The 221935-nt window shown below is 63.4% G+C and carries 241 protein-coding genes and 4 pseudogenes (1 of these 245 cut by a window edge); 102 read left to right on the top strand and 143 right to left on the bottom strand.

The features are described 5' to 3' along the window. From GA829_RS16105 to GA829_RS16090, 4 genes are all read right to left on the bottom strand, one after another. Window positions 1-188, bottom strand: the start of a protein-coding gene (locus GA829_RS16105; protein WP_195179426.1) for a peroxidase family protein. Its footprint begins 1483 nt before the window's first position; the window shows 188 of its 1671 coding nt (coding positions 1-188); its start codon is at window positions 186-188; its stop codon lies beyond the left edge, outside the window. A gap of 212 nt (window positions 189-400) precedes the next feature. Then, window positions 401-1276 carry a DMT family transporter gene (locus tag GA829_RS16100; protein ID WP_258052315.1) on the bottom strand — a complete coding sequence of 292 codons (876 nt, stop codon included), beginning with the start codon at window positions 1274-1276 and terminating at the stop codon, window positions 401-403. Between the two features lie 136 nt (window positions 1277-1412). Beyond that, the gene (locus tag GA829_RS16095) at window positions 1413-2111 is read right to left on the bottom strand and encodes an LOG family protein (RefSeq protein ID WP_195179425.1); all 699 of its coding nucleotides are present in this window, start codon (window positions 2109-2111) and stop codon (window positions 1413-1415) included. Between the two features lie 48 nt (window positions 2112-2159). Then, a complete protein-coding gene (locus GA829_RS16090; protein ID WP_258052314.1) occupies window positions 2160-2930 on the bottom strand; it encodes a hypothetical protein in 771 nt (256 codons plus the stop codon). A gap of 318 nt (window positions 2931-3248) precedes the next feature. Between GA829_RS16090 and GA829_RS16085 the strand changes: the two genes are divergently transcribed. After that, window positions 3249-3644: a hypothetical protein gene (locus tag GA829_RS16085; RefSeq protein ID WP_195179424.1), complete on the top strand. Its 396-nt coding sequence runs from the start codon at window positions 3249-3251 to the stop codon at window positions 3642-3644. Between the two features lie 267 nt (window positions 3645-3911). Here GA829_RS16085 and greA read toward each other — a convergent pair whose 3' ends face one another. Next, complete coding sequence (gene greA / locus GA829_RS16080; protein WP_195179423.1) at window positions 3912-4394, bottom strand: transcription elongation factor GreA; 483 nt, start codon at window positions 4392-4394, stop codon at window positions 3912-3914. A gap of 184 nt (window positions 4395-4578) precedes the next feature. Between greA and GA829_RS16075 the strand changes: the two genes are divergently transcribed. Beyond that, on the top strand, window positions 4579-5739 hold the full coding sequence (locus GA829_RS16075; protein WP_195179422.1) for a GDSL-type esterase/lipase family protein: 1161 nt from the start codon (window positions 4579-4581) through the stop codon (window positions 5737-5739). A gap of 197 nt (window positions 5740-5936) precedes the next feature. Here the strand turns inward: GA829_RS16075 and GA829_RS16070 are convergent, their stop codons facing one another. From GA829_RS16070 to GA829_RS37785, 5 genes and pseudogenes are all read right to left on the bottom strand, one after another. Further along, a complete protein-coding gene (locus GA829_RS16070; RefSeq protein WP_195179421.1) occupies window positions 5937-6755 on the bottom strand; it encodes a hypothetical protein in 819 nt (272 codons plus the stop codon). 320 nt (window positions 6756-7075) lie between these two features. After that, window positions 7076-7756: a glutathione S-transferase family protein gene (locus GA829_RS16065; RefSeq protein ID WP_195179420.1), complete on the bottom strand. Its 681-nt coding sequence runs from the start codon at window positions 7754-7756 to the stop codon at window positions 7076-7078. Between the two features lie 132 nt (window positions 7757-7888). Next, a complete protein-coding gene (locus tag GA829_RS37790; protein WP_463671735.1) occupies window positions 7889-8074 on the bottom strand; it encodes a DUF768 domain-containing protein in 186 nt (61 codons plus the stop codon). A gap of 75 nt (window positions 8075-8149) precedes the next feature. Beyond that, a complete protein-coding gene (locus GA829_RS16055; protein WP_195179418.1) occupies window positions 8150-8359 on the bottom strand; it encodes a hypothetical protein in 210 nt (69 codons plus the stop codon). Window positions 8360-8627: 268 nt separating this feature from the next. Next, window positions 8628-8804, bottom strand: a pseudogene (locus GA829_RS37785) (IS1 family transposase); the annotation flags it as partial. Window positions 8805-9031: 227 nt separating this feature from the next. On the opposite strand from GA829_RS37785, the gene GA829_RS16050 reads away from it, so the two are divergent. From GA829_RS16050 to GA829_RS16040, 3 genes are all read left to right on the top strand, one after another. Further along, window positions 9032-9514, top strand: a complete 483-nt coding sequence (locus GA829_RS16050) for a hypothetical protein (RefSeq protein WP_195179417.1) — start codon at window positions 9032-9034, stop codon at window positions 9512-9514. Window positions 9515-9798: 284 nt separating this feature from the next. Beyond that, window positions 9799-10104: a hypothetical protein gene (locus GA829_RS16045; RefSeq protein WP_195179416.1), complete on the top strand. Its 306-nt coding sequence runs from the start codon at window positions 9799-9801 to the stop codon at window positions 10102-10104. 181 nt (window positions 10105-10285) lie between these two features. Then, on the top strand, window positions 10286-10612 hold the full coding sequence (locus GA829_RS16040) for an endonuclease domain-containing protein (protein ID WP_258052313.1): 327 nt from the start codon (window positions 10286-10288) through the stop codon (window positions 10610-10612). 139 nt (window positions 10613-10751) lie between these two features. On the opposite strand, the gene GA829_RS16035 is transcribed toward GA829_RS16040, so the two are convergent. Both GA829_RS16035 and GA829_RS16030 read right to left on the bottom strand, forming a co-directional pair. Next, window positions 10752-11384, bottom strand: a complete 633-nt coding sequence (locus tag GA829_RS16035) for a Vgb family protein (RefSeq protein WP_195179414.1) — start codon at window positions 11382-11384, stop codon at window positions 10752-10754. Between the two features lie 36 nt (window positions 11385-11420). After that, window positions 11421-12641: an ATP-binding protein gene (locus tag GA829_RS16030; RefSeq protein ID WP_195179413.1), complete on the bottom strand. Its 1221-nt coding sequence runs from the start codon at window positions 12639-12641 to the stop codon at window positions 11421-11423. A gap of 126 nt (window positions 12642-12767) precedes the next feature. On the opposite strand from GA829_RS16030, the gene GA829_RS16025 reads away from it, so the two are divergent. The 3 genes from GA829_RS16025 to GA829_RS16015 all read left to right on the top strand — a co-directional run bounded on the left by GA829_RS16025 (window position 12768) and on the right by GA829_RS16015 (window position 14147). Continuing rightward, on the top strand, window positions 12768-13541 hold the full coding sequence (locus GA829_RS16025) for a DUF899 domain-containing protein (RefSeq protein WP_258052312.1): 774 nt from the start codon (window positions 12768-12770) through the stop codon (window positions 13539-13541). 114 nt (window positions 13542-13655) lie between these two features. After that, the gene (locus tag GA829_RS16020; protein WP_195179412.1) at window positions 13656-13940 is read left to right on the top strand and encodes a hypothetical protein; all 285 of its coding nucleotides are present in this window, start codon (window positions 13656-13658) and stop codon (window positions 13938-13940) included. A gap of 30 nt (window positions 13941-13970) precedes the next feature. Beyond that, window positions 13971-14147: a hypothetical protein gene (locus GA829_RS16015; RefSeq protein WP_195179411.1), complete on the top strand. Its 177-nt coding sequence runs from the start codon at window positions 13971-13973 to the stop codon at window positions 14145-14147. Here GA829_RS16015 and GA829_RS16010 read toward each other — a convergent pair. After that, window positions 14144-15070: a DMT family transporter gene (locus GA829_RS16010; protein WP_195179677.1), complete on the bottom strand. Its 927-nt coding sequence runs from the start codon at window positions 15068-15070 to the stop codon at window positions 14144-14146. The genes GA829_RS16015 and GA829_RS16010 overlap by 4 nt on opposite strands. A gap of 302 nt (window positions 15071-15372) precedes the next feature. Here GA829_RS16010 and GA829_RS16005 point away from each other — a divergent pair, with 302 nt between their 5' ends. After that, a complete protein-coding gene (locus tag GA829_RS16005) occupies window positions 15373-15645 on the top strand; it encodes a hypothetical protein (RefSeq protein ID WP_195179676.1) in 273 nt (90 codons plus the stop codon). A gap of 93 nt (window positions 15646-15738) precedes the next feature. Here GA829_RS16005 and GA829_RS16000 read toward each other — a convergent pair whose 3' ends face one another. Beyond that, window positions 15739-16452, bottom strand: coding sequence for a FadR/GntR family transcriptional regulator (locus GA829_RS16000; RefSeq protein WP_195179410.1), 714 nt, complete (start codon window positions 16450-16452; stop codon window positions 15739-15741). A 223-nt stretch (window positions 16453-16675) separates the two neighbouring features. Here GA829_RS16000 and GA829_RS15995 point away from each other — a divergent pair, with 223 nt between their 5' ends. From GA829_RS15995 to GA829_RS15985, 3 genes are all read left to right on the top strand, one after another. Further along, window positions 16676-17476: a transporter substrate-binding domain-containing protein gene (locus tag GA829_RS15995; protein ID WP_195179409.1), complete on the top strand. Its 801-nt coding sequence runs from the start codon at window positions 16676-16678 to the stop codon at window positions 17474-17476. 69 nt (window positions 17477-17545) lie between these two features. After that, window positions 17546-18217 carry an amino acid ABC transporter permease gene (locus tag GA829_RS15990; protein WP_195179408.1) on the top strand — a complete coding sequence of 224 codons (672 nt, stop codon included), beginning with the start codon at window positions 17546-17548 and terminating at the stop codon, window positions 18215-18217. 23 nt (window positions 18218-18240) lie between these two features. Beyond that, on the top strand, window positions 18241-19449 hold the full coding sequence (locus tag GA829_RS15985) for a cysteine desulfurase-like protein (RefSeq protein ID WP_195179407.1): 1209 nt from the start codon (window positions 18241-18243) through the stop codon (window positions 19447-19449). A 22-nt stretch (window positions 19450-19471) separates the two neighbouring features. Here GA829_RS15985 and GA829_RS15980 read toward each other — a convergent pair whose 3' ends face one another. Beyond that, entirely contained in the window at window positions 19472-20086 is a 615-nt protein-coding gene (locus tag GA829_RS15980; RefSeq protein WP_195179406.1) for a TetR/AcrR family transcriptional regulator, read from the bottom strand. Between the two features lie 357 nt (window positions 20087-20443). Between GA829_RS15980 and GA829_RS15975 the strand changes: the two genes are divergently transcribed. The 3 genes from GA829_RS15975 to GA829_RS15965 are packed head-to-tail and all read left to right on the top strand — an operon-like array spanning window position 20444 to window position 24182. Beyond that, on the top strand, window positions 20444-20911 hold the full coding sequence (locus tag GA829_RS15975) for a (2Fe-2S)-binding protein (protein WP_195179405.1): 468 nt from the start codon (window positions 20444-20446) through the stop codon (window positions 20909-20911). After that, on the top strand, window positions 20908-21891 hold the full coding sequence (locus tag GA829_RS15970; RefSeq protein WP_195179404.1) for an FAD binding domain-containing protein: 984 nt from the start codon (window positions 20908-20910) through the stop codon (window positions 21889-21891). The genes GA829_RS15975 and GA829_RS15970 overlap by 4 nt, the downstream gene beginning before the upstream one ends. Beyond that, the gene (locus GA829_RS15965; protein WP_195179403.1) at window positions 21888-24182 is read left to right on the top strand and encodes a xanthine dehydrogenase family protein molybdopterin-binding subunit; all 2295 of its coding nucleotides are present in this window, start codon (window positions 21888-21890) and stop codon (window positions 24180-24182) included. Before GA829_RS15970 ends, GA829_RS15965 begins: the two co-directional genes overlap by 4 nt. Before the next feature lie 39 nt (window positions 24183-24221). Here the strand turns inward: GA829_RS15965 and GA829_RS15960 are convergent, their stop codons facing one another. The 15 genes from GA829_RS15960 to GA829_RS15890 all read right to left on the bottom strand — a co-directional run bounded on the left by GA829_RS15960 (window position 24222) and on the right by GA829_RS15890 (window position 36209). Next, on the bottom strand, window positions 24222-24407 hold the full coding sequence (locus GA829_RS15960; RefSeq protein ID WP_195179402.1) for a YodC family protein: 186 nt from the start codon (window positions 24405-24407) through the stop codon (window positions 24222-24224). 138 nt (window positions 24408-24545) lie between these two features. Next, the gene (locus GA829_RS15955; protein WP_195179401.1) at window positions 24546-26042 is read right to left on the bottom strand and encodes a sulfatase; all 1497 of its coding nucleotides are present in this window, start codon (window positions 26040-26042) and stop codon (window positions 24546-24548) included. A 77-nt stretch (window positions 26043-26119) separates the two neighbouring features. Next, window positions 26120-27088 carry an aliphatic sulfonate ABC transporter substrate-binding protein gene (locus GA829_RS15950; RefSeq protein WP_195179675.1) on the bottom strand — a complete coding sequence of 323 codons (969 nt, stop codon included), beginning with the start codon at window positions 27086-27088 and terminating at the stop codon, window positions 26120-26122. A gap of 28 nt (window positions 27089-27116) precedes the next feature. Next, on the bottom strand, window positions 27117-27875 hold the full coding sequence (locus GA829_RS15945; RefSeq protein WP_195179400.1) for an ABC transporter ATP-binding protein: 759 nt from the start codon (window positions 27873-27875) through the stop codon (window positions 27117-27119). Then, window positions 27875-28678, bottom strand: coding sequence for an ABC transporter permease (locus GA829_RS15940; protein WP_258052311.1), 804 nt, complete (start codon window positions 28676-28678; stop codon window positions 27875-27877). Before GA829_RS15940 ends, GA829_RS15945 begins: the two co-directional genes overlap by 1 nt. Then, window positions 28675-29805 carry an ROK family transcriptional regulator gene (locus tag GA829_RS15935; protein WP_195179399.1) on the bottom strand — a complete coding sequence of 377 codons (1131 nt, stop codon included), beginning with the start codon at window positions 29803-29805 and terminating at the stop codon, window positions 28675-28677. Before GA829_RS15935 ends, GA829_RS15940 begins: the two co-directional genes overlap by 4 nt. Before the next feature lie 142 nt (window positions 29806-29947). Then, complete coding sequence (locus GA829_RS15930; protein ID WP_210337771.1) at window positions 29948-30829, bottom strand: EamA family transporter; 882 nt, start codon at window positions 30827-30829, stop codon at window positions 29948-29950. A 266-nt stretch (window positions 30830-31095) separates the two neighbouring features. Then, window positions 31096-31368, bottom strand: a complete 273-nt coding sequence (gene minE / locus GA829_RS15925) for a cell division topological specificity factor MinE (RefSeq protein WP_195179398.1) — start codon at window positions 31366-31368, stop codon at window positions 31096-31098. Beyond that, window positions 31365-32180: a septum site-determining protein MinD gene (gene minD, locus GA829_RS15920; protein WP_195179397.1), complete on the bottom strand. Its 816-nt coding sequence runs from the start codon at window positions 32178-32180 to the stop codon at window positions 31365-31367. The genes minE and minD overlap by 4 nt, the downstream gene beginning before the upstream one ends. A 48-nt stretch (window positions 32181-32228) precedes the next feature. Beyond that, window positions 32229-32984 carry a septum site-determining protein MinC gene (gene minC / locus GA829_RS15915; RefSeq protein WP_195179396.1) on the bottom strand — a complete coding sequence of 252 codons (756 nt, stop codon included), beginning with the start codon at window positions 32982-32984 and terminating at the stop codon, window positions 32229-32231. A gap of 122 nt (window positions 32985-33106) precedes the next feature. Beyond that, on the bottom strand, window positions 33107-34333 hold the full coding sequence (gene arsK / locus GA829_RS15910) for an arsenite efflux MFS transporter ArsK (RefSeq protein ID WP_195179395.1): 1227 nt from the start codon (window positions 34331-34333) through the stop codon (window positions 33107-33109). After that, entirely contained in the window at window positions 34314-34727 is a 414-nt protein-coding gene (gene arsC, locus GA829_RS15905; protein WP_195179394.1) for an arsenate reductase (glutaredoxin), read from the bottom strand. The genes arsK and arsC overlap by 20 nt, the downstream gene beginning before the upstream one ends. Then, complete coding sequence (locus GA829_RS15900; RefSeq protein ID WP_195179393.1) at window positions 34724-35422, bottom strand: aquaporin; 699 nt, start codon at window positions 35420-35422, stop codon at window positions 34724-34726. Before GA829_RS15900 ends, arsC begins: the two co-directional genes overlap by 4 nt. Next, the gene (arsN2, locus tag GA829_RS15895; RefSeq protein WP_195179392.1) at window positions 35422-35859 is read right to left on the bottom strand and encodes an arsenic resistance N-acetyltransferase ArsN2; all 438 of its coding nucleotides are present in this window, start codon (window positions 35857-35859) and stop codon (window positions 35422-35424) included. The genes GA829_RS15900 and arsN2 overlap by 1 nt, the downstream gene beginning before the upstream one ends. Beyond that, on the bottom strand, window positions 35856-36209 hold the full coding sequence (locus tag GA829_RS15890) for an ArsR/SmtB family transcription factor (RefSeq protein ID WP_195179391.1): 354 nt from the start codon (window positions 36207-36209) through the stop codon (window positions 35856-35858). Before GA829_RS15890 ends, arsN2 begins: the two co-directional genes overlap by 4 nt. A gap of 42 nt (window positions 36210-36251) precedes the next feature. Here GA829_RS15890 and GA829_RS15885 point away from each other — a divergent pair, with 42 nt between their 5' ends. From GA829_RS15885 to GA829_RS15870, 4 genes are all read left to right on the top strand, one after another. Continuing rightward, a complete protein-coding gene (locus tag GA829_RS15885) occupies window positions 36252-36788 on the top strand; it encodes a DUF6428 family protein (RefSeq protein WP_195179390.1) in 537 nt (178 codons plus the stop codon). Window positions 36789-36956: 168 nt separating this feature from the next. Further along, window positions 36957-37265, top strand: coding sequence for a DUF1398 family protein (locus GA829_RS15880; protein WP_195179389.1), 309 nt, complete (start codon window positions 36957-36959; stop codon window positions 37263-37265). A 241-nt stretch (window positions 37266-37506) separates the two neighbouring features. Next, complete coding sequence (locus tag GA829_RS15875) at window positions 37507-39168, top strand: acyl-CoA synthetase (RefSeq protein ID WP_195179388.1); 1662 nt, start codon at window positions 37507-37509, stop codon at window positions 39166-39168. 154 nt (window positions 39169-39322) lie between these two features. Beyond that, window positions 39323-39763 (top strand): lipid-binding SYLF domain-containing protein, encoded by a 441-nt coding sequence (locus GA829_RS15870; protein WP_195179387.1) that lies wholly within the window; start codon window positions 39323-39325, stop codon window positions 39761-39763. A gap of 234 nt (window positions 39764-39997) precedes the next feature. Here the strand turns inward: GA829_RS15870 and GA829_RS15865 are convergent, their stop codons facing one another. Next, entirely contained in the window at window positions 39998-40639 is a 642-nt protein-coding gene (locus GA829_RS15865; protein WP_195179386.1) for a class I SAM-dependent methyltransferase, read from the bottom strand. Between the two features lie 215 nt (window positions 40640-40854). Between GA829_RS15865 and GA829_RS15860 the strand changes: the two genes are divergently transcribed. Then, window positions 40855-42399: a bifunctional AfsR/SARP family transcriptional regulator/alpha/beta hydrolase gene (locus tag GA829_RS15860; RefSeq protein WP_195179385.1), complete on the top strand. Its 1545-nt coding sequence runs from the start codon at window positions 40855-40857 to the stop codon at window positions 42397-42399. Between the two features lie 17 nt (window positions 42400-42416). Here GA829_RS15860 and GA829_RS15855 read toward each other — a convergent pair whose 3' ends face one another. Both GA829_RS15855 and GA829_RS15850 read right to left on the bottom strand, forming a co-directional pair. Beyond that, entirely contained in the window at window positions 42417-42698 is a 282-nt protein-coding gene (locus GA829_RS15855) for a hypothetical protein (RefSeq protein WP_258052310.1), read from the bottom strand. Between the two features lie 362 nt (window positions 42699-43060). Further along, complete coding sequence (locus tag GA829_RS15850; RefSeq protein ID WP_195179384.1) at window positions 43061-44164, bottom strand: hypothetical protein; 1104 nt, start codon at window positions 44162-44164, stop codon at window positions 43061-43063. A 728-nt stretch (window positions 44165-44892) separates the two neighbouring features. Here GA829_RS15850 and GA829_RS15845 point away from each other — a divergent pair. Next, the gene (locus GA829_RS15845) at window positions 44893-45255 is read left to right on the top strand and encodes a hypothetical protein (RefSeq protein WP_195179383.1); all 363 of its coding nucleotides are present in this window, start codon (window positions 44893-44895) and stop codon (window positions 45253-45255) included. A 20-nt stretch (window positions 45256-45275) separates the two neighbouring features. On the opposite strand, the gene GA829_RS15840 is transcribed toward GA829_RS15845, so the two are convergent. Continuing rightward, a complete protein-coding gene (locus GA829_RS15840) occupies window positions 45276-46139 on the bottom strand; it encodes a dienelactone hydrolase family protein (RefSeq protein WP_195179382.1) in 864 nt (287 codons plus the stop codon). Window positions 46140-46337: 198 nt separating this feature from the next. Here GA829_RS15840 and GA829_RS15835 point away from each other — a divergent pair, with 198 nt between their 5' ends. Both GA829_RS15835 and GA829_RS15830 read left to right on the top strand, forming a co-directional pair. Next, on the top strand, window positions 46338-47000 hold the full coding sequence (locus tag GA829_RS15835) for a glutathione S-transferase family protein (protein ID WP_195179381.1): 663 nt from the start codon (window positions 46338-46340) through the stop codon (window positions 46998-47000). Between the two features lie 44 nt (window positions 47001-47044). Continuing rightward, the gene (locus GA829_RS15830; RefSeq protein WP_195179380.1) at window positions 47045-47929 is read left to right on the top strand and encodes a hypothetical protein; all 885 of its coding nucleotides are present in this window, start codon (window positions 47045-47047) and stop codon (window positions 47927-47929) included. 44 nt (window positions 47930-47973) lie between these two features. Here GA829_RS15830 and GA829_RS15825 read toward each other — a convergent pair whose 3' ends face one another. The 7 genes from GA829_RS15825 to GA829_RS15795 form a co-directional block, all read right to left on the bottom strand. Beyond that, complete coding sequence (locus GA829_RS15825; protein ID WP_127204769.1) at window positions 47974-48123, bottom strand: hypothetical protein; 150 nt, start codon at window positions 48121-48123, stop codon at window positions 47974-47976. Between the two features lie 56 nt (window positions 48124-48179). After that, window positions 48180-48464 (bottom strand): PRC-barrel domain-containing protein, encoded by a 285-nt coding sequence (locus tag GA829_RS15820; RefSeq protein ID WP_195179379.1) that lies wholly within the window; start codon window positions 48462-48464, stop codon window positions 48180-48182. Window positions 48465-48564: 100 nt separating this feature from the next. Further along, a complete protein-coding gene (locus GA829_RS15815; protein ID WP_195179378.1) occupies window positions 48565-49089 on the bottom strand; it encodes a DoxX family protein in 525 nt (174 codons plus the stop codon). Between the two features lie 254 nt (window positions 49090-49343). Further along, on the bottom strand, window positions 49344-49823 hold the full coding sequence (locus tag GA829_RS15810) for a tetratricopeptide repeat protein (protein WP_195179377.1): 480 nt from the start codon (window positions 49821-49823) through the stop codon (window positions 49344-49346). Between the two features lie 33 nt (window positions 49824-49856). Further along, window positions 49857-50828, bottom strand: a complete 972-nt coding sequence (locus GA829_RS15805; RefSeq protein WP_195179376.1) for an MBL fold metallo-hydrolase — start codon at window positions 50826-50828, stop codon at window positions 49857-49859. Between the two features lie 114 nt (window positions 50829-50942). Then, a complete protein-coding gene (locus tag GA829_RS15800) occupies window positions 50943-51164 on the bottom strand; it encodes a DUF680 domain-containing protein (RefSeq protein WP_195179375.1) in 222 nt (73 codons plus the stop codon). A 55-nt stretch (window positions 51165-51219) separates the two neighbouring features. Further along, the gene (locus GA829_RS15795; protein ID WP_195179374.1) at window positions 51220-51480 is read right to left on the bottom strand and encodes a DUF680 domain-containing protein; all 261 of its coding nucleotides are present in this window, start codon (window positions 51478-51480) and stop codon (window positions 51220-51222) included. 364 nt (window positions 51481-51844) lie between these two features. Between GA829_RS15795 and GA829_RS15790 the strand changes: the two genes are divergently transcribed. Genes GA829_RS15790 through GA829_RS15780 form a run of 3 tightly spaced genes read left to right on the top strand, consistent with a single transcriptional unit; the run spans window position 51845 to window position 57057 of the window. After that, window positions 51845-55942, top strand: coding sequence for a Pls/PosA family non-ribosomal peptide synthetase (locus tag GA829_RS15790; protein WP_195179373.1), 4098 nt, complete (start codon window positions 51845-51847; stop codon window positions 55940-55942). Beyond that, window positions 55939-56400, top strand: a complete 462-nt coding sequence (locus GA829_RS15785) for a GNAT family N-acetyltransferase (protein WP_195179372.1) — start codon at window positions 55939-55941, stop codon at window positions 56398-56400. Before GA829_RS15790 ends, GA829_RS15785 begins: the two co-directional genes overlap by 4 nt. Before the next feature lie 51 nt (window positions 56401-56451). Beyond that, complete coding sequence (locus tag GA829_RS15780) at window positions 56452-57057, top strand: 4'-phosphopantetheinyl transferase family protein (RefSeq protein ID WP_258052309.1); 606 nt, start codon at window positions 56452-56454, stop codon at window positions 57055-57057. A gap of 1 nt (window position 57058) precedes the next feature. Here the strand turns inward: GA829_RS15780 and GA829_RS15775 are convergent, their stop codons facing one another. From GA829_RS15775 to GA829_RS15765, 3 genes are all read right to left on the bottom strand, one after another. Next, window positions 57059-58159: a KamA family radical SAM protein gene (locus tag GA829_RS15775; protein ID WP_195179370.1), complete on the bottom strand. Its 1101-nt coding sequence runs from the start codon at window positions 58157-58159 to the stop codon at window positions 57059-57061. 299 nt (window positions 58160-58458) lie between these two features. Beyond that, entirely contained in the window at window positions 58459-60081 is a 1623-nt protein-coding gene (locus tag GA829_RS15770; protein WP_195179369.1) for an ABC-F family ATP-binding cassette domain-containing protein, read from the bottom strand. A gap of 127 nt (window positions 60082-60208) precedes the next feature. After that, the gene (locus GA829_RS15765; protein ID WP_195179368.1) at window positions 60209-60937 is read right to left on the bottom strand and encodes an outer membrane protein; all 729 of its coding nucleotides are present in this window, start codon (window positions 60935-60937) and stop codon (window positions 60209-60211) included. 250 nt (window positions 60938-61187) lie between these two features. Here GA829_RS15765 and GA829_RS15760 point away from each other — a divergent pair, with 250 nt between their 5' ends. Continuing rightward, a complete protein-coding gene (locus GA829_RS15760; RefSeq protein WP_195179367.1) occupies window positions 61188-61502 on the top strand; it encodes an EthD family reductase in 315 nt (104 codons plus the stop codon). Window positions 61503-61536: 34 nt separating this feature from the next. On the opposite strand, the gene GA829_RS15755 is transcribed toward GA829_RS15760, so the two are convergent. Further along, window positions 61537-61881 (bottom strand): antibiotic biosynthesis monooxygenase family protein, encoded by a 345-nt coding sequence (locus GA829_RS15755; protein WP_195179366.1) that lies wholly within the window; start codon window positions 61879-61881, stop codon window positions 61537-61539. Between the two features lie 120 nt (window positions 61882-62001). Between GA829_RS15755 and GA829_RS15750 the strand changes: the two genes are divergently transcribed. From GA829_RS15750 to GA829_RS15740, 3 genes are all read left to right on the top strand, one after another. Continuing rightward, window positions 62002-62472, top strand: coding sequence for a MarR family winged helix-turn-helix transcriptional regulator (locus GA829_RS15750; RefSeq protein WP_195179365.1), 471 nt, complete (start codon window positions 62002-62004; stop codon window positions 62470-62472). A gap of 285 nt (window positions 62473-62757) precedes the next feature. Further along, on the top strand, window positions 62758-63033 hold the full coding sequence (locus GA829_RS15745) for a hypothetical protein (RefSeq protein ID WP_258052308.1): 276 nt from the start codon (window positions 62758-62760) through the stop codon (window positions 63031-63033). 37 nt (window positions 63034-63070) lie between these two features. Further along, window positions 63071-63340, top strand: a complete 270-nt coding sequence (locus GA829_RS15740) for a hypothetical protein (protein ID WP_195179363.1) — start codon at window positions 63071-63073, stop codon at window positions 63338-63340. Window positions 63341-63490: 150 nt separating this feature from the next. Here GA829_RS15740 and gcvA read toward each other — a convergent pair whose 3' ends face one another. After that, window positions 63491-64387: a transcriptional regulator GcvA gene (gcvA, locus tag GA829_RS15735; protein WP_195179362.1), complete on the bottom strand. Its 897-nt coding sequence runs from the start codon at window positions 64385-64387 to the stop codon at window positions 63491-63493. Between the two features lie 162 nt (window positions 64388-64549). Between gcvA and GA829_RS15730 the strand changes: the two genes are divergently transcribed. Together GA829_RS15730 and GA829_RS15725 are read left to right on the top strand one after the other, a co-directional pair. Then, window positions 64550-65992: an amidase gene (locus GA829_RS15730; RefSeq protein WP_195179361.1), complete on the top strand. Its 1443-nt coding sequence runs from the start codon at window positions 64550-64552 to the stop codon at window positions 65990-65992. Continuing rightward, complete coding sequence (locus GA829_RS15725; RefSeq protein ID WP_195179360.1) at window positions 65989-67212, top strand: MFS transporter; 1224 nt, start codon at window positions 65989-65991, stop codon at window positions 67210-67212. The genes GA829_RS15730 and GA829_RS15725 overlap by 4 nt, the downstream gene beginning before the upstream one ends. 58 nt (window positions 67213-67270) lie before the next feature. Here GA829_RS15725 and GA829_RS15720 read toward each other — a convergent pair whose 3' ends face one another. The 3 genes from GA829_RS15720 to GA829_RS15710 all read right to left on the bottom strand — a co-directional run bounded on the left by GA829_RS15720 (window position 67271) and on the right by GA829_RS15710 (window position 69001). After that, window positions 67271-67879, bottom strand: coding sequence for a YdeI/OmpD-associated family protein (locus GA829_RS15720; RefSeq protein WP_195179359.1), 609 nt, complete (start codon window positions 67877-67879; stop codon window positions 67271-67273). Between the two features lie 134 nt (window positions 67880-68013). Continuing rightward, on the bottom strand, window positions 68014-68223 hold the full coding sequence (locus tag GA829_RS15715) for a tautomerase family protein (protein ID WP_195179358.1): 210 nt from the start codon (window positions 68221-68223) through the stop codon (window positions 68014-68016). Window positions 68224-68260: 37 nt separating this feature from the next. After that, on the bottom strand, window positions 68261-69001 hold the full coding sequence (locus tag GA829_RS15710) for an SDR family oxidoreductase (protein ID WP_195179357.1): 741 nt from the start codon (window positions 68999-69001) through the stop codon (window positions 68261-68263). 101 nt (window positions 69002-69102) lie between these two features. Between GA829_RS15710 and GA829_RS15705 the strand changes: the two genes are divergently transcribed. The 4 genes from GA829_RS15705 (at window position 69103) to GA829_RS15690 (ending at window position 72852) form a co-directional block, all read left to right on the top strand. After that, entirely contained in the window at window positions 69103-69996 is an 894-nt protein-coding gene (locus GA829_RS15705; RefSeq protein WP_195179671.1) for a LysR family transcriptional regulator, read from the top strand. 481 nt (window positions 69997-70477) lie between these two features. Continuing rightward, a complete protein-coding gene (locus tag GA829_RS15700; protein ID WP_195179356.1) occupies window positions 70478-70996 on the top strand; it encodes a DUF6932 family protein in 519 nt (172 codons plus the stop codon). Then, window positions 70968-71921 (top strand): hypothetical protein, encoded by a 954-nt coding sequence (locus tag GA829_RS15695; RefSeq protein WP_195179355.1) that lies wholly within the window; start codon window positions 70968-70970, stop codon window positions 71919-71921. The genes GA829_RS15700 and GA829_RS15695 overlap by 29 nt, the downstream gene beginning before the upstream one ends. A 202-nt stretch (window positions 71922-72123) precedes the next feature. Next, a complete protein-coding gene (locus GA829_RS15690) occupies window positions 72124-72852 on the top strand; it encodes an SDR family oxidoreductase (protein WP_195179354.1) in 729 nt (242 codons plus the stop codon). On the opposite strand, the gene GA829_RS15685 is transcribed toward GA829_RS15690, so the two are convergent. Beyond that, entirely contained in the window at window positions 72803-73747 is a 945-nt protein-coding gene (locus tag GA829_RS15685) for a LysR family transcriptional regulator (RefSeq protein WP_195179353.1), read from the bottom strand. The genes GA829_RS15690 and GA829_RS15685 overlap by 50 nt on opposite strands. 17 nt (window positions 73748-73764) lie before the next feature. Then, a complete protein-coding gene (locus GA829_RS15680) occupies window positions 73765-74670 on the bottom strand; it encodes a S1C family serine protease (protein WP_195179352.1) in 906 nt (301 codons plus the stop codon). Between the two features lie 214 nt (window positions 74671-74884). Between GA829_RS15680 and yghU the strand changes: the two genes are divergently transcribed. The 4 genes from yghU to GA829_RS15660 all read left to right on the top strand — a co-directional run bounded on the left by yghU (window position 74885) and on the right by GA829_RS15660 (window position 77772). Further along, window positions 74885-75757 (top strand): glutathione-dependent disulfide-bond oxidoreductase, encoded by an 873-nt coding sequence (gene yghU, locus GA829_RS15675; protein ID WP_195179351.1) that lies wholly within the window; start codon window positions 74885-74887, stop codon window positions 75755-75757. Between the two features lie 289 nt (window positions 75758-76046). After that, a complete protein-coding gene (locus tag GA829_RS15670; RefSeq protein WP_195179350.1) occupies window positions 76047-76322 on the top strand; it encodes a hypothetical protein in 276 nt (91 codons plus the stop codon). 185 nt (window positions 76323-76507) lie between these two features. Then, entirely contained in the window at window positions 76508-77248 is a 741-nt protein-coding gene (locus tag GA829_RS15665; RefSeq protein WP_195179349.1) for a sulfotransferase family protein, read from the top strand. After that, window positions 77236-77772 (top strand): hypothetical protein, encoded by a 537-nt coding sequence (locus GA829_RS15660; protein WP_195179348.1) that lies wholly within the window; start codon window positions 77236-77238, stop codon window positions 77770-77772. The genes GA829_RS15665 and GA829_RS15660 overlap by 13 nt, the downstream gene beginning before the upstream one ends. 595 nt (window positions 77773-78367) lie before the next feature. On the opposite strand, the gene GA829_RS15655 is transcribed toward GA829_RS15660, so the two are convergent. Further along, window positions 78368-78670, bottom strand: a complete 303-nt coding sequence (locus tag GA829_RS15655; protein WP_195179347.1) for a DUF1236 domain-containing protein — start codon at window positions 78668-78670, stop codon at window positions 78368-78370. An 815-nt stretch (window positions 78671-79485) separates the two neighbouring features. Between GA829_RS15655 and GA829_RS15650 the strand changes: the two genes are divergently transcribed. The 5 genes from GA829_RS15650 (at window position 79486) to GA829_RS15630 (ending at window position 85482) form a co-directional block, all read left to right on the top strand. Next, window positions 79486-80502 carry a Rieske 2Fe-2S domain-containing protein gene (locus tag GA829_RS15650; protein ID WP_195179346.1) on the top strand — a complete coding sequence of 339 codons (1017 nt, stop codon included), beginning with the start codon at window positions 79486-79488 and terminating at the stop codon, window positions 80500-80502. Beyond that, window positions 80495-83266 (top strand): aminotransferase class III-fold pyridoxal phosphate-dependent enzyme, encoded by a 2772-nt coding sequence (locus GA829_RS15645; protein ID WP_195179345.1) that lies wholly within the window; start codon window positions 80495-80497, stop codon window positions 83264-83266. Before GA829_RS15650 ends, GA829_RS15645 begins: the two co-directional genes overlap by 8 nt. Window positions 83267-83317: 51 nt before the next feature. Continuing rightward, complete coding sequence (locus tag GA829_RS15640; protein WP_195179344.1) at window positions 83318-84364, top strand: 3-oxoacyl-ACP synthase III family protein; 1047 nt, start codon at window positions 83318-83320, stop codon at window positions 84362-84364. Window positions 84365-84933: 569 nt separating this feature from the next. Beyond that, complete coding sequence (locus tag GA829_RS15635) at window positions 84934-85140, top strand: hypothetical protein (RefSeq protein WP_195179343.1); 207 nt, start codon at window positions 84934-84936, stop codon at window positions 85138-85140. A gap of 78 nt (window positions 85141-85218) precedes the next feature. Continuing rightward, entirely contained in the window at window positions 85219-85482 is a 264-nt protein-coding gene (locus tag GA829_RS15630) for a hypothetical protein (RefSeq protein WP_195179342.1), read from the top strand. Window positions 85483-85795: 313 nt separating this feature from the next. On the opposite strand, the gene GA829_RS15625 is transcribed toward GA829_RS15630, so the two are convergent. Then, on the bottom strand, window positions 85796-86875 hold the full coding sequence (locus tag GA829_RS15625) for an AraC family transcriptional regulator (protein WP_195179341.1): 1080 nt from the start codon (window positions 86873-86875) through the stop codon (window positions 85796-85798). A 219-nt stretch (window positions 86876-87094) separates the two neighbouring features. Between GA829_RS15625 and GA829_RS15620 the strand changes: the two genes are divergently transcribed. Both GA829_RS15620 and GA829_RS15615 read left to right on the top strand, forming a co-directional pair. Further along, window positions 87095-87547, top strand: coding sequence for a cupin domain-containing protein (locus GA829_RS15620; protein ID WP_195179340.1), 453 nt, complete (start codon window positions 87095-87097; stop codon window positions 87545-87547). A gap of 180 nt (window positions 87548-87727) precedes the next feature. Further along, window positions 87728-88408, top strand: coding sequence for an outer membrane protein (locus GA829_RS15615; protein WP_195179339.1), 681 nt, complete (start codon window positions 87728-87730; stop codon window positions 88406-88408). Here GA829_RS15615 and GA829_RS15610 read toward each other — a convergent pair. Together GA829_RS15610 and GA829_RS15605 are read right to left on the bottom strand one after the other, a co-directional pair. After that, complete coding sequence (locus GA829_RS15610) at window positions 88392-89585, bottom strand: amidohydrolase family protein (RefSeq protein WP_258052307.1); 1194 nt, start codon at window positions 89583-89585, stop codon at window positions 88392-88394. The two genes, GA829_RS15615 and GA829_RS15610, sit on opposite strands and share 17 nt — an antisense overlap. Before the next feature lie 331 nt (window positions 89586-89916). Then, window positions 89917-91443 carry a WD40 repeat domain-containing protein gene (locus GA829_RS15605; RefSeq protein ID WP_195179338.1) on the bottom strand — a complete coding sequence of 509 codons (1527 nt, stop codon included), beginning with the start codon at window positions 91441-91443 and terminating at the stop codon, window positions 89917-89919. Between the two features lie 518 nt (window positions 91444-91961). On the opposite strand from GA829_RS15605, the gene GA829_RS15600 reads away from it, so the two are divergent. The 4 genes from GA829_RS15600 (at window position 91962) to GA829_RS15585 (ending at window position 92945) form a co-directional block, all read left to right on the top strand. Then, window positions 91962-92051, top strand: a complete 90-nt coding sequence (locus GA829_RS15600) for a lasso RiPP family leader peptide-containing protein (RefSeq protein ID WP_308462338.1) — start codon at window positions 91962-91964, stop codon at window positions 92049-92051. A 48-nt stretch (window positions 92052-92099) separates the two neighbouring features. Next, the gene (locus GA829_RS15595; protein WP_308462337.1) at window positions 92100-92192 is read left to right on the top strand and encodes a keywimysin-related RiPP; all 93 of its coding nucleotides are present in this window, start codon (window positions 92100-92102) and stop codon (window positions 92190-92192) included. Window positions 92193-92290: 98 nt separating this feature from the next. Further along, window positions 92291-92392 carry a lasso RiPP family leader peptide-containing protein gene (locus tag GA829_RS15590; protein ID WP_258052306.1) on the top strand — a complete coding sequence of 34 codons (102 nt, stop codon included), beginning with the start codon at window positions 92291-92293 and terminating at the stop codon, window positions 92390-92392. 139 nt (window positions 92393-92531) lie between these two features. After that, the gene (locus tag GA829_RS15585) at window positions 92532-92945 is read left to right on the top strand and encodes a hypothetical protein (protein WP_195179337.1); all 414 of its coding nucleotides are present in this window, start codon (window positions 92532-92534) and stop codon (window positions 92943-92945) included. Between the two features lie 13 nt (window positions 92946-92958). On the opposite strand, the gene GA829_RS15580 is transcribed toward GA829_RS15585, so the two are convergent. The 6 genes from GA829_RS15580 to GA829_RS15555 all read right to left on the bottom strand — a co-directional run bounded on the left by GA829_RS15580 (window position 92959) and on the right by GA829_RS15555 (window position 99921). Next, on the bottom strand, window positions 92959-93729 hold the full coding sequence (locus GA829_RS15580; protein WP_195179336.1) for an exodeoxyribonuclease III: 771 nt from the start codon (window positions 93727-93729) through the stop codon (window positions 92959-92961). Between the two features lie 6 nt (window positions 93730-93735). Then, window positions 93736-94383, bottom strand: coding sequence for an alpha/beta hydrolase family protein (locus GA829_RS15575; protein WP_195179335.1), 648 nt, complete (start codon window positions 94381-94383; stop codon window positions 93736-93738). Between the two features lie 200 nt (window positions 94384-94583). Then, window positions 94584-95681 carry a tetratricopeptide repeat protein gene (locus GA829_RS15570; protein ID WP_195179334.1) on the bottom strand — a complete coding sequence of 366 codons (1098 nt, stop codon included), beginning with the start codon at window positions 95679-95681 and terminating at the stop codon, window positions 94584-94586. Then, on the bottom strand, window positions 95678-96583 hold the full coding sequence (gene ku, locus GA829_RS15565; protein ID WP_195179333.1) for a non-homologous end joining protein Ku: 906 nt from the start codon (window positions 96581-96583) through the stop codon (window positions 95678-95680). The genes GA829_RS15570 and ku overlap by 4 nt, the downstream gene beginning before the upstream one ends. A gap of 364 nt (window positions 96584-96947) precedes the next feature. Further along, window positions 96948-99440 carry a DNA ligase D gene (gene ligD, locus GA829_RS15560; protein ID WP_195179332.1) on the bottom strand — a complete coding sequence of 831 codons (2493 nt, stop codon included), beginning with the start codon at window positions 99438-99440 and terminating at the stop codon, window positions 96948-96950. A gap of 256 nt (window positions 99441-99696) precedes the next feature. After that, on the bottom strand, window positions 99697-99921 hold the full coding sequence (locus GA829_RS15555; protein WP_195179331.1) for a hypothetical protein: 225 nt from the start codon (window positions 99919-99921) through the stop codon (window positions 99697-99699). A gap of 381 nt (window positions 99922-100302) precedes the next feature. Here GA829_RS15555 and GA829_RS15550 point away from each other — a divergent pair, with 381 nt between their 5' ends. Next, on the top strand, window positions 100303-100692 hold the full coding sequence (locus GA829_RS15550; RefSeq protein WP_195179330.1) for a hypothetical protein: 390 nt from the start codon (window positions 100303-100305) through the stop codon (window positions 100690-100692). Between the two features lie 271 nt (window positions 100693-100963). On the opposite strand, the gene GA829_RS15545 is transcribed toward GA829_RS15550, so the two are convergent. Further along, complete coding sequence (locus GA829_RS15545) at window positions 100964-102031, bottom strand: LacI family DNA-binding transcriptional regulator (RefSeq protein WP_195179329.1); 1068 nt, start codon at window positions 102029-102031, stop codon at window positions 100964-100966. A 141-nt stretch (window positions 102032-102172) separates the two neighbouring features. Between GA829_RS15545 and GA829_RS15540 the strand changes: the two genes are divergently transcribed. From GA829_RS15540 to GA829_RS15520, 5 genes are all read left to right on the top strand, one after another. Further along, window positions 102173-103204, top strand: a complete 1032-nt coding sequence (locus GA829_RS15540; RefSeq protein ID WP_195179328.1) for a hydroxyacid dehydrogenase — start codon at window positions 102173-102175, stop codon at window positions 103202-103204. A gap of 149 nt (window positions 103205-103353) precedes the next feature. Beyond that, window positions 103354-103665 (top strand): hypothetical protein, encoded by a 312-nt coding sequence (locus tag GA829_RS15535; protein ID WP_195179327.1) that lies wholly within the window; start codon window positions 103354-103356, stop codon window positions 103663-103665. Between the two features lie 3 nt (window positions 103666-103668). Then, a complete protein-coding gene (locus GA829_RS15530) occupies window positions 103669-104154 on the top strand; it encodes an RNA polymerase sigma factor (protein ID WP_195179326.1) in 486 nt (161 codons plus the stop codon). After that, window positions 104151-104537, top strand: coding sequence for an anti-sigma factor family protein (locus tag GA829_RS15525; protein ID WP_195179325.1), 387 nt, complete (start codon window positions 104151-104153; stop codon window positions 104535-104537). Before GA829_RS15530 ends, GA829_RS15525 begins: the two co-directional genes overlap by 4 nt. A 2188-nt stretch (window positions 104538-106725) precedes the next feature. Beyond that, complete coding sequence (locus tag GA829_RS15520; protein WP_195179324.1) at window positions 106726-106950, top strand: hypothetical protein; 225 nt, start codon at window positions 106726-106728, stop codon at window positions 106948-106950. An 18-nt stretch (window positions 106951-106968) separates the two neighbouring features. Here the strand turns inward: GA829_RS15520 and GA829_RS15515 are convergent, their stop codons facing one another. The 3 genes from GA829_RS15515 to GA829_RS15505 all read right to left on the bottom strand — a co-directional run bounded on the left by GA829_RS15515 (window position 106969) and on the right by GA829_RS15505 (window position 109457). Then, complete coding sequence (locus tag GA829_RS15515; protein WP_258052342.1) at window positions 106969-108411, bottom strand: HWE histidine kinase domain-containing protein; 1443 nt, start codon at window positions 108409-108411, stop codon at window positions 106969-106971. A 336-nt stretch (window positions 108412-108747) separates the two neighbouring features. Then, window positions 108748-109197: a hypothetical protein gene (locus GA829_RS15510; protein ID WP_195179322.1), complete on the bottom strand. Its 450-nt coding sequence runs from the start codon at window positions 109195-109197 to the stop codon at window positions 108748-108750. Beyond that, a complete protein-coding gene (locus tag GA829_RS15505) occupies window positions 109194-109457 on the bottom strand; it encodes a hypothetical protein (RefSeq protein ID WP_195179321.1) in 264 nt (87 codons plus the stop codon). Before GA829_RS15505 ends, GA829_RS15510 begins: the two co-directional genes overlap by 4 nt. Before the next feature lie 269 nt (window positions 109458-109726). On the opposite strand from GA829_RS15505, the gene GA829_RS15500 reads away from it, so the two are divergent. Beyond that, entirely contained in the window at window positions 109727-110470 is a 744-nt protein-coding gene (locus GA829_RS15500; protein ID WP_195179666.1) for a helix-turn-helix domain-containing protein, read from the top strand. Between the two features lie 107 nt (window positions 110471-110577). Then, window positions 110578-110799 carry a hypothetical protein gene (locus GA829_RS15495; RefSeq protein WP_258052305.1) on the top strand — a complete coding sequence of 74 codons (222 nt, stop codon included), beginning with the start codon at window positions 110578-110580 and terminating at the stop codon, window positions 110797-110799. 30 nt (window positions 110800-110829) lie between these two features. On the opposite strand, the gene GA829_RS15490 is transcribed toward GA829_RS15495, so the two are convergent. Next, a complete protein-coding gene (locus tag GA829_RS15490; RefSeq protein ID WP_195179319.1) occupies window positions 110830-112074 on the bottom strand; it encodes an NAD(P)/FAD-dependent oxidoreductase in 1245 nt (414 codons plus the stop codon). Between the two features lie 395 nt (window positions 112075-112469). Here GA829_RS15490 and GA829_RS15485 point away from each other — a divergent pair, with 395 nt between their 5' ends. The 5 genes from GA829_RS15485 to GA829_RS15465 all read left to right on the top strand — a co-directional run bounded on the left by GA829_RS15485 (window position 112470) and on the right by GA829_RS15465 (window position 122449). Further along, window positions 112470-112775 carry a hypothetical protein gene (locus GA829_RS15485; protein WP_195179318.1) on the top strand — a complete coding sequence of 102 codons (306 nt, stop codon included), beginning with the start codon at window positions 112470-112472 and terminating at the stop codon, window positions 112773-112775. Between the two features lie 158 nt (window positions 112776-112933). Further along, the gene (locus GA829_RS15480; protein WP_195179317.1) at window positions 112934-113539 is read left to right on the top strand and encodes a class I SAM-dependent methyltransferase; all 606 of its coding nucleotides are present in this window, start codon (window positions 112934-112936) and stop codon (window positions 113537-113539) included. 439 nt (window positions 113540-113978) lie between these two features. Then, a complete protein-coding gene (locus GA829_RS15475; protein WP_195179316.1) occupies window positions 113979-118895 on the top strand; it encodes an HYR domain-containing protein in 4917 nt (1638 codons plus the stop codon). Window positions 118896-119151: 256 nt separating this feature from the next. Continuing rightward, window positions 119152-119430, top strand: coding sequence for a hypothetical protein (locus tag GA829_RS15470; RefSeq protein ID WP_195179315.1), 279 nt, complete (start codon window positions 119152-119154; stop codon window positions 119428-119430). Between the two features lie 1021 nt (window positions 119431-120451). Next, a complete protein-coding gene (locus tag GA829_RS15465; RefSeq protein ID WP_258052304.1) occupies window positions 120452-122449 on the top strand; it encodes an acyltransferase family protein in 1998 nt (665 codons plus the stop codon). An 86-nt stretch (window positions 122450-122535) separates the two neighbouring features. On the opposite strand, the gene GA829_RS15460 is transcribed toward GA829_RS15465, so the two are convergent. Next, a complete protein-coding gene (locus GA829_RS15460) occupies window positions 122536-123471 on the bottom strand; it encodes an HNH endonuclease (protein ID WP_195179314.1) in 936 nt (311 codons plus the stop codon). 152 nt (window positions 123472-123623) lie between these two features. On the opposite strand from GA829_RS15460, the gene GA829_RS15455 reads away from it, so the two are divergent. From GA829_RS15455 to GA829_RS15440, 4 genes are read left to right on the top strand one after another with little or no spacing between them, the layout of a single operon-like run. After that, complete coding sequence (locus GA829_RS15455; protein ID WP_195179313.1) at window positions 123624-124037, top strand: very short patch repair endonuclease; 414 nt, start codon at window positions 123624-123626, stop codon at window positions 124035-124037. Between the two features lies 1 nt (window position 124038). Then, window positions 124039-125220, top strand: a complete 1182-nt coding sequence (locus tag GA829_RS15450; RefSeq protein WP_195179312.1) for a DNA cytosine methyltransferase — start codon at window positions 124039-124041, stop codon at window positions 125218-125220. Next, the gene (locus GA829_RS15445; RefSeq protein WP_195179311.1) at window positions 125217-125981 is read left to right on the top strand and encodes a GIY-YIG nuclease family protein; all 765 of its coding nucleotides are present in this window, start codon (window positions 125217-125219) and stop codon (window positions 125979-125981) included. Before GA829_RS15450 ends, GA829_RS15445 begins: the two co-directional genes overlap by 4 nt. Window positions 125982-126012: 31 nt before the next feature. Further along, on the top strand, window positions 126013-126438 hold the full coding sequence (locus tag GA829_RS15440; RefSeq protein WP_195179310.1) for a hypothetical protein: 426 nt from the start codon (window positions 126013-126015) through the stop codon (window positions 126436-126438). An 89-nt stretch (window positions 126439-126527) separates the two neighbouring features. Here GA829_RS15440 and GA829_RS15435 read toward each other — a convergent pair whose 3' ends face one another. After that, a complete protein-coding gene (locus tag GA829_RS15435; RefSeq protein ID WP_195179309.1) occupies window positions 126528-127127 on the bottom strand; it encodes a DUF6456 domain-containing protein in 600 nt (199 codons plus the stop codon). 67 nt (window positions 127128-127194) lie between these two features. Beyond that, window positions 127195-128148, bottom strand: a complete 954-nt coding sequence (locus GA829_RS15430) for a YdaU family protein (protein ID WP_258052341.1) — start codon at window positions 128146-128148, stop codon at window positions 127195-127197. Window positions 128149-128264: 116 nt separating this feature from the next. Here GA829_RS15430 and GA829_RS15425 point away from each other — a divergent pair, with 116 nt between their 5' ends. Both GA829_RS15425 and GA829_RS15420 read left to right on the top strand, forming a co-directional pair. Beyond that, window positions 128265-128546, top strand: a complete 282-nt coding sequence (locus tag GA829_RS15425) for a DUF982 domain-containing protein (RefSeq protein ID WP_195179307.1) — start codon at window positions 128265-128267, stop codon at window positions 128544-128546. Between the two features lie 105 nt (window positions 128547-128651). Beyond that, a complete protein-coding gene (locus GA829_RS15420; RefSeq protein ID WP_195179306.1) occupies window positions 128652-128969 on the top strand; it encodes a DUF982 domain-containing protein in 318 nt (105 codons plus the stop codon). Window positions 128970-128989: 20 nt separating this feature from the next. On the opposite strand, the gene GA829_RS15415 is transcribed toward GA829_RS15420, so the two are convergent. Further along, window positions 128990-129664: a GcrA cell cycle regulator gene (locus GA829_RS15415; RefSeq protein ID WP_195179305.1), complete on the bottom strand. Its 675-nt coding sequence runs from the start codon at window positions 129662-129664 to the stop codon at window positions 128990-128992. Window positions 129665-130254: 590 nt separating this feature from the next. On the opposite strand from GA829_RS15415, the gene GA829_RS15410 reads away from it, so the two are divergent. Then, a complete protein-coding gene (locus GA829_RS15410; RefSeq protein ID WP_195179664.1) occupies window positions 130255-130950 on the top strand; it encodes an XRE family transcriptional regulator in 696 nt (231 codons plus the stop codon). Window positions 130951-131080: 130 nt separating this feature from the next. Beyond that, the gene (locus tag GA829_RS15405; RefSeq protein ID WP_195179304.1) at window positions 131081-132169 is read left to right on the top strand and encodes a nucleotidyltransferase family protein; all 1089 of its coding nucleotides are present in this window, start codon (window positions 131081-131083) and stop codon (window positions 132167-132169) included. A 59-nt stretch (window positions 132170-132228) separates the two neighbouring features. Here GA829_RS15405 and GA829_RS15400 read toward each other — a convergent pair whose 3' ends face one another. Then, complete coding sequence (locus tag GA829_RS15400; protein WP_195179303.1) at window positions 132229-132531, bottom strand: hypothetical protein; 303 nt, start codon at window positions 132529-132531, stop codon at window positions 132229-132231. Between the two features lie 185 nt (window positions 132532-132716). On the opposite strand from GA829_RS15400, the gene GA829_RS15395 reads away from it, so the two are divergent. Both GA829_RS15395 and GA829_RS15390 read left to right on the top strand, forming a co-directional pair. Then, the gene (locus tag GA829_RS15395) at window positions 132717-133085 is read left to right on the top strand and encodes a hypothetical protein (RefSeq protein WP_195179302.1); all 369 of its coding nucleotides are present in this window, start codon (window positions 132717-132719) and stop codon (window positions 133083-133085) included. Between the two features lie 128 nt (window positions 133086-133213). Beyond that, window positions 133214-133789: a flagellar basal body-associated protein FliL gene (locus tag GA829_RS15390; protein ID WP_258052303.1), complete on the top strand. Its 576-nt coding sequence runs from the start codon at window positions 133214-133216 to the stop codon at window positions 133787-133789. Between the two features lie 163 nt (window positions 133790-133952). On the opposite strand, the gene GA829_RS15385 is transcribed toward GA829_RS15390, so the two are convergent. From GA829_RS15385 to GA829_RS15335, 12 genes and pseudogenes are all read right to left on the bottom strand, one after another. Beyond that, the gene (locus GA829_RS15385) at window positions 133953-134969 is read right to left on the bottom strand and encodes an ABC transporter permease (RefSeq protein WP_195179301.1); all 1017 of its coding nucleotides are present in this window, start codon (window positions 134967-134969) and stop codon (window positions 133953-133955) included. Further along, window positions 134966-136027: a sugar ABC transporter ATP-binding protein gene (locus GA829_RS15380; RefSeq protein ID WP_463671734.1), complete on the bottom strand. Its 1062-nt coding sequence runs from the start codon at window positions 136025-136027 to the stop codon at window positions 134966-134968. Before GA829_RS15380 ends, GA829_RS15385 begins: the two co-directional genes overlap by 4 nt. Window positions 136028-136069: 42 nt before the next feature. Then, window positions 136070-136450: pseudogene (locus GA829_RS37780) on the bottom strand (ATP-binding cassette domain-containing protein); the annotation flags it as partial. Window positions 136451-136775: 325 nt separating this feature from the next. Continuing rightward, entirely contained in the window at window positions 136776-137723 is a 948-nt protein-coding gene (locus tag GA829_RS15375) for a substrate-binding domain-containing protein (RefSeq protein WP_195179299.1), read from the bottom strand. A gap of 263 nt (window positions 137724-137986) precedes the next feature. Further along, complete coding sequence (locus GA829_RS15370) at window positions 137987-139903, bottom strand: diguanylate cyclase (protein WP_195179298.1); 1917 nt, start codon at window positions 139901-139903, stop codon at window positions 137987-137989. Between the two features lie 166 nt (window positions 139904-140069). Next, complete coding sequence (locus GA829_RS15365; protein WP_195179297.1) at window positions 140070-140534, bottom strand: SRPBCC family protein; 465 nt, start codon at window positions 140532-140534, stop codon at window positions 140070-140072. 8 nt (window positions 140535-140542) lie between these two features. Next, a complete protein-coding gene (locus GA829_RS15360) occupies window positions 140543-141310 on the bottom strand; it encodes an IclR family transcriptional regulator (RefSeq protein ID WP_195179296.1) in 768 nt (255 codons plus the stop codon). A gap of 35 nt (window positions 141311-141345) precedes the next feature. Next, window positions 141346-142542, bottom strand: coding sequence for an adenosylhomocysteinase (locus GA829_RS15355; RefSeq protein WP_195179295.1), 1197 nt, complete (start codon window positions 142540-142542; stop codon window positions 141346-141348). 239 nt (window positions 142543-142781) lie between these two features. Beyond that, window positions 142782-143960, bottom strand: a complete 1179-nt coding sequence (locus GA829_RS15350) for an MFS transporter (RefSeq protein ID WP_195179294.1) — start codon at window positions 143958-143960, stop codon at window positions 142782-142784. Window positions 143961-143983: 23 nt separating this feature from the next. Next, complete coding sequence (locus GA829_RS15345; protein ID WP_195179293.1) at window positions 143984-144820, bottom strand: DMT family transporter; 837 nt, start codon at window positions 144818-144820, stop codon at window positions 143984-143986. After that, window positions 144817-145401: a TetR/AcrR family transcriptional regulator gene (locus GA829_RS15340; protein WP_195179292.1), complete on the bottom strand. Its 585-nt coding sequence runs from the start codon at window positions 145399-145401 to the stop codon at window positions 144817-144819. The genes GA829_RS15345 and GA829_RS15340 overlap by 4 nt, the downstream gene beginning before the upstream one ends. A 152-nt stretch (window positions 145402-145553) precedes the next feature. Continuing rightward, window positions 145554-146480 (bottom strand): LysR family transcriptional regulator, encoded by a 927-nt coding sequence (locus GA829_RS15335; protein WP_195179291.1) that lies wholly within the window; start codon window positions 146478-146480, stop codon window positions 145554-145556. 117 nt (window positions 146481-146597) lie between these two features. Here GA829_RS15335 and GA829_RS15330 point away from each other — a divergent pair, with 117 nt between their 5' ends. Together GA829_RS15330 and GA829_RS15325 are read left to right on the top strand one after the other, a co-directional pair. Continuing rightward, window positions 146598-147464 carry a class I SAM-dependent methyltransferase gene (locus GA829_RS15330; protein WP_195179290.1) on the top strand — a complete coding sequence of 289 codons (867 nt, stop codon included), beginning with the start codon at window positions 146598-146600 and terminating at the stop codon, window positions 147462-147464. Window positions 147465-147595: 131 nt separating this feature from the next. Continuing rightward, window positions 147596-148342 carry a pseudouridine synthase gene (locus GA829_RS15325; protein ID WP_195179662.1) on the top strand — a complete coding sequence of 249 codons (747 nt, stop codon included), beginning with the start codon at window positions 147596-147598 and terminating at the stop codon, window positions 148340-148342. Here GA829_RS15325 and GA829_RS15320 read toward each other — a convergent pair. The 6 genes and pseudogenes from GA829_RS15320 to GA829_RS15295 form a co-directional block, all read right to left on the bottom strand. After that, window positions 148339-148995 (bottom strand): dihydrofolate reductase family protein, encoded by a 657-nt coding sequence (locus GA829_RS15320; RefSeq protein WP_258052302.1) that lies wholly within the window; start codon window positions 148993-148995, stop codon window positions 148339-148341. The two genes, GA829_RS15325 and GA829_RS15320, sit on opposite strands and share 4 nt — an antisense overlap. Before the next feature lie 199 nt (window positions 148996-149194). Then, the gene (locus GA829_RS15315; protein ID WP_258052301.1) at window positions 149195-149479 is read right to left on the bottom strand and encodes a VOC family protein; all 285 of its coding nucleotides are present in this window, start codon (window positions 149477-149479) and stop codon (window positions 149195-149197) included. A 245-nt stretch (window positions 149480-149724) separates the two neighbouring features. Next, window positions 149725-150138 (bottom strand): hypothetical protein, encoded by a 414-nt coding sequence (locus GA829_RS15310; protein WP_195179289.1) that lies wholly within the window; start codon window positions 150136-150138, stop codon window positions 149725-149727. Window positions 150139-150386: 248 nt separating this feature from the next. Next, window positions 150387-150494: pseudogene (locus tag GA829_RS15305) on the bottom strand (histidine phosphatase family protein); the annotation flags it as partial. A gap of 21 nt (window positions 150495-150515) precedes the next feature. Next, window positions 150516-150839 (bottom strand): hypothetical protein, encoded by a 324-nt coding sequence (locus GA829_RS15300; RefSeq protein ID WP_195179288.1) that lies wholly within the window; start codon window positions 150837-150839, stop codon window positions 150516-150518. A gap of 14 nt (window positions 150840-150853) precedes the next feature. Beyond that, window positions 150854-151435 (bottom strand): histidine phosphatase family protein, encoded by a 582-nt coding sequence (locus tag GA829_RS15295; protein ID WP_195179287.1) that lies wholly within the window; start codon window positions 151433-151435, stop codon window positions 150854-150856. 554 nt (window positions 151436-151989) lie between these two features. Between GA829_RS15295 and GA829_RS15290 the strand changes: the two genes are divergently transcribed. Then, window positions 151990-152439 carry a universal stress protein gene (locus GA829_RS15290; protein ID WP_195179286.1) on the top strand — a complete coding sequence of 150 codons (450 nt, stop codon included), beginning with the start codon at window positions 151990-151992 and terminating at the stop codon, window positions 152437-152439. 19 nt (window positions 152440-152458) lie between these two features. On the opposite strand, the gene GA829_RS15285 is transcribed toward GA829_RS15290, so the two are convergent. Beyond that, entirely contained in the window at window positions 152459-153208 is a 750-nt protein-coding gene (locus tag GA829_RS15285; protein WP_195179285.1) for a sulfite exporter TauE/SafE family protein, read from the bottom strand. Between the two features lie 27 nt (window positions 153209-153235). Further along, on the bottom strand, window positions 153236-153445 hold the full coding sequence (locus tag GA829_RS15280; protein WP_195179284.1) for a hypothetical protein: 210 nt from the start codon (window positions 153443-153445) through the stop codon (window positions 153236-153238). Between the two features lie 114 nt (window positions 153446-153559). Between GA829_RS15280 and GA829_RS15275 the strand changes: the two genes are divergently transcribed. Next, window positions 153560-154432, top strand: a complete 873-nt coding sequence (locus GA829_RS15275) for a LysR substrate-binding domain-containing protein (RefSeq protein ID WP_195179283.1) — start codon at window positions 153560-153562, stop codon at window positions 154430-154432. 37 nt (window positions 154433-154469) lie between these two features. Here GA829_RS15275 and GA829_RS15270 read toward each other — a convergent pair whose 3' ends face one another. After that, entirely contained in the window at window positions 154470-154688 is a 219-nt protein-coding gene (locus GA829_RS15270) for a hypothetical protein (protein WP_195179282.1), read from the bottom strand. Beyond that, complete coding sequence (locus GA829_RS15265; protein ID WP_195179281.1) at window positions 154685-155434, bottom strand: COG4280 domain-containing protein; 750 nt, start codon at window positions 155432-155434, stop codon at window positions 154685-154687. The genes GA829_RS15270 and GA829_RS15265 overlap by 4 nt, the downstream gene beginning before the upstream one ends. 422 nt (window positions 155435-155856) lie before the next feature. Between GA829_RS15265 and GA829_RS15260 the strand changes: the two genes are divergently transcribed. From GA829_RS15260 to GA829_RS15235, 6 genes are all read left to right on the top strand, one after another. After that, on the top strand, window positions 155857-156357 hold the full coding sequence (locus tag GA829_RS15260) for an Lrp/AsnC family transcriptional regulator (RefSeq protein WP_195179280.1): 501 nt from the start codon (window positions 155857-155859) through the stop codon (window positions 156355-156357). Beyond that, window positions 156354-157517 carry a saccharopine dehydrogenase family protein gene (locus tag GA829_RS15255; RefSeq protein ID WP_195179279.1) on the top strand — a complete coding sequence of 388 codons (1164 nt, stop codon included), beginning with the start codon at window positions 156354-156356 and terminating at the stop codon, window positions 157515-157517. Before GA829_RS15260 ends, GA829_RS15255 begins: the two co-directional genes overlap by 4 nt. A 162-nt stretch (window positions 157518-157679) precedes the next feature. Then, entirely contained in the window at window positions 157680-158468 is a 789-nt protein-coding gene (locus tag GA829_RS15250; RefSeq protein WP_195179661.1) for an ABC transporter substrate-binding protein, read from the top strand. Between the two features lie 103 nt (window positions 158469-158571). Then, window positions 158572-159243 (top strand): amino acid ABC transporter permease, encoded by a 672-nt coding sequence (locus GA829_RS15245; protein ID WP_195179278.1) that lies wholly within the window; start codon window positions 158572-158574, stop codon window positions 159241-159243. Beyond that, window positions 159240-159914 (top strand): amino acid ABC transporter permease, encoded by a 675-nt coding sequence (locus tag GA829_RS15240; RefSeq protein ID WP_195179277.1) that lies wholly within the window; start codon window positions 159240-159242, stop codon window positions 159912-159914. The genes GA829_RS15245 and GA829_RS15240 overlap by 4 nt, the downstream gene beginning before the upstream one ends. A gap of 77 nt (window positions 159915-159991) precedes the next feature. Beyond that, complete coding sequence (locus GA829_RS15235; protein ID WP_308462342.1) at window positions 159992-160735, top strand: amino acid ABC transporter ATP-binding protein; 744 nt, start codon at window positions 159992-159994, stop codon at window positions 160733-160735. 139 nt (window positions 160736-160874) lie between these two features. On the opposite strand, the gene GA829_RS15230 is transcribed toward GA829_RS15235, so the two are convergent. The 12 genes from GA829_RS15230 to GA829_RS15175 all read right to left on the bottom strand — a co-directional run bounded on the left by GA829_RS15230 (window position 160875) and on the right by GA829_RS15175 (window position 175231). Beyond that, on the bottom strand, window positions 160875-161675 hold the full coding sequence (locus GA829_RS15230; protein ID WP_195179276.1) for an ABC transporter ATP-binding protein: 801 nt from the start codon (window positions 161673-161675) through the stop codon (window positions 160875-160877). Window positions 161676-161678: 3 nt separating this feature from the next. After that, a complete protein-coding gene (locus tag GA829_RS15225) occupies window positions 161679-162701 on the bottom strand; it encodes a FecCD family ABC transporter permease (protein WP_195179275.1) in 1023 nt (340 codons plus the stop codon). Window positions 162702-162986: 285 nt separating this feature from the next. Continuing rightward, window positions 162987-164036 carry an ABC transporter substrate-binding protein gene (locus tag GA829_RS15220; protein ID WP_195179274.1) on the bottom strand — a complete coding sequence of 350 codons (1050 nt, stop codon included), beginning with the start codon at window positions 164034-164036 and terminating at the stop codon, window positions 162987-162989. A gap of 232 nt (window positions 164037-164268) precedes the next feature. Continuing rightward, window positions 164269-165030 (bottom strand): substrate-binding domain-containing protein, encoded by a 762-nt coding sequence (locus GA829_RS15215; protein WP_195179273.1) that lies wholly within the window; start codon window positions 165028-165030, stop codon window positions 164269-164271. 157 nt (window positions 165031-165187) lie between these two features. Further along, window positions 165188-167872, bottom strand: coding sequence for a nitrate reductase (locus GA829_RS15210; protein ID WP_195179272.1), 2685 nt, complete (start codon window positions 167870-167872; stop codon window positions 165188-165190). 1 nt (window position 167873) lies between these two features. After that, entirely contained in the window at window positions 167874-168203 is a 330-nt protein-coding gene (gene nirD, locus GA829_RS15205; RefSeq protein ID WP_195179271.1) for a nitrite reductase small subunit NirD, read from the bottom strand. A 14-nt stretch (window positions 168204-168217) separates the two neighbouring features. Beyond that, window positions 168218-170668 (bottom strand): nitrite reductase large subunit NirB, encoded by a 2451-nt coding sequence (nirB, locus tag GA829_RS15200; protein WP_195179270.1) that lies wholly within the window; start codon window positions 170666-170668, stop codon window positions 168218-168220. A 19-nt stretch (window positions 170669-170687) separates the two neighbouring features. Further along, the gene (locus tag GA829_RS15195; RefSeq protein ID WP_195179269.1) at window positions 170688-171986 is read right to left on the bottom strand and encodes an MFS transporter; all 1299 of its coding nucleotides are present in this window, start codon (window positions 171984-171986) and stop codon (window positions 170688-170690) included. Window positions 171987-172040: 54 nt separating this feature from the next. Beyond that, window positions 172041-172238 (bottom strand): twin-arginine translocation signal domain-containing protein, encoded by a 198-nt coding sequence (locus tag GA829_RS15190; RefSeq protein ID WP_195179268.1) that lies wholly within the window; start codon window positions 172236-172238, stop codon window positions 172041-172043. Window positions 172239-172640: 402 nt separating this feature from the next. Then, a complete protein-coding gene (locus GA829_RS15185; RefSeq protein WP_258052340.1) occupies window positions 172641-173378 on the bottom strand; it encodes a class I SAM-dependent DNA methyltransferase in 738 nt (245 codons plus the stop codon). A 6-nt stretch (window positions 173379-173384) separates the two neighbouring features. Further along, on the bottom strand, window positions 173385-174632 hold the full coding sequence (locus GA829_RS15180; protein ID WP_195179266.1) for a CmpA/NrtA family ABC transporter substrate-binding protein: 1248 nt from the start codon (window positions 174630-174632) through the stop codon (window positions 173385-173387). Next, on the bottom strand, window positions 174629-175231 hold the full coding sequence (locus tag GA829_RS15175; protein ID WP_195179265.1) for an ANTAR domain-containing response regulator: 603 nt from the start codon (window positions 175229-175231) through the stop codon (window positions 174629-174631). The genes GA829_RS15180 and GA829_RS15175 overlap by 4 nt, the downstream gene beginning before the upstream one ends. Window positions 175232-175424: 193 nt before the next feature. Here GA829_RS15175 and GA829_RS15170 point away from each other — a divergent pair, with 193 nt between their 5' ends. The 4 genes from GA829_RS15170 to GA829_RS15155 all read left to right on the top strand — a co-directional run bounded on the left by GA829_RS15170 (window position 175425) and on the right by GA829_RS15155 (window position 177965). Then, window positions 175425-175712 (top strand): BufA1 family periplasmic bufferin-type metallophore, encoded by a 288-nt coding sequence (locus GA829_RS15170; RefSeq protein ID WP_195179264.1) that lies wholly within the window; start codon window positions 175425-175427, stop codon window positions 175710-175712. A gap of 71 nt (window positions 175713-175783) precedes the next feature. Further along, window positions 175784-176671 (top strand): MNIO family bufferin maturase, encoded by an 888-nt coding sequence (gene bufB / locus GA829_RS15165; RefSeq protein ID WP_258052299.1) that lies wholly within the window; start codon window positions 175784-175786, stop codon window positions 176669-176671. Continuing rightward, window positions 176668-177429, top strand: a complete 762-nt coding sequence (locus GA829_RS15160; protein WP_195179262.1) for an HvfC/BufC N-terminal domain-containing protein — start codon at window positions 176668-176670, stop codon at window positions 177427-177429. Before bufB ends, GA829_RS15160 begins: the two co-directional genes overlap by 4 nt. A gap of 20 nt (window positions 177430-177449) precedes the next feature. After that, complete coding sequence (locus GA829_RS15155) at window positions 177450-177965, top strand: DoxX family protein (RefSeq protein ID WP_195179261.1); 516 nt, start codon at window positions 177450-177452, stop codon at window positions 177963-177965. A gap of 7 nt (window positions 177966-177972) precedes the next feature. Here the strand turns inward: GA829_RS15155 and GA829_RS15150 are convergent, their stop codons facing one another. Next, entirely contained in the window at window positions 177973-178410 is a 438-nt protein-coding gene (locus tag GA829_RS15150) for a DUF6314 family protein (RefSeq protein ID WP_195179260.1), read from the bottom strand. 121 nt (window positions 178411-178531) lie between these two features. Here GA829_RS15150 and msrB point away from each other — a divergent pair, with 121 nt between their 5' ends. Next, window positions 178532-179020, top strand: a complete 489-nt coding sequence (gene msrB / locus GA829_RS15145) for a peptide-methionine (R)-S-oxide reductase MsrB (RefSeq protein WP_195179259.1) — start codon at window positions 178532-178534, stop codon at window positions 179018-179020. Between the two features lie 23 nt (window positions 179021-179043). Further along, window positions 179044-179361: pseudogene (locus GA829_RS15140) on the top strand (cytochrome c biogenesis protein DipZ); the annotation flags it as partial. A gap of 140 nt (window positions 179362-179501) precedes the next feature. Here the strand turns inward: GA829_RS15140 and GA829_RS15135 are convergent. Further along, window positions 179502-180200, bottom strand: a complete 699-nt coding sequence (locus tag GA829_RS15135; RefSeq protein ID WP_195179258.1) for an RES family NAD+ phosphorylase — start codon at window positions 180198-180200, stop codon at window positions 179502-179504. Further along, window positions 180194-180604 (bottom strand): MbcA/ParS/Xre antitoxin family protein, encoded by a 411-nt coding sequence (locus GA829_RS15130; protein WP_195179257.1) that lies wholly within the window; start codon window positions 180602-180604, stop codon window positions 180194-180196. The genes GA829_RS15135 and GA829_RS15130 overlap by 7 nt, the downstream gene beginning before the upstream one ends. 225 nt (window positions 180605-180829) lie before the next feature. On the opposite strand from GA829_RS15130, the gene GA829_RS15125 reads away from it, so the two are divergent. Next, the gene (locus GA829_RS15125; RefSeq protein WP_195179256.1) at window positions 180830-181339 is read left to right on the top strand and encodes a hypothetical protein; all 510 of its coding nucleotides are present in this window, start codon (window positions 180830-180832) and stop codon (window positions 181337-181339) included. Between the two features lie 175 nt (window positions 181340-181514). On the opposite strand, the gene GA829_RS15120 is transcribed toward GA829_RS15125, so the two are convergent. The 8 genes from GA829_RS15120 to GA829_RS15085 all read right to left on the bottom strand — a co-directional run bounded on the left by GA829_RS15120 (window position 181515) and on the right by GA829_RS15085 (window position 188082). Continuing rightward, on the bottom strand, window positions 181515-182948 hold the full coding sequence (locus GA829_RS15120; protein WP_195179255.1) for an aldehyde dehydrogenase family protein: 1434 nt from the start codon (window positions 182946-182948) through the stop codon (window positions 181515-181517). Window positions 182949-183393: 445 nt separating this feature from the next. Next, window positions 183394-183861, bottom strand: a complete 468-nt coding sequence (locus GA829_RS15115; RefSeq protein ID WP_195179254.1) for a GNAT family N-acetyltransferase — start codon at window positions 183859-183861, stop codon at window positions 183394-183396. A gap of 218 nt (window positions 183862-184079) precedes the next feature. Next, window positions 184080-184310 carry a tautomerase family protein gene (locus GA829_RS15110; protein ID WP_195179253.1) on the bottom strand — a complete coding sequence of 77 codons (231 nt, stop codon included), beginning with the start codon at window positions 184308-184310 and terminating at the stop codon, window positions 184080-184082. 14 nt (window positions 184311-184324) lie between these two features. Continuing rightward, entirely contained in the window at window positions 184325-185065 is a 741-nt protein-coding gene (locus GA829_RS15105) for an SDR family oxidoreductase (protein ID WP_195179252.1), read from the bottom strand. Continuing rightward, window positions 185058-186269, bottom strand: a complete 1212-nt coding sequence (locus tag GA829_RS15100) for an arabinose transporter (RefSeq protein WP_195179251.1) — start codon at window positions 186267-186269, stop codon at window positions 185058-185060. The genes GA829_RS15105 and GA829_RS15100 overlap by 8 nt, the downstream gene beginning before the upstream one ends. A gap of 31 nt (window positions 186270-186300) precedes the next feature. Next, entirely contained in the window at window positions 186301-187296 is a 996-nt protein-coding gene (locus tag GA829_RS15095; protein WP_195179250.1) for an aldo/keto reductase, read from the bottom strand. Window positions 187297-187301: 5 nt separating this feature from the next. Beyond that, window positions 187302-187640: a carboxymuconolactone decarboxylase family protein gene (locus GA829_RS15090; protein WP_195179249.1), complete on the bottom strand. Its 339-nt coding sequence runs from the start codon at window positions 187638-187640 to the stop codon at window positions 187302-187304. Between the two features lie 46 nt (window positions 187641-187686). Then, the gene (locus GA829_RS15085; protein ID WP_195179248.1) at window positions 187687-188082 is read right to left on the bottom strand and encodes a (R)-mandelonitrile lyase; all 396 of its coding nucleotides are present in this window, start codon (window positions 188080-188082) and stop codon (window positions 187687-187689) included. Window positions 188083-188205: 123 nt separating this feature from the next. Between GA829_RS15085 and GA829_RS15080 the strand changes: the two genes are divergently transcribed. The 3 genes from GA829_RS15080 (at window position 188206) to GA829_RS15070 (ending at window position 190109) form a co-directional block, all read left to right on the top strand. Continuing rightward, entirely contained in the window at window positions 188206-189096 is an 891-nt protein-coding gene (locus GA829_RS15080; RefSeq protein ID WP_195179247.1) for a LysR family transcriptional regulator, read from the top strand. Window positions 189097-189165: 69 nt separating this feature from the next. Further along, complete coding sequence (locus GA829_RS15075) at window positions 189166-189543, top strand: ester cyclase (RefSeq protein WP_195179246.1); 378 nt, start codon at window positions 189166-189168, stop codon at window positions 189541-189543. Window positions 189544-189932: 389 nt separating this feature from the next. Beyond that, window positions 189933-190109: a hypothetical protein gene (locus GA829_RS15070; protein WP_195179245.1), complete on the top strand. Its 177-nt coding sequence runs from the start codon at window positions 189933-189935 to the stop codon at window positions 190107-190109. A 56-nt stretch (window positions 190110-190165) separates the two neighbouring features. Here GA829_RS15070 and GA829_RS15065 read toward each other — a convergent pair whose 3' ends face one another. From GA829_RS15065 to GA829_RS15040, 6 genes are all read right to left on the bottom strand, one after another. Next, a complete protein-coding gene (locus GA829_RS15065) occupies window positions 190166-190924 on the bottom strand; it encodes an ABC transporter ATP-binding protein (protein ID WP_195179244.1) in 759 nt (252 codons plus the stop codon). Continuing rightward, on the bottom strand, window positions 190924-191913 hold the full coding sequence (locus tag GA829_RS15060; RefSeq protein ID WP_195179243.1) for an ABC transporter ATP-binding protein: 990 nt from the start codon (window positions 191911-191913) through the stop codon (window positions 190924-190926). Before GA829_RS15060 ends, GA829_RS15065 begins: the two co-directional genes overlap by 1 nt. Then, window positions 191913-192755 carry an ABC transporter permease gene (locus GA829_RS15055; RefSeq protein WP_195179242.1) on the bottom strand — a complete coding sequence of 281 codons (843 nt, stop codon included), beginning with the start codon at window positions 192753-192755 and terminating at the stop codon, window positions 191913-191915. The genes GA829_RS15060 and GA829_RS15055 overlap by 1 nt, the downstream gene beginning before the upstream one ends. Further along, on the bottom strand, window positions 192752-193717 hold the full coding sequence (locus tag GA829_RS15050; protein ID WP_195179241.1) for an ABC transporter permease: 966 nt from the start codon (window positions 193715-193717) through the stop codon (window positions 192752-192754). Before GA829_RS15050 ends, GA829_RS15055 begins: the two co-directional genes overlap by 4 nt. Window positions 193718-193999: 282 nt before the next feature. Then, window positions 194000-195541, bottom strand: coding sequence for an ABC transporter substrate-binding protein (locus GA829_RS15045; RefSeq protein ID WP_195179240.1), 1542 nt, complete (start codon window positions 195539-195541; stop codon window positions 194000-194002). 22 nt (window positions 195542-195563) lie between these two features. Then, the gene (locus GA829_RS15040) at window positions 195564-197588 is read right to left on the bottom strand and encodes a CocE/NonD family hydrolase (RefSeq protein WP_195179239.1); all 2025 of its coding nucleotides are present in this window, start codon (window positions 197586-197588) and stop codon (window positions 195564-195566) included. Window positions 197589-197664: 76 nt separating this feature from the next. Between GA829_RS15040 and betI the strand changes: the two genes are divergently transcribed. Continuing rightward, entirely contained in the window at window positions 197665-198267 is a 603-nt protein-coding gene (gene betI, locus GA829_RS15035) for a transcriptional regulator BetI (RefSeq protein ID WP_195179238.1), read from the top strand. A 167-nt stretch (window positions 198268-198434) separates the two neighbouring features. After that, window positions 198435-199067: a TetR/AcrR family transcriptional regulator gene (locus tag GA829_RS15030; RefSeq protein ID WP_195179237.1), complete on the top strand. Its 633-nt coding sequence runs from the start codon at window positions 198435-198437 to the stop codon at window positions 199065-199067. On the opposite strand, the gene GA829_RS15025 is transcribed toward GA829_RS15030, so the two are convergent. Further along, on the bottom strand, window positions 199061-199912 hold the full coding sequence (locus tag GA829_RS15025) for an NAD(P)H-binding protein (RefSeq protein ID WP_195179236.1): 852 nt from the start codon (window positions 199910-199912) through the stop codon (window positions 199061-199063). The two genes, GA829_RS15030 and GA829_RS15025, sit on opposite strands and share 7 nt — an antisense overlap. Next, window positions 199909-200529, bottom strand: a complete 621-nt coding sequence (locus tag GA829_RS15020; protein WP_258052298.1) for an SGNH/GDSL hydrolase family protein — start codon at window positions 200527-200529, stop codon at window positions 199909-199911. Before GA829_RS15020 ends, GA829_RS15025 begins: the two co-directional genes overlap by 4 nt. A gap of 559 nt (window positions 200530-201088) precedes the next feature. Between GA829_RS15020 and GA829_RS15015 the strand changes: the two genes are divergently transcribed. Next, a complete protein-coding gene (locus GA829_RS15015; RefSeq protein ID WP_195179234.1) occupies window positions 201089-202165 on the top strand; it encodes a YeiH family protein in 1077 nt (358 codons plus the stop codon). Between the two features lie 2 nt (window positions 202166-202167). Here the strand turns inward: GA829_RS15015 and GA829_RS15010 are convergent, their stop codons facing one another. From GA829_RS15010 to groES, 5 genes are all read right to left on the bottom strand, one after another. Beyond that, window positions 202168-202665, bottom strand: a complete 498-nt coding sequence (locus GA829_RS15010) for a GAF domain-containing protein (RefSeq protein ID WP_195179233.1) — start codon at window positions 202663-202665, stop codon at window positions 202168-202170. Window positions 202666-202796: 131 nt separating this feature from the next. Then, window positions 202797-203105 (bottom strand): type II toxin-antitoxin system RelE/ParE family toxin, encoded by a 309-nt coding sequence (locus GA829_RS15005; protein WP_195179232.1) that lies wholly within the window; start codon window positions 203103-203105, stop codon window positions 202797-202799. Next, entirely contained in the window at window positions 203102-203362 is a 261-nt protein-coding gene (locus GA829_RS15000) for a CopG family ribbon-helix-helix protein (RefSeq protein ID WP_195179231.1), read from the bottom strand. Before GA829_RS15000 ends, GA829_RS15005 begins: the two co-directional genes overlap by 4 nt. A gap of 371 nt (window positions 203363-203733) precedes the next feature. Further along, window positions 203734-205362: a chaperonin GroEL gene (groL, locus tag GA829_RS14995; RefSeq protein ID WP_195179230.1), complete on the bottom strand. Its 1629-nt coding sequence runs from the start codon at window positions 205360-205362 to the stop codon at window positions 203734-203736. A gap of 33 nt (window positions 205363-205395) precedes the next feature. Further along, the gene (groES, locus tag GA829_RS14990; protein WP_195179229.1) at window positions 205396-205758 is read right to left on the bottom strand and encodes a co-chaperone GroES; all 363 of its coding nucleotides are present in this window, start codon (window positions 205756-205758) and stop codon (window positions 205396-205398) included. Between the two features lie 249 nt (window positions 205759-206007). Between groES and GA829_RS14985 the strand changes: the two genes are divergently transcribed. The 3 genes from GA829_RS14985 to GA829_RS14975 all read left to right on the top strand — a co-directional run bounded on the left by GA829_RS14985 (window position 206008) and on the right by GA829_RS14975 (window position 207049). Next, on the top strand, window positions 206008-206262 hold the full coding sequence (locus tag GA829_RS14985; protein WP_195179658.1) for a hypothetical protein: 255 nt from the start codon (window positions 206008-206010) through the stop codon (window positions 206260-206262). Continuing rightward, window positions 206259-206525: a DUF1488 family protein gene (locus GA829_RS14980; protein WP_195179228.1), complete on the top strand. Its 267-nt coding sequence runs from the start codon at window positions 206259-206261 to the stop codon at window positions 206523-206525. The genes GA829_RS14985 and GA829_RS14980 overlap by 4 nt, the downstream gene beginning before the upstream one ends. 143 nt (window positions 206526-206668) lie before the next feature. Continuing rightward, window positions 206669-207049 carry a GFA family protein gene (locus GA829_RS14975; protein WP_258052297.1) on the top strand — a complete coding sequence of 127 codons (381 nt, stop codon included), beginning with the start codon at window positions 206669-206671 and terminating at the stop codon, window positions 207047-207049. Between the two features lie 34 nt (window positions 207050-207083). Here the strand turns inward: GA829_RS14975 and GA829_RS14970 are convergent, their stop codons facing one another. The 10 genes from GA829_RS14970 to GA829_RS14925 all read right to left on the bottom strand — a co-directional run bounded on the left by GA829_RS14970 (window position 207084) and on the right by GA829_RS14925 (window position 214476). After that, a complete protein-coding gene (locus tag GA829_RS14970) occupies window positions 207084-207308 on the bottom strand; it encodes a DUF6500 family protein (RefSeq protein WP_195179656.1) in 225 nt (74 codons plus the stop codon). 84 nt (window positions 207309-207392) lie between these two features. Then, window positions 207393-207584: a hypothetical protein gene (locus GA829_RS14965; RefSeq protein ID WP_195179227.1), complete on the bottom strand. Its 192-nt coding sequence runs from the start codon at window positions 207582-207584 to the stop codon at window positions 207393-207395. Window positions 207585-207604: 20 nt separating this feature from the next. After that, a complete protein-coding gene (locus GA829_RS14960) occupies window positions 207605-207811 on the bottom strand; it encodes a hypothetical protein (protein ID WP_195179226.1) in 207 nt (68 codons plus the stop codon). Window positions 207812-207954: 143 nt separating this feature from the next. Next, entirely contained in the window at window positions 207955-208959 is a 1005-nt protein-coding gene (locus tag GA829_RS14955) for a zinc-dependent alcohol dehydrogenase family protein (protein WP_195179225.1), read from the bottom strand. A 145-nt stretch (window positions 208960-209104) separates the two neighbouring features. Beyond that, the gene (locus tag GA829_RS14950) at window positions 209105-209680 is read right to left on the bottom strand and encodes a dihydrofolate reductase family protein (protein ID WP_195179224.1); all 576 of its coding nucleotides are present in this window, start codon (window positions 209678-209680) and stop codon (window positions 209105-209107) included. A gap of 246 nt (window positions 209681-209926) precedes the next feature. Then, on the bottom strand, window positions 209927-211000 hold the full coding sequence (locus GA829_RS14945; RefSeq protein ID WP_195179223.1) for a diguanylate cyclase domain-containing protein: 1074 nt from the start codon (window positions 210998-211000) through the stop codon (window positions 209927-209929). An 85-nt stretch (window positions 211001-211085) separates the two neighbouring features. Beyond that, the gene (locus GA829_RS14940; protein ID WP_210337769.1) at window positions 211086-211496 is read right to left on the bottom strand and encodes a GFA family protein; all 411 of its coding nucleotides are present in this window, start codon (window positions 211494-211496) and stop codon (window positions 211086-211088) included. 67 nt (window positions 211497-211563) lie between these two features. Continuing rightward, on the bottom strand, window positions 211564-212691 hold the full coding sequence (locus GA829_RS14935) for an acyltransferase family protein (protein WP_195179221.1): 1128 nt from the start codon (window positions 212689-212691) through the stop codon (window positions 211564-211566). A gap of 64 nt (window positions 212692-212755) precedes the next feature. Next, complete coding sequence (locus GA829_RS14930) at window positions 212756-213487, bottom strand: gamma-glutamylcyclotransferase (RefSeq protein WP_195179220.1); 732 nt, start codon at window positions 213485-213487, stop codon at window positions 212756-212758. An 80-nt stretch (window positions 213488-213567) separates the two neighbouring features. After that, complete coding sequence (locus GA829_RS14925; RefSeq protein WP_195179219.1) at window positions 213568-214476, bottom strand: LysR family transcriptional regulator; 909 nt, start codon at window positions 214474-214476, stop codon at window positions 213568-213570. A 96-nt stretch (window positions 214477-214572) separates the two neighbouring features. On the opposite strand from GA829_RS14925, the gene GA829_RS14920 reads away from it, so the two are divergent. Beyond that, the gene (locus GA829_RS14920; protein WP_195179218.1) at window positions 214573-215790 is read left to right on the top strand and encodes an MFS transporter; all 1218 of its coding nucleotides are present in this window, start codon (window positions 214573-214575) and stop codon (window positions 215788-215790) included. 25 nt (window positions 215791-215815) lie between these two features. On the opposite strand, the gene GA829_RS14915 is transcribed toward GA829_RS14920, so the two are convergent. The 4 genes from GA829_RS14915 to GA829_RS14900 all read right to left on the bottom strand — a co-directional run bounded on the left by GA829_RS14915 (window position 215816) and on the right by GA829_RS14900 (window position 220207). Beyond that, window positions 215816-217096 carry a class II D-tagatose-bisphosphate aldolase non-catalytic subunit gene (locus GA829_RS14915; protein WP_195179217.1) on the bottom strand — a complete coding sequence of 427 codons (1281 nt, stop codon included), beginning with the start codon at window positions 217094-217096 and terminating at the stop codon, window positions 215816-215818. Window positions 217097-217104: 8 nt separating this feature from the next. Then, complete coding sequence (locus tag GA829_RS14910) at window positions 217105-217950, bottom strand: carbohydrate ABC transporter permease (RefSeq protein WP_195179216.1); 846 nt, start codon at window positions 217948-217950, stop codon at window positions 217105-217107. Beyond that, entirely contained in the window at window positions 217951-218832 is an 882-nt protein-coding gene (locus GA829_RS14905) for a carbohydrate ABC transporter permease (RefSeq protein WP_195179215.1), read from the bottom strand. Between the two features lie 106 nt (window positions 218833-218938). Beyond that, a complete protein-coding gene (locus tag GA829_RS14900; protein ID WP_195179214.1) occupies window positions 218939-220207 on the bottom strand; it encodes an ABC transporter substrate-binding protein in 1269 nt (422 codons plus the stop codon). 569 nt (window positions 220208-220776) lie between these two features. Here GA829_RS14900 and GA829_RS14895 point away from each other — a divergent pair. Continuing rightward, window positions 220777-221868 carry an ABC transporter ATP-binding protein gene (locus GA829_RS14895; RefSeq protein WP_195179213.1) on the top strand — a complete coding sequence of 364 codons (1092 nt, stop codon included), beginning with the start codon at window positions 220777-220779 and terminating at the stop codon, window positions 221866-221868. The last annotated feature ends 67 nt before the right edge of the window (window positions 221869-221935 follow it).

The raw sequence follows: 221935 nt of genomic DNA, 5'->3' as shown, positions 1-221935 counted from the left end.
GCCTTGGTCCGGTCGATGGCGCTCTCGTCCTGCGTTGCCTCGAACAGCGCGATCGGCATGTCCGCCAGCGTTGGGAAAAGCCTGATCCCCTGCAAGGTAGGCTTGTCGTTGAGCGCGCCGTCCAGGTCCTGGCCCGAGCGGTTCGGTACATTGGCGGCTTCGAAGGCAGACGTTTCACCATGCAGCATCGGAGCCAGTCTCGCTTTCTGGAGTGCTTTCCAATCAAGATGGTCTGGCCAATCAAGATGGCTTGGCCAATCAACATGGTCTGGCCTGCCCGATCCAATGGATGAATGCGGCCAGGCCGGCAGCTTGGCATGAATCCCTGGGGAGAAACAGGCCCGCACGGCAGGTGATCCGAACAGCCCTGTGCCAGGCCAGCGCGAAGTCGCGGAGGCGGTCATGGCACGGAGGCGTTGAGCTTGGGGCCGGTCGACACGGCTGCGAACAGCACGCTGGAAAGGATGACGCCCGCACCCAGGAAACCGTCCGGCGAAAGCCGTTCGCCAAGCAGGGCAGCGGCGGATATGGCGGCGAACACGCCTTCGCCGCTGCAGATGACCGCCGCGTGGGACGAGGTGGTGTAGCGCTGCGCGAATGTCTGCAGGCAAAAGCCGATGGCGGTCGAGAACACGCCAAGCATGACAAGTTCCGGCCATGCCGCGAGAATCGTCTCGGCGCTCATCGTGCCCTGCAGTGCGAAGGGCAGCGTGGCAAAGGCCGTGCCGAGGAACTGCGCGGACGCCGTCGCGAACGGACGGCCATGCGCCTGGACATGACGCCCGAGTTCAACCGTCCACACCGCAAAGCAGATTGCCGTCAGCACGGCGAACGCGTCGCCAGTGGTGGCCGAGCCGTTGAAGCCACCCGCCAGCAGGGCCGATCCGAAGACCGTCAGGACGGCGACACACATGATCAGCGCGCTGGGCCGCTCCCTCATGATCAGCCATGCGGCGATCGGCGTGATGACAGTGGAACCGCTTATGAGCAGGCTCGAGTTCGTCACCGTCGTGCTGACATAGGACATCTGCTGCACGACGCAGCCTAGGGCAAACAGGAGCACCACCCTGGTCACGCTTGGCAACCAGCCGGCACTGGCAGCGGCGTCGCGCTCCCGCACCACGAATGGCAGCGTCACCACGCCGGCAATGACGCTGGTCAGGAACACAACGGCCATTGGATCGAGATGGGCCAGGATGGTCTTGTGGAACACATTGCCCACGCCCCAAATGGCCGCCGCCAGCAGAAGCAGGGAGTTTGCCTTGAATCTGGACATGACTGATCTCATCGCCGCAACGGGCAATGCTCCACTGGACTGCGATCGGGTTCAGGGTACGGACCGGCCGGCCTGCCCCGTCATCGTCGGGGTGGAAGGCATGCCGCTCGGGACTTGTTGCTACGGTGTCAGCGAACTATCCGGGGCGGGCCGCTGATACCAACGATCCGCGCAAGACCGGGATGACCGGCGGCGGGAACGGCTTCGCCGGCTCGTCTTGCTCGAAATTGACGCCGCGCTGAAGCAGCGGAAGGATGGTTTCAGGGTTTCCTGAAACCAGATGCATGCACCGCATCGAGGCGCTCATGAAGCCGGCTTCGGCCATTGCGTCGAAGACGCCGAGAAGCGGCGACCAGAAGCCTTTGAAATTCGCCAGGACAAGCGGCTTGCAATGCCGCTCCAGCTTGCGCAGCGTCATGACCTCGGTCAGTTCCTCGATCGTGCCGATGCCGCCAGGCAAGGCGACGAAGGCATCCGCGTAGTCGAACATGAGCTGCTTGCGGAAACCCATGTCCGGCACCGAAATGGTCTGGCATCCCGAAGACAGCATGTTCATCCGCTCGATGAGGAATTGCGGGGTGATGGCAACCACGGTTCCACCCCGCTCCAAGGCGGCCATCGCCACCTGGCCCATCAAGCCGTCTCGACCGCCGCCATAGACAAGGCGGATTCCAGCCTCGGCTATCGCCTCGCCAAGGATGGTGGCGCAGCGGGCGTGGTCTGGATCGTTGCCAGGCATCGCGCCGCCGAAAACGCAGATCGTGTCGATGCGTCGCTGCAAGGGATAGGAGCGGCCGATCAGGTCCGCGGAATTGTCGGATGATGATCCAAACATGATGTCTCTCCAATTCTGATTGAATCTGGAAGTCTGGTTGAAGCCGGATCAGTCGGCGGTACGATCGTCGGTTGCGTGTGGTTCGCTCGGTCGAAACAGCAGCAGGTCGGCCCAGGACCAGAGCAGGTAGCAGGCGAGAAGGCTGGCGGGCGTCGACCAGTGCTGCGGCTGCCCGCCCTCGATCCCGAACAGCGAGGCGTAAAGGCCTGATACGGCAGCCATGATGGCTGGGACCCGGCTGAGCAGGACCATCGCGCGGAACGGATCCGGGCCGCGCACTGGCATGCCGAAGATCGGAACACCGGACCGGTGGCAGGCACTGCCGAATTTGCCGACGCAATGAAGCAGGCCCGATGTCAGCGCGAGGAATGGATGGCCAAGTTCGAACAGCGCCAGGCCCAGGCAAACAGCACCAACGCCGGACAGGAAATCACCCAGCCGGTTGACAGTTTCGCTGGGGCGTCGGCGCCCGTTCCAGGCGTGATGATAGACTTCACCGCTGGCAAAGAAGATCGCCGTCGCGGTTGTCATCGCGACAGCCGCGAAATTGCCTGTCAGATAGTGGCCTATCACACTGGGTGCATCTGCCCAGGGAAGTTGGTTCGGATCCCTCGATACGAGAAGCTGCGCGCCGATGCCCTGGCAAAGACCAATGAGATTGCCGATGTTGTAGGCGCCGCCGGGGCCGGACATTCGTTCCGTCAATGCCTTGCCCAGCGCATGCATGAACGGTGGTTTGACTGCGAAAGCAGATGCCGTTTCGCCATCTGAAATCTGGAGTGGGGCCGCCCGTAGCGGCTTGTTGATGTTGAGCGTCATGCCGGTGTCCTCCGTTATGACGCTTCATTTGCAGTGCCCCGCGTGATCCCAACGTGAATTGCTCCAAGTGCCCTCGAACCAGATCAAAAAAGCGGGCGCGGGCGCCGTTGCATTGGTGCCCAATGATCCAGGATGCGGTGCGGGAAGATCCGAAATGACCCCTCATCAGCCTTCCGAGGCGGACCGTCGCTATTTCACGATGAGTTCACGTTGCGTTGTCCAACACATCCCAGCCGCAACGCCAAAGCGACATCTGCAAGAGCAAACGGCAAGGCGGCTGAACATGGACCTCAAAGCAACAAAGGAAGGAATACGACTATGCTACGCAACCTGACGAAGACACTCACCGCCGTTTCGACAATCGCCGTTCTCATGGCGCCTCTGGTGGTACCCAGCGCAGCCTATGCGAGCAGCACCACCGTCCAGCGCAAATGCGTCAACGGCGTTTGCGGTTCCGTGAAATATTACGGCGGCAAGGTGCGCATCTCACTGTCCAGCAAACTGTCCAGAACCACCCACTTCAACTTCAAGACTAACCCTGGCGATCAGATCGAAGTCGGCAATGGCTATTCGTTCGACAGGGAGCCCGGCGACAGCGGCACTTACAGTGCGCAAGCCTGCGAACGCGGCGGTATCGGAGCACGCTCGACCTGCACCAAGTGGGCAACTTTCGACTGGAACAGCGGCGCGCAGGAAGAAGAATCCGAGCAGTGATCGGCACGCCTTGACCCGCGGCGCCTGCCTTGAGGGCAGTGGCTGACTTGTAAACGGATTGAGCGAGACTGGCCAAGGCTTGAGTTGCTCCAATCTTCGCCGAGTGAGGCCAGTCCGCCAAACTCCAACAGGCGCATCCCGGCAAGTCCGAGATGCGCCTGTTTCTTGAAAGCGTCGTCACCGGCTGAACTTGCCTCGCCGTGCCGGCATCGCTTCCGGCCCGGCCAGCCGCGCACGAAGCCTTCACCCGTCCGCACTCCATCCGATCTAGGAAATGGACAGGATCTCGAGTTCGCGCGGCCCTAGCTGGACAATTTCGCCAACGGTTTTGCCAATCAGCGCGATGGCAACCGGGGAGCCATGCGATATGGACGCTTGGGACGGGTTGGCCTCATCCTCACCGACGATGCGGAAGGTCTGGGTGCGACCATCATCACGCTCGAAGGTGACGGTGTGCCCGAAGGCGATCACTTCATTGGACGCGGGCACCGGCAGAAGCTGGGCCGTGCGGACGCGCTCGGCATAATAGCGCATGTCTCGAACCGGAACCGCCGACTGCCGCCGCCTCTCGTTGACATCTTCGAGCGCGTTGGCGGCCTCGAAAGCCTGCTGAGCGCGAGCCAATTCATCTTGCAGCATCCTGAGGCCCGCCTCCGTGACGAGGTTGATCCGGTCGGAGATAGGGCGCGCCGGCAGGATGGTTTCCGATGCCGCCTCCGCGCTTTCCTCCTTGGCAAATGCCACACTCATTTGGTCGGGCTCCGTGTCGAGACACTGTTATTAATCGGATGACCTCGAGCTGACAACAAAGCTGCAACGATTTGACGGCCGGCTTAGACGGCAACCGAATGCGCACAAAAGGGGAGGTATCCGCTGCTGGCGCAAAGCGGATTTCGCTGTATATGCGGTTCTCTTTGGCCCCGGACGACATCCCATGCTCACCATCCCCATCACCCCCGCCCTCCTGCGCGGCGCTCTCGAACTGGAGCAAACCGCGCGTGGCGTGCTCCCACATCGCTTGCCGGCCTGGGCAAGGGCTCAATGTCCCGATCCGCAACTGGCCATGGCCGAATCCCAGCCTTCGGGCGTGCGCATCGCCTTTCGCTCGCGGGCAACGGCGATCGAGGTTGACACGGTGCCAACCAGGTACGTCTATGTAGGAGTGCCGGCTCGCCCCCCCGGAAAATATGATCTGCATATCGATGGCCGGCTCGCGGGGCAGGCCAGCGCCGAGAACGCCGACACCGTGATCCTCGACATGGCTACCGGCGGCGTGACCAAACAGCAGGGCGAGATCAGCACGCTGCGCTTCACCGATTTGCCGGACCGCGACAAGACAATCGAGATCTGGCTGCCGTATAACGAAACCACTGAAATCGTGGCGCTGCGCACCAATGCTTCTGTCGAGCCAATTCTCGGTCTGGGCCGCAAGATCTGGCTGCATCATGGCAGTTCCATCAGTCAGGGGTCGAATACGGACAGCCCGTCGGCGAGCTGGCCTGCCCTGGCGGCCGCACAAGGCGGGGTGGAGCTGGTCAATCTGGGGTTGAGCGGCAGCGCCCTGCTTGATCCGTTCGTGGCGCGCATTGTCAGGGATACGCCAGCTGACCTGATCAGCCTCAAGATCGGCATCAATCTGGTCAACACCGATCTGATGCGGCTGCGCGCCTTCACGCCGGCCGTGCACGGCTTTCTCGACACCATCCGTGACGGCAAGCCAACCACGCCGATCCTGCTCGTCTCGCCGCTTTACTGCCCCATCCACGAGGACAGGCCAGGTCCGGGCGCGTTCGACCTGAATGCCCTGGCAATGGGTAAAATTGCCTTCCGGGCAACGGGAAATCCAGACGAACGCGCCGCCGGAAAATTGACACTCGCCGTCATCCGGGAAGAGCTGCGACGGGTAGCACGGCAGCGCATGGCAAACGATCCGCATCTTCACTATCTCGATGGTCTAAGCCTCTATGGACCCGCGGATTTTCTCGACCTGCCGCTTCCCGACGCACTTCACCCTGACGCCGCCGCCCACCGCCGCATCGGCCAGCGCTTCGCCGCGTTCGCCTTCGCGAATGGCGGACCCTTGTGTCTCCGCTAGCGGTACAAGACGTCTCGAACCGACTGTGCATGTTGTGCACCATTCAGCCCAAAGCGGCGTTGAAAAACCTGACCTTGACCAATCGGGACCTAACCGAGATGACGGCATGGCGGCGCAAGCTGCCGAGGTGAAAACGGTTGCAAACCCCTGCCGTTGATAGTCGGCGAAGCTGGTCACCACCCAACCTGCGACAAGCCTCACCAGAAGCCGATGAGCGACCTCAGCAACGCCATCGGGCTGGCCGCTTCCCGCCACGTTTTGCGAAAGCCTGTCCGGCCTGTCGCGGCCAGCACATCATCGTCGATGTCGCGCAGGATGATGCCCGCGTTGCGCCAGCCCACCCTGGCAAGGGCGGCTGCCAGATCCGCGCGTGCGGGATCAAACCGGGCCTGGTGAACAGGTGAAGTCGCGGCGTGGTCGATATCGTTGCTCGCGACGAGCGTGCGCTCTGGAATTGCAACCGCGGCGCCGGTGTCGAAAGGCAAGGACGGATCGAGAAAGCCGGAGATCGAACCGAGGCAAAGCGCCGGATTTGAAACGAGCTGCTCATAGCAGACGAAATGCACGGGAACACCGTTGCGGCGAAGGGCTTCCATGGCGAAGTGGAACTGGTTCCAGTAATCCGCCGGGCTGCGGAACCTGTACTCCATCCGCCCCGGCCGCGTGAAATCCTGCCTGATTTCAAACGGCTTGCGCAGGAATGAACCGAGACGGTGTTCCGGTTGGAAAATGCTGTGGTTCCTCGAGTAGCGGAACCACGAGAGAAGCTGGGTCACGGGGTCCTTGCTGACGACAACAATCGGCAATTCTCCGTATTGCAGGTCGTGCCCGTTCATGAGGGCTGGAAAAACCCCGTGTTTCCAGAAGCCTCGATCAAAGACGACAGGTGCCTTCAGATAGTGTTGGATCAGGTATTTGGTCAGGTTCGTGCCCGATCTCGGCGTGCCCATGACGCGGACTTCCGCGGTCCTGTCGCCGGGCCGCTGCTGCCGTGGGTCGTTTGCTGGAATGCCCATGTCGGTTCCCGCTCCGCAGGCTTTATATAAGTCATCGCTAAAGCAAAGATAGACCGTTTCGAGGCCGTAAATCACCCGCGCCGGAAAGCCCCTGTGGATAGTAACCAGCTGTTCACCATAGGCCGGCATTCCGATTGAAGAGATCCGCCAGACGCTTAGCTTGACCTTGCGCCGCGTCCCCAACGTGGTGCGTCCCAACCCCACCCCCGGCGACCGGCGTTTTCAAGTTCTCTCCAAGGCGTATACGCCGGTCGCCGCCCCTTCCTGCCTCGCGAAATCGGGAAGCCCGTCACCTCTGGCAGCGGGATTTTTGGCGCGCCTCAGCCGGTCTTCGCCGCCGGCAGTTCAGGCGCGCTCAGCCCCTTGAACGGATCACGCCACGCGTCGATTGCTTCAAGGCGACGATACCAGCCCGCAAGCACCGGATAATCACCAAGCGGCAGGCCGCCGACATCATTGAAAGCCAGGAACGTCGCCATGCGGAAATCGGCATAGGAGGGCGCCCCCCCGACCAGCCATTGCCGGCCGGCAAGCGTGGCCTCGAGGATCGCCGCCGTGGTGTGGAACAGCTTCAGCCCCTCCTCGACCAGCTGATGGTCGATCGGGCCCAGATGATAGCGCTGCTTGGTGCCGCGCTCGAAATGCACCATGTCGCAGGCCCGTGCAAAATTCTCCTTGCCCCAACTCAGCCAGCGGATCATCTCAGGCTGATCATCGCCGGTGCGCCAGAAATCCGAACGCATGTCGCGCGACAGCCGGCAGGCAATCGCGTCAGTCTCCCACAGGCTGCCGCCCGGCCACGCCAATATGGGCAGGTAAAGATTGGGATTGAGCGGGCGGAACCGCTCCGCTTGCCCCGGCGCGTACGGTGAGGCGAATTCGAACGCGACGTTCGCCTTGAGATAACGCGCTACCGCGACCGCCAGGCGCGGATTGGGGTTGCGGCTGAAAAACAGTGTTGTTTCCATCCCAGCCGGCGTCGGCTCGACCCTGTCACTCATGAATGCCTCTCCTTGTCCCGGCGAACATCGCCAAGCCTAGGACGGATACGGCTGAAGCGATCCGACATTTCATCCGATAGCTCGCATGAGACCGCTTTTGTCCGCATCTCCGTTCATGACGTGGAATGAGGGTCAATCGGCGTGGCCGCCTTCGGTGTTCGCCATGGCCGCCAAAATGACAGCGAAGACACTGTCCACCTCTTCCTGGACTTCCCAAGGCGAGAAGCCGGCTCTTTCGGCATCGCTTATGAGACGATCCGACAAGGCCGTTGCCAGCGCAGGGTCATTGGATACATGCGATGGAAGGTGTTTAGCCATCCATCTGTGCAAGAAGTTCAGCCCGCGCGTGCTCATGCGCCGATAAGTTCGATAGCTGAATTAGGTTCCGTCAGCCTACCTGCCCAGGGGCTGTTTCGAGAGCGAGACGAGTTCCGCCTCATCAACCACCCCAGCCATATAGTTGGCGATAACCCGCGACGCGATGGTCTCGCGCGCATCTGGCGACTGATCTTCGGCACGGAGTTGATCGAAGACACGCCCCAGCAGAGCCAATTCGGAACTGTTGAAAATGCCGGCTTCAGTGGCCTTTCGTCGAATCGGCATCTTCGTCCTCCTGGAAATGCTGACGATTGTTCCGTGACAGCAAGGCTCAGCAGGACAAGAGGCGCTGGTAGAACTGATTGCCTCGTGCCGAACCTTGAATTCTGCCCCGGTCGCAGGGTGACCCGAGGCCTCCGGTTAGTCAATCGGATGAGCTGCCAGGTAGTGTCTCAGTTTGAATTTGGTGGCGGACCCGCCCCGTCTCGACCGGGGGCCTCCAGCACATGACTGGCGCTCTTCCCCTGAGCTACGGGCCGCTACCTCGTGTATATCAGGCTAACTGCTTTTTGTAAGGTCCGCGTTTGCCCGGCTTCGGCGCAACGGCGTCCATCATGCCGCACAGATCGCCCATCGACTACAACGTCTCCGAAACGCCAGCGGCCATTGCCGGTGACATTTTCAGCGTCTTGTGAATGCGGATGAAGTTGTACCAGACCGTGTACAGCGCGACCATGTGAACAAACGAGACGAGACGCTTTTGCTATCGCTCAAATTTCAAACTGAGACACTACCGGCCAAGACTCGAGCGAAACGGAAATGACATGAGCCAGACTTTGGTCCGAGGTTTTCGCCGTCATTGGTCCTATTTCAGGTATTCCTGCCCTCTCCTCCGCACCTGCAGGAATAATCGCGGAACTGACTGCGTTGCACGTGGGTTAGCAAAGGAGGACCACCATGGCTAAATTGACGTCAAACCGCTTAGTTTCCTTCGCATTTCGCGCCTCCACTGCGATGGCTCTGACGGCAGCACCTTATCAACTCAACCTTCATCACACCGTCGCGGGGATTGGCCCTGTGGCAGCCTTCGCCAAGGGGGGAGACGGCGGCGGTGGCCACGACGGCGGCGGGCACGACGGCGGCGGCGGCGAAAGCCATGGCGGCAGTTCGGGACCGGGAGGAAATTCCGGCTCAGGCGGCGGCGATGACGGCGCAGGCGACGATCACGGTGCCGACAATGATAATCACGGCCGGGAGCATGTGAATGGCGCTACAGGCGTCAAAGTTGAAGTCGACGGCAACAACGTCGAGGTCACTCATCCTGACGGTACCAAGGAAGAAGTGGAGAACGGTCAATTTGAGATGAAAGATGCGTTGGGCCGCACGATCATCGAGCGTCCTGCCACCGACGCGGACATTGCCCGCTTACAGGCTCTTTAGGATCAAATATTCGGTTTGAGGCGAGGCTTGTGCGATCACAATTGGCCTCGCCTCAAACCTGTCATGTTGACGGCGCGCTCCCCTCATCAGTCAGCTTTTCCCGGCATCAGACCATGATGCGGGCTGCGTTCGATTTACAGACACAGAAATGCCAGGCTCCTCCAGGAGTTGCTTCAGTCCTGCCAGGACGGCCAGGAATGCCTATTATCCGCAAAGTTTGGGTTGACCGCCCCAAGGCGTGAGGCGACACTTCCCGTTGAACGAAGACTGCTGGAGGAAATAGGATGGACGAACCCGATCGGTGGCGCCACATGTCGACCGCGCCTAGGGATGGCAGCCGGATCCTGGTCACGGTTCGCCCGTCCGAACAGGGACCGGCCGAAGTCGACCTCGCCTACTGGTCACGCGCCGACCAGTTCGCCAGCGAAGGCTGGCGCGCCTCGGATTCCTCGCCCGGCCGTGTCATCGAATATGCCGACCCGGAACTGAAATGCTGGATGCCGTTGCCATCAGCCAATCTCAGCCGCGCCTCGATGCCGGCGCCCTGGCAAGGCGAGGATGCCCAGCAGCTGGACGGCTCGGGGATTTAGCGGGGCGCCTTGCCTTTGGCGAAGACGGCTGAACTGCCAATCTCCCCCCAAGTGGGGGAGATGTCCGGCAGGACAGAGGGGGGCGCCGTAGAGTAGAAACGCCGACAGCCTCAGCCTCGACCAGCGTCTGACAATGACCCACACACCCCTGCCGCCAAGACACCGGGCCAATGCGAAATCAATGCGCAAGGTGATGACGGACGCTGAGTTGAAACTCTGGAACGAACTTCGCGCACATCGACTGATGGGGCTGGGCTTTCGCAGGCAGTTCCCAATCGCCGGCTACATTGTCGACTTTGCCTGTCCCGAGAAAAAGCTCGTCGTGGAAATGGACGGGTCTCAGCATAGCGAAGCAGATTTCGCTGCCGCTGACGCATTGAGGACGAAGCGGCTGGAACAGGATGGCTGGACCATCCTCCGCTTCTGGAACGATGATGTCATCCGCGACATCGATAATGTTTGCCAGCATATTGTTATTTCAGCTGGATTGGCTGAGCCACCCGGATAGGCTGGCGGGACAGCGCCCCCCTCTGTCCTGCCGGACATCTCCCCCACTTGGGGGGAGATTGGCAACTTCACCGCCGCCACTTTTTCTTAGACGCAATGCAAAGAAATCCGCCGTCCGTTCCCCTGGTCCGGCATCGCCCTCACTTTGGCTTGCGCACCGCCCTGACCACTCCGCTTGGTCCACCGCCGCAGAAGAAGCAGTCGCTGCCATTGGATTCCATGCCTGAAATGCCCATGCCCTCCGGCATGTCGAGCCGCTCCAGGACTTTGCCCGATTGGGGATCGATGCGCCGCACGTCGCTCTGGTCGCCTTCCCAGGTGGCGTGCCAAAGCTCTCCGTCCACCCAGGTCACCCCGGTGACGAAGCGGTTGGATTCGATGCTGCGCAGCACCTTTCCCGTCTCCGGGTCGATCTGGTGGATCTTGCGCTCTCGATACTCACCAACCCACAGCGCGCCTTCGGCCCAGGTCAGCCCGGAATCCCCGCCTTTGCCGGGCGCCGGGATGGTGTTCAGCACCTTGCCGGTATCCGGATCGATCTTCTGGATGCGGTCCCCGGCGATCTGGAACAGGTGGCGGCCGTCATAGGCGGTGCCGGCATGTGCCGCGACATCGATCGAGCGCAGCGACTGCCCGCTTGCCGGGTCGAAGGCGTTCAGCTTCTCGCCGGAGGCGAACCAGACATTCTGGCCGTCGAAGGTGACGCCGGCGACGTTCTTGACGTCGGGAAAGGGTCCGTATTCGCGAATGATTTCGGCCGCTTCATGTCTCATCTTCTCGTCCTCGCATCGTGTTCGTGTGCTGCCCTTCTAACCGTTTGGCAGCGGAGCCGGGAGTAACAAGGTCGTCGTGAAACCGGCCACCGGCGGCATCATCCAGCGCAGCGCCCGGCCGTGGCCGAACGATTGTATCTTGGCGGCTTCGCCAAGCTGCTCCAGCGCACGCTGCACATTGCGCTGGCTGATATCGAGCGCCAGCGCCAGTGCCGAGCTCGACCAGGCCTCGCCATCCGCCAGCAAGGCAAGCACCGCGCCATGCCGCTCCTCGATCGGCCGCGCCAGCACCACAACGTCGCCGGCCTGGAGCGGTGCCAGCGCGAACCCGTGGCTGGTCGCGCCGATATCGGCCAAGGGCTTGAGCTCGGCGCGCAGCCGGCCGATCTCGACCCGCAACCTGGCGCGGTGCGATTCATCGGCATGCTTGCCGCCGAAGGCCCTGGCGATCAGCACCGCCCTCGACACGTCGCCGGGCCAGGCCTGCGCCAGCGCGCGCGCCAGGGCGAACAGCACCGGGCGCGTCGCCAGCGAGATGGTCGTTTCCTGCCTGCGCACGACATAGCGGCAGGCGTCGACCACCAGCGCCTTCGAAGCTTGAAGCGCTTCGACATCGCGGAGCAGCAGCGGGCGCTCGCGCCCTTGCGCGATCAACCGCGCCGCCGGCGTTTCCAGCGCCAGGAAGGCGCTCTCGACTTCCGCCATCAGCCCCGGAATGCCGGCCCGGCGCGCCGCCTGCCTTGCCAACTCCAGTGCGGCACGCGCGGTACCTGTCTTGAGCCGCCGCATGGCGATGCCGGCGACGACCAGTTCGTGCGCGGCGCGCGATGCCGGTGGAAACGGCGTCGCGTCGAGCCCGGCCAGCACGCGTTCGGCCTCGTCGAGACGGCCGATCAACAGCAGGCGACGCATTTCGAGATGCCGTGCGTGGGCGGCATTCAGCCTGTCGCCATGTTTTTCCAGCGTCACCCGCGCCGCATCCAGCGCCTTGGTGGGCCAGCCAAGATCGCGCGAGACCAGCGCGATCTCGGCCTCGGCGACAACGCATCGGGCCCGCGCCACTGCCTCTCTTGCGCCAAAGCCGCGCGCGGCCCGCCGCAGCAAGGTCTTGGCGCGGTCGAGATCGCCGAGCTGCGCCATGGCGATGCCGCGCAGCGCCAGCGCCGGCGCATCCTCACGCAAGGCAACGCGGTTCAGCGCGCCGAGTGGATCACCCGCGGCAAGCGCCAGTCCGGCTGCCGTGATCAGCGAGTCCATTCAAATCCCGCCACACTTGTAACTCCCACCTTCCAGCGCACCGCCCTACCTTAATTCATGACCAGCAAGCAGCAACACGCCGCGCCGGAAATGGTGCGGCGGCAAACAGGAAAAAGGAGAAAAAAGATGGCCAACACAACCGGAACCGGCGAAGCAGCGGCTCGGCTCGGCATGAAGACCCCACCAGTCGTTTCACAACAGGCGTGGGAAGCCGCGCGCGAAGCGCTCCTCGTCAAGGAAAAGGCCACGCTGCGCGCCAAGGATGCGCTTGCCGCCGAACGCCGGCGCATGCCGTGGGTGGAAGTGGACAAGGCCTATGCGTTCGAAGGGCCTGATGGAAAAGTCAGCCTGCTCGATGTGTTCCAAGGCCGGCGTCAGCTGATCGTCTACCGCGCCTTCTTCGAACCCGGCGTCTTCGGCTGGCCCGAACATGCCTGCCGTGGCTGCTCGCTCGGCGCCGACCAGGTCTCCAACCTCGCTCACCTCAACGCCCGCGACACAACGCTTGCCTACGCCTCGCGCGCGCCGCAGGACGACATTGCGCGGCTGAAGAGGAGCATGGGCTGGGAGATGCCCTGGTACACTCTGACGGACAGCTTCGACAAGGACTTCGGCGTCGACGAATGGCACGGCCACAATGTGTTCATCCGCGATGGCGACCGCATTTTCCGCACCTACTTCATCAACAGCCGTGGCGACGAGTCCATGGGCACCGTCTGGAGCTATCTCGATGCGACCCCGCTCGGCCGGCAGGAGGCCTGGGAAGATTCGCCCGAGGGCTATCCGCAGACACCGACCTACCAATGGTGGAACTGGCACGACAACTACGAAGCCGCGCCCGACAAGAAATGGGCCGAGGTCTCCGCTGCCGGCGAAGCCGCGTTCCGCGATAAGGATTAGCCCCGGGTTGTGAAGTTCTCGGGCGCTGATGGCCTCGGCGTCCGGGACCTTCAAACGCAACACCACGGACGAACGCCGGCAAGCGCCGGCGCACTCCATCGAGAGAGAAGCAACATGAGCAAGTCGCAGACAAGCCGATCCCGTGGCTCCATCCCCGGTGAAAACACAGGCACGCTTGGCATGGCCGACATGCTGTGCCTCGCCGCCGCGCCGACCTTCGCCGTGATGGCGCTGGTCTCAGCCCTCGATGGCGATGCTGCGATGACCTGCATGGGCACGCCTCTGACCACCCTGCCCCTGACGGGTATGACGGTAATGTACCTCTTGATGAGCGCCTTCCATCTGGCACCCTGGCTGCGGGTCATTTCCGGCCGGCAGGTGCAGGCGGGCCGGAACTAGCGGCCAACACAAACAGCAAGGAGAAGTGCCATGACGACGCAAGCCGTAGCGACACACGAGCGAGTGCTTGAACCGGTCCATGCCGAGCAGACCCGGCAGACAGAGCCGTCAAAGCCTCGGCAGGGCTGCCCCTGGTGCGGCCCGGATGCCGCTTCCATGGCGGAGACGGCGGCAGGCAACGGCGCGCCGCCCACGGCATCAAGCTAAATCGCCGCCTCGATCGGCTCGGCGAGTTTCGGGTTCGCCCGCGCGGCGAGCAGGCAGCCGGCGACGATCAGGCAGGCTCCCGCCAGCGTGGTCCAGGCCGCCGCCTCGTCGAAGAAGAACCAGCCAAGCGCTATCGCCCAGATGAAGGCCGAATATTCGGTCGGGATAAGGTATTGCGCTTCGGCCCGCGCGTAGGACCAGCTCATCAGGAATTGCCCGGCAAGCGACAGCACCGTAACCCCGGCCAGGGGAAGCCAGAGATTGCTTGGCAAGGCAACAGCCAGCCACGGCGCGGCGAAACCGAGGATGACCGCCACGCAAAGGTTCTGGAAGAGCATGATTTCGATCGGCTTGGCCAGCAGCGCCTGTTGCCGGGCGAGGATCAGATTGTAGCCGTAGAACACCGTTGAGACGAGCACCGCAGCCGTGCCGAGCATGGCATCCTGCGAGTAGCTCGCCTGGCCGAATTGGCCGGCCATGATGATCGCGACGCCGACGATGCCGGCCAGTGATGCCCAGATTGCCTGACGCCGGATCCGTTCGCCGAGCAAAAGTGCGGCCAGGAAGAGTGCAAACAACGGCGCGACGAAGCTGAGCCCGATCGCCTCCGCCAGCGGCAGCCTGGCGAGACCCCAGAAGAATGACATCAAAACGATGCCGACGACTGCTGCACGAAGCGCATGCAGCCTCAGCACCGGAAAAGTAGGCTTCAAGCGCGGCCCAGCCGACCAGGCCGCGCCCGCGACCACGGTTGCCACCATGCTGCGCCACAGCACCGTGTTGTAGACGCCGACGGCGATAACCAGGGTCTTCATCGCCGCGTCCATACCCGACAGCAGGAAGATCGCAAGCGCGCAGACAAGCACGGGGATCATTGGCGAAACGGCGCCGGTCAGGCTGGATGTCTTCACGGCTTCACTCATCATGCTGATGCCAGCCGGATATCTGAGAGCACAGGGCGGGGCCAGATGGCAGCCGCGCCGATATGGCGGTCCAATGCCAGATGGATACGGCGCCCATGAGAGCGGACAGACCGGCGGTCGCACCGGTAATCGGTTACAGGTCGCGGGCACGGGCCTGACTCTCGTCTTACCCACTTGCCTGCTCATACATCAGCAATTGCTAATTGACAGCCCAAAAGAAACAGAGCTCATTTGCTGGCGTAGGTGGATCGCAGCAACAGGCGGGCGATTTCGACCGTCGGCGTCACCTCGGGGAGGATGTTATGCCTACGGTCATTGGCCATCACAACATTACCAAGGATTCGAAGCACTGGCTCAATTCACCCAAGCGCAAAGAGCTTTTCGGCTCAATTGGGATCACCAACATCCGCACTTTCGTCGACCCTCAGAACCCCAAACGGGTGGCCGTCATGATGGACGTTCCGGACATGGATGCCCTGGCGGCAATGATGCAGGACAAGAAAGCCGCGGATGCGATGGCTCACGATGGCGTGGTGCCGGAGTCGCTGGTGATACTGGTCGAAGCGAAGGGGTAACCACGCGGCCGCCAGGGGTGTGCTCGATCGTGCGATGACACCGGCCGGCGCGGTCAGCTCGCCGGTCATGCGTTGGACGAAGGGCCTGTCACCTCATTCAACATCCAGGATTTCCGCGGCAAGCAGGATGCCCGCGCAGCGCGCCGTATTGCGAATGTGGCCTTGCATCTCCTGCGTCGCCTTGCCGGCATCTCGCATCCGCAGCGCCCGGATGATACGCCGATGCTCGGCGATCGACGCCTTCATGCGTGCGGGCTCGGTGATGGGGATGGGCTGAATCTGTGTCTGGGTCAGTTGGTCACGGACGGACTGATACAGGTCGACGATCATTCTGTTCGGGCAAGCGGACGCGATGATGGCATGAAATTCGAGATCGGCCTCGGCATTGGCCAACAGATCGCCGGTCTCCCAATTGCGTTCCATCGTGTCCGTTTCAAGCTCGAGCGCCTGAAACTCGGCCTCGGTCAGGGTCCGCGACGACAGTCCCGCGATCCGCCCCTCCAGCATGATGCGTGTCTCGAACACATCGGCCACCGGATAGCTGTCGGCATAGCGCCACCGCGCCATGTTGCGCGACGCCGACGGCATCTCCTGGGAGACAAATGTTCCGCGCCCCGGCTCGGTTTTCAGCAGGCCCAATGTCTCAAGCGTCAGGAGCGCTTCGCGCAACGAGGCGCGGCTGACGCCGAGACTCAGCGCGAATTCGCGTTGCGACGGCATTTTCTCGCCCGACCTCAACTCGCCGCTGAGGATCATGCCCTGGATTTTTCTCGCGGCGGCATGAGGAACGGGGACACGCGAGAGCATCGGCTTTTTCCTGTTCGAGTGCCGCCGCCGCGACAGGTTTCCAACTTCGCGATCCGCTCGCGGTCAACAGCCTAACGGGTAACTGATCTCGATGACGGAGGGAACGCCTTGCATTTCCGTATCCGGCATGTTTGTCTGGTCGGACTGGTCAGACCGGTCTAACCAGTTTGGCCAAATCTGTCTAACCACTTCAGCAAAAAAATCATCAAAAAAGGGGAATGCAATGAATGCGACCAAAATCCTGAAGGCATTTCTGGTTTCGGGAACCCTTGCCCTGGCGTCTCTTTCCGCCGGAACCGCGCATGCGGCGGACATCAATGTCGGCGCCAACATCGGCAATGTTCCCTGGGAATTCCAGGACGCCAGCGGCAAGATTGTCGGATTTGAGATCGACCTGATGACTGAAGTCGGCAAGCGGCTTGGCATGGAGGTGAAGTTCACCAACATCCCGTTCGCCGGTCTCTTCGCCGCTGTTCAGTCCGGCCAGATCGACGCGGCGGTGTCATCCATCACCATCACCAAGAAGCGCCTGGAATCGGTGAGCTTTGCCCAGCCCTACTACGACAGCGACCAGTCCCTGACCGTCAAGGCGGACAGCGGCATCACCGGTCTCGCCGGCATGGCCGGCAAGACTGTCGGCGTCGACACCGGCTCGACCGGCGATATCTGGGCCAGCGCCCATCAGGCGGAAACCAAGATCGCCACCATCAGCAAGTATGAGGGGCTGCAGCCGGCAATGCTGGACCTGCAGGCCGGCCGCATCGACGGCTACATCTCCGACATCCCGGCCTTGCTCTATTATTCCAAGGACAAGCCGCAGTTCAAAGTCGTCGAACGCATCAAGACCACGGAGCAGTATTCCGTGATGTTCGCCAAGGACGCGCCGCTGGCGGCCAAGGTCAACGACGTCATCACCGCGCTCAAGAAGGACGGCACGCTGGCAAAGATCCACGAAACCTGGTTCGGCACCAAGCCGGATGAAGGGCTTGCCACCTCGACCGTGCTGGATATGCCAAAACTCTGATCCCGGTCATCATGAGAGCGGGGCCGCCGCGTCGCGGTTTCCGCTCCTCGTGAAGCAGAAGCTGGGAACATGTCCATTTTCGATACGTTTTTGAACTACCGCGTTTTCGTCGAGACGCTGCCGCTCATCCTGAGCGGCCTTGCCACCACGCTGACCCTTGGCGTTGTTTGCATCCTGATCGGCTTTTTCGCCGGCATCGGCCTGGCGATGCTGCGCCTCTATGCGCCGGCGCCGGTGCGCTTCGTCACCGTCGCCTATATCGACGTGTTCCGCTCGATACCGGTCCTAGTGCTGCTCTTCGTCGTCTACTACGCCCTGCCCTTCGCCGGCATTCGCTTCAGTTCGTTCACCGCCGCGACGACATCGATCTCGATGATCTCGGCCGCCTATTCCGCCGAAATCATCCGCGCCGGCATCGTTGCCATTCCCAAGGGCCAGTTCGAAGCGGCGCGGGCGCTCGGCCTCCACTTCTATTCCACCATGCTCAAGGTGATCCTACCGCAAGCCATCAAGATCGTCGTGCCGCCGCTGACGTCCAACGCCATCAACGTCATGAAGGACACCGCGCTGGCTTCGGTCGTGGCGATGCCGGACCTGCTCAAGCAGGCAAACCAGGCGCAGGCGCTCGCCGCCAATCCCACACCGCTGATCGTGGCGGCCGCCATCTACCTGATCATCCTGCTGCCGTTGGTCAGGCTTGTCGGCATGCTTGAGAAGCGTCTTGCCAAATCCGAACGTTGAATAGTTCCAGCACGAGGCCATCCATGTCGCTCGATCTCGATTTTGTCCGTTCCCAATTTCCAGCACTGCAAACCGGCTGGGCGTTCTTCGACAATGCCGGCGGTTCGCAGGTGCTGCGCCCGGTGGCCGAGCGCGTGGCCGACTATATGCTCACCACCAGCGTGCAGACCGGCGCGTCCTACGAGCCTTCGATGAAGGCCAGCGAAATGCTGGCGCAGGCACGCGCCCGCATCGCCACATTCGTCGGCGCGGCGCGGCCCGAGGAGGTTTTCTTCGGACCCTCGACGACCGTGCTGGTGCGATTTCTGGCGACAGCCATGGCAAGCCAGCTGTCAGCGGGCGACGAGATAATCGTCACCAATTTCGATCATGAATCGAACATCGGTCCCTGGCTGATCCTCAAGGAGCGCGGCATCGTCTTCAAGGTCTGGGAGATCGATCCGGAAACGCTGATGCCGAACCTCGATACGCTCGGCACGCTGATGAGCGATCGCACCCGGCTGGTCTGCGTGACACACGCATCCAATCTGCTGGGCTCGATCAACCCGATCCGCCAGATCGCCGATTTCGTCCATGCGCGCGGCGCGCTGATCTGCGTCGACGGCGTCGCCTATGCGCCGCACCGCGCCATCGACGTCCAGGACCTCGACGTCGATTACTATGTGTTCTCGTTCTACAAGACCTATGGTCCGCATTATGCCGTCATGTATGGGCGCCACGATCTGCTGCTCGAGTTGGACAGCCTCTACCACTATTTCTACGGCAAGGAGAAAGTGCCCGGCAAACTCGAGCCGGGCAACCCCTGCTACGAACTGGCATGGGGCGCTGCCGGCATTGTCGACTATCTCGAGGCACTGAGCGGCGGCAAGGGCCGCCAGGCGATCGAACAGGCATTCGAGGACATCGCGGTGCACGAGACCGAGATCGGCGAGCGCCTGCTGTCATGGCTGCGCATGCGCAACGGCGTGCGAATTGTCGGGCATCGCGGTTCGGACCCGTCCCTGCGCGTGCCGACCATCAGTTTTACCGTCGATGGTCACCGGCCTCAGGACATCGTCGCCAGAACCGACGACGCCAGGATCGGCGTGCGTCATGGCGACTTTCATTCGCGCCGCCTGGCCGACGCGCTTGGCCTGTCACCCCAGGGCGTCATTCGCGCGTCGATGGTGCATTACAACACTGCCGCCGAAGTCGACCGGCTGATCGAGACGCTCGATCAAGTGCTGCGCTAGGCCCAGGCGAGGACAGAGCCCCTCACCCGGCCTTCGCCGCCCCGAACCGCAGCCCATCCATCAGCAGCGAAACCAGCCGGCGCGAACGGTCGCGCCATTCCGTGGTGTCGGGGGCGGAGTAGATGCCTGATAGCGCGTGCAGCACGTCGGAGGCATCGACATCGCCACGGATGGTGCCATCGGCCACCGCCGCCTCCACCAGTTGCCGCAAGGCCTGCGACACCCGGCCCGACGTGTCGGAAAACAGTGTCGAGTTGGTGGTGATCAGGATGCGCAGGCTGGTCGAAAGTCCGCGCTTGGTGGCGATGTAGTCGACGAAGCGCTGCATCCACATTTCCAGCGCCACATCGGACGAATATTTTTGCGCGAGCTCGTCAGCAGCCGCGCACAGGCCCTCGACCTCGCGGCGGTAGACCACCTCGACCAGATGCTCGCGCGTTGGAAAATGCCGGTAGAGCGTGCCGATGCCGACACCGGCGCGGCGCGCGATTTCCTCCAGCGAGGCATCAATGCCGCGCTCAGTGAACACGGCCGCCGCGACTTCGGCCAGCGCGTCGCGGTTGCGGCGTGCGTCGGCGCGCAACGGCTTGTCAGCTGCGGCTTTGTTTCCGGGCACGGCGGGCGGCTCTGCGGCCAATTTTTTTCTCCACGGCGATTATGGGGCTTGAACCCGGGCAGGTCAGCCCCCACGTATAAACGGAGGCGCCTCCGCTTATGTGGAGCAGCCTTATCATATAATCAAGGGAACCGGTATGTCACGTCCCAAGAGCTTGCAAGCCGGCGAGAGCGTAATCTCCCCCCTCGAGGGGGAGATGTCGCAGAAGGCGACAGAGGGGGTCGCCGCGCGTGAAGCGCTAATCTCCATCCGCCGTAGGACGTCGCATCCAGTCGAACCGACCCCCTCTGGCCGCTTTGCGGCCATCTCCCCCTCGAGGGGGGAGATTGTGCCCTCCGCCCTCCCCATCCGCGTCAAGCAACTGGAGCCAGACGCCCAATGACAACACTTAATCTCGATATCAACGGCCAGCCCCACACGCTCGACGCCGAACCGCGCGTCACGCTGCTCGATGCCTTGCGTGAGCATCTCGGCCTGACCGGCACCAAGAAGGGCTGCGACCACGGCCAGTGCGGTGCCTGCACCGTGCATGTCGACGGTGAGCGTGTGCTGGCCTGCCTGACGCTCGCCGCGCAGGTTGAGGGACGCACAATCACCACCATAGAGGGGCTTGCACGGGAGGGTGAACTGCATCCCGTGCAGGCTGCCTTCCTCGAGCAGGACGCTTTCCAGTGTGGTTACTGCACCCCTGGCCAGATCATGTCGGCGGTGGCCTGTATCCGCGAGGGCCATGCCGGCTCGGACGACGAGATCCGCGAATACATGGCTGGCAATCTCTGCCGCTGCGGCGCCTATCCGCACATTGTCGCCGCCGTGCGCCAGGCGGCCCTGGAGGTCGCGTCATGAGGGATTTTTCCTATCTCCGCGCACAATCCCCTGACGAGGCACGCCGCGCCGCCGCCTTGCCCGGCGCCATGCTCCTGGCCGGCGGCACGACGCTGATCGATCTCGCCAAATGCGGCGTCGCCGAGCCGGACAGCCTGGTCGACATCACCCATCTCCTGGGGATGGACAGCATCGAAGCCGGTGCCCACGGCGCCACGATCGGCGCTCTGGCCAAGATGAGCCATGTCGCCGAAGATGCCGGCATTCGCGAACATTTTCCCGCTGTCTCGGAAGCCCTGTGGCAGGCCGCGTCCGCGCAATTGCGCAACATGGCGACCATCGGCGGCAACCTGATGCAGCGCACGCGCTGCGGCTATTTCCGAGATCCGGCCAACTTCCCAGCCTGCAACAAGCGCACGCCTGGCAGCGGCTGTTCGGCCATTGGCGGCGTCAACCGTGGCCATGCGGTGCTTGGCACCAGCGACGCCTGCATTGCCATATATCCCGGCGATCTCGCCACCGCCCTCGTTGCCTTCGACGCGGTGGTTCATCTCGGCGACCGCCAATTGACGGTCGACGATTTCTTCCTGCTGCCGGGCGACACGCCGGACCGTGAACATCCGATCGCGCCGGGCGAAATGATCACCGCGATCAGCATCCCCGCCTCACCCGCCGCCCGGCGCTCGACCTACCTCAAGGTGCGCGACCGGCAGTCCTACGAATTCGCTGCGGCCAGTGCGGCTGTCGGCATCGAGTTCGAAGCCGATGGCCGCACGATCCGCGACCTTCGCGTCGCGCTCGGCGGCGTTGCGACAAGGCCGTGGCGCGTACGCGCCGTCGAGGACGCGCTGAAGGGCAAGGTGCTGGAAGCCGAGACTGTCCGGCAGGCCAGCCTGCTCGCGGTCGAAGGCGCCGTCGACCATGGCGCCAACCACTACAAGATCGAACTGGCGCCGCGCGTTGTCGCCCGTGCCATCCTCAAGCTGGGAGACGCCGCATGACCGTTCACATCACAAGACATGGCGATGCTTCAGATGGCGGCGCCGAGGCCGTTGGCGGCCGGCTGTCGCGCGTCGACGGACCGGCCAAGATCACCGGTGCTGCGAAATACGCGGTCGAGCAACAGCTTGAAGGGCTGGCCTATGCGGCGCTCGTTGAAAGCACTGTAGCCGCCGGCCGCGTGCGCTCCATCGACACAACCGACGCGCAAGCCGCGCCGGGCGTGCTGCTGGTGCTGACGCCGGACAATGCCATGCCGCTGCGCACCGCCTCGGACTGGCTGGGCACGCCGCCACCTGACGTCCCGTACTGTCCGCTGGCGCGCGACATCACCTTTTCCGGGCAGCATGTCGCGGCGGTGATCGCGGAAACCTTCGAGCAGGCTGTCGCCGCGGCGGCCATGGTCAAGGTGACCTATGACGAGACACCTGCCATCGTCGACCTCAACGATCCCAAGGCCGGCGACGGCTTTCCGATCGAGATGATGACCAAGGAATGGGGCGATGCCAACACCGCCTTCACCTCGGCCCCGGTGCGCATTTGCGGTGCCTACACCACGCCGCGCGAATACCAGGCGCCGATGGAGCCGCACGGGCTGATCGCGCATTGGGAAGGCGAGCATCTGACCGTGTGGGAGCCCAGCCAATGGCTGGACGGCATGGCGCGCACCTATTGCGAATGGTTCGCCATTCCCTTCGAGAACGTGCGCCTGGTCTCGCCCTATATCGGCGGCGGCTTCGGCTCCAAGGCACTGGCGCTGGCGCATAGTGCTGTCGCGGCCCTCGCCGCGAAAATGCTCGACCGTCCGGTGAAACTGGTCGTCACCCGGCCGCAGACGTTCACCGCCTATGGCGGCCGCGCCTCGACCCGCCAGACACTGGCGCTTGGCGCCGGCAGCGACGGAAAACTCCAGTCCATCGTGCATCGCGGCGTCAACGAAACCTCGATGGACGGCATGTGGGTCGAGCCACTGGGATCGGTCACCTCGATCATGTACGCGACGCCCAATTTCTCCTCCAGGCAGAACGTCGTGCGGGTCAACACGGTCATGCCGGGCGCCATGCGCGCGCCGGGCGAAAACCCCTCGGCCTTCGGCATCGAATGCGCCATCGACGAACTCGCCTATGAAGTTGGCATCGATCCGCTGGCGATACGGCTCTTGAACTATGCCGAAGAGGATCCGCATGCGAAAAAACCGTGGTCGACCAGGCAGTTGCGCGAGGCTTTCGCAGCAGGCGCGGAACGCTTCGGCTGGTCGAAGCGCGATCCGAAACCACGCTCGATGCGCGACGGCAACCAGTTGATCGGCTGGGGTGTCGCCGCCGGCACCTATCCGGTGCGGCGCACCTATGGCGAGGCCATCGTTCGCATCCTTGCCGATGGTTCGGTCGAGGTCGAAAGCTCCTCGATCGACATGGGCCAGGGCACCTACACCATCCTGGCGCAGACCGCCGCCGAGACGGTCGGCGTGCCGGCGGGCGATGTCGTGGTCAAGCTGGGCGATTCCCGCTTTCCCCGCGCCGGCGTCACCGGCGGCTCGCGGCTGGCCGTCGTGATGACCGGTGCGGTCTACAAGGCGGCGACCTCGGTGCTTGATCAACTGGTGGGCTTGGCCATCAGCGATCCGCGCTCGCCCTTCCATGCGCTGCAGGCCAACACGCTGGTGGTCGCCGATGGCCGCATTTCCTCGCCGCGCGGCGACGGCCCCGATGTCTCGATCGCCGAACTGCTCGCCAGCATCGGCCGCGACCAGATCGAAGCGATGGGCGACACAATGCCGGCCAGCGCGACCGCCGAGGAGCGCTACAAGACCTATACCACGGTCGCATCGTCCATTCCCCACACCGAGGGCGACTATTCCCGCCACAGCTGGTGCGCGCATTTCATCGAGGTGCGCGTTGACGAGGATTTTGGCACGGTGCGGGTGTCGCGCGTGGTCTCGGCGCTGGACTCAGGCCGGCTCTACAACCCGAAACTGGCCGAAAGCCAGTGGAAGGGCGGCATCATCATGGGCATCGGCCAGGCGCTGCTCGAGGAAGGCATCGTCGACCGCCGCCACGGCCGCATCGTCAACAACAACCTCGCCGACTATCTGGTGCCGACCAATGCTGACATTCCCGACATCGAGGTGATCTCGGTCGGCATTCCCGACCTGCATTCCTCGGTGCTTGGCGGCAAGGGCGTCGGCGAACTGGCCATCGTCGGCATAGCACCCGCGATCGCCAACGCCGTCTTCCACGCCACCGGCAAGCGCGTGCGCGACCTGCCGATCACGCTGGAGAAATTGATCTAGTCCCGGCCCGTCGCGGCACTGCCGCGACGGGATCCGCGCCTATGAGGGATCGGCTGATTTTAACTGTTCCGGTTTGAAGGCGGCGTGCTGCGGCGTCCAGGCGTCGCCCTCACGGTTGAACCAATGGCAAAGGTAGAGACCCGATGCGGCTGGAGAGCTGACGGTCATCTTTGGCCCCCCTGATTTCAGGCAAACGATATCTCCGGGTTTCAAGACTTCGGCCATGGTTTCCTCCCAATGTCTGAAAGCAACCAGAGGTAATCAGACGCCGGACGAGGTGGCAATAGACCACCGCGCAGGAGCAACAGGTGACGTTCGGTACTCAAGGGTGGAGTTGCCGCAACCCGCCTCTCCAGCGCCTGGTCAGTTCAGGGATTTCCTGCGTGGCGGTGGTGCCGGGTGACGCTGCTCCAGTGCCGTTGCCGCTGCTTCGCGGCCGGTCCGCCGCAATCGCTCAAGGTAGCCGGGAAGCTCGCCAAGGCAATGGAAGGGCCCCCCCTCCTTCAGCACCGTCACCAGCGGATCGACGTCGCTGTCGCTTCTGGCGGTCATTGCGGTGCGCCAGTCTTCAAGCAGACGGCTGGCGTGCTCGACCACATCGTGGCGCGAGGTCGAGAGATCATGTTGCTCGTGTGGATCCTCACTCAGGTTGAACAGGCTGATGGGGCCGAAATCCTTGTAACCGTCATGATAGGTGCGCAGCATCAGCCAGTCGGCCCCATCGAGCCGGAAGCGCACGCCGCGCTGCACGGCCCAGGCGCCCTGGCTGAGTACCAGGAAGTCGCGGCCGCCATCCTCGCCAGCCGCCAGCGCCGGCGCGAAGGAGCGCCCATCCCACAATCCCGGCACGCTGCCGCCCAGCCGATCGATCAGCGTCGCCGCCCAGTCGAAATGATAGTGCAGCCCGCTGTTGACGCCTCGCAGATCGTCGGCGCCGGGCCAGCGGATAACAAGCGGTACGTTGCAGGTGAATTCGTCGGCGGTCTGGTGGTCACCCCAGACATTGAGTTCGCCGAGATTCTCGCCGTGATCGGCGCCGATGACGATGATCGTATCATCAAGCAGGTTCTGCCGCTTCAACTCTTCGATGATGAGGCCGACATGGTGGTCCGCGTAGAGCACGCCGGTATCGTAGCCGTCAAACCATGCCTTGACCTTGCCCATGTCGCTGATCGGAGAAGGCATGCGCCAGTACTCCGATCCGCCCGGTGAAACGTCGAAGCCCGAGGGCTCCTGCGGGCTGTGCGGGCCATAGCCGGCATGGCTTCTGTTGAAAACCGTCTCAGTCATCCAGTCGGGAAGCGGCTTGTCGGCGAAGGGGTCGCCGAAGCTGTCAGGTGCGCGATAGGGTGTGTGCGGATCCCAGACATTGACGTGCAGGAACCACTTCCTGGCCGAACCATTGCGCTTCAGCCAGTCGAGCGCCAGCGCCGAGACCTCGTCGGCATTTTCCATGCCGGCCTTTCCAGGATTGATGATTTCGTTGAACCCGGCATACCAGTGCCAGCAGCCGTGCCGCTCGCCGAAACTGCTGATCGTCGTGGTGTGATAGCCGAGATCGCGCAGCGCCCGCATCCAGCCTTCTTCGTAGAAAGTGCCGGCCCAGGCTCTTTCAGCGCCTTCGCGGAACGGCTCGCAGGCGGTGCCGCCATGGCCGACCACGCCGGTCCTCATTCCGTGACGGCCGCTCCACAGCGCCGTGCGCGACGGATGGCAAGGCACGTCCGAAACATAGACGTTCTCGAAGCGGATACCGTCGCGGGCAAGGCCGTCGATGACGGGAGAAGTGTTGCGATGGTAGCCGTAGCAGCCGAGGTGGTCGCGCCTCAGGCTGTCGATGTCGATGTAGAGAACGTTCATGAATGGCTCGCCGCTGTATGATTGTCAGGACACCAGCCCCGGCTCGCCGGGGGCTGGCGGTTTTTCAAAGGCCGGTTTCAGGCCGCGATGTATTGATCGCCGAGATAGTATTCCTTGGGGTCGAGCGAGGTCGCGAACTTGCCGAAGGTCTTGAACAGCTCGTTCATCGTCGAGAACCAGCCGTTCACGGTGCCGTCCTTGGTGAGCTTGATGAGTTCGGCCGAGGTCATGAAGCGGCCGTAGCCGGCCTCCGTCTTCAGCTGGTCTCCCGGAATGCCGAGCAGCTTCGAAGTGATCTCTATCGCCTTGTCTTGGTTGGCGGCGCGGAAATCCTGCGCGTCCTTGATGGCGCGGACCACGTTGCGAACGAGATCGGGATTGCCATCGATAAGATCATTGCGGGCGATGAAGACGCTCGGAAACGTGGTTTCCGGATAGAAGTCGTCGTTCTTGGCCAGTTCCACCAGATCGGGAACCCGCGTCTTGATAATGCCAACGAAAGGATACCAGATGCCGGCCGCATCGACCTGTTTAGAGGCGAAGGCCGCCACGATGGTGCTCGGGTCCATCTGCACCACTTCGAGATCGGTCATCGCCATGTTCGCCTTGCGCAATGCCAACCGCAGCAACATGTCGCCCGAAGTGCCGGCCGCGATGGCCACCTTCTTGCCCTTGAGATCGGCGATCGACTTGATGCCGGCCTGCGCGATGACCCGGTCGGAGAAGCCGACATCGTTGACGGCGATGATTTTGGCCTTGCCGGTTGCCGGCAGCCAGAGCGCGCCAGGTCCGAGGTAGCCGAACTCCAGGCTGTTGGCGCCAAGCGCCTGGACCTGGATAGGGCCGTTGGTGAAGACCTTGATATCGGCATCAACGCCGTGTTTGGCATAAAAACCCTGATCGGCGGCCACGCCAGCAACGCTGGCGCCCCAGAAGTCGCCATTGTAGCCGATGCGCGCGGGCATTCCCGTGGCCTTGGCGGAAATGCCGCCGGCGGCAAATGTCGCCAGTGCCGCCGATGATGCAAGGAAGTTCCGTCTTGTCAGTGTCACCCTATTCTCCTCCTGTTACTGGTTACTGGTGGTAAACGGCATGCCAAACGCGGTTGCGGATGCTCATGAATTCCGGTGAGAGCCGGATTTCCTCGGTTCTCGGGTAAGGCAACGCAACGTCGATGATCTCCTTCAACCGCCCTGGCCGCGCCGCCATGACGATGACCCTGTTGGCGAGATAGACAGCCTCGTCGACATCGTGGGTGATGAACATCACCGTGCGCCGCTCGCGGCTCCAGGTATCGAGCAACTGGTCCTGAAGCTGCACACGGGTGAGCGCATCGAGCGCGCCGAACGGCTCGTCCATGAGCAGAATTGTAGGATCGACCGCATAGGCCCGGGCAATTGCGCAGCGTTGCTTCATGCCGCCGGAAAGCGTCTTTGGCAGCGCGTCGGCGAAGTCGCCAAGCCCGACAAGATCGATGAAGCGCTGGGCGATCTCACGCCGCCGCGACGCCGCTTCCCCCTTGATACGCAGCCCGAACTCGACATTCTGGCGAACGGTCAACCAGGGAAAGAGCGCGTATTGCTGAAAGATCATGCCGCGCTCGGGCCCGGGCCCATCGACTGTCTTGCCATCGACGAGGACATCGCCTTCGCTCGGCCGCAGCAAACCGGCGGCGATGTTGAGCGCCGTCGACTTGCCGCAGCCCGAGGGACCGACAACAGTAACGAACTCACCATCGGCGATATCGAGCGACAGACGATCCAGTGCTATGAACGAATTGCCCTTGAGATCGAACCGGCGCGTGACGTTGTCGAAGACGATCTTGGGCTCCATCACACGCGCTCCTGCCAGATGGTCAGTCGGCGTTCGATCACGAGCAGGATGCGATCCATGGCAAGGCCGAGAATGCCGATGGTGATGAGGCTGACGAAGATGGTCGGCAGGTCGTAATAGAGCTGTGCCTGCTGCATGCGGAAGCCGAGGCCGGTCTGCGCGGCAATCAGTTCGGCGGCGACCAGCGTCGCCCAGGCCGAACCAAGGCCGATACGCACCCCGACGAGGATGAACGGGGTCGAGGCCGGGATGATGACGCGCAGGAAGATCGTCAGGTCCCCGGCACCAAGTACGCGCGCGGCGTTGATCATCGTCCGGTCGACGCTGATGACGCCCTGATAGGTAGCAACGACGCTTGCAAGGAAGGACGCCAGGAAAATCACGAAGACTTTCGGCGTTTCGTCGATGCCCATCGTGACGATCGCCAGCGGAATTATGGCAAGCGGCGGGATCATCCTGAAGAATTGCAGGTAGGGCTCGATGAGTGAGCGCGCGACCTTGTACCAACCCATGACAAAGCCGACTGGGATCGCCAGGATCACGCCGAGGAGAAAACCTGTCAAAACCCGCGCGAGGCTGGACATGATGTCGGTGGCGAGCTGTCCGTTGGATATGAGATCCGCGAATCTGGCGGCGACCTCGGGCGGTGGCGGTAACCCGACCGCACCGCCCGCCGTCAGCGCCCACCAGATCGCAATGCCGGCGACCAGACCGACGAGATTGAGCGCAAGGCTGGAGAGATCGACCGACCGACCCTCGTTCGGCGCGCCGGAAGACGGTGTCGCCTTCAATGCCGGGCTCATCTAGAAACTCCCGAGTAGAAGAAATGATCGAGTGCCGCGGCCGCCGCGCCGATGGCACCGGAACCGGCGCCAAGGCTCGACCTCTCGATGCGAAGCATGTCGCGCATCGGCGGCAGGACACGTGGCGGAACATCGTGGCGGATGTGATTGATGAAGCTCTCCGGCGCTTCGGCAAGGTGACCGCCGAAAACGATCAGGTCGGGGTTGAGCAGGTTTGTCGCCGTTGCGATCGCCGTCGTCAGGTGGCGGAGAGCGGCATTCCAGGCCTCGGGGTATTTTTCCACCGCCGCCAGAAGCCGCTTCGGGTGCGGGGTGTCGATATAAGCCGCCCGGGCCAGGGCGCGCTCCGACAGGAATGTCTCCAGGCAGCCGATGTTGCCGCAAGCGCAATGCTCGCCATCTTCGACCACCTGGACATGGCCGAGTTCGACCGCCCCGTGACCGCCGGGCCGGAACGGCATGCCGTCGATCACGAGGCCGGCCCCGAGGCCGGTTCGCAGATAAATGTACAGAAGAGCGGTTGCGTCACGCCCTATCCCGTAGCGCGATTCCGCGAGCGCCATCGCACTCACATTGTGCTCGACCACGACCGGCATCCGCAGTGCCATCTCCAGTTCATCGGCGAACGGCACGTCCTTCCAGTCGTAGTTGATCGACTGAAGATTACGGCGCCGCTTGGTGTCCACGGGTCCGGGGACGCCGAGCCCGAGGCCGATGAGACGGGAACGGGGTATCCCTGTCTTCTTGATCAGCTGTTCGACAATCCGCACCACCTTCGCGATGACGGCCGCCGGCTGGCTGGTGGCGGTGTCGAAATGCTCCGAAGCCATGATTTTCGACGAGGCCTTCAGGTCGGTGATCGCGGCATGGATGGTTCCGGCGCCGATATGCACGCCAATCACGGACAAGGCATCGGGCACCAGTGCCACGCCGATGGCCGGGCGCCCGACAGGCGCATCACCGACCACGCTCTGGGTCAGCTCGACCACCGTGCCCTCCTTGAGCAGATGAGCCGTCAGATGCGTGAGAGCTGTCGGCGACAGGGATGTCCGGCGCGCCAGTTCGGCACGCGACTGCGGACCGTCATCGCGCAGGATTCGGAGAATTGCTCCGTGATGGATGCCCATCAATTCCTCCCTATTATTTTCTAATGTTAATAAACTAATTAGCGCTGTCAAGCATGAACCTGGCCGCTGGCGCCGGCCGCGGCTTGCATGGTTGGACGGGTGGTTCCCCTACCCTCGTCGCGGCTCGGAAACGGCTCAATGCCTACTCCGGCGAAGGCACCGGCGGCTTCGATGTGACCGCCGCGCCGAAGGCGGCCGAAATCACGGCGGCGATGCCGGCGCATTGGATGGCCGACAGGCTCTCATGCAGGAACAGGAAACCCATCAGCGCGCCAAGTGCCGGTTCGAGACAGGTCAGCGTGCCGTAGATGCGCGCCGGCATCCGTGTCAGCGCCACCATTTCCAGCCAGAACGGCAGCGCGCTGGAGAACAGGCCGACCAGCAGCGCGCTGGTCAGGATCGCTGGCGCCACCAGCGCCGTTCCCGCCTGCGCCACGCCGAACGGCAGCACCAGCACGGCGGCGATCGCCATGCCATAGGCCGTGGTCTGCGTGCCGAGTTCAGCGCCCGCCTTTTGTGCCAGCACGATATAAAGCGCCCAGCAGCCGCCCGCCGCCAGCGCCAGCAAGGCGCCGACCGGATCGATGGGTGCTGGCGAATGCACCAGCGGCGACAGAAGCACGATGCCGATGACGGCCAGCGCCACCCAGGCAAAATCGCTGCCGCGCCGCGAGGTCAGCGTCGCCACCAGCAGCGGCCCGGAAAATTCGAGCGCCACCGCGATGCCGAGCGGAATGGTGGCCAGTGCCGCATAGAACAACAGGTTCAGCGCGCACAGCGTCACCCCATAGGCGATCAGCCACGGCAAGGCGGCGCGCGATGGCCGCACCCGCCAGGGCCGCAGCACCGCGGCCAGCATCAATGCACCGATCACCAGCCGCAGCGTCGTCGTGCCTTGCGCGCCGATTAGCGGAAACAGCCCCTTGGCGAAAGTGGCGCCGATCTGGATCGACACCATCGCGCCCATCAGGGCGGCAATCGGCAAGGGCGCGGCCTCACGGCTGGCAACCGGCGTCGATGTCACTTGGCACTATCCTCCCGCCGCTTCGCGCGGCATGGAGGCCAGATACGGCCAAACGAACCGGCTGTCGTGAGACAGCGCACGACTGACCGCTGGGGCAAGGGATCGAGGGACCGACGAAACCCGAGCAGACCTACGCGCGAACAACAAGGGTTCGGGCGGCCGCTCCGGATCGGCAAGGACCGCTGCTCGGTTGGCAAGATGGTGGGGCGTCAGGGGTAGCAGCCGCCGGCCCTCGGATTGTTCCGAAGGCCGGCAGGGAGAAAAGCTCAGCCCGCCATGGCGAGCGGCACGGCGCTCTTGTTGGGGATCTGGATGTCGATCTCCAGTGTCGACATGGTCTCGCCGCGATCCATGGAGACGTTCAGATAGTCCTGGTCGATCTGCACATGCCTGGCGATGACCGCCATGATTTCCTCGCGCAGGATGGAGACGAGGTCGGGCTGGTTGCGGTTGCGGCGCTCATAGGCCAACAGCACCTGCAGCCGTTCGCGTGCCACCGGCGCGCTGGAGCGCCGCTTGAAAATGTCGAGCAGGTTCATGCCGCCCTCCTTCCCAGCAGACGGTCGAGGAAGCCCTTGCGCTCGAACGGAACGACGACCGGCAGGTTCTCGCCCTCAAGCCGCTTGGCGGCTTCGATATAGGCGCGCGCGGCGGCGTTCAGCGGTTCGCTCAGCGTTACCGGCGCGCCGATATTGGAGGCGCGCAGCACGTCCTGGCTTTCGGGAATGATGCCGAGCAGCGGTGTCGACAGGATTTCCAGCACGTCGTCGATCGACAGCATTTCGCCGCGCGCGGCGCGCGCCGCGTCATAGCGCGTCACCAGCACGTGCTTGGCGATCGCTTCGCCTCTCTCGGCTTTCATGGTCCTGGCGTCGAGCAGGCCGATGATGCGATCGGAATCGCGCACCGAGCTGACTTCCGGATTGGTGACGATGACGGCTTCGTCGGCAAAGCGCATCGCCAGCTGCGCGCCACGCTCGATGCCGGCCGGGCTGTCGCAGAAGACGTAGTCGAACACCGAGCGCAGCTTGTCGATCACTTCGCCGACGCCTTCCTCGGTCAGCGCGTCCTTGTCGCGCGTCTGCGAGGCCGGCAGCAGGAACAGCGTCTCGACCCGCTTGTCGCGGATCAGCGCCTGCGACAGCTTGGCGGTGCCCTGGATGACATTGACCAGATCGAACACGACGCGCCGTTCGGCGCCCATGATCAGATCGAGATTGCGCAGGCCGACATCGAAATCGACCAGCGCCACCTTCTTGCCGGTTTTGGCGACCGCTGCCCCAAGCGCGGCCGTCGAGGTGGTCTTGCCGACGCCCCCCTTGCCTGATGTGACGACCACGACCTTGCCCATATATGTGCCTCCGTTATTGTTGGTTGAGCGGTGCTGTTTCGAGTGGTGTTAGTTGAGCGGCGCGACGCTGAGCACGCCATCCTGAAGAAAGGCCTGGATCGCGCGGCCGCGCGACGACGGGTCCATTTCCTCAGCGGTGCAATACCAGCCGTCGACCGCCAGTAATTCGGCTTCGTTCTTGCGGCAGAAAATGCGCGCCCCGGCATTGCCTTGCGCGCCGGCGAAGGCGCGTCCGCGCAATGTGCCGTAGACATGGATGGAGCCGCCGGCCATGATCTCGGAGCCCGAGGCGACCGAGCCCAGCACGATGACGTCGCCATGCGGATGAAAGATCAACTGGCCGGAGCGGATCGGCGACTTGATCATCAGCGTGTTCGGCGTTTCCGCCTCCAATGGCTTGTACTCTCCCGTCTTGACCTCGTCCGCCTTGGCCGGCGAGCCGGCGTTGGCCGCCCGCTCGGGCTGCGGGAACAAGCCCTCAGTGGAGGCTTCCTTGCCGCCGGTCAGCACCGGAGGCAGGTCGGCGCCAAGCGCCGCATTGCCATGACCTTCGATGGCATAGATGCGGATGCCGCGCTCGCCGAGCTGCCCGACCAGGGCGCCGATCTCATCGACCTGGGGCTTCAGCGTGTGGAGATCGAGCACCACGGGGCGGCCTGTGAAGAAGCCGGGCGAGTTGCCGATCCACAGATCCAGCCCCTCCAGCCACGCGTCCAGGGGCGCCTCGGGCGTCAGCGTGAAGGCAACGAAAGACCGCGCCCGAAAGCGTATGGATTTCTTCTCGATCGGGGCGGCGAAGGTCACTGGCTGCGAATCCTTACTGATTGGTTAAACGCTAGCCAGCCATGGTTAACGAAAGGTTAATTTCGGGTTAAGCAGGCAGGAGGAAAACCCGATCCTGACACGCCCCTGACGGAGAACGATGACTACCCGCCGCTCGGCAACCGCGTGATCGCTGCCAGGGCGAGCAGCGCGAGACCACCGAGAAGCGCCATCGCCAGCAGCGACCAGGGAATGCCGACATGCGCGATGGCGAATGCCAGGGCAAAGGGCGCGAGGGCGGAGACGATCAGCCGGGCGGACATGGCGCGGCCCTGCAGCCGGCCGTAGCCCTCACTGCCGAACAGGGCCAATGGCAGCGCGCCGGTGACGATGCTGAAAAGCCCGTTGCCCATGCCGAAGACGATGGCAAACGCCATCGCGCCTGGGATCGACGGCGCCGTGCTCTCGAGCACGATCACGCCCGCCGTCATCAGCGCGGCGGAGATGACGGCAAGCGTCAGCGGCGGCAGGTTGATCCCGAACACCATGTTGATGAAGCGGCTGAGTACCTGCGACGGACCGAAAAGCGTTCCAACGATGGCGGCGGTGGCGCCCAGGCCCAGCCCGGAAAGCAGCGGCACCATATGGACAAGGACGGCAGCGCTGACCAGGTTCAGCAGCGAGAAGGCAGTGACCATCAGCGCGAATCCGAGCGGCCTCACGGAGGCGGTCAGCGATCCCCTGATATGCCGGAGCGGCTCGATCGCCGCGCGCCGGCTTCTCGCCAGCCCATGCGAGAGCCAGGCGTGCAGCGGCAGGCAGACAAGCAGGTTCAGCCCCGCGAAAACGAGGTAGACGGCTCGCCATGACATATGCGCATGCAGGGCCGAGGTGATCGGCCAGAACGCGGTCGAGGCGAAACCGGCGATGAGGGTGAGATAGGTTATGCTTCGTTGCGCCGCATGCGGGTTTATCTGAACCAGCAGCGCGAAGGCCGCGCCGTATTGGACCAGGATGGACGCGACTTCGAGGGCAATCAACGCCGGCACGAATGCAGCCGCATTGGGGGCAGAGGCACAGGCGATGAGAGCAGCCGCAGCGAAGATAGAGCCGCCGGTCATGACCCTGCCCGCGCCAAAGCGGTCGATCCAGTTGCCGAGCCAGGGAGCCGTCAGCCCGCCCGCCAGCAAGGCGGCCGAAAGCGCACCGAAAATCCATTCGGTTGGCCATGCCAGATCCTTCGCCATGTCGGCGGCGAGAATGCTGAAACTGTAGTAGAGCGTGCCATAGCCAACGATCTGGGTGATCCCCAGCGCGACAATGGCGCCTATCGGAGAGCGCGTCGCCGCTTCGACATTGCGAAGGCTTTGGTCACCGGGCGCCGCGATCATGGCTCACCACCTCGCCGTCTTCCTTGGTGAAGCGGATGACCGGATGGTCGAGCAGGTCGAACACAAGCTCGGATGGACGGCAAAGCCGCGTGCCCCTCGGCGTTTCGACGATCGGCCTGTTGATCAGGATCGGATGCTCCAGCATGGCGTCGAGAAGCTCGTCGTCGGACCATTTGGGATCGGCCAGTCCGAGCTGCGCATAGGGCGTCCCCTTTTCGCGCAGCAAAGCACGCGCTGAAATCCCCATTGCCGCGATCAGCTGGCGCAGGCGGTCCCGGCTGGGCGGGGTTTTCAGATACTCGATGACATCAGGCTCCTCACCGCTCGCGCGGATCATGGCCAGCGTGTTGCGCGACGTGCCGCAGTCGGGGTTGTGGTAAATCGTGACGGTCATGATTTGGCCTCGGCGGAAAGCGGGTTGGTGTCGGATTGCGGCCGCAGCAGCCATGTCATCAGCGCCATGGCGGCGACGGCGCCGAGCAACTCAGCGACGATGAAGCCCGGCAGGTTGACGGGGCTTATTCCGGAGAACGTGTCGGTCAACGAACGCGCCACCGCGACGGCGGGATTGGCGAACGATGTCGACGCCGTGAACCAATAGGCCGCCGTGATGTAAAGACCGACTAGCCACGGCACGGACGCGCGCTCGAAGCGCAGGCCGGCGAGGATGGTCGCCAGCAGCCCGAAAGTCGCGACCCCTTCGGAAAACCATAGTGCCGCCCCGGTGCGGCTATGCGTCGATAGCGCCAGCGGTGCCAGGCCGAACATCAGATGCGCGGTCACGGTGCCGGCAATGCCGCCGCCGAACTGGCTCAGCACATACCAGATGCAATCGCCGACCGAGAGACGGCGCGACAAGGCGAAGATGATGGAGACGGCCGGGTTGAAATGGGCGCCGGAGATTGGCCCGAAAATCGCAATGAGCACGACAAGGATCGCACCGGTGGGCAAGGTGTTGCCCAGCAGCGCCAGCGCGCTGTCCTGAGTCAGTGATTGCGCCATGATGCCGGAGCCGACCACTGTCGCCACCAGCAGCGCCGTGCCCAGGCCCTCGGCCACCAGACGGCGCGGCAGATCAAATTTTGACATCAGCGCGACCCGGATAGAGACCGCGCCATCAGCGCGGCGGTGGACGGGCAAAGCGCCACAGCCTGGCGTGTAGCAAGGATTGCCGCCGGCGCCGTTTGGCGATCGACGGGCCGAAAGCCGAGGCGCTGGAAAAAGCGCGCGGCATCCGTGGTCAGCAGGTAAGCCGTGCTTGCGCCGGCCCGCGCGGCCTGTTCGAGCAACAGATTGGTTGCCACGGTTCCCTGCCCCTGCCCGCGCGCTTGCGGCAGCATCACCAGCGAGCGCACAAGGACGTCGGCGCCATGGAGTTCATAACCGCCAAAGCCGACGGTGCGCCCATCTTCTGAAAAGCGGAAGAACCGCCGACCGGCATCGCTCACATCATCCGTGGGAAGCCCCGCGGCGAGCAGCGCCTCGGCCAGTTCGGTTGAATTTCCGTCAAGCGGCCCGATAATCATTGAGCCGGCGCTTTCGCGTCGGCCGCGCAGCAGCTCGGCGCCAGTGCCGGCGCGCAGATTTCCGGCCGGCCGGAACAGCAATCCTCCATCAGGAAACGGATGAGGCCGCTCAAGGCGTCGTATGCGGCGCTGTAGACCATCGAGCGGGAATCGCGCCGCACAGTCACCAGCCCGGCCCGCTCAAGCTCCTTCAGATGAAAGCTGACATTCGAGGCCGAGACCTCGACCTTTTCGGCAATGGCGCCGGCGGCAATGCCGTCCGGGCCGGCAATCACCAGATGGCGCAATATCCGCAAGCGCGTTTCCTGCGACAGCGCGGCAAAGGCCGAGAGGGCTTGACGTTCATCCATATTTCAACAATCCTATGAATATCGAAATAAGGATTACCGCACATGCCCGCTTCTGACAATCGGGAATTTGAACCCTCCATTCCTCTGGATGCCGAAGACATCACCATCGCTGCCTTGCTGGACTTTCTGGCAGGCCACAAGGACAAGCCCCTGGTGTTCTTCTATGACGGCCGGCCGGTGCAGCCGGGCTATCATGTCACCGAGGTCAAGGCCGGCCAATTCGCCGCGCTGGATTGCGGCGCCAACCCCGAATCCTGGTCAGAGATCTTCGTCCAGCTGTGGGACGTCAACGAGGATCGCACACATATGCCTGCGGGCAAGTTTTCGGCCATCATCCGCAAGGTGACCGAACATGTCGGCCTCGACCATGCCGCCAGGCTCACCTTTGAGGTCAGCGACGGTGTGCGCCCGATGCAGCTCTACCGCTCCGCCCTGCCCCAGACAGTCGATGGCGCCGTGCATGTCGAGCTCTCGCCCAGGCCCGCCAGTTGCAAGCCGCGCGACCGCTGGCTGGCCGAAGAGAAAAAGGCCAAGCCCTGCTGTGCGCCCTCCACCGGCCCGCAACCGTGTTGCGGCTAGACGGGCGCGGCAAGAACGGTGGCATCGTGCCGCATCACTTCGTTGATCCCTTCGGTGCGCCCAGAAGCTCGGTCTACTTCATGAAATCTCTGGGCTGACGCTTTTCGTGGAAAGAAGCTCAACTCGGTGACCGTTGTCGCCGGCGCGCTCCCGCCTATAATGCTGTCCATGGCGTTTACACTGGAAGACATTGACCGCGCCCACAAGGGCGTCAGCCAGGCCACCGTTGGCGACTATCTCAAGGCCTTGCACGGCCTCGGCGTCGCCTTCTACCGCACGCATATTTCGGATGGTCACTCAGACTATGTCGACAGCGAAGGCAACAGCCTGTCGTCGGCGCCCATCCACGAACTCTATGAAGTCGCGGACCATGCCAGCGTCGAGGCCGCGCGGCTGGCGCTCGACGCGCATGCGCGAGGCAAAACCGACTACTATGCTTTCAGCCGGCAACTGGCCGATGCAGGTGTTGCGGCCTGAGTGATGGATCCCGTCGCCATGACCTGCACGTTTTGTGCGAAATCCGGCGAGCCGTTGATTGTGGAGCCGGTGTAGCGTGGCGACAATGCCGCTTGGCTCGGCTGCGCGGTGTGCAACCGGCGAAGATCGGAATTGCGTAAAAACAAGCGGTTGGGAAAGTTTGGTGATTCTACCAAAGAGCTGATGCTCTGATGTAGAATGATGGTCGCCGGCGAGGAGGCCGGCCAGGGAGGGATACGCAATGACCAGAACGCCCGCCTCGGCGCACCCGCCGCGCTATGACGATGCGGTGGCGCGGTTTCGCCTCGAGGATGAAATCGCCCGGCTGCAAGGCGACCTCGCGGGCCTCAATGCCTGCGTCGAATGCTGCGACCGCCACACCGGCGCCAACCGGCTGGCGCTGCGCGCGATTTCAGCCGATGGCACGCTCACCGAATTCAGCTTCGAGGACTTGCGCGGCAAGGCCGCGCGCGTCGGCAACATGCTGAAAGACGCGGGCGTCGGCCCAGGCGACGTCGTTGCCGGCATGCTGCCGCGCATTCCAGACCTGGTGGCGCTGATCCTTGGCACATGGCGCGTCGGCGCGGTCTACCAGCCACTGTTCACCGCCTTTGGCCCGAAAGCCATCGAGCATCGGCTGGGCTACAGCGCCGCGAAGCTGGTGGTGACCAACCCCGCCAATCGCGGCAAGCTGAACGAACTGGAGAACTGCCCGCCGGTGGCGATCGTCCTCGCAAAGGGCGAGCCACTGCCTGATGGCGACATCGATTTCCGCGCCGCCATCGCCGCCGCCTCGCCCCACTGCCAGCCGGTGATGCGCAAGGGCGACGACCTGTTCATGATGATGTCGACCTCCGGCACCACCGGCCTGCCCAAGGGCGTGCCGGTGCCGCTCAGCGCGTTGATGGCCTTCGGCGCCTATATGCGCGACGCCATCGGCCTCAGGCCGGACGACGTCTTCTGGAACATCGCCGATCCCGGCTGGGCCTACGGCCTCTACTACGCCATCACTGGGCCGCTGCTGCTCGGCATCGCAACGACCTTCCATGAAGGCGCCTTCAACGCCAGGAGCACCTATGACATCATTGAGCGCCTCGGCGTCACCAGCCTCGCCGGTTCTCCCACCGCCTTCCGCCTGTTGCTGGCGGAAGGGCCTGACGCCGCCGCCGGCATCAAGGGCCGGCTGCGCGTGGTGAGCAGCGCCGGCGAGCCGCTGAACCCCGAAGTGATCCGCTGGTTCAGCGCTCATCTCGCCGCCCCGATCCACGACCACTACGGCCAGACCGAGAACGGCATGATGGTGAACAACCATCACGGTCTCGAGCATACGGTCCGCGCCGGCTCCGCCGGCTTTGCCATGCCCGGCTACCGCATGGTGGTGCTGGACGACGAGGGCCGGGAGCTCGGCCCCAACCAGCCCGGCATTCTCGCCGTCGACATCAGGAATTCGCCGCTGCGCTGGTTCGACGGCTACCATCAGGCCGATACATCGGCGATCTCGGGCGGCTATTACCGCACCGGCGACAGTGTGGAATACGAGCCGGACGGCTCGGTCTCCTTCATCGGCCGCGCCGACGACGTCATCACCTCATCCGGCTACCGCATCGGCCCCTTCGACGTGGAAAGCGCACTGATCGAGCACCCCTCAGTCAACGAAGCCGCCGTCGTCGGCGTGCCCGACCCGCGGCGCACCGAGATCGTCAAGGCCTTCGTCGTGCTGGCGCATGGCCAGCAAGGCAGCGACGCGCTGGCCGAGGAACTGGCGCGGCACGTCAAGAAGCGCCTCTCGGCGCATGCCTATCCGCGCGAAGTGGAGTTCGTTGCCGAACTGCCGAGGACGCCAAGCGGCAAGATCCAGCGGTTCTTGCTGCGCAAGGCGGAAGTTGAGAAGCGGAAGGGGTGAAGGCGCGTGGTGATCGCGCGTTTCGCAGCCGTCTGCTCACCGCCGAATTCAGACAGCCTGCCTGGAACCAACAGCCGGCGAGACTGTTTAGCTTCGACTTTGACGCTGACGTCCCCGCCGGCTGGATAGGCCGCGATCTTGAGGAGCTTCCATCATGAACATGTCATCCAGGTTTCGTTCGGCTGCTGTTGCCGCGATCGCGGTCGCGGGGGTTGGCTTTGCCAGCGCAGCACATGCCGACAGCGCCACGATCCGCTTCGCGGTCTACAAAGCCGCCTTCTTTATCGGCGGCTCGGGAGGCGAAGGCACGCTGACATTTCATGGCCGCCGCTACCCCATCACGGTCGGCGGCGTCTCGGGCGGGCTCGCCTTCGGCGTTTCCAAGACCTATTTCCAGGGCACCGTGCGCCACATCAGGAGCGTGCGCGATGTGACGGGCGTCTATGGCGCGGCAGGCGGTGGCGGCGCGCTGGGCAAAGGCGCCCAGGTGATTGTCATGACCAACGACAAGGGCGCCCAGCTCGAACTGACCGGCAAGCAGGTCGGCCTGCAGGTCAACGCAGATCTCAGCGGTATCGCCATCACGGTGAAGTGAGGATTGTCCGCCCGGTCGGTTTCGGAGGGGCGGATACGACATCACCTGATGTTCGCGAATGTCGGCTCCGGTGCGTCCGGAGCCGAAGGCGTTTGCGCTAGCTGGCGCGGTGAAAATCATGCTCAGCGCTTCGTTGGGCTCGCTGATGATCATCTTGCTTACGGGGGCATTTCTGGTCCGCGCTTCTGAAACTTCAAGCACCGGACGGTCCGCGAATGGGTGGCTGTGCCCCCATCAACCGGCCGGCGCCACCGCCACGCCGGCATAGTGGCTCCCCAATTGCCAGAACGGCAGCGGAAAGCGTCCGCGTTCCGCTTGAACCAGGCGGAAGCCCGCGCCGCTGATCAGGTGCAGCGGATCGCGGTTGAGCTGACAGCCGCCGGCCAGCCGTGCCCAGGGACGGTTCAGGCGCTCCTGCCATTTGCGCCAACGCGGCCCCTGCGCCTGTCCATGCTCGATGAAAATCAGCTGGCCCGTTGGTCTCAGGATGCGGCGGATTTCGGCCAGCGCCGCTTCAGGGTCCGGAATGGTGCAAAAGGCGTAGGTGACGACGACCGTGTCGGCGAAATTGTCCGCCAGGGGCAGGCTTTCGCCGCTTGCCCGCAGGCATTCGACATCAAGCGCCAGTGCGCGGATCTTCGGTGCGGCGAGGCCAAGCATCGTCCCGTCGGGATCGACGCCGACCAGCCGCCCCACTTTGGCTGCGTCGTAATAGGGAAGGTTGAGGCCGGAGCCGAAGCCCACTTCGACGACGACACCCTCGGCGCGCGGTATCATCCGCTTGCGCATATGCGTGAAGGCGCTGGACGAACAGCCGGCGTGGACGAGGTAGGGCGCTATGCAGCGTGCGTACCAGGAGAGGCAAGATTGACACATATCCTCAGCCTCCCTGCCTTGCATGGGCAGTGCCGACGGGCGCGCCGGCGGCGGCCCCAGGCATGCGGTGGCGGATGATGGTATTGACCAGTGACATTTCTCGCTCCAAGGGAGTCTCCTCATCGGGCCCTATCGGTCCGCGTCTTGGGGATGGATAGAAGGCCGGCGTCCCCTCGGCGTCTCTCAACACCCCTTGGCCGACCACGTGCGGATCGATGGAGCGGTTGGATCTCCAGCTTCTGGGTTTTCCGGAGTTCCGTCTGAACGGGCGGCGGGTGGAGCTTGCCTTGCGCAAGGCGGCCGCATTGCTGATCATCATCGCCGAGGCCGGCGGACCTGTGGCGCGCGATGTCGCCGCCACGCTTCTGTGGCCCGAAACCGACGCGCAAGCCGCCCGCGCCCGGCTGCGGCGCACATTGTACAAGATCCGCCTCGCCTTCGGCACGGAGGTCATCGCCGCCAGCGCCGTATCCCTCAGCCTGCATCCGGCGCTCACCGCCGAGATCGACTCCAGAACCTTCGAGCATGCCTGCGATACAGGCTCTCTCGACATCGCCGCCGACAGCTACAGGGGCGACTATCTCGCCGGCTTCTCGCTGCCGGATTGCCGGGAATTCGAGGAATGGGTGTTTTTCCGGCGCGAAGCCTTGCGCAGCCGGCTGGTGCAGGCGCTGGAGCGGCTGATCGAGGCAAGGATCGCCAGCGGCGAGCCGCGCGGCGCGGTGGTGCATGCGACGCGGCTGGTGGGCCTGGATCCTCTGAGTGAAAGCGCGCACCGGCACCTGATCCGCGCCCATCTGGCGGCGGGCGACCGGGCGGCGGCCGAGCGCCAACTGGAGGCGTGTAGCCGGGTGCTGCGCGACGAACTCGGTGTCGCGCCCGACCCCGCCACTCTGGCCATGCTGCGTGAACCAACCGGCGATGCCGTCCTTGACGTACCAAGGACACGTTATGTCGAGGTGGATGGCATTCACATCGCCTACCAGACCGTCGGCGACGGCCCGCTGGATATCGTGCTTGTTCCCGGCTTCATTTCGCATGTCGAGCGCATCTGGGAAGACCGGAGCTGCCGCGCCTGGCTATCGGCGGTTTCGCGTCTGGGCCGCCTGATCCTCTTCGACCGGCGCGGCATGGGCCTTTCCGACCGCGTCGGCGCCCGCCCCACCGTCGAGGCGACAGCGCGCGATATCCTGGCGGTCATGGATGCGGCTGGCAGCAGCCGCGCCTTGCTCGTCGGTGCGTCGGAGGGCGGGCCTGGCTGCATCCGCTTTGCCGTCGATCACCCCGATCGCCTGACCGGTCTCATTCTTTGGGGCTCGCTCGCCAAAGGCAGCCGCGCGCCCGATTACCCCCTCGCCCTGACCGGCGCGCAATACGACCTCTGGAAGCAACGCCTGCTCGCCGGCTGGGGCGGCCCGGCGGAAATCGAAACCTTCGCGCCGGGCGTCGCCGGCGACCGCCAGGCAAGAACCTGGTGGGCCGGACTGCTCAGGGCAGCCTCCAGTCCCGGCGCGGTCGCCGGCCTGCTGGAAGCGCTGCGCGATACCGATGTCCGGCATCTCCTGGCAAAGGTCTCGGCTCCGACAATGATCCTGCACCGTTCCGGCGACCGTGCCGTGCGCATCGAGGCCGGCCGGTTTCTCGCGGCGAGAATCCCCGGCGCGCGCTTCATCGAGGTCGCGGGTGACGATCACTGGTTCTGGGCCGGTGATCAGCAGCCGCTGCTCGACAACATCGGCACGCTTCTACGACGCGGCTGACCGCACGGCTGGCGAGATCAATGCGGCGCGCCGTCGGATGCGTGCAGGCGCCTCCAGGTCAGGCCAACGCGGCCGTGAAACCGAGAGGCGAAACGTTCAGCGACGATGCCTTCCACGCCATCATCGACAAGCGCCTCGATGCTTCGCCGCATGAGTGCGAGTTGCATTTGCCTGGCATGTTCCAGGTCTGCTTCCCGCATGATTGCCGTGACATGGTAGGCGACAACAGGCTGGCCGAGGCAAGACATCAGTGCGCTGGCTTCGGCTGTCGCTGCCGTGACGGCTTCTTCGATCTTCATTCTGGCGCTCCTCATCAACATGATGCTGGCGCCTCCCCGTTGAGCGGCGGTATTCCGCCGCTTTTTGTTTTCCGCTGCCGCGCACCAATGATGCGGCGCCAGCAGGATTAGTGCCTTCCTGGTCCGGCTTCCCGGTGCAGCCACGCCAATCCAGGATCAGTATCCTGCAAAACCATATCAAAGGCGATCGGATAGTTAACTGATGGTTAACCGGCGTTCGCATCTTGAGCATTCGGTTTCGCCAATTGCGGTCATTCGAGCTGATGAATGGATAGACGGGTTCCGCACGAAACGGCCTCGGGGCAGTGCCAAAGCAAGAGGCCGGCGCGATTTCTCGTGCCGGCCTCGCATTTTAGCAAACGTCAGTTCGGGTTGTTGCCGTTCTTGTCGCCGCCGCCGTTCTTGTTGCCGGGCTGGCCCTTGTTGCCGGGCTGGCCCTTGTCGCCACCGCCGTCCTTGCCGCCGGGCTGGCCCTTGTCGCCACCGCCGTCCTTGCCGCCGGGCTGGCCCTTGTCGCCGCCGCCGTCCTTGTCGCCGGGCTGGCCCTTGTCGCCGCCGCCGTCCTTGCCGCCGGGCTGGCCCTTGTCGCCGCCGCCGTCCTTGCCGCCGGGCTGGCCCTTGTCGCCGCCGCCGTCCTTGCCGCCGGGCTGGCCCTTGTCGCCACCGCCGTCCTTGCCGCCGGACTGGCCCTTGTCGCCGCCGCCGTCCTTGTTACCGGGCTGGCCCTTGTCGCCGCCGCCGTCCTTGCTACCGGGCTGGCCATTTCCGCCATCCTTTTCACCACCGCGACCCCTGTCGCCGTCGCGATCCTTATCGCCACCACGATCCTTGTCGCCGCCACGGTCCTTGTCGCCGCCGCGATCCTTGTCGCCGCCGCGATCCTTGTCGCCGCCACGGTCCTTGTCGCCGCCACGGTCCTTGTCGCCGCCACGGTCCTTGTCACCGCCACGGTCCTTGTCACCGCCGCGATCCTTGTCGCCGCCACGATCCTTGTCGCCGCCACGGTCCTTATGGCCGCCGCCATCCTTTTCACCGCCGCGACCCCTTTCGCCACCGCGATCCTTGTCACCGCCGCGATCCTTGTCGCCGCCACGGTCCTTGTCACCACCACGGTCCTTATGGCCGCCGCCGTCCTTTTCACCGCCGCGACCCCGTTCGCCGCCGCGATCCTTGTCGCCGTCGCGCTTATCGCCCTTGTGCTTGTCGCCGTCGTGCTTGTCGCCCTTGTGCTTGTCACCGTCGCGCTTGTCGCCCTTGTGCTTGTCGCGGTCGTGCTTGTCGCCGTCGTGCTTGTCGCCCTTGTGCCTGTGGTCCTTGTCGCGAGGATCACAAGTAGGGTCCGGCGGCGTCGGAGGCGTTGGCGGCGAATATGAGATCCGGTCCGACTGAAGCCGAAGAGCCGGGACCTCACAGCCGCAAACGTTGACCTCGGTGTATAAAGAGACGCTGCCCGTACAGGCCTTCATGGCCGCTCGTGAAGTCAGCCTCACCACAGTGCCCGTCCCCGAGCATGTGTATGTGGCGTTGCGTGCTTGAGCCGCACTGGACAATGCGACGATGGATGAGACGGTAAATGTAGCCGTCCATGCCATTACTTGAAGACGATTACGCATGATATTACCCCTTTACCCTTTGTTAACCCCTTCTATAAATCGCTATATATTTTCCACAGCTATTCAATTCATTAGTATTGACTTGGTTAATTTCGTCATGTCCATGCAGTTAAATTCCATTTTTACTAAAATTTTAACATAAAATAACTCAACGATCGCAACAAATTACAGAGGTTACTCCGAATTTAAATATAATTTTATACAAATACATCGATTCCTGGTAAGTTGCAGCCATGCACACCTCACACGTGCGAAGTGCAGACATCTGGCTAGGCAGTTGCGCATCGTGAGCCGGTTCGGCGAACGCCCAGGGCCATCCTGTCCAGGAGCATTCATCCCCCAACCACCGAAGACGCCGGGCGGGGAAATCGAGCGGCTTTGCCAGGGAATGGGAAGGTGGCAACGAGAGGGGCAAGGAAGCCAGCACTGTGGAAGGATCCGGGGCCCGTCTTTGCGCTGGGAGCAAGCAGTCATCCCCTCGCTGAATCGTGAGCGCCCGCTCCCTCCGCGCTCGTCGCAACTCCCCCTTGTAGCGAAGGGGGTTCCGTGTACTTTCGAGACATGCGCGGGAGAAGACTGGAATGAGACTTGCAACGTTGGGCGCGTTCGTCGCGTTGGCCTTGACCGCAACCGGATGCGTGAGCTCCCCGGTCGAATATGGCGCGTCGCTTTCGCCGCAGGACCCGAAATTCGTATCGCCGGAATGCCAGAAGGCCCGCGTCGCGGCTTCGGATTATGCTGCTCGCGAAAAGGAGCATCCCGGTTGGGGCACCGGCATCTTCCTTGGCCCTTACGGGTTGGGGCTCGCGGCAGCCATCAAGGAGCATGAGCAGAAGGAGCGGAAGATCTACGCCCGCGCAATCTATGCGCAATGCTCAAGCCAGCCGCTGCCTAGGGAACTGGAAGGCGAGGCGAGCCCGCCGGCCACGACGAAATACCCCTAAACATGATCTCTCAGCGCCGCCTACTGCTTCGGCGTGGCGAGGAAATCAGGCACGTCCTTGCGCGCCGCCGCGAGGGCGGCAGGGTCTAGTCCCGCATGCGCGGTGCCATCGCCATTGGCCGTGAAGGCCAAACCGTCCAGTTCGTGAAGCGGCTGAGCCGCATTGTCGAAATCATGATAGGCGCCAGGATAGAGAATGAGCTTCACGCTGTCGGTATTGTCCGCCGCGAGCTCTTTGCATGGCTTGGCCGGCGTCCAGTCATCCGCGTCGCCCATCAAGATGAGAAGCGGCACACGTGTCGCCCAGTCGCCCTTTTCGGCCTGTGCCGTGCAGCCCGGATAAAAAGCGACCGCCGCGCGAAAGTCCGGGCTGTCTGCCCTGGGCTTGTCCTTCGGACGGACGGTGTAGAGAACGGTCGAGCCGCCGTTCGACCAGCCAAGCAAGGCGACAGCGTCCGGCTTCACATAGGGCAGCGTCTGCAGATAGCGGCGGGCGGCGTTGGCATCCTCTACCCGCTCGCGATACGGTTCAACCTCTCTATCGCCGTTCTTGCATTGCGGCCCAAGGTCGCGTGAGCCGTAGCTGTCGGGGAAGATCACGACGTAACCCAGAGCGGCAAGGCGCTGGCCCCAATCGGCATGGCGCGGGCTGAGCTCCGTCTTTTTCTTGCTGCTCCACAAGCCGCTACAGCCGTGCATGGCCACGATCGCGGGAAATGGCCCCTGCCCTTGCGGTTTGAACAACATTGCGTCCAGCGTTGCCGGCTCGTTCTCGCCGCCGGCCGGAATGCTCACGCTGCCAGGTGTCTGGGCGGCGGCGGCAACCGGCTGTGCCATCCAAAGGGTCAACAGTCCCGCCAGAGCGATGAGATGTTTCGCTTGCATCACCAAACCGCCTTTTCCCGCAAAAGCCGTGATGCCTTACAGTGTGACACATGCAAGCCTGCAGCAAATCACGGTTGTGTGGCGAACGGTCCGTGTCATGCGCCGAAAAAATGAGGCCGGCTGTCGGAAGCCGTACTGTTCGTTCGTCCTCTGGAGACAGATCACAAGACCCGACTGCTTGCGACAGGGAGCCTGCCAATGAACCCTACAATCACCGCCTTTGAACAGTCTCCTGATCGCGGCATAGGGCTGGCGCGTGACATGCCTGTTCGTTGGGCGCTTGAGGAAGCGGGCCAGCCCTACAATGTCCGGCTTGTCTCGTTCAGTGCGATGAAGGAACCGGCGCATCGTGCGCTTCATCCCTTCGGGCAGATTCCGACCTATGAGGAAGGCGATCTCGCCTTGTTCGAATCGGGCTCGATCATATTCCATATAGCGGAGCGTAACGCAGGGCTGCTGCCAACCGATGCCAATGCCCGGGCACGCGCGATCACCTGGATGTTTGCCGCGCTCAGCACGATCGAGCCGCCAATCCTGGAGCTTCAAACCGCGATGATCCTGGAGCGTGACGAGCCCTGGCACAAGCAGCGCCTGCCGCTCGTCCATGATCGCATCCGTGGCCGGCTGGCCGACCTTTCCCAACGCCTGGGCGGTGCCGACTGGCTCGATGGCGCGTTCAGCGCCGGCGACCTGCAAATGGTGTCGGTGCTGCGCCGGTTGCGCCGATCGGGTCTGCTGGACGAGGTCCCGAACATTTCCGCCTATGTCGCCCGTGGCGAGGCACGGCCGGCCTTCAAGCGCGCCTTCGCCGCGCAATTGGCGGTTTTCACCGCGACGCAAGACCCCGCCGCCGCACAATAGCCACCAAGCCAAGCGATGAGCTGCCGAAAGTGGGAGACTCGATCATGCGGTTGGTTTGGACATTGGCATTCGCGCTGGCAACCAGTGCTGCTTTCGCGGCGTCGCCCGAGGACGATTATATCGCCGCGCGCGACAAGGCGATTTCCGACATCGCGGCTTTGGTGAGTTCCAACACGCCGGTGGAAACGATCGACGCGACCAATGAAAAGGCGCGGGCCGATCTCGAAAAGCGCCTCACGGACATTCTCGGCCCCTTCTCGGTCAAGGATTTTCCGGCAGCCGGCACGATCAATACCGAAAGCCTCAGCGCCTCCGATATCGGCTTCGGCATGCTGGACGGACTGCGGCACGGCACCGAGGACGGCCCGAGCATCGTGGCATCCACGCGCGGGCTGGTCGACCGTTGGCTCCAGTCCAGAGCCGCGGAGACGGACGCGGATTTCAAATTGCCGGCTGGCTTCAACGAAGCGCTGAAGCTCGATGCCTTCTATACCCAGGCCATCGGCAGCGACGCTGCCTTCTCGGGCACGCTCGACTTCGCGCTGAAAACGCCTGAAGGCGCCGACATGGCCATCGCGCGGCTCGGCGGCTGGACGCAGGACATCGGGCCGATCCCCAACCAGCAGGTCATCGTGACGCTGGTCAAGGGCAACAGCGTCATGATCGCAGAGGCACCGGCTACCCCCGCCGTCCCGCAGATCGCGGCCTGCGATACTTTGTGGACCACGGCCGACGCCGCCGCCCAGAAAATCGCCAGCCAGGCTTCGGACGACCAGGACGAGAAGGCATTCGATGCCGCCAACGCCGCCTGGGCAAAAGGCGACAGCGACTATCGCGCCTGCATGGGCAAGAGCCTGCCTGAAAACCCGGTCTTCCCGGCGCTCCTCGCCCAGGCACAGGCGCTCGCCGATCACATGGCTGGAAAGTAGGCTTCTACGGCTTGGCAAGGCGGAGGCTGCAATGCGGCGCTGCCTCAATGCCGCTTGAAATACTGCACTTCCCGCTCGTGCTTCTCAGCCGCCTCGCGGCTGTCGAAAGTGCCGAGGTTGCGGCGCTTGCCGGTCTTTTCGTCCTTCTTGCGTGAATACAGACGGTATTTTCCGTCTTTCAGTTTCCTGATCATGTGTCTCTCCCCTCGGAAGGACGAAGGGCCCGGCTTATCGCCGGGCCCTTGTGCTTTCAGTCGCGGTGTTCGGGCATTTTTTTCAGCTGGTCCTTGGTCCAGCTGGTCACGGCATGAACGTCGCCATCCTCGTCTCGCATGAAATCGAGCTCGCTGGTGGAGACGGCCACCGGCTTGGCGCCGATACCGAGAAAGCCGCCGACATCGATGACGACCTGGGTGCCGTGGAGATGATCGACGGAACCGATCTTCTCATCGTCGGGGCCGTAGATGGTCGCACCTTCGAGTTCGCTAGGGATAAGTTCGGCATCGGTAAGCCGCATGTGGTTGGTGTGGTCCATGGCAGGTCTCCTCTGGTTGGACAGGATGAACCTCCGACATGGCCAACGGTTCCAGCGGATCATGAAAACGGATCGAGGCGACCGGCCCCTAAGGCGCCGCTCATATCGGCAGCTTGATTTCACCCGCCGACATCTGGCTCCCGGGCGCCATCAGCGCGGCGACCGTCTCGCGGTCTTGCTGCCGATGCTTCACGAAGCCAACCAGCAATCGGTCCAGCGAAATCCCGCCCGCCCCCGCGATCGCCAGCACGAACATGCCGCCGGCGATGGCAAAATCCTTTTCGAAATGCAGCAGTTCGTTCTGGCTGGCGAAATTTGTGTGGAACAGCATCGCGGTGGCGAGGCAGAACAGGCCAAGGCCAACCGCGCCGAGGCGCGTCAGAAGGCCGAATGCGACGGAGAGCCCTCCTCCCAGTTGCAGCAAAATGGTCGCCACCAGCAGCGGCAGGCTGACACCGAGCGCGGCCATGGCCTTGGCGGCGCCGTCGAAATGCGTGGCCAGCACCAGGCTTTCATGCAGGAAGAGCAAGGACAGCAGCAGGCGGGCAGCCAGCAGGATGATGTCCCCAACATGCAGTTTCGTGGCGAGGGCTTGCAACCTCGCGACGCGTTCGGTCGGTGTCATGGTCAGGCTCCAATCTTTGAAAACAGGCAGGCGCCGTGCGCCCAGCGGGACGCTCGGGATGGTTGAAGGCGTCCGGGTTGAAAAGGCCGGAGCCGGCTACGGAGAGGATGCCGGCTCCGGCAATGGGCGCCAGCCACGAGCGCCCGAGCTGTCGGGTAGCGGAGGCTGGCCCGGCGCCACGCCTCCACTCCATATCGGCTGCGCCGGTCCACCTCTCCCCACATTCGCGGGGGGAGAGGAAACGCACCGTGGCCCTACTTTGTCACTTTGGTATCGATGGCCTTCTGCAGGTCCGCGAGTTCCTCGCAGCCGGCCGGGCAGAGCTTTTGCAGCGACGCCAACTGTTCATTGGCCTTGGGCATGTCGCCGGTCTCGACATAGAGCTCGCCCAGATATTCGCGGGCGGCCTTGTGATCGGGCTTCAGCTCCAGCGCCTTGTTGTAGTAGGTCAGCGCCGTCTTGAAGTCGCCGGTCTTGCGCAGCGTGAAGCCGAGCAGGTTGTAGACGTCGGCCTGCTGCGTATCCTGCGCGATATCACGCAGGTCGGTCAGCGCGCCCTGATAGTCCTTGGCGGCGATCTTGGCCTGGACGGCGGTAAGGTCCGGCGCGTCGGCGCCCTCGATATCATCGACGGCATAGGCCGGCATGATGGTGGCAACCGGGATCACGGTCAGCACGGCGATGGCGCCGAGCAGGCCGTACAGGGCATTTCTGCCCAGGAAGGAATGTTTCATTGTCTTTCTCGCTTTGTGTCTGGAAGCCCGTGCTCAGATTTCAACGGGGGTGAAGCCATAGGCATTGCCGTCCTTGACGAAGGTACCGGTGCCCGGGAACGGGAAATGCGAACCGGAAATCCTGATATTGTCAGCAATGACGCGGTCGATGATCTTGTGGCGCGTTGTGATCGCCGTTGGTCCGTCCTGGTCGTAGCTACCTTGCCATTCCGGATGCGGCGCCAGCAGGGCCGGCACATACATCGTGTCGGCCGAGATCATGATCTGCTCCTTGCCGGAGTTGGCGAGATACACCGAGTGGCCGGGCGTGTGGCCCGGCGCGGCGATGATCTGGATGCCCGGCGCGACTTCCGCACCATCCTGCACCAGCTTCCAGTTCTTCCATTTCGGGAAGTTCTCGGCGATGCGCTTGCCAGCCGGCTTGCGCCCTTCGGGCAGCTTGGCCAGCCGGCTGGGGTCGGTCCACCAATTGTATTCGGTGGCGTTGACGATGAGCTCCGCATTCGGAAACACCGGCGTATTGGTGCCCTTCTCCATCAGGCCCCAGACATGGTCGGGGTGGAAATGCGAGATCATGATCGTGTCGATCGCCTTGTAGTCGATGCCTGCGGCCGCCATGTTGGCCGGCAGATGCGTGGCGTTGGCCTGCCACTGGCCGACGCCTGAACCGGCATCCATCATGATCAGCTTGCCGTTCATCTTCAGCACGACGACGGTGAGCGGGATGGGCATGAATTCGGTGGTCAGCCCCGCCTTGGCGAGTGCTGCCTTGGTGTCCTCGACGGAGACATCCTTGATGAAGGCCGGGTCGTGCGGCTTGCGCCAGATGCCGTCATAGATGGCGGTGATTTCGATATCGCCGACCTTGTATTTGTAGAAGCCGACGGATGGCTCGACCGGTGTGTCGGCGAAGGCCGGACGGGTAAATTCCAGCTTGCCCGCAAGGCCGAAAGCGGCTGCGGCGGCTGCGGAACCAAGCAATGTGCGACGTGTCATGCTGAACATGGGGATCTCCTGTGTGAGCGTTGAAGGCGGAAATGACGGAGGGCCAAGCCCTGGCCCTCCGTCGCTGATCGCGGATCGGGGTCGAGACGGGGGTGACAGCCCCGACCCCTGAACTCAGTTGCCCCAAATGCCCTGGCCGGGTTCGTCCGCGTCAGATTTGGTGGCCGCCTGGACGCCGTGCCGGACCATGTCGGGCTTGCGGATCGAAGCGGTGTAGGTGTGGTCGACGGTCGCCGTTGTCTGGCTTGTGTTGTCCGGATCGAAATGGTCGCTGCCGGCAAAGGCGCCTGAGGTGGCGATGAGGATGGCGGCGGCGGTGAGTGCGAGGTTTTTCATGATGAATGGTTCCTTGATTGAGAGATGTTGGGGAGGATGTTTGAAGCGATCGCGCTCAGCGGCCCCAGAGACTGTCGTTGTTGTGCCGCGTGATGATGTCCTGCACCGAGCCCTGGCTCGCTCCGGTCGTGGTTGGGCCGGTCGTCACCTTGGTGTCGACGCCATCCTGGCGCGGCGTGTAGGGGATGGAAGCCGTCGCGTTGGTGTCGACGGATGTGGCCGGCTGGTTGGAATTGTTGGCGCCGTGGTCACTGCCGGCGAAAGCTGAACTTGCGGCGAGCAACATCGCAGCCGCGCTGAAGGCGAGCTTGGTCATTTCGAATATCCTTGGTTCGTTTCTTGTTCGCGTGCCGGGAGAATGGCCTCGCTGATAACAAGACCCGCGGCGGCATCCCTTTATTCCCGGATGCCGTGAGATTTTTTTGAAGGGCGGGAATCGGGGTTTGGCGACGCCCCGAGACACAATTCAGAAACAACTTTCAACAGTTCAGAAAAACTGGCGACATGATCGGATCGTATAACCACCCTGCGGCGGAGTCCGGATTCTTCTTTTTTGGAAGCTTCGGTCGTCCATCGACAAGGGTCGAATTGCAGCGGCTGGAAAGCCGACAATGCCTTTTTGAGCGCAGCATTATTGAGATTTGCCGGGCCATGCCCGGCCAAGGCGAGAAAGTACGGAAATGGACTACGGTTTGGATATCGCCACCCTGGACGGCAAAGCGGCAGGACAGGGCAGCCAGCCCAAGACAGACATGGTGCCTGCAAAAACCGCCGTCGCGCGCGCCCAGATTCTGACGGGCGCCGATTTTGCCCGGCAAGGCCTGCCGCATGAGCGGCTCGAGACGGTCTTCGATGAACTCGCCGAGGCATTCGCCTCGTTGCCGGCGGTCATCTCCGACGGACGTACCTGGACCTATCAGGAGATCAACAAGCGTGCCAACCAGTTCGCCCGCCTGCTGATCAAGCGAGGCGTGCGTCCGGGCCACCGGGTCGGGCTCATTCTCGACCGTTCGGCCGACACCTATGTCGCATTGCTGGCCGTAATGAAGGCAGGCGCGGCCTTCGTGCCGCTGGCCACGGCGTTTCCCGAAGAGCGCATGACGCTCATCATCGAAGACGCCAGCGTGAGCCTGATCGTCACCATCGCCGCCTATGCGTCGCGCGCGGATCAACTGCCCGTTCCGCACGTGTTGATCGACAGCGCCGCCGCCGAGATTTCCGCGCAGTCCGGCGCGCCGCTGAAGCCGCATGCGAAGACCGCCGCAACCGACGACACCTGCTACATCCTCTACACCTCCGGCACCACCGGCAGGCCCAAGGGCGTGGCCGTCAGGCACCAGAGTTTCGTCAATTTCATAAGGGTCGCCGCCGCGTCCTACGGATACCGGCCGGGCGATCGTGTCTACCAGGGCATGACCATCGCCTTCGATTTTTCTTCCGAAGAGATCTGGGTGCCTTTCGTCGCCGGCGCCACGGTCGTACCGGCGCCTGGCCAGCTGCCTCTGGTGGGCGAGGAACTCGCCGATTTCCTGCGCCATCATGACATCACCTGCATGGCCTGCAGCCCAACCTTGCTGTCGTCGATGGCGAGCGACGTGCCCAGCCTGCGCACCTTGCTGGTGGGCGGCGAAGCCTGCCCGCACAATCTGGTGGTGCGCTGGTCGAAGCCGGGACGGCAGATCCTCAACACCTATGGCCCCACCGAGGCGACCGTCACCGCAACCATGGGTGCGCTGACACCTGATCGTCCCGTCACCATCGGTGCGCCGCTGCCCACTTACTCGATCGTCATCCTCGACCCTTCGGTGCCGGAACTTGCCGCGCCGGGTGAACTGGGCGAGATCGGCATTGCCGGCATCGGGCTGGCCGTGGGCTATCTCAACCGGCAGGACCTGACGGAACAGAAATTCATCGCCGATTTCGTCGGCCTGCCGAACAATCCGTCGAAGCGCATTTACCGGACGGGCGACCTTGGCCGGATCAACGACAATGGCGAGATCGAATACAATGGCCGCATCGACACCCAGGTGAAGATCCGGGGCTATCGCATTGAGCTCGGCGAGATCGAGGCGGTGCTGCTGGACCAGCCGGAGATCGCGCAGGCCGCCGTCACCACCTGGGAGATCGAGCCCGGCCGCGTCGAACTCGTTGCCTACTACGCCCCCAAGGCCGGCGTTCAGGCGATTTCGCGCGCCGACATCGCCCAGGTGATGAAGCGCCGCCTGCCGGATTACATGGTGCCTTCCTATCTGGAGGAACTGCCGGCGATCCCGATGACGGTCTCCAACAAGGTGGACCTTCGCCAGTTGCCGAAGCCGACGAGCGTCCGGCTTTCGGCCGACCGAACCATGGTGCCGCCCGGCAATGACGACGAGCGCTTCCTGGCCGACGCACTGGCATCGGTGCTGAAATTCGAAGAGGTGTCCGTGGAGGATCACTTCTTCGACGATCTCGGCGCCAACTCGTTGCTGATGGCCCATTTCTGCGCGCGCGTCCGCACCCGCAAGGAGTGGGCGACGACGTCGATGCGCGACATCTACCTCTATCCGACGGTGGCGCGCCTGGCGCTGCATCTGGGCGTGCCGGAGGAGATGACGACCGCCACCAATGAGCCTGTCCTCACGCGCAAGGCATCGGACCTTGTCTACTGGACCTGCGGCGCGGCGCAGCTGCTGTTTTACGCGGCCTACAGTTATCTCGCCCTGTGGGCGGTCAATTACGGCCTCAACTGGGTCTATGACGCCCTCGACGACCCGCTGCAGCTCTATCTGCGCTGCGTCTTGCTCTCGGCTGGCGCATTCTTCGGGATGACGGGCTTCGCCGTGCTGGCAAAATGGGTGCTCGTTGGCCGCTGGAAAGCGGAGGCATTTCCCATCTGGGGCTTGCGCTATTATCGCTTCTGGGTCGTGAAGACGCTGATCCGCACGGCGCCCGTCGTGCTCTTCCGTGGCAGCCCGCTCTACAGCATCTACCTGCAGCTTCTGGGCACCAAACTTGGGAAAAACGCCGTCATCGAATCGAAATCGGTGCCTGTCTGCACGGATCTCATTTCAATCGGCGCGAACACCATCCTGCGCAAGGAATCGATGATCCTCGGCTTCAGGGCCCAGTCCGGCTATATCCATACCGGGCCACTGACCATCGGCCGCGATGCCTTCGTCGGCGTCGGCTCCACGCTCGACATCGACACCAGCATCGGCGACGGCGCCCAGCTCGGCCATTCTTCCTCGCTGCACCGCGGGCAAAGCATCCCGGACGGCGAACGCTGGCATGGATCGCCGGCGGTGCCAACCACGGCGGACTATTGCAAGGTGCGCAATGTCAATCCTTCCAACATCCGGCGCTTCCTCTTCGAAGCGGTTCAGTTGATTGGGCTGTTTGCCATCGTCACACCCCTGCCGCTGCTGTTCCACAGCTATTGGGAGAACGTCGGCGACGACTATCAGGAGACGATCGGCGTCGTCGCGATCGGCACCACTGTCACGCTTTTGGGCTACATCGCCGCGGCCTTTCTCGCGGCAACGCTGGTGCCCCGCCTGACAAGCCTGCTCCTGAAGCCAGGCCGCACCTATACGCTTTACGGCTTCCGCTACTGGCTGCAGACCGTCACCGAATTTACGAGCAATTCCCGCGTGCTTGGACTGCTGGCTGGCGACAGCTCGGCAATCGTGTACTACATGCGCGCCATCGGCTGGAACCTCAACAAGGTGGTCCAGACCGGTTCCAACTTCGGCAGCAACCAGCAGCACGAAAACCCGCTTCTGTGCGAGATCGGCACCGAGACCATGGTGTCGGACGGATTGTTCATGATCAACATGCACAAGTCCGCTACCGCCTTCCGGCTCGAGCCGACGCGCATCGGCGAACGCAACTATCTCGGCAACAACATCTACTACCCCTCGGACGGCCGCACCGGCGACAACGTCCTGCTCGGCACCAAGGTGATGATCCCCATCGACGGGCCGTTGCGCGAGAATGTCGGCCTGTTGGGTTCGCCTCCGTTCGAAATCCCGCGTATGGTCAACCGCGACAAGGAACTTATCGCCGGTGTCGGCGAGGCGGACAGGCGCCAGCGCATCCCGCACAAGAACCGTCACAACCTGGTGACCATCCTTCTGTTCGTGGCAACGCAATGGGTCATGCTGTTCGCCACACTGGCGATCTGGGACCGTGCGCTGAACTACTATACCGAATGGGCGGAGGTCGCGCTGTTCCTGGCCGTGCTCTTGACCTCCGCGATCACCATTCCGTTCTACATCCTGGTCGAGCGGGCAAGCCTTGGCTTCGGCAGGCTGAAGCCGCGGATGACGACGATCTACGATGTCGACTTCTGGCGCCACGAACGCCACTGGAAGCTGGCGGATTCGCCGATCGTGCGTCTGTTCGGCGGCACGCCGTTCCGGCCGGTAATCCTGCGCCTGCTGGGCGTCAAGGTGGGCAAGAGGGTCTATGACGGCGGCAGCAACCTGACCGAGCGTTCGCTGGTGGAGATCGGCGATGACGTCACGCTCAACGAAGGCTGCGTCATCCAGGCCCATTCGCTGGAAGAAGGCGCGTTCAAGTCCGACTACATCCGCATCGGCAAGGGCTGCACGCTTGGGCCTTCCGCGTTTGTCCACTATGGCGTCGTGATGGGCGAAGGCTCAATGGTCGATGTCGATTCCTTCGTGATGAAGGGTGAAGAGCTGGAGCCCAACTCGCTGTGGCGGGGCAACCCGGCCAAGCTGCATCGCTTCGTCACCCCGGTTGTGGAAAGCGGCTCCGGAACTTCGGCTTGAAGACCACGGGCATCCGGCTTGTTGCGGTGACCGAGGCCAACCGGGCCCCGGTTGCCGCCTTGCGGCTTGCGCCGGAGCAGATGGATTTCGTTGCCAGTAATACGGACTCGCTGGAGGAAGCCCAGACCGACGAGGACGCACGGCCAAGGGTCGTCATCGCCGAGGATCGTGTCGTCGGGTTCCTGATGTACGAGGCGCCCGAGGATGACGACGAGGCGCGGATCTATCGTTTCATGATCGACCGCGACTGGCAGGGCAGAGGCTACGGCAAGGCCGCGTTGCGTGAAGTGCTGGAGGAAATCCAAGGGCTCGGCCACGTCAGGTACATTTCAATCTGCTACGAACCCGAGAATGAAGCCGCGCGGCAACTCTATCGCGGCGCTGGCTTCGTGGAACAAGGGCTCGACGAGGACGGCGAAATGATCGCCGACCTCGTCCTGCCGGCATCGGCCGGTTGATCGACAATGTCGCCCGCAAATTCGTCCGCGGAAACCGCGCTGGCGCGGGCGATGTCCGAGATGGCCCCGATGGGGGTCCGGGTCGGGTGCCGGATGATACGCCAGGGAGATGAGGCCCACCTGCTGCCGGCGGAGGCACGCTCCATCGCCGCGCGCCAGCCGGCCATGAGGCAGGCCAGCGGTGCGGGCCGCTGGATCGCGCACCGGCTGCTGGCCGAGCTTGGCGTCGACGATGTTGCTGTCCTGCGCACGCCGTCCGGCGCGCCGGCCTGGCCCGACGGGATAACGGGTTCGCTGGCGCATGATGACGAGATGGCTGTCGCGGCGGTTGCGCCTGTTGGCGACATCCGCACCCTCGGCATCGACGTCGAGCCGGCACTGCCCCTCCCCGATGACATTTTCGCGCTCGTTGCCACGCCCGCCGACCGGACGAACCCGGCCGACCGGGACCTTGCCGGCCGCATCCTCTTTTCAGCCAAGGAGGCGGTGTACAAGGCCGTCTACCCGCTTGATGGCGAGGTGCTGGGCTATGAGGATATCACCGTCGACCTGAACACTGGCCGCGCGACGACGAAGACGGGCCACCGGGCGAGGTTTGTATACTGCGCTGCCCCGCGCGTGGCCGTGTTGGCGTTTGTCGATGGAGAGGCGCGCTAACCTACTCGCCCACCACTTCCCTATACGCCCTCGATTGCCCATCGTGCCCGCGAAAGTGCCAGAGATCGCCGTCTTGCGCCTCGACATAGGAGGGCCCAAGCGGCACCTTGCCGCCGCCCTCCGGCAGGTCCAGCACATAGACCGGATTGCAGATGCCAGACAGGCGCGCCCTGAGTGCCGCGACCAGCGCCTGCCCATCAGCAATCGTGGTGCGCCGGTGCGCCATGCCGCGCGCCAGATCGCCGTGGTGGAGGTAATAGGGTTTGACGCCCAGGCGATACATGAGTTCTCGGCAGAGTTCTTCCAGCACGTCGACACTGTCGTTGACGCCTTTGAGCAACACACTCTGGTTGAGCAGCACAAAGCCGGCCTGCCGCAACGTGCGGCAGGCCGCTTCCGTCGCGTCTGTGATCTCGCGTGGGTGGTTGAAATGGGTGACGACGGTGACCATCAGCCGGCCTTGCAGCGCGCTGACCAGCCCGGCGGTGATACGCGACGGCAGCACCACCGGCACACGTGTGTGGATGCGCAGCAGCCGCACATGCGGGATGGCTTCGACGCGGGTACGGATTTCGGCCAGCGCCTTGTCCGGCAACGACAGCGGATCGCCGCCGGTCAGGATCATCTCGCGGATTTCAGGGTGCGCCTCGACATAAGCGAAGGCCTCTTCCAGCGCCTCGCGTGTATAACCTCGGCCGATCGAGGTCAGCGATTCCTTGCGGAAGCAGAACCGGCAATAGACCGCGCACTGATAGGTCGGAAACAGCAGCACCCGGTCGGCATGGCGATGCGTCAGGCGCGGCACCGGGCTGAACGCATGGTCGGCGATCGGATCGTCAAGCTCGCCCTCCTGCTCGACCAGTTCCCGCGGCGAAGGAATGACCTGCGCGCGGATGGGATCGGCGGGATCGTTCCAGTCGATCAGGTCGAGATAGGCTTTTGGAGCACGAACCTTGTGAAGCGTCGCCGCCGCCTGCGCCGCCGCGCGCTCGGCCGGCGACAGCGGCAGCGCCGCGAGATCACGCACATGGCGCACGCCCTGGCGGACATCGTCCTGCCAGGCGGTGTCGGTTGTTTCGTTGGCCTCGATATATATTGTCATTGAAGTTCCGTGAACTTGGCAATCTCCCCCTTGAGGCAGGGCCATCGCATATGGGTTCCTGCGAAGAAGGACCCCCACCCTAACCCTCCCCACAAGGGGGAGGGAACACTGCCGAGCCCCTCTGTTGATCATATTCAACATCGAGCTTAGGTGGTTCGGCGGGATCAGCGCCTACCGAAATCTCCCTCCACCTTGTGGGGAGGGGTTAGGGGTGGGGGTATTCGTAGAGCGAAAGCCTTGGGGCTTTCCATATGCGACAGCCCTGCCCCTCAAGGTGGAGATTGCCAGGTTGAGCGCTCCTAGCTCCGCAATCCGGGCGCCTCTTGCCCTGTCCGCTCGACATATTCCGTATACCCACCGCCATAGGTGTGGATACCCTCGGGCGTCAGTTCCAGCACGCGGTTCGAAAGCGCGGCCAGGAAATGGCGGTCGTGCGAGACGAACAGCATGGTGCCTTCGTATTGCGACAGCGCCGTGATCAGCATCTCCTTGGTGGCGATGTCGAGATGGTTGGTCGGTTCGTCCAGCACCAGAAGATTGGGCGGATCGAACAGCATCAGCGCCATCACCAGCCGTGCCTTCTCGCCGCCGGAAAGCACGCGGCATCTCTTCTCGATCTCGTCGCCGGAAAAGCCGAAGCAGCCGGCAAGTGCGCGCAGCGGCGCCTGGCCGGCCTGCGGAAACGCGTCCTCCAGCGTCTGGAACACGGTGCGTTCGCCTTCCAGCAACTCCATCGCGTGCTGGGCGAAATAGCCCATCTTGACACTGGGGCCGCGGGCCACCGTGCCGGTGTCCGGCTCGGAAGCACCGGCGACCAGCTTCAGCAGTGTGGATTTGCCGGCACCGTTGACGCCCATGATGCACCAGCGCTCGCGCCGGCGGACCTGGAAATCCAGCCCCTCATAGATGCTGCGGCTGCCATAGCCCTTGTGGACATTCTTCAGCGTCACGACATCCTCGCCGCAGCGCGGCGCCGGCAGGAAGTCGAAGGACACCGTCTGCCGGCGCTTGGGCGGCTCGACGCGGTCGATCTTGTCCAGCTTCTTCACCCGGCTCTGCACCTGGGCGGCGTGCGAGGCGCGCGCCTTGAAGCGTTCGATGAAGGCGATTTCCTTGGCCAGCATCGCCTGCTGGCGCTCGAACTGCGCCTGCTGCTGCTTGTCGGCGATCGCCCGCTGCTGCTGGTAGAATTCGTAGTTGCCGGAATAGGCGGTCAGCGACCCGGCATCGATCTCGACGATCTTGTTGACAATGCGGTTCATGAACTCGCGGTCATGCGAGGTCATCAAAAGCGCGCCGTCATAGCCCTTGAGGAAAGACTCCAGCCAGATCAGGCTTTCCAGATCAAGATGGTTGCTCGGCTCGTCGAGCAGCATCGCGTCGGGGCGCATCAGAAGAATACGCGCCAGCGCCACGCGCATCTTCCAGCCGCCCGACAATTTGCCGACGTCGCCGTCCATCATTTCCTGGGAGAAGCCGAGGCCATCCAACACTTCGCGGGCGCGGCCATCCAGCGCGTAGCCGTCAAGCTCCTCGAAGCGATGCTGCGCTTCGCCATACCGCTCGATGATCTCGTCCATCTGGTCGGCCTTGTCGGGATCGGCCATGTCAGCTTCAAGTGCGGCCATCTCGGCCGCCACGTCGCTCACCGGGCCTGCGCCGTTCATCACTTCGGCCACCGCGCTGTGGCCTTCCATGTCGCCGACATCCTGGCTGAAATAGCCGATGGTGACGCCGCGATCGACCTGGACCTGGCCCTCGTCGGGCTGTTCCTGGCCGGTAATCATGCGAAACAGCGTCGTCTTGCCGGCGCCGTTGGGGCCGACCAGGCCGACCTTCTCGCCCTTCTGCAGGGCGGCCGACGCCTCGATGAAGACAAGCTGACGGCCGTTCTGCTTGCTGATGCTTTCAAGTCTGATCATTGATGTCTTTGGAGCGCCTGAGGGATTTTCTCAGGGGCCAATACGCGATCAGACGCGCGGTTGGAAGAGGCGCCAGCGCCGCAGTTGCGCGGTCGCGAGAGCGTCGCCAGCCATCGTTGTCAGCTGTTCAGAACCTGTAGTTCAGGCCGATGATCGCTTGCTGAACGGTGAGCTTGGTTGAAACAATACCAGCTGAGCCGCCCGCACCCGGTGCCAACGTGTAAGTCACATCGTGTTTGCCGAAGTCCATATAGTTGTATTCGCCGAAAACCGACCAGTTCCGGGCGAATTTCCATTCGGCGCCGACACCGACGGTCCAGCCCAACTGGCCATAGCTGTCGCTTTGCGACAGCGATTGAGGCGGCCCGCTGCGATAGAGGGCACTGTCAACCTTTGCCCAGGCCCCGCCCGCCTTCACGTAACCCAGCACAGCCGGGTCGAACAGGTAGCCCGCCCTGCCGGTGACTGTGAACAGCTCCTTCACATTGTCTTCAAAATTGAAGGTTGGGAATGCGGTGATGACGTGGCTGCCTTTGATGTCGCCGAAATCGAACATGCCCTGAACACCGAACACCCAGCGATCCATCTGGTAGTCGCAACCGAGCTGGGCACCGCCGACAAAACCACTGCCGCTGCCTGATCCATAATCGAGTGGAGGATCGTCGATGGTGCCGTTCACCAGGCCGACATTTTTCTGATCGATATGCGACCAGCCGCCGCCGGCATTGCCGCCGACATAACAGCCGGTCCATGAGGCGACCGGCGCTTCCTGCATCGCGACCAGAGGATCCGCGGCCCAGGCGGACGAGCAGCCAAGCGCGAAAACGGCAAGCGCGGAAAGAAGCAGATTTTTCATGTCAGCGCCCAAGACCCAATCCAGTCCGTTAATAGGCGTTTAGTCCACTTCTACATATGGCAAATGCGCCACAGATGGCGGGAAACTGCCTTCTCGAGGCGAAGGGGCATCAGCCGAGCCATTCGAGAATCAATCTCGCCCAAATACACAAAAAATCAGCCACCTGTCGAAATCCGCCATCCCGGAACGACTTCCACAGCGGCGGCCTTTACGGCCCGGCCCGCAACACCAACAGGACAGGAATACGACCATGGCCAAGATGCTTGTGATCTACAAAACCCCGGCCGATCCGGTGGCCTTCGACCAGCACTATTTCAACGTTCATGTGCCGCTGGCCAAGACGCTTCCCGGCCTGCGGCGCTACGATGTCTCCAGGCGGCCCATGATCAAGCTGTCGGCGGGCGAGATGCCATACCTCGTGGGCACGCTGTATTTCGATAGCCTCGACGACATCCGCAGCTCGTTTGCCTCGGAAATCGGCGTCGCCTGCGCCGCTGACCGGCGGCTGATGGCGCCGGGCGACAATGATCTGACCATGCTGCTGTTCGATGTCGACGAACTGTGAGTCTTGATCTCTCCCGGGGTTGCCCTCACCCGGCTCAGGCGCTGCCAGGCGCGGGGACGAAGTAGCCGAGCTCGGCCTTGATGTTCAGGCGGCTGAACAGTTCCTGCGGGTCGAGCTTCATCGCCTTGTGCTTGGCGGCGGCTGCCTCGCGTGCCTTCTGGATGACCTGGGACGACGCCCATTCGACGATTGTGATGTAGGTGCTTTCACCGCCTGCCGCCTCATCTTGCTTCAGCACATGACGCTGCAGGCATCCTTCCATGCCGTCGAAGGCGGTGTTGGTCTCAGCCACCGCACTCAGGAACTCGGCTTCCGAGGAAGCCGGGACCACGAACCGGTCGATGCGGAATACCGTGGATTGCGCTTCACTGTTTTGCATCTCTGTCTCTCCTTCTCTAGGATTTCGCGATGATCGGGCCGCGAACCATTCGCCGGCTCCGTAAGGCGGTGCCTTAATGTCAAATTGACAATATGATGTCAATATGGAAATGTGTTGCGTATGAGCAAGACGGAAATCAGGACGCCTTCGGGCGTCGCGGTCAGCGAGATCATCCTGTCGATCTTCCGGATCAATGGGCGGCTGCTTGCCGCCGGCGACCGGCTGGTTGCCGGTCTCGGCCTGACCAGCGCCCGCTGGCAGGTGCTGGGCGCCATCGCCCTGTCGCCGGTGGCCGAGCCGGTCGCCCGGCTGGCGCGCAACATGGGGCTGAACCGGCAAGGCGTACAGCGCATCGTCAACGAGCTCGAAGCCGAGGGCTTTGTCGAACTCAAGGACAATCCGCACCACCGCAGCGCAAGGCTTGTGGTGCTGACCGCCAAGGGCACCGAAGCCCACGACGCCGCGCTGCGGGCGCAGGTGCCATGGGTCAACATGCTTGGCGAAGGTTTTGACGCGAAGGCCATCGAGGCCGCCGGCGAGGTGCTCGATCGTTTGCGCGAACGGCTTGAGCATAGCGCCGACGAGGCCTAGCCGGCGCCTTCCCTACCCCCATAGAAGCACCCTCGCCGCCACATGCGCCCTGTCGGCCCGTTTTGGCGCCAGCTTTTCAGCGTCTTCGCCATGGCTGAGGTGCGTGCGGAGTGGCTCAGCCACGCGTTTCCCCGCCGAGAAACAATCCGGAAACAAGATTCAACAATCGGGAAAAACTGGCGAAAAAATCGCCTGCCATAACGTCCTTGCAGCGGTCGAATTACCGGTCGCCGCGAAACGCGAACGGGACGGTTACTGGCGATGCAACGAGGTTCGAACGGATGGATGGCTGCCTTGCTCGGCATGTCGCTTGCCATCTCGGCGGTCGGGCCTTCGCAAGCCAAGGACGCCATCACCCGCAGCGAATTTTGCAGCCGGCTCAGTCTTCAACTGGACGAGGCCATCGAAACCAAAGCCCAAACGGCGCAAGTCGTCGAGGCAACGGCGCTTCAGAAAGAGGCAGCCCGGTTCTGTGCCGAACGCAAGCAGGCACAAGGCATCCGGACGTTGGCCAACGCTCTGAAGCTTCTCGGGGTGGCACCGGACGAACAAGGCCTGTGACATCGGATTTCAATCCCCACAACAAGGAACGTCCATCATGAACAAGACCCTCCTCTCCGCTCTCGGCCTGGCCGTTGCCCTGACCTTCGCCGCGCCGGTTCTCGGCACCACCACCGCCAATGCGGCGGCAACCACCGCCGCCGCTTCGTCGGCCGCGCCCGTGGCTGCTTCGGTCAAGGCGCCAATCAAGAAAGTTGCCGCGCACAAGAAGCACGTCAAACATGTCAAGAAGCACCGCAGGCATGCGAAGTGGCACCGCAAGTACACCGGCAATAGGCACGGCATGAAGCACAAGGTCGCCGCGTAATCTCCTCTTCCAAAACAAAGAGATAGAGCGGCACCTTGATTCTCTTTGATCGTTTTCCTTCCTGACTTCCTCCCTTCCTGACCTCCTCCCTGGGAAAGACCGTCCTCGCGCAACCGAGGGCGGCTTTTTTCTTGGCCGATTGCCCGGGCATTAGCCCTCTTCTCGCGCGGCCACGCTGATGATCCAGTCGCGGAACGCCTGGATCTTGGGCCGGTCATGGCTGGCCTCGGGATAGACGAGGTAATAGGCGAAGGCATTCATCTTGACGGCTGGCGCCAGCTTCACCAGCCGCCCCTCGCCCACATCCTGCGCCACCATGGCGGCTGGCAGCAGGCCGGCGCCCTGGCCGCTGGCGATCGCCGCGGCGAGCAGGGCGGGGTCGTCGAAGGAAGGCCCCCGCACCGGCCCGACGTTCTCGATGCCTTGCGCCTCGAACCAGAGCTGCCACCCCTGCCGGTCGGCATCGTGGACGCGCGGCCAGCGGGCGAGATTGGCGGCACCATCCGGCAAGCCGAATTGCTCGACCAGCGCAGGCGCCGCAACCGGCACCATTTCCACCGCGACGACATGATGGCTGCGCAGGCCGGGATAGCGGCCAAGACCGTGGCGGATGGCGACATCGACACCGCTGCGCGAGAAATCGGCCAGCGTGTTGCTGGTCGATATCCTGAGGTCGATGCGCGGATGAGCCTCCTGAAACCCCTTCATGCGCGGCACCAGCCAGGCCGAGGCGAAGAACGGCGTGACGCTGACGGTCAACAGGCCGCTGTCGGATGTATCGCCCACGCGCCTGGCCGCCTCGGCGATCTGGCGGAAGGCATTGCGGATCGGCGGCAGGAAATCACGCCCGGCCTCGGTCAGGACGATGCCGCGATTGACCCTGTCGAACAGCGTCACGCCAAGCTGCCCTTCCAGCGTCTTCAGCATCTGGCTGACGGCGCCCGGCGTCACATAAAGCTCTTCTGCGGCAAGCTTGACCGACATGTGCCGTGCGGCGGCCTCGAAGGCGCGCAAGGCGTTCAACGAAGGAAACTTTGGCTCAATCATTTAGATTTTCTAACTCACTTGACCGAGAAATTCTCGTTTGCGAGGCACCAAATATCCATGCGATCGTATTAGAATCAGCTATCATAGCATGGCTGGCGTGCGGCAATAAGATCAAATTTTCTAATGCAAATAGAGCGGCAACGCTCACCGAGGACTTTCAGCATGACCACGCCCCAGACCGATCTCCACGATCTCGAACTGATGGAGGTCGCGCAGCTGATCCGGGACCGCACTGTCTCCTCGCGCACGGTGACCGAGGCGTTGCTGCACCGCATCGCCTCGCTGGACGGCGCCCTGCACAGCTATGTCAGGGTGCTTGAAACAACGGCCATGAGCGAGGCCGAAGCGGCCGACAGGGAAATCCGGGCCGGGCATTATCGCGGCCCGCTTCACGGCGTGCCGCTTGCCGTCAAGGATCTGTTCTGGATCAGGGGCGAACCGGCCGCCGCCGGCTCGGCGGTGTTCAGGGATTTCGTGCCGTCAGAGAATGCCACGGCCGTGCAACGGCTGAAGGACCAGGGCGCGGTGCTGATCGGCAAGCCGCAACTCACCGAAGGTGCCTATTCGGACTATCATCCGTCCATCACGCCGCCGCGCAACCCGTGGAATGCCGCCTATTGGCCGGGGATTTCGTCCAGCGGTTCCGGCGTGGCGATCGCGGCTGGGCTTTGCTATGGCTCGCTCGCCTCGGACACTGGCGGCTCCATCCGCTGGCCATCGGCCGCCAATGGCGTGACCGGGCTGAAGCCGAGTTGGGGGCGGGTTAGCCGGCATGGCGCGTTCGAGCTTGCCGCCTCGCTGGACCATGTCGGCACGATGGCCCGCAGCGCGATCGATGCCGGCGTCATGCTCGGCGTCATCGCTGGCGTCGATCCGCGCGATCCGACCGCCCTGCTTGACCCCGTGCCGGACTATCTCGCCGCCGCCAGCGCTGGCATCCGAGGGCTGAATATCGGCATCGATCCGGCCTGGAACAGCGACGAAGTCGATGCCGACACGCAAGCCGCACTGGCACAGGCACTCGAAATCTTCACGGAACTCGGCGCCGAAGTCATGAAAATCCGCTTTCCCGACGTCACCCGGACGGTTGCCGACTGGGTGCCCAATTGCGCGGTCGAAGCGGCGGTCGCGCATGAAGCCGCCTATGCCGGGCGCAGAAACGACTATGGCCCGATCCTGTCTTCCGTCATCGAGGCCGGCCAAGCGCTGTCCGGCTTGGATTACCAGAAGATCTTGCTGCGCCGCGCGGCCTTCCGTGGCCAGGTCGATGCGCTGTTCGAGACCATTGACGTGCTGCTGACGCCGGTCCAGCCCTTCGCGCCGCTGACGCTTAAGGCCATCGCGACGCTGGGCGAGCAGCCGGAACTGATCGCCAGGCTGCAGCGCTACACCTGCCCCTTCGACATGTCGGGGCATCCGGCGCTGACCTTGCCCGCCGGCTTCACTGGAGACGGCATGCCGATCGGCCTGCAGCTTGTCGCCGGCCGGCTGCGCGAAACGGTGCTGGTCAGCGCCGGGGCGGCTTTTCAGGGCTTGACGGCATGGCATCGCAGGCATCCAGTCTGGCCGGCCAGCAGCGATGGCGTGAAGGTGGCGGCAGCATGAACAAGTTCTTCTACGGATGGGCCGTTGTCGCGGCGGCCTTCGCCATCACTTTCGTCGGCTTCGGCAGCGCCTACACGTTCAGCGCTTTCGTAGCACCCCTGCAGCATGATTTCGGCGCTTCGCGCGGGTCGGTGTCGCTGGTGTTTTCGCTGGCCGGCTTTCTCTATTTCGGCTTCGGCATCATCTCGGGGCCGCTGGCGGATCGCTGGGGCGCCCGGCGGCTGGCCATCCTCGGCATGCTGCTGGTCGGCGCCGGCCTCATTCTCGCCAGCCAGGCACGCAGCATCCTGCAGGTCTATGCCGCCTATGGGCTCGGCGTCGGCCTGGGCGTCGGCTGCGCCTACGTGCCGGCGATCGGCGCCGTGCAGCGCTGGTTCGTCAGGCGCCGCGGCCTCGCTTCAGGACTGGCGGTCAGCGGCATCGGCGTCGGCACGCTGGTCATGCCGCCGCTGGCGGCATGGCTGATCGAAGCGCTTGGCTGGCGCGACGCCTATCTCGTGCTTGGCGTGCTGGCCGCGATCATCGGCGCCGGCATGTCGCTGTTCCTCGCCAATGATCCGCGCGACCATGGCCTTGGTCCCGATGGCGATCCTCTCGATGTAGCCGCCAAGGCGGCGGCAAAGCCGGGTTTCTCGGTTCGGGAAGCCGTCCGCACCCGGCAGTTCATTGGGCTTTATGCCGCCTGCCTCATTTGCGCTTTCGGTGTCTTCGTTCCTTTCGTGCATCTGGTGCCCTATGCGCTCGATCATCAGATCGATCACGCATCGGCGGTGCTGCTTCTCGGCGCCATCGGGCTGGGCAGCACGCTCGGGCGGTTTGTGCTCGGCGGCCTCGCCGACCGCATGGGCAGAAATCCGTTCCTGATCGCGATGTTTGTCGGCATGGCGGCCTCGCTCTCCATCTGGGTTGTCGCCACCAGTTTCTGGCCGCTCGCCCTCTTCGCCGTGCTGTTCGGGGTCTTCTATGGCGGCTGGGTCGCCATCCTGCCGGCCGTGGTCATGGACTATTTCGGCGGCCGCAATGTCAGCGCCATCATCGGCATCCTCTACACCAGTGTCGCTGTCGGAACGCTGGTCGGGCCAAGTGCCGCCGGCTTCGCTTTCGACGTCAGCCACAGCTATAAGATGCCGATCATCGCCAGCATTGCCGCCAGCCTCATCGCCGCCGCCATCGCGGCACTGGCGACCAGACCGTCAACAGCCGCGAGCGGAGCCCATTAGCCCGCGGCCAGACAATCCACTGCACGCACAAGGCGTTAGCGCGCCTTGTTGAATCAGTTCAGTCGGCTGATTTCTTGCCTTGCGGATAGATCGTCTCGCCACGCTTCAGCATCTCGACAAAGGCCTCGATCTTCTTCTTGCGCCCGGCCTCGGTCTTCAAATTGTGAATGCGGAAGGCCAGCGAAAAACGGTTCTGTGCGCTGAGCCTGGCCAGCATCGCCTTGGCCTCCGGCACGGCATCGATCGCCGCCTGCAGATCGTCGGGGATCTTCATGTCCTTGCCGCTGCCATAGGCGCGGTCCCAGCGCCCGTCGGCCTTGGCCGCCTCGACATGGGTGAGCCCGTGCCCGGTCATCCGGCCCTCTTTGACCAGCCGCGCCACATTGTCGATGTTGATCTTGCTCCAGATGCTTTTCTTGCCGCGCCTGGAATAGCGCTGCAGGAAACTCTTGTCGTCGAGGCCCTTGCGCACGGCGTCGATCCAGCCCCAGCACAGCACCACGTCGATCGCTTCCTTGGCCGTGATCGACTGGAGCCCCGACCCTACCTTGTGGATCTTGATCCAGACTTCTTCTTCGGTGTCGTGATGCTTGCCGAGCCAGGCGTAGAAGCTCGCCGCGTCCTTGAATTCGCGCACCTTGTTCGGATCGACCTGGATCGGCGCCATTAGCTGGTTTTCCCCGTTGCGGCGGCGTCGATCATGTCTTGGCTCCGGTGCTGATGACACCTCCGGATTAGCCAATCGCACAACGCCCGGCAACCTGGCGGGAGGGCGAATGCCCGCCATGCTGACGGCCCCTGTCAGGAAGCTCGCTTCTCCTCGGGGATGGTGAACACCACGTCGGCACGGCCATAACCGCCGTCGACGACCTCCTCGACCAGCACCATCGTGTAAGGACGCACGCCCTCGCCGAACATGTCGACAAACAGCGCGGTGGTCTTGTGCACGAGGTCTTCCTTCTGTCCGGCCGAAAGCGCGCCTTGCGGCACCTTGTAATTTGCAAAAGGCATGGTGGTTTTCCTGTTTATTATCAGAGGTTTAGATAGATCAGATGACGCCGCCATTGGCGCGCAGCACCTGGCCGTTGATCCAGCCGCCGTCCGGTCCGGCGAGAAACGAGACGACGCCGGAAATGTCATCGGGCTGGCCGAGCCTTCCGAGCGGAATGAGCCTGGTGATGGTCGCCACCAGCTCATCGGACTTGCCGCCAAGGAACAGGTCCGTCGCCACCGGCCCCGGCGCCACGACATTGACGGTGATTCCGCGCGGCCCGAGTTCCTTGGCCAGCACATGCGTCATAGCCTCCACACCGGCCTTGGTGGCCGCATAGACGCCATAAGTTGGCTGGTACTGCCCGACCACGCTGGACGAGAAGCTGATGATGCGGCCGCCGTCGCGCAGCCTGTTGGCGCCCTCGCGCATGCCGCGAAACACGCCGCCGAGATTGACCGCGACCTGCTGGTCGAACGCCGCATCGTCGGTTTTGGCGAGCGGCGAGAGTTTCATGATGCCGGCATTGTTGACCAGCACGTCGAGCCCGCCAAAGGCCTGCTCAGCGGCATCGAACAGCCGAGCCACGCCCCTGGGATCGCCGACATCGGCCTGCACGGCAATGGCGCGGCCGCCCGCCGCCTCGATATCAGCAACAACATCGCGCGCGGCATCCGCGCCGCTGGCATAGTTGACCGCGACAGCGAAACCATCGCGCGCCAGCCGTCTGGCGATTTCCGCGCCGATGCCTTTCGAGGCGCCGGTGACGATTGCCGCTCTTCCATTCTGTGTGGTCATTTCCATGTCTCCAATCCTTGTGGACTGAAGATAGGTGATAAATCCGGCGGGATAATCGCTTCAGTCTTGCCAAGACCATTCGGATATGGCGAACAATGGCGATGGACATGTTCGACCGCATGCGTCTTCTCACCCGCGTCATCGAGCGCGGCAGCTTCACATTGGCGGCCACCGATCTCGGCCTGTCGCGCTCGACCGCGACCGAGGCGATCAAGGCGCTGGAGGCGCGGCTCGGCGTGCGGCTGCTGGAGCGCACGACACGCCACGTCACCCCGACGCTCGATGGCCGCGCCTATTACCAGCGCTGCCTGGCAATCCTGGCCGATGTCGAAGATGCGGAGGCCGGTTTCCAGGCATCGCAGCCGCAAGGCCTGTTGCGCATCGACGTGCATGGTTTCATGGCCCGGCATTTCCTCTTGCCGAGGCTGGCCGAATTCCTCGACCGCTATCCCCGCATCGACCTGCATATCGGCGACGGCGACCGGCTGGTCGATCTCGTGCGCGAGGGCGTCGACTGCGTGCTGCGTTCGGGTGAGCAGAGCGACAGCGGCATGATCGTGCGCCGGGTGGCGACGCTGCGCGAAATCACCTGCGCCAGCCCGGCCTATCTCGACCGGCACGGCATGCCGGAAAACCCTGGTGACCTCGGCGGCCATCTGATGGTCGGCTTCCAGTCGTCGCGCACCGGCGATGTCCTGCCGTTGGAATTCACCGTCGCCGGCAAGCTGCAACACGTGACGCTGCCCAGCCGCGTCATCGTCAACGGCTCCGACACCATGGCCGAACTCGCCCGCCTCGGCTTCGGCCTGGCGCAGGCGCCGCGCTACCGCTTCGAACAGGATCTGGCGCGCGGCACGCTGGTCGAGGTGCTTAAGGGTTATCCGCCGGCACCGACGCCGCTCTCGGCGCTCTACCCGCAAAACCGGCAACTGGCGCCGCGCGTGCGGGTGTTCATCGACTGGGTGACAGCGATCTTCGCCGGCGGCGAGAAGTAGGGGTGTACAGCACTCAGGCAACACCCTAGCCCATGTCGTAATGCGCTTGAGGCGCGCAGCATGAAAATCATATCCGCAGGGCGTTTACTGCCTTTTCAGGCCCGATCGGAATCATTCGTCTCCGGGTCGGTAGCGTAGCTTCCGCAACGGCTTGATCTGATTTGGATCATAAAAAATATCCCCGTCGGAAACCCAAGGGTACTTTCCAGGCGGGACATCTGCAGTTGCGTCTATAGCTTCGCCAAGCGTGTCAAACCGCCTAGCATTGCCTGCAGAATAGGCGTCTGGATCTGGCTGCCCGACCTCCGGACCATAGTCTGTCACATGTAGCCACCATTCACTGACTTCGGGCAAAGTCTTCACCTCCGCTATGCTGTTCCGATACGCATATAGGTATTTCGGCCAGCATACTATACTTTGCATACCACCTTGGCGCGTTAACTTTTTCCTGCGACAATCGACGCTGGGGAGAGGGACGCTGATGGGGATGGGCTTATTTCGAAAGCAGGATTTTGAACCCCTGCTACCGCCTGGGCGGCATTTTCTGACTATCGGTCGCTTAAAAGAAATAGCCGTAGACCCATTCGGAGACAATCCAAAGCGCACTGACCTGTACCAAAAATTAGAACAGATGGTACAAGATTTTTTGGTGGCAGGAATATGCTGTGAATTCTTGGTCGACGGTAGTTTTCTTACAAAGAAAAAAGATCCGGATGATTTAGATGTTACTGTAGTAATTTGCCATGAATTTACACCATATCTTACGAAGGACATGGTGGATTTCATTGACAAGGCGACTTCAGGGGACTATGCTGACGGGTTATCGAGCTTCGTGTATTTCGCATTGCCGCGCGATCATCCGGACTTCGGAACAGAGCACGACATGGCCTGTGAAACCGCTAGGCTCTATGGGAAAGAAAATAGCGAAGAGTGGCTCAAAGGATATGCGGTTCTACCGTTGAGAGAGACCGATGTCGGATTACTCATACGTTGCCGATAGAGCCCGTCAAGCATTCTCTTCAGTCGCCAGGCTTGAAGGAGAGTTTGCACGTGACCCAGGGAATTTCTCGCTCCAAATAAACCTGACGTCAGCCAAAAGAATGGCTGAAAAAATCCGTCACGACCTTATGCGTACGGCCGCGATGAATGGCGTGGAAGTCTGTCGCTATCGTCTAATCCCGCGCTTCAGCGATGGGTATGCTCTAGCGGCTGTAGCTAAATCGCTACTCACATATCAAGGTCTTTTCAGCCAGATTTACGACGTATTCAAATCGGGTAAGAAGGAACGAGCTAGGCTAGGACTAGAGGCTATTGAAGAGAGCCAGCTGGATTTCGGCTACAGCTTCAGCGGCTCTCTAGGCGTCGTACTTTTGGCCAAAGGCGAGCGAGACATCCTCTCGATGGGGAAGCTCGATGCCCCGATTGATGCGTTGTACCAAGTGCTAGATGTTTCCAGCACAGATGACGTTCGAGATATCGCTCAATCTATGGGGAATGCGGTCGTAAAGAGAGTTTATGACTGGTCCTCTACGAATGCAGAGAGCGGCTTTGCGACTGACGTTAAGTGGCAGAGGTCCGATGGCAAGCTAAAGGGTCAGGTTGTCGAACAAGAGCGCCTTCAAGACATAGCTAAAATTATCGATGCCGCTTCTGATGTCAGAGAGCGCCATCTAGATGTTCACGGCACCTTGGTGGGAATCGATACAGTAACCAGAGTTTTTCATTTTGTAGTATCGAACGGAGCCGACTACAGAGGCCGTCTATCAAACGAATTTGGAAGCGATGGCAACATCGTGGTCCCGAGAATATACAAGGCGAAAATTACTGAATACAAATCATATAAGTTTGCAACCGAAAAGATTGAGGCACGGTATGTGCTAGACTTTCTACGATCATCCGACATTGGGCCCACACAAACGATCTAGGGCTCGCTCAAGCTCTTCATTACTTTCAGTAATTTCAAACTTCTAAGCGTTTTTCTTAAATCAATCGGATTGATCTTCCGTGCGGAATGACCATCCGGCTCCATCGGCGTTTCCGATAGCACCATCGGTATCTTCCGTTTCCGCGCGCCGCGCCGGGCTGCGAAGGACAGCCATCGATCCTCCATCGAAAGGCAGAGCGGATATGGACATCTCGAACACAAGAATCCTCATCGTCGGCGGCGGCTCCGGAATGGGGCTGGCGCTGGCAAGGCACTGTCTCGCGGCTGGCGCCAGTGTCGTCATTGCCGGGCGCAGCGAAGACAGGCTGCGGCGTGCCAGCGAAGAGCTGGGCAACCCAGCCGCGCTGGAGACGATCGCTGCCGACATCACTGAGGAAACCGAGGTCGCCGCACTCTTCGAGCGCATCGGCCGGCTCGATCATATCGTCAGCACCGCTGCCGACATCGAAGGCGCTTATCAGCTGTTGCCGGCGCTAGACTTGAAGGCTGCGCAACGGGTCGTGGAAAGCAAGTTCTACGGGCCGCTGCTGCTGGCCAAGCATGGCGCGCCCCGGCTTGCCGCCGTCGGCTCCATCACCTTCACCTCGGGCATCGCCGCCTACCGCCCGGCGGCGCGCGGGTCGGTCGTCGCCGCGGTCAACGCGGCGCTGGAAGGGCTGGTGCGGGCGCTGGCTGTCGAACTGGCGCCGATCCGCGTCAATGTGGTTTCGCCAGGCTGGGTCGATACGTCGATCTGGGCTTACGTCGCCGGCGACAAGAAGGCGGAAACGCTGGGCAAGATGGCCGAGCGGCTGCCAGTGGGCCGCGTCGGGCAACCCGAGGATATCGCCGACGCGATCGGCTTCCTGATGCGCAACGGCTTTACGACAGGGACGACACTGCATGTCGAAGGCGGGCATCGGCTGGTTTGACCGGCGCGAACCCGTCAGCCGCCGCCGCCAGCAGCAGTTTCAGGGCTGGCGGCTGCACGCGCCTGCGCCGCCAGATGACAGTGAGCGCGGCCGTGCGGGCCTGCCCGGGCCATGGCATTTCGATGATCTCGCCCCGCTCGAGCGCCTCGCTCACGGCAAGGCGCGGGACAAGCGCAAAGCCGGCGCCAGCCGCCACCAGGCCAGCGATGGCGCCGATGCTGCCAACCTCGGCGGCCAGCTTCGGCGCGGCAAGGCCGGCTTCGGTGAATGCGCTGTCGAACAAATGCCGGTAGACGCAGCCGGGCTCGGTGGCCACGAAGCGCATCGCGGCCAGATCCGCGAGCCCATCCGGTGCCTGCCCCTGCCCGGCAGCCGCGACCAGCACCAGCGGTTCAGCCGCCAGCGTGCGTCTTGCCAGGCGTTCATCGGCGCCGGTGATAAAGCCGCCACTGTCGAAGCAGAAAACGGCATCGATCTCGCCGTCTTCCAGCAGGCGCAGCAGCGCACCGCTGCCGGCGACTTTCAGCCGGGTGGAAATGCCGGAATGGTCCGCTTGGAAACGCGCCAGCCATGGCGCTAGCCGGGCCGAGGCGATGGTCTCCAGCGCGCCGATGCTCAGCGATCCGGCGGCCTGCCCGACGGTTGCCTGAACGGTGGCGCGCGCCTCGTCGGCCAGCGCCAGGATGTCCTCGGCGTAGGGGCGCAGGGCCTGCCCCGCCGGAGTCAGATCGAGGCCCGACCTTGAACGGGTGAACAGCGCCGTGCCGAGTTCGGCCTCAAGCGCCTGGATCTGGTCGCTGACGCTCGATTGCGCGAGATGGACCGCCTCGGCGGCGCGGGTGATGTTGCGGCAGCGCGCCACCGCCAGGAATGTCTTGAGCAGTCTTGGATGCATCGCCCGGCCGAAGCTGCTTACTGCAGCTGCGGCTTGCGCAGGAAACTGCCGCGATCGGCGGATTTGACGCGCAGCCAGGTTTCGCGGCCGTCGCGCACCACCCGCATCGGAATTTCGGCGCCCGCCGGGCCGCTTTCCCAGACCTTGCGGTAGAAGTCGGCGAGGCCATCGACGGCGCCATCCCTGATGTCGGAAATGACGTCGCCCTGGCGCAGGCCGGCCTTGGCCGCCGGGCCGCCTTCGGTGACGCTCATCACCACCACCTGGCCATCGCTTTCAGCGGAGAAGGCGCCGAGCCACGGGCGTGGCGGCTTGGCAGCCTTGCCGCGCGTGACGAGATCGTCGAGGATCGGCTTCAGGAGGTTGATCGGCACCACCATGTTGATGTCGGCGACCTCGCCATTGCGGCTCATTTGCAGGCGCAGCGAACCGATGCCAAGCAGCTTGCCGTCCGGTCCGAATAACGCCGCGCCGCCCCAGGATGGATGCGCCGGCGCGATGAAGATCGCCTCTTCCAGCAGATATTCCCAATAGCCGGCGAATTCCTGCTTGGTGACGATCTTGGCCTCGACCGACTGGCCGATGCCATCGGTCAGCACCACGGCATCGCCGATCTTGGCCATGGCGGCGTCGCCAAGCTGCACCGCCGGCAGGCCGAGCGGCGCCAGCGCCTGCACCAGGCCGAAGCCGGTCTCCTGGTCATAGGCCAGCGCGTGGGCGGGAATGACACGGCCGTCATGGCTGGTCAGCCACACTTCCTCCGCCTCGGTGATGAGATAGCCGATGGTCAGCACCAGCCCGTTGTCGCGGATGACGACGCCGCTGCCTTCGCGGCGCGTGCCGAGCGCACCGGCGGTAAATGCATCTTCCGGAACCGTGGCGCGCACGGCAACGACGGAGCGCGGATTGGGATTGATGGTCATGCTGTCATTCCTGGCGATCGCTTGTCTTCTATAGGTATGCCGCGTCGGCGAAGGCGCAAGAGGGGGGCCAGTCTTCTCCCCTTTCGGGAGAAGGGAAATCCGCGCCGATATTGACAATAGTTCAACACAGCTTGAACTTTCCTTCCGCGCACCCCACCCTATCTGAACCCACGCACAATCCGCCTCTCCAACCTCGCCAACACAAGGCCTCCCAATGACCGAATATACCCCGCCAAAAGTCTGGACCTGGAACAAGCCCAGTGGTGGCACCTTTGCCAGCATCAACCGTCCGATCGCCGGCCCGACGCATGACAAGGAGCTGCCGGTCGGCAAGCATCCGCTGCAGCTTTATTCGCTGGCGACGCCGAATGGCGTCAAGGTGACGATCATGCTGGAGGAGCTTCTGGCGCGCGGCCACAAGGGCGCCGAGTACGACGCCTGGCTGATCAGGATCAATGATGGCGACCAGTTCGGCAGCGGCTTCGTTGGCGTCAATCCCAATTCCAAGATCCCTGCCCTGCTTGACCGCGGCGAACCCAAGCCGGTGCGCGTCTTCGAGTCAGGTTCGATCCTGACTTATCTGGCGGAAAAGTTCGGCGAATTCCTGCCCACCGAACGGGCGGCGCGGGCGGAAGCCTTGTCGTGGCTGTTCTGGCAGATGGGCTCGGCGCCGTATCTCGGCGGCGGCTTCGGCCATTTCTATGCTTATGCGCCAACCAAGATCGAATATGCCATCGACCGCTTTTCCATGGAAACCAAGCGCCAGATGGACGTGCTGGACCGCCGGCTGGCCGAGACCGAATATCTCGGCGGCAGCGACTACACGATCGCCGATATGGCGGTGTGGCCCTGGTATGGCGGACTGGCGCTCGGCCGCATGTACAATGACTCCGGCGAGTTCCTGCAGGTGCAGGACTACAAGCACGTGCAGCGCTGGGCCGCGGCCATCGACGAGCGTCCGGCCGTGAAGCGTGGCCGCATGGTCAACCGCGCCTTTGGCGACCCTTCCATGCAACTGCATGAGCGCCACGACGCCAGCGATTTCGACACCAGCACGCAGGACAAGCTGGCCGACGCTGCGGAATAGCCGCGACCACAGAGCTCGGGAACATGCGGCCCGTTACCCCTCAGGTGGCGGGCCGCTGCGCGTGGCGCGATGGCGGGCTCCAGTTCTCGACAGGCCCTCATTGACAAACGGCGACTTCCCCGCCGGCTGCCAGGACAACCGCGCCAATCGCGAAACGTCCCTCCGGCCTGTTCACTCCGCACTCACCGAAACGTGAACAACAACTAATATGCTGCCCTCTAAATCACTTTTTTCCGGTGGTATTGGTGGGGCAGCCCTCATCCCGGGGGCAAAAACAGGGAAGAGATCCATGAACATCAAAACCGTCTGTCTGGGAGTGTTGGCTGCGTCAGTAATCGCCGGTTCTGCATTGGCTGGCATTCTCGACGAACCCAAGATGATGGCCCCCTTCTTCACCGACAAGGCCATGACAACCATGAAGTCCGATGCCGACATGAAGAAGGTCTGGGCAAAGGAGTCCAAGAAGAACCAGGCCGCCATGATGAAGGAATGCAACGATGCGGCGATGAGCAAGCCGCATGCCGCATTCTGCGAGAAGCTGCACGCACTCGGCGGCAAGGCATAATCTTCCCGATCGCATGATCTGCTGATCAATTGAATGGCGGGCCACTCGGCCCGCCATTTGCTTTTGCAGGCCAAACAGCTTGCGCAAGCCTGGGCCGCGCGAAAATTCGTTGCGCGAAAACGCGGTCCGGCGCAACATTATCCCCGCGGATCGGCATGGATAGGCAATCGATCCCTGGGGGACAAATGACGCTCAAACTCATCGGGGCCGGTTTCGGCCGAACCGGCACGTGGTCGACCTTTGCCGCGCTGAACAAGCTCGGCCTGCCAAGCTACCACATGCAGGAAGTGATCATGAACAAGGCCAACAAAGGCCATCTCGACTTCTGGCGCAAGGTTGCCAACAGCCCGCCCGGCACCCAGCAGGACTGGAACCAGGTGTTCGCCAACTACACCGCGACGGTCGACAATCCCGGCTGCTGCGTATGGCGCGAACTGATGGCCGCCTATCCCGACGCCAAGGTGCTGCTCACCCTGCACCCGCGCGGCGCCGAGGCCTGGTATGAAAGCACCATCGACACGATCTACTTCACCGAGAATGTCTGGCAGTTCAAGATCCTGGAATGGTTGACGCCGTTCGGCCGGAAAATGGGCGACATGTCGCGCAAGCTGGTCTGGGGCCGCACGCTCGCCGGCGTGATGGGCGACCGCGACAAGGCCGTGGCGCGCTATCTCTCCTATATCGACGAAGTGAAGGCCGCCGTGCCGCCGGAAAAGCTGCTGGTGTTCAAGGTCAGCGAAGGCTGGGCGCCGCTGTGCGACTTCCTCGGCGTGGCGCAACCCAACGAGCCCTTCCCCAATCTCAACGACCGCGAGACGATCAAGAAGATCATCGCCGACATCATCAAGGGCTCCTACATCATGCTCGGGCTGGCTATCGCCGCGATCGCGGTGGTGCTTGGCGGGTTGTGGTGGTGGCTGGGGTAGCGGGCAAACAACCACGCTTGGTCGGGCTTGCCATCGAAGCATCCACACATCGCCAACTCCAGGAAAAGACGGACCTGATGGACGTTCCAGAAAGCATGAAGGCAGAACTCGCTACCTGGAACCATGGGGCGGGGATCAGTCTTGAAGGCTGGATTTCCTGCATGGGAGGGTTTTCGCTTGCCGTGGGTTACAGCACCGTTTTCTGGCCAGGGTTCGTAGCCTTCGAGCGCTATATCCTGCTGGAAGGCTTCAGCAAGGAGAGCCTGCGAGGCTTCGAACGTGGCCCGGGCGCCACGCGGCAATCCGTCGAGGCTGTGATGAACCACTTGCACCTCGCCGACATTCACGGCTTCCACGACGGTATTGCCGCCGACAAGCTCATCTTCCTCGGAACAGTCCTCAGGCAGATCTATCAGGCCAAACTTCAATGGCAGTTCCCCGACAGGCGTTTTGTGGTCGAGCTTTTCATCCCCGAAACAAACGACATCGAGGACTATCAGCTCTCGTTCTGGCAGGCGGATTAAGCCCCCAGCGGATCTTCCGCTGCAAACCCCTGCAATGTCGGAGTAATCCTCGCGGGATAGCTCCCGGCTGACAACGACCGTGTGGGGCCAATCTTGAGCATCGAAACAGGACGACTGGTAAGCGCCCCGTCACGTCTTCCTCGCCACTATAACGTCAGCCTGGCCGCCCTTTCTTCCCCCAACGGAATAGACCATCCCGCGCCGATCCGGCACCTGCACTCAGATGCTCTCAGGCACTTGCGAATCCAGCGAGTTTGTCACTTGAGCTGTCTGGGTCGACAGCAGTCCCCTCTTGGCCAGGACGGGCTTGGTGTATCTCTTCTTCATCTTCCCCTCGCGCCTATCCGCGATAGTGTACACGCGGCGATATGTTTGTCCATTTGCCCGGGCCATCGCTCGCCATTTTGCCTGGCCATTGCGCCCATAGGCTCGCCGAGGAAAGCCCCAACGCCACATCCCCGGCGAACCTGCCGCCCGCATGAGGGACGAAGGCGGCGTTAGACTCTACGAGGCCGACCCCGGCAAAGTTGCGCGCGGTCAAAAAACTGAAATGGCCCAGCAGACAGGCCGCTGGGCCATTTCGTCAGATCAAGCCTCAATGCAGGACTGCGACGATCTGATGGGTCTCGGGGTCGACCAAGACAGTCTGGTCGTTGATAACCGCCACGCGGTATTTAACGTTGGGCACTTCACGCAACTCGACCGTATCTGGCACTGGCGAACCAAGCTTGAGTTCAACACCAAGAAGGTTGACGGATGCCAAAGGCTGCTTCTTGACATACTCACGCACCACGGTTTCCTGTTCTGGCTGAACCACGATGACGTCTTCAGCAACCGCAGCGCCGATGCCGCCCAACAGAACCAAGGCAACTGCCGCACTCGAAAGGTAAGCTTTCATAACACTCTCCATTGTGATTGCTTCAAATCCACCCGGGAGAACAATTCGAACAATGAATAGAAGTTCCAAATAAAATTCTGACGGAATTTACATACGTGACGTTCAATCACAATATATTTTATAGTGTATAATACAATTTCGATAACAATAGTTTACCGAAATTCGATTAAGTTGATTACACCGATGACACCGACCGGCTGGGCTACTCTAAAACTACAGAGTCAAAACCGCCCATCTCGCGGAAGCGCTGCTGAACGCCGCCCAGACCGACCGCCTTGGCCTGGCTATTTATCTGAGGCCAAAGAAGCTGAGTATCGCAAGCACGATGACGACGGCTCCAACAAGCCAGATGATGTTGTTCATCGGTCTTCTCCCTTTAGGCACAGCTAACGTAATGAGAGGAATCTTGTTCCAATCGGTTTTCCAAATGCCGTCTGATGACGCTGTCACGTGATGCACGAACAGTTGCATCTGGCCGACGGCGCCGTGGCTGGAAGCGAGACACCTTCAGCGCATCGTTCCAGGATCAATAGGACACCGCGGTGACGCTCCGGCGCTCTTGGCAAACTGGTGCAGATCAACGTTCCGGCGCAGCCCCCGACCCGTGCCCGGTGCCATCCTCAACTACCCCAATGGAAATGATTCAAGCCGATCAACTTGCGTTGCCGGCAGAAGAATTTCCTCTATAGTGTCGTTGATCACCGCCACGCGGTGATGGCACAAGTTTTCATTAAAATTTCGGGAAATCGCAGCAAGACTTAGCCTTATCAGATGGATAGCCAATCGTGCGAGATCGAGTTGGACCATCGGCAATATTGGAAAATGCTTGGTATTGCGCCGCATGGTCGCACGAATTGCCACGCGGGGGCGCCCTGCTCGGCCGAAAACTTCTCAACCGGCACATCGCGCTGTTTCGCGACAGCCAGGGCAAGCCGCACGCATTCAACGCCGTGTGCCCGCACCGTGGCGCCGATCTGTCTCGCGGCCGGGTCATCGGCGACAGGGTCGAGTGCCCGATGCATGGCTGGGTCTTCGATCTGGACGGCCAATGCGTCGCGGTGCCGTCGCAGCCCGACGATGTCAAACTCCCCCGCGCCTGCACACCCTCATACCTCACGGCGGAATCGCAGGGCGCAATCTGGATCTGGGTGGGTGCAAAGCGCCAAGGCTTGCCTGAACCGCCGTGCCACGACGTCTGGGGCGAAGCTCCGGACCGCCGCCGGCATTTCAGCAAGCCGCAATTGTGGACATGCTCCTTCGTCAACGCCGTCGAAAACCTGATCGACACCACCCACGTGCCGTTCGTGCATAAATCGAGCCTCGGCGGCACCCGCCTCTATCCCCGGCAGAAACTGGTTGTCGACGACGATCTCCGCGGCTTTGCCGGCCAGGATGATCCGCAAAGCCCGTGGCAGCGGATAGAGGCCGCCTATGCCATTGGCGGCCTCCCCGGGCGTGTGGTGACGGGTCTGGTCGGCATTGGCGATATCGCCGGCGAGCACTACCGTTTCGATCTCGGCGGTTCGTTCTACTACCAGGTCGATTGGCGCACAGGCGCCTGGGATGTGCTGCTGGCGCATTGCACGCCGGCGGATGCCTTGCACACCTGGTTCTTCGGCCTGTCGGTGAGGACGCGCGCCACGCATTGGCTGGGCGACCTGCTGCAGCGGTGGTTCGATCGGCGCCTGTGCCAGGAGGACGAGGCGGAGGTGACGAAGATGCTCTCCAATGACCCTGAATTGCTGCCCGCACCCGTCAGCGTCGCCGGCGACGAGCCGACCCTCGCCTTCCACCGCCTCTATGCATACCAGCTAAGCCGGCAAGATGCTTGAGCGCGACGCAGCCGGCATGGATGCGCTCGGCGAAACCGGGCAACCGTTGCCGCGCGCGAGGGCCGAGGCCGCGCCGCCGGAAAGCCACCTGTCCCCGGCGCAGCGCGCCAGCCATGAAGCGCGTGAAGGTACCGGCTGGGATTGGCTGACAGGTCCGATCTGGACGATCCGCTTGCTGGTCGGCGCCGGTGCATGCGCTGTTGGCTACGCGGCGCAGCGCGTGACGCGGGTCACGCCGGTCCAGGAGCTGCGCGGGCTGTGGCTGTGCCGCTTCCTGGTCGGGATGGGTCCGCTGGCCATCAAGGTCGGCCAGCTGCTGGGCGCGCAGGTCGACCTTTTGCCGCCTCAAATGCTGAAGCAGGTGCGCGAACTCCAGGACAATGTCCCCGCGACCGCCCCCGAGAGGCTGAACCGGCTTCTGGCCACTACGGTGGATGGCGGCATTGGGCAGCTGTTCGCCACCTGGCAAAACACGCCAGTCGCCAGCGCATCGATCGCGCAAGTGCACAAGGCGTCACTGCCGTCGGGCGAGATCGTGGCCGTCAAGATCGTCCGGCCCGGTGTGCGCGGCCAACTGCGCGACACGCTGTCCGCCTTGCGGCTGCTGGCGCGCATGGCGCAGCTCGTCTCGCGGCGCGCCCGCCAGCTCAATCTCATCGCTCACATTCAAGAACTCGAGGTAATCCTGATCGAGCAGACCGACATGCGCATCGAGGCCGCGCATCAGGACCGCATCCGGGCCAATTTTTCCGGCCATCCGCATGTCCGGGTTCCGGCGCCGATCAGGGCGCTGTGCACGCGCGACATGCTGGTGATGGAATGGATGGATGGCATTCGCGGGCTGCAATCCCATGAGGTCCAGGTGCCTCCGGCCGTGCTCGCATGGCGTTTGCAGGATGCCTTCTACACGATGGTCTACCTGCATGGCTTCTTCCATGCCGACCCACATCCCGGCAATGTCATGTTCTCGTCCAAGGGCGAAATCATCCTGCTCGACTTCGGCCTGGTCGGCGAGCTCACCGAGGAGCAGAAATGGGGGCTGTCGTCGTTCTACTACGCGGCGATCCGCAAGGAATGGCAAAACGCCGTGGACCGCTTCACCAGGCATTTTGTCGTCAATGGCGAGGCAGCCCTTGGCAATGCCGCCTATCGCTCCAGACTGCTGCTGACCCTCAGAACGCATTTTGAGGAGCGCACGCGGAAATGGTCCACCGTCGGCTTCGTCGCCGACGCCAACGACGTGCTGCGCAAGCACGGGCTTCGGTTCACAACGGTCTTCACCAAGATCGTGCTGGCTTTCCTTTCAGGCGAAGGCTTTGTCACGCTGATCGATCCACGGATCGATATTTGGGCCAATGCCCGCCGCTTCACCGACCGCGCCAGCCCCTACATGAGCGATGCCGTCCAGGGCCGTTTCGAGGCATGGTTCGGCGACACGATGGCGGGATCGCTGCGCTGGCGGGAACGAGCCGACCGATCACTGGTCGCGCCGACACATCTCGACCGCTACATGGTTCCCAACATCCATCCGCTGTTCATCCGGCGGGCGCATGGCAGCCGGCTGGAGGACATTGACGGTCACGAATACATCGATCTGCAATGCGGCTTCGGCGCACAATATCTCGGCCACGCGCACCCTGTGGTGGCGGAGGCGATCGCGCGGGCCGCCGAAGCCGGCTCGCTCAACGCCATCGGCAATTGCGCGGAGGTCGAACTGGCCGAGGAACTGGCCGGCGCGCTGCCGTCGATCGAGCGTGTCATATTCGCCAATTCGGGCACCGAGGCCGTGTTGCAGGCGCTGCGCCTGTGCAAGGCGGCGCGCGGCCGCGCCAAGGTGGCGAAATTCGAGGGCCACTATCACGGGTTTTCAGACCAGGGCATCGTCAGCAGCTGGTTCGTGTTCTCCGGCCCGGCAAACCGCCCGCGAGCGGCGACCGGCATGCCGGGTACCGACCGCGCCACTGCGGAACGCACCTTGGTCCTGCAATATGGCTACATGGAAGAGCTCGACCGGCTGAGCCGCGAAGCGGACGACCTGGCCTGCGTCATCTGCGAGCCCTACCCGGCGGCGGGCGGGGACATCGATGTGGCCTTTCTGCGGGCGTTGCGCGGCTTGTGCGACCGCCACGGCATTCCGCTGATCTTCGACGAAGTGGTCAGCGGCTTCCGGGTGGCATTCGGCGGCGCCCAGGCGCTGGCCGGTGTCGAGCCCGACCTGACCTGCCTCGGCAAGATCATTGGCGGCGGCCTGCCATGCGGAGCGGTCGGCGGCCGGCGCGCGCTTGTCGATCTGGCCAAGAGTTCGCACGACCCGTTCAGGGATTTCGAGCAAAAAGTATTCGTTGGCGGAACGATGAGCGGCAACTCCATAACCTGTGCCGCCGGCCTGGCGGCCGTGCGTCACCTCCGCGACAACCGGCATATCTACGCCGATGTGGATGGCAAGAGCCGCAGGCTGGGCAAGGAACTCGCCGCCGTGGCCGCCGAGGCCGGCGTCGCCTATCAGGTGGGCGCCGCGCGATCGATCATCACCATGAGCTTCGACCACCGCAAGCCGCGCCTGGTGCGCGAGCAGCAGACCGGCGGCAACTACCGCGCCAATCTCGCGCTCGCCTATTACATGCGCCAGCACGGCGTCTACATGTCGGAACTGCACACGATGCTGCTTTGCGCCGCGCATAGCGACGACGACATCGATCGGACGGTCGAGGCGTTCGCCGGCAGCCTGCGCGACATGATGAATGACGGACTTTTCGTAACTTAGGCTTCCAGCCACAGGAGCGGGTCAGAGATGCGCTTTGCAGCGATTGAATGCTTGCTCCCGAGCCATCGGGTCGGCAATGACGAACTGATCGCCGAGGTGCTCGGCAGAAGCGCGGCGCATATGAACGAACGCCAGCTCCGCCAGCTCGACCGGAGTTTCCGCGTCCTGTTCGATGCCGCGGGAACCAAGGTTCGCTACTTGCGGGCGCCAGAAGAGACGGCGCATGATTTCGTCGTCGGGGTGGCAAACGCGGCGCTGCGCCGCTCCGGCATGTCGCCAGGCGATATCGACCTGTTGATCTGGGTGGGCGTCGGACGCGGCTTTCTAGAGCCCGCGACATCGGTCGTCTTTCAGGACGCGCTGCACATGGTCAACGCCACCTGTTTCGACGTGCTGGATGCCTGCGCCAGCTGGCTGCGGGCGCTGCATGTCGCGCATGCCCACATCAGGAATGGCGACTATCGCAACGTGATGATCCTGAACGGTGAATTCAACTTCCGCGAATACGCGGATTTCGAATTCAAAAGCGTCAGCGACCTGCAGCACAATTTCTCGACCTTCACCATCGGCGAGGCCGCCACCGCGACAATTCTGTCCGCCGATTCCGATGAAGGGGACGACTTCTATGCGTCTTTCCGCACCCATGGCGACTTGCGCAACCTGTGCATGATTCCGCTGCCCAACCTGGCCCAGTTCAACGGCGCGCCGGCCGACGCCCACGCCAAGCCGCTGACCTTCTATTCCCATGCCAAGGAGCTTTTCGAATTCGGCATCAGCAAGCTGATCGACCACTACAACACCGAAGCGCGCATCAAGGCCTTCACCCCGGAGATCGTGTTTGGTCACGCGGCCAGCGATGCCGCCAGCACCCGCATTGCCAAGGGCTGCAATGCTGAGAACGACCACATCTATTACTTTGCCCACGCCCGCTTCGGCAACACTGTCTCGGCTTCGGTGCCGCTGGCCATGGCGCATGCCGAGAAGGAGGGTCGGCTCAAGGATGGTGCCAAAGTGATGATCGCAATGGCATCCGCCGGCCTGTCGACCGGTTGGACGCGGTTCACCTACCACAATGGCGCGGGCGAACGCCGAGGGTGAAATCCCGGGCCGATCCGGCAAGTCCGAACGGCCCTTGCCTCGCCATCTCGCCGTCCAGCGCCGGGGCACATGCTCGGCCTTGAAGGCCTGCCATCCGCGGCACTGGTCGCGCGCCCAGGGCCTCGCGGTGACCTCAGAACGGCCATGCCGGCCGACGCCGAAAGGCCCTGGGCCCAGGAGGAAACAACAGGTCGGGCTCGCCTGCATCGCTGCGCGTCAGACCTGCCCGCTGGCCGCCCTTCGCGGTACAAAGTGCGAGCTTGTCGGCCGCGCTCAAGACCTTCTGGCCGCCATTTTCGCTGCTCTTCATCTCCGCATTGCGTACCGGTGTTACGAAATCAATATATCTCGATTGGCTAAAATAACCGAACGTCCAGTGGACATTGCAAGAACCGATCATGTCCTCTCAGACCTTTGCTTCAAACACCTGGGACCTTAGTCCCACAATAAGACGCAAAGGGCTTATGTGACCGGACCGAGGCCCGGCGAAAGGAACAACTTGCCTTTTTCACCGTTGCCGTTCGGTCCCTGGCGTGACACCGCCGGACCTGCAACGAGAAGACAGAGCGATGATCCATCGATCCCCTATCCTCAAAACAGGCCATGGCCCAGGCTCGGCGATTGCCGTGCTGATGGTCGGGCTGATGGCGATAGGCATCGTGTTCCTCGTGCTCGGAAGCTCGCTCTCTCTGAGCGAGCCGACACCGGATCAGCACACTCTGTCTTCCACGCCCGCCCGATCGATTCAGAATGCCGAGCCCAGAACGGCGAACTGAAAAAAATGGCGCGCGCGGCGGAACATTCCATCCGCTCGTTCTTTATATAAGATATGTCTAATATTAAAGAACTGCCGAATGAAAGGCATATTTCTCTCGGCCCTTGTCGCCATCTCCGCCGTGTCACCGGCCATCGTAGCCCCTGCGCAGGCCGCAAGTGTAGTCATCACGACAGACAACAACATGGACATGGGCCGGCACTATGGACGTGATCATCGCTGGCGAGACCATCATTGGCGCAAGCATCACGACCGCTATTGCTTTATCAAGGTCAGAAAACATTGGCGCCACCATCACTGGGTCATTGAAAAAGTGCGCGTCTGCGACGTCGGCCGCTTCTGACCAATATTGAAGCAGCCACTGCCCAGACAGCATCGCAGGCTCCGCCTGAACGCAGGCAGTCTTATGACAGCATCTGTCTGGGGCGCGGTGGCCGTCATGCTGGTGTTGATGGCGATCGGAGCTGTCGGCTTCTGACCGACTGGCCCCAACAGCTTCTGTCTCCAGGCGGCGGTTATCCTCTGGCAGCCATGGACGCCGTGTAGTGACCGGCGTCCGCTAGAAGCCAGTCCGGCCCGGTGAGCCTGTCCCTGGACAAGGCCACCGGGTCATGTTTGTCTTTCCGCGCTCCTGCGTGCCTAGCCAGTGAAGTGGATCAGCGCGCCACCGCCTTGCCTCCCCGCGCCAACTGGCTGTGATCCGGGCTCGGAGCGGGCAGCGGCTCTTCACGCTCCAGATGCGTCGCTGCATCGACGATCCGGTCCGGATCGAAACTGGGGGCTGCCGCACCCGGTGCTGGGGAGCCGGCCCGTTCCCGCCATTTTCCTGGTGTGACCCCGGTCACTCGTTTGAAGGCGCGATTGAATGCCGCCTCGGATCGGTACCCCACGCCGTCCGCGATGCTGGCAAGGCTTTCGTAGCCGAGGCACAGGCGCTCTCCCGCCAGCTGGATTCGCCAACTCGTAAGATATTCGATCGGCGGACGGCCGAGCAGCATCTTGAATCGCTCCGCCACGATCGTTCGCGATGAGCCGACCTTGTCGGCAATCTGATCGACGGTCCAGGCGTGCGCTGGATCAACGTGGAGAAGCTGCAATGTCCTCAGCACGATCGGATCGTTAAGCGCCGCGAACCAGCCCTTCGAGCCCGTCGGCAGCCGCGCCACATGGCGCCGCAGGACCTCCAGGAACAAAAGCTCCATAAGCCGGCCCAGCACCGCCTGGGACCCTGGTATCGCCGCCTCGGCGCCCAGATTGATTTCGCGCACTGTCGAGGCGATCAGCTCGCCAACCTTGTCTTGCGATGTCTGTTCGACGATCAGCGTCGGAAGCGAACGAAAGACCGGGGCAAACAGAAATTCCGAAGATTCGAGGAAGCCGCAAACCATGCGAAGTTCATCACCGCCTCCACCATGGTTGACGGACCACATCCCTTCGATCCGGCCCGGCTGAACGATCTGTCCGGCCTCGACCATCACGGCAGGCTCACCTTTCCAGAACTTGTGATGATCAGCGAACGGCAGAAACAGCAGGTCGCCGGCCGCGACGTCCCGCCGCTCGCCATTGGCAGCCTCGAAGGTGCAGCTGCCGGTTACGATCAGATGGAAAATGCTGATGTGGCGCAGATGCGCCATCGGCGTGCCCGGCTCGTAATATTTCGGCGACACAATTCCGAACGGAGCGCTGAAGCAGCCGCTCAGGAAGACGGAGCCCGTCAAGCGTAGGGACTTCAGCATTTCCGACAGCAGATCCGGCCCGGCAGAAGGCGCGCGATCCGGTGTCCCTGCATGTAAATCCGATGTTGCAATCATTGTTGATCCTGAAGCTTGGGGACTACACCTGCCAACGCAGCAGCTCGGCCAAATAGTCCCGAAGGCGCCCTCAGCGACCTGGGTTATGAACTGTCGAGCTTAGCAAGAAACGCGACCGTTCTGCCAACCAAATGGAAAGATATCATGCTCAAGCTCGCCTCCGCACTCGCACTTCTGCTTGTTGGAACAGCGCCCCTGCTGGCTCACGACATGCCGGTCAACGCTGACGGCATCAAATGGGGACCTGTTCCAGCGGTCTTGCCCGCCGGTGCGGACATGGCAGTCATAGCCGGGGATCCTTCAAAGGAAGGCATCTATGTGCTGCGGCTGAAGATGCCCGCGGGTTACAAGATTCCCGCCCACAATCATCCTACCTCGGAATATGTGACTGTGATCTCCGGCAACTTCCACATCGGAATGGGCGACAAGCTCGACGAGACGCAAGGCATCGAACTCACCGCCGGCGGCTTCGGCGTTGCCCCCACCGGAATGAACCATTTCGCGTGGACGACAAGCGACACGATTGTCCAGGTTCATGGCGAAGGGCCTTTCGCGATCACCTATGTGAACCCGGCGGAAGATCCGAGCAAGAAATAACGCATCGCTGGCGTCCAGGCGGGTAATCCGAACCCAGCCGCGTCCGTCGCCAGACCGGTGTCTGGCAAATCCAATCACATTTCTAACGTACGGCGTTGCGGGTGGCGGCGGTCGGCATTCTTGCCCCGCCTGCCAATCCCGCATCGAGCACCGTTGCGACTTTCACGGAGTTACCTTGCAATGACAAATACGCTCATTATCGCCTCCGCGATGATCCTGATAACGGGTTCGGCCTTCGCGGCCGACACAATCGCCCATGACGAGGCGGTACCAGTCGAAGCGGGCTTTGCCTGGTCCGGCCTCTATGCAGGCATGGATTTCGGCTACGCAGCCGGAAAATCCAGCCTTTTCATCGGCGGCACCGACGGCTTCGATATCAATCCGGACGGCTTTGTCGGCGGCGTCCATATTGGCGTCAATCATGAGCTGACGAACCGCTTCGTGCTTGGCGCCGAGGCTGACCTTACGAACAGCAATGTGGAGGGGCTGACGACCATCACCAACGTGTTGATCAGGAACAAACTCACGTGGTCGGGTTCCGCGCGGCTACGGGCGGGCTATGCTTTCGATCGCACCCTGCCCTACATCACCGCCGGTCTTGCAGCAGCAAGATACGAGGTGACGGGGATCATCGGGAACGGCGGCGCCACCGCTGAAATACCGCTCCACGACGACACGCACATTGGCTGGACCGTCGGGGCTGGCATTGAGCAGGCCTTCACTGACAAGTGGATCGCCCGGGCCGAATATCGCTACACCGACTTCGGCAGCAAGGATCTTACGGGAGCGGCTGCATCGACCGGGGCGAGTGTCGATCTCAAGACGAACGATGTACGGGTCGGGCTCAGCTACAAGTTCTGATCTGCTTGCCCGCCCGATACACCGTGCGTCCTTTCGGCACCGCCACTACGGCCTCGGGCACGTGCTCGGCCTTTATCGTCACGAAGTCGGCCCTGGCGCCGACAGCTATGCCGTAGCCCTCCAGGCCAAGTGCCTTGGCGCCGGCATGGCTCACCACGTCGAAGGCCGAAGTCAATTCCCAGTCCTCGTAGAAACCCGAGCGGTAGCCGATGAGGTTGGCGCGAGACAGCATGTCGCCGTCGCCATAGGGCCACCAGGAATCGCGGATGTTGTCGGAGCCGCTGAACACGGTGACACCGGACTGGCGCAAGGCCGTGACCGGCGGGAATGCGTGATTGCCCGGCGCGTTGGTCATGATCGCCACGCCCGAGGCGGCCAGCATCTCGCCTGCCTTCATCAATGCCGCGTTATCGATATCGCCCAGCGCATAGGCGTGGCTGACGGCAACGTGTCCGTGCATGCCGAGCGCCCTGGTGCGCGCGGCGATCTCCTCGATCTGGAACAGGCCGAGGCTGCCGCCATCATGCAGATGGATATCGACGCCGACGCCATGCTTTTGCGCCAGTCCGAACACCACATCGAGATGGCCTTTGACATCGCGGTCGAAACTCGCGGGATCGAGCCCGCCGATCAGGTCGCAGCCAAGCTTCAGCGCCTCGTCCAGAAATTCCGGCGTGCCTGGCGAGGACAGGATGCCGCTTTGCGGAAAGGCGACGAGCTGGATGTCGATCTGCTCGCGGTACTGCTCGCGCACCGCCAGGATCACCTCAAGGTGCTTGAGGCCGACCGAACCATCGACCATGACATGGCTGCGCATGGCGAGGCTGCCATTGCCGATGCAGAGCTCGAGCTGGTTCCTCGCGCGTTCTTCCATGGGGGCGGCGGCGGCAAGGTTTTGCGCCTGGAACGCGACGCGCTCGCGCACGTCAAAGCCATTGATGCAAGGAATGTGCGGCCGCCAGGCGTCGCCATAAAAACTGGTGTCGAGATGGATATGGCCTTCGACGAAGGCGGGCACGACGAGTTGGCCGCCAAGGTCGACAACCCTGGCATCGGTCGCCACGCCGCCGCCGGCCGGCACGATGGCGCTGAAGCGTCCGCCGGTCACGCCGAGGTCGGCCAGCGCACCATCCGCTAGCTTTGCGTTGGTGAAGAGAATGTTCGAGGAGGCGGTCAAGGCGTCACCATCATTTGGGTCGTGTTTGTCCGGCTAGACCATGCGTGCAACGCCAGCGTCAACACGGCAAATGGTGGAAACTGTTTTCAACCGGACAACTATTCAGGAAAAAGGTAATGCATAAACAAGAGGATAAAGCGGGAAGATGAATCAGCGCCGAAGGTAAGGCGCCTTCCTTCTCCCCCCTGTGGGAGAAGGTGGCATCGCGAAGCGAGGCCGGATGAGGGGTGTTCCAGGAAACACCAACGCCTCATTCCTTCCAGCACCCCTCATCTGGCTCGGCGCCAAAGCGCCGATCCACCTTCTCCCACAAGGGGAGAAGGGAAAACGCTCACTGCGGCGCACCGGCAAACAGCACCACCGCTTCGCCGCCGGTGGCCGGCCAGTCGCGGATGGTGCGGTCGTAGCCGCTGGTCAGCACCGTGCCGTCGGCGGCGAAGGCCACCGCGTAGACCGGGCCGGACTGGCTGTCATATTCGGCAAGTTCGTTGCCCGAACCCATGTCCCACAGCCGCGCCGTGCCGTCGAGCGAACCGGACAACAGCCGCTTGCCGTCGCCCGACAGCGCCAGCACATAGACCGTGCCGGAATGGCCATCGAATTCGCGCACCGCCTTGAACGTGTCGAGATCCCACTCCTTGATCGTGTCGTCGCCGCTGCCGGTGATCACGTGGTGGCCGTCCGGCGTGAACACGGCTCCATAGGCACCCTGTTCGTGCCCGCGCCAGCTGCGCAGCTGCTTGCCGGCGACGATGTCCCAGTATTTCAGCGTGCCATCGATACTGCCTGAAATGGCGCGGGTGCCATCGGGCGACACGGCGACGGCGACCGCCGACCAGTCATGCCCCTGCATGACATGCAGCACGGTGCCCTTCTCCAGGTCCCAGACGATGACGGTGCCGGCCTCATGCACGCTGACGGCGCGCTTGCCGTCGGGCGTGATGGCCAGCTTGTTGGCGCCGCCATTGCCGCCGGCCTGGAAGACATGCAGCACGGCGCCGTCGGACAGCTGGCGCAGCACGATCTCGCCATCGTCGCCCGCCGTCAGCGCGCGCTGGCCATCAGGCAGATAGAGCGCCGAGCGCGCCATGTCCTTGTGGGTGCCAAGATTGCGGATCAGCCGCTTGCCGCCAATGTCCCAGAGCTTGATCATGTGGTCGGTGCTGGCGCTGAGGATCGAGTGCCCATCCGGCGCCACCGACAGCCAGACGACGGCGTCACGATGGCCGTCAGGCTGCGTCGGCTGCACCGGGGTTTTTGGCAAAGGCGCCACGGTGGGCGGCGCAACAGGCGGAACATCAGCCACTTCCGGCGGTGTTGGCACGGCGGGTTGAGGTGGCGTCGGGGCGACGGGCGACGTCGGAACGGGTTCCGGCGGCGTGACAGGTGCCGGCTGCAGTGGCTTTGCGGCCTGCTCGGGGGGCTGGGGCGCGACAGGCTTCGGCGACGGTTCCGCCGGCGGTGCGCTGGCGACGTCCTGCCCGGGTGCGCGCCACGGGCCGAAGCTGGTGGCCAGCAGCACCATAACGGCAATTGCCGGCAGGATGAGAAACGCCTGCCGCAGGCGCGGCCTGCCGGTCTCCTGCGCCTCTGCTGCACGGCCAAACAGCGGCGCACCTGCCGGCAGACTGACCCGGCCCGGCAGACTGCCGGCCCAGAACAGCGCCGCGCCAACCAGGCAAGCGAACGCCAGCACCGAGAACGCCGCCAGTTGCAGCACGCTCGCCTCCCGCAGCCGCTGCGGCAGGTTGTTCAGGGCGAAATCCATGGCGCCCGGCAGAAGGTAGATGTGAGCCACGCACGCAACGGCCACCACAGCCAGCAAGAGCGCGAGCAGCCGGTCAGCCAATCTGTTCATCGGGCCCCCATTGTCCAGCCTTGCCGGCCATCGGTTCTCGCCTGGAATGGTGGCGATGTCGCGGCGATGCCCGTCATGCGGCCCGGCAGACTATCAGCGCGAATCATCGAGCGCAAAATGGCGCCACCTGCAGCTGCGTCCGTCGGCCCAGCACGGGTTCAAGCCCGCCAAGGCATAGCGGGCTGCGTAGCCGGCTTGGTTGACAGCGGGCCGTGATGTGCCACAATCCCAGGTGGCACATAAGGAGAATCTCACCGTGAAGAAGACCTACGAACGCCCTGTCCTGGTCAAGAAGGGTAACCTGAAGACGATTACGGCCACCCCATCGACCGCGACCTGACCTCGACCGTCTGAAATATAGAAGAGCCTGGACATGAAGAAAATCTACGAGCGGCCCGTCCTGATCAAGAGGGGCAACCTCAAGGCGATCACCGCGGTCGGTTCTCCGGTCATAACCTGATCTGAGCGAACACGTTGGCGCGCCGCCGGGCGCAGTCCTGCGAAAATTGGAGCGCCTTATGATGAAGAGAGCTTACGAGCGGCCCGTCCTTGTGAAGAAGGGCAATCTCAAGACGATCACCGCCGGTTCTTCGGCGCCGGTCTTTTGATCTCCGCGCGCCGGTCATAAGCGGAATGCCCGTGAAATCCTGGAAAGCATGAGCATGAAGAAAACCTACGAACGCCCGACCCTTGTCAAGAAGGGCAATCTCAAGACGATCACGGCGAACGCGTCGAACGCCCAGGCCTGATCGGCTAGTGGAACCGTGCTGAGGCGCAGGTTCGGCGACACGCGACGACCGGGGTTTCTTGACAACCTGATCCCATCAGGCACTATCCTGGGCGGATATTGGAGAGTCTGATCATGAAGAAGACCTACGAAAGCCCGGTCCTGGTCAAGAAGGGCAGCCTCAAGGCGATCACCGCCACCGCTTCGAAGACCCCTGGCTGATTTCAGCGCATCAGAACCAGATCGTTCTGCATTCGCCATTTATGTTTCGCCTAAAAGCGAACGCAGGGTTGTTGTTTCCCATGTAGCGCCGCTCGAAAAACGGCCTGAGGCGACAGGCGCGACCCAGCCGCATGCAATCATGAAGCACGATGAACTTCGGGCTGTAGCCCACAATGTCGCTGACTCGCTGGCCAGCGGATATGGCGGCATATCCGGTTTCTTTGGCCCGGACATATTCGAAGAAGCACGCGGAAGCCTCGAAGGATTCATGACCGTCGATTTTCTCGGCGGCACGGTTACAGAAGGCATTCCATCGGAATTCCTCTCGAAGGCCGTAGCCAGTTGTCGAAATGCCCTTCCCGGCTTTTTCGAGAAACACGGCGCGTCAATTTCCGATTTCCGCGAAATCACGGCGCGCTACTCGAACGGCAACCACTTGACCGTCACGATCGAAGATGCGCGCGGCCGCCGCTCCACGACCGGATATGTTGGTGTCCCAAGCCGAAGAATTCGAGTTCTCGACAGCTTGGGCCGCCTTCGCCGAAAAGCCTGAAAGGGCGGCTCCCCTACTTCAGCGTCACCCACACCGGCGCATGGTCGCTGGCGCCGTCCTCGCCCCGCACATCGCGGTCGATGCCGGCAGCGGTCAGCCGCCGCGCCAATGTCTTCGACAAGAGGATATGGTCGAGCCTTAGCCCGGCGTCGCGCGGCCAGCGGTTGCGGCGATAATCCCAGAATGTGTAGAGCGTCTCTTTCGGATGCTTCTTGCGCAGCGCGTCAACCCAGCCCTGTTCGAGCAGTGCCGAGAAGGCAGCGCGGCTTTCCGGCTGCACCAGGGCGTTGTCGTCATAGGAGCGGGTGGCATAGATGTCGCGCGGTTCGGGCACGATGTTGTAGTCGCCGGCCAGCGCGATCGGCAGTCCCGTGTCGAACAGCTGTTCGGCATGCGCTTCAAGCCGCTGGTGCCAGGCGAGCTTGTACTGGAATTTCGGCCCCGGTTGCGGATTGCCGTTAGGCGCGTAGAGGCACGCCACGACAACGCCGTCCACCGCCGCCTCGATGTAACGCGCCTGCCGGTCGTCCTCGTCGCCGGGCAGCGCATCGCGCGTCAGCACCGGCTCGGCGCCGCGCGCGAGAATGGCAACGCCGTTCCAGGTCGGCTCGCCCTTCCAAACCGCGCCATAGCCGGCCGCGGCCAGCGCGGTGCGCGGAAACTGCGTATCGCGCGCCTTCAGTTCCTGCAGGCAGACAATGTCGGGTTTGGCGGCAGCGAGCCACGCCAGCAGGTTATCCAGCCGGCTGTTGACATTGTTGATGTTGAACGAGGCGATCTTCATTGGCGCTCAGGAGGCGATCCTGCCAGCCCACCCCTTCACCGTCTCCGCCAGCGTCTTCAGATGATCCGCCGTCGAAAACCCCGAAATGCTCTTGCGCGGCTTCAGGTCATGGTCGCCGTCTTCCAGCCAGACCACTTCGATGGCGCCGGAAAGATCGTAGGTCGCGACCTCGTCCTTCGTGCCGAACTCGTCGCGCGTGCCTTGAAAGATCAGCGTCGGCGTCTTCAGCCCGGCCAGATGCTTGGTCCGCAACTGCTCGGGTTTGGCTGGCGGATGAAAGGGGTAGCCGAGGCAGATGAGCCCTGAAATCTCGCCCTTGGCGAACATTTCGTCCGCGACCATCGAGGCGACGCGGCCGCCCATCGACTTGCCGCCGATGATCAACGGGCCGCTCACGCCCCTCGCCCTGAGGTCGGCGATCGCCTTGAGATACTCAGGGTTCACCGTCTCGGCGCGCGGCGGCGGCTTGCGGTGGCCGTAACGGCGGGCTGCCATATAGTGGAACTCGAAGCGCGCGACCTGGAAGCCAGCCTCGGCCAGCGCCTTGGCGGTGGCGGTCATCGATGGCGAGTCCATCGGCGCGCCCGCGCCATGCGCGAGCAGGATGGTGACGGATGCGGTGTCGTGACCGTCAAAGAGGAAATTAGTTGGCATAATATGGAGCTCCATGGCTCGGCGTTGGTGACCCCTTCTCCCCTTGTGGGAGAAGGTGGCCTCGCGAAGCGAGGTCGGATGAGGGGTGCTCCAGAAAGCACCACGCCTCATTTCTTCCAGCAACCCTCATCCGTCTTGGCGCTGCGCGCCAATCCACCTTCTCCCACAAGGGGAGAAGGAAAGATCAACGTCGGCGCCGCTCACCCCGCTGTTCGCGCCAGTTGCATATCGACAAACTGCACGCCCTTGGCCGCCACGCGAGCCCATTCGGACTCGCTGTCCAGTTCGAGATAGCGCGCCCAGTTCCGCCGCGCTTCAGCCAGGTTGCCTGCATCAAATTCCAGCCTGGCGAGGTTGAACACCGGATCGGCATAGGTCTTGTCGAGCGCGATGGCCTTTTGCAGGTGCCGGCGCGCCGAGGCGTCGCGGCCTTGCTCGCTCATCAGCCCGGCCAGGTTGAACCAGGCCTCGACGAAGGCAGGATCGAGCTTGATCGCACTGATATAGTCATGCGCGGCCTCTGCCGGGTGGCCGCCGGCACGCAGGCAGTTGGCGCGGTTGAAGGCGGCAATGGCATCACCGGGATCGATGGCGAGGCAGCGCTGGTAGAGTGCGGCGGCCCCATCGTGATCGCCGCCCTCTTCCGCCGCTTCGGCGTCAGCGAAGAGTTCTTCCAGCGTGTCGTCGCCATGCGCCGCGCTCCCCAGGTCGAACAGCAGCTGGCCGTCGAGTTCGCTCTGGCCGTCTTCGAGATAGATGGCATCAGTGCGGCCATGTTGTGAGCCGACATTGAGCGACTTTGCGGTCAGCGAAGCCACCGGACCGGAGCGGTGCACGGAGCGGGCAATGGCGCCCCAGGTCGCACCGCCGGCAACCAGCCCGGCATATTTGCGCGCCAGGATCAGGTCGCGGAAGGAGTAAGGTTCGCTGTCATGCTCGAAAGCATCGAACAATGACAGCAGATCAAGGTCGGCGCCTGACAGCCGCGACTGGTCGATGAGCGATTGCCTCGATAGCGACGACGCCTCCGGCGCCTTCATCAGGCCGAGCAGCCGCAGGAAGCCGTTCTCACTGAGCAGCTTCCGGCCAGCGGCGCGCTCGGTGCCGGCACGGCGCTCGATCTCGGCATCTCCGGCCTTGGCAAGATACATCCGCCCGAACACCACATGCGTGGTGCGCCTGGTGACGCCGCGCCGCAACTGTCCGTGCTGGCGCTCGACCTCGCGCGCCGCGAGCCTGAGCGGAAACGCCGCCAGCGCGCCGACCGTGCCGAACAGGGATCCGGCAGACGCCGTCACTTCTTGCTCTTGCCGACTGCCTTCAGCAGGTTGGCTTTCAACGGATTTTCAGCCGCCCCGCCCGCTGCCGCCTTCTTGGCGGCTGGCTTCTCGGCCTCGTCGGCCTTGCTCTTCGATTTGGCCGGCGGCTTCGACTGCGACAGGCTGGCCTTCAGCGCATCCATCAGGTTGATGACATTGCCGCGCTCGGGTGCGGCCGCGATGATTGGCTTGTGGCCCTTGAGCTTCTCGCGGATCATCGTCATCAGCGCGGCCTCGTAGCGGTCTTCATATTTCTTCGGATCGAAGGTGGTTTCCTTCTGTTTGATCAGCGCTTCGGCCAGCTGCAGCATTTCCGCATCCGGCTTGCCGGCCGGGATGTTGCCGAAATACTCCGAAGTTCCACGCACTTCGTTGGGGTTCCTCAAGGTGCACACGAACATGCCGTTTTCGCGCGCGCCGATCGTCACCACCCGCTCGCGGCTGGACAGCACAAGCCGTGCGATCGCCAGCTTGCCGGACTTGCGCATCGCTTCACGCAGCACGGCGAAGGTTTCCTCGGCCATCGCGCCATCCGGCGCCATGTAATAGGGCGCGTCCTGGTAGATGACGTCGACCTCGCCCTCATCGACGAAGGCCTCGATGTTCATCGTATGGTTGGATTCGATCCGCACCGCATCGAGGTCGGCATCATCGATGATGATGTACTGCTTGTCCTCGTATTCGTAGCCCTTGACCAGATCCGAGCGCTCGACCAGCCCGAGCTCTGGGTCGACCGGCTTCATGTTGATACGGTTGTGGGTCTTCTTGTGAAGCTGGTTGAACGAGATGCGCTCGCTCGTGCTGCTGGCCGGATAAAGCCGGACCGGACAGCTGACGAGACTGAGTTTGAGGTAACCTTTCCAACTTGCCCTGGGCGCCATGAAATACTCCTACGCGGCCGTGCACTGACATCTTGGTTGAGCATGACCTTGTCCGAAAACCGGTTTCCGCTTTTCGGGATCATGCTCTTGCAGCGCTTCGTCCGCAGGACGAACGACACCGCTGAAATCCTACATCGGCCCTGACAATACCGGCAAATCCCTGACGAAATGTTTTAGGGCGTCGCGGGAGGGCGCTGGGGCGCAGGATAATTCAAATTGTATGAAGCGTCGATGGCGTGCGGGGCGCTGGTGATTGGCCGCGCATCCCGCCCCTCCCTTCGTCATCCTAGGGCGGAGCAAGGAGCGAAGCGACGCGCGCAGACCCTAGGATGACGAAGGTGGGGCGCGCGCCGTCACGAGTGATCTAGTTCCCCACCACCGGCAAATCCCGCGCAAACTCATCAATCTCAGCCCAGGGATCGCCCGAAGTCTCCAGCAGGCCCGGCAGCGACGAATAGTTGAGGTCCTGTGGCGCGTCGATCAGCTCCAGGTCGCTCCAGCTTACCGGCGTGGAGGCCGGCAGGTTGGTGCGGGCGCGCAGTGAATAGGGCGCTGCCGAGGTGTGGCCGCGCGCGTTGCGGTGATAGTCGATGAAGATGCGCTTCTTGCGGTTGTCCTTGCCCATGGTGGTGGTGAACGTGTCGGGCGCACTGGCCGCCAAGTGTGTTGATATGGCGCTGGTCGCCTGGTGCAGCTTCTTCCAGTTCTGCTTTTGCGTCACCGGCACGGTGATGTGGATGCCGCTGCCGCCGGAGGTTTTGGCGAAAGGCACCAGCCCCAGCCCCTCGAGCTGGCCCTTGATGTGCACGGCGGCCTCGACCACCTCGCGCCAGGAAATTCCCTCCCCCGGATCGAGGTCGAGGACGATCTGGTCCGGCTTGTCGAGGCTCGCGCGATGCGTGCCCCAGGTGTGGAACTCGACGACGCCGAACTGCGCCAGCGCCAGATAGCCCTTGGCGCCTTCCACCGACAGGTAGGACTTCGTCTCGCCTTCGGAATTGGTCGCCTCGAAGGTCACCACCGAAGGCGGCATGCCGGTGAAGGCGTGGCGCTGGAAGAAACAGTCTTTCGGCAGGCCCGTAGGGCAGCGCACCAGCGACACCGGGCGGCCAAGGATATGCGGCAGCATGAAGTCGCCGACCAGCGCGTAATAGACCGCGATGTCGAGTTTTGTCGGTCCGGTCTTGCCGAACAGCCGCCGCGTCGGGTTGGTCACCCAGACGGTGGCGAGGTCAGCCTCGGCGATCAGCCGCTTGCGCTTGGCCGAGACCGGCGTCGACAGGCCGACATCGCGCAAACCGCGAAACACGCCATGGCGCAGCGAATTGTCCGCCGTGCGGTTGGCAAAATGGATGCGTGCCGAAAACAGCGGCTTCACCCAGTTCATCTCGCGCATGATCTCGCGCGGCACGCCTTCCGGCGCCGTGGCGCCCACGGTCAGCGGCTCCAGCCGCGCCAGCAGATCGGATGCCGTCTGGGCATCGAAACCGGTGCCGACCTTGCCGCGATAATGCAGCTCGCCATTCTCCCACTCGGCCATGCCGAGCGCGGCCAGCCCTTCCGCCGCTTGCGAGGTCGTGTAGCCGGCGATGACGAAGTCGCCGTTCTTCAGCGCCTTGGCCTTGGTCCAGCTCTTGGTGCGCCCGCTCTGGTAGGTCGCGGTAGCGCGTTTCGAGATGACGCCTTCAAGCCCCAATTCCGTCGCCTGATCGTAAAGCCCCTGCCCATCACCGCTCACGTGGTCGCTGTACTGGATGGCGGAATTGGCGCCTTGCCCGGCCAGCAGCTCGGCCAAAAGCCGCTTTCGCTTTTCCAGCGGCACCTTCATCAAATCCCAGCCGTCGAGATGCAGCAGGTCGAAGGCGTAGAAATGCAGCTTGCTGCCGGCGCCCTCGGCCAGCGCGTCCTGCAAAAGCGCAAAGCGGCTGATGCCCTTGTTGTCGAGCACGACGATCTCACCATCGATGATCGCGTCGCGGCACGGCAATCTGGCGAAAGCCTCCGGCAGGTCGCCGTAGCGCTTCGTCCAGTCGATGCCGCCCCGGGTGATCAGCTTGACCTTGCCGTCACCGAGATGCGCCATGGTGCGGTAGCCGTCGAGCTTGATCTCGTGCAGCCACACCTCCCCTGTGCGATCCCCCGGATCGTCACCGCCGGGCGGCTTCGGCACCTGCGTCGCCAGTTGCGGCTCGATGCGGCTGAGCGCCGGAGCCTTGACCGCGCCCGGCAATGTGCCTGGTTTCAGCGAGCCCGGTTTGGGACCCACCCTCGCGGGTTTCGGCGCCGCCACCAGCTCCTCGATGCGGCGTCCGGATTTGACGCTTTCAGGCCGGGCTTCAAGGATATCCAGCGTGGTGTCGGAGGCGAGGTCGCGCTCCTTGAACAGCAGCCAGTTTTTCTTCTCTTCGTCCTCGCCGGGCTTGGGCTTCAGCCGCGTCAGCATCCAGCCGCCATTGAGCTTCTCGCCGGCCAGCCGGAACTTGAAGGCGCCGGTGCGCAGGCTTTTCTCGACATCGTCCATCGGCGCCCAGGTGCCGGTGTCCCAGACGATCATCGGGCCGCCGCCATATTCGCCCTCGGGGATGACGCCCTCGAAATCGATATATTCCAGCGGATGATCCTCGGTCTCGACCGCCAGCCTTTTGTCGGCGGGGTTGAGCGAAGGCCCGCGCGGCACCGCCCAGCTTTTCAGCACATCGCCGACCTGCAGCCGCAGGTCATAATGATCGGCCGTGGCATGGTGCTTGTGAACGACGAAGCGGTTGCCTTCGCCTGCCACGGACCCGCCGGCGGGTTCAGGCGTTTTCGAGAATTCGCGCTTGGCGCGGTAGGTTTTGAGCTTGGGCGGGGTGGGCATGGTCAGGGGGCCAGGCGTGCGGACAGCAACAACGGCCTCGTTCCCTCGCACCCCCCTCTGTCCTGCCGGACATCTCCCCCACTTGGGGGGAGATCGGCAGCTTCGGCCCCTCGCTCAGTCCTGCAGCGTTGGAAATCGACGAAAACGGAGATGACAGCCAATCTCCCTCCTTGTGGGGGAGATGTCCGGCAGGACAGAGGGGGGCGCGAAGAAATGAGGCGCACGTTCAGGATCGTCGCACGCTGCACCACACCGCTCAATCGTCGGTGGCCGGCGTCAACTCGAGATCGGCGGGCGTCAGGCCGCCTTGCAGCTGGCTCAGCCGAAACTCGTCGACCCAGTAGGCCTCGCCGTCGACCAGCACCCGCGCCTGATAGGCGCCGCCGGAAAAGCTCTGCGCGGTGATGTAGACCTTATGGCGATCGAGCGCCTTGCGCACGGCCGCGCGCTTGGAATTCTGGCCGATGACGGGACTGAACATGACGCGTGCCCTTAAGCCGCCCACCCGAAACGCGACCGCTCTCAACGGCCCGGCGACTGGCTCAAGAATGACCGAGAGTAGGCAAGCTGTCAATTTCGAGGCGATGGCGATGCGCCAGGCTTTTGAAGCGCTTGAGCTCCACGCTTGAATCAAAACATGAAACATCCGCGGGAGGCATCGAATGGCGCGGCTGACGAAACCGGCCCCGACCGGCAAGACGATCAGCCTGCATCCGCTGGCCGGTTCCCGGATGGGCGATACGCACCGATCCACATAAGCGCCCGTTACATTGCTCTTTCCAATTTGAAAGCAATATCCGGAGCGCGTTCGCGGAGATGGTGACCCAATTGTTGGAAAGAGAAACACCAACGGGTTCGCGAAATGGACATCACCAACTACTCCGATCCGCAAGAGCTTGGCCGCCGACAGCAAATGGCCGCCGCAAGGCGCCAGCGCGAAAGCGAACGCCTGGCGTTTTTTGCGCGGGTTGTTGAGGCCCAGCGGCGTGCCGGCGAGCTAAGAGACTGGATCAGTGCTTATGCCCGATCAGCGAGTGACAACGCTCACTCCGAGTTGCAGCGCATGGTTGGATGGGCGGAAGCGCAGCTCAAGGAACTCGATCATTTCCTCGACGCTGAGCGGATTTCCTCGACGCTGCGGGAGCGCGGTCTCTTTCCTGAAGTCGATCCGATCCATGACCCGCTTGGAGAGCCGCTGCGACACCACATCTGGGGCCATTCCGGTGCAGTGAGACACTGCAATGAGGTTTAGCATCCGAGGAGGACGGGACCATGATGACGCTTCTGCGCTCATTGCATGCCATTGCCGCCCAGCGCGGCGATGGTCTTCGACCAGAATTTTTCGAAACGGCCAGGCCGTCGCCTATTTGGAGAGGCCTTGGGAGTGAGATCGATCCCCGCCGCTGTGCGCCTGTCGAAGACGGTGGCGAGAAGGACGGATCGGCTCCCATGCCCGAGATCGTAAGACACTCACGCTATAAGCGCTGACACCGATATTGTCTCCGGCTGCTCTAAGGCTGCCTTTATCTTTTTAGGTGCGAGCCTTCCCCGGAATGCGGGGCGCCGCCTGGCAAGCCGACGGATTCCCGCATCAAGACCTGGCAAGGCTCGAGCCGCGCTGTAGGTGGCCCCTCCTCGCCCTCAATCCTGGCAAACAGCAGGTTCATCGCCTCGGTAGCGATCTGGCGGACCGGCTGCACCACGGCGGCGATGGCCGGCCATGTCACCTGCATCCATTCGGCGTCGTCGAAGCCGACCAGCGAAATATCGTCGGGACAGTGCCAGCCGCGCCGGCGAAATTCGCTGAGCGCCACCAGCGTGCCTTTCAGGAGCAGTGAATAGACGGCGGTCGGCCGCTCGCCTTTGCCGAAATAGTCGCCCAGCGAGGACCGCAACGGCTCGACGCTGACCTCCGACAGGAGGACATCGATGCGCACCAAGGGGTCCAGCGCAAGCGCTTGGGCACGGAACCCGTCGAGGCGCGCACGCACCGTCGCCGCCTGCTCGGCGAGGCCGATGACCAGGATATGGCGATGGCCCATGCCAACCAGCATCGTGGCCACTTCGGCGCTGGCCGCCGCACTGTCAGCCGACACCGTGTCGAAGGCATCGTCCGAGAGCACGCGGTCGATCAGCACGCCGGTCATGCCATTGTGCTTCATGAAGGCGGCCGCCGGGCCATGTTCGTTGCGCACCGGCGCCAGCACCACGCCGGCCACCCGCCAGTCATGCATGCGGGCGAGGACTTCCTTTTCGCGCGCCTCGGATTCGCGGCTCGATGCCGCCACCAGCGTATAGCCGCGCTGCTCGGCAAGGCCCTCGAGTTCCGCCACCATCTGGCCGAAGAATTCGCTTTCGAACTCCGGCATGATGGCGCCGATGATGCGGCGTTTGGCCCGGCGCATGTCGGAAGCCAGCGGGTCGACGCGGTAGCCGAGATGTTCGACGGCATCCAACACGCGCTGCGCATTCTCTGATTTCACCGTGGTGACGCCGGCCATGACCTTCGAAACGGTGGCGGCGGACACGCCGGCGCGGCTGGCCACGTCATGGATCGACGGACGCCGCTGCTGGGCTTGCCTGTGCGCCATTGTCCTCCTCCCGAGGGCGGGTTCATCGCATTTGCCCGCTAACGAAATGAGTAAATCGATTTTTCGGAGTTGTAAATCGTTTAACCAGAGGTAAAATTCTTGCAGAAGGCGCCATGGAGACCGCGCCGGGAGGAATATACCATGTCCGACAGCGCCTTGCCGCTGGTCATCAGCGCGCCCGAGCCACGCACGCTCGACCTTATCTTCACGCCGCCGCAGCTGGCGCGTTTGCATGCTGGATATCGCATCGTCGAAACGACGCCGGAAGGCGTCACCGCGCTGCCGGACGCCGTGCTGACTGACGCCCGCTACATCGTCGGCCAGCCGCCGATCACCGCTGAAACACTCGACAAGCTGAAAGCGTTGCGCTGCGTCTTCAATGTCGAGACCAATCTCCTCAACAACATGCCCTACGAGACGCTGTTCGCGCGCGGCATCCATGTCGTCACCACCGGCCTTGTCTTCGCCGAGCCGGTGGCCGAGCTTGGGCTTGCCATGGCGCTCAACCTCGCCCGCGACATTGTCGATGCCGATCTCGCCTTCCGCGATGGCAAGGAACTGTGGGGCGGCGACGGCAACCAGACGGCGCGGCTCTTGTCGGGCGCCGATGTCGGCATTGTCGGTTTTGGCGATCTCGGCCGCGCCTTGAACCGGCTGCTGTCAGGCTTTCGCACCAGGACAAAAGTCTTCGATCCTTGGCTGCCGCCCTCGATCCTGATCGACAATGGCGTCCAGCCGGCCTCGCTGGATGAAGTTCTGACGCAGAGCGATTTCGTCTTCGTCGTCGCCTCGGTGACCAGCGAGAACCAGGGCTTTCTCGGCGCCGAAGCCTTCGCCTCGATGCGCAAGGGCGCTGCTTTCATCCTGCTCAGCCGCGCCGGCGTCGTCGACTTCCCCGCCCTGATGGCGGCGGTCAGGAGCGGCCACATCGTCGCCGCCAGCGACGTTTTCCCGGAAGAGCCGCTGGCGAGCGATCACCCGGTGCGTGCCTTGCCCGGCTTCCTGCGCTCGGCCCATCGTGCCGGCGCGCTCGACATCGCCTTCAAGCGCATGGGCGACATGGTGCTCGAGGACATGGACCTGATCGACCGCGGCCTGCCGCCGCTGCGCTCCAAGCGGGCGGAGCGCGAGACCGTTTCGCGCATGCGCTCCAAACCGGCGGACAGGAACTGAGGCGGCAGACGCCACCTATACCATGCCACGCATGCCGTTCAGCGTCCGGAAATCAGCCCCGTCCCGGGTTGCCCGCTCAGGCAAATGAATAGATCAGACTTCCGAGCGTATCGGGTTCAAGCGATCATTGGATCGCGCGGAGTAAAGCAATGTCGAATCTCGAAGAACGCTCCCCTGGGGAGGCCGCCGCCTATCGTGAAGGGTGGCGCGCGGGGCTGGTGCTGGGCGCCGTGGCCGTGGCCGTGGCCGCTTTCATCAATCTGCTCAGCATGGAGAAATCGATTCTGGCCATCGTGCTCGCCCTGATCGCAATTCGAGGTGCGGGTCCGGGCCGAACGCGCTTTCGAGGGAGACTGGCCCTGGCCATCGCTGCCGTCCATCTGGCGGTTGCGGCCACGGTGTTCATCCTGCTTCACGACAAGCTGGAGCGGCTGTTTTCCCTGCTCCAGTCCTTGGGTTGAGCATTGCTCCCGCAGCGCGACTATGCGCGGGCGCTGGAGCCCCTGCTGGTGCAGGCCAGCGGGTACGCGCGCTCGATTCTAAGGAACAGGGCCGATGCCGAGGACGCGGTCCAGACAGCGGCCTTGCGCGGTCTGGAGCGTCTCGGCAGCTACGACGAACTACGGCCGTTCAAGGCATGGTGGTTCGCCATCCTGCGCAACTGCTGCATCGACACCATGAGGCGCGCGCAGCGGCGGCCTACCTGGGCGATGGCGGGCGACGTGGCCGATGAGCGCTCCGACGAACCCGCACCCGACTGGGAAGCACTGGACAGAGCGTTGGAAACCCTCTCGGACAACCACCGGGAGATCGTGCGGCTGCGCTATTTCGCCGACCTGAGCTACGCTGAGATCGCCGAAGCCCTGTCCATACCCGCCGGCACGGTCATGTCGCGCTTGTACCATGCCCGCTTGGCCCTCGCGGCGACGCTTCAGGAGGAAACGAGATGAACGATTTTGATCCGGCCGAACTGTCGGCCTTCCTGGACGGCGAGTTGAGCCCCGCCCGCGCCGGGGAAATCGAGGCCCTGATCGCGACCGACCCTGGCATGCGTTCCGCGTTCGAGCAGCTCAAGCGCGCCGATCAGCAACTGAAGTCGGTAGCCGACGCCGCTGCCTTTCGGCCCGATATCCACTGGCCAAGGCCCGCAAGGTGGCGGGCCGAGTCTTGGCTTGCACTGCCGCTGGCCGTCGTCATGTTCGCATGGGTGGCCGGGAAGTTGGACCCGGCCATGACCACGGCACTCTTCGTCAACGCCATCTCTCTCGTCCTGTTCATCGCCTGCCTGGCGCAGCTCGCCCTTGGCGAAATGCGCGCCAGTCGATCCGTTTGAGCGCGCAGTGGTTTTCCCGGGAAAAGCGCGTCGCGCCTTCCCTTCGGAGTTGCGTAGAACGAGGGGGATCTAAGGCGGGCGCTGGCTCAGGATTTTCGGCGCGCGCGCCGCTGCGGGCAAGGCGATGACGAAAAGCCCGGCGCCGCAGATCAGCAGCAGCCATCCGCCGATTGCGAGGTAGACGGCCACGCCGACAAAACCTCCGACCAGGAAGGACAGGATGGTGCTTGAGTGGAGGCGAAGACGGGAGACGGTCTACGATGGAGTTCCAAGATGCCGCGACTTCGCGCATACGGCAGCCGCTTGTGCATCCGCGCCACGGGAACCTTTGCACGGCATTCGCGTTATTGGAGCGGATCGTTTCCCATTCGATCCCTGACTCCTCCAATCAAATGCCCCGTCTGGCTCAGGCCGGCGGGGTTTTTTCTTGGGCTTGCGGCAAGCAGCGCATCGGATGCCGCCTGGCGCAACCAACCGCACCGCCATTCGTTGACCCATGCTGGGTTGATCCCTGGCCACTTCAGACCCTGCCCGCCGGCCCCACCCTGGCGGGCTTTTTCTGGCGACGATGGCGGAACTTTCCCCGCTCGCCCGCATTTACAGTCCGGGTCGTCTGTTCGCGATCCAACTTGCACAACGCCCCGCAACCTATTGGTTTGCGGGGCTTTTCATTTTAGCGTCAACTTGATAAGCATCCGCTGAGGGTTTTGGCGAAGGGGATACTATGAAGAAGACATACGAAAAACCGGTACTGGTGAAGAGGGACAGGCTTTCGAGCGTGACCGCTCTCACGCAAAATTCTCAGTCGTAAGGCAGACTGCCGCTGTCCAGCACAGCAAATCCAAGAGCCGTTGATCTCACAGGATTGGCGGCTCTTTTGTTTGTCGTGCGGTGGTGGAACTTTTCCGACGCCTGCGAGTTCCTATGTCGGATCGTTCTGTTCCCCCCAGCGATCCACCATCCCCAAGACCCGCTGGCTCCCGGCCGGCGGGTCTTTTAATTTTAGAGATTGCTTGATAGACCGGATTCGAGGGGTTTTAGTGGGAGAGTGGCAATGAAGAAATACGTGAAGCCGACCTTGGTGAAGAGAGAGCGCCTTTCGGCCGTTGTAGCCTTTGTAGGCTCTCCTCCTATCAATTGATCCGCCTCCAGTTCGGCGCGATCCAAGGGAAAGCCCGCTGCCTGGAGGTAGCGGGTTTTTTGTTTTCAGGTCACCGTCGCGGAACTGTCATGCGGCTGCTCTATTGGAAAGCCTGGACCCTGACCTCCCAAGCAAAAGGGACCGTACGATGACGATGGCCCCTCGTTCCACCAGGAGCGTTGGGGCTTTCGCATTTCAAGGATTCTTTTAGGCCAGGCACCGAGGCACGGCGCTTTGCCATGGATGTGGCAGGCGAGCAGCATCCGCATGGGCGGCTCATCAATTCGCAAGCATTTGCCCAGGTTCAACGCCCCGCCAGCCCATGCCAGGCTGTATACCCGCAGCTTCGGCGCCACTCCCGGAACCTCTGGCAACCATCGGTGTCGTTCTTTTTGGCAGTGCCTGGCGGGTTGACGCGTCACCTTCCGTCAAGGCAGTAGGCTGGCTGTGGTCAAGGTCATAGACAACCCAACTTGGCCACCGCAGTGTCCGTCGTTCCCTTGGAGCGGCGGGCATTTTGCTTTGGAGCGAAGAAATCGCTTTTACAATAGCCGGTTCCCGGCTCCATCCTTTGCTGGTTATCGGGGCAAGGCTAACGACATGAAGAAAACCTACCCGAAACCAACGCTTTCCAGGCGCGAGAAACTGTCAGCGGTCACAGCGGCCATATGCAACTCTTCCAACCCGTGCGGGGGCTAGCGCCTTAGGCCAGCATTGCGGAAACAGGGTTTTCTCGGAACGATCCGCGCGCCACGTAGTTTTGAAAGCAGCCGGGCGGTGGGAAGCCCGGCGTACTCCAGAAGGCCCGTCACGATTCGCGTCGGTGGCGGGCCTTTTCGTTCGCCGTGACGGCCATCTGATTTAATGCATGTCGCGCAAAAGCGACCTCGGTTTTGCGACGACGACATGCGTCAATCAACAGCCTGAAGCCGTTTCGACGCGACGCACTTCAGGTCGGTCGATCAAGCCACTGCCTGCTCTTCTTCAGCCCGTTCGGAACGTAAATTCCGCCGAAGGGTTGTGATCTGCAAGGGAGCTCTCGTGACCATGGACCACAGCCTCATCGAGACGCTACGCCGAACCTGGGACAGCCTTCGCGGGATCAGGCGTGACATCGCCACCGGCGGTCATATCGGGGCAATGAGCGACATAGACGCGCTTGTCGGCGTCGCGCTTTCAGAAACCCTGAACCAGCTCGGCACCAGCGAAACGGCCGCACGCCCGCAGGCCGCACCCCCGGAAGGTGAGACGGGCCGCGACGCGCCTGGATGATGCGGAGCCCAGCCTGGATCAGGATCTGTCTCCTAGAGGCAGAAGGCGCGCCGTCAACGTGCAAACCAGGCCATCGGGCGCATAATCCAAATGCACGGTGCCTTCGAAATCCGCGGCAAAGACGCTTCTGATGACACGGGACCCGAACCCGCTCGCGGTCGGTGTGGCAACAGATGGGCCGCCGATCTCGTGCCAGGTGAAGGTGAATTGCTGGCCACCGGCCTGATCCGGCCTGCCGAGCGACCAGGCGATCCTTACCCGCCCGGAAGCTTTGGAAAGCGCGCCGTATTTTACCGCGTTTGTCGCCAGCTCGTGAAGCGCCAGTCCCATTGAAAGCGCCTGCTTGGCGCTCAGTTCGAGGTCTGGACCGTCAATCTCGAAAACCTCGTGCGCGGAGCGGTGCGGACCCAGCGCACTGTTGATAACCGTTCGAATTAGCGCCCCTTTCCATGCCGCCGCGGTCAGGATGTCGTGTGCCTGCGCCAGGGCTTCGAGGCGAGAGGTGAAGGCTTTCTTGCGCTCCGCCACATCGTCGCCCTTGAAGGTTTGGCTGGCGATCGCGCTGACAATCGCCAGGCTGTTCTTGATCCTGTGCTGCAGTTCGCCGCTCAAGATCCGCTGCCGTGCCTCTGCTTCCTTGCGCTCGCTGATGTCGCGGACGGTTCCGATGAAGCGTGTTCCGTTGCCCATGGGGATAGCCTGGGCTCTTGCGTGAACCCAGCGCTCCGGCTGGTCGTGATGGGCCAATATGCGGTACTCGACATCGAGGACGCCGTCGCCATCGTCGGCCAGCGCGCGATCGGCTGCCGGCTGCAACAGATATCTGTCGTCAGGATGCACGCTCGACGCGAACCCTTCGAAAGTCGGCGCTTCGCCCGGCATGCCGCCAAGCAGCAGATTGGCGCGATCGTCCCGCCTCAGACTGACGAATTCGCCATTCACCACATGGGTCTCCCAGACCCCCATCTGCGCGGCGGCCAAAGCCAGTTTCAGCCGCAATTCACTCTCGCGCAAAGCAAGTTCCGCAAGCCGGATCTCGGAGATGTCGCGCGAGATCGACAGGATATGCGTTGGCTTCCCGTCCGGTCCCAGGATCGGCATGACCTGCACGTCCCAGTATCTGGGGTTGCCCTTCGCTGTGTTGGCCGAGCCGACAAAATGCGCCGTCTTGCCGTTGCGTGCATCTTCAACGGCTTCGCGCGCCGCGATGTTTCCCTCGTCAACCCAGAAATCCGGCCAGGGACATCCCTTTATCGCGCTGAAATTCTCCACCTCCATGACGCGCTTGCCACCGTCGCTCATGAACTGAAGGCGGCCATCAAGATCAAGGATCTTGACGCAATCGCCGCTTCCCGAAAACACGGCCGCAAGCAAGGCGTCATTGCCGATAAGCGCGGGATCCGCGGCTTTCAGCTCCTGTTTCAGGGACGCGGTCGGGTCGGCATTGCCAGCCTGTGGCATCGGCACTGGAACTGGTCGCTTATCTGGATTTGACGGTACGGACATTAGGAGCCTCTTGAGCGGCACTTCTGCATTTTGCCCGTGCTCAAGTCGAGTCCATTGATGGCCTGAAACCATCGAAGCATGCTTTCGAAGGCCGACGCAGGTTGGGTTTGGGCGGGGGGCCGTGTCCCGCGTCGGCCAAGGCGGCACTTGGGTCACCGCACGGGCAAGTTAGCGATTTATTCCGGGCTGAACAATATGCCGATGCCTCTGTACGGCTTCGTACACCGGCCGCCATTATGCGAGGGCAATGACCAGCAAGATCGGCGCCAATTGATCCCCGGCCGCCGGCAGCTACGCTTCGCCCTCGAGCGCCTCGGTTTCCTGCATTTTCAACCCGACGTCCGACGCAAGGAGGCTGATGGCGTCTGCCATGTCGGCTGCCGCCTGAATTGGCTGCGGGACCGGCGGGGGAAAGGGAGGCAGGCTGATCTGGTGCCACAGCCCGTCATATTCGTCGGCGGTGCCTGGGTGCTCGAAGAATGCCAGGCGGGCCACCGGTGGGGTGACATCGAAGCGTCGCCCTGTGCGGATGTTTTCGACGATGACGCGCTTGTCGAGAATGCCGCCCGCCGACATCCGCCAGCCCCGGACCACCCTGTAGCCGGCGTTTTCCGTGACGAAATCATGGGCGTTTTCGTGCGAGCCGCGCCCGTCGGGAACGCCCGAATTCAACTCGACATATTTATAAGGGATGAGGACCGCCGATCCGCTGCCGGCGCGAAGTCTGGTGAAAAGGCTCAAGGCAAGGGCCTCGCCCGTGCCGTCGGCTTCACCCCGTCGGGCGCGCCGTCAAGTGTATTCCGCACCCCGTCACGAGCAACCGGCATGCCGGCATGCTCCAGGCTTGCAAGCTTGCATCTGGTCTGTTCGGCCGCCGCGCCGACGAGGCAGTCAATGTTGAACATGGTGCCGGCATGGCCGCTCGCTGCAACCGCCGCGCGAATCTTGCTCAGCTGCGCATGCGTATAGTCAAGCAGCTCGAACAAATTCGTGTGATCCACAGCACTCTCTAATCGTCAAAGATACGACAAGTCCTATGCAACTGGGCGCTGAAATACGCCCATTCTCAGCAATTTACTAGCTCTTTTGTCGGAAACGTACGGTTGCCACAAGCTCAGCGGCAATCGCCAAGCCGCGGTTGACAGCACAACCGGAACAACGGCGGTATTGTCCGAAGGTCGCACTTCGCTAGGCCGGCGCGGTGTGCAAGATTGCCTGGATATAAGCCAGTGCTTTTGTAATGAGTGCGTCGGTCGCGGGGGCGATGACGTTGTCAATTCGCGAGATTATCGCTGCCAATCTGAGGCTGCTTATCAAGGGCCGCGCTTCCGTAAGCGCGGTTTGCCGTGAGCTTGGCATAAATCGCACGCAGTTCGAGCGCTACCTGCAAGGGCAGACCGTTCCAAACAAAGCCACCGTCAAGCTGATCTGCGACTATTTCCAGATCGGCGAAAAGGATCTGTACCGTGAGCCCGGCGCCGCTGAGCCCGAAAAATCCGATCACGCATCGATCCGCGAGATGCTGTATCACAACCTGACACGTCCGCCGGGTCCCGCGATCGCCAGCGGCATCTACTTCACCTATTTTTCGATTCCTGATCACCCCGACCTTCTGATGCGGTCGGTGACGTTCGTGCGCCGCGAGGGCGAGCTGGTCACCTTCAGGAGAGTGACCAAATGGGCCGAGAACCACGTCCAAAGGGGAGCGCGCGCGCCCGGCAGCCACTATGGCGTGGCCACCTCGCGCCTGAACTGGATCTATTTCAGCGGCGTCAACAGCCGCCAGACCGGCGAACCATCGATCATAGCCGTGCAATGGGCCCCCTACTCGGAACCGGTTCTGGTCGGCAAAGCCATGGTATTGACCGGCTCCGGGCCGGCCTTCGTCTCGGTCATCATGCGCCAGCAGGTCACCAGGATGAGCACGAAACAGGCGATGCGCCTCGTCCGCGTCGTCAGGATCGACGATCCCGGTGTTGATAAACTGGTGGTCAGCCTGGCGCGCGAAGCCTGAACTCCGTTTGCCAAACTTCGTTGTTGCCTTTGCCAAAGGAAATAGGAATATTGTCCTTGTTGCGGCGATTCCTCTAACGGAGATCGTCAATGGCCAGACACAAACTGATGAAGCAGCTTTCAGAACCGCAGATCGCGCGCTTTCTGGAGGATGCGGAGAAACTGCACAAATCCATCACCGCGCCGTTGATCGCGCCCAGCAGCGAGCACTTCCAGGCGTTGCAGGCGCTCAATCAGGCGCTGCTGCTCTCGGTCAAGCAAGTAACCGGCGAAACCGCCCTCTGGATTCGATGGGGAACCACCGGCCCGGTGCGCCAGGCGGATGGATGACGCGGCCTGCTGGTCCCATCGCGGCGCGCCTCAGAAGCGGTTCGCCGCGAACGGTGCGAGCCGGGCGCTGTCGCCGCGCCCGGCGACAGCGTCAGCGACCAGCCGCGCCGTGATCGCCGCCAGCGTCAGGCCGAGATGGCCATGGCCGAAGGCATGGATGACATTGGCATTGACGGCCGACGGCCCGATGACTGGCCTGGAATCCGGCAGCGAAGGCCGAAAGCCCAGCCATTGCGACGAAGGCTGGCCGAGCGATGGAAAGAACTGGCGCACGCCGCGATCAAGCAGCGTCAGCCGGCGCGGATTGGGCGGCGACCCCAGCCGCCCGAGTTCGACCGTGCCGGCAACACGCAGCCGGCCCGCCATCGGCGTCATGTAGAAGCCGAGATCGACCGGGCAGACCGGGCGCGTCAGCAGCGGCATTTCCATGGGAAATTCGAGATGATAGCCGCGCTCGGTTTCGAGCGGGATCCGATCGCCGGCCTGTGCCGCCAGCGGCCGCGAGAACGCGCCGGCGGCGATCACCACCTTGCTGGCGCGGATGCGCAGGCCGGGGCCGCTGAGCTCGACGCCGCCGGCCTCGGCGCGAAGCCCTGTCACCTCAGCCCGTTGCAGCACGGCACCTCGGGCGATAGCCGCCTTGAGCAGCCGCTCCATCATTGCCTTCGGTTCGGTCAGGTTCGTCGACTGGGGAAAGAACAGCCCGCCGCCATCCGCCGCCGGAAGGTTGGGTTCAAGCGCGGCCACCTCCTCACGGCTCAGCAACTGCTGGTCGATGCCGAATTCGGCCCGCAGCGCGCGGCCAGACGCGCCGCCTGCAAGGTCGCTCTCGCGCCGATAGAGATAGAGGCAACCGTTGCGGCGCAAAAGGTCTGCGGCATCGGCCTGCGCGGCCATCTCCTCCCAGGCCGGCAAGGCATCGGCCAGAAGTCCAGCCATCGCCACGGCATTGGCTTGGGTGGCGACCGGCAGCGATTGCCTGACGAACCGCAGCAGCCACGGCGCCAGGTGCAGAACCGCTGTCCAGCGCAAGGAGAAAGGGCTGTCGGCATCGAGCAGCAGCTTCGGCAGCGCGCGCAGCACCGCCGGGTTGCCAACCGGCGAGCAGGCATATTCAGCCAGCGTCCCGGCATTACCGAACGACGCGCCGGAACCCGGCTCGTTGGGATCGATGAGCAGAACCTCGCGGCCTTCGCCGGCCAGGCGCAATGCGGTTGCCAGTCCGACGACACCCGCGCCGACCACGGCGATCTCAACGCTCTTGGAACCTGTCACTTGCTATATCCTGAATGACGCATTTCTGGAGCACAGGAGGTCATGCTTGCTGAGACAGAGCCCTGCCCGGATGAAGCAGGCTCTTGACGTCGGCTTCTACCACAACGCGGGCCAGCGATCCCGCCACAAGGCGCCGATCTCTGGTGCCAGGCCGCAACGACATTGGAGCTCTGTGTTCCACAACATCGCTGGCATTTGATACAGCAGCATACCGCCTCAGGCGTGGGTGGCCCACGTAACGAAGAAACACCAGAAAAGTTTCAAGTCACGACGAGCTATATTTTACAAAAAGCTCCGCGTTTACCTATAAAAATTCGGAACTTTCCCTGCCATCTTCTCGTTTCCTGATTGGTGGTTGCTTCAGCGATCCCAAAGCAACAGGGAAGGATATAGTGATGAACATCAAGATGATCTGTATGGGCGCGATCGCGCTTTCCATGATTGGTGGCACTGCACTCGCGGCTGGCGGCTCCGGCACGTCGGCACTCGATGATCCGGCAAAGATGCAGCCCTTCTATACGGACTCCAGCATGAAGACGATGGTGGGCAACGATGACTTCGTGAAGGCCTGGAAGGCCATGTCGCCGAATGATCAGACTGCCATGGCCGCGGCTTGCGAAACCGAGGCCAAGGACGCCAGCGCGGCCAACAGCCATCCGGAATTCTGCAGCAACGTAAAGGCGAATGGCGGCAGCAAATAAGCTTCTGCCTGACTGATGACCTTCGGAAGGCAGCTCCGCTCGCGGAGCTGTTTTTCGTTCTGCGGTGACCTCTCTTCGCCACCACTCCAGCAACTGGCCGATGGCGAACACCGGCCAGGCGGCGGCAAGGACTTGACGAACCGGAGAGGCCCGCGTTGATGGTGGCTGAAACAGGGATCACCAAAGCCGTGGGCGCATATTCCGATCAATTTCGTTTTCTGAGGCATTGGATCGCCAACCCGCTCACGGTTTCGGCGGTGGCGCCGTCGAGCGTGACACTGGGCCGGCTGATGACGTCGGAGATTTCGCCCGCCACCGGTCCGGTGATCGAGCTTGGACCGGGCACCGGCGTCTTCACCCGCGCGCTGCTTTCGCGCGGCTTGCGTGAAAGCGACCTGACGCTGATCGAATTCGGCGCAGACTTCGCTGCCATGCTGCAGCAGCGCTTCCCTCTCGCCCGCGTTTTGCACATGGATGCGGCGCGGCTGACCGAGGAGGCTGTGTTCGAGGCGGGAACCGCCGGCGCCGTGGTTTCCGGCCTGCCGCTGCTGTCGATTCCCACCGACAAGGTGGCGGCGATCGTGGCCGGATGTTTTCGCGCCTTGCGTCCGTCCGCCGGCTTCTATCAGTTCACCTATGGTCCGCGCTGCCCGGTGCCGCGCCCCGTGCTTGATGAACTCGGGCTGGACGCCGTGCGCATCGGCGGCACCTTGCGCAACCTGCCCCCGGCCGCCGTCTACCGCATAACCCGCCGCAAGGCGTGAGCGGCACGAACTCCGGAAAAACGAGCGCCAAACCAGCTTTGTCGGCTAAGATTTGACGCTGCGGCAGCGACCGGCCGGCGAGCGAAAAACCAACGATTTTCGTTGGTTGGAGCAGAATCCCCCCAATAATAGTCAACTCCGCTGAATTGACCCGGGCCGGGGGACAACCTTAGGGTCCGCGCGATCCCGCAACGAGCGGACTCGATCCAGGCAAGGCCGGTGGGGCCTTGCGGCGGCGCATGTCGACGCGCCGGCCTGGACGATGTCGCGCCGCGGGAACGCCTTCCGTGCCGTTGGGGCACGCAAGGATCATGGGAAGCTGGGATTTGCGTTGGCGCGCCGATGACTTCGGTGCGCCATGCGTGGGGGTATTGTGTCGTTTTACAGGTTTGAGTCAGTCGCGGGCCGGCTGCGGTTTCCAATTCACGCGCGTGCGGCAATGGCCAATCTCGCCGCTAGCCTTGGCGTTGGCTTTGCGAGTGTCCTGGCGCTGGGCGCGGCAACCCTCGAGGGGCACGCGCAGTCGAGCACCCCCTCCATCAATGTCGCCTCACGCCCGGCCCAGTTCCGGTTTGTCGGCCAGGTGATGAAGTTGACCTTTACGGCCTATTCCGGCAGCAGGGTGTTCTCGACAGCGTCGGTCGACCCGCGTGGTTTTGGTCCCAATGTGCCCGTCTGCGATAGCCCGCCGGAGCAGACCGGCGCCACCTTCACCTGCACCTCGACCTATACGGTCACGCCGCTCAACATGGCCTCGGGCTACTTCTCAGGCGCGCCGATCCTCAAATGGACCTTTCCAAACGGAAGCAAGACCGGTGCCAACGTCATCATCCCGATCGCCCCGCCGGAAACCAATCCGCCGGACCTGACCTTGCCGTCCGACATCACGGTCAACACTGACGCCACCAAGCCGACGGCGGTCGTCAACTATTCGGTCAGCACCCATGATCCCGAGGACGATGTCGCCGACCTGCTGTTGACCGACGGCCTCGCCCCCGGCAGCGCCTTTCCGCTCGGCACCACCACCGTCGGCTACTCGGCCACAGATCCATCCGGCAATGTCACCAGGCGCTCCTTCAACGTCACCGTCGAGGACCATGAAGCCCCGGTTCTGACCGTTCCCGGCGACATCAGCGCGGACGCGCCAGCCGGTGCATCGGGCAAGGCAGTAACCTTTACCGCCACCGCGACCGACAATGCCGATGCCAACCCGGTCGTCTCCTGCGCGCCGGCCTCCGGCAGCACCTTTGCCATTGGCGAAACCACGGTGAGCTGCACGGCCACGGACGCCTCCAACAACACCAGCGCCGCCAAGACCTTCAAGGTCACCATCAACGACGTGACCCCTCCGACGCTGACAGTGCCTTCAGACATCAGCGCTTCCACCGAGGCTGGCAAGGCAACGGCCAAGGTGACCTATTCCGCCACCGCCACCGATGCCGGCGACCCCGCACCGGTGGTCACCTGCGCGCCGGCTTCCGGGAGCGACTTCGCCGCCGGCGTCAACACGGTATCGTGCAGCGCGACGGACGCCAGCCACAACACCAGCACCGCCAAGACATTCACAGTCACGGTCCTCGACAACGAAGCACCGGTGGTGACGGCGCCAACAGACATCATCGTCGGCACCAGCCCCGGCGCAGCGTCGGCGGTGGTCAGCTACGCCAGCGTCACGGCCATCGACAATGTCGACGGCGCGATCACGCCGGTACAGACAGCCGGCCTGCCGTCAGGAGCCACCTTCCCGCTCGGCGTAACGACAGTGACGTTCCAGGCCACCGACAACGCCGGCAACAAGGGTACGGCAAGCTTCACCGTGACCGTGCAGGACCGTGAAGGCCCTGTTTTCACCGCGCCTGACAACATCACCATCGCGGCGGCGTCCGGTACGGCAAGCGCTGCCGTGACCTACACGACGCCAACAGCGACCGACAATGTCGACGCCAGTCCGCCCGTGACGTGTTCCCCGGCCTCTGGCTCAAGCTTCGGTTTCGGCGAAACCATCGTCGAGTGCTCGGCGCGGGACACCGCCAACAACCTGACCAAGCATGCCTTCACGGTGAAGGTAACCGACGAAGAGGTGCCAACGCTGACCATGCCGGCGCCAATCACCGTGCCGACCGATGCCGGGCAGCCGAGCGCTGTCGTCAACTACACCAACCCGACCGCGATCGACGCCATCGATGCAAACCCGGTAGTGTCTTGCCTGCCGGCCTCCGGCTCGACCTTCAGCCTCGGTTCGACGTCGGTGGTCTGCCAGGCAAAGGACGCGAGCGGCAACACCGCGTCAGCTTCGTTCGTTGTCGTTGTCGAAGACCATGAAGCGCCGAAACTTGCCTTGCCCGCCGACATCGTGACGACCACCGGTGCTGGCTCCAGCGGTGCGGTGGTGGACTACGGCACCGTCTCGGCGACCGACAATGTCGACGGCAGCCTGGCCGCGACCTGCGGCCCGCCTTCCGGCACCTTCCCGACCGGCATCACAACAGTGGAATGCAGCGCCACTGATGCTGCCCACAACAAGGCCACCGGCAGCTTTAAGGTGACAGTCAATGACGGCGAGGCTCCGGTGCTCACCGTGCCCGCCAACATCGCCGTCGACACCGACGCCGGCAAGGCAACGGCCAAGGTGACCTATGCGGTGTCGGCCACCGACGCCGTCGATGGCGCGGTCACGCCGGAACTCGTCGCTGGCCTCGCCTCCGGCAGCGACTTCCCTGTCGGCGTCACCACCGTCACCTACGAGGCGACGGACGCCAAGGGCAACATCAGCGCCCCCCAGTCCTTCACGGTGACGGTGACTGACGCGGAGCCGCCGGTGATCACCGTACCGGCCGACATCGTCGTCAACGCCGATCCCGGCAAGACATCAGCCAAGGTTACCTTCACGGTGAGCGCCACCGATTCTGTCGATGGCACCGTCACCCCGTCCATGATTGCCGGCCTTGCGTCCGGCGCGGATTTTCCCATCGGCACCACCTCGGTGAGGTTCAGGGCCGTGGACAGCCACAACAACACCGCCGAAAAATCCTTCACGGTTACCGTGAAGGACATCGAGCCGCCTGTTGTAACCGTGCCGGCCAACATTAGCGTCAGCACTGATCCCGGCAAGACCTACGCAACGGTCACCTATTCGGTTTCGGCCACCGACCTGTTCGACGGCGCTGTCACCCCCGTGCAGACCGCCGGCCTCGCGTCGGGCGCCCACTTCCCCGTCGGCGTCACCACGGTAAGCTTCAAGGCCACCGACGGCGCCGGCAATGCCAGCGCGGAAAAATCCTTCACCGTCACCGTCATCGACGGTGAAGCGCCGGTGCTGAGCCTGCCGGCCAACATCAGCGTTTCCACCGATGCCGGCAAGACCACCGCCAAGGTGACCTATGCGGTCAGCGCCACCGATCTGGTGGACGGCGATGTGACGCCGCAACTGATGGCTGGCCTTGCCTCGGGCGCGGATTTCCCGATCGGCACCACCACGGTGACCTACAAGGCCACGGACAAGCAGGGCAATGTCAGCGCCGAGCAGTCCTTCACCGTGACGGTCGCGGACGGCGAGCCGCCAGTGTTCTCTTTCGTGCCCGCCAACATCAATGTCGCCGTCGACTCTGGCCAGACGCAAGGCACGGCAAGCTGGAGCGAGCCGACGGCAACCGACAATGCGCCCGGCGTCACCGTGACCCGCACCGGCGGGCCGGCCTCCGGCAGCAGCTTCCCGCTCGGCACCACGACCATCAGCTACGAAGCGCGCGACACGGCCGGCAACACCGCGGCCGCGTCCTTCACGGTGACCGTCGGCACCACACCGCCCGGCAATGTGACCTTCATGATCAAGTCGCCGACCGACGGCAGTTTCGGCTTCTCGTCGTCCGAGCCGGCGCTGAATGTCGCCGTCAATTCCAGCGGCGGTCACGGCTCGTCTGGCGCCATCACGCTTCCGCCGGGCACCTACGCCTTCGCCTTCAGCGTGCCCAACGGTGTCGGCATCGCCTCGGCGCAATGCTCTGATCCCGCGTCCACGATCAATACGGGCAGCCATACCGGCACGTTGAAAGTGGTCTCCGGCGGCGCGCTGAGCTGCACCATCTCGACCAGCGATTCCGCCGACAAGGCGGTGGCCCTGATCGGCTCGTTCCTGGAAAGCCGCGCCAACATCATCCTGTCCAACCAGCCCGACATCGACCGCCGCATCGAGCGGCTGACCGGCGCCTATTCCGGCAATGGCGGCATCAACGCCTTCGGCATGCCGATCGGTGGCGGCCAGGTGCCGGTCGGCCTTCAGATCTCGGCCGACCGCACCACCTTCGCCTACAGCATGCAGCGGGCGCAGGCCGGGGCGACTGGCGGCGAAAGCAGCCAGGGCGACCATGGCGACCAGCAAGCTGGCGGCGGGCAAACTGGCGCCGGGTTAGCTGGCGCCGGGCAGGCGGGCGCCGGCGCCCGCCAGATGATGGCGGCGGCTGGAGCGCAATTGCCCCTCAGCGCCTACACGGCCTCAGGCAAGCTGCCGCCGGCCGACGCGACGTTCCAGCATGCGTTCGGCCCAAGCGACGCCGCCGGCGCCGATGAAGCGCCTGCCGCCGACCCGCTGGCCAGGCGTTTCGACATCTGGACCGAAGGCACGCTTGGCCGCTTCAAGTCTGGCAGCGGCGAAGGCAGCTTCGGCATCGCGCACAGCGGCGCCGACTATCTGCTGACGCCGAACGTGCTGGTCGGCCTTGGCCTGCAGGTCGACTGGCTGAACCAGGACGGTGCCGATGGCGCCACCGTCTCGGGCGTCGGCTATCTCGTCGGCCCCTACGCAACGGTGCGGCTCTCCGAGCATTTCTATCTCGACACGCGCGCCGGCTGGGGCCAGTCGTTCAACCAGGTCTCGCCGCTCGGCACGTTCAAGGACCGTTTCGACGGCAACCGCTGGCTGGCCACCGCCGCCCTGATCGGCAGCTTCGACATCGAGCGCTGGAAGATCAAGCCGGAAGCGCGGGTGACGATGTTCGAGGAAAAGAGCGAGGCCTATGTCGACGGTCTCGGCGTCGACGTGCCTTCGATCGACGTGCGCACCGGCCAGTTCGCCTTCGGCCCCAACATCAGCACCAATGTGCAGTTGGAAGGCGGCCTGCTGCTGACCCCGTTCGTCGACCTGCAAGGCATCTGGACCTTCATGCAGGACAGCACCGCGACAGCAGCGACGGCAACGCCCGGCCTGTCGCAAACCGGCCTGCGCGGGCGCGCCGAAACCGGCTTTGAGCTGGCGGCCGGCAACGGCATGTCGATCAACGCCTCGGCCTTCTATGACGGCCTCGGCAGCAGCAGCTACAGCGCCTGGGGCGGCAAGCTGGGGCTGAGCCACAGGTTCTAGCACATTCGCCCCTTCCCGGGGCGAATGGCGACGCCAACCCAAGCCTTTGCCCATTAGGGCAAGGGGGTGCCGTTCCTTCCCCCTGCCGGCCCAAAGGACGGGCAAGGCCGGTGACTTGCCCCCGGCTGGAACACCCCTCGTCCGCCCGCGCTTCGCGCTGCCACCACCTCCCGCAAGGAGAGAAGGCAAACCCTGCCCTTGCGCCAATTCAGCCATTACGCGATGGTCGCGGCGCGAAACGGGTGCGAGGTCAGGCATGGAAGCGATTGTTGTCAGGCGCAAGCGCGGCGTCTTTGGCTGGTTCTTCCTGCTGCTTTTCATCGGCTTCAACATGGTGATGCTGTGGCTGGCCGATGTCGGCATGGGCGCGGCCGACAGGCTTCCCGGTCTCAGCACCAATGTGGTGAGCCTCGGCGTCGATCTCGGCGCTGCCATCGGCGTCGCTGCCTTCGTGGTCTGCTGGGTTGTGGGCTTCCTGCTGCTGGGCCTGTTTGCCTACCTGACACGAGGCCGCAGGGTCAGCGAGCCGGCCTGACAGGACCGCTGAGCCCGCCACGGAAAAGGCCCGCCGCCTTTCGGCAGCGGGCCCTTAGAATTCCGATATGCGATTACTTAGCCTGCGAGAGCGATCCCGCCACGACGCTCGAAAGCTTCTGGCGTTTGTCGAGGGTCGGCTTTTCGTATGTCTTCTTCATGTTCATGTTCCCTTGGCCCCAATATTCCACGGCCCCAGATGAGCGCGGCAAATGGCGCCCGGAGCAGAATTCGTCAAGCCTTAGCCAGAAATACCAGGCGCCGCCTTTTCTTCGGCAGCACCTCGTCAAACGCAGCCCTTATGGCACGTTGCTCGGCAAGGCAGCCACCACCGTGGACAGCTTTTGCCGCTTTTCGAGCGTTGGTTTTTGGTATGTCTTCTTCATGATATCCTCATAGCGCCAAGTGAGTACGGCAAGTGGTGCACGCGGCCAATATTTGTCAAGCGGTCGTGGCCAAGCGGCGGTCTTCCGGAGTCGCCGCCGATCAGACTTTGTCCACCTGGGAGACCGATATCGCCACGACGCTCGAAAGCTTCTGGCGTTTGTCGAGCGTCGGCTTTTCGTATGTCTTCTTCATGATATCCCCATAGCCCCAATGTTTCACAGCCCAAGTGAGCGCGGCAATGGCGCTCGGAGCAAATCCTTGTCAATCAAAGCAAGGTTGAACAGCCAGGCGCCGCTTCTCTCCGGCAGCGCCTCGTCAAATCAGGCTGTTATCGCGCGCTCGGGGTGGCCACCACGGTGGACAGCTTCTCGCGCTTCTCGAGCCTCGGCTTTTCGTAGGTCTTCTTCATGACATCCCCTTGCCCCATGAACCCAGGGCAGATGGCGGCGATGCCACGGATTTGTCAAGCCGAAGGCCAAACGGCAAATGGTGTGATCGCGCGATGTTGAACAACGACGCCTTCGCCGGGTCGCCTGCATCCAGCGCCCGAATATCGCACTGCGGCAAAAATGCTGCATTGCAATATATTTCCTTTCGGCCGACACTGACCGCCATCTTGCAACAGGGAAACGGTCATGACGGCACCAATCCGGTCGGATTTCCGGCCTGACATCGAAGGGTTGCGCGCGCTGGCTGTTGCCGGTGTCGTTGCCTACCATTTCGGCCTGACGGCCCTTTCCGGCGGCTTTGCCGGCGTCGACATCTTCTTCGTCATTTCAGGCTACCTCATCACCAAACACCTTTTGCAGGAGATGAGCGACAACGGCCGCATGAACCTGTGGCGCTTCTATGCCAGGCGCGCGCGCCGCCTGCTGCCGGCCTCGCTGTTCGTCATCCTGGCCACGCTCGCCATCGGCTATTTCATCCTGTCGCCGGACGAACAGGCGCTCTATTCCAAGGGCGCCATGTTCGCCTCGGCCTACATGATCAATTTCTGGCTGATCCGCTGGTCGTTCGACTATTTCGCCTCGGATGCCGCCAACAACCCGTTCATCCATTTCTGGTCGCTGTCGGTGGAGGAGCAGTTCTATCTCTGCTGGCCGGCGCTGCTGATGCTGGCCGCATGGCTGCGGCCGGGCCGGCGCGCGGTGGCGCTGACGGTGGGGATGGCCGGCCTCGCCTCCTTCATCGCCTGTGCCTGGCTGACGACGGCCTCGCCGCCCTGGGCCTTCTATTTCTCGCCGCTGCGCGCCTGGGAATTCGCCGCCGGCGGCCTGGCCACGCTGGCGCCGGCGACGCTGTGGCGTAACCGCCGAGACCTTGGCGACGCGGCCGGCTGGCTCGGCCTCGCCTTGATCGCCGCCGCCTATCTGCGCCTGAGCGAAGACATGGCTTTTCCCGGCTTTGCCGCGCTGCTGCCGGTTGCCGGCACCGTGCTGGTGCTGCTGAGCGGGCTGCCCACCACCGCCGGCCTGGGCTCAGTCACCGGCTTCGGCCCCCGGCTGGCATTGGCGCTGCTGCCCTTCCAGTGGATCGGCAAACTGTCCTATTCGCTTTATCTCTGGCACTGGCCGGTGATCGTCTACGCGCAGATTCTGATGCCCAACCTGACCATCACGCAGCGTCTCGCCTGCGCCGTGCTGTCGCTTGGCCTGTCGCTGTTCACCTATCACGTCATCGAAAACCCGGTGCGCCGCAACGGCTGGCTGATGGCAGGCGCGGCCCGCGCGCTGGTGCCGGCGCTGATGCTGACCGGCGCCGGCGTGGTCGCGGCCTATGCCAGTGCGCATCTGGCGACCCGCAATATCGGGCCGCAGCAGCGCCTTCTCGTCCAGGCCGCCGCGATGCCGTCGATGGCGCGCGCCAGCGACGAAGCCTGCCTGGCAGACCTTGCCACCGTCACGCCAAAACCGTGCATGTTCGGCGCCGGCGACACCGGTCACACCATCGTCCTGTTCGGCGATTCGCATGCTGACCATTGGTCGACACCAGTGATCGAAGCGGCCAAGCGCAACGACAACAGGGTGGTGACGTTCCTCAAATCCTCCTGCCCGGCCTCGCGCATGACCAGCTGGAGCTCGCGGCTGAAGCGCGACTACACCGAATGCGACACCTGGCGACGGCAGGCGGTGGCGCAGATCCTCGCGCTGAAGCCGAGGCTGGTGGTGATGTCGGAATTCTCCTTCGGCAACCTCGTCAAGGAGGCGCCGGCGGCAATGCGCGATCAGCAGAATGTCGCCTGGCAGGCAGGCCTGCGCGAGACGATCGAGACATTCAGCCAGGCCGGCATCAAGGTGGCGGTGATCCGTGACGTGCCGATCAACGACCAATTCGCCAACACCTGCGTGGCCCGCGCGCTGTGGTGGGGCGAAGCGCCTTCGCGCTGCGACACGCCGCGCGCCCACGCCGACAATGAAGCCACCGCAACGATAGAGCGCCGCATCGTGCAGAGCGTTTCCAACACCACCTATGTCGACCTGACCGACCGCTTCTGCGACCAGACGACCTGTCATGTCTTCATCGACGGCAAGCTCGCGTTCCGTGACAGCCACCATCTGACCACGGCCTTCGCCGGAACCCTGGAACCCGACATCGAGCGAGCCCTGTTCAGCAAAAGTCTCGCCGCGAAATAGGCGGCGGGCAGGCGCCGCCCGACCGTTCGGCTGCACCGCTGAAGTCATAAGATCCATCGCGAAGTGCGCTGTTTCATTTTCGAGATTTAGTGCACGCCTGCGAACTGCTCTCGATGATGCGCCAGGAACGCCGGATGTGGCATCAACCTTGAATCCTTGGGCCAATGCAGCCCCTGGGATTCCGGACGAAAGAGATTGCGCAGCTCGCCCGGCACCCGGTTGTGCGCGACCAGAAGCCGGTAATTCTCGTCTATCGAGATGAGATGCCGGTCGAATAGCCAGTGCACGGTGGCCGATAGCGCTATGCCATTTTGGACAACATCCGGACCGTTGGCCGCGACCGGCTTGATATGTGCCGCCTGAACCTCGGCCCTGCCGCCGCCATTGATCATGCGCAGCCCGGTCACGGCGCAGGTATCCTCATAGGCGCGGCAGACTTCCAGCCGGAAGGTGGCGTCGCGGATTTTTCGGTTCAGCAATATCTGCTCCACCCGCCGATCGACCGTCTCGGCAAACCCAGCCTGCCCTGCAAAACCGGGCTGCATGGGCAAAGGCATGTCGAGCGGCAGCATGTCGGGCATGAGCTTTCTGGCATTGGCGGGGTCCAGCGTTTCATCCAGGCCGGCCAATACGATCTCATCGAAATCCTCATTCAAGACCGGCCGCATAGACTTGCCTTGCACCGCCCGACCAACGCGGCTCGGATCGAGAACCTCGCGCAACAACGCCTCGGCGTAGCGGCCACCCCTGATGAAAGGCACCGGTCTCGGAAACTCGAGATAGTCAGTCACATTGGCATAATAGTGGTCTGACCGTTCAGCGTCCGGCGCGACATCGGCTACGCGTGCGGTGGCTATGTAAGCGCGGCGCCCGCCATTGCGTTGCGGCTCGCGAAACAGCACCCAATCGCCAACCGCGTTCCGGGCCGCATCGAGATAGTTGCTGCGAGCCGGAAAATGATAGCGACGGGTGATGTCATCGTCATAGCCAGATCCCGGCTTCACATCGAAAACCGCTTTCACGATTCCCCCCAGGCACTGCACGACGTTTCAAGCTTAGCGGTGTTTTGCGGGCCGTGCGAGCTGGCTCCGGTTGTCGACCGGTTGGCATACACGGGCCTTCACATTCATGGCAAAACGCAACAGCATGTCGCGAATCGATGAGACGGGCGAACGTGGACACCCTTTCAACCAGCGAACGCAGTGAACGGATGGCGCGTATCCACGGCAGGGATACGAAGCCGGAACTGGTCGTGCGTCGGCTTCTGCATGCGATGGGCTACCGTTATCGGCTCCATCGCGGTGATCTGCCGGGCAAACCGGACATTGCTTTTGGAAAACGCAAAAAGGCGATTTTCATTCATGGGTGCTTTTGGCATCGTCACGACGATCCGGCTTGCCGCTTGGCCCGGCTTCCGAAGTCCAAGCTTGATTTCTGGGGCCCGAAACTATCCGCGAACGCGGAGCGCGATACGCGCAAGCAGGATGCCTTGAAGCAACTTGGTTGGAACGTACTTGTTGTCTGGGAATGCGAATTGCGGCAGAGTGAACAATTAGAGAACACGCTGCGCGAATTCGTAGGGGAATAGCATGAAATCGATCGAGCTCTTCGCGGGCGCCGGCGGGCTTGGCATGGGCGTAAGCTGTGCCGGCTTCGCGCCCCAGGCCGTGGTCGAATGGGACCGCTGGTGCTGCGACACGATTCGCGAAAATCGCCGCGATGGCCTTGGCCTGGTTGGCGATTGGCCCGAACCCACGGAAGGCGATGTTCGCGACGTGGATTTCCGCGAGCACGAAGGCAAAATCGACCTGGTCACGGGCGGCCCGCCTTGCCAGCCCTTCTCGCTAGGCGGCAAGCACCGTGCGCATGCGGATTCGCGAGACATGTGGCCGCAAGCGGTTCGCGCGCTTCGCGAAACGAAGCCCCGCGCCTTTATTTTCGAGAACGTGAAGGGCCTTACCCGGGAAACCTTCGCAACCTACTTTTCGCACATCGTGCTGCAGATGACATATCCCGATCTGGTCGCCGGACCGGACGAGAGTTGGGAAACTCACCTCCGCAAACTTGAAAAGCACCATACGGGTCGCCGCGGCCCGGCCGGCCTGGAATACCGGGTGGTGTCCCGCGTGCTGAACGCGGCCAATTATGGCATCCCACAGCGCCGCGAGCGCGTTGTTTTCGTCGGCTTTCGCAGCGATCTGGACATCAAGTGGGCGTTTCCGCTGGAAACGCACTCGATGGATGCCATGCTCTGGGATCAGACAAGGGGCAACTATTGGGACCGGCACAAGGCCCGCAAGGCCGACCGCAGGATCGGTGACCGGCACGTTGAACGCGCCGAGCGTCTCGATGGCAAGCCAACAACAGCGCCATGGCGGACAACACGCGACGCGATAGGCGACCTGCCAGATCCCGAACATCAATCGCGCGATGCGATGAAATACCACAACCATCGCTTCCAGCCCGGCGCGCGGTCCTATCCGGGCCATACGGGAAGCCCGCTCGATGAGCCGGCCAAGACCCTGAAGGCAGGGGTCCACGGCGTGCCGGGAGGCGAGAACATGCTGCTACGGCCGGACGGTAGCGTGCGCTACTTCACCGTGCGGGAAAGCGCTCGCCTGCAGACATTCCCGGACAATTTCCGTTTCCATGGCGCTTGGTCCGAAACCATGCGTCAGCTTGGCAACGCCGTGCCGGTCGAACTGGCGCACATCGTCGCCCGCAGCGTGAAACGCCATCTCGACTTCGGCGGGGCGGACTTCCTGAAATGAAGGCCTACGTCGAGTTCGAGTTCGATCTTCCGGGCGCCTTGCTGGCGCGGCTTATCACGGTGCTGGACGAGCTCGAAACCGCACCGCTCAACAATGCCAGCTTGCTTGAGGTTCCCGAGGAACAAGGCGTCTATCAGCTTCTGCTCGATGATCGCGTTGTCTATGTCGGCAAGACCGACGCCGAGGCCGGGCTTCACAAGCGCCTGGCGCGCCACGCACGCAAAATCATGCATCGAGCTGGCCTTGATCCAGCACGTGTAAGCTTCAAGGCCGTGCGCATCTTCGTGTTCACCGCGGTCGATCTGGAGTCCGATCTGATCCGCCACTATGGCGGCGTGAAAGCGATCGATTGGAACGGCAGCGGCTTCGGCTCCAACGATCCTGGCCGGGAGCGCGACACCACCAAGGTCGATCCCAAGAACTACGACGCCAGTTTTCCGATCGATATCGACCGGGAACTGGCCTTCGCGATCGACGCCGGTGAGACGGCGGCAAGCGCGCTCTCACGGCTCAAGGATGCCTTGCCCTATACATTCCGCTACCAGGGTAATGGCGGCCGCAACCGGAAGCCTCATGACGATTTCGAGGAAACCGTGCTTTCGGCGCGGAGCGGCCCGCTTACGCCGCGCTCGGCGATAGAGCATGTCGTCAAGGCTTTGCCCTCGGGTTGGCAGGCGACAGCCCTGCCCGGCTACATCATTCTTTACAAGGAAGAGCGTGAGTACCCTCAAGCCGAGGTGATCGCGGGTTCAAGGATCTAGCTACCCCTTTCAATGAGCTGAAAGAATCAGCATGGCTCTCAAACGACTATCAATCAACTTCATTGCCTTGGCGCTGGCCACTTTCATCGGACTGGTCGCGACAACGCAGGCCGCATATATGTTTCACGTCTATGTCGGGCGGCAGCCAATGGGACCGTGGGTCTTGGGATTTCTTGTTTCGCTTATTGTTGCCGCGGTTGCACCGAGGACAGCTTTCCTGCCAAGGTTTCTCGTGTTCACCGGCATCTTCCTCGCCGAGCTAGCGCTGTCCATCATCTTTGCCAATGCGATGCCGTACATGGTCAACAGCTACTGGGGTGGAAATGTGGACGCAGCCAAGCCTTGGATATACGGCGGGGTCTTTATTCCCATTATAAACTGCGTGGCTGGCATCCTGGCACTGCGCCGGTTTCGGTCACCAAAGCCAACTGACATCGACGTTGATTGGGCTCGTTAGGCGAAACGCATGCGCTCTCCTGGGCACCTTAAGCCAAGCAAGCTTCCGCAGAGACTGTGGCAGGAGGCGAGCCTTGCTGGCGCGCGCCCTCACCTTCTCCCCATCATCATCCCATAGTGCACCGCCAACAAATCCAACCCCACCTTCAGCAACTTCGTCGCCACGTCTCGGCCTTCTCCGCTCTGCTCGGCCACGGTCTTGATCGGCTGTTCCAGGCAGCAGACTTTTTGCACCACGCCGGCGACGTCCCAATGGCCGAGCGCGCGGGTGGCAGTGGCGTGGGCGCGGCCGGCGTTGAGCACGCTGTCGGCGATGCCGCCGCCGTGGCGGCCGCCGTCGACGCGTTCGGTCAGTGACATCGGCTTGATGCCGGCCTGCTGGCTGGCGCGAAAATCCTCGCGGTAGCGCAGGCCGGCTTCGCGCTGCAGGCGCGACAGCGAAGTGATACCGATGAGCGGGTCGACATTGCGCACGCGCACCACGCCGCCGGTGGCGGTGAAGCCGTCATTCGACACCTCATAGACGCGCCGCGCTTCCAGCGTGCCGGCGTTCAGCCGCTTGCGCCCGAACGCGTCGTCCTTCAGCGCGAAGTCATGGCCAACCTCGCGGCGGATGCGCACCTGCTCGGCCTCGCCTTTCGGCAGTTTCGGCGCCTGGGGCTTTGCGGGCTTGATGGCTTTCTTGCTCATGGGTGGATTCCTCGTTTGGATGTGGTGGTGGGTTTGCGAAGGCCCTGCAGGACCTGGATTCCTCGCCTCATGCAGAACGCAAGACTTGCGAGGCCGCCCGTCTCGCCAACAATTCCCTGATCGCGCGGCGTTCGCGCAGTTCGATGCAGAGCTGCGCGCTGGAGGGGCAGAACTGGGCGTTGCAGGCTTTCACCTCGCCACGCACGAAGCGCTGGATGGCGGACGTCAGGTCTGCCAGCTCGGCATCCTGCACCGCGGCCAGATAGCCGCGCATCTGCATCTCGACATCAGCGAGTGCTGATTGCGGGAAGCATGAGAACATCGCGGCCAGCGCCTTCGTCGCCTGCTGCAATTCGGTTGCGGTCATGGCTCTTGATCTCCTCGATGATGGTGTTGGCGGCGTCGGCATGGGTTTTCGGCTGATGCCAGCCGGGCGGTTTTCTGGGCGGTGCAAGGTGGCTGGGGAAGCCGGAGGCGATTTGCCCGATGGGCCCGAGAAACGCTTGGCATGTTGGTTTGCCTGTTCCGAAAAACGCTGCGCGTTTTCGGAGGGTTGGCGCTGCGAAAAACGCTTCGCGTTTTCGCGGGAAAAACGCTTCGCGTTTTCGCCTGGGGAAAAAGCGCCAGCTTTTTCACTATGGTTTCTGGATTCTGGAAGATGCCGCGGCAAAGCATCGGCATTTGCCGCCTCCTGCGCCTTTGTTTTCAAGGCGGTAGCGGCCCCGCCGCGCGACCCGGCGGCGGCCCTCGCTTCGCTTTTGATCAGGCTTTTGCGCAGCTCTTTCGTCAGCCGGTTGTGGCTGATCTCGCCCTTGCCGCGCTCGAAGAAGGTCAGCAGATCGGCGCTGATGGCGCGCCATTTCTTCGTCGACATGCGCACCACCCGCGCCAGCTTGGCGTCGTCATCGGGCAGCGCACCTCCGGCATTCCACATCGCCATCAGCAACAGCATGTAGGCGCCGATCTGCTCGGTGGAGAGCGCCAGCGTGTCGCCGACGAAATCCGAGACATAGAGCTGCATGAAGGGCCGCTCGCTCATGGCGCCCTCCACGAATTGCCCGCCGTCAGGCCGCGCCGGATGGAACCAGCCGGGGCTTGCGACGTTGTCTGGCGTCCATCAATACAGGAGACTTGCCGATGACGGCCTTCATGCCGGTTACCCTGCGCTTTTGCGACAACAAGACCGCCATGGTCGGCTCGGTGGCCGAGGCCGCCAAGGCGCTTGGCCAGCAATGGCCGGACAAGACCGCCGAGGCCTTTCAGGCGGCCATGCGGCTGGTGGGGCTGGCCATTGACGGCACCTGCAGCCAGCGCATCGCCTTCGATGCCTTCAAGAAGGCCGCGCGCGAGCAAGGCATTCTGGTGACGAGGCCCAAAAGCCGCGCCACCGAATGGCTGGACGCCGCCACCAACCCCTGAGGCGAGTGAAAATGTGATGCAACCGCGGGCTTGCGTCCGGCGTTGATCAGCGCGAGATTTCCGCGCGCCGTAAACAAGCCGCGCGCCAGAACCAGGGTGAACGCCATGGGTACGATGAAAACAGGAGTGCCGCTCAAGGTAATGCTCGATGGCCATGCCCAGGAGATCGACAGCGTCAGTGAGGCCGCCGATTTCCTGCAGCGCTGGCCGGTGGAGCGGCGGGGCCATGTCTACCGCAGCGCGCTTAACGCCTGCAGCGCGGCAATCGCGGCACAGATGTCGGCCTCGGATGCCATCAAGGTTTTTACCGGCTTTGCCCGGGTCAGCGGCGTGCTGGTGTCTGAAGGCGGCACGCCGATGATGCTGGAGGCCAGGAGCGTGCAAAGCCGCATGCCGAAGCTCGGCCGCACAGTGCCGAAATAAGGGATAGGCGCGCGCTTTCCTCACACCGGCTGCGCCACGAAAATGCGGCGGCGAAAGCACGCCTGATGGTATTCGCAGTAGCTTTTCAGCGCCCGCGTGTGCATGCCGCAGCACAGCATGTCTTCGCCTGGCCGCCCGCCTGGCGCGTCCTTTTCCGGGTCTTCCTCCAGCGTCAAGTCGAGTGGTGCGCGGCAGCGGCCGAACAGGCAGTCGATGAAGCGCATCGCCACGCCATGCGGCTGGCGACCCACCGGCGGGCGTTGCGGCACCGGCACCTTGAAGCGAAAGGCCTCGCCATCCGGCGGCAGCGCGCCCAACTCGTGTACGAAAAGGCGCGGCGGCAACCAGGCCGGTGGCGGCTCGCGCCTGGATTTCCCAGCGGGGCGGGGTTTTGTACCGGCATCACCAATAACGTGCGGTATGCCGCCGCTTGCCCGCTTTTGCACCAGCCCAACCATCTCGTTGGCGGCCTTGTGGCTGGCCCGGTTCGCGGCACGCTCCGCGATCACGCCCTTGCCGTTGGCAAAGCCGATCGCCGCCAGCATGGCATTGCGATGCACGATGCCGATGATGGCATTGCGCGATACCGGGCTGCCGCGCAGCGCACTGAATTCAGCCGCGATCCCCGAGGCCGACAGCCCGTCTTTCAGCCAGCTGGCGATCGCTTGCAATTCGCTGTCGATATAGCTCGGCATGTCGGCTCCATTCCATTCCATTGCGCAGCCCTCGGCCGCGCCTGCAGCGCGCCGTAAAGCCAGGAGTTTCGGCCGCGAGGCCGGGGGTTTCAGAAATTGAGGTTGAGGCCGGTCAGCCGCCGCCGGGCCGGGCGAACCGCGCCTCGGCGGCCTCTCGGGTCGGGGCGGAAACCGCCCTGCCCGTGCAGCGGTCGAACAGGATGACTGTGCCGTCCTCGGTCCGGATGCTTGTACGGCAAGGCAAGTTGGAAAGGCTTTGCCCGAATTGGAGGCCGGAGCCGTCAGGGAAAACGGCTCCGGCCGTTCCGGCCGCCGGTGACGGGCGGACCGGATCCGAGGCTGATGCCTGTCGCACTGGCCCGGATCTCGGGCGGCGACAGGCGTTCAAAGCCTCGGGCTTCGCCCCGGCCGGGGAGCAGGACAGCCGGGGCGGAAGGAGGAGCGCGGCAGGCCGATGCGAGGCTTGCGCGAAGGCGCACTCGGATGGGATGGGGTTGAGCTTTTGCATGGCTTGATATAAGCATAACTCAAAAAGTGATGCAAGCCATTCTTTCATGGACGAGAGAAGCTTTCATCGCTCACATGGCGCCATGGCAAAAACCTCACTATCGATCAAGGTCGGAGCAGCGATCCGCCAGGCGCGCAAGCAGCGCGGCCTGGTCATGCGTCATATTGCCGAGCACAACGACACCGATGTCGCAGCCGTCGGCAACTGGGAAACCGGCCGCAACCTGCCCAAGACAGAGAACCTGTTGAAGACCGCCGCCTTCCTGCGCGTCGACCCGGTGGCGCTCGGCAAGGGCGAGGTCGTTTTCCTCGATGATGCCGGCCCGGTCGCCGATGCCGAGATCGTCACCGATGCCGGCCCGCTGCCCTCCGGGCCGATGGACATCGAACTGCTCGGCGCGGCTGTCGGCGGCGACGATGGCGACTTCACCTTCAACGGCGAGGTCGCCGGCTATGTCCAGCGCCCGCCCGGCATCGCCCATCTACGCAAGGTGTTCGCGCTGCATGTGCTGTCGGACTCCATGGTGCCGCGCTACGAACCCGGCGAAATGCTCTATTGCGGCGGCCGCGACGCCGTGCCCGGCGACCATGTGGTGATCGAGACCTTTCCGGAAGAAAACGAGCGCAACGGCAAGGCCTTCATCAAGAAGCTGGTCAAGCGCACCGCAGCCGAGCTGGTGGTCGAGCAGTACAATCCGCCCAAATTGCTGACCTTCGACCGCTACGCGATAAAACACGTCTGGCGCGTCATCCCGCTCAAGGAACTGCTGGGATATTGAGGAGCTCCTCTTCCCTTCGCGAAAGCGCAGTTGTAAAGTTTTCGCAAAAAATGTACAACCGCTTGAATTTCGCCGGCTCAGCCGCTACGGTTGTACATAATTTGCAAAAACTTTACACCCGGGCCGGCCGATGAAAGACGTCGATATCGTCTACAGGACCATGTTCGCCGAGCTTGATCAGCGGACCTTCGACGCGGCCTTCACTTCGGATTTTTCGAGTGACGGGATCTTCGTCAGGCAGAAGTCGAAGAACCAGGAGTTCTGGTATTTTCAGACCAATGTCGACGGCAAACCGGTCAGGAAATATGTCGGCTCTTGCGCCAACGAAGAGATAAGCAACAGGGTCAAGTCTTTCAAAGATTTGAAGAATGACCTGAAGAGCCGCCGCAAGCTGGTATCAACCCTGGTCAGGAACGCCTACCTGCCAGCCCCGGAACGGTTTACCGGGGATGTCGTGGCGGCGCTTTCGGATGCCGGCCTGTTCAGGCTCAGAGGCGTTCTGGTCGGGACCGTCGCCTATCAATGCTATCCGGGCCTGCTCGGAGTTCGCCTGCCGTCAACAGCCATGCAGACTGGCGACGCCGATTTCGCCCAGTTTCATTCGATTTCCGCCGCTGTCGAAGACAGCCTTCCGCCGATACTGGACGTCCTCAAGGCGATCGACTCGACCTTTCGCGACATTCCGCACCAATCGGACAACAGGTTCAGCACCCAGTTTGAAAATGCGAAAAAGTTCAAGGTTGAGTTCCTGACACCCAACACAGGCAGCGACGAACATTCGGACCGCGCGGCAAGAATGCCGGCGCTTGGCGGGGCCGCCGCCCAGCCCCTCAGGTTTCTCGATTTCCTCATTCAGGATCCGGTGCGCACCGTCATGCTGCACAAAAGCGGCGTCCCCGTTACCCTCCCCGCGCCAGAGCGGTATGCGGTCCACAAATTGATCGTCAGCACGCGCCGGCGCAAGGACGCCTCGGGCTACACAAAGCTGGAAAAAGACACAGCACAGGCCGCTTCCCTGATCGAAGCCCTGGTCCAGACGCGTCGCCACGTCGATCTCGCCATGGCTTTCGCGGAGGCCTGGAACCGCGGCACTTCGTGGCGTGAAGGAATTTCCATCGGCCTGTCGTATATCGGAGAGAACAGGCGTCTTGTGGAGGATGGGTTTCGGCGAGGCTTGATCGAGACCGATCAAGACCCTGCGAACTTCGGCCTGAAATAGAGCTTGGCGAAGGCGGTGCCCCTTCTCGTGCCCGCTGCAGATCATCTCAGCCCGCGCCCTCACGCCCTCCTCGAGCGCTCCAGCGGCACGTCGCGGCTGTTCAGCATATGCGCTTCGGCACGCGCACGTTCCTTGTCGTCGATGAACGCCGCCTGGATCGACACCGCCACGCCGGGCAGCCCCTCGGCGCGGCAGGCCGAGCAGATGATGCGTCCCGAAAGGGCCGCCAGCGGCGTCTCCCTTGTCACGCCGAAACGCTTCAGCTGGTCGGGTTTCCACCACCTGTTGCGGCCGCAATCGGCGCATTCGACCGATATCGACGCGACATGCGCGATCGTTGGTTCCCTGCCCGGTAAAGCCATCGCCCCTCCACGCCTCCGTTCCTGATTTGTTCACATATTCGTGCGTTTTGAAGCAGGAGTCGAGTCGCTCTTTTTCACTTTCCCAACAGTTTCACTTTCGCAAGTTTTTGAGTTATGCTTATATTTACTCGAAAACATGAGTCGCGGCTTTTCCGCTTGCCGCGTTCTGAACTCCGGGAGTGCCAATGGACACCCTTGCCGCCGATTTCGCCCGCATGTCAGGCTACACCGGCGACAGCCCTGCCCTGCTCGAAGCTTACGCGGCGATCCGCGAGCATGGCATCCATCAGGCCCGGCAAGGCCACATCGCCCGCAAGGCCATCATCGACGCGTTGAAGCATTCGGAGGCCATGGTGCTGGGCGCGATCCACCCAGCATTATCCCTCGAGGAAGCGCTCGAGGACACCGCCCGCTTTATCGTCTTCTGGCGCAACATGCCGCGCTGGCGCCAGGAACGGCGCCTGCCCGACCTCGCCAGAGCCAGACAGCAGCGGCTGATCGCACGATTCTTCCGCCGCTACAGCCACCAAATCTGGGCCCGCGAAGCGGCGTGAGGTACTGGCGCCAGCGCATCCACGATTGAGCGCCATCACCTTCCCGCGAGATGGCCTACCCGGCCCTCATTCCGTCAGAATGATGCGCCTTGGTTGCCCGGCATCAACACATGCCCGCGGAGACCACGATGAAACAGCTTGCCTTCGCCTTCCTCTGGCTCTTCGCCTTTGCCGTATCGGCCGATGCCGCCAGCACTACGGCGGGTCTCGCAGACGCCACGGTGCTGATCGTGCGCCATGGCGAAAAGCCGGACAGCGGGACGGGCCTGTCACCCGCCGGCGAGGCCCGCGCACAGGCCTATGTCGCCTATTTCCAGCCCATCATGCTCGACGGCGTGGCGTTTCGTCCTGATGTGCTGGTGGCAAGCGCGGATTCCAAGAACAGCGCACGCGAGCGGCTGACACTGGCGCCGCTGGCGCAAGCGCTGAAACTGCCCATCGACCAGCGCTTCGCCGACAAGGACGTCAAGGCTCTCGTCCAGGCGCTGTCAACCGAAAGTCACGGCAAGTCGATTCTCATCGCCTGGCATCATGGCGAGCTGCCCAAACTCATCCACGCCTTCGGCGCCGACCCGACAGCATTGCTGCCGACCGGCAAATGGCCTGATGACGAGTTCAACTGGGTGGTGGTGCTGCGCTTCGACCCTGCCGGCCAGCTCGTGCCGGGCTCAGCGCGCGTGATTGAGGAGAAGCTGGGGAGTTAAGCGCAAGCGGCCTTTCCTTCTCCCCTTGTGGGAGAAGGTGGATCGGCGCGCAGCGTCGAGACGGTTGAGAGGTACTGGAAGAAATGAGACGTCGGCATTGAGCACCCCTCATCCGGCCTCACTTCGCGAGGCCACTTCTCTCACAGGGGAGAAGGGAGCGCGCCTATCGCCGCACCCGTGACTTCAGCCATCGGTCGAAAGCCACCGCAAGGATCAGTATCAGGCCGATGACAATGCTTTGCGTGTAGGACGAGACGTTGTTGAACTGCAGGCCGTTCTGCAGCACGCCGATCAGAGCCGCGCCCACCACCGTGCCGCCGACCGAGCCGATGCCGCCGAACAGCGATGTGCCGCCGATGACGACGGCGGAGATGACCGTCAGCTCGTAGCCGATGCCGGCCACCGCTTCGGAAGAGTTCAGCCGCGCCGACAGGACAAAGGCGGCGAGCCCGGCGAAGAAGCCGACGATGACATAGACCGAGACCAGGATGCGGTCGACGCGCAGGCCGGACAGGCGCGCCGCCTCCGCATTGCCGCCGACGGCATAGACGGCGCGGCCATAGCGGGTGTAGCGCAGCACGACGTGGCACAGAACCGCCGCCAGCGCGAAGATCAGCGCCGGCACCGGCACGGGACCGATCAGGCCGGTGCCGAACCAGCGCATCGAAGCGTCGAAGCCCGAGATCGGGCCGCCATTGGAAATGGTCAGCGTCAGCCCGCGAAACACCGTCAGCCCGCCCAGCGTGACGACGAAGGGCGGAACTTTCAGCCGCGTGATGGCGAGCCCCTGCACGCCGCCGGCGGCGGCGCCCACCGCGACGGCGGCAAGCAGCGCCGCGAACCAGCCGAAACCTTGTGTACCCGAGGTCGATAGCGACAGCGTGTTGGCGGTGCCGCCCTTGGCAACAACGGCGGCGACCATGCCGCAAAAGGCGAGAAGCGAGCCGACCGAGAGATCGATGCCGGCGGTGAGGATGACGAAGGTCATGCCAAGCGCGATCAGCCCGGTGATCGAAATCTGCCGCGTGATGTTGAACAGGTTGATCGGGTCGATGAAGCTCGGCTTCAGCACGGTGAAGACGACGATCAGGGCGACAAGGAACAGCAGCGGCCCGAAGCTCATCAAAAGCCGTGCCATGTTGATGCCGCCGCGCTGGTTCTGGTCTTCCGCGACGCTCATTGTGCGGCCTCCTCGGTGGATCCTGGCCGGTCAAGCGCCATCAGTTCCATCAATTTCTCCTCGCTTGCCTCGACCCCCGGCATTTCGCCGGTGATGCGTCCCTTGCGCATGGTCACGATCCGGTCCGACACCGCCAGCACCTCGGGCAGTTCCGACGAGATCATCATCACCGCGATGCCGCGAGCCGCCAATTGCACCAGGATCTGGTGCACCTCGGCCTTGGCGCCGACATCGACGCCGCGCGTCGGCTCGTCGACGATAAGCACTTTTGGATCGCGCGCCAGCCAGCGCGCCAGGATCACCTTCTGCTGGTTGCCGCCCGACAGGCCTTCGATCGCCTGCTCGGCCGAGGCCATGCGGATCGACAGCATCTTGCGGAAGCCCGACAGTGCGTCGCGCTCGCGCCGCTCGGCCATGAAGCCGAGGCCGTTGCTGAAGGATCCCAGCGACGCCACGGAGAAATTCGGCAGGATGCCGAGGGCGGCAAAGATCGCCTGATGCTTGCGGTCCTCCGGCACCAGGCCGATGCCAAGCCTGATCGCGTCGGCGGGCGATGCCGGGGCGATTTTCTTGCCGTTGAGCGTAATGGTTCCCGCAGCAATCCGGTCGGCGCCGAACATGGCGCGCGCCAGCTCCGTGCGGCCCGAGCCGACGAGGCCGGCAACGCCGAGGATTTCGCCGGCCTTGAGGTCGATATCGACGCCGTCGAGCACGATCGCATGCGGCGCCTCGGGATCGCGCACCGTGCGCAGGCCACGCACCGACAAGATGACATCGCCAGCCACCGTGCGCTGCGCCGGCCGCGCATAGAGTTCGGACGCGGCGCGGCCAACCATCTTCTCGATGATCCGTGGCAGCTGTATCGGCCCGCCTTCGCGCTCGAGATGGCCGGCCAGCCGGCCGTCGCGCAACACCGTCATGCGGTCGCAAATGGCCGACGCTTCCTCCAGCCGGTGGGTGACGAACATGATGGCGACATTGTCCTTGCGCAGCCGGTCCATGATCGACAGCAGCCGCTGCACCTCGGTCTCGGTCAGCGCCGAGGTCGGCTCGTCCATGATGATCAGCCGGCTTTTCAGCGACAGCGCCCGCGCGATCTCGACAAGCTGCTGCTCGGCCACGGACAGCGCGGACACCGGCGTCATCGGATCGATGGAGAGACCGACGCGGGCGATGATCGTGCGGGAGGCTTCTTCCATCTTGCGCCATGACACCAGCCCCAGCGGACCGGTCGGCGCACGGCCGATGAAGATGTTCTCCGCCACCGTCAGCGTCGGAATCAGGCTGAGTTCCTGGTAGATGGTGACAATGCCAAGCCGCTTGGCGTCCTGCGAGCTACTTGGATGATAGTCGGCGCCGTCGAAGACGATGCGGCCGCTGGACGGCGGCATGACGCCTGAAAGGATTTTCAGCAATGTCGACTTGCCGGCGCCGTTCTCGCCAAGCAGGCCGAGGATTTCACCCGGCCTGATGTCGAGCGAGACATCGTTCAGCGCCGTGACGCCAGAGAAATGCTTGGTCACACCCTCGACGGCAAGCAGGACGGGCGATGCGGCTTCAGCTGGAGACAAGAGCTTCTCCCTAAGGGCAGTAGGGGCAGGATTGAATGCAAGAAGCGTTTGCGCCGCCCCTCACCCTTACCCTCTCCCCGTATAGAAACGGGGAGAGGGATCGCCAACGTTGGAGCGTTTCCCTTCTCCCCGTCTCTTTACGGGGAGAAGGTGCCGGCAGGCGGATGAGGGGCAGCGCCAACTCATGGTCTTTTGCTGGCGCGGCAACCCCCGCCAGCCTGTCAACCGTCACCCCCTACTTCGTCTCGCCAATGCGCTCCGCCTTGTCGAGATTGTCCTTGCCGATGACGATCGGCGTCAGCAGCACCAGCTTCTCCTTCGGCTCGGTCTTGTCCTTGGCGAAGGCGACGGCGATGCGCACCGCGGTACGCGACTGTTCGCCGGGGAACTGCTCGACCGTGCCGGCAAGCTTGCCGTCGCGCACGGCGACCAGCGCTTCGGGCAGCGCGTCGAAGCCGTAGATCTTTACATCGGTGAAGTTGCGGGCGGCACAGGCTTCCATCGCGCCCAGCGCCATGTCGTCATTGGCGCAGACGATCGCGTCCGGCTTGCCGTTGGCGGCAAGACCGGCCTCGGTCACCGACAGCGCCTCGGCGCGGGCGAAGTTGGCGGTCTGCTCGAAGATGATCTGGTACTTGTCCTTCACCGGATCGAGCACATTGTGCACGCCCTTGTTGCGGTCGATCGCCGGGCCGGCGCCGGGCTGGCCCTGAAGGTGGAAAATCTTGGCGCCATTGGGGAACGCCGCCACCATGGCATTGGCCTCCGCCTCGCCACCCTTGACGTTGTCGGCGCCGACATGAGCGAGAATGCCCGCGACACCGTCGACACGGCGGTCGATCGTCACCACCGGGACGCCGGCCTTGACGGCTTCCTCGATGGCCGGCGCGAGCGCATTGACGTCGAGCGGCGAGATGACGATGGCGTTGACCTTCTGCACCAGGGCCGCCTCGATGTCGGCGGTCTGCTTGGTGGCCGAATTCTGGCCGTCGCTCTCGGTCAGGTTGACGCCTTGCGCGGCCGCTTCCGCCTTGATCTCGTTCAGCATGTGCACGAAGAACGGAAAGCCGAGATTGGGCACGGAGCCCAGAATGGTCAGCTTGTCCGCGGCAAACACCGAGGGTGCGGCAAGCATCATGGCGCCGGCGGCAGCCGAGGTCATCAGGAATTCACGTCTGTTCATGGGATCCTCCTCCACAGGGGCGCATCATCCCCAAAACCGGGTGGTCTTGGGAAAGGATCATGCGCCGGTTCAAAGTGTTGGAGCATCCTCCATGCGCCCGAGGGCGCGTACCGCTCCAGCTGACCGCCGCTGCAAAAAACTGCCTCCCGTCGGCGTCAGCCAGGGGATGCTAACCCAGGGTCAACCGTTTGAGCAACACTAATATAACAGAAGCTATTCGGATAATTATCGGAATTGTCTGAATTTTGAGCCGAGGAGAGCCGTCACTTGCGCCGTCCGCGCAAAAGTGGCGCCTGAGACAGGTCATGGCGCGGCCAGCCATGCACGCGGTCGCGCCCCGCCGCCTTCGCGCCATAGAGCGCCTCGTCGGCGCGCCGGATCAGCCCGGCCATGTCGAGGGCCGGCCCGTTAGCATCGAGGCTCGCCACCCCGGTGCTGACAGTCACGATCTTCTTTTCGCTAGCCTCGTGCACAAGTTCCAGGCCGCGCACGGCGGCCCTCAGCTTCTCGGCAATGACGAAAGCGCCCTTGGCGTCGGTTTCCGGCAGGATCATCGCGAACTCCTCGCCGCCGTAGCGGGCAGCGGAATCCGCCGGGCGGCGCATCGTCGCCCGCAGGCAGTCGCTTACGGCGCGCAGGCAGTCGTCACCCGCCGGGTGGCCGTAACGGTCGTTGAACCGCTTGAACCAGTCGACATCGACAAGCAGTAGGCTGAGCGGCGTGTCGTTGCGCTGGCTGCGGGCGAACTCGCGCGCCAGCGTCTCGTCGAAGGCGCGCCGGGTCATCAGTTCGGTCAGGCCGTCGCGATGCGCGAGCAGGTTCAGCTTCTCGTTGGCCGCCACCAGTTCCGCCTCGGCCTGCTTGCCCGCGGTGATGTCGGAGAACACGCTGAGGCTGCCGCCATCATGGGTCGGCCTGGTTCTGATATCGAGCCAGCGCCCGTCGGCCAGCCGGATCTGACGGTTGCACGCCACATGATGCGACCGGATGATATCGTCGATCCACGGCTCGAGTTCGTCTCCCTGCACGATCTCCTCGCCGCGCTCGACGGAGAGGCGAAGAATGGCGCGATGATCGGCACCGGGAACACGCACATCGGCGGTATCTGGAAACATCTCGCGGTACTGGTCGTTGCAGAGCGTCAGCCTGTCCTCGGCGTCGAACATCACCAGCCCGTCGGCCATATGCGTCAGCGCATCGGTCAGCCTGACGCGGCTTTCGGCCAGTTCGTTCTCGAGTTCGCGGCGCGCGGTGATGTCGCGGTTGTGCGTGATCAGGCCGATGATCGTGCCAGCCCGGTCGGTCAGTGGCGCCTTCAGGGTGGAGAGCCAGCCGTAGGCGCCGCCAGCGTGCTGGACGCGTTGCTCGATGGTCGAAGGCGCGCCGACGCCAAGGATCACCAATTCGTCTTCCCGGAACTTGGTGGCGGTCTCTTGCGGATAGAAATCGAAATCGGTCTTGCCGATCAGCGCCTTGGCGTCCGCCGCGTGCATCAGCCGCGCGGTCGCCGGATTGGCGGCAATGAACCGCCCGTCCAGGTCCTTGACGTTGAGACAATCGGGCAGTGCTTCGACGATCGCCTTGTAGATGCGCCTGGAATGCAACGCCTCTATGCGCCGCCGCTCCTGATAGAGCGCCAGTCCCGACAGCATGATCGAGACGAAGATGAGCAGTGAAGTCGGCAGCCCCACTTGCGGCACCACCACCTGCATGATCGCGCGCGGCAGCGCGAACAAGGCAAGCAGCGAACCGGCCGCGGCCGCCGCCGCCAGAATCAGCACGTCGACGCGCTCGGGATAGCGGCCCTTCAAGGCAAGATGGCCGGCGATGCCGATCAGCGTGGCGATGCCGATCCCCGCGCTGCCGGCGACCACGCCAACGCCGCCTTCATGGAAGCGGTAGGCAACGGCCATCAGCCCGGCAATGGCGCAGGCGACCGGACCGCCGAAGAAGCCGGCCAGCGCGATCATCGTGCCGCGCAGGTCGACAAAGACCCCTTCCTGCAATTGCATCGGTGTCATCATCAAAATGACGGCGCCTGAGCCCATCAGCAGGCCGAAGGCTGTCGCGCGCGTCAAAGCCGCCTTGCGGTCCACCCACACATGCGTGTGAACCCAGACGGAGACAAACATTGCCACGACGGCGAGATTGGCCAGCAGTTCGGACCAGGGCGAGCCCATGTTTCACGCGTCCATATTGCGCGGCCTTCAGGAGGCGGCGCTCTACCGGTACGCCGTCCAAGAAAACAAAGCGTTACGGCAAGGCGTTGGATTGTCCGGATGCGTACGGGCGGCACCGCCCTTCGCGGTGCCGCCCCGGCGAACGTCGCCCAAGGCAAAGTCCGCTTCACGTCGCGCCATGTGCGCCCCGCCCTTCGCAGACCGCCTTGACGATCCGCAAGGTCGGCCCCCAGTAGAGATTGACGTGCGGGCGGATGGACGGCTCGGCGAAATCGCTGAGCGTCAGGCAAAGCAGCGTGCCATCAGCCTGAGGCGTCAGTTCGAAGCGGACCACGGTGTAATTTTCAGGCACGTTGGACAGGCGCGACGCCGAGAGCGTGCTCCAGTACCCGTATTGAAAGATCTTCTCCGGCTCGAACGCCTGAATGGCGCCATGGTTCTCGAACGGCAGGCCGTGCAGCAGCCCGCGCATCACGATCGCGGCTCCTTCATGCCAATGCGAGATGACCGTCAGGTCCTCGTCGGACATCCATTGCCGGATCATCGCCGGCGTCGTCAGCACCTGCCAGACCCGCGCCGGCGTGGCCTCGATGACAACGGTCTTGATGATCGGCGCGAGCGGATCGGTCATGCTGTCGGTCAGGGCGCCGGCGACAGCAGCATACCGATCTCGGCGGCGGCCTTCGCGGCGTGGCCTCTGACGGTGGCAAGGTCGAGCATGCTGTAGGTGGTCGCGACGTAAGGCACCGTGAGTGCGGCGACCGCCTCTCCGAACGGCCCGATGACGGGAAAGGCAAGATCGGTCACCCCCGCCTGCAGCCCATCCGCCACCTCTTCATGGCTGGCCGCACGGATGCGCGCCAGGGCATCCTGAATGCCAGCATTTTCCTCAGCGGAACCATCCGCTTGCAGCCATTGCTTGATTCTCTCCGCCGGCTGGAATGCCATCAGCGCGCGCCCTGTCGCCGTGCCAAACAGCGGGAACTGGGCGCCGACCCGCACCCGGAAACCGAATGAAGCCGGGCTTTCCACTTGCGCCAGGATCAGTACCCGGCCGGCATTGTGGACACCGAGATTGCAGGATTGCTGGATGGCGTCGGACAGGCGCCGCATCGAAGGCAGTGCCGCCTGCACCAGACCGCGCAGCGGCTCGTGCCGGTGCGCCAGTTCAAACATTCTCGTCGACAGGAAATAGAGCCCAGCCGGCCGGTCGCGGAAGATATAGCCACGCCGCTCCAGCGCCTGCAGCACGCGGTAGATCTGGTGGATCGAACGGCCGACAGCCTCGGAAATCTGGCCCTGATTCAGCCCGTCCTTCTGGCTGGCCAGCAGTTCGAGAATGTCGAACGCCTTGTCCAGCGCCGGAACCGAATAGTCCGGCGCCTCAGCGCCGCTTTTGCCAGCCATGCCCGCAGCGTCCTTTCGAATCGGCGCCACTATAGCTAGGCGGCGGCGCCCATCGTAGCCATCATCAGTCTGGCGATGCGCCGGTTGATGTCGTCCGGCACCGGCTGTGCGCCCGCCGCCAGTCCATTCCCCTTCACCACCCGCTCCAGCGACAGCGCCTGCAGCATGAAGCCGATGTCCATGGATTCGATCGAATTGCCCTTGGGTTCGCTGCCAGCGAGATTGAACATGCGCCCTTCGGCGACCAGGATTACATGCCGGCCATTGGCAAGGTCGACACGGCGCAAGGTGCCGTCAAGCTCGCTGACGCCAACCGTCATCGCCTGCAAGCCCTCGGTGTCGATCTCCCAGGGGAAATGCCCGGAATTGGCCAGCACCGCGCCTTCGGCCATGGCGGCAATCGCCTCCGCCGGCAGCACGCCGGCGCGGCCCGTCGCGGTGATGAAAACCTGCGCCCATGGCGCGAGGTCGCCCAGCGGCGCCACCCGGTAGCCGTCGAGAGCGGCTTCCAGCGCCTTGATCTCATCGACCTCGACGATCGCCACGCGGCCGCCAAGCGCGCGCAGATATTGCGCGATGCCGCGCCCGCACCAGCCATAGCCGATGACGCAGAAGCGCCTTCCCGGAATCATCAGGTTGGTGATGCGCATGAAGCTTTCGACCACCGACTGGCCGACCGCGTGCTTGTTCTCGCCGATCGCCTTCAGCGGGCTATCGTTGATGACGATCGAGGGGAACGGCACCTTGCCGGCAAGTGCGCCGCGCAGCCGGTCGCCGCCCGATGTCGTCTCCTCGGTGCCGCCGAGAATGGACGCCGCCAGACCGCGTTCGACGATGCCGGCGGCAAGGTCGGCGCCATTGTCGAGCAGCATGTCGGGTTTCGCGTCCAGCACCCGCGCCAGATTGGCGTGATGGTCGGCCAGCGTGTCGGCGCGGCTGCCGAACACGCCGATGCCCTGGCTTTGCAGGAAGGCCACGACATCGTCCTGCGTCGAACCGTGATTGCCGGTGCCGACAATCTCCGCCCCACCCTCGGCCAGCACCTCGAGCAGCACCGCCGTCTTCGGTTCGATATGCAACGACATGCCGATGCGCCGGCCAGCGAAGGGCCGCGTCCGCCGGAACTCCTCCCGCATCGTCGCCAGCATGGCCATGCGCGAACGAATCCAGGCAACCCGGCCACGGCCACGCTCGACCAACCCAGCGTCGGGAGTCACGGAAGAATGGCCCATGCGGAACCCTCCATCAATACAGCATATACAAAAACTATTTTTGCATATGCATTCATCTAAGAGCGGCCGTCAAGCCATTCGCGGGGTTCCAATCTGTTCCGGCGCCCTGCCCGCGCATGCCCCGCCACCGCTTTCGCCCGATGCCGCTATCAACGCAGGACGCTGGCGGCTCAAGCCGGTGCGCCTAGCAAAGCCCGATGATTTGCAAGGAAGCCAACACACCCTCCTGACATCGCGTGTCAGCCCCGGCGCGACACCAGCAGCGCCAGCCCTGTGGACATAGCGCCGAAGCCGCAGGTGCCGCTCCAGCCCCAGGCCGAATAGGCGAGCCCGGCAAGGCCCGAACCGCAGGCGCCGCCGAGGATCATGGTTGCCATGAAGATAGTGTTCAGCCGGCTGCGGGCGGTGGGATCGAGCGCGTAGATGCGTGACTGGTTGGCGACCTGAGACGATTGCACGGCGAGGTCGAGGATCAGCACGCCTACGACCATTGCCGCCAGCGAGCCCTGGAACAGGCCGAAGATGGCGAAAGCGGCCACCACCAGGCCGGCGCCGGCCGAGACGATGGCGCCCGGCCCGTGGCGGTCGGCGAACCGGCCGGCGAGCGGCGCGGCCAGCGCTCCCACCACGCCAACCAATGCCATCAGCCCGACGGCCGTGGCGCCGAAGTGATAAGGTGCTGCGTCGAACACCAGCGCCAGCGTCGACCAGAAACCGATGAAACCGGCAAAGATCAGCGCCTGGACGATGATTGCCTGCCGCAACAGCCCGTGCGTGCGCACCAGCGTCCACAGCGAGCCGATCAGCCTGGCATAGCTCAGATCCGTCACCGGTTCGCTGCGTGGCAGCCGCCACGCCAGCAGCGCCCCGGTCGCCAGCATCAACGCGGCGGCGGTCCAGAACACCGCATGCCAGCCCCACAGGTCGCTGATGACACCGCTGACGGTACGGGCGAGCAGAATGCCGATCAGGATACCGCCGGTGACGATGCCAAGCACGCGGCCACGTTCCCGAGGCGCCGCCAGATGCACGGCGAGCGGCACGATCTGCTGGGTGACGGTGGCGAACAGGCCAACACCGATGCCGGCCACGGCCAGCCAGACAAAGCCCGGCGCGATGGCCGCCGCAACCAGCGCGATGACCAGTGCCGCCATCGTCGCCAGGATAAGCCGGCGTCGCTCCAGCCGGTCGCCGAGCGGCGCCAGAAAGACAATGCCGGCGACATTGCCTAGCTGCGTCACCACGGGGATTACCGATACCGTGATGGCCGACAGGTGGAACTCATCGGCAAGCAGGCCGAGCATCGACTGGTTGTAATAATTGTTGGCGACCGTCAGCCCGGCGGCTATCGCCAGAAGCGCAAGCAGGCCATGGCCGATGGCCGGCTGGCGATCCGTCGTGGCAGCGTCACTGTGCATTCCCATTCCTCGGCGCGGCATCGTTAGGATTGATAGCCGAGGCAGATGGCGCCGAGCGCGACGACGGCGCAGGCAGCGACGCGGCCGGGCGTCAGCCGCTCGCCGAGGAACAGCCATCCGATCAGCGCCGCGAACACGACGCTGGTTTCCCGCAACGCGGTGATCGGGCCGGCCGGGCCGAGCGCGAAGGCAGCCACCACCACGCCATAGGCGATCAGCGCGACGATGCCGCCCGCCAGCGCCTTCAGCGTTTCGGAGGAGCGGATGTCGACGGTGAGCTTGCCGCGCCACAGCACGAAACTCGCCGGCAGCAAGGCGCCGTAGAGCAGCAGCACCCATGCGGTGTAGGCGCCCGCATGGCCGGCTTGCCGGACGCCGATCGCATCGACCGTCGCATAGGCAGCGATGACCGCGCCGGTCGCCAGCGCGAACAGGATCGACGGTGTAGCGGCGCGCCGTTTGCCCAGCGACAGGCTCATGATGCCGACAGCGACCAGGACGATGCCGGCGGCCTGCCAGGGGCCGAGATATTGGCCCGCGAAAACCAGTCCGCCAAGCGTTACCAGCAATGGCACGCTGCCGCGCACGATCGGGTAGACCTGCCCGAGTTCGCCATACCGATAGGCGGCGACCAGGAAGAAGCTGTAGCCAACCTGCAGACAGGCCGAGAGCACGACATAGGGCCAGGCCGACGGCACCGGCAGCGGAGTGAGGAAAACCACGGGGATAGCGACGACGGTGCTGGAAAAGCTCATCACGGTGACGATCCACAGCCGGTCGGCGCCAGTGCGCAGAAAGGCATTCCAGGACGCATGCAGGATCGCCGCGAACAGCGCCAGCCCGATGACCGCCGCACTCATTGCATGGCCACCGGCTGGCCGAGCAGGCCGCATGCTGCCTGGCGGGCATTCTCGAAGGCGGTATCAGCTTGCCCAATCTGGGCCAGCAGGCTCGCGCCTTCGATCAGCATCAGCAGCGCCGAAGCGACCGCCTCGGCGCGATCCCCAGGCATCACCTCCTCAAGCAGCCGGCACATGCGCCGCTGCAGACCGTTCTTCTGTTCGGCCACGGCCTTGAATACCGGATGACCGGGATCGCCATATTCCGCCAGCGCATGTGCAAACAGGCAGCCGTGAAAATCCGGGCTCTGGAACCAGCCTCCGTACCAGTCGAAGATGGTCATGATCTTCTGTTGCGGCGTGGTCTCCAGCAAGGCGAGCTGGTCGAGCTGGTGCTCGAAGCGTTGTGCCCGCCAACCCAGCACCTCGGCGATCAGGCCCTCCTTGCTCGGGAAATGCCGATACATCGTCATCTTGGCGATGTCAGCTTCGGCAATGATCCGGTCGATGCCGGTGGCATGAAAGCCATCGCGCTTGAACAGCGCATAGGCCGTCTGCACGATATGCTGACGCTTTTCGGAACTGGCGGGGATTGGTGACATGTTCTTGCAACCAAAGAGGTGAGACAGGTCTGTCTCATTACGTCAGCTTCGCTTGCAGGTCAACACGGCCCGGCGAAGACAGGCGCCAGCGCCACCAGGGTCAGCAGCGCCAGCCGGCCAAAGTGAGTAGCAGGACCAGCGGCAAGCCGCGGTCAGAACCGAGGCAACGGTGAAAGCTCCACCGCCACCGGACTTGCCTCTTGAGGCTGCGGGCGCCGGCCCTCGAACAGCGCGCTCTGGTCGCGGATGCGCGCCATCATATGCTCGCGAAACACCCTGACGCGCTTGGTGCGGCGCAGGTCCGGATGATAGAGCAGCCACAATCCCAGGTCATGCGCGGGATCGGGTTCGCGAAAGCGTTCCAGCTGCTCGGCGCTGTCGCCCATGAAGCAAGGCAGATAGGCAAGCCCAAGCCCCTGTTTCAGCGCCGCCAGCGTCAGCAGCGTGTCATCAACGAAGAAATTATGCTGGTGATCCGGACAGGCCGTGCCGGTCCAGGCCTGATGGAAGGCGCAGCATTCCACACCCAGCCATTTCGGCTTGGCTTCGCTGGCCCGCAAAGCCTCCACGTAGCCTCGCTCCCCATAGACGGCCGACGCCACATTGGTGAGCTTCGTGCCGACCAGCGTGTCGAGCGGGGTGTTGGTCAGGCGAATGGCAATATCGGCGTGGCGCTCGGCCAGGCTGACATACCTGTTGGAGACCTGAACGTGCAGCTGGATGTCGGGATAGGCTTCGCTGAAACTGGCGAAGATCGGCATCATGACCGATGAGGCCATGTTGTTGATCGCCGACACCCGGAGCTCGCCGGCAACCCGGTCTTCCTGACCGCCGAGCGCGCCCTCGACCTCGAGCACCTCGAGTTCCATCTTGCCGGCCGCCATCCGCAGTTCATCGCCGGCCGGTGTCAGCTCGTAGCCGGATTTCTTGCGCTCGATCAGCCGCGTGCCGAGTTGTGTTTCCAGCAACCGGATGCGTCGCGAAACGGTGGAGTGCTGGACATTCATGCGTTTCGCGGCGCTGCTGATCGAACCATCGCGCGCGACAGCCAGGAAAATCCGCAAATCATCCCAATGCATCTTGAACCCCGATCTGTGCATTTTTGCAAAATGGGCGTCGAGATTTCGAGAATTGAGCCAGAATTACGCGATCTCTACCGTCTCCGGCAAGGCAATAGTGCCTTCCAGGAGGACACCATGAACGTGCAGCAGACCATATTCGATCCGGTCAAGTTCAAGGAAACCACCCGCGGCCAGTGGGACAACGCCGCCGAAGCCTGGAACCGCTGGGGGCCGCTCCTGTCGCGCTGGCTCGGACCGGCGACCGAACTGATGCTCGACATGGCCGATGTCGGCAAGGGCAGCCGCGTCCTCGACGTCGCCGCCGGCGCCGGCGAACAGACCATGACCGCCGCGCGCCGCGTCGGGCCGAAGGGCTATGTGCTGGCCACCGATATTTCACCCGGCATTCTGGCCTTCGCGGCAAGTAACGCGAAGCTGGCCGGCCACGGCAATGTCGACACCATCGTCGCCGACGGCGAGATGCTGGGTACGATCACTGCCCAGCCATTCGATGCGGTCATCTCGCGCGTCGGGCTGATTTATTTTCCCGACCAGAACCGGGCGCTTGGCGGTATGCGCGATCATCTGAAGCCCGGTGGCAAGGTCGGCGCCATCGTCTACTCGACAGCTGACAAGAACCCATTCTTCTCGATCCCGGTCGGCATTATCCGCCGCCGCGCCGCCCTGCCCGCACCCCTGCCCGGCCAGCCCGGACCGTTCAGCCTCGGCGACCCGGCGGTCCTTGCCAAACGCCTGACCGATGCCGGATTCCGCGACGTGCGCGTCGAGAAGGTTGATGCGCCGGTGCGGCTCGGATCGGCCCTGGAATGCCTGCAATTCGAACAGGAATCCTTTGGCGCGCTGCATCAGATGCTGGCCGGCCTGTCGGCCCGCGAACAGGACGATGCCTGGGCGGAGATCGAAGTCGCACTCGGTCAGTTCGAGCAGGGCGGACAGTTTGAGGGACCTTGCGAAATGCTGGTCGCCGCCGCCACGAAGTAGAGCCCATTCGCAACCCGCCATGGTGGCCGCAAGGCGCACGGCGAAAGCCTCACGGCTCTCACCGGTGCCTTGCGGACCCATCACCGCCCATGCCATCAGTCGGCCGCCAGACCAACCCCCGCGACGGGACGATGAACGCACGGCAAACAAAACAAGGCGGCAAGCCCCTCGGCGTCAGCCTCAACCGGGCGCTGTCCAAGCTTGGCCTGTGCTCACGCACGCAGGCCGAGGTGCTGATTGCCGAGGGCCGCGTTCGGGTTGGCGGCAAGGTGGTGCGCGACGCCACGCTGCGCGTCGACCTCGACCGCGACAGGATCGCGGTCGACGGCGCCCAGGTGGTTGCCGAGCGCAAGGTCTATCTGATGCTCAACAAGCCGCGCGGACTGGTCACCACGCGCGACGATCCGCAACAGCGCGGCACCGTCTATGCCTGCCTGGAAGGGCTCGACCTGCCATTCGTGTCGCCGGTCGGCCGGCTCGACAAGGCGAGCGAAGGCCTGCTGTTGATGACCAACGACACCCAGTTCGCCAACCGCCTGATGGACCCGGCCTCGCACATGCCCAAGACCTACCACGTGCAGGTCGGCATGGTGCCTGACGAAACCATGCTGGAGGCTTTCCGCGCCGGCGTCAGCGTCAACGGCGAGGTCCTGACCGCCAATTCCATCGCGCTTTTGCGCAGCGGCGGCCGCACCGCCTGGCTGGAGATCGTGCTCGACGAAGGCCGCAACCGCCATATCCGCCGCCTGCTCGCCGCGCACGATGTCGAAGTGCTGCGCCTGGTGCGCATCGCCATCGGCCCCTTGCTGCTCGGCGAACTGGCCAAGGGCGCCGCGCGGCACTTGGCGCCGGAGGAACTGGTGCTGTTGGCGCGCTAGAAGCGTGTGGATCCGCTGGGCGACGTGGCTACGCCCGCCGATAAATCTGCGCCATCGCGCCCCCCCGGAAAGGCCGTTGAGCCGACCAGTCCAAGGCGCCTTTGCGGGGCGACGTCGGAGAAGATCGGCAAGCCCTTGCCAAGCACCACAGGATGCACCAGCAACACGTATCGATCGACCAGGTCCTGGGCAATGAGACTGCGTGCGAAGGTGGCGCCGCCATGGGCGATGATCGGCTTGCCGTCCCGGCTCTTCAGCCTGGCGATTTCGTCGGCCAGATCGCCGCCGGCGACATAGGCCTCACCCCAGCTTTCCGCGCCGGGTTGCGGCTCTCCCGATTGGGCGCTTTCCCCATTGGGCTGGGTATCCTTAGTCACTCCGGCCACCTTCAGGATCGCCGGTCCTTGTCTGGAGAAGACGGCCTTGGGAATCTGGTTCATCGGCGGCGCGAACGCCAGTGTGGAGGTCTGCCAGAAGGCGGCCATGTTCTGGAAGGAGCGGCTTCCCATTATGTGCAGGCTTGCGTCGGACACGGTCTTCACGCTCCAGGCAATCGCCTCCTGGTCGCCGCTGAACACCCATTTCATTTCGCCGTCAATGCCGGCGACGAAGCCGTCAAGCGACATGGACATTTTCAGGATCAACTCTCTCATTGCCTTCTCCTCGCGTCGGTTCCGCCCCAAGGACGGCCCGCATCGCTCGGTTCCGACAACTCGAATTCGCCAAAGCCAAAAAATCCGGCCATGCCGCCCCCGGCCATTCGACCGGCCGCAGGATGGCCTTGCTGACCTCTCCCGCCTCCCGGCCGACCAGCCGGCTGTGCTTCCGGCTGCTCAGTGACGCCGGATATCTCTATTTGCCATCGAACTTCTGGATTGCCTCGGCGCTGACCGGCGTGAAGAAATTGATCAGATTTCCGTCTGGGTCACGAAACAGCAGCGAGCGGTTTCCCCAGGGCATGGTTGTGGGGCGCTGGACGAACTCGCCGACGACTTGCTCCAGCCTTTCATAGTCCTTGTCGACATCGGCGACGCGGAACTCGATGATGGCGGAATGGTTGTCGGCCGGGCGCGCGGCGCCCGCCCCGAACATGTCCATCGTGCGCTTGCTGCCCACTGCCAGGGTCGAGGACGGCATCACCAACTCGGCGAAATCTTCCGTGTACCAAGTCCGCCGGCAGGCCGGTCACATCCTCGTAGAAGCCGACCAGGCGCTTGATGTCATCGGTGATGATCCGCGTCGAGACAAAATCCATGAAATCCTCGTTTCCTCGGGTTGGACCGCACCCACGACAGGGTACGGCGTCATCCCTTCTAGCCGAGGCCTGCTGACAGCATCTTGTCAGCAGGGATTCGCTTCGTCAGCGGCTGGCAACAGGGCCGCTATTCGACGTTGATCGTGACGACCACGTCGCGCGCGTTGCCGGTGAATGTATGGATCGACAGGCTCACCTGATCCTGCCCCTTGAATCCGGGCGCCGACTTGTAAAACGCCTGAATTCCATCATCGCTTTGGGAATTACACTTATAGCGATCGCTGCCCTTGGGGTAATTGGGATAGACTTTTCCATCGACGATCCGAATTGATCCATGGTTGGGTCCGGAAATCGCCTTCACATCATCCATGCCGGCACTCGTACAGTCCGGATTGAGATTGGTGTCTAGAAAAATATAGATCTCCTGGCCGGAGAGCGCGGTCTTTTCATAGGTTGTCGGCCGATTGCTTGCCGCCATCGCACCGGCCGTAATCCCCAGAAGCGCAAGAACTGTCATGACACTCGTCGTGCGGGAGAACATTGTTAGCTATCCTTCAGTCGAAAGAATTTCACCCCTAGCTTTTTCTATGACGGCTCCTGACGCGGCGCCATCCTTGCGAGCAGACCGCGCGGCTGGTGAATTCTTGGCAGCAAACCACTCCAGGTAGCCATTATTGTTACGAAATTTCCCTGTCACCCCGGTTTCGTGGAGATCGATCAAATTTCCGTCAGAACCGCGACCGCCCGCCAGGAAAAGGCGGGCGCCCGCGGGCAGCGCCCGAACATCCGTTACTTCTGGTTCCACTTGCGCACGACCGGCTCGCTCTGATCATGCTCGTAGCCGAGCAGGCTGATGCTGGCCGTGTCGAGATCGAACAGCGCGCCGCCTTCTGGCGGCTGAAGACATCGCTGGGTGACTCAGGACGGGCCTCCGGTCTCCGCGACGACCTCCTTGCGCAGATATGCCCAAAGCGTCAGCGCGGTGAGACGGAGGTCTTGAGGGCAATCCAGACGAACGATGTCCTCGTCGACGGTCCAGGGCGCCGGGAAGTCGGCGGCCACTTCGCTTGCGACGACCCCGGCATCTTCAAAATTCTCTTCGGCGATCTCACCATCGAAAACGAAACGAAGCTTGATCTCCACCTCGTGCCAACCGCAGGTAACCGCCCTGAGGTTGGGCGAAACAGCACCGAGAAGCGCACGTTGCACGGAAAGCAGCAGCTTCGCACGAATTTCATGCATCGGTAGCGGTCGCCCTACTTCTGGTTCCACTTGCGCACGACCGGCTCGCTCAAGTCATGCTCATAGCCGAGCAGGCTGATGCTGGCCGTGTCGAGCACGAACAGCGCGCCGCCTTCTGGCGGCAGGCCGAGCCAGCGCGCCGCCAGCACGCGCAGGAAATGCGCGCTGGAGAACACCAGGATGTTGGCGTTGGCCTGACGCAATGCGGCAATGACCGCATCGGCGCGCTTGCCGACATCGGCCGCCGCCTCGCCTTTCGGGCAACCGTCGCGAAACAGCTGCCAGCCCGGCCGCTCGGCCAGGATCTGCTTGGTCGTCAGCCCCTCATAGGCGCCATAATCCCACTCCTGCAGATCATCGTTCTTGATGCATTGGGCGCCAAAGCCCGCCAGCACGCTGGTCTTGTAGGCGCGCTGCGACGGGCTCGACCACACAGCCGAAAAGGACAGGCCTTTCAGCCGCTCCGCCACGCCGCGCGCCGCCGCCTCGCCGGTCTCGGTCAAAGGCATGTCGGTGCGCCCGGTGTGCTGGCCCGAAAGGCTCCACGCCGTCTCGCCGTGCCGGACCAGATGGATCTGCGGATAGGGACTGCTCATCGCGACGCCTTTCAAATTTGCCGGCACTCTAATGCATGTCGCCCAAAAGTGACCGCGGTTTTGGGGCAACGATATGCATAAAAACAAGAGGACGATCCTGCCAAGGGGAATCCGGCTGACGCGAAAGTGTGTCCGCGCCGGGCTTGCCAGTTTTCTACAAATCGCCGGGCGTTTGTGCTGCCCCTCATCCGCCTGCCGGCACCTTCTCCCCGTACAGTGACGGGGAGAAGAGACTTGCCACAGGCCTTGGCCCTCTTCTCCAAACATTGATGATTGGCGAAACCGCTGATGATGGCGACCTTTCTCCCCGTCCCTATACGGGGAGAAATGCCCGGCAGGGCAATGAGGGGCGGCACCGAGATCAACAATTGGCGTTGCTTCACCTCATGGTGCAAGCCGCCCTCCCCGTGGCCCATAAACCGCCCGCGTCTGGTCTCGATCCACCTCAAGGCGGACCTGTGAAGCGCGCGATGGCATGCCTATATCAAAATCAGCCGCATCAAGGCTCCCGCCATCCAAGGGCGCATGGCCCTTGCACAACAGGTCGCATCATCATGTACACACATTTGCTCATCGCCACCGACGGATCGGAACTGGCTGAAAAGGGCGTTTCCCATGGCCTGGCGCTGGCCAGCCGCATTGGCGCCGCCGTTACCTTCGTCAACATCACCGAGCCCTTCCCGGTATTCGCCTGGGGCGGCGCCATGGTGGGATTCATCGCCGGCGATGAACTGGCCGCCTATGAGGAAAACGGGCGCCAGTTCGCCAAGGAATTGCTTGACCGGTGCAAGGCCTCCGCCGACGGCTTGGGCGTGCGCTCCAAGGGCCTGCATATCGAGAACAGGAAGCCAGCCGAGGCGATCCTGGAATTGTCAGCCTCCGAAGCCTGCGACCTGATCGTCATGGCCTCGCATGGCCGCCGGGGACTTGGCCGCCTGCTGTTGGGAAGCCAGACGGCGGAGGTGCTGTCCTTCACAGAGACCCCGGTTCTGGTGGTCCGCTAGGCGACGCGTCGTATCGAGGTTAGGGGACCATCTCGGTCGCCAGATAACAGCCCAGCGCCAGCAGCCCGGCGAAAAACGCCTTGCGAAAGGTCTCGACGCTCATCCGATTGCGCTGCGCCTGACCGACGGACATGCCGACCAGTGCCGGCGCCAGCGCCACGAGGGACCATGCCAGTTGCGCCGTCGGCGATACGAAGGCGCCGACCCGCAACAGGCCGATGGCAAGTGCCGCCGTCGACACGGTGAAGGAGAGGCCGAGCGCCTGGATCAGGTCTTCCTTCTCCAGCCGAAGCGATTGCAGATAGGGCACGGCGGGGATGACGAAGACGCCTGTGACGCCGGTGACCAGCCCGGTCACAATGCCGATGAGCGGCGACAGCCAGGCCTCGTGGCGCGCCGGCGTGGTGAAACCAAGCTTCAGCAGGCCGAGGATGGCATAGAGCACCAGCGCAACGCCCAGCGTCGCTGAAGCCAACGCCGTATGTGTGCCGGTCAGCAATCCGGCGCCGGAAATGGTGCCAAGCGCGACACCGGCCATCATCGTCCACAGCCGTTTGCAAAGCCCTGCGAAGGACGGGCCGGTCAGCAATTGCCAGATGTTGGTGACCAGCGACGGGATCAACAGCAGTGCCGCCGCCTGCGCCGGCGGCATCGTCATCGCCAGCAGCCCCATCGCCACGGTCGGCAGTCCCATGCCGACAACGCCCTTGACGAAGCCGGCGAGGAGAAAGACCACGCAGATCCAGGCAATGACGCCGGCACTCAGCATGATTGCAGCCTCGCGTGGAGAGCCGGATCAGTCATGCAGGAGCATGTCGGTGGCGTCCGCTTCGTGCGTGGTTTTTGCCGGCACGCCAGAATCGCGGCTGACGGAAGCGGTCGTCGGCCCGCATGAAGGCGTCGCCGGCTCCGCCCGCGCCACCGCGAAACAGGCCACGGCAATGGCCAGCACCACTGCGGCGCTTTCAAGAATACCGGCTTCTGACATCTGGCCTGGTCCGTTCATCGCACACCTCCGGCAAAATATTTGACTGAAACCGCGTCCGGTCACAATGTGGAAGTTGCGTCGCCAGCCTTCGGCCTGGACGAAGGCTGATACCAAGGCCAAAGGAGAAAAAGCATGCGCTTTGATCTGGTCGATCTCAGGCTGTTCCTGCTAGTTGCCGAGCGTGGCAGCATCACCCATGGCGCGGCACTTGCCGGCCTCGCACTGGCCTCGGCCAGCGCCCGCATCAAGGGCATGGAGGACAGTTTTGGCGCGCCGCTGCTGGAACGCCGCCGCCGTGGCGTGGTGCTGACGCCGGCTGGACAGGCCTTGCTGCACCATGCCCAGGCGGTGCAGAACCAGATCGAGGCGATGGCCGGCGAACTCGGCGCCTATGCCAGCGGCCTGCGCGCACGCGTGCGCCTGCTTGCCAACACCGCCGCGACCAGTGAGCTTCTGCCTAAGATCCTGCCGGCCTTCCTGGCCGCGCACCCGCATATCGACATCGATCTCGATGAGCGCCCCAGCCATGCCATCGCCGAAGCGGTTGCCGGCGGCGCCGCCGATCTCGGCATTGCCGCGACCTGGGCCGGGCTCGCGCATCTTGAACAGCGGCCATTCCACGTCGACCGCTTGGTGGTGATCGCGCCGCGCGACTGGCCTGGCCTCGACGCCGGCCCCATCGGCCTCGCCGATATCCTGCCGCAACCCTTTGTTGGTCTCAGCACCGGCAATTCGCTGCAGGAACATATCGTGCGCCAGGCCGCGCGCCTTGGCGGCCATCTGCATTTCCGCATCCGTGTGCCCGGCCTCGACAATGCCTGCCGGCTCGTCGCGCAAGGCGTCGGCATCGCCATCGTGCCGCAGACCGCCATGCGCCGCGCCGCGCGGACACTGCGCAGCCTGCCGCTGAACGATGACTGGGCAACGCGCCAGCTCAGCCTCTGCGCCCGCCGCTTCGACGGCCTGACGCCGCAAGCCAGGCTGCTCGCCGACGCCCTCGGCTGACCCGCGCGGCAACCCCATCCTATCGGGATGGAATAGGCTAGATCTTGCGGTCTTTTCGGCTGGCCCTGAGCGCACTGGCCATCACCACCGCCACGCAACCGATAAGAAGAACGCCACCGACCAAGATCTGCGGCGCGGCCAGCCAGATCGAAATGACAGCCGCCACCGCGACAACCGCAAGGATGGCGATCGCCAGGAATTCATCATCGATGAACATTCCGACAAGCTCGCGCAGGATCAGCGTCAGGATGCTCATGCTCTGGTCTCCACGGCCGGGCGTGCCGCAAGTTTCACTGTAACCAGCCCAACCAGCAGGAAGATCACCGCGAAGGCCAGTATTGCCAGATCGCGGCCGGGCCAATCGACGCCAAGCCCCTCGCCGGTCCAGAACACGCCAAAGGCCGACAGCATGATGCCGACACCGAACTTCAGCGTGTTTTCGGGGACACGCGCCAGCGGCTTGTGCACCAGAACGCCGATCAGCAGCACCAGCACGCAGGCCGCCAGCGCGCCAATGGCGGCCGGAACCAGAAGCCCCCTGCCCGCGCCGACCGCGACGACGATGAACACCACTTCCAGCCCTTCCAGCACCACGGCCTTGAACGCGGTGATGCCCGCGATCCAGTCAAGGTGCGCATCCTGGCGCCGCTCCGCCTCCTGCAGGCTCTTCTCCTCGGCAGCGAAGGCCTTGGCTTCGTCATGAAGCGCCAACACGCCCGCCGACCGCAGGATCGCCTTGCGCAGCCAGCGCAGGCCAAACAGCAGCAGCAGCACGCCGATGACCAGCTGCAGCGCGTGCAGCGGCACCTGGTCGAGGAGCGGACCGAGCGCCAGCACCAGAACCACCAGCAGGGCCAGCCCCGCTCCGGTCCCCGTCAGGGCCGGGCGCCAGCCGCGCACGGTCGCGACGGCCAGCACGATGGTGAACGCCTCGACCACTTCGACCAGGGAGGCCAGGAAAGCCGCCGTGACGGCCGGCGCCGCCGTTGCCCATGAGATCATCGCCGCGCTCTTTCCGTTGCCAACATTCCGGTGTGTTCAACGGGCACGCGATCCATCACCGGCCTGCCATGTGTAGGCTGGGTACGTACTGATGCCGCGAGCCTGCCGCGACCACATGCGCCATGATCATGTCACGACCGTAACAGACCAGGTGAGCCGCGAAAACACTGGAATGGCCATTGAATATAGGGCCGCGATGACGCCAAAAGGCACGGTTCCGGCGCGAAACTGCAAATAGATGGCGACGACAATCAGACGTAGCGATCAGGCAAGCGCCCGACTGATCGCCTGTGGATACATGGCGGTCCACACGCCCTAGCTGAACCTATAAGGCCTTGCATTTCAAAAATCGGTGACATAGCATGTTTTCATATTGGCAAAATAACTGCCTGAAATTTTTCCATTTGTGAAAGACTGGCACTTTGCGGGAACATCTCGATCTGACCGATCGGCGGCTGGTGAAACAGCTGTCGCAGGACGCGCAGCCGGGCATCAACAAGCTCGCCGAAACATTGGCGATCTCGGTGCCGACGGTGCGCACGCGGCTGCGCAACCTGCTCGACCGCAACCTGCTCAAGGTCGTCGGGCTCCTGAACCTGACCGAGCGCCCGGAACTGATCTCGGCCATTGTCGGCATCAATGCACAGGGGCGAGGCCGGGCCCGCGAACTGGCGCAGCGCATTTCCGAACTGCCTTTTGTCAACTCCGCCTCCGTCGTCACCGGGCGTTTCGACATCATCGTCGATGTGACGGTGGCCGGTGACGTCGCCGATCTCTACCGCGTCACCAGCGAGCTGATCCCCGGCGCCGGCGAGCCGGGCGAAGTGGTGCGCAGCGAGACTTTCGTCGTCATGGCCTCGTGCAACAAATGGGTCAGCCTGCCCGAAGGCTGCTGGTCGGACGACCGCAAGGAGCCGGCATGAAGATCGCGGTTCTCGGCGGCCTCGGCCTGCAAGGAAGGGCGGCGATCGCCGACCTCGTCGCCAGCGACGGCGTCGAGCAAGTGGTCTGCGTCGACACGGCGACCGATGGTGCGGCGCGGCTCGCCGGCCTGACCGATCTCAGCCGCGTGCGCTTTGTTGTGCCTGACGGCGCGGTCGGCCCTGCCCTGGCCAACGTGATGGCCGACGTTGACGCCGTCATCGACCTGTTGCCGCAGCCTTTGATGCGCCAGGCGGTGCAGGCCGCGATCGACACGCGCACGCCGCTGGTCACCACCAACTATGTCAAATCGATCACCGACCTTGGCCCGGCGGCCGTTGAGGCCGGCGTCCCGATCATGACCGAGTGCGGGCTCGATCCCGGCATCGACCTTGTGCTCTACGCACGCGCCGCAAGGCAGTTCGACAGCATCGTCTCGATCGATTCCTATTGCGGCGGCATCCCCGAGCCGAAGGCGATGGCAAAGCCGCTTTGCTACAAGGTGAGCTGGAATTTCGACATGGTCCTATCCAGCCAGAACCGCGACAGCGTGATGATCGAGGACGGCGAACGCGTCGCGGTGCCGGCCGGCGAGCAGCACGACAATCCGTTCATCCATGAAATCGAAGTCGCCGGCCTGGGAAAGCTGGAAGCCTTCCCCAACGGCGATGCGCTGCATTATGTCGAGATGCTTGACGCCGCGAAGGGGCTGCGCCGCTCCGGCCGCTACACGCTGCGCTGGCCTGGCTGGTCGGCCTTCTGGGCGCCGCTGAAGGAGCTCGGCTTCCTGTCGGAGGACAAGGTTGCCGGCACGGGCGCCAGCCCACGTGAATTTCTCGGGCGGCTGCTTGGACCGCAGCTGCAATACGGCCCCGCCGAGAAAGACCTGTGCGTGATGCGCAATGTCTTTTCCGGCCTCGAAGGCGGCCGCCGCAAGACGGTGACCTCGGACCTGATCATCGAGCGCGATCTCGCCTCCGGCCTGTTCGGCATGAGCCTCGGCGTCGGCTATCCCGCCAGCATCGTGGCGCAGATGCTGGCGCGCGGCGAAATCACCACGCCCGGTCTGCTTAACCCGCTGCAGCATGTGCCCGATACCAGCTTCCTCGAGGAGCTCGCCGGGCGCGGCATCAAGGTCACCGAAACGGTGGAGTGGAACTAGGGTTCGAGTGTGATCCCTCCCGAAACCGGGACCGGCTTTCGGGATCATGCTCAAGAAGTTTTCGAACGGTGGCCGCCGCCGGCAACGGCGCCGCCGCTCAAAAAACACCCATCAAGGGTGGGAACAACAAGACGACAAATGGAGGAATACCCAATGAAGCCTATGAAGATTGCCAAGCTTTTCATCGCCGGCCTTGCGCTGGCCGGCCTCACGGCAGCGGCCAGCGCCGGCACGCTGGACGAGATCACCAAGCGCGGCGAACTGCGCGTCGCCGTGCAGACGCAAGGGCCCCCCTTCTCGCTGGTCGGCGCCAATGGCGAGCGCACCGGCAGTTCGGTTGAACTGGCCGAGCTGATGGCCAAGGAAATGGGCGTCAAGATCACCTTCCTCGACTTCGACTGGGATGGCCTGATCCCGGCGCTGCTCTCGGGCAAGGCCGATCTGCTGGTCGCCGACATGACGCCGACGCTGGCACGCGGCATGAAGGTCGCCTTCACCACGCCATACATGTACACGGGCAGCACCGTCTTCACCAAGGCCGACAGCAAGTTCAAGACCACCGAGGACTGCAAGGCCAAGGGCACCAAGATCGCGGTTCTGCTCGGCGCCACCGGCGAGAAGGAAGCCAAGGCCGCCTTCCCCGATGCCGACATCAAGAGCTACAAGGGCGGCGGCCCGCTTCTGCTTGACGCCGTCAACAACGGCCAGGCCGATTGCGGCGTCAACGACGTCTCGGCGGTCAAGGGTCAGTCGACCGCCTATCCGGCCGGCACCTTCACCATCATGCCGGACCTCTTGTCGAAGGAGCCGCTTGCCTTCGCCACCCGCTATGACGAGCCGGACCTGCTGGTCTGGATGAACCTGTTCCTCAACCAGGTCAGCATCGACGGCCGCCTGCAGAAGAACCTCGACTACTGGGTGAATTCCGACGCCTGGAAGAAAGACCACTAAGCATCGCTTCGTTCGGACGGAACCGCGCCAGACTGGATCGGCGCGGTTCCGCCCAACACTCATTCGTCACGGACAGACTTCGCTCTGGGGAATTCACCCAACGATGCTCGAAAATTTCAGTTTCCGCACCATCGTCGAATACCTGCCGCTGTTCGGGCAAGGCCTGATCACGACCGTCTGGCTGTCGGCGCTGTCCTTTGTCGGCGCGCTCGTCGTTGGCATCGTGCTCTGCGCCATGAACCTGCAGCGCGGCTGGCTGTTTCGCGCCCCGGCCAAGGCTTATATCGACGCCGTGCGCGCCACGCCCTTGCTGGCGCAGCTCTACTTCCTCTATTTCGGCCTGCCCCGGCTCGGCTTCGTCCTGCCCGAGCTCGTCGTCGGCATCCTGGCGCTGTCGTTGAACAGCGGCGCCTATATCGCCGAGATCATCCGCGCCGGCATCCTGTCGATCTCGCGTGGGCAGGTCGAGGCCGGTATCGCATCTGGTATGACCTACCCGCAGCGCATGCGCCTCATCATCCTGCCGCAGGCATTCAGGGTGACGATCCCGCCGCTGCTCGGACAAGCGATCGTGCTGGTCAAGGATTCAGCGCTCCTGTCGCTGATTTCGGTCGCCGAACTCACGCGCGCCGGCCAGTTGCTCGCCTCCGACCGCTTCATGCCGGCGGAAGGTTTTCTCACCATCGCCGCCTTCTACCTGCTGCTCTACTATTGCCTCAAGGGGTTGGCCGTTCTGTCCAGCCGCTGGCTCGGCACAGCGGGGGCACGGACATGATCTGGCAACAGTTCCTCAGCCTCGCCGGCAGTTATCCCCTCGCCTTGCGCGGTCTTGGCATGACCGTGATGCTGTCGCTGATCAGCCTGGTGCTCGGCACGTTGCTCGGCTTCGGCCTCGGCATCCTGAGATCGTCCGGCAACCGGCTGATCGGCATGGTCATCGGCGCCTGGGTCGACCTGATCCGCGGCACCCCGTTCCTGGTGCAGATCTTCCTGATCTTCTTCATCCTGCCCGAATTCGGCGTCGAGCTCGATGCCTTCACCGCCGGCATCATCGCGCTGACCAATCTCGCCGCCTGTTTCATCTGCGAGATCGTCGTCGCCGGCATCGGCTCGGTGCCAAGGGGCCAGGTCGAGGCGGCTCTTGCCTCAGGCCTGTCGCAATGGCAGCGCATGCGCCAGGTGGTGCTGCCGCAGGCGATGCGCGTGGTGCTGCCGCCGCTGGTCGGGCAATATGTGCTGCTGATCAAGGATTCCTCCGTCGTCTCGGCCATCGGGCTCACTGACCTCACCCGCGTCGGCTGGCTGGTGGTGCAGCGCGTGCCCAACGGGCTCCTGGTCTTCTTCCTGGTCGGCGTCGGTTATTTCATCGTCTGCTATCCCCTGATCATGCTTGCCCGCCGGCTCGAGCGGCGCATGAACGCAGCCCATGGCGAGGTGCAACTGTGACATCCAATCCCAAGGGCCCAGGCATGACCAAAGCTCCTGATGTGACCAAGGCACCTAACATGACCAAGACGCCCGATATGACCAAGACGGGCATGATCGACTTTCGCGGCGTCAACAAATGGTTCGGCTCGCTGAATGTGCTGAAGGACATCACGCTCAGCGTCCAGCCGCGCGAAGTGGTGGTCGTCTGCGGCCCCAGCGGCTCGGGCAAGAGCACGCTGATCCGCTGCATCAATGGGCTGGAAACGATCAAGGACGGCGACCTCGTCGTCGACGGCCAGCGCCTCGGCGACCCCGCCACCAACATGACGCGGCTGCGCACCGAGATCGGCTTTGTCTTCCAGTCGTTCAACCTCTACCCGCACAAGACCGCGCTCGAGAACGTCACGCTGGCCCCCATCCATGTCCGCAAGATCCCGCGTGCCGAGGCTGAGAAGGCCGGCCGCGAACTGCTGGCCAAGGTCGGCCTGGCCGACAAGGTCGATGCCTATCCCTCGCAGCTCTCCGGCGGCCAGCAGCAGCGCGTGGCGATTGCCCGCTGCCTCGGCATGCGGCCCAAGATCATGCTGTTCGACGAGCCGACCTCGGCGCTTGACCCCGAGATGATTTCCGAAGTGCTCGACGTCATGGTGGCGGTCGCAGAGGAAGGCATGACCATGATGGTGGTGACCCACGAAATGGGCTTTGCCCGCAAGGTCGCCCAGCGTGTCGTGTTCATGGATGCCGGCGCCATCGTCGAAAGCGGCACCCCCGACGAATTCTTCTCGCACCCCAAAACCGACCGCAGCCGCGCCTTCCTGAGCAAGATTCTAAGGCACTGATTGCCAGCGCCGGCACGCCAAGACGAAGCCGGCGTGATGACGCCAGCAGCCGAAGACCGCCCCCATTCGTCATCCTGGGACTTGACCCGAGGATGACCAAGCGGCTGACGGCGACCGGGTTCACCAACCAGTAGAAAGCCTACTCCGCATCCACCTCGGCCACGCAGCCGATGTGGTTGCCCGAGCGGATCAGGCGGATCGGCACGCCGTAGGTGCGCGACAGTGTCTGCTCGGTCAGGATATCGGAGGTCGTTCCAAGTTCCGGGGGATGGTTGGGCGACAGCAGCAGCGTGCGGTCAGCCAGCCTGTAGGCATGGTCGGGTGCGTGCGTGGTGAAAATCACGGCAAGGCCGCCTTTGGCCAGCCGCCGGGTCAGCGCCAGGAAACGCGCCTGGTTGGCGAAATCGAGATGCGCGGTCGGCTCGTCGAGGATCATCAGCTTGGGCGCCTGCACCAGCACGCGGGCGATCTGCACCAGCTGCCGCTCACCGCCGCTGATCTCGCTATAGGCGGCGTCGGCGAGATGGGCTATCCCTAGCGTCGTCAGCGCCTCCAAGGTCAGCGCCACGGCCTCGTCGCCCGGCGTGTCGAAGAGGCCGAGATGCGGCGCCCGGCCCATCTCGACCACGGTGCGCACCGAAAACGCAAACACCGTCTCATAGCTCTGCGGCACCAGCGCGAGCAGCCGTGCGATCGCCGCGCGCGGCAGCGCCGAGATTGGCTGGCCGCCGAGCGCCACGCTGCCGGCGGTTGCCGGCGATAGGCCGGCGAGACAGCGCAGCAGCGTCGACTTGCCGACGCCATTCGGCCCCAGCACGCACAGCACCTCGCCCGCCGAAATATCGAGGCTGATATTCTCGAAGATTGGCTTCGGCCGGCCCGGATAGGCAAAGCCGAGCTTTTGCGCGGCCAGGATCATGCCGCCCCCATCATGCCGCACCCATCACGCCCAGCCCAGCTTGCCGCGCCCAAGCAGCAGCATGAACACCGGCGCGCCGATCAGCGCGGTGAGGATGCCGAGCGGCACCTCGGCCGAGGTCACGGTGCGGGCAAGGTCGTCGATGATCAACAGGTAGCAGGCGCCGAGCGACAGGGTTGCCGGCAACAGGCGGCGGAAATCCGGCCCGACGATGATGCGGGCGAAATGCGGGATGACCAGCCCGACCCAGCCGATGATGCCGCTGATCGAAACGGCGGAGGCCGCGATCAGCGTCGACAGCAGGATTAATACCAGCCTCAGCCGGCCGACTTCGACGCCCATGATGCGGGCCTGCTCGTCGCCCATCGCCAGCACGTTCAGCCGCCAGCGCAAGGCGAGCAGCAGGATGGCCGAGGGAATGGTGACCACCAGCACCGGCACCAGGTCGGCTGTCGACACCGACGACAGCGAGCCGAGCAGCCAGAATTCGATGACCGGCAATTTGGAATTGGGGTCGGCGACATATTTCAGCAGCGACAGCAGCGCCGTGAACAGCGAGCCGACAATGACGCCGCCCAGCACCAGCGCGATGGTCGAGTTCAACCGGAAAAAGCGGTTCATGGTGAAGCACAGCGCCACCGCCAGCAGGCCGAACACGAAGGCGCAGGCCTGCGTCGCATAACGTTCGCCAAACAGCAGGATCGCCACCGCCGCGCCGAAGCCGGCGCCGGCGGAGACGCCGAGCGTGAACGGCGAGACCAGCGGGTTGCGGAACACGCCCTGGTAGGAAGCACCGGCGATCGCCAGGCCGCCGCCGACCACCATCGCGGCAATGACGCGCGGCAGCCTGACATCAAGAACCACCGAGCTGACCACCGGCGGCCAGTCCGGCGTGATCGGCAGGAACCGCGCCGCGATCACCTTGATGACGGTAAGCGGCGCGACGGGATAGCGGCCAAGCAGGAACGACAGCAGGAAGAGGATCACGGGCAGGACGATGAGCAGCAGGGTTGCGAGGGCTGGTTTGCGGGGTGCGGTCGAGGGCATGGCCTAGTGCCTCTCGTGGATGACTGAGCGTACACGTCGCGAGACGTTTGCGCCGCCCCTCATTGCCCTGCCGGGCATTTCTCCCCGTATAGCGACGGGGAGAAAGACGCTCTCATCAATGGTCTCGACAATTGGCGGCGTCGCAGGAAGAGCATCGAGACAGCGGCTGCTTCCCTTCTCCCCGTCCCTATACGGGGAGAAGGTGCCGGCAGGCGGATGAGGGGCAGCGCGAAGTTGGTTGGAGCATAGCGCCATCATCCCACAACCTCCGCGCACGCCAGAGCCTCAATTCGGTCCCGTATAAGCCTGCCCATAGAATTGCTGATAATACGCATCCGCCTGCTTCTGCATGTCGATGTCGGCGAAGCGCTCGGGGTAGAGTTTCTTGGCCATCCACAGCTCGCCCAGCGCCAGCGCCTCTGGCAGCGGGTAGCCCCAGGGCTTTACATATTCCGGCGTGATGTAGAGGCGCTTATTCTCCACCGCGTCGACATGCTGCCAGGCGGCCCCTTTGAGGATTTCGTCAGCCACCGGCGCGTAGCGGTCCTGCACGAAGATCACTTGCGGGTTCCATGCGAGCACATCCTCCATCGACACTTTCGTGGCGCCGCGCACGCCGGCTGCGACATTGATGCCGCCGGAGCGCTTCATGATGACGCCGGTATATTTGCCGGAGCCGTACGTATTCATGTCGGGGTTGGCCATATAGAGCCGCACGCGCTCCGCATCGGGAATGGACGCGACGCGCTCCTCCACCTGTTTGCGCTGCGCGAAGGCATAGTCGATGATCGCGTCGGCGCGCTCGCGCTTGCCCACGATGTCGCCGATCAGCTGGACGCCGATCTTCAGCCCTTCGCCATAGGCGGCATCGTCATCGGCGAAGGTCGGGTTGAGTTTTGGCGCCTCGACGCCCTCGCCCTTCGACAGCGAGATCGCCACCACCGTCAGACCCGCCTGCGACATCTGCTCGATCATCGCCGGCGGCGCGTAATTGGTGACGAACACGACATCCGGCTTCAGCTTCAGGACTTCCTCGACATTGACGGTCGACAGGTCGCCGGGCATCGGCAGGCCTGTCAGTGCCGGCGCGTATTTGTCGAGGCCAGGAATGAGCTTCTGCCAGGTCCGCAGCACGCCGACGATCTTGTCGGCGGCGCCGAGCTCCACCAGGATGTCGAGCGTCTGGTGCTGCAGCACGACGATGCGCTCGACATGATCAGGCACGGTCACCGTGCGGTTGAGCTGGTCGGTAATGGTGCGGGCGCTGGCCGGGGCCATCAACGGCCATGTCAAGGCAAACATCAGGGACAGCACAAAGCCGCAGCGCAGAGTCATTGGCAACCTCTCGATCAATCGATATATTTTCATGCATATAGCGTCAGGCAAAACAGGGCAACCGCGTATCTCCCCCCTTGAGGGGGAGATGGCCGGCAGGCCAGAGGGGGTCGGAACGTCCTGACGCGACGCTTTCTGTCTGTGATGAAGGGAACCGGCTGGCACTCCACGCGAGGCAACCCCCTCTGTCGCCTTCGGCGACATCTCCCCCTCAAGCGGGGGAGATCGGCAGCTATTCCTGCGGCAGCGCCACCGGCAAGAATCCGAATTCCCGCAGCAACCGCTGTCCAGCCGCCGAAAGCACGAACAGCGCGAAAGCCATTCCTGCTGACGAACAACCCTTCAAGGTTGCCAGGCCATATTCCGGCACGACATTCACCTTGGCGGGAATGGCCAGGATCTCAACGCCCGGGGTCTCCTCGGCCAACCCCTTGAGGCCGGTGCGATAGCCCAGGAACACATGCGCCGTGCCGGCCGCCAGCGCGTCGGCGATCGGGTCATAGCGCCCCGGAATGTTTGCCGTCTCGGAGCCGCCGACCAGCTTCTGCGCCTTGGCGTCGAGCACCGCGAAACTTCCCGGCCTCAGCGCCTCGATACGGCGGAAGATCGCCCAGGCGTAGTCACCGGAAGGGTCTTTCAGCGGCGTCGAGGTGGCGATGCCGATGGCCGGGTCGAGCAGTTTTTCGACGAAATTCGCCGTGGTGAAGCCGGCATCGCTGCGCACGACGGTAGCCATGGTGTTGCGGGCAAAGACCACCGGCGGCAAGGTGAGGCCGAGTTCGGCAAGCCGGGCCGGATGCGCGAGATTGGCCGAGAGGAAAATGTCGGGGCGCTCGCCGGCCTCGATGCGCTCGCGCAGCAAGCCGGCGGGACCATGCCGTGTCTCGGCGGTCGCGCCCGTCAGCGCCGAAAAAGCCGAGACCAGCGACGGCAGCACATGGCGCAGGCTGCCGGCGGCATAGATCATCAGCACGGCCTTCTTCGTTGCAGCCATCTGTCCGCCTCTCATGCTCGCCGGGTCTTCCCGCGCGGGCTGGTCAACACGGCGCTCCAAACGAATCTCGATCAGGCCGCCCGTCGCGCGTCATATCCGCTATATCCATCGAAAAATAGCGCATCGGCTTTTGCCCGCCATTAAAAATGAGCAGGGCTCACTCCGCCGCTTGAACGCGGCTGGCCTGGATGATCGCGCGGATCTCGGCGCGGCAGGAGCCGCAATTGGTGCCGGCCTTCAGCGCGCCGCCGATGGCCTCGACGCTGGTGCAGCCACCAGCCACCGCCGCCGCGATCTGCTTGGCGCCGACACTGAAGCAGGAGCAGACGGTGGCGCCGGCGTCGGGCCGCTCGGCCCGGGCGCGTCCGGCGACGATCCTGAAGCGCTCGCGCTGGCCGTCGTGGATCTCATCGAGCTGCTCCACCGCCCAGCCGCGCGACACCGCGACCGGTGACGGCGCGACGAACAAGGCGCCCGACAACATGTTGCCGTCGAAGGCCGCGATCCGGTGCTGGCCGGCATCGCGGTCGTGATAGGCCAGCATTTCAGCGCCCGGCGGCGTACCGAAGAGTCTGGTGGAAAAGCCGGTCCAGTCGATGTCATCATCGGCAAAGGCCAGTTCGACCCGCCAGCCGCCCCGGCATTTGGCCACCGCCCAATAGGCCGCTTCCACCGGCTCCGGCCGCAGCCGCGTCACGGCGAAGCCGAAAGCCTGGGCCGGAAACTTCGCGATTTCAGCGGCGACATGCTTCAGCGCCGGCTGGCCCGAGATCGGGTCGGTGAGCGGCGCGGTGAGCACGTCGAGCCGGCCCTTGGCGGCGAACTGATCGGTCCAGTGCATCGGCGCGAACAGACTGCCCTGGCGCTGCCGCGCGGTCACCAGCGCACGCAGCAGCACCTCGCCGCGCGGGGTCGAGACACGCGCGATATCGGCGTCGCCTATCTCATGGCGCGCCGCATCCACTGGGTGAATTTCGACAAAGGGCTCGGCCATGTGCTGGGACAATCGCGGGCTTTTGCCGGTGCGCGTCATCGTGTGCCAGTGATCGCGGACCCGGCCGCTGTTGAGGATCAGCGGATAGGCCGGGCTGGTGCGGATGTCCGGGGTCGAGCGGATGGCGACGAAACGCGCCTTGCGGTCGGGCGTGTAGAAGCCACCGTTGGCGAAGAAACGGGTGGGTTGAGGTCCGGCCGAAGCAAGGCCATCTGGACTCGGCGCGGGCCATTGGAATGGCGCCAAGTTTTCATAAGACGCGGCATCAACGCCAGCATAAGCGCCAATATCGAAATCCCGCGCGCCCTCGTTCTCGAAACCCGACAGGGCGGCATGTTCGGCAAAGATCTCCGACGGTCTCGCGTGGAGAAAACCCTCGGCAAAACCCATCCGCTTGCCGACTTCACCGATGATCCACCAATCCGCCCTCGCCTCGCCCGGCGCCGCCAGGAAGGCGCGCTGGCGCGAGATGCGGCGCTCCGAATTGGTGACGGTTCCGTCCTTCTCGCCCCAGCCGGCGGCGGGCAGCCGGACATGGCCGTGCCGGACCGTGTCGGTCGCCGCGAGGATGTCCGACACCACGACGAAGGGGCAGGCTTTGATCGCCGCCTTGACGGCATCGGCATCCGGCATCGAATCGACCGGGTTGGTCGCCATGATCCACAGCGCCTTGACACGCCCGTCGGCCACCGCCTTGAACATGTCGACGGCCTTCAGGCCGGGTCTTTGCGCGATGGCGGGCGCCTTCCAGAAGCGCTGTACCCGCTCGCGATCCCGGGGGTTTTCGATCTCCATATGCGCGGCCAGCATGTTGGCCATGCCGCCGACCTCCCGCCCGCCCATCGCATTGGGCTGGCCGGTCACCGAAAACGGCCCTGCCCCCGGCGTGCCAATGCGGCCGGTGGCGAGATGGCAGTTGATGATGGCATTGACCTTGTCCGTGCCGCTGGACGACTGGTTCACACCCTGGCTGTAGATGGTTACGGTCTTCTGTGTCCGCGCAAACAGATTGTAGAAACGGGCGAGCTCGTCCTCGGCAAGGCCGGTGGCGGAGGCAATCCCGGCAAGGTCGAATTCTCTAGCAGCGGCCAGCGCTTCATCAAAGCCGCTCGTGTGCGCAGCGATATAGGCGCGGTCCAGCGCTTCGTGCCGGGCGAGCCAGGCAAGGAGGCCGGTGAACAGCGCGACGTCGCCATCCGGCGCGATCGCCAGATGCATGTCGGCGATGTCAGCGGTCATGGTGCGGCGCGGATCGATCAGCACAATCTTCATGTCCGGCCGCTTTTCGCGCGCGGCGGCGATCCGCTGGTAGAGCACCGGATGGCACCAGGCGAGATTGGAGCCGACCAGCACGATCAGGTCGGCAAGCTCTAGGTCCTCATAGGTTCCCGGCACCGTGTCGGCGCCGAAGGCGCGGCGATGGCCGGCAACCGACGAGGACATGCACAGCCGCGAGTTGGTGTCGATGTTGGCCGAGCCGACAAATCCTTTCATCAGCTTGTTGGCGAGATAGTAATCCTCGGTCAGCAACTGGCCTGAGACGTAGAAGGCAACGGCGTCTGGCCCGTGTTCGGCGATGGTTCGCGAGAATGTCGAGGCGACAAGGCTGAGCGCTTCATCCCAGCCGGCACGGCGACCGTGGATTTCGGGATAGAGCAGCCTGCCGTCGAGGCCGATGGTCTCGGCCAGCGCCGAGCCTTTCGAACACAGCCGGCCGAAATTCGCAGGATGGTCGGGGTCGCCGCGGACGCTGACCTCACCGTCCGCGGCGACCTTGGCCAGCACGCCGCAACCCACCCCGCAATAGGGGCAAGTGGTCCTCACCTCGCGTGCTGCGTCGATCTCCATTTCAGGCCGCGCGGCTGGCCATCGCTTCCAGCGCGATGAACAGGTGCTCGCCCTCGACCCGGACCGGAATGGTGCGCACCGCCCCCTCGTCGGCGCCCAGCGCCTTGCCGGTCTCCAGCGAGATCACCCAATTGTGCAAGGGACAGGTCACCGCCGCGCCATGCACGATGCCCTGGCTGAGCGGCCCGCCCTTGTGCGGGCAACGGTCGTCGATAGCGAAGACCTGGTCCTCCGCCGTGCGGAACACAGCGATCTTGCCATCCGGCGTGTTGACGCAACGCGCGCCACGGCGCGGAATGTCGGAGATCGAGCCGATGGCAACCCAGTTCATGCGCGCCATCTCCATCACTCCGCCGCCTGCGCGAAGCCGACCGATGCCATTGGCCGGAATTCGTGCTTGTCCTTGCCCGAAACGCGTTCCGACCATGGGTCGACCTGGGCAAATTTCTGGCTGAAGACGAAGCGCTCGTAATAGGCTTGGCGCTTCTCGCCATCGTCCATGATCTGGCGCTTGATCTCGGCTATGCCGATGCGCTTGGCCCATTTGTAGATGCGCTCGAGATAGCGGCCCTGCTCGCGGTACATCTGCGTCAGCGCCACGATATGCTGCAGCGCCTCGTCCTCGGTCTTGACCATGCCGAGCACTTCGGTGCCCTTGATGTCGAGGCCGGCGGCACCGGCGAAATGGATTTCGTAGCCACTGTCGACGCAGATGACGCCGACATCCTTGCAGGTCGCCTCGGCGCAATTGCGCGGACAGCCAGACACCGCCATCTTCAGCTTGGCCGGCGTCCACGAGCCCCACATGAATTTCTCGATCCGGATGCCGAGACCGGTCGAGTCCTGCGTGCCGAAGCGGCACCAGTCGGAGCCGACGCAGGTCTTCACCGTGCGCAATCCCTTGGCATAGGCATGGCCGGAGACGAACCCGGCCTGGCCGAGATCGGCCCACACCGCCGGCAGGTCCTCCTTGCGGATGCCCAGAATATCGATGCGCTGGCCGCCGGTGACCTTGACCATCGGGATCTCGAACTTGTCGACGACGTCGGCGATGGCGCGCAATTCGGCGGCATTGGTGACCCCGCCCCACATGCGCGGCACCACCGAATAGGTGCCGTCCTTCTGGATGTTGGCGTGAACACGCTCGTTGATGAAGCGCGACTGATAGTCGTCGGCATAGCCGTCCGGCCAGTCGCAGACGAGATAGTAGTTGAGCGCCGGCCGGCATTTGGCGCAGCCGCAGGAGGTCTGCCATTCCAACTCCTGCATGACGGCTGGAATGGTCTTCAGGTGCTTGGCCTTGATCAGCCGGCGCACCTCGTCATGGCCAAGCGTCGTGCAGCCGCACATCGGCTGCACCGCCGCCGGGTTGTACTTGTCGCCGATGGTCAGCACCATCAGCTTCTCGACCAGCCCGGTGCAGGAGCCGCAGGACGCCGACGCCTTGGTGTGGGCGCGTACATCGTCGAGCGAGGTCAGGCCCTTGGCCGTGATCGCACTGGTGATCTTTCCCTTACAAACGCCGTTGCAGCCGCAGATTTCCGCATCATCCGGCAAGGCTGCAACGGCCGCCATAGGGTCCAGTGGGGCACCCCCCTGGTAGGACTGGCCGAAGATCAAGGTATCGCGCATCTCCGAAATGTCGGTCTGCTTCTTCTTGAGATCGTTGAACCAAGCGCCGTCGGCTGTCTCGCCATAGAGCACGGTGCCGATGATGCGATCGTCCTTGAGCACGAGGCGCTTGTAGACGCCGGCCGAGGCATCGCGCAGCACGATCTCCTGGCGGTCGTCGCCATCGGCGAAGTCGCCGAGCGAAAACAGCTCGATGCCGGTGACTTTCAGTTTGGTCGGCGTGTCCGAATGGACGAAGGCCGCCGCCCCGTCGCCGGCAAGCTGGCTCGCGGCGACGCGCGCCATCTCGTAGAGCGGCGCGACAAGGCCGTAGACCTGGCCGTTGACCTCGGCGCATTCGCCGAGCGCGTAGATGTCGGGATCGTTGCTGCGCATGCCGGCGTCGACGACGATTCCGCGATTGACGGCAAGGCCGGCCTCCTTGGCGATCGTCGCGTTCGGCCGGATGCCCACCGCCATTACCACCAGCGTCGCGGGGATCACGGTGCCATCGGCGAGTTCCACCCGCTCGACCTTGCCATTGCCCGTGATCGCCTGGGTATTGGCCTTGGTGATGACCTTGATGCCGCGCTCTTCCACCGCGCGCTGCAACAGATAACCGGCGGCCGGATCGAGCTGACGCTCCATCAGCGTCGGCATGACATGCAGCACGGTCACGTCCATGCCTTGTGCGTTGAGGCCTGCGGCCGCCTCGAGCCCGAGCAGGCCGCCGCCGATCACCACCGCCTTGGCCCGCGACTGGGCGGCGAGCATCATCGCCTGGACATCGTCGAGATCGCGATAGGTCAGAACGCCCGGCAGGTTGTGGCCGGGCACGGGGATGATGAACGGCACCGAACCGGTGGCGATGACCAGCTTGTCATAGGCCTCGGTGACACCGCGGTTGGAGGTGACGGTCTTCGCAGCCCGATCGATGGCGATGATCTTGTGGCCCTTGTAGAGGGTGATGCCGTGCTTGATGTACCAGCCATCGCCGTGGATGATGATTTCCTCATAGGCCTTCTCGCCAGAGAGCACCGGCGACAGCATGATGCGGTCGTAATTCACCCTGGGTTCGGCGTTGAAGATGGTGACTTGGTAGCGGCCGGGCGCCTTTTCCAGGAGATGCTCCAGCATGCGCCCGGGCGCCATGCCGTTGCCGATGATGACGAGCTTTTCGGTCATATTCCTGATCCGCTCCGTCTTACTCTGCAGCGTAGGAAAGGGCTGAGGTTTCGGTGGCCGCCCGCTCCATCCGCCGGACGGTGAAGTGCATCCAGGCAAAGCATGTGGCGACGATCACAAACAGCAGCATGAAGCAGCTCGACCACATGCCCGTGAGGTCGTTGAGCGCGCCGAAGGCAATCGGCAGGATGAAGCCGCCGAGCCCGCCGATCATGCCGACAACACCACCGACGGCACCCACGCTGCCTGGATAGTAGGCGGGAATGTGCTTGTAGACGGCGGCTTTGCCGAGGCTCATGAAGAAGCCGAGCACGCAGGCCACGGCGATGAAGGCAACCGGCCCGATGGCGAAGTGGAAAGCGATCGGCCCGCTGATGCCGTGCACGACATAGTCAGTGGGCGGCAGCGACAGGATCAACGTCGCGACAGCTGACACCGCGAAGGTCCAATAGAGGACGGTGCGCGCGCCAATGCGGTCGGAAAGCACGCCGCCATAAGCGCGGAAGACACTTGCCGGGACCGAGTAGGCCGCGCCGATCATGCCTGCGGTCGCGATCCCGAAGCCATAGACCCCGATCAGGTAGCGCGGCAGCCACAGCGACAGAGCAACGAAGGCACCAAAGGCGAAGAAATAGTAGAAGGCGAAGCGCCAGACCCGCAGGTTCTTCAGCGGTGCGAATTCCTGCCAGAAGCTTCTCGTTGGCGCCAGCTTGCCGGCGCGCCGCTCGCGGATAACCGGATCGTCGCCGGTCGTGAACCAGAAAATGGCGGCCATGACGACGAGTGCCGCCGCCCAGATCAGCGCGACCGACTGCCAGCCCCAGGCAAGCAGTACGAACGGCGCCAGGAACTTGGTGACCGCCGCGCCGACATTGCCGACCCCGAAGATGCCCAGAGCCGTTCCTTGCCTGCCGGCGGGGAAGAAGCGCGAGACATAGGCGACGCCGACGGCGAAGGAACCGCCCGCGAGCCCGACGCCAAGCGCGGCGATCAGCATCTGCTCATAGGTATGCGCAAAAGAAAGCAGGAAGGTCGCGACCGCCGCCGCAAGCATGGTCGCGACGTAGACCAGCCGTCCGCCAAAGCGGTCGGTCCAGATGCCGAGCACCATGCGGACGAGCGAGCCAGTGAGAATTGGCGTGCCAACGAGCAGGCCGAATTCCGTCTCGTTCAGCCCGAGTTCCTGCTTTATGCGGATGCCGATGATGGAAAAGATTGTCCACACGGCGAAGCAGACGGTGAAGGCGATGGTGGACATCACGAGCGCCTGCCGGGGGGCACTGTCCTGGCTGGGCGCTGCTGGGAGATTTGCGGTCATGGTAGGCTCCGGTTTGCGGCGTGGGGGATACCGCGCTTGTCTGTTGATCGATGATCAGTGGCGCTGCATCGGTTCACGCGATGAGGACGAGGCCGGCGCCGTCATCTCGGGGCTCTTGCCGTCGGTCGTGGCACGAGCTGGAAACAGCATGAGCGCCGCGACGAACAGCGCCGCCGTCAGCGCGCTGCTGGCGAGAAAATCCCGGCGTGTGAAATCCTTCAGAGATGATCCAGTCCCGATCCGTTTCGTCATCGTCGTCTCCGGTTGGGCGCGGGCAGCTCAGCGCCGTCGATTTTCGTGTTCGGCCAAAAACAAAAAGGCCGCCGGCCAGGTCTCCACGCGTCCGTACATCCGGGATCGCGTGTTTACCTGAGCGGCGGCTTTGCCTGTGGCGCCCGTCATTGGACGCCTGTTTCGTGACCCGAGAAGGGCCTGGCTATTTCAAAGCAGGAACCGTGCCAATTTCAGCTGGCGTTAGAAAATTCAATAAAATCAAATCACTGCCGTGATCCGGCATCGCTCCGGCGCAAATGCGGCCAGATCAAAGTTTGGTCAACGCCATCTTGGAAGCTCAAATTTTGTGCAATGCACAAGAATGGCGCGCGAATAACCAGTGTCGTTAGCATGGGTAGTTTTGAACAATGTCGCGCGCGGTCACAGGCGCTTTGCAAAAGTTATGATCTCGGGGCTGGCTGAGGTCAGCGGGCTCCCGCCGAAATCACCGAACTGCTGTTCGATCACCAGGCCTGCATCCTCCAGCAGCTTGCGCAGCGCGTCCATGTCCAGGAACCGCAAGGTGCTCCGGCTCCGCATCGGAAGGCTCGGGTGATCGCCGCTGAAACCGTGCGTGAATGTCACCGTTTGGCCGTCGAAATCGGAATCGAGTTCCGTTGTGATCAGCACGGCAGGCCCGTCCGGCACGACAACGCTTGCCGTGTTTTCGAGCGTCCAGCGCTGCCAGGCGCGCGCGGCGGGATTGCGGGTTTCAAAGGCGAAAACCCCGCCGGGCACCAGGGATTTGCGGACAGACGCCATGAAGCTCGCCAGGTCGGCATCGCTGACGATGGCCTGAAACGCGTGGCCGGTCATGACGGCCAGGTCGAACCTATGCTCCCAGCCCTGTTCCTGCAGCTCGCCGAGGATCCATTCGATGCCGGGATATTCACGTGCGCGCTCAAGCACGCCCGGCGCGGGGTCGATGCCGCAGAGCCGCCCGGAATGACCGGCCTTTCGCGCCTCCTGCAGAAGCGTGCCCGTGCCGCAGCCGATATCAAGCACGGCATTGGCCTTCAGGATGCGAGGCAGATAGAAATCATAGTCGTCGCGCAGCGATCTCGGATGCCAGGCGTCGTAGACGGCGGATAGAAACGTGTCGTCGTAAAAGCGATCCACCGGCAACTAGAGGTCTCCCATGATCGACCGCGACGATCCCGGATTTTGCGACGCTATATAAGCCTCGATCTCGTCGGGATCGAAGATGCGGCCATCGAAAAAACCGTCCGGGCCGAGCACGAGGCCGGCCCCTGTCGCGCCGACCGCTGTCGCGGCCGCCAGCGCACCTTCGACCTTTGCATTGGCGCCCGGCAGCGCGACGCCAAGCGGCTTCAGCGCCGACCGGTAGAGGTCGGGCCGGTAGCAGTCGCGGGCGATGGCGAGATTCCGAGGTGAATGCACGACATGCCCCCAGCGCACCATCTGCGTGTAGAACCACAGAGCATGGCTCTTCCACGGGAAATTGGCGGCCTTGTCGAATGGCAGGAAGAAGTCGTCGACGGTCCGCTCGGCGCCGCCGCCGAGTTTGAGATGCCCGGTCAGGATCGGCATCTGTACGGATGGCGGCAGGCCGAGATATCCCGGCCGCGCCATCACCCCGGCCAGCTCCGCGTGGTTCGCGGGGTCCTGGCACCAGCGGGCGGAATGATGCAGCGCGCGCAGCAGCGCCGCCAGTGCGTCGGGGTTCTGGTCCGCCCACGCCTTGCGCACACCGATCACTTTCTCCGGACTGTTCCTCCACAACATGGCCTTGACGGTGACGATGTGGCCGGTGCCCGCCGCGACGGAGGCGCTGTTCCAGGGCTCGCCGACGCAATAGCCGTCGATGTGCCCGGTGGCCAGCGCGTCGGCCATGAAGGGCGGCGGCACGATGACGATCTCGATCTCCTGCTGCGGATCGATGCCGCAGGCGGCGAGCCAGTAGCGCAGCTCGTAATTGTGCCCCGAATGCGGATGGACGACGGCGAAGCGCAGCGGATCACGCCCGGCGGCGGCCCGCTCGCGGATGAGCGCCCCGAGCGCCGCGCCGGCGCGCGCCGGATCGAGATCCGACACGGCGCCATGCGCCGCCATGCCGGCCCAGACGGCATTGGAAATGGTGATGCAATTGCCGCCGAGCCCGAGCGAGAACGGCACGATCGTCTCGGAAGCCAGCGGCGTCAGGCCGAGATTGCAGGCAAGCGGCATCGGTCCCAGCATATGCGCGAGGTCGAAATGGCCGATGGCGATGCGGTCGCGGATGTTGGCCCACGACGTCTCGCGATGCAGCGTCAGCTCGATGTCTTCGCGCGCCGCAAAACCCAGTTCGCCGGCGGCGATCAGCACGGCACTGTCGAAAAGCGGCATGAAGCCGGCGGTGATCTGGTGCCTCATTCGTCCTCCGCCGGTCCGAGCAGCCCGGCGGCAGTCACCAGGCTCTGGGCAATGTCGCCGATCTTGCGGTTCTGGTTCATCGCTGTCTTGCGCAGCAGCGTGTAGGCCGCCTCTTCCGTCAGGCCGCGCGACTTCATCAAGATGCCCTTGGCGCGGTCGATGACCTTGCGGCTCTCGAGCTCGCCGCGGACTTCCTCCAGTTCACGCGCCATGCGCGAGAAGGCGTTGAAGCGGCTGACCGCCATGTCGAGGATCGGCTTGACCCGCTCCTGCCGCAACCCGTCGACCACATAAGCCGAAACGCCGGCATCGACCGCCGCCTCGATCGAGGCCAGGTCGGAGCGGTCGACGAACATGGCGATCGGCCGCTTCACCGCGCGGGACAGCTGGAACATGTTTTCAAGCATGTCGCGGTTCGGGTTTTCGAGATCGATGACGATGACATCGGGTTCGATCTCGGCGATGCGCCGCGCGATGCCGGTCACATCGTGGATCACCGTGACGCGTTCATGGCCAGCCTCGCGCAGCCCGGCCTCGATGATGGCGGCGCGGATGCGGTTTTCGTCGATCACCAGGACGGCGAGGGAAGTCAGGACCATATCGGCATTCTGCCCAGACCGGGAAATTGTGCAATGCGGCATGAAAAGTCTTCCACCGGCGGCCCCGGTATTAGCGGTGCCGCCTTCACGAATCCGTGTTCGGCAACGCCTGTAACAGCCGCCTCCGCAATATCGAATGGAACATTACGCAGCCGATAATGGCCTGCGACGAAGATCCAAGAGGAGAGACTTCATGAACCGTTCCGCACTCGCTTTGGCGCTCGCCGGCTCGCTCACCACCGCTATCGCTTCGGCAGCTTTCGCCGGCCCCATCCCGGCCTCCAAGATGGTTGGCAACGAGAAATGCTATGGCGTCGCGCTGAAGGGTCAGAATGATTGCGCCGCCGGCGCCGGCACCACCTGCGCGGGCACCTCGACGATCGACTATCAGGGCAATTCCTGGAAGGCCGTGCCGACCGGCACCTGCACCGGCATGAGCGCCGGCGGCCACAATGGCTCGCTTGAGCCGCTGAAGAGCTGATGCCATTGCCGGGGAGGCCCGAACCGACCGGGCCTCCCCGGCCTCTCCTAAATCATCGCGAGGGACACGCCGTGATCGCATCAGCCAACCGCCATGCTTGCCTGCCCTCGCGCGCCGGGCTCAGCCTCAAGCCCGAGCACTACACCCACATTCTGGAACAGCGCCCCGACATCGGCTTCTTCGAGGTCCATGCCGAGAACTACATGGGCGCCGGCGGCCCGCCGCACCGCTTCCTCGAGGCCATCGCCGAGCACTACGCATTGTCGCTGCACGGAGTCGGCCTCTCGATCGGCTCGGCCGGCCCGCTCGACAAGGCGCATCTGAGGCGGCTTCGCGGTCTTGTCGACCGCTACCAGCCACAGAGCTTTTCCGAACACCTTGCCTGGTCGACGCACGACACCGGCTTTCTCAACGATCTCTTGCCGCTGCCCTACACGCCCGAAACCCTGGCGCGGGTGATCGACCATGTCGACGAGGCGCAGCAGGCGATCGGCCGGCAGCTGCTCCTGGAAAACCCCTCCACCTATGTGCTGTTCGAAGAGAGCACCATCGACGAGATCGATTTCCTCGAAGCCATCGCCGAGCGCAGCGGCTGCGGCCTGCTGCTCGACGTCAACAACGTCGTGGTCTCCACCGTCAACCATCGGCTCGACGCCGAAGCCTATATCGACCGCTTCCCGGTCGGCCGCGTCGGCGAGATCCATCTCGCCGGCTATGACGAGACCGTTGACGGCGCCGGCGACCGGCTGCTGATCGATGCGCATGGCTCGCCGGTCAAGACCGACGTCATGGCGCTCCACCGGCACACGCTGTCGCGCACCGGCCCGGTGCCGACGCTGATCGAATGGGACAATGATGTGCCCGATTTCGCCACGCTGCAGGCCGAGGCGATCAAGGCCGATGCCGTGATCGCGGCCGAGGCCGCGCGGCGCAACAGCCTCTCGACAAAGGCGGCATGACCATGGCCTTCGCTGCCAGCCAGGACGCATTCGCGGCCGCTTTGCTCGACGCGCATCAGCCGGTCCCATCAGGCGTGACCAGCGCGCGCGGCAGTGCGGACCTCGCCCGCTTCGCCGTCTACCGCAACAACGTTTTCGTCAGCCTGACCAAGGCGCTGGCGCAGCGCTTTCCCATCACCGAGAAACTGGTCGGCGCCGAATTCTTCACCGGCATGGCCCGCGCCTATGCTGGGGATAACAAGCCGGTCTCGCCACTGATCATCGACTATGGCGACGGCTTTCCCGACTTCATCGCCAATTTCGAGCCGGCCAAATCCGTCGTCTATCTCGCCGATGTGGCGAGGCTGGAGGCCGCGTGGACACGTGCCTATCATGCTGCGGATGAAGAGCCGCTGGCACTGTCGGCGCTGACAAGCCTTGGCCCCGATACACTGGCCGAACTTCGTTTCCAGATGCATCCATCCGCGGCACTTGTGGCTTCGCGTTACCCCATCGGCTCGATCTGGGCCGCACACCAGCAGGATGATGTCATGCCGGTCACCGACTGGCGGCCGGAAGCCGTGCTTGTGGTGCGGCCCGAGCTGATCGTCGATGTCCACATCCTGCCGGCACAGGACGTGGCGTTCCTGCAAGCCGTCAGTGCCGGCGCAAGCCTTGGCGAGGCCGCCGAGGCAGCGCTCGCACAGGCCAATATTTTCGACTTCGGCGCCGCGCTCGTCGGCCTCGTCACATTGGGCGCATTCCGCGCCATCGATTAGAAAACAGGGGGAGAATTGCCATGATGACCGAAACCATGAACCCGCCGCAAGGCAAGCTGACTTCGCTGCTCGGGCTGGTTGGCCGCGCCGACAGCCTGCTCGCTTCCATTCCGCGCTCGCTGCCGCTGCTGGCCGTGCGCTTCGCGTTGGCCGTGCCGTTCTTCTACTCCGGCCTGACCAAGTGGGACGGTTTCCTGCATCTGTCGAACGGCGCGCATTACCTGTTCGAGGAGGAGTTCAAGCTGCACATATTCGGCAGCGAAATCCCCTATCCCTTCCCGACCGCGATTGCGACCGCATCGGGCCTGGCCGAGATCATCCTGCCGATCCTGCTGGTGCTCGGGCTCGGCACCCGCTTCGCCGCCCTTGCCCTGATAGTGATGACCGGCATCATCCAGCTCACAGTTCCCGATGGCTGGGCGAATTTTCACCTGCCTTGGGCGTCGATGGCGCTGACCCTGGTGGTGTTCGGCCCCGGGCGCGTGGCGCTCGATGCTTTCATCATGCCGTTGTTGCCCAACGGATCGAAATCATAGCGCGCCGCTAAGCACCAAGACGCCGGAACTGGCTGAGGCTCGCGTAATTCTTGCGCGGGCCTTTGACCCGCCATGCTTCGGCCCATTCGTCGATGCCACGAAAGAAGAAACGTCCGCTATATAGGTCGGCGCCACACTGATGGCGGGCGATCTGCGACGGCTGTCCGTCAAGGCTGATGAACGCATCACTTCCCCGAAAGACAAGCACCGAGCCATCCCGCACCTCCAGCCTGTAGCTGCGGCTCGCCGTCAAGATCCGGCCACCGATGCGTACCTCGCCACTTTCCGAGAACGCCGTCTCCGTCACCGTGGCCTGCCCGGAAAAGACGCAGCTTGCGCCGCCGCTGAAGTCGATCAGTTTGCGGCGGACGTGCCAATTGCCGATCCATGCCCGCGCGGGCCAGGTGTCGCCTTGTGCGGACAATGAGCCATCATGCGCGTTCATGGGCCGGTGGTGTCCTGTTGGTCAATTAGATGTGAACGGCTTCGCGGTCGTAACAATACGACGTCCAGCTTCGTACCTCTCACTGGAGACTGCCACAAGAACGACGACGGGGAGAGACGATATGGTGACGAGACGATCTGTTTTGATGAACAGCGGCGCCGGACTGGCTGCGGTGGTTCTGGGATGGCGCATACCGAACGCCCGTGCCGCCAAGGCCTTCGAGGTCACGCACACCGACGCCGAATGGAAAAAGCTGCTCGGCGCGAAGCGCTATGTCGTGTTGCGGCAGAGCGGCACCGAACAACCCTATTCCAGCCCGCTTCTCAAGGAGCATCGCAAAGGCACGTTCACATGCGCGGGCTGCAGCCTGGACGCGTTCTCCTCCGAAACAAAGTTCGATAGCGGCACCGGCTGGCCAAGCTTCTGGCAGCCCTTGACCAATGCAATCGTCACTGATGATGACAAGTCGCTCGGCATGGACCGCACCGCGGTCAGCTGCCGCCGCTGCGGCGGCCATCTCGGCCATGTCTTCGACGATGGCCCCAAGCCGACCGGCCTGCGCTATTGCATGAACGGCCTCGCGCTGAGCTTCAGATCCGCAACCGCCTGAGGCCCAATGCATACCGTCCAAAAGGCGATTGGACGGTATGCAAGGATAACGCCACGCTGAACCAGCCGGGCGGCGCAATCACCTGCCGGTTCCACGCCCGCGACCTGCATCTGGTGCTCGGTCCCTCAGCCGACGACAAGCCGCCGCGCTTCAAGGTTCTGGTCGATGGCAAGGCGCCGGGCGCAGATCACGGCGCCTACATAGACGAGAACGGCGATGGCACCATGTCAGACCAGCGGCTCTACCAGCTCGTCCGGCAAAGCGGTGCGGTCGGCGGCCGACTATTCGAGATCCAGTTCCTCGATGTGGGCGCGCAGGCTTTTGCGTTTACATTTGGCTGAGACCGGCGCGGCGCTGCTCGGCCTCGTCTGATCACCAGCTTCAGCGAACCGTCAAACTCCGGCTGCGTGCGCAGATGCCCGTATCTGCGGTCCCAGTCGCCGCTATCGAGATCACGGCCAGGTCCGGCGCCGGGCCGGCCTCAGACAACTTCCAGCACTTTGCCCGTATCGTGCTGGCGCACGAAATCGACGCGCCCGCCGTCCCAGTGATAGCTGTAGTGGCGGCCCTGGACGGGCACGCTGATGACATCGGGCCAGAAGATGCCGATGCAGGCTCCGCCCGCAATGCGCACGCTGTTCCACACCAGCCCGTCGCTGCCGGCGGCCCGCAAGGCGCGCCCTTCCGCCTGCGAGGCAGCGTAGTCGTCGGGGTCGAGCACGCCGGGCACCGCGTTCACGTCATCGAGCTCACGGTCGACGCTGCCGATCAACACACGGAAATCCGCCGTCCAGCCGGGCGCTTCGCTGGTGGCGCGCATGAATTTCTGATGATGATGAATGGTCTCGGCGAGTGCGACATCCTCGCTGTCGCCGGCATAATAGATGCCGTAGCTGCCGTCCGAAAACCGTCCGGGCCTCAAGGTGGAGCAATGCACGAAGGGCGCCATCACGAAGCTGGAACCCGGCCCCGAAACCCGCCTTGCCGCCGAAACCTTGCCGATATCGCCGATCTCGTTGCGGATACGCGGGTTGGTCTTCTCCTCGACCGAAGCCAGTGCTTCCCAATCGCGCGGATCGGCAATGTCCTCGAAGAGGTCGATCGGCGGATGGATGGAGCGGATGATGCGAAAAGTCTGGGGCCAGTGGACGCGGCGCCGGACCGCGAGCCCACTCACCATGCACCGCGCTCCGCATCGAGCCATTCACGCATCGCCGCGAGATCGGCGATGTCGCCGCGCAGCATGAGGTCGAGCGCCGACTGGCCGGCGAAGGTCGCGTTGGGCTTGCGGATCCAGGCATAGCCCCGCGCCGGCTCCGTGAAGAGATAACGCAGGCCTTTGTGAATGCCCATGAGGTGCGCCATGCGGGTGCGCAGGTCGCGGTCGATCCGCCCGACGCCACCCTCTTTCCAGCGCGCCCAGGTGCGGGCCGAAATGCCGCCAAGCAGCACACAGGCCTCGAAATCGGTGAGGCTCCAGGCCTTGAACAGATTGACCGTGGTGCGCGCCAGGGCGCCGGCCTCCTCATCCGAGATGGCTGCGCCAACCGTGGCTGGTGTCGTGACTATGGATTGCAACTGCATGTTTAGACCTCGCTAATGGCATATATATAGCATGTATCTGCCAATTGGCAAGAACGAGGTTCACAAGATGTCGGGGCAGTTGCGCCGGACTTGATCCCAATTTCGAACGTGTGACGAGGGGATTTTAGCAATTTCTCCCAAGACCAGAACCCACATCGCCGCAACAATTCCGACAGCAATGTTCCAGCTTCTTGGCGCTGCCCACTTGTCCACTGGGAGAAACTCATGATGATTTCCACGTTTCTCACCGCTCTCGCGTCTGAAGGTCCTACCGCCGACAGAGCGACGGACATGGATCTGTATGGATGGTTGATCGGCGGCTGGGAAATGGACACTGTCCATCACCTCGACGACGGAACAATCCAGAAATGGACCGGAGAATGCCATTTCGGCTGGGTACTCGACGGCCGGGCGATTCAGGACATCTGGATCAGGCCCAAGCGTCCCGCGCCATCCACCATGTATGGCACCACTTTACGCATCTTCGATCCCGGGCTCGGTGGCTGGCATATCATCTGGAATGATCCAATCAACCAGGACCACTCGCGCCAGATCGGACGAGCCGAAGGCAAGGACATCGTGCAGATCGGCAATGACTCACGCGGTCTGCAAACCCGGTGGCGGTTCACCAAGATCACGCACAACAGCTTCCATTGGATCGGCGAGGAGAGATCCGCCGAGAGCGACCGCTGGCAAGTGACTTATGAACACTTCGCACGCCGAACAAACTCCTGAAGCATGGCAGCGCCTGCGTTTCATTGCGAGCTTCTGGATCACCCGGCAGCCTACTTGCTCAGCACCTTCGCCTTGCAGGCCGGACTTGGATAACGACAAGGGCGCGGCCGACCATGTCGACCGCGCCCCTGGATTGCGTTGGGCTGGCGTCTGCCGCCGGCCCGTAAAGCCTTGACTACTCGGCCGCCTCATAACCGGCGATGCCCTTGATCTCGAGGAAATCCTCCAGACCATATTCGGCATATTCGCGGCCGTTGCCAGACTGCTTGTAGCCGCCGAACGGCAGGCCGGCGTCCCAGGTCGGATAGTTGATGTAGACATTGCCGGTGCGCATGCGGGCGGCGACTTCGCGTGCCTTCTGGATGTCCTTGGCCTGGATATAGGAGGCGAGGCCATAGACGGTGTCGTTGGCGGTGGTGACCACCTCTTCGACGCTGTCATAAGGCATGATCGCCAGCACTGGGCCGAAGATTTCCTCGCGCGCGATGCGCATGTCATGGGTGACGTCGGCGAACACGGTCGGCCGGACATAGTAGCCGCGGTTGAGTTCGGCCGGCCGGCCGGGGCCGCCCGCTACCAGCGTTGCGCCTTCATCGATGCCGGCCTGGATCAGGTCCTGGATCTTGTCAAACTGGAGCTGGCTGACGACAGGGCCAAGCTTGGTGTTGGCGCCATCGGCGGGGCCGACAGTGAATTTTTCCGCCGCCGTCTTGGCGTAGCCGGCGGCTTCGTCATGACGGTCACGCGGCACGAACATGCGTGTCGGCGCGTTGCAGGACTGGCCGCTGTTGCTGAAGCAGCCGGCGACGCCCTTGCTCACGGCGCTTGCCAGGTCGACATCGGGGAACAGGATGTTGGCGGACTTGCCGCCGAGTTCCTGATGCACGCGCTTGACCGTGTCGGCGGCGGCCTTGGCCACCATGATGCCGGCGCGGGTCGAACCCGTGAACGACATCATGTCGATGTCGGGATGGCTGGACAGCGCCTGGCCGACGCCCGGGCCATCACCATTGACCAGGTTGAACACGCCCTTCGGCACGCCGGCCTCGTCGAGGATTTCGGCGAAGATGATGGCGTCGATCGGCGCGATTTCCGACGGCTTGAGCACCATGGTGCAGCCGGCTGCGAGTGCCGGCCCCACCTTGCAGGTGATCTGGTTCAGTGGCCAGTTCCACGGCGTGATCAGGCCGACGACGCCGATGGGTTCCTTGACGATCAGCGAACTGCCCTTGACGTGGCGAAACTCAAAGCTCTTCAGCACTTCGGCGATCTTCATGAGATGGGCCAGGCCAATGCCGACCTGGCTGTCGAGCGCCATCTGGCGCGGCGCGCCCATTTCGCGCGACACGGCAACCGCCAGATCGGCGCTGCGCTTCTTGTAGACCTCGATGATGCGGTTCAACAGGTCGAGCCGCTCGCCGACCTCGGTAAACCCGTATATGTTGAAAGCGCGCTTGGCGGCGGCCACGGCCTTGTCGACATCGGCCTTGGAACCGAGCGAGATCTGCGCGAAAGCGTCTTCATTCGACGGATCGATGACATCGAGCGTGTTGGGAACAACCGGATCCACCCACGCGCCATCGATGTAGAACTGCAAATTGTGTGACATGATCTTCTCCCTGGGATGTGCCGCGAGGCCGTTTCGGCCGTGATATGGGGCTAGAGATAACGATGCGCGAACGGCGCTGTCAAACGCAACCCCCGAAAGCGTTAAGCCAGCGCGCCAGTCATTGAGCCAGAATGCGCGATGTGCTGCCGTCCTACCGGGGCAGGCCACGATACTTGTCCGAAGCGGGGAAAAACCGCCGCCTCATTCCTTCGCGCCCCCCTCTGTCCTGCCGGACATCTCCCTCATTTGGGGGGAGATCGGCTATGATTGCGGCCTTCACCGATCTCCAACGTCGCAGAAGGAAAGCCGGCGGCAAAACCGCCAATCTCCCTCCTTGTGGGGGAGATGTCCGGCAGGACAGAGGGGGGCGCCGTAGAGTCCTGCTTTCGAAGCGTTTACGCTCTGGCCGAAGGACACAACGATCAGCATCCAGCCGCCGCCCGGATCAGCCTATCAGCCGCTTGCTCATATAGACCGTCGTGCCGTTCATGAACGGCTCTTCGCGATCGATGACATAGCCAAGCTTCCTGTAGAGCGACACATTGGCCTCGAAAGCGCCATTGGTCAGCAGGCGCAGTTCCGGACGCCTCGCCTCGATCGCCTTGCGCTCGGCCCGCTCCAGAAGCAGCCTGCCGATGCCCCTGCCCTGCGCGCGTGGCGCCACGCAGACATTCTCGATCCACAGATGATCGTCTTCCAGCATGGTTTCGATCATGCCCAGGATCACGCCGCCCTCGACGGCGAGGTCGAATGGATGCCCGGCGACGGCCTTGTCGTAATCGGTGCGCATCGGTAGCGGCTCGCGGCCGATCACCGGCACCCATTTGGCATAGGCCGCGCGCACGATGTCAGTGATGGCCGCGGCATCCGCCGCGTCGGCCCGCCGAAATTGAATGGAAGAATTGGTGGTCATCTACAGGCTCCAGACATGAAAACCCCGCCGGCGGCTTTTCGCGGGCGGGGCTGGGAAAGAACAAACCGGTCTTTATTGTGCCGGTCTTCGTCGCCGCATGGTCAGCGTCCCGCCTCGCGATACATCGCGGCGGCGTCGCTGGGCGGCTGCGGACGGAAAGATGAACATGGCGTCAAGCTGGCGCAGGAACGGTGTCGCGTCAAGCGGCCCGCCATCGCTCAGAGCGGGTCATAACCGGGCTTTTTGTAGACCAGATCCATCTTTTCCATGATGTCTGGCCGATACACCTGCTCGACCCACTCTTCCGGCTGGATGTCTTCGACACTGACGGAAATCGAACGCTCCGCGCTGCCCGCGCTTTCCATGATGGCCTTGGTGACGGCCTCGGCTATCCCTGCCTTATGCTGTTCGGACCTGCCCGCGTAGAGCTTGACGATGACGTGAGGCATTTCAGCATTCCCAATCAATATTCCTGCGCCGTGGGGCGGAACAGGATTTCGTTGATGTCGACATTCTCGGGCTGGCTCATGGCAAACACGACAGCCCTGGCAAAAGCGTCAGCCGGGATGGCCACCCGTTCATAAAGCGCGCGAACGCCCGCGCCAACAGCCGCGTCGGTAATCGTGTCGGGCAGCTCTGTCGCCACAGCACCTGGCGAGATGATGGTGGTGCGGATGTTGTGCGGTTTCACTTCCTGGCGCAGCCCTTCCGAGATGACGCGCACCGCGTGCTTGGTCGCGGCATAGACCGCGCTGCCCGGCCCGACCTTGTGGCCGGCGACCGACGACACATTGATGATATGGCCGCTTTTCTGCGCTTTCATATGCGGCATCACGGCGGCGATGCCGTAGAGCACGCCCTTGATGTTGACGTCGATCATCCGATCCCATTCCTCGACATGCAGATGTTCGAGAAGCGAACTCGGCATCAGGCCGGCATTGTTGATGATCACGTCGACACGGCCATGTGTCTTGACCGCATGATCGACCAGCCGCTTGACCTCGTCCGCCTTGCTCACATCGGTCCGCATGACCGCGTCACTGTCCAGCGAAAGCTCCGTGGCCAGCGCCTGCAACCGGTCGAGGCGCCGCGCGCCCAGCACCAGTTTCGCGCCCTCTTTGGCAAGCAGGCGTGCGGCCGCCTCGCCCAGCCCGCTGCTGGCGCCGGTGATAACGACGACCTTGCCCTTGATGTTCTCAGTCATGATTTTCTCCTTGTCGATTGGGTGAAATGGGATGGATGAGCAGCCAGACCGCGAGCGGGACCGTGCACAGCAAAAGGATGAAACTGGAAAGGAAGACCGCGCCGAGCCCGGCAATGCTTCCAATCAAGCCCAATAGAGGGCTCAGAATACCCATCGAGACATCGAGGAACGCGGTGTAGACGCCCATGGCCAGGCCTCGGCTTTCCGGCGGTGCGCGGCGCACGGCCTCCAGTCCAAGTGCGGGGTAGACGAGCGAGAAGCCAAACCCTGTCAGCACGGCTCCCACGAACCCGAGCCACGCTGAGGGCGCGGCCCAGATCAGGCATTGGCCGACGGCTTCGACAAGCACGAAGACCAGAGCCACCTTTGCGCCGCCGATCCTGTCCGCGAGATGGCCGAGGACAAGCCGCGCCATGATGAAGGCAAGTGCAAAGGCCGTGAACGATGCCCAGGCCGGCTGCCAGCCGCGATCGACGAACAGCAGAATTGCAAACGAGGTCATCGCGCCAAAGCCGAGACTTCCAAATGACAGCGCAAGGCCCGGCAACCAGACTGCCTTTGCCACGGCGGCAAAGGGGCGCTTGGCCTGGGGTTTTGGCTCCACGCCCCTGAGAGGCAGGACCAGCGCCAGAGTAGCTATGGGGACGATTGTGGTCGCGAGGCCGATGGCCGCAAAGCCGTATCGACCGAAGAGCATCGTTCCAAGCGGTGCGCCGACCGCCAGCGCGACATACATTGCCGTGCCCATCCATGAGATGACCTTGCCAGCGCTGCCGGAATTGGCGACTGCCAGGCCCCAGCTTTGCGCGCCAGTGATGATGAAGCTCTCGGCGCCGCCAAGCACCGCCCGGCCAAGGATCAGGATAGCGACGGACAGGACTGGCGTGGCGATCACCAACAGCGATGACAGGTAAAGCAACCCGGCCGCGGTCGCCATGATCAGCCCGGCGATAACCGCGCGCTTGGCGCCTCGTGTATCGGAATAAAGGCCTGCCCAGATGCGGGAGACGAGCGATGCCGTGAACTGCGCGCCGGCGACCAGCCCCACCACGAACGTACCAAACCCAAGCCGCTGGTGCACATGCAGCGGCAAAGCCGGCAGTGCGACGCCCGTGATCAGGAATACGACCGCAACGGCGGCCAAAAGCGGCAAAAGCGAGCCGGCAAGCGACGACGCCGGCCGCGCATCAACAGTGGTGGACATGGTATTTCTTTCCGTACCTGACTTGTCAGGGTCAAAGACCCGACCGCCGCATCATCTCTTCAGGGTAACGCGCCCCTTGGACGCCGATCCGCGACGAGCCGTTTTCAATCTCACTCACGTCCTCGGCGCTGAGCCGAACGGTGAGTGCGCCAAGGTTTTCCTCAAGCCGTTCAAGCTTTCGCGTGCCGAACAAGGGCACGATCCACGGCTTTTTCGCCAGCAGCCAGGCTAGGGCGACCTGCGCCGGGGTGGCCGCATGCCGTTCGCTGACGCCGCGTATCAGATCGACAAGCGCCTGATTGGCCCGGCGCGCCTCAAGCGAGAAGCGCGGGATGGAGTTGCGGAAGTCGGAACTGTCAAAGGTCGTGCCAACATCGATCTTGCCGGTCAGGAAACCCTTGCCCAGCGGACTGAACGGCACGAAGCCGATGCCGAGTTCCTCCAGCACCGGCAGGATTTCCGCCTCGGGCTCGCGGGTCCACAGCGAATACTCGCTCTGCAACACCGAGACCGGCTGGACCGCGTGCGCGCGGCGGATGGACTCCGGGCTCGCCTCCGACATGCCGAAATGCTTGACCTTGCCCTGGCCGATCAACTCCTTCACGGCCCCGGCCACGTCCTCCATGGGAACGTCCGGGTCAACGCGGTGCTGGTAGAGCAGGTCTATCTGGTCGACACGCAAGCGCCGCAGCATGCCCTCGACGGCGGTCCTGATGTGAGCCGGCTTGCTGTTGACGCCACCATGATGCACGCCGGTATCGGCGTCGATCTCCCAGCCGAACTTGCTGGCGATCACCACCTGCTCGCGCACCGGCGCCAGTGCCTCACCCACCATCTCCTCATTGGTGAAGGGACCATAGGCTTCGGCGGTGTCGAAGAAGTCGACGCCGCGCTCGACCGCATCCCGAATGAGTTTGATCATGTCGGCCTTGTCGCGAAGTTCGCGGGCTTCACTGCTGTAGCCCATGCAACCCAGCGACAGGGCCGAGACTTCGAGCCCGCTACGTCCAAGTGCGCGTTTTTGCATTGTCATTATCCCTTCTGCTCGGCGTCGGCCTGCTCGAAGACCTTGCGGGCAATGCCGAGCGCCGTGCTTGCCGCCGGCCATCCGGCGTAGAACGCCAGGTGCGTGATGGTTTCGATCAGTTCATCGCGAGTTACTCCATTCTCGAGCGCTCGCTTGATGTGGAACGGCATTTCGTTGATCCGGTATCCCGAAATCAGACTGGTGACGGTGACGAGGCTACGGTCGCGCGGCGAGAGTCCGGGGCGCTTCCAGACATCGCCGAAAAGCACCTCATCGGTATATTTGCCGAGCGCGGGAGCAATATCGGAGAAGGGATTCTTGGGGGCGGACGGTGTGTCGGTCATGATGGTTTCCTTTGTTGAGACGGCAGGTCGGAAATGACGCCTTGCATCAAACCGCGTATTGTTCGTCGGTAACCTTCTCCATCCAGTCGACGACTTTACCATCAAGTGCCTCGGCAATGGCGATGTGGCTCATCGCCGTGGTCGGAGCTGCTCCGTGCCAATGCTTTTCGCCCGGTGGGAACCAGACAATGTCGCCGGGGCGGATTTGTTCGATCTGCCCCCCTTCGCGCTGGACCAGCCCGGCACCGGACAGAACAATCAATGTCTGGCCGAGCGGATGCGTGTGCCAGGCGGTGCGTGCGCCGGGCTCGAAGGTAACGGTGGCGCCGCCGACACGGGCGGCATCGCTGCCCTTGAAAGGTGCATCAACGCGCACCGATCCGGTGAAATAGTCGGCGGGACCCTTGGCGGATGGCTGCGAGCCGCTTCGCTTGATATCCATGATTTTATTTCCTTTCGCAGCGCCGGGCAATCAGCGCCCCACTTTGATGCTCTCTATCTAGGGCCTGCAATTATCCGCGATTAGCTGCTATATCCGGCATGTACTTATGAGGATGTTTCATAAATGCCTCGGGAAAACCTCAACGAGCTTATCGCCTTTCTCGCCGTGGCGCGCGAGCGCAGCTTCACCAAGGCGGCACAGCTCGGCGTCTCCCAGTCCGCGCTCAGCCACACGATCCGGGCGCTGGAGGAGCGGCTGGGCCTCCGGCTCTTGACCCGCACCACGCGCAGCGTCTCGCCGACCGAGGCGGGCGAGCGGCTGATGCGCACGGTCGGTCCCCGGCTCGACGAGATCGAGACCGAACTCACCGCGCTCAGCGCGTTGCGCGAAAAACCCACCGGCACCATCCGCATCACGGCGGGCGAACACTCCGCCGAGACGATCCTGTGGCCGGCCATCGCCCGGCTGCTGCCGGACTATCCCGACATCAAGGTCGAGATCATCATCGACTACGGCCTGACCGATATTGTCGCCGAACGCTACGACGCCGGAGTACGGCTTGGCGAACAGGTGGCGCGGGATATGATCGCCGTGCGTATCGGGCCTGACATGCGCATGGCCCTGGTCGGCGCGCCCTCCTATTTCGAAAGGCACAAGCGGCCGGCAATGCCGCAGGACCTGATGGCGCATGACTGCATCAACCTGCGCCTGCCGACCTATGGCGGGCTCTATGTCTGGGAATTCGAGAAGGATGGCCGCGAGCTCAACGTGCGCGTCGAGGGCCAGCTGGTGTTCAACAACATCGGCCTGCGCCTGAAGGCGGTGCTGGCCGGGTTCGGCCTCGCCTACCTGCCCGAGGACCAGGTGAGCCGGGAACTCGCCGATGGCCGGCTGATCCGCGTTCTGGCCGACTGGTGTCCGCCCTTCCCCGGCTACCACCTCTACTATCCGAGCCGCCGGCAAGCGACGCCCGCCTTTTCGCTGCTGGTCGATGCCTTGCGTTATCGGGCCTAATTCATCTGGACGCGATCCGCGACCGTCCTATCTTCCACGGAACATGATCCCGCCCCTGGAGCCATCGCCGTGACCGAAACCGATCTCTACCGGGGCTATATCGACTGCCTCAACAACCAGGACTGGGAACACCTGCATCGCTTCGTCCATGACGATGTGCACTACAATGGCGACCGGGTCGGGCTGTCAGGCTACCGCGCCATGCTGGAGAGGGATTTTCGCGAAATTCCGGACCTCTATTTCGACGTCCAGCTGCTCATCGCCGACCCGCCTTTCATCGCCACCCGCATCCAGTTCAATTGCACGCCAAGGGGAACCTTCTTCGACCTCCCGATCAACGGCAGACAAGTCTCCTTCAGCGAAAACGTGTTTTATGAATTTCTGAACGACCGGATCAGGAACGTCTGGTCGGTCATCGACAAGGCGGCGATCGCGGCGCAGCTCTGATATCGCAGCGCTACGCAAAGGCCCCATGAATCATACCTGCTGTCAGGAGCAGTCGCTTCGCGTTTTGAATTGCTATTCTGCAGAGGTTTGCGCCGCCCCTCACCTGCCTGCCGGCATCCTCTCCCCGTATAGTGACGGGGAGAGGGACAGCTCTCATCGGCGGTCCGCCAATGATCAGCGCTGCAAAAAGGAAGCCAAACTTGCGGCCAGCTATTTTCTCCCCGTCACTATACGGGGAGAAATGCCCGGCAGGGCAATGAGGGGCGGCGCTGGCATTCCAAATTTGGCGATCTCGACAAATTATGAAGGAGCGATTGCCCCATGCAAATGATACCATCGCTCTTGCAGCCGCTAACAAACTTGCCGACCTTGTACATCGGAGCCCACACATGGCGAATGTCGAGAAAGTAAGCGCTACTCTTGCTCCTGAGACGGGAAGCATGGTGCGCGAACTGGGCCGGCTTTGGGACGTCGGCATGTCAAGCGGCGACGCTGTCAACGGGCATGCAGCTTTCGCCCGGATCAAAGGCAGGCTCGAGGCGAGGATTGCCGAGCGCCAAGCATAATACCGGGCTTGCGGCCATTTGCTGCGACGAGCATTAACCCGAAACTCCTAACTTACTCACCCCGCCACATGCGTCACACCAGGCCAAGCCGCCAGCAACTCGCGCGTATAGGCCTCGCGCGGCGATCCGAACAGCGCCCCGACCTCGCCGCCCTCCACCACCTTGCCCGCGCGCATGACGACGGCGTTCTCGGCGATCAGGCGCACGATGGCCAGGTTGTGGCTGATGACGACCAGCGTGATGTTGTCCGAGCGCCTGATGTCCTGCAACAGGTTGAGCAGATCGCCTTGCACGGAGACATCGAGCCCGGCGGTTGGCTCGTCCGCGATCAGGATCGACGGCTTCATCAGCAGCGCCCGGGCGATCGCCACGCGCCGCGCCTGGCCGCCGCTGATCTCGTGCGGATATTTGTCGATGACGCCGGGCGGCAGGCCGAGCCGGTTCAGGATGACGGCGAGCCGCTCATGCATCGCCGCGTGCGGCTCGCGCAGCACCGTGCCGACCTCGTTCATCAGCGTGCGGATGCGGCTGCGCGGTGACAGCGAAGCGGCCGGATCCTGGAAGATCGGCTGCACGAAGCTGGCGCGTTGCTTCAGCGCCGCGCGGCTGTGCACCAGCGGATTGCCGAGAATGCGGATGTCGCCCTGATCGAGCTTCTGCAGGCCGAGAATGGCGCGCATCAGCGTCGTCTTGCCGGAGCCGGATTCACCGACAATGCCGAAACAGGTGCCTTGCGGAATGATCAGCGAGACGCCGTCGAGCGCCGCTGTCTCGCCAAAACGCAACTGCGCATTGCTGATCGAGATCGCGTCCATCAGGAACCCGCCAGACGCAGGCAGCGGGCGCTGTGATCCGCATCGGTTCCAACCGCATAGTCGCCCGGATTGATGGCCGCGCAATCCTCGAAGGAGACATCGCAGCGGCCATTGAAGATGCAGCCGGGCGGACGCCGGCACGGGTCCGGCAACTCGCCAGATATGACCGTGAAGCGGTTTTGCGTCGCGTCGGCATGGCGCTCGCGGTCGATCGGCACCTCGCAGTCGAACAGCATGCGGGTATAGGGATGGCCGGGCTGGCGCTGCACCTCTTTGACCGTGCCGCTTTCCAGCCGTTCGCCGGCATAGAGCACCGAGATCGCGTCACAATATTCGGTGACCAGGCCGAGGCTGTGGGTGATCAGAAGCACGGCGCAGCCGATGCGGTCGCGCAGCCCGATGATCTCGCGCATGATCTGCGCCTCGACGGTCACATCCAGCGCTGTCGTCGGTTCGTCGGCGATCAGCAGTGCGGGTTCCGACAGCAGCGCCATGGCGATCACCACGCGCTGGCGCATGCCGCCCGACAGTTCGTGCGGATATTGCTCCATGCGCCGTTTCGGGTTGCTGAGCTTGACCTTGTCCAGCGCATCCTGCGCCGTCTCGACCCGCGTCTTGCGGTCGCTGCCGGGCGCGCGCCGGCGCAGCACTTCGCAGAGCTGCGTGCCGATGGTGAACACCGGGTTGAGCGACAGCATCGGGTCCTGAAAAATCATCGCCATGCCGCGGCCGCGCAGGGATGCCGTCGCATTGCGCCGGGTCAGGTCGAAACTCTTGCCGTCGATGGTCGCCGTACCCGAGACGACCTTGGCATTGTTGGCAAGCAGGCCCATCAGCGCAAAGGCAACGGTCGATTTGCCGCTGCCGGATTCGCCGACCAGCCCGAGTAGCTCGCCCTTTTTTATGTCCAGCGAGACGCCACGCAGCGCATGCGCGGTGCCTTGCGGCAGGCTGTAGTCGACGCTGAGGTTGCGCACCGAGATCGCCATCAGCGCACCCCTGCCGTCTTCGGATCGATGACGCGCCGCAGCGCTTCGCCGAGCAGCGTGGCGCCGAGCGTGGCGATGGCCAGCACCAGGGCGGCGGCGACAGTCGGCCACCAGGATTGGTTGATCGAGATGAAGCCGTCCTTGATCAGTGTTCCCAGCGAGGATTTCGGTGGCTGCACGCCAAAGCCGAGAAAGGACAGCGAAGCCTCGAAGGCGATCACGACGGGCAGGTTCATGCTGGCCAGAACGATGATCGGCCCCGCGACATTGGGCAGATAGTGCCTGACGACGATGGTGACGGGATGGACAGCCAGCATGCGCTCGGCCTCGATGAAGCTCAGGTTGCGCAGCGTCTGCGCCCTCGCCCGCGCCATGCGGCCGAACTGCGGAATGAAGACGACCGTGACCAGAAGCACGAAGGTGGCCGAACCCTTGCCGTAGAGCGCGATCAGCGCGAAGGCGAGGATCAGCGGCGGAAAGGCGTTGACGATGTCGAAGACAGCCGTCACCGCCCGGTCGACCCAGCCACCCGCGATGCCGGCGACAATGCCGATCAGCGAACCGATGATCGACGAGATGACGACGATCAGCACGGCCAGCGTGAGCGCATAGCGCGTGCCGACCGAGGTGCGCGCCAACAGGTCGCGGCCGAGATTGTCGGTGCCCAGCAGATGCGCCAATCCAGGTGCGGCAAAGCGGGCCTTGATGTCGATGGCATTGGGATCGGGGCTGACCAGCGGCCCGACCAGCGCGAACACCAGGATGGCCAGCGTGAAGGCCAGCCCGAGGCGGCCATCGCGTTCCGAACAGATGCGTTTGAGCGTCGCCAACAGCCCGTTCATCCGCGGCCCGCCGCGATGCGGGGATCGAGCAAGGCGTTGACCATGTCGACCACGAGATTGGCGACGATGTAGAAGGCGACGATGAACACCACGCAGGCCTGCACCACCGGATAGTTGCGCTGCGCGATGGAGTTGAAGATCAGGCTGCCGATGCCGGAACGGGCGAAGATGATCTCGACGACGACCGAACTGCCGATCAGGTCGCCAAGCCCTATGCCGAGAATGGAGACGACCGGCACCAGCGCCAGTTTCAGCGCGTAGAGGCCGACAATGCGGTATTCGGAGACGCCATAGGCGCGCAGCGTGCGCACATGCAGTTCCCCCAGCGTGTCGAGCAGGGACGCACGCACGAGGCGCGAGATGTAGCCCACCCAGCCAAGCGCCAGTGCAACGCTTGGCAGGATCAGGTGCTGCAGCCGGTCCACGATGTCGCCGGGCGCGCCCGCGCCCGCCACCGGCAGCCAGTGCAGGCCGATGGCGAAGACGAGGAAAAGGATGACGGACACCACCAGCGTCGGCGTGGTGATGAAGGAAATCGACAAAAGCGCCAGACCACTGTCGAGCCACGAGCCCGGCTTCAGCGCCGCGATGACGCCGATCGGAATGCCGACCACCAGCGCCAGCACCAGCGCACTGAAGGCCAGCGCCAGCGTGTTTGGAATTACATCGAGCACGATGTCGAGGATCGGCCGGTGCGAGACGACATCCTCGCCGAAATCGCCGGTCGCGGCGCGGCTGGCGAACAGCCATAGCTGTTCGGGCAGGCTGCGGTCGAGCCCCATGTCATGGGTTATCTGGGCGCGAAGCTCCGGTGTCGCCCTTGGGCCGAGCATCACCGAAGTGAAGTCGCCCGGCACAAGGCGCACCATCAGGAACAGAAGCAGCGTGGCGCCGGCGATGGTCAGCACCACCGACGCCAGACGGCTTGCGATGAAAGCGGCGGTGCGTTGCGATCTGGTCATGGACCCAGCAGGCCCGGTTGGTGGAGGTTGGTCAATGGCTTCAACCTATCTGGAGATGGGTCAATCGCGAAGGTTGGCGCTGCCCCTCATCCGGCTGCCGCCACCTTCTCCCCGTATAGTGACGGGGAGAAGGGAATGCCCGCAACGCCTTCGACAATTGGCGAAGCGGAGATCACAGCGTCCCTCTCCCCGTCACTATACGGGGAGAGGATGCCGGCAGGCAGGTGAGGGGCAGCGCCAACGTCCAGCAACCTGGACAACTCGGACCTAAGGCCCCTTCCCTCACGCCTTATCAAAGAACTCGAACTGCCAGTCCTTGCCATTGGGCAGGAACATCGGCTTCAGCCATGCCGCGTCAACAAAGAAGTTGCGGCCGTGCGTGATCCAGATGCAGGAGGCCGATTCATCGAGCAGCTTCTGCATGTCGATATAGATCGCCTCGCGCTTGGCCTTGTCCAGTGTCTCCAGCCCCTCCTGGTGCAGCTTGTCGAATTCCGGGCTGTTCCAGCGCTGCCAGTTCCACAGGCCGATCTGGCTGGCGAGGAACCACTGCGTCTGGAAGCTCGGGTCGAACTTCGAGGTGTAGGGGACGAGCGTCAGTTCGAGATCCTTGCTCGCGTCGTCGGCGCCCAGAGCCCAGTAGGCGCCGGAATCCATCGCATTGATGGTCAGCGTGATACCGACCTCGGCAAGGTTGGCCTGTGCGATCTGGGCGACCGCCAGCGACGTCGCGTCGTTGAGGCAGGTGAAGGTGAAGGTCAGCCCCGTCTTGCCGGTCTCGGCCAGCAGCGCCTGCGCCTTGGCGACATCCCTGTTATAGAGCGGCGCATCGGCCCAGTTGCCGAGCAGGCCGGGCGCCAGCAGCGTCTTGGCGCGCGAGGTGGCACCGGAATAAGCGCCCTGGATGATGGCGTCGACATCGATGGCCCAGCGGATCGCCTGGCGCACCTTGAGATCGGCGAGATCGCCCTTCTGCACGTTCATGCCGATCCAGGTGTAGTCGACGCCCGGAATGTCGATCACCTTGGTGTCGGGCAGGCCCTTGGCGGTGTCGAGCTGGTCAGCGTCGAAGGCGGTGAAGTCGAGCTCCTTGGCCTGGTAGGACAGGAAGGATGTCTTGTGCTCGGGGATGATCTTGCCGGTGATCTCCTCGAAATGCGCCTTGTATGGCCCCTTGTAATCCGGGTTGGCTGCGAGCACGAACTGCTCCTTCGGGCGCCATTCCTTCAGCGTCATCGGGCCGGAGCCGATCAGCGTCGTGGCGATCTTTTCGCCAAGTTCTTCGACAGCCTTCTTCGACAGGATCGCGCCTGAGGCGTCACAGATGCCGATCAGCCACAGCGCCGCCGACGGATGTTTCAGGGTCAGCTTGCCGGTGTATTTGCCAGTGACTTCGACCGCCTTCAGCGCTTCCATGTCGTCGGCATAGGCGAGCTTTTTGCCGCTCTTGTCGCCGTTGATGAAGCGGTCATAGGTGAACTTGACGTCGTCGGCCGTCATCTCGCCATAGCCGCCGGTGAACATCTGGCCGGGGTTGAGTTCGAAGTCGAATTCGGTGTCGGAAATCTGCTTGATCTCCTTGGCCGCGTCGTTGGTCCAGCTGGTCTTGCCCGGCTCGAAGCGCACCAGCGTCTGGCAGACCGAGCGGATGATGTTGCCTTCGGTGGTGCCGACGCGGTTGCCCGGGTCGAGATTGCCGATATCGGCATCGAGCGCGATGACCGGGTTGGTCCGGTCGGCGGCGAATGCGAACCTGCTATAGGGCAGGATCGCCAGGGCCGACGAGCCGGCGAGGAAAGTTCTGCGGTCGAGTTTCATGCGCATTTTTTGTTCCCCTTTTTGTTGGTTACATGCAGTCGCGTGGAATGACCTCGTCATAGGTTCGCTCGGCGAAGATCGCGCCGCGCTCATAGGCCTTGACCCAGCCACGCGCATAGAAATTCTCGCGGTCGCAGCTGATGGTAATTTCGCAGTCGAGGCGCGCGTTCCAATCCGGACGCGTCAACTCTTCGTGGCAGGTCACCTGGGTGACACAGCTCGCCGGATCACCGTCGGAAATGCCATAGATCTTGCGGCGCCAGGAGGTGATTTCCGTGCCCGTCTCCTCGAAGACGAAACGGCCGTCATCCGACATCGCCGTCAGTTCGGTGCGCTCGGTCGGCAGGTCGGTCGACAGCGAGCGCAGCTGGCGCGCCGGCTCCTTCACCGTCACCGGTCCCGGCTGTGCCCACAGCGCCTCCTCGAAAGCGATTGGCGCCAGGCCCTCCTCGCTGGCCAGCATCGCCAGATCGAGCCGGCATCCCCTCGGATCGAAGCTCAGCACCGTGCGCTCCGGCGACGGCCAGGCCATCGGCCAGTAGGACGAGGAAATCGCCACCCGCAGCCTGTGCCCGACAGGGATGACTTGTGCCACCGGCTTGAAATCAAGCTCGACATCCTCGAACTGGCCCGGCGTCAGCGGCGTCGGGAACTCATGGCTGTGGCGGTGCGCGAGATTGAGCAGTGCGAAGGTGATGAAGGCCGACGTGCCGTCCGGCGCCACATCGTTCAATCGCACGCAGAGCTGCGCCTGCGGCCTGTCGGCGGCAACGCGCAGCTTGATCTTCGAGACGCCGGCAAGCGAAAGCTCCGAACTCATCACATCGCTGTCGAAGCACAGCGATCCGCCATCATCGGCCCGCTGGTCGCGCGCGCCTTCGGCCGAAATCCGGCCCTGGCCATAAGGGCACCATTCCTGTCCCTGCACGCCGGTGGTGAGCGGCGAGGAAATGGTCAGCTTTGCCTCGCCGGCGCCTTGCGTCTCGCCGAGCCTGCCGTCCCCGTTCAGCCAATAGGCCTTGGCGCCGACCTGCTTTGCCGGCCATTGCGGAAAGCCCAGCCAGCGGCCCGGCCTGACACCGATATGCGAATGCGGCTTCGCGTAATCCATCAGATAGAGGCGCATGTCCGGATCGCGGTCGGCGCCATTGTCGATGCCTTTCAGCCAGTGATCATACCAGCGGATACATTCCTGCAGATAGCCGATGGCCGGACCGGGAATGCCGCTGTTCGGCTCCTTGTGGCCCCACGGGCCGCAAAGCCCCTTGGCCGGCGCCTCGAGGTTTTCCACCAGGTTGAAGATGGTCTGCGTATAACCGTCGAGATAGCCGCCGACCGCCAGCACGGCGCATTCGATCGCGGAAAAATCCTCGCAGACCGAACCCTGCTTCCAGAACGCGTCGCGGCGCTGGTGTTTCAGCCATTCGGCGGCATGGTTCTTGTGGTCGTCGAGGCGGGCTTTCCACATCTGGCGCCAGCGATCCTCGCCGACGATGGCCGGATCCGGCGGCAGTGCCGAGTAGCCGAACAGCGCCCCACCCCAGCCGAAATTGTCATTGATCACCAGCCCGCCATTGTAATGCGCGTCGCAGGCATAGCGGTCGTCGGTAGAGCAGGCCGTGATGATTGCCTTGAGCTGCGGCGGCCGGCGCGCGGCGACCTGCAGCCCGCTGAAACCGCCCCAGCTGATGCCGATCATGCCGGCGACACCAGTGCACCAGGATTGTGCACACAGATGCGCCAGGATCTCCAGCCCATCATCCTGCTCGCGCTTGACATATTCGTCGTCGAGCAAGCCGTCGGAATCGCCGGTGCCGGAAATGTCGACGCGGGCGCAGGCATAGCCATGGCCGGCGAAGAAAAGATGCATCTCGTCGTCGCCGGTGCGCGTGCCGTCGCGGCGGCGATACGGTATGTATTCGAGGATTACCGGGACGGGATTGTCTTCGGCGTCATCGGGCAGGAACAGGCGGGCCGCCAGCTTGCGGCCATCCGCCAGCGGAATCCAATGGGTTTCGACCGTTCTGACCCCGGAAATGACGACGCTTGGCATGTGAACTCCGGCTTGGATTAAATGACGATATGATATATTGAATGGCCAATCAATATACAAACGAGAAGGCATTGCAATGGCGAAACGATCCATCAAGGCGATGCGCCGCGACGAGCTGGTGGACGCCGCGATTGCCGCCGTTGGCGAGGAAGGCATGTCCGGCGCCACCATGGCGGTCATCGCCCGGCGCGCCGGCATGTCGGCCGGCCTGGTCAACCACTATTTCGACAGCAAGGAAGAGCTGCTGGCGCTGGCCATGCGCAACCTGTCGAACCTGTTTCGCCAGGACATCCTCAAGCTGGCGCCCGCCAATCCGACCCCGGCGCAGCGCCTGAAGGCGATCGTCGACGGCTCGTTCGCGCCACAGCATCTCGGCGTGCCCAAGCGCGCCGTGACCTGGATGCAGTTCATGATCGCCGCGCAGACCGAGCCGCGCATCAAGCATCTCTACCACCTGACCGGCGCGCGCTTCGTCTCCAACATCCGCTATGCCGTCAAACGGCTGGTGCCTGCGGATCAGGTCGACGACATCGTCGACGGCATCGCCGCTCAGATCGACGGCTTCTTCTGGCAGAGCGCCGGCGAATATGAGGAACAGGATCTGGAACGCGCGCGGCGCATCTGTTGGCGCTATATCTGTTTGTTGATCCCGGGGGTTGAGGCGCAACAGGATCGTTAGGCGTCTGAGCTGGCCAGCGAGCGGAACTATCTCCTGTGCGAAGATCACGAACTTGCTCTGAAGCGAGCGGACGACCATGGTATTGCGTAGCGCGTTGCCCGGGGGCGTGGCCGCTGGTATCGTCCTGTGCCGGGGTTCCGCCCGGTGACCACACACAGCAAGGCAGCATGACGACAACCGAAAGAGCCCCTGCACGGCGCGAGCCGAAGCAGCAACGTTCGCGGCACACCGTGGACGCCGTGCTCGAGGCAGTACAGCTTGTGGTGAAACGCCACGGGGTCGAGGCCATTACCACCAATCGCATCGCGGAGGCCGCCGGTGTCAGCATCGGGTCGCTATATCAGTACTTCCCCGACAAGCGCGCGATCTTCACTGCCCTTCATGACGGACACGTCAACGATGTACGGCAGGTCATCGAACAGACGACGGCCGCCTGCGCCTCGGCTCCACTGGAGGAATTCACGCGCGAACTCGTCCATGGCCTGGTGAATGCCCACGCGGAATTCGCGGACCTGCACGAGGTTGTTTCGTGCGCGGTTGCGGAGAGCGCTCCCGGCTTCAGGAACGCACTGCATCACACGTTCGGGTGGGCACTGTCACGCGCCGACCAGGAGCGGTATAGCCTCGACGAGAGGGGGCGAATGCTTTTTGTCCTTCCACGCATGGTGGAATCGCTCGTGCACGGAGCGGCCCACCAGGCGCGCGCAGACCTTTCGCGTGATGGCGCCGCGAGCGAGGCAATCCGTGCCGTACTGGTCTACGTGAATTCTTTTCAGGGCAGTGCGCCGAAACCCTACTGAAACGACACGGCGTTCTCGGCGGCCCACTGACCGAACGGGATTGGTTCCCGCCCGGTTACCCACTTTACCCCGTCGGTCACCGTGTCGAGCCGGCCCTCGCGCACCGCGCGCCAGATGTCCACGAGGGCATCGACATAGGGGCCTGCCCCGGCCCATTGGACGGTGCCTGCATGCGCCTGCCGGTCGGATATTTCCTCGAAGCCGACGGACTTGCCGATGGCTCTCCCTATCGTGGCCGCCATCTCCCCATACGACAGCGACTCAGGGCCGGTGACCACGAGTGACTGGCCGTCGTAGTCGCGCGTGGTCAACGAGACTGTGGCGACGGCGGCGACGTCGTCTGGATGGATGAATGCGATCTTGCCCCCACCCGTGGACGATCGCAGCACGCCCGCTCGGCGGATGGACTCTGACCAGCTGAGCGCGTTGGACATGAATCCGGCAGCATGAATAAAGGTGAACGCCACACCGCTTTCCCGAACCGCATCCTCGCCGCGTGCGTGCCACGGACCGGTGCCGATTCCGGTTCGCACGTCCAGGGTGGAGAGCTTGACTAGGTGCCGTACGCCGGCGCGGCTGGCAGCGAAGGACACCGCGCGATCCCGCTTCGCGAGATCCGGTCCGTCCGTCACGAGGAACACCCCGTCTACGCCAAGCAGCGCGGTATCCAACGCGGGACCCGGGTTTTCGAGGTCGCCGGTATGGATGTCGACATGGTTGCCGAAAAGGGCTTTGGCTCTCTTCGCACTGCGCACGAAAACGGATGGACGGGCTCCGGAAACAATGAGGCGCTGAGCTACCCGAGCGCCAATGTTTCCCGTAGCGCCGATGACGAGGTGTTTCACTTGAGCTTGCTCCAGCCTCGGATCACTTCGAGCGCCATCCGCTTCTGGCCTTCCAGGGTGAAATGCAGACCGTCGACCATGAGGTCGAGAGCAGGCGGACTGCCCAACGCAGCGAAGACATCGATGACCGCCTCATCGCCGTCGCGGACAATCTTGGCGACGCGCTCCAGATCGTCGTTGCGAAACCGAACCCCAAATCTGGCAAGGCCCGGATGCGCCGCGACCTGCGACTCATTGACCGCCGGCGGAGTGATCCAAACGGAGCGGGCCTTGGTCTCTCTGGAAACGCGCTGGCGCAGCTCCGCAACGTTGCGCGCGGTCTCCTCATGATGGACGAGTGTCTTGGTGGGGTGTGGGCCCTGCGTGCGTGCGTCGTTGGTGCCGAAAAGGAAGAGGATCCAGTCTGGCTGGGCATTGGCAATCTCGCCGAACCGGACGAGACCGTGAGTGGTCGTCTCACCTCCCACCGCGCTGATGGTTAGCGAAATCTCCTCGGCACCGCGCCGCATTGCCAGCATTTCCCTCAGAATCACCGCCCAGGACTGTGGGTCAGACGTCAAGCTGTCGCCAAACACCACGATTTTGGCTCCTTTCCGAAGGGGCAGGCGATCGATCATTGATCCAACGGCCTGGTCGGCAAGCAGGGCGCCAGCCGCTTCCGAGGCCTCATTTTGCAAGCGGCCAAGTTCCGCCGCGTAGACCTCGACCGGAAGGCCGAGCAGAGCGGCATGAGCGTCCTGGCCGAAATTGGCACCTCCCGGCAGTGAGGCCAGGCTCCGCTCGGGTTGGATGACCTTCAAAAGCCAGTTCACTTGTTCGTTCGACATCCATTCACCTCGCACCTGGATTCATCTTCGTAAGGTGAAAAATAGCCGCGCCTCAGGAACGCCGCTACTCGCGTTGCCTGGTTAGGTAAGCCATTGTAACTGAATGATAATTTTTTAACGACCCAGAGCCCCGTTCAGATTCAAGCGGTTGCCGGTCGCGACTTCGCCAATCGCCAACGTCGGAACGTCTCCCTTCTGCGCGTCTCTATACGGGAGAAGGTGCCGGCACGCGGATCAGGGGCGGCGCCTGCAATCGTTCGTAAAAATCGATCATTCTAACCAAAACAATTCGTTGGAAAGATCAGTCTAGGAATGGCATTCCCCAGGCGTACCCGCCTGGAGAATTGAATTGTCTTCCCTGACCCGCGTCGCGAACGATATTCCGAAAAGCACGATTTCCGCCGATCTGGCCGCCGGCCGCAAGCGCCTCGATTCAGTATGGAACGGCATCGTGCCCGGCGTCATTCTCGTCGCCATGATCACGGCTGTCGCTTTCTCGGCCCACAATGTCTCAGGCCTTGCCCTGTTCAGCCCGATGATCCTGGCCGTCGTCGCCGGCATGATCTACTCCAACGTGCTGGGCACGCCCGCCCACGCCAAGGCCGGCATCGCGTTTTCGCAAAAGCGCCTGCTGCGCTTCGCCATCGTGCTGCTTGGCTTCCAGCTGACGCTCGGCCAGGTCGTGTCGATCGGCTTCAGCGGCGTCGGCATCGTAGCGGCGACGCTGGGCGCCACCTTCCTCTTCACCATCACGCTCGGCCGGATGATCGGCGTCGACGCCAAGCTGGCGCAGCTGATTGCCGCCGGCACCTCGATCTGCGGCGCCTCGGCCATCGTCGCCACCAACATCGTCACCGAAGCGCGTGACGAGGACGTCACCTATGCCGTCGCCTCGATCACCCTGTTCGGAACCATCGCCATGCTCGGCTTCCCGCTGCTGGCGCCGGTGCTCGGCCTCGACCAGCACGCGTTCGGCCTGTGGGCCGGCGCCTCGATCCATGAGGTCGCGCAAGTGATCGGCGCCGGCTTCCAGAACGGCGCTCAGTCCGGCGAAATCGCCACTGTCGCCAAGCTGACCCGCGTCGCCATGCTGGCGCCGATGGTCATCGCGCTCGGCCTGATGGCGGCGCGCGGCAGGAGCAGCGGCCAGTCGGGTGATCAGGCCGGCGCGCGGCCACCGATGCCGTGGTTCGTCGCGGCCTTCGTTGCCGTCGTGGCGCTCAACAGCCTCGTCACGGTACCGGCGGAAGTGAAGCACGCGATCGTGCTCGCCACCACCATCATGCTCACCATGGGCCTTGCCGCCATGGGCCTGCAGGCCGACATTTCGCAACTGCGCTCGCGCGGCCTGCGCCCGCTGGCCCTCGCCTTCTGCGCCTTCCTCTTCATCGGCTGCTTCAGCCTGATGCTGGTGAAGCTGGTCTAGGTTCAGTCCTCGAAGGAACTCGACGACGCGTAGATCGCCGCCAGCGTCTCGATGCCGGCCTGGTCGTCGCTGTCGAAGCGGCCCGGCGTCGGGCTGTCGAGATCGAGCACGCCGAAGACGCCGTCATCGTCCTCCAGCAGGACGACCAGTTCCGAGCGCGAGGCGGCGTCGCAGGCGATATGGCCGGGGAAATCGTGCACGTCCTTGATCAGCATCGACATGCCGAGCTCGATCGCGGTTCCGCACACGCCCTTGCCGACCGCGATGCGCACGCAGGCCGGTTTGCCCTGGAACGGCCCGAGCACCATTTCCGCGTCGGATTGCAGGAAATAAAAGCCAGCCCAGTTGAGGTCGGGCACCATCTGGAAGATCAGCGCCGCGGTGTTGGCGGCATTGGCGATCGAGTCGCTCTCGCCGTCGAGCAGCGCCTTCAGCTGGGTGGCGAGATCGCGGTAGAATGCGGTCTTGTCCGCGGTGTCGATGGCCTTGGCCGCAAACATATGTTGTCTCCTAGCAAGATCAGCGGTTCCGTTTCCGCAACGCTCTGCACCAAACGACGACCACACCATATAGCGTGAATTCCACCGCCTCCGAAAGCCGTGCGACGCCATCTATTCACGGCGCCCCGGGTTCATTCCGGCCAATCCTCCGGCTGCCAGTCTCGCGACGTATGGATTACCCGAATGATCGATATGACTTCCCGGTCGACTGGCGCGGTGAGCGAGTAGGCGATGATGTAGGGCAAACCGGTGACGACTTTCTCATAGCTGCCTGACACACGCCCCGCCCGACCAGTTGGCATTTTCCCAAGCGCCGCGCCGGTATCACGAATTCGGTCCGCAACGCGGCCCGCCGCCGCCGGATTGTCGGCGGCGATATAGGCAAGCTGCTGCTTGAGGTCGTCCAGGGCTTCGCGCGACCACTGAACGGCTCGCGTCACGCCTTGCCGCCCTTGGCGGCATCGATGACGGCATGGAGTTCCGCCATGGCGTCATCATGGGGAACCACGCGACCGGCCGCGACATCGGCCATACCGCGCTTGATCCCGTCGACAATTGAGAGCTCGCGGTCGACATAGGCGGCAACCGCTTCAGCCGCGAGATAGGATTTGCTGCGTCTGGTGTTCGTCGCCAGCCGGCCAAGTTTTTCCTTGATTTCAGGCGTAACGCGGATAGTCATCGTGGTGCTAGCTGTCATGGTGAAAGCCTCGTGCTCGGTTGTGTACAGGCTGGCACAAAGCGATCTTGAAAACCAGACCTACGCCGCCTGGAGGCGAGATCGGACTGGAAAGCGGCCTTGGCTGACATGCCGGCAACCCTCGCCCGCGAACATGGCTAGTCTTCGCTGCGGGAATCGCGGTTCGGTTTCGGCAACCCGCCGGATCGGCGGTTCCCCATCCGGGCTCGGCCGAGACGGTCGAACTCGCACCCTGACGCGTGACATTGTGCTGAGGCTGAGCGGAAAGTGGCGATGCCGACCGCCGGGCATGGATGTACAAATGCCCGGCACAATGGCCGGGCATTTGAAAGTCGGTTCCAGGTCCGATTTCCGGGCCCCGGAGAAGCGGCTTAGTAGCCGCCCATGCCGCCGCCACCACCCGCGGGCGCGGCATCCTTGGCCGGGATGTCGGTGATCATCGCTTCGGCGGTGATCAGAAGTGCCGCGATCGATCCGGCGTCCTGCAATGCGGTGCGCACCACCTTTGCCGGATCGACGATGCCGGCCTTGATCATGTCGACATAGGTCTCGTTCTGGGCGTCGAAGCCCTGGTTGTGGTCCTTGCTGTCCGTCAGCTTGCCGACGACGATCGAGCCTTCGACGCCGCAATTCTCGGCGATCTGCCGGATCGGCGCCTCAAGTGCCCGCGCCACGATCGCAATGCCCGCGGTGACATCGGAATTGATGCCGGTCAGGCCGTTGAGCACCGAACGGGCGCGCAGCAGCGCGACGCCGCCGCCGGGCACGATGCCTTCTTCAACCGCCGCGCGGGTGGCGTTCAGCGCATCGTCGATGCGGTCCTTCTTTTCCTTGACCTCGGTCTCGGTGGCGCCGCCAACGCGGATGACCGCAACGCCGCCCGCCAGCTTGGCCAGACGCTCCTGCAGCTTTTCCTTGTCGTAGTCCGAGGTGGTTTCCTCGATCTGCGCCTTGATCTGCGAGACACGCGCCTGGATGGTCGCCTTCGGACCGGCGCCGTCGATGATCGTGGTCGTGTCCTTTTCGATCAGCACCCGCTTGGCGCGGCCGAGCATCTCGATGGTGATGTTCTCCAGCTTGATGCCGAGATCCTCGGAGATCATCTGGCCAGCTGTCAGCACGGCGATGTCTTCCAGCATTGCCTTGCGGCGATCGCCGAAGCCCGGCGCCTTGACCGCCGCGACCTTGAGGCCGCCGCGCAGCTTGTTGACGACCAGCGTCGCCAGGGCCTCGCCTTCGACGTCTTCGGAAATGATCAGCAGCGGCTTGCCGCTCTGCACCACCGCTTCGAGGATCGGCAGCATCGCCTGCAGGTTGCCAAGCTTCTTCTCGTGGATGAGGACATAGGGGTCCTCTAGCTCGACGCGCATCTTCTCGGCATTGGTGACGAAATAGGGCGAGAGATAGCCGCGATCGAACTGCATGCCTTCGACGACATCGAGTTCGGTATCGGCGGTCTTGGCTTCCTCGACGGTGATGACGCCATCATTGCCGACCTTGTCCATGGCCTTGGCGATCATCTCGCCGACCGTGGCATCGCCATTGGCGGCGATGGTGCCGACCTGCGCGACTTCAGCCGAGGACTTGACCTTCTTGGCGCGTGCCTTGATCTCCTGGACGACGGCGGCAACGGCAAGATCGATGCCGCGCTTCAAATCCATCGGGTTCATGCCGGCGGCAACGAACTTGGCGCCTTCGCGCAGGATCGACGAGGCCAGCACCGTGGCGGTGGTGGTGCCGTCGCCGGCGAGATCGTTGGTCTTGGAGGCCACTTCGCGCACCATCTGCGCGCCCATGTTCTCGAACTTGTCGGCGAGCTCGATCTCCTTGGCGACGGTAACGCCGTCCTTGGTGATGCGCGGCGCGCCATAGGCCTTGTCGATGATGACATTGCGGCCCTTGGGGCCGAGCGTCACCTTGACGGCGTTGTTGAGGATCTCGACGCCGCGCAGCATGCGGTCGCGCGCATCGGTGGAGAATTTGATTTCCTTGGCAGACATTTTTTTATCCAGTTCGTTCGGAGGAGAGTGAGATCAGGCGGCCTTCTTGGACGCGCCGGCCTTGCCGGTGCCAATCGCTTCGCTCTTGCCGGTGCTGGCCGCTTCGCTCTTGTCGATGATGCCCATGATGTCGGCTTCCTTCATGATCAGAAGGTCTTCGCCGTCGATCTTGACCTCGGTGCCCGACCATTTGCCAAACAGGATGACGTCGCCCGCCTTGACGTCGAGCGCAACAAGCGCGCCGTTTTCGTCGCGAGCGCCCGGGCCGACGGCGATCACTTCGCCTTCCTGCGGCTTTTCCTTGGCATTGTCGGGAATGATGATGCCACCCTTGGACTTGGTGTCGCTTTCCGCGCGCCGAATGACGACGCGGTCGTGGAGTGGCCGGAATTTCATGGGGACTCTTTTCTGGGGCCGGCATGATGGCGACCGCGCCCTTTCTATAGGCGCTTTGGCACTCGATAGATAGGAGTGCCAAAAATTATTCGCCGATGCCGATAAATATTGAAAAGTATTATTTCGCTGATCCGTTTCCTGATATTCAGTTGGTTTCAAATATTTCAAAATTTGAAATTTCCCATTCCAACACCTATTTTAGATGGGAATTCCGTTTCAACGATATCAACCACCAAGGAGATTTCAGCCATGGCCGAAGCCAACCCGAGCATCATGGAAAAAGCTGAGGCCCGCTTCATGGACAAGCAGAAGAAAACCGCCGAGCGCAACAAGGCGACTGCCGAATACATGTCCGAAGCGAGGCTAAGGGAGATCAAGACGGCGAAGCTCAGGGAGTTGCGGCTGGCCAAGGAAGAGGCTGACCGCGTTGCCGAGGCCCTGAATCCGACGCCGAAGAAGAAGGCCGCGGCCCGGAAACCGGCGGCGGCCAAGGCCAAGTTATGAGCCTGACCTTCCCCAACCGCAGCCGCAGCTACGACGAGAGGGCCGGTCAGATCCGCTTCGTTGGCCATGACGGCATGGCGCAGATTTCCTTCCTGGTCGAAGCCAGCGCCATGGCCAAGATACAGCCGGGAAGTGCCGCCAGCGAGGCCGGCTATCTCGCCGCCTTCGATGCCGGCAGCAGTGCCATCCATGGCGTCGCGGCGAAAGCCTATGAGCGCACCCACAAGAGCCTGTACCTGCTGACGGCAGCCGACTTCGGCTGACAAGCGGGTCAAGACTTAGGGGCCGTGCGATAGGCCGCATCGCGATTCTATCGGACTTTCGCTATGAACCGCCATCCGGCGCCAAGCCGGCCACGGTGATACGGAGGTTCGCGGAATTGACTTTGGCAGCGACTGAAGGACGAGTGTCAAAGCCTGGAAAATACACTGGCGGCTGCCTTTGCGGCGCTGTCCGTTTCGAGGCAATCGGCCCGGCCGATGCGCCGCACACCTGCTCATGTGGCATGTGCCAGCGCCACACCGGCGCCTTGACCGCGGCTTGGGTGGAATTTCCCAGCGACCGGGTGACGTGGACCACAGGCAGACCATCCGTCTACCGTTCGTCCGACGCATCGAGCCGCGCCTTCTGCCCGGCTTGTGGCAGTTCGCTTGGCGCCATTGACGACAAGCCGGTGATCGCTCTGCTGCTCGGTGTTTTCGACAAGCCATCCGGCAAGGAGCTTATGCCAGCCAGCCACTCCTTCCCCGACGGCCGGCCAAAATGGTGGCATGTCGAGATCGGGTAACGGGGCCGGGCCTTTTCCCGGCGCTTGAAAGCGCTCAGCCGGCCTCTGTCTCATCAAGCAAGGCCCGTATCTTCGCGGCCTTTTCAAAATGATCGAGGCGGTGGGTTCTTATCCACCATTCTGCGGCTTCCATCAAAAGTTCAGGATCGTCGTTCCTGTTGGCGAAAAACGCATAGAACGACAGCCCGACGCCTGCGCCCTTTTCGGCGATCTTGCGGTCGCAGATTTCAAGTATCTTTTCCCTCAGGCTCGGTCTCACCGGAAATCCTCTGTTTGAAAAATTGGTCGCGCTAGTGCGCTTCCCAGCGGGCAAGGTCATTGCCTTGCGCCGTCCGGCGCGGGATCAGCCCTTGCGCTCGGCCCTTTCGCGGCGCCGGACATCACCAACGTTCATCTGCACCACCAGATCCTCGGCCTCGCGCGGGCTCATGCCGACCAGCACCTTCTGCCTGACCACGGCAGGCTGGCCGGTGAAGACGTCGATGATGGTCCAGCTCTGCGGCAAGTCCATGCGCAATGCGTAGCGGTTTGCCATCTGGCGTCCTGTCTCTGCGCTCAGGCCTGCAGCATGAAGAATACGGCGGCCAGGATCATGGCCGTCCAGGCGACAACCGCCAATTTCAGCAGCATGCCGCCATGCGCGGCGGCAAGCTCCCGCAGCCACGACGCGATGCCTTCCGACCGCACCGGTGCGGCCACCGCCGTGACGGATGCCTTGACGCCAAGTTTTCCAAAGACGGGCAGCAGCGACGGCTCACGCACGAAATAACCTCGAATGTCTGGAATATCGGGCAATGCCTTGCCCGATCGCTTTCCATAGCACCCTTTCGCCAACGCCTTGCATGCCAAATGCAAATAGGCGCTCGTGCGCCCGGCAGGCTGCTACGCTTGCCCCGAGCGATCTGCTAGAACTCCAGGCAGACCTTACCGAAATGCTTTTGGGATTCGTAGTAGGCGAAGGCAGCGCCGATTTCCTGCAGCGGGAAACGGCGGTCGACCACCGGCTTCAAACCACTGGCATTGATTGCCCGGACCATGTCCTCCTGGTCCGCCCTGCTGCCGATCGAGATGCCACTGATGCGGATCTGGTTGGAGAACAGCGCTGGGATCGACACTTCAGCGACAAATCCTGTTAACACGCCGACGAGAGCAATATGCCCGCCCATCCGGCAGGCCGCTATCGACTGCGCCAAGGTGGCTGGCCCGCCGACCTCGACCACATGGTCGACGCCGCGCCCGCCCGTTAATTCCTTTGCTTTCTGGCCCCAGTCCGGCACGGTCTTGTAGTTGATGACCTCATCGGCGCCGAAACGCTTCAGCTCTTCAAGTTTCGCTTCGGAGGAAGAGGTGGCGATGACGCGGGCGCCCGCCGCCTTGGCGAATTGCAGCGCAAACAGCGACACACCGCCCGTGCCGAGGATCAGCACCGCATCGCCTGACCTCACCTGCCCCGCCACCACCAGTCCGCGCCAGGCAGTGACACCGGCGCAGGTCAGTGTCGCCGCTTCGACAGCCGTGTAGCCCGCCGGCGCCTTGGTGAAGGCGTGCGCCGGCTTGCACACATATTCGCTGGCGTAACCGTCGATACTGTCGCCCGGTATGTTGCGCTTGACGGCAGGCGTCGGCTCTCCCCCCAGCCAATTCGGAAAGAAAGTGCTGACGACCATGTCGCCGGGCTTGAATTCATCGACGCCGTCGCCGACCGCGACCACCTCGCCGGCGCCATCGGTCATCGGGACTCGGCCATCGGCGCAAGGGATTTTCCCCAGCATCACCAAATGGTCATGGAAGTTTAGCGAACTGGCGCGGATCCTGACCAGCACTTCGCCCGGCCTCAGCTTTGGCGGTTCTTCCTCGGCCAACTTGAGGTTTTCCAAACCGCCCGGCGCCTTCAGCCTGATCAGTCGCATGAGTGTTTCCTTTGAGTTCGTGTGGATGCGGCATCAGACCGGACACGGCCGGCATGTGCCGACCGTGATCACAGTTCTGTCAGGTCTGAACTGATGTGAAGGATCGGAGGGTTGGCGCGAGCCGGCCTCGATCACCGCCGGATTGCTAGCGAACCGCGTAGATCAGGTTGACGCGGCCGTCCTTCAGCTGCTCGACATTGCGCAGGTCAAGCTGGCGGCGAAGTTTCCCCGTGCCGAACAGTGCCTTGCCCTCGCCGGCAATCAACGGATGCAGCCCAAGGCGCAGTTCATCGACCAATCCGGCTTCGATGAGGCTGGCGGTAATATGCGCCCCACCCATCAGGTAGATATCCTTGCCGGGCTGCTGCTTCAGGGCAGCGATGTCATCAAGAGCGCGAACGAAGCGCGTCAGCGGCCAAGCTGCCTTGTCGAGCGTGCTCGACAGCACGTAATGCGGGGTCTTGGCGGCGAAACGGGCCCAGTCGAGTTCGGCGGGCGTCGGCAGCCTGTTGGTCATTGGCAGCGGCTGGTCCGGCGCGTTCTGCACCGCGCTCCAGTACCACTCATAGCCCGGGTACATTTTCGCGCCGAGCAGGCAGGCATCGATCTGCGGCATCACGTTGTAATTGTCCGACCAGGTCTCGACCCAGTCCGCGAACCCCTCGGTGCCTTCGATCTTCCCGTCGACGGACATCTGCATTCCAGCGATCAACTTCCTCACGACACTCTCCTATTGGGTTGGGTGACTTGTTCTGCACACCAACCAGGCTAGGCAGGTTCGGCGGCCTGCGTGAGTGACAAGTCTGTCGTGATTTTGTGTGGAGGGGTGACAAGTCTGGCGGGATTGGAGAGCGGTCCCGCCCAACGCTACCGGAACAGGCGAGGCATAGCCGCGGCTATGTCTTGCCGTTCCGAAAAATCGACCCGATCACCGTCATGCAGAAGGATGCGTGCCTTCTTCGCGCGCTCAGGCGGCGACGCTTCGGCCTGTCGCGCCTGCTTCTGGCTTGAAGATCCGGAACGTGTTGCGCCCGTCTGCCTTGGCGGCATAGAGCGCGGTGTCGGCTTTCATGAACAGGTCGCAGGAGGCGCCGACCTCGGCGAAGGCGATGCCGACCGAGGCGCCGAGCTTGAGCGGCTTGCCGCGAACACTGACCGGCCGGCCCATCGTCTCGATGATGGCGCGTGCGAGTTCGGCAACAGCCCCACGGTGGTGATGCGGACCGAGCAGCACGGCGAACTCGTCACCGCCGACACGGACCACCAGTTCCGCCTCGGCGCACACGCCGGCAAGGCGCTGGGCGGCCTCTTTCAAACAATCGTCGCCGGCGACATGGCCATGTGTGTCGTTGATCCCTTTGAACCCGTCGAGGTCGATCAGCAGCAGCGCACCGGGCGCCTTGGCCGGATCTGCAAGCCGGGCCTGGAACTGGCCGCGATTGGCCAGGCCCGTCATCACGTCGAATTCGGCGAGATAACGCATCCGGTCCGACACCAGCTTTTCCTCGGTGATGTCCTGTTTCATGCCGAAGATGCGGACGGGAATATCATTCTCGCATTCGACAGTGGCGGTGATGCGGATCCAGCGGCTGCGGCCGGCAAAGGTGGTTATTTCCGCGTCCAGCGTAAAGCCGTTGCGCTCGGCGATGGCGCGGCTGCGCAAGGTCTCCAGCGCCTTGCGCGATTCCGGGGGATAGCATTCCAGCGTCAGCTTGCGGTCGGGCATCGCGCCGCGCGGCAGGTCGAACAGATCGAAGACCACATCGGTCCACCGCAGCTGCTCGTCGGGCAGGCTGCATTCCCAGACACCAATCCGCGCGGCGGCGGAAGCACGGTCGAAAATCTTGCGGCTATGCGCCAGCGAAACGGTCTGCCTTGAAATCACGGCCGCCTGGGCCTCGAGTTCCGCCTTGAGCCGAGCGATCGTTGCCGCATCACGCTGGCGCTCGCGCAGACGATCATCGGCAGCGCCACCGGCACTGCGCGGGCGTGACGCGTTCGGCCGCGCGGGACCTTTTGGGCTGTACGGCATGTCGGGCATGATTAGGCTCTGTCATCTCCGCGCCTTCCCAGAAGGCGCCCTGACAATCGCCTAGCAGCGCTTAATATTTCCCGACAGGGCAGCGTTAATCCAGGGTTCCAAACGGCGCCCCTCCGGCCAGTTGAGGGATCGTGTCGGCAATCTCGACCCAGGGCGCCTTGGACCCGACCATGAAATGCTCGTCGACAGTGACCGACGGGTCGACATCGAGGGTGCCGAGCCTGAAACCGAGTTCCTCGGGGGCGGCATTGTCCACCTTGTAGATCGGCGATCCGCAACAGCCGGCAAAGAAGCGATGCACGCCGGGGCTGGATTCCCAGCTGCGCAACAGTTCGGCGCCGAGGTCAATGCTAAAGTCCACGGCACGCACCCCCGCCGTGGTTCCAAAGCTGGAGCCCGAATGTTTGCGGCATCGCCAGCAATGGCAATAGGTCACCGGTCCGAGGAGTTTTCCATCGATCTTGTAGCGGACCCGTCCGCAGGCGCATGAACCCATCAGCATCCGGCAAGACTAGCCAATCACAACACCGGTGTCAGCAAATGCGCTGAGCGCCACATATGCACTAATTGGCAACCACGGATCGAACGCCAGGCACGATCGCTTCAGTTGTTTCCCGCTTGTCGACCGCGTAGCGCAGACGCAGGCGCAGGAAAGGTGCTTCGACGCATGTGTAACTGAGATAGCCGATCGGTATCGTGGCGACGAAGCAGACCACGGACCAAAGGCAAGCGACATAGAAATTGCTGATGTCCATGACGTTGTCGTTGATAGCCTTGGCCAGCTGAAACACGAAAAACAGGTGCAGAAGGTAGATCGAATAACTATAGGACCCCGCCTTCTCCAGGACCTTGAGTGGCAGGCTTGTCCGTCGCGTGGAAAAGCTAGTGTCGTAATATGCGATACCGAAAGAATAGGCCGCCGCCTCAAGCGTTGGCAGGATGATCCATATCCCGTGTGGCGATGGATATCGCCCCAGTTGGTAGAAACCGCCAGCGGTGTCGAACCACCAGAAGAACCCCGAAAACAGTATGAAGACGGCCAGCGCCAGCCAGTGCCGGTCCCTTGCATAGGCGCGGAGATGAAAGGCAAGAATGCCGGCCAGGAACTGATCCGCATGCCCGATGATGGTAACGGACGCCGCCAGCTGCACCTCGCCAAAATGCTCCCAAAGAGCGATCCTCAGCAGAATGGCCGCCGCGATGAACAGCAAGGGGGCGAACAGGAACTTCCTGGATGCCATCAGCAGAAACGGCAGCAACAAGTAGAAATGCGTTTCGACGGTTATCGACCAGCCGCCATTCGGCAGCGTTGGGAAAATGAAGCCCTTGCCAACTCCCGTGAAATACTCGTCCAAAGGTTGCCCCGCCAGATATCTGCGGCAAGCCTCGATGCATATGACGGCCACCAGCAGCGGCAGTAATCTGAGTGCCCTGTTGGCGAAGAAAGGCAGATACCGGATTTGTTTTCCGTCAAGCAGCTTGGCGAACAGATAGCCGGAGAGCGCCATGAACAGCGACACGCCCGTGTGTCCTTCATCCAGAAGACTGAACACGGGAAGAGCCGGCACAAAACCATAGGGCACTATCGCGTCTGGGGACACATGAAGGAAATGCCAGGTGAAGACCAGAAAAGCCGCCAGGCCACGGACATGATCCAGCGCCGGATAATGGTCTCCAGTGGAGGACTTCATTGTTGGCCCACACGCCCGATGCTTCAGGTCATCGTTGGACCACAACTATTTTCAATTCATTAAATTATCGCTTCTGCTCGATCTCCTCGGCCACGAGTGCCTGCAATTGCCACAGATTGCGGTCGCGGATGCCGCAGGCTTCGAGATGGCGGATGGTCTCGAACAGATATTCGGCACCTGATCCCCAATGGCCGACTGCCTTGGCCAGCGTTGCCGCGATCGCCTGCTTGTCCATCTTGCCGACATAGCGCGGATTGACCGGATCGACGACGAAGCCGAGAGCGCGCGAGACACCGTCAGCGGTTCTGACTTGCAGCCAGCGCGGCACGTTGACGGCGGGCAAGATGGTCATCTCGCGGCGCAGCAGCGCTTCGAGATTATCCTCGACCGGCTCGGCGATATCGAACACCATGCCCTGGCACTGTCCGCCGCGATCGAGCGCCATCATCAGGCCTGGCTGCTCCTCCGTGCCCCGAAAGCGCTTCACCGAGAAACAGAACGAGCGATGCCAGCCGGTCGCCACCGCCCGCTCGCCGCCTTTGAGTTCGCCCACCGGCTTCCACAGCAGCGACCCATAGGCGAAAAGCTTCAGCGGTCCAGGCGGTGCTCCAGCCAGCACCTCGTCGCGGAAGCGCGCGTAGTCGGCATCGGTCATGTAGACCAGGCCGGGCGTCGGCCCGGCATCCTCGACCACGTGCAAGGTGCGGGCAACCAGCGCCTCGGTCAGCGCCATGGCCGCTTTGCGCCGCACGGATTTGCCAGCTGAAGCGGCGGTGCCGGACAGGGTCTTGCTCATTGTAGCGCCTCGATCCTTCCAGCCATGTTTGCCACTTGAGAATACGCACGGCAAGGTCGGCCCAGCAGCAGCCCGCCCAGTTACGAAACCAGCGGCATCGGCACCTTGAGCCCTTCGAGCAGCGCGTCGCGAAACAGCGCGATGGGCCGGCTGAGCCGGCCCGCCGGTGGCCGATGCAGCAGCCATGCGCGCACTCGCGGCCGAAAATCCGGGCAGTCGATGATCTCGACCGCATCCCGCCAGGGGCTGCCGGCGAAAGCGCCGGGGGTGACGATGCCTATGCCATGGCCGCGCGCCGCCAGCGACATGCGAAGGTCCGCGCTCAATGCCTCGACGCCGACCTGAAAGGGCAGCCGTGCCGCCTCGAAACTGTGACGGATGAAGGCGCGAAAGCCGCAGCCGTTTTCGTTCATCACCCATGGAAAACGTGACAGCTCGGCAAGACTGGCTGGCCTCGGCACGCCGAGCCCGGGAGCAGCGACCAGCAGCACCGACTGCACGCCGAGATCGTCACGGACCAGTTCGTCCGGCGGATCGATGCCATCGGCCAGGCAGACGGCCACGGCGTCAAGTTCGCTGCGCGCCACTTGTTCGACCAGCCTTGGCGACCAGCCGGAGGTGATGCGCAGCGTCAGTCGCGGATAGGTGGCGCGCAAGGAGTCGAGTGGCAGCGCAAGTGCCGCGTCCGAGAGATAAGGCATGATGCCGAGACGGAACTCGCCCTTGACCTCGCCGGCGGGCGACACGCCCGCCTTGAGGTCCTCCAGCGAGCGCAGCACGCGGCGGCCATGCTCATAGGCCTCGCGCCCGGAAGCGGTCGGTTTCAGCGGCTTCGACTGGCGGTCAAGCAGTGCCGTCGACAGCCCCTCCTCCAGGTTCTGGATACGGCGCGTCACGCCGGGCTGGGTGAGGTTGAGCCGGGCCGAGGCGCCGACGATCGAGCCGGTTTCCACCACGGCCACGAAGGCCTCGAGATCATGGATATTCATGCGCATCTCGCATAATCATTATTCAATTGATTGAATTGTAGCATGATAATGCTTTGGCATAAAGTCCTCTAACGATATGCAATTCGAGGACTAACCATGCCCGGAATGAATGACGGCCAGTTGTGCGAGCGCCTGCCCGCCGAGACCATCACCGGTGCGCAGACGCTGCTGTTTGCCACCGCCGTCGGCGTTATCGTCACCAACCTGTTCGCGCCGCAGACACTGGTCGGCCTGATCGGCCCTTCACTGGGCGCCAGCGCCGCGGGCGTCGGGCTTGTCGCCATGGCCACGCTGCTCGGCTATGCCGCCGGCCTGTTCTTCCTGGTGCCGCTGGCCGATCTCTCCGAAAACCGCACACTGATCATGCGCATGCTGATCGCGGCGGCATTGGCGGCCGGCATCGCGGCATTCGCGCCCACCGCTGCCTCGCTGCTGATCGTCCTGTTCATTCTGGGTGCTGCCTGCTCGGCGATCCAGATCCTCGTGCCGATCGCCGCTTCGATGGCGCCGCCCGGACAGGATGGCCGCGTCATCGGCGATGTCATGAGCGGGTTGATGGCCGGCATCCTGCTGGCGCGCCCACTGGCCAGCCTCGTCGCCGATGCCTGGGGCTGGCGGGCCTTCTATGGCCTCAGCGCGGCGGCTCTCGTGCTGCTCACCATCGTGCTCGCCTTCACCTTGCCACGGCGCAGGCCGGCGGCGAAATCCTCCTATGGCGCGTTGATCGCGTCGCTGCTGCGCCTGCTCAAAGATGAACCCGTGCTGCGGCGGCGCGCCCTGACGGCAAGCCTGGTGATGGCCGCGTTCAGCCTGTTCTGGACAGCCGTGGCGCTTCGCCTGGCACTGCCGCCCTTCGGCCTTGGGCAGCGCGGCATCGCACTCTTCGCGCTGGTTGGCGCCGGTGGCGCCGTGGTCACGCCTTTGTTCGGCCGGGCCGGTGACCGAGGCTGGACGCGGCCGGCGACCATCGCCTGCCATCTCGTGCTGATCGGCGCGCTGGCGCTGGCCGCCTGGGCCGGGTCCGATGGGCCGTCATGGTGGCCGCTGGTGCTGATGGGCGTCAGCGCCGTGCTGCTCGATATCGGCGTCACCGGTGATCAGACGCTTGGCCGCCGCGCCATCAACCTGCTTCAGCCCACGGCACGCGGCCGCCTCAACGGCCTGTTCGTCGGCATCTTCTTCATCGGCGGCGCCATTGGTTCCATGCTGGCCGGCATCACCTGGGCCTGGGGTGGGTGGCCTCTAGTCTGCGCCACCGGCGCGGTGTTCGGCGTGGCCGCGCTTCTGGTCGACTGGATCGGCGGCGCGCAGTAGACGGCGCGGTCTCTCGGCTCAGCCGTCAGCCGCCCTCGCCATAGCAGGCGAAATAGGGCAGCAGCGCTTCCTGGATCTGGGCCAGGATCAGCGCGCGCGGCCAGCTGGCGCCGGCGCCTTGCAAGGTCTCGGCACGCGCCATTACCGCCGGGGCGAAATACTGTTCGATCAGCGGCGGCTCGGGGCTGGTTTGCTCCAGCCCGCCGATCACCGCCCTGACAGCACCCTCCGCCTTTGGCCAATAGTAGCGGATGCGGTCGGCATAGCCGAAATGGCGCAAGCGGTGCACCTCGGCGGCGCTGCCGGTATAGTGCTTTGCCCAATGCGCCGACTCGGCCAGCATCAGCGCGTCCATCGTCGCCGGCAGCGGATTCCTGCGGTCGGACGAGCCATACCAGGCGCCGATGTGGTCCAGCGCGTAGATGGCCTGGCGGTAGGCGAAGGTCAGCGCCGGGCCGACCTTGAGGATGGCGAAATGCCGCCGTGCCAGTTCCGGAAAAACGTCCGGGCGCTGGTAGTCGGTGGAATGGGCCTCGAAGGCCAGATGCGGGTGATCCGTCAGCACCGCCGAGAGAAGATCTGGCGCGCCGCTGTCGAAGCGATGCACGTCGTTGGCCGAGAATTCGAGGCCGGGCTGCACCACCAGGCCAATGACCCGGTCCCAGGCCTTGCCGGACACATGCCGTTCGATGGCGCCGCGCTGCGCGGCGAGTGTGGCGCGGGCGCTGTCGGGCGATGTCGCGACGATGCCGTCGTCGCCGGCACGCGCCCCGCCGGGCGGCGGCACTTCGGTGCCGACGATGTAGCTCAACGATCCGGCATCGGGTGCATTCTCTTCGCACACTTTCGCCAGTGCCGCCGTGCGTTCGGCGCTGACGGCATCGCTGACCTGAGCCGCCTCACCCCGGCAGCCTTCCGAACAGTCGAGGTGAATCTTGGTGAAGCCGGCCTCGACAAAACTTTTCAAAAGCTCGCGCGCATGCGCCATCGCGGTGTCGGCGGCCTCGGCGCGCCACACCTGTGGGCCAAGATGATCACCGCCGAAAATGATCTGGTCGCGCGGTAGTCCAGCCTTGGCACAAATGCCTGAGACGAAGCCGATGAAGTCCGCCGCCCGCATGCCGGTATAGCCGCCAAACTGGTTGACCTGGTTGCTGGTCGCCTCGATCAGGAGTGGCACATCATATTCATGCGCGAGCATTGCCGAAGCAGCGATGACATCGGGATGCGACGAGCAGACCGAGGGCACCGCCACCGGCTGGCCGGCGCGGTTGCGGCGGATGAAGCTCTTGAGATCGGCCTTCATGCCGCCCCTCACTTCACACCACCCATGGTGATGCCGCTGATCATGCGCTCCGACAGGAAGATGTAGAGGGCAACGGTCGGCACCATGACGATGGTGACGCCGGCGAACAGGCCGGGCCAGTTGCCGCCCGAATATTGCATCGAGGTGATCAGGGAATAGATGCCGAGCGACAAGGTGCGGTTTTCCGGGCTGTTAATCAGCACCAGCGAGATCTGGTACTCGTTCCACAGCGCCACGAAATTGAGGATGGCGACCGTCGCCGCGCCGGGTGCGGCCAGCGGCAGCATGACATGCCAGAACACCTGCCAGTCCGAGCAGCCGTCGATGATGGCGGCCGATTCAAGCTCCGACGGCAGTGACGAGAAGAAGCCCTGCAGCACGTAGATGGTGAAGGGCAGCGCGATCGAGACATAGACGATGCCGAGGCCGACCAGCGTGTCGACGATGCCAAGCTCCGTCGTCAGCACCACCAGCGGGATGAACAGCAGCGGAATCGGCACGCCCATGCCGAAGATGAAGAAGTTGAGCAGCGTCTTGCGGCCTTTGAACTGGCCACGGCTGAGCACATAGGCGGCGGGCACCGCCACCAGAAGCAGCGCCACCACCGAGCAGGAGACAACGAGGAAACTGTTGAGGAAATAGTGCTCGAACCGGTTGGAGACCCAGGCCTTCACATAGTTTTCGAACACCGGGCTGGTCGGCAGGCTCCATGGCTGGCCGAACAGGCCGCGCGTGTTCTTCAGCGAGGCCATGATCACCCAGACCACCAGGAAGACCGACAGCCCGCTCCAGGCGCCCAGGATCAGATAGGCAAGCAGTTTCTTCGGCGAAGCCGCCATCAGGGACGCACGCATCTAGAACTCCACCCGTTCGCGGCGCGACACGCCGCTGACGATCAGCACGGCAACGATGGTGAAGACGAACATGGCGACGCCGATCGCCGTGGCATAGCCAAGCTGGTAGACCGGATCGCGCTGGCCGAAGCCCATGATGAACAGGTAGATCGCCGGCGTATAAAGGTTCTGGTCGATGTTGGGGCCACCGAACGCATAGGGATATTCCATCATTTTGATGGCTTCGATCACCCACAGAACCAGCGTGATGACGATCACGTCCCAGATCATCGGCACGGTGATCAAACGGAACATCTGCCTATTGCTGGCGCCCTCGATGCGCGCCGCGTCGAACATGTCGGTCGGGATCTTGTCGGCGCCGGCCAAGATCAGGATGGTGAAGAAGCCGGCAAAGATCCAGACGACGCCGACCAGCATCGCCCAGAACACATGTTCCGGCGCCGTCCACGCCACGCTGGCCAGGCTATCCAGCCCGAGCGACTTGAAGAAATTGGTCAACAGTCCGTAGCGTGGCATGAAGACGAAGGACCAGAAGGTCGACAGGCCGACCATGGCGATGATGTTGGGCATGAAGATCAGGGCGCGGAACAGTTTCTTGCCCCACAGGCCCGAATTGACCAGCATGGTGAACAGGAAGGCGAAGCCGAACACCGCCACGCCGCCAACCAGCAGGATCAGCAGCATATGCGTCACCGCCAGCCAGAACACGGGGTCGCCGGCCAGTTGCACGTAGTTGCCGAAGCCGACCCACTTCTCCTGGTCCTTGAAGCCGGATGTCTGGAAGAAGGAGAGATAGAAGGCCTGCAGCGCCGGCAGCACGACAAAGCCCAGATACAGGATCAATGCCGGGGCCAGGAAGACCGCCACCATGCGTCGGCGCATTAGATTTTACCTCTGACAAGGCCCATCGGCTGACCTGTTTCATGCCTGGGAAAAGCCGTGGAGCGGCATGGAAACGGCCGCTCCACGGAATGGAAGATCCGAAGGCCTATTTGCCTTCCCAGTACTTCTTGGTTTCCTCAGACATCATCTTGACGAAGTCCTCCGGAGTGACCTGGCCGAGGAACATCTTGTTGTGCTCGGGCGCGAATTTCGTCGTGTAGAAATCGGCGTAGTTGATGCTCATGCCGCCATAGATGTTGGTCAGCGTGGTGGCGTTCTGCGCCGCCGTGTAGGCATCGGCCAGCACCGCCGGCCAGGCCACGCCCTTGGCGGTCACGCCGACGCCGCCCTTTTCAACCAGCACCTTCTGCGCTTCCGGGCTGGTCAGGTATTTCAGGAAGTCGATCGCTTCCTTCGGATGCGGCGCTGTCTTCAGCACCATCATCGACAGCAGCGCCACCTGCAGGTCGGTCTGCTTGCCCTTGCCGCCCTCGACTTCCGGGAAATTGAAGGCGCCCCAGGCAAAATCGCTGCCGGTTGACGAGCTGAGCTCGGTCGGCAGCCAGGAGCCAACCAGTTCGGCCATCGAGTCGCCCAGCGCAATCGTCTGCTGGCCCGCCGGGTACTGGAAGCCGCGCGCGTCGGCGGCAATGCAATTGTCCCACAGGCTGTAGGCCTTCTTGGCCGAATCGAGGACCGCCGGGTCGAGCCAGGCCTTGCCCGACTTGTCCTCGAAGGTCTTGACGACCGCATTCGGCCCGAGCTCACGTTCCATGAGATTGGAGAAGTAGAGCAGCGTGTAGGCGGTGTCGTTGCCCTCGACGACCAGCGCATGCTTGCCGGTCTTCTTGACCGCGTCGCAGACGGCGAGCAGTTCCGTCCAGGTCTTCGGCGCCGTGACGCCGGCAGCCTTCATGATCTCCTTGTCGTACCAGAAGTTGACGGTGTTGTAGACGTAGGGGATCTGGAAATGCTTGCCGCCCTCGGCGTAGATGTCATAGGCGCCGGGCAGCAGCGTGTCCTTGAAACCGTCGCCGAGCGCCTCGTCGAGCTGATACGCCTGGCCCTGCTTCTGCAGGCCGCCGGCCAGCTGGTCGCCGTCCTGGTCCATGAAGTCGACCTGCGTTCCAGCCTGCAGCGCGCCGCGCAGCTTGGTCTGGTTCTGGCGGCCGTTCCACACAACCTTGAACGTCGTCTCGGGATGCGCCTTTGTATAGGCGTCCATGATGGTGCGCAGCGCCTCGGCCTGCGGCTCCGGCTCGTTCCACATGGACCAGAAGGTGAGTTCGGAAGCGAGGCTGGCGCCGGCAAAGGCGGTCAGGCCGGTGGTTAAGGTCAGTACCGAAAGAGCGTAACGCGACGCGGACGACATCATGATTGTTCCCTTGTTTTCTTGGCGATCACGCCTGCCATAGCCTTCGGGCAGCCCCACGCGATCCATGTGACAGGCCGAAACCGTAATTATTTTTTGTAATATTGCAACATAAAATTACAGTCATTTTCACAGGGCGATCACCAAGGCCATTTCCACGCTGTGATCTGCGGAAACAAAAGACGCCCCAGGCGCGATCGGATAAACATAGGAAAGCGAGCGCATCCTGATATCTCCTGCGCTCGAAAACGGGCACGGCGACGCTTCAGCCACAAGCAGAAGATTCGCATAAAACAGCATAAACATAAGGCTTTATGAGACATTCCGCATGGTATAGTGACGACGGGACCGCGCGAACAAACGGCCCCATTCAGCAACTTGAGCACGCTGCCAGGCACCAGTCCGCTGGGCACCACAAGCCTCGATCCTCGACTTCTTACATAGGGGTTCGCACGCAGTGGTTTATGTAGCCGCAATCAGTCGCAGCATATTTTTGTTGTAAAATTACAAAAATGAATTACACCCGAAATCGAGATCGAAAGCCCTGACGGGCAAAACGGAGAGACATTGCGGTGGCAGGCCTCGAACTGGAAAACATCAAGAAGTCGTTCGGCGCGGTCGACGTCATCCGTGACGTCAGCCTGTCGATCAACGAAGGCGAATTCGTCGTGCTTGTCGGCCCATCCGGCTGCGGCAAGTCGACATTGCTGCGCTGCATCGCCGGGCTTGAGCCGGTCTCGTCTGGCCGCATGGTCCAGGACGGCACCGACATCACCAGTGCCGATCCGGTCAAGCGCGGCGTCGCCATGGTGTTCCAGTCCTACGCGCTCTATCCGCACATGACGGTGGCGCAGAACATCGGCTTCGGCCTCAAGATCGCCGGTGAAAAGAAGCCGGTCATCGATGCCCGCGTCATAGAGATCGCCAAACTGCTGAAGCTGGAGACATTGCTCGCGCGCAAGCCGAGGGCACTGTCCGGCGGCCAGCGCCAGCGCGTCGCCATCGGCCGCGCGCTCGCCCGCAGCCCAAAGCTGTTCCTGTTCGACGAACCGCTATCCAACCTCGACGCTTCGCTGCGTGCCGAGATGCGCGTCGAACTGGCCAAGCTGCACGCCACGCTCGGCAACACGATGATCTATGTCACCCACGACCAGGTGGAAGGCATGACGCTGGCCGACCGCATCGTCATCATGAACAGCGGCATCGTCGAACAGGTCGGCGCACCGCTGGACCTGTTCAACCACCCCGAAAACAAGTTTGTCGCAGGCTTCCTTGGCCAGCCCTCGATCAACTTCGTCAAAGTGATGGCGACGCACCGCGACGGCACGGATGTCACCGTCACGCTGCCCGGCGGCGAAAGCCTGAAACTGCCCATCGACCCCGCCCGGGCTGGCGACCTCGACGGCGTTGAACTCGGCATCCGGCCCGAAGACGTGTCGGTATCGGCAAGCGGCGGCGGGTTGAAGCTGACGATCGACGTGATCGAGCATCTCGGCAACGAGACGATCCTCTATGGTCACCTCGTGGATGGCCAGACGATGACGATTCGCTTGACCGGGCAGGCAAGGTTCGCGGCGGGGCAAGAGCTTCTGCTCGACATTACCGCGGCAAGCGTCATCATCTTCGACCGTAACGGCAAGAACATCCGCATGAAGGCGGCCTGACGATGTCGGCTTGTTGTGGATGGGGCAACCCGAGGCAGGCAAACCAGCAGCGCGGCTGGCATGGTGA

The sequence above is a fragment of the Mesorhizobium sp. INR15 genome, assembly GCF_015500075.1.
Taxonomy (GTDB): Bacteria; Pseudomonadota; Alphaproteobacteria; order Rhizobiales; family Rhizobiaceae; genus Mesorhizobium.
This window is presented reverse-complemented; position numbering and strand designations above follow the sequence as displayed.

Bases quoted from the DNA above. Each gene is read 5' to 3' on its own strand.
- GA829_RS15835 (WP_195179381.1), top strand. From the start codon at position 46,338: ATGAACCCTACAATCACCGCCTTTGAACAGTCTCCTGATCGCGGCATA.
- GA829_RS15365 (WP_195179297.1), bottom strand. From the start codon at position 140,534: ATGACCGATCCGCTCGCGCCGATCATCAAGACCGTTGTCATCGAGGCC.
- GA829_RS15040 (WP_195179239.1), bottom strand. From the start codon at position 197,588: ATGCCAAGCGTCGTCATTTCCGGGGTCAGAACGGTCGAAACCCATTGG.
- GA829_RS15730 (WP_195179361.1), top strand. From the start codon at position 64,550: ATGACCACGCCCCAGACCGATCTCCACGATCTCGAACTGATGGAGGTC.
- GA829_RS15475 (WP_195179316.1), top strand. From the start codon at position 113,979: ATGGCCAATCTCGCCGCTAGCCTTGGCGTTGGCTTTGCGAGTGTCCTG.
- GA829_RS15400 (WP_195179303.1), bottom strand. From the start codon at position 132,531: ATGGCTTTACCGGGCAGGGAACCAACGATCGCGCATGTCGCGTCGATA.
- GA829_RS15535 (WP_195179327.1), top strand. From the start codon at position 103,354: ATGTCGAATCTCGAAGAACGCTCCCCTGGGGAGGCCGCCGCCTATCGT.
- GA829_RS15870 (WP_195179387.1), top strand. From the start codon at position 39,323: ATGAACATGTCATCCAGGTTTCGTTCGGCTGCTGTTGCCGCGATCGCG.
- GA829_RS14925 (WP_195179219.1), bottom strand. From the start codon at position 214,476: ATGAATATCCATGATCTCGAGGCCTTCGTGGCCGTGGTGGAAACCGGC.
- GA829_RS15250 (WP_195179661.1), top strand. From the start codon at position 157,680: ATGAAGATTGCCAAGCTTTTCATCGCCGGCCTTGCGCTGGCCGGCCTC.
- GA829_RS15265 (WP_195179281.1), bottom strand. From the start codon at position 155,434: ATGATCTCATGGGCAACGGCGGCGCCGGCCGTCACGGCGGCTTTCCTG.
- GA829_RS15215 (WP_195179273.1), bottom strand. From the start codon at position 165,030: ATGGCTGCAACGAAGAAGGCCGTGCTGATGATCTATGCCGCCGGCAGC.
- GA829_RS15275 (WP_195179283.1), top strand. From the start codon at position 153,560: ATGCGCTTTGATCTGGTCGATCTCAGGCTGTTCCTGCTAGTTGCCGAG.
- GA829_RS15320 (WP_258052302.1), bottom strand. From the start codon at position 148,995: ATGAGAGAGTTGATCCTGAAAATGTCCATGTCGCTTGACGGCTTCGTC.
- GA829_RS15325 (WP_195179662.1), top strand. From the start codon at position 147,596: ATGAACGCACGGCAAACAAAACAAGGCGGCAAGCCCCTCGGCGTCAGC.
- GA829_RS16055 (WP_195179418.1), bottom strand. From the start codon at position 8,359: ATGCCGATTCGACGAAAGGCCACTGAAGCCGGCATTTTCAACAGTTCC.
- GA829_RS15595 (WP_308462337.1), top strand. From the start codon at position 92,100: ATGAGCATGAAGAAAACCTACGAACGCCCGACCCTTGTCAAGAAGGGC.
- GA829_RS15410 (WP_195179664.1), top strand. From the start codon at position 130,255: ATGGCAAAAACCTCACTATCGATCAAGGTCGGAGCAGCGATCCGCCAG.
- GA829_RS15195 (WP_195179269.1), bottom strand. From the start codon at position 171,986: ATGACCGCAAATCTCCCAGCAGCGCCCAGCCAGGACAGTGCCCCCCGG.
- GA829_RS15415 (WP_195179305.1), bottom strand. From the start codon at position 129,664: ATGCCGAGCTATATCGACAGCGAATTGCAAGCGATCGCCAGCTGGCTG.
- GA829_RS14945 (WP_195179223.1), bottom strand. From the start codon at position 211,000: ATGCCCGACATGCCGTACAGCCCAAAAGGTCCCGCGCGGCCGAACGCG.
- GA829_RS15765 (WP_195179368.1), bottom strand. From the start codon at position 60,937: ATGAAAAATCTGCTTCTTTCCGCGCTTGCCGTTTTCGCGCTTGGCTGC.
- GA829_RS15445 (WP_195179311.1), top strand. From the start codon at position 125,217: ATGAAGGCCTACGTCGAGTTCGAGTTCGATCTTCCGGGCGCCTTGCTG.
- GA829_RS15755 (WP_195179366.1), bottom strand. From the start codon at position 61,881: ATGCAAAACAGTGAAGCGCAATCCACGGTATTCCGCATCGACCGGTTC.
- GA829_RS14985 (WP_195179658.1), top strand. From the start codon at position 206,008: ATGGCCGAAGCCAACCCGAGCATCATGGAAAAAGCTGAGGCCCGCTTC.
- GA829_RS15900 (WP_195179393.1), bottom strand. From the start codon at position 35,422: ATGTCAAAATTTGATCTGCCGCGCCGTCTGGTGGCCGAGGGCCTGGGC.
- GA829_RS15225 (WP_195179275.1), bottom strand. From the start codon at position 162,701: ATGCCCTCGACCGCACCCCGCAAACCAGCCCTCGCAACCCTGCTGCTC.
- GA829_RS16010 (WP_195179677.1), bottom strand. From the start codon at position 15,070: ATGAGTGAAGCCGTGAAGACATCCAGCCTGACCGGCGCCGTTTCGCCA.
- GA829_RS16030 (WP_195179413.1), bottom strand. From the start codon at position 12,641: ATGGACTCGCTGATCACGGCAGCCGGACTGGCGCTTGCCGCGGGTGAT.
- GA829_RS15160 (WP_195179262.1), top strand. From the start codon at position 176,668: ATGACCATGGCCTTCGCTGCCAGCCAGGACGCATTCGCGGCCGCTTTG.
- GA829_RS15065 (WP_195179244.1), bottom strand. From the start codon at position 190,924: ATGGACGCGATCTCGATCAGCAATGCGCAGTTGCGTTTTGGCGAGACA.
- GA829_RS15750 (WP_195179365.1), top strand. From the start codon at position 62,002: ATGAGCAAGACGGAAATCAGGACGCCTTCGGGCGTCGCGGTCAGCGAG.
- GA829_RS15310 (WP_195179289.1), bottom strand. From the start codon at position 150,138: ATGTTCTCCCGCACGACGAGTGTCATGACAGTTCTTGCGCTTCTGGGG.
- GA829_RS15270 (WP_195179282.1), bottom strand. From the start codon at position 154,688: ATGAGCATCCTGACGCTGATCCTGCGCGAGCTTGTCGGAATGTTCATC.
- GA829_RS15820 (WP_195179379.1), bottom strand. From the start codon at position 48,464: ATGGACCACACCAACCACATGCGGCTTACCGATGCCGAACTTATCCCT.
- GA829_RS15860 (WP_195179385.1), top strand. From the start codon at position 40,855: ATGGAGCGGTTGGATCTCCAGCTTCTGGGTTTTCCGGAGTTCCGTCTG.
- GA829_RS16095 (WP_195179425.1), bottom strand. From the start codon at position 2,111: ATGTTTGGATCATCATCCGACAATTCCGCGGACCTGATCGGCCGCTCC.
- GA829_RS15520 (WP_195179324.1), top strand. From the start codon at position 106,726: ATGGACCACAGCCTCATCGAGACGCTACGCCGAACCTGGGACAGCCTT.
- GA829_RS15995 (WP_195179409.1), top strand. From the start codon at position 16,676: ATGAATGCGACCAAAATCCTGAAGGCATTTCTGGTTTCGGGAACCCTT.
- GA829_RS16075 (WP_195179422.1), top strand. From the start codon at position 4,579: ATGCTCACCATCCCCATCACCCCCGCCCTCCTGCGCGGCGCTCTCGAA.
- GA829_RS15495 (WP_258052305.1), top strand. From the start codon at position 110,578: ATGAAGCAGCTTTCAGAACCGCAGATCGCGCGCTTTCTGGAGGATGCG.
- arsK (WP_195179395.1), bottom strand. From the start codon at position 34,333: ATGATCGCGGCGCCCGGTGACCAAAGCCTTCGCAATGTCGAAGCGGCG.
- GA829_RS15880 (WP_195179389.1), top strand. From the start codon at position 36,957: ATGGCGTTTACACTGGAAGACATTGACCGCGCCCACAAGGGCGTCAGC.
- GA829_RS15740 (WP_195179363.1), top strand. From the start codon at position 63,071: ATGAACAAGACCCTCCTCTCCGCTCTCGGCCTGGCCGTTGCCCTGACC.
- GA829_RS15515 (WP_258052342.1), bottom strand. From the start codon at position 108,411: ATGCCACAGGCTGGCAATGCCGACCCGACCGCGTCCCTGAAACAGGAG.
- ligD (WP_195179332.1), bottom strand. From the start codon at position 99,440: ATGCCCACCCCGCCCAAGCTCAAAACCTACCGCGCCAAGCGCGAATTC.
- GA829_RS15395 (WP_195179302.1), top strand. From the start codon at position 132,717: ATGGACACCCTTGCCGCCGATTTCGCCCGCATGTCAGGCTACACCGGC.
- GA829_RS15935 (WP_195179399.1), bottom strand. From the start codon at position 29,805: ATGGGCATCCATCACGGAGCAATTCTCCGAATCCTGCGCGATGACGGT.
- GA829_RS14920 (WP_195179218.1), top strand. From the start codon at position 214,573: ATGCCCGGAATGAATGACGGCCAGTTGTGCGAGCGCCTGCCCGCCGAG.
- GA829_RS15745 (WP_258052308.1), top strand. From the start codon at position 62,758: ATGGCTGCCTTGCTCGGCATGTCGCTTGCCATCTCGGCGGTCGGGCCT.
- GA829_RS15800 (WP_195179375.1), bottom strand. From the start codon at position 51,164: ATGAAAAACCTCGCACTCACCGCCGCCGCCATCCTCATCGCCACCTCA.
- GA829_RS16065 (WP_195179420.1), bottom strand. From the start codon at position 7,756: ATGAGTGACAGGGTCGAGCCGACGCCGGCTGGGATGGAAACAACACTG.
- GA829_RS15235 (WP_308462342.1), top strand. From the start codon at position 159,992: ATGACCAAGACGGGCATGATCGACTTTCGCGGCGTCAACAAATGGTTC.
- GA829_RS15050 (WP_195179241.1), bottom strand. From the start codon at position 193,717: ATGACCAGATCGCAACGCACCGCCGCTTTCATCGCAAGCCGTCTGGCG.
- GA829_RS15130 (WP_195179257.1), bottom strand. From the start codon at position 180,604: ATGCAGTTGCAATCCATAGTCACGACACCAGCCACGGTTGGCGCAGCC.
- GA829_RS15665 (WP_195179349.1), top strand. From the start codon at position 76,508: ATGACGCTCAAACTCATCGGGGCCGGTTTCGGCCGAACCGGCACGTGG.
- GA829_RS15220 (WP_195179274.1), bottom strand. From the start codon at position 164,036: ATGACTCTGCGCTGCGGCTTTGTGCTGTCCCTGATGTTTGCCTTGACA.
- GA829_RS15125 (WP_195179256.1), top strand. From the start codon at position 180,830: ATGATGATTTCCACGTTTCTCACCGCTCTCGCGTCTGAAGGTCCTACC.
- GA829_RS15055 (WP_195179242.1), bottom strand. From the start codon at position 192,755: ATGAACGGGCTGTTGGCGACGCTCAAACGCATCTGTTCGGAACGCGAT.
- GA829_RS15525 (WP_195179325.1), top strand. From the start codon at position 104,151: ATGAACGATTTTGATCCGGCCGAACTGTCGGCCTTCCTGGACGGCGAG.
- GA829_RS15245 (WP_195179278.1), top strand. From the start codon at position 158,572: ATGCTCGAAAATTTCAGTTTCCGCACCATCGTCGAATACCTGCCGCTG.
- GA829_RS15090 (WP_195179249.1), bottom strand. From the start codon at position 187,640: ATGACCGACACACCGTCCGCCCCCAAGAATCCCTTCTCCGATATTGCT.
- GA829_RS15000 (WP_195179231.1), bottom strand. From the start codon at position 203,362: ATGACAGCTAGCACCACGATGACTATCCGCGTTACGCCTGAAATCAAG.
- GA829_RS15585 (WP_195179337.1), top strand. From the start codon at position 92,532: ATGAAGCACGATGAACTTCGGGCTGTAGCCCACAATGTCGCTGACTCG.
- GA829_RS15575 (WP_195179335.1), bottom strand. From the start codon at position 94,383: ATGCCAACTAATTTCCTCTTTGACGGTCACGACACCGCATCCGTCACC.
- GA829_RS14935 (WP_195179221.1), bottom strand. From the start codon at position 212,691: ATGAAGTCCTCCACTGGAGACCATTATCCGGCGCTGGATCATGTCCGT.
- GA829_RS15620 (WP_195179340.1), top strand. From the start codon at position 87,095: ATGCTCAAGCTCGCCTCCGCACTCGCACTTCTGCTTGTTGGAACAGCG.
- GA829_RS15550 (WP_195179330.1), top strand. From the start codon at position 100,303: ATGGACATCACCAACTACTCCGATCCGCAAGAGCTTGGCCGCCGACAG.
- GA829_RS15255 (WP_195179279.1), top strand. From the start codon at position 156,354: ATGAAGATCGCGGTTCTCGGCGGCCTCGGCCTGCAAGGAAGGGCGGCG.
- GA829_RS15615 (WP_195179339.1), top strand. From the start codon at position 87,728: ATGACAAATACGCTCATTATCGCCTCCGCGATGATCCTGATAACGGGT.
- GA829_RS15150 (WP_195179260.1), bottom strand. From the start codon at position 178,410: ATGAACGCGCATGATGGCTCATTGTCCGCACAAGGCGACACCTGGCCC.
- GA829_RS15655 (WP_195179347.1), bottom strand. From the start codon at position 78,670: ATGAAAGCTTACCTTTCGAGTGCGGCAGTTGCCTTGGTTCTGTTGGGC.
- GA829_RS15280 (WP_195179284.1), bottom strand. From the start codon at position 153,445: ATGAACGGACCAGGCCAGATGTCAGAAGCCGGTATTCTTGAAAGCGCC.
- GA829_RS14900 (WP_195179214.1), bottom strand. From the start codon at position 220,207: ATGATGTCGTCCGCGTCGCGTTACGCTCTTTCGGTACTGACCTTAACC.
- GA829_RS16025 (WP_258052312.1), top strand. From the start codon at position 12,768: ATGGCCAACACAACCGGAACCGGCGAAGCAGCGGCTCGGCTCGGCATG.
- GA829_RS15810 (WP_195179377.1), bottom strand. From the start codon at position 49,823: ATGAAACATTCCTTCCTGGGCAGAAATGCCCTGTACGGCCTGCTCGGC.
- groL (WP_195179230.1), bottom strand. From the start codon at position 205,362: ATGTCTGCCAAGGAAATCAAATTCTCCACCGATGCGCGCGACCGCATG.
- GA829_RS16045 (WP_195179416.1), top strand. From the start codon at position 9,799: ATGGACGAACCCGATCGGTGGCGCCACATGTCGACCGCGCCTAGGGAT.
- GA829_RS15020 (WP_258052298.1), bottom strand. From the start codon at position 200,529: ATGATCGATCGCCTGCCCCTTCGGAAAGGAGCCAAAATCGTGGTGTTT.
- GA829_RS14965 (WP_195179227.1), bottom strand. From the start codon at position 207,584: ATGGCAAACCGCTACGCATTGCGCATGGACTTGCCGCAGAGCTGGACC.
- GA829_RS15680 (WP_195179352.1), bottom strand. From the start codon at position 74,670: ATGACCATCAATCCCAATCCGCGCTCCGTCGTTGCCGTGCGCGCCACG.
- GA829_RS15825 (WP_127204769.1), bottom strand. From the start codon at position 48,123: ATGATCAGGAAACTGAAAGACGGAAAATACCGTCTGTATTCACGCAAG.
- GA829_RS15465 (WP_258052304.1), top strand. From the start codon at position 120,452: ATGACGGCACCAATCCGGTCGGATTTCCGGCCTGACATCGAAGGGTTG.
- GA829_RS15555 (WP_195179331.1), bottom strand. From the start codon at position 99,921: ATGTTCAGTCCCGTCATCGGCCAGAATTCCAAGCGCGCGGCCGTGCGC.
- GA829_RS16085 (WP_195179424.1), top strand. From the start codon at position 3,249: ATGCTACGCAACCTGACGAAGACACTCACCGCCGTTTCGACAATCGCC.
- ku (WP_195179333.1), bottom strand. From the start codon at position 96,583: ATGGCGCCCAGGGCAAGTTGGAAAGGTTACCTCAAACTCAGTCTCGTC.
- GA829_RS15335 (WP_195179291.1), bottom strand. From the start codon at position 146,480: ATGCATTGGGATGATTTGCGGATTTTCCTGGCTGTCGCGCGCGATGGT.
- GA829_RS15370 (WP_195179298.1), bottom strand. From the start codon at position 139,903: ATGGGCTCGCCCTGGTCCGAACTGCTGGCCAATCTCGCCGTCGTGGCA.
- GA829_RS14910 (WP_195179216.1), bottom strand. From the start codon at position 217,950: ATGCGTGCGTCCCTGATGGCGGCTTCGCCGAAGAAACTGCTTGCCTAT.
- GA829_RS15965 (WP_195179403.1), top strand. From the start codon at position 21,888: ATGACCGTTCACATCACAAGACATGGCGATGCTTCAGATGGCGGCGCC.
- GA829_RS15030 (WP_195179237.1), top strand. From the start codon at position 198,435: ATGACGACAACCGAAAGAGCCCCTGCACGGCGCGAGCCGAAGCAGCAA.
- GA829_RS15295 (WP_195179287.1), bottom strand. From the start codon at position 151,435: ATGAGCAGTCCCTATCCGCAGATCCATCTGGTCCGGCACGGCGAGACG.
- GA829_RS16070 (WP_195179421.1), bottom strand. From the start codon at position 6,755: ATGGGCATTCCAGCAAACGACCCACGGCAGCAGCGGCCCGGCGACAGG.
- GA829_RS15350 (WP_195179294.1), bottom strand. From the start codon at position 143,960: ATGCACAGTGACGCTGCCACGACGGATCGCCAGCCGGCCATCGGCCAT.
- GA829_RS15430 (WP_258052341.1), bottom strand. From the start codon at position 128,148: ATGCAGCTCTATGTCTCGGATTTCGTCGGCGACACGCTGGCGCTCTCC.
- yghU (WP_195179351.1), top strand. From the start codon at position 74,885: ATGACCGAATATACCCCGCCAAAAGTCTGGACCTGGAACAAGCCCAGT.
- GA829_RS15795 (WP_195179374.1), bottom strand. From the start codon at position 51,480: ATGACCAAGCTCGCCTTCAGCGCGGCTGCGATGTTGCTCGCCGCAAGT.
- GA829_RS15985 (WP_195179407.1), top strand. From the start codon at position 18,241: ATGTCGCTCGATCTCGATTTTGTCCGTTCCCAATTTCCAGCACTGCAA.
- GA829_RS15290 (WP_195179286.1), top strand. From the start codon at position 151,990: ATGTACACACATTTGCTCATCGCCACCGACGGATCGGAACTGGCTGAA.
- GA829_RS15940 (WP_258052311.1), bottom strand. From the start codon at position 28,678: ATGAGCCCGGCATTGAAGGCGACACCGTCTTCCGGCGCGCCGAACGAG.
- GA829_RS16090 (WP_258052314.1), bottom strand. From the start codon at position 2,930: ATGACGCTCAACATCAACAAGCCGCTACGGGCGGCCCCACTCCAGATT.
- GA829_RS15435 (WP_195179309.1), bottom strand. From the start codon at position 127,127: ATGAGCAAGAAAGCCATCAAGCCCGCAAAGCCCCAGGCGCCGAAACTG.
- GA829_RS15300 (WP_195179288.1), bottom strand. From the start codon at position 150,839: ATGCATGAAATTCGTGCGAAGCTGCTGCTTTCCGTGCAACGTGCGCTT.
- GA829_RS15115 (WP_195179254.1), bottom strand. From the start codon at position 183,861: ATGACCACCAATTCTTCCATTCAATTTCGGCGGGCCGACGCGGCGGAT.
- GA829_RS14940 (WP_210337769.1), bottom strand. From the start codon at position 211,496: ATGGGTTCATGCGCCTGCGGACGGGTCCGCTACAAGATCGATGGAAAA.
- GA829_RS15840 (WP_195179382.1), bottom strand. From the start codon at position 46,139: ATGCAAGCGAAACATCTCATCGCTCTGGCGGGACTGTTGACCCTTTGG.
- GA829_RS15845 (WP_195179383.1), top strand. From the start codon at position 44,893: ATGAGACTTGCAACGTTGGGCGCGTTCGTCGCGTTGGCCTTGACCGCA.
- GA829_RS15425 (WP_195179307.1), top strand. From the start codon at position 128,265: ATGACGGCCTTCATGCCGGTTACCCTGCGCTTTTGCGACAACAAGACC.
- GA829_RS15315 (WP_258052301.1), bottom strand. From the start codon at position 149,479: ATGCCGTCCTCGACCCTGGCAGTGGGCAGCAAGCGCACGATGGACATG.
- GA829_RS15540 (WP_195179328.1), top strand. From the start codon at position 102,173: ATGTCCGACAGCGCCTTGCCGCTGGTCATCAGCGCGCCCGAGCCACGC.
- GA829_RS15085 (WP_195179248.1), bottom strand. From the start codon at position 188,082: ATGGATATCAAGCGAAGCGGCTCGCAGCCATCCGCCAAGGGTCCCGCC.
- minE (WP_195179398.1), bottom strand. From the start codon at position 31,368: ATGAACCTGCTCGACATTTTCAAGCGGCGCTCCAGCGCGCCGGTGGCA.
- GA829_RS15175 (WP_195179265.1), bottom strand. From the start codon at position 175,231: ATGGTCCTGACTTCCCTCGCCGTCCTGGTGATCGACGAAAACCGCATC.
- GA829_RS15095 (WP_195179250.1), bottom strand. From the start codon at position 187,296: ATGCAAAAACGCGCACTTGGACGTAGCGGGCTCGAAGTCTCGGCCCTG.
- GA829_RS15345 (WP_195179293.1), bottom strand. From the start codon at position 144,820: ATGAGTGCGGCGGTCATCGGGCTGGCGCTGTTCGCGGCGATCCTGCAT.
- GA829_RS15875 (WP_195179388.1), top strand. From the start codon at position 37,507: ATGACCAGAACGCCCGCCTCGGCGCACCCGCCGCGCTATGACGATGCG.
- GA829_RS15630 (WP_195179342.1), top strand. From the start codon at position 85,219: ATGAAAGGCATATTTCTCTCGGCCCTTGTCGCCATCTCCGCCGTGTCA.
- GA829_RS15685 (WP_195179353.1), bottom strand. From the start codon at position 73,747: ATGCATCCAAGACTGCTCAAGACATTCCTGGCGGTGGCGCGCTGCCGC.
- GA829_RS15080 (WP_195179247.1), top strand. From the start codon at position 188,206: ATGCCTCGGGAAAACCTCAACGAGCTTATCGCCTTTCTCGCCGTGGCG.
- GA829_RS16050 (WP_195179417.1), top strand. From the start codon at position 9,032: ATGGCTAAATTGACGTCAAACCGCTTAGTTTCCTTCGCATTTCGCGCC.
- GA829_RS15355 (WP_195179295.1), bottom strand. From the start codon at position 142,542: ATGGGCCATTCTTCCGTGACTCCCGACGCTGGGTTGGTCGAGCGTGGC.
- GA829_RS15815 (WP_195179378.1), bottom strand. From the start codon at position 49,089: ATGACACCGACCGAACGCGTCGCGAGGTTGCAAGCCCTCGCCACGAAA.
- GA829_RS15625 (WP_195179341.1), bottom strand. From the start codon at position 86,875: ATGCTGAAGTCCCTACGCTTGACGGGCTCCGTCTTCCTGAGCGGCTGC.
- gcvA (WP_195179362.1), bottom strand. From the start codon at position 64,387: ATGATTGAGCCAAAGTTTCCTTCGTTGAACGCCTTGCGCGCCTTCGAG.
- GA829_RS15805 (WP_195179376.1), bottom strand. From the start codon at position 50,828: ATGTTCAGCATGACACGTCGCACATTGCTTGGTTCCGCAGCCGCCGCA.
- GA829_RS15450 (WP_195179312.1), top strand. From the start codon at position 124,039: ATGAAATCGATCGAGCTCTTCGCGGGCGCCGGCGGGCTTGGCATGGGC.
- GA829_RS15100 (WP_195179251.1), bottom strand. From the start codon at position 186,269: ATGTCCACCACTGTTGATGCGCGGCCGGCGTCGTCGCTTGCCGGCTCG.
- GA829_RS14980 (WP_195179228.1), top strand. From the start codon at position 206,259: ATGAGCCTGACCTTCCCCAACCGCAGCCGCAGCTACGACGAGAGGGCC.
- GA829_RS16040 (WP_258052313.1), top strand. From the start codon at position 10,286: ATGCGCAAGGTGATGACGGACGCTGAGTTGAAACTCTGGAACGAACTT.
- GA829_RS15180 (WP_195179266.1), bottom strand. From the start codon at position 174,632: ATGAGGCACCAGATCACCGCCGGCTTCATGCCGCTTTTCGACAGTGCC.
- GA829_RS15830 (WP_195179380.1), top strand. From the start codon at position 47,045: ATGCGGTTGGTTTGGACATTGGCATTCGCGCTGGCAACCAGTGCTGCT.
- GA829_RS15725 (WP_195179360.1), top strand. From the start codon at position 65,989: ATGAACAAGTTCTTCTACGGATGGGCCGTTGTCGCGGCGGCCTTCGCC.
- GA829_RS15715 (WP_195179358.1), bottom strand. From the start codon at position 68,223: ATGCCTTTTGCAAATTACAAGGTGCCGCAAGGCGCGCTTTCGGCCGGA.
- GA829_RS15865 (WP_195179386.1), bottom strand. From the start codon at position 40,639: ATGTGTCAATCTTGCCTCTCCTGGTACGCACGCTGCATAGCGCCCTAC.
- msrB (WP_195179259.1), top strand. From the start codon at position 178,532: ATGGTGACGAGACGATCTGTTTTGATGAACAGCGGCGCCGGACTGGCT.
- arsC (WP_195179394.1), bottom strand. From the start codon at position 34,727: ATGACCGTCACGATTTACCACAACCCCGACTGCGGCACGTCGCGCAAC.
- GA829_RS15045 (WP_195179240.1), bottom strand. From the start codon at position 195,541: ATGCGCATGAAACTCGACCGCAGAACTTTCCTCGCCGGCTCGTCGGCC.
- GA829_RS15285 (WP_195179285.1), bottom strand. From the start codon at position 153,208: ATGCTGAGTGCCGGCGTCATTGCCTGGATCTGCGTGGTCTTTCTCCTC.
- GA829_RS14905 (WP_195179215.1), bottom strand. From the start codon at position 218,832: ATGCGCCGACGCATGGTGGCGGTCTTCCTGGCCCCGGCATTGATCCTG.
- GA829_RS15240 (WP_195179277.1), top strand. From the start codon at position 159,240: ATGATCTGGCAACAGTTCCTCAGCCTCGCCGGCAGTTATCCCCTCGCC.
- GA829_RS14930 (WP_195179220.1), bottom strand. From the start codon at position 213,487: ATGAGCAAGACCCTGTCCGGCACCGCCGCTTCAGCTGGCAAATCCGTG.
- GA829_RS16020 (WP_195179412.1), top strand. From the start codon at position 13,656: ATGAGCAAGTCGCAGACAAGCCGATCCCGTGGCTCCATCCCCGGTGAA.
- GA829_RS15380 (WP_463671734.1), bottom strand. From the start codon at position 136,027: ATGGACGAGCCGACCTCGGCGCTGACCGAGACCGAGGTGCAGCGGCTG.
- GA829_RS15210 (WP_195179272.1), bottom strand. From the start codon at position 167,872: ATGGAGATCGACGCAGCACGCGAGGTGAGGACCACTTGCCCCTATTGC.
- GA829_RS15760 (WP_195179367.1), top strand. From the start codon at position 61,188: ATGGCCAAGATGCTTGTGATCTACAAAACCCCGGCCGATCCGGTGGCC.
- betI (WP_195179238.1), top strand. From the start codon at position 197,665: ATGGCGAAACGATCCATCAAGGCGATGCGCCGCGACGAGCTGGTGGAC.
- GA829_RS16000 (WP_195179410.1), bottom strand. From the start codon at position 16,452: ATGCTCTCGCGTGTCCCCGTTCCTCATGCCGCCGCGAGAAAAATCCAG.
- GA829_RS15605 (WP_195179338.1), bottom strand. From the start codon at position 91,443: ATGAACAGATTGGCTGACCGGCTGCTCGCGCTCTTGCTGGCTGTGGTG.
- GA829_RS15855 (WP_258052310.1), bottom strand. From the start codon at position 42,698: ATGAAGATCGAAGAAGCCGTCACGGCAGCGACAGCCGAAGCCAGCGCA.
- GA829_RS15890 (WP_195179391.1), bottom strand. From the start codon at position 36,209: ATGGATGAACGTCAAGCCCTCTCGGCCTTTGCCGCGCTGTCGCAGGAA.
- GA829_RS15360 (WP_195179296.1), bottom strand. From the start codon at position 141,310: ATGGCTGGCAAAAGCGGCGCTGAGGCGCCGGACTATTCGGTTCCGGCG.
- GA829_RS15635 (WP_195179343.1), top strand. From the start codon at position 84,934: ATGATCCATCGATCCCCTATCCTCAAAACAGGCCATGGCCCAGGCTCG.
- GA829_RS15405 (WP_195179304.1), top strand. From the start codon at position 131,081: ATGAAAGACGTCGATATCGTCTACAGGACCATGTTCGCCGAGCTTGAT.
- GA829_RS15120 (WP_195179255.1), bottom strand. From the start codon at position 182,948: ATGTCACACAATTTGCAGTTCTACATCGATGGCGCGTGGGTGGATCCG.
- GA829_RS15385 (WP_195179301.1), bottom strand. From the start codon at position 134,969: ATGAGCGTCGCGGAAGACCAGAACCAGCGCGGCGGCATCAACATGGCA.
- nirB (WP_195179270.1), bottom strand. From the start codon at position 170,668: ATGACCGAAAAGCTCGTCATCATCGGCAACGGCATGGCGCCCGGGCGC.
- greA (WP_195179423.1), bottom strand. From the start codon at position 4,394: ATGAGTGTGGCATTTGCCAAGGAGGAAAGCGCGGAGGCGGCATCGGAA.
- GA829_RS15645 (WP_195179345.1), top strand. From the start codon at position 80,495: ATGCTTGAGCGCGACGCAGCCGGCATGGATGCGCTCGGCGAAACCGGG.
- groES (WP_195179229.1), bottom strand. From the start codon at position 205,758: ATGAAATTCCGGCCACTCCACGACCGCGTCGTCATTCGGCGCGCGGAA.
- GA829_RS16015 (WP_195179411.1), top strand. From the start codon at position 13,971: ATGACGACGCAAGCCGTAGCGACACACGAGCGAGTGCTTGAACCGGTC.
- minD (WP_195179397.1), bottom strand. From the start codon at position 32,180: ATGGGCAAGGTCGTGGTCGTCACATCAGGCAAGGGGGGCGTCGGCAAG.
- GA829_RS16100 (WP_258052315.1), bottom strand. From the start codon at position 1,276: ATGTCCAGATTCAAGGCAAACTCCCTGCTTCTGCTGGCGGCGGCCATT.
- GA829_RS15375 (WP_195179299.1), bottom strand. From the start codon at position 137,723: ATGAACAGACGTGAATTCCTGATGACCTCGGCTGCCGCCGGCGCCATG.
- GA829_RS15070 (WP_195179245.1), top strand. From the start codon at position 189,933: ATGGCGAATGTCGAGAAAGTAAGCGCTACTCTTGCTCCTGAGACGGGA.
- GA829_RS15135 (WP_195179258.1), bottom strand. From the start codon at position 180,200: ATGGTGAGTGGGCTCGCGGTCCGGCGCCGCGTCCACTGGCCCCAGACT.
- GA829_RS15690 (WP_195179354.1), top strand. From the start codon at position 72,124: ATGGACATCTCGAACACAAGAATCCTCATCGTCGGCGGCGGCTCCGGA.
- GA829_RS16035 (WP_195179414.1), bottom strand. From the start codon at position 11,384: ATGAGACATGAAGCGGCCGAAATCATTCGCGAATACGGACCCTTTCCC.
- GA829_RS15960 (WP_195179402.1), bottom strand. From the start codon at position 24,407: ATGGCCGAAGTCTTGAAACCCGGAGATATCGTTTGCCTGAAATCAGGG.
- GA829_RS15480 (WP_195179317.1), top strand. From the start codon at position 112,934: ATGGTGGCTGAAACAGGGATCACCAAAGCCGTGGGCGCATATTCCGAT.
- GA829_RS15060 (WP_195179243.1), bottom strand. From the start codon at position 191,913: ATGGCGATCTCGGTGCGCAACCTCAGCGTCGACTACAGCCTGCCGCAA.
- GA829_RS15970 (WP_195179404.1), top strand. From the start codon at position 20,908: ATGAGGGATTTTTCCTATCTCCGCGCACAATCCCCTGACGAGGCACGC.
- GA829_RS15155 (WP_195179261.1), top strand. From the start codon at position 177,450: ATGATGACCGAAACCATGAACCCGCCGCAAGGCAAGCTGACTTCGCTG.
- GA829_RS15420 (WP_195179306.1), top strand. From the start codon at position 128,652: ATGGGTACGATGAAAACAGGAGTGCCGCTCAAGGTAATGCTCGATGGC.
- GA829_RS14915 (WP_195179217.1), bottom strand. From the start codon at position 217,096: ATGAAGGCCGATCTCAAGAGCTTCATCCGCCGCAACCGCGCCGGCCAG.
- GA829_RS15780 (WP_258052309.1), top strand. From the start codon at position 56,452: ATGTCCGAGATGGCCCCGATGGGGGTCCGGGTCGGGTGCCGGATGATA.
- GA829_RS15580 (WP_195179336.1), bottom strand. From the start codon at position 93,729: ATGAAGATCGCCTCGTTCAACATCAACAATGTCAACAGCCGGCTGGAT.
- GA829_RS15695 (WP_195179355.1), top strand. From the start codon at position 70,968: ATGTCGGATTACTCATACGTTGCCGATAGAGCCCGTCAAGCATTCTCT.
- arsN2 (WP_195179392.1), bottom strand. From the start codon at position 35,859: ATGATTATCGGGCCGCTTGACGGAAATTCAACCGAACTGGCCGAGGCG.
- GA829_RS15700 (WP_195179356.1), top strand. From the start codon at position 70,478: ATGGGGATGGGCTTATTTCGAAAGCAGGATTTTGAACCCCTGCTACCG.
- GA829_RS15545 (WP_195179329.1), bottom strand. From the start codon at position 102,031: ATGGCGCACAGGCAAGCCCAGCAGCGGCGTCCGTCGATCCATGACGTG.
- GA829_RS15705 (WP_195179671.1), top strand. From the start codon at position 69,103: ATGGACATGTTCGACCGCATGCGTCTTCTCACCCGCGTCATCGAGCGC.
- GA829_RS15470 (WP_195179315.1), top strand. From the start codon at position 119,152: ATGGAAGCGATTGTTGTCAGGCGCAAGCGCGGCGTCTTTGGCTGGTTC.
- GA829_RS15955 (WP_195179401.1), bottom strand. From the start codon at position 26,042: ATGAACGTTCTCTACATCGACATCGACAGCCTGAGGCGCGACCACCTC.
- GA829_RS15885 (WP_195179390.1), top strand. From the start codon at position 36,252: ATGCCCGCTTCTGACAATCGGGAATTTGAACCCTCCATTCCTCTGGAT.
- GA829_RS15990 (WP_195179408.1), top strand. From the start codon at position 17,546: ATGTCCATTTTCGATACGTTTTTGAACTACCGCGTTTTCGTCGAGACG.
- nirD (WP_195179271.1), bottom strand. From the start codon at position 168,203: ATGAACTGGGTTGCCATCGGCTCGATCTCCGACATTCCGCGCCGTGGC.
- GA829_RS15105 (WP_195179252.1), bottom strand. From the start codon at position 185,065: ATGACTGAGAACATCAAGGGCAAGGTCGTCGTTATCACCGGCGCCAGC.
- GA829_RS15110 (WP_195179253.1), bottom strand. From the start codon at position 184,310: ATGCCTCACGTCATCGTCAAGCTCTACGCGGGCAGGTCCGAACAGCAT.
- GA829_RS15170 (WP_195179264.1), top strand. From the start codon at position 175,425: ATGAACCGTTCCGCACTCGCTTTGGCGCTCGCCGGCTCGCTCACCACC.
- GA829_RS15600 (WP_308462338.1), top strand. From the start codon at position 91,962: ATGATGAAGAGAGCTTACGAGCGGCCCGTCCTTGTGAAGAAGGGCAAT.
- GA829_RS15775 (WP_195179370.1), bottom strand. From the start codon at position 58,159: ATGACAATATATATCGAGGCCAACGAAACAACCGACACCGCCTGGCAG.
- GA829_RS15390 (WP_258052303.1), top strand. From the start codon at position 133,214: ATGAAACAGCTTGCCTTCGCCTTCCTCTGGCTCTTCGCCTTTGCCGTA.
- GA829_RS15710 (WP_195179357.1), bottom strand. From the start codon at position 69,001: ATGACCACACAGAATGGAAGAGCGGCAATCGTCACCGGCGCCTCGAAA.
- GA829_RS15330 (WP_195179290.1), top strand. From the start codon at position 146,598: ATGAACGTGCAGCAGACCATATTCGATCCGGTCAAGTTCAAGGAAACC.
- GA829_RS16005 (WP_195179676.1), top strand. From the start codon at position 15,373: ATGCCTACGGTCATTGGCCATCACAACATTACCAAGGATTCGAAGCAC.
- GA829_RS15440 (WP_195179310.1), top strand. From the start codon at position 126,013: ATGGCTCTCAAACGACTATCAATCAACTTCATTGCCTTGGCGCTGGCC.
- GA829_RS15770 (WP_195179369.1), bottom strand. From the start codon at position 60,081: ATGATCAGACTTGAAAGCATCAGCAAGCAGAACGGCCGTCAGCTTGTC.
- GA829_RS15485 (WP_195179318.1), top strand. From the start codon at position 112,470: ATGAACATCAAGATGATCTGTATGGGCGCGATCGCGCTTTCCATGATT.
- GA829_RS15340 (WP_195179292.1), bottom strand. From the start codon at position 145,401: ATGTCACCAATCCCCGCCAGTTCCGAAAAGCGTCAGCATATCGTGCAG.
- GA829_RS14955 (WP_195179225.1), bottom strand. From the start codon at position 208,959: ATGCGACTGATCAGGCTGAAGGCGCCGGGCGGTTTGGAAAACCTCAAG.
- GA829_RS15975 (WP_195179405.1), top strand. From the start codon at position 20,444: ATGACAACACTTAATCTCGATATCAACGGCCAGCCCCACACGCTCGAC.
- GA829_RS15720 (WP_195179359.1), bottom strand. From the start codon at position 67,879: ATGGCGCCGATCCAGGTCGATCCGAACAAGGTGCGCGAATTCAAGGAC.
- GA829_RS15790 (WP_195179373.1), top strand. From the start codon at position 51,845: ATGGACTACGGTTTGGATATCGCCACCCTGGACGGCAAAGCGGCAGGA.
- GA829_RS15010 (WP_195179233.1), bottom strand. From the start codon at position 202,665: ATGTTTGCGGCCAAGGCCATCGACACCGCGGACAAGACCGCATTCTAC.
- GA829_RS15670 (WP_195179350.1), top strand. From the start codon at position 76,047: ATGAACATCAAAACCGTCTGTCTGGGAGTGTTGGCTGCGTCAGTAATC.
- GA829_RS15945 (WP_195179400.1), bottom strand. From the start codon at position 27,875: ATGGAGCCCAAGATCGTCTTCGACAACGTCACGCGCCGGTTCGATCTC.
- GA829_RS15850 (WP_195179384.1), bottom strand. From the start codon at position 44,164: ATGAAGGCCTGTACGGGCAGCGTCTCTTTATACACCGAGGTCAACGTT.
- GA829_RS15190 (WP_195179268.1), bottom strand. From the start codon at position 172,238: ATGACGAAACGGATCGGGACTGGATCATCTCTGAAGGATTTCACACGC.
- GA829_RS37790 (WP_463671735.1), bottom strand. From the start codon at position 8,074: ATGGCTAAACACCTTCCATCGCATGTATCCAATGACCCTGCGCTGGCA.